Below are 228668 nucleotides of genomic sequence, written 5' to 3' on the forward strand. Positions count from 1 at the left end.
GTCGGCGTGACCAAGCACCTGACGGTCGACACCGCGATCCTCTGCGACCTCTGCCACGGCAAAGGCACCAACGGCGACTCCAAGCCGGTGCGCTGCGAGACCTGTGGCGGCGCGGGCGAGGTGCAGTCGGTGCAGCGGTCGTTCCTCGGCCAGGTGCTCACCTCGCGGCCCTGCCCCACCTGCCGCGGTGCGGGCGAGACCATTCCGGACCCGTGCAACAAGTGCGGTGGCGACGGCCGGATCCGTGCCCGGCGGGAGATCGCCGCGCCGATCCCGGCTGGGGTGGCGAACGGGATGCGGGTGCGGCTGGCCGCGCAGGGCGAGGTCGGTCCCGGCGGCGGGCACGCGGGCGATCTGTACGTCGAGGTGGTCGAGCAGCCGCACGACGTGTTCGTCCGCGATGGCGACGACCTGCACTGCACCATCCGGGTGCCGATGGTGGACGCCGCGCTCGGCACCACCGTGGTGATCGACACCATCCTGGACGGGCCGACCGAGCTGACCATCCCGCCGGGCACGCAGCCCGGCGAGATCTCGGTGCTGCGCGGGCACGGCATGCCGAAGCTGCGGTCGGGGGCGCGCGGGGATCTGCTCGCGCACCTGGAGATCGTGGTGCCGTCGAAGCTGGACAGTAAGCAGAACGACCTGCTGCGCAAGTACAAGGGGCTGCGCGAACGCGACCGGGCCGAGGTGGTCTCGGCGCAGTCCGAGCACAACAGCGGGCTCTTCGCCCGGCTGCGGGCGTCGTTCAGCGGTCGCTGAGCGTGGCCGCGACGGTCTTCTACCTGGACGACATTCCGCAGCCCGGTGGGGTCGCGGTGCTGGACGGGCCGGAGGGCAGGCATGCCGCCACCGTGCGGCGCATCCGGGTGGGGGAGCCGATCACGCTCTCCGACGGGCGCGGGGTGGTCGCGGAGTCCGAGGTGGTCGCGGCGCAGAAGGATCGGCTGGAGCTCGCGGTGCTGGATCGGCGGGTCGCCGTGCCCGCCGCGCCGCCGGTGACGGTGGTGCAGGCGCTGCCCAAGTCGGATCGGTCCGAGCTCGCGGTCGAGCTCATGACCGAGGCGGGGGCCGATGTGATCGTGCCCTGGCAGGCGGCGCGCTGTATCGCCAACTGGGAGGGTAAGGCCGCGAAGGGCGTCGAGAAGTGGCGGGCGGCGGCGCGGGCCGCGGCGCGGCAGTCGCGGCGGGTCTACATTCCCGAGGTCACCGAGGTCCGGCGGACGCGGGAGGTGGCGGAGCTGGTGCGCGTGACCGTCGCGGACGGGGGAGTGGTGGCGGCGCTGCACGAGTCCGGGGCGGGGCGGTTCGGCGCGCTGCCGTTCGGAACGGCGTCGCGGGTGGTGCTGATCGTCGGCCCCGAGGGTGGGCTGGACGATGCCGAGATCGCGACTTTCACCGAGGCAGGGGCGACCGCCGCGCTACTCGGCCCGACCGTGCTGCGCACCTCGACCGCGGCCGCTGTCGCCCTCGGCGCGCTCGGTGCCCTCACTTCGCGCTGGTGAGAAAACCGTGCCGCGCTTCGTGACCGCACGCGAGTGCCGTTAACCACACTCGGGGTCTTCCACCTCGCTCCGCCAGCGCCGCGACAGGGCGGTGCCGCGACAGGGCGGTGCCGCGACAGGGCAGCGCCGCGACGGGGCAGCGCGACGACAGGCGGCGCGACGACAGGGCGGCGCGACGACAGGGCGGCGCGACGACAGGGCGGTGCGGCAGCCTCGTTCAGCCCCGCGGGTGCGTGATTCCCGCCTACCGCCCCGCCCCGACCAATTCGACCTCCACCCCTGGCACAACCCGCTCTCCCCGAACCACGACAACCACCGCACCCCCGGCCAGCACCAGCAGTACCCCGACCCCGGCGACCAACCCGGCCCACCCGAACCTCGCGAATACCAGCCCGGACAACCCGCCGAGCACCGCACTCCCCAGGTAGTAGCAGAACAGGTACAGCGACGAGGCCGCCGCGCGATTCCCGCCCACCGCCACGACCCCAACCCAGGCGCTCGCGACGGCGTGCGCGCCGAAGAAACCGGCCGTGAAAAGCAGGATCCCGGCCAGGAGCAGCGGCAGCCGATCGGGCAGCGACAGCGCGGCCCCGACCGCGGTGAGCACGACCGACCCCGCCAGCACCGGCCCGCGCCCGAAACGATCGGCGAGCCACCCGGCGGTCGTCGAAGCGACGGTCCCCGCCAGGTACAGCACGAACACCAGCCCGGCCACGCTCGCGGGCAGCCCGAACGGCTCGGCGAGCAGCCGGAACCCCAGGTAGTTGTAGACCGACACGAACCCACCCATCAGCACGAAGGCCAGCGCGAACAGCGCGAGCAGCTGCGGCCGGCGGCACTGGGCCGGGAGCGCACCCCACCCCCCGGAGGTCGACGGCCGGAACCCGCGCGAAGCGGGCAGCACCCGCACGAACCACACCGTGCACAGCGCCCCGACCACCGCGATCACCGCCTGCGCCCAGCGCCACGAGGTGTGGTCGAGTGCGAAGGCCGGGATCAGCCTGCCGGTCAGCCCACCCAGCGTCGTACCGGAGACGTAGACACCCATGGCGGCGCCCAACCGGCCCGCGTCGACCTCCTCCGCCAGGTAGGCCATGGCCACCGCGGGCACCCCGGCCAGCGTGATGCCCTGCACCGCGCGGGCGGCCAGCAGCACGTCCAGCGTCGGCGCCAGCGGGAGCAGCAGCCCGATACCCGCGGAGACCGCGGCCGACCAGACCATCACCCTGGTCCGCCCGAACCGCCCGGAGAGCGCGCTCACCGGGATGATCGCCAGCGCCAGGAAACCGGTGGTGAGCGAGACCGCGAGCGCCGCCCGCGCGGGCGCCACGCCGAACGCCGCCGCGAGGCTCGGCAGCAGCGCCTGCGCGCTGTACATCGAGGCGAAGGTGGTCAGCCCCGCCGCGAAGAGCGCGGTGACGATCCGCCGCTCCCGCCCGCTCGATCCACTCATATCGTCAGCCTGCGCCCGGCGTGATCGGCCAAGGAAATGCATAATCAACCGTAAGTTGATACGAAATCCGCATTAGCAGAGGTGGCGGCATGCTCGGTGACGACCTGACGTGGTTCATCACACTCGCCGAACTCGAGCACGTCGGCGCCACCGCCGACCGGCTGCACGTCGCGCAACCCACGCTCTCCCGGATGCTGGCCCGGTTGGAGCGCAGGCTCGGCGTGCGGCTCTTCGACCGCACGGGCAAGCGGCTCCGGCTGAACGAGTTCGGCCGGGCCTACTACGAGCACGCCCGCCGCGCCCGCATCGAGCTGGACGCGGGCGCCAGGGCCGTCGCCGACCTCGCCGACCCGGCCGAGGGCACCGTGCGGCTCGCCTTCCTGCACTCCTTCGGCAGTTGGCTGGTACCCCAGCTGGTCGGCGATTTCCGCAGGCAGGCCGGGCGGGTGGCGGTCTCGCTGCACCAGGACGCGGCGGGCACCATCACCCGCATGGTGCTCGACGGCGACGCCGACCTCGCCGTGGTCTCGCCGCGCCCGGCCGAACCGGGGCTCGGCTGGTCCGGGCTGCTGCGCCAGCCGCTGGTGCTCGCGGTCCCCGCCGGGCACCGGCTGGCCGGGAAGCGCCAGGCGAAGCTCGCCGAGCTGGCCGGCGAGGAGGTCATCGCCATGCGCCACGGCTACGGCATGCGCAGGCTGCTGGACGAACTCGCCGCGGCGGCCGGGCTGCACCCGCGCATCGCGTTCGAATCGAGCGATCTGGTGACGGTCACCGGGCTGGTGGCGGCCGGGCTCGGTGTGGCGCTGGTGCCGCTGGAGGACCCGCCGCCGGGCGCCACCCCGAGCCCGGCGGTAGCCAAGGTCCCGCTCGCCGATCCGGGCGCCGTCCGCGAGGTCGGGCTGGTGTGGGCAGCGGACCGGCCGATGCCGGAGGCGGCGCGCCGGTTCCGCGCCGTGATCGAGGGCTGGGCGGCCCGTCGTTCGCCGGGGGCATATTCCCTGTCAGCTGTCGGTACCGGGCGGTAAACTGCGAGTCGGGAAGGGGCCGGTATCCGCGAGCGGCAGCCCCCGCCCGACCCCGGTTCCCCCGAGATCGAAAGAGGCTGCGGCGACTTTTGCGAACACCAGACGAATTCGGCAACACTTCCGGAGCCCGGGCCTACCCCGGCGCATCCGGCAACGACGACAATGCCGCTCCGGCCATGAAGAGCGTGCGCTCCAGCCTCGAACTGGCCCCCGAATCGGTGTTCCCGCTGCTCGGATCGGCGGATGAGAATCTGCGCGAGCTGGAGCGCCTGCTCGAGGCGGACATCCACGTGAGGGGCAGCTCGGTGACGCTCACCGGCCGCCCGGCCGAGGTGGCGCTGGCCGAGCGGATCATCGGCGAGCTGGTCTCGCTCACCGGCAAGAACAAGGGCATCACGCCGGACACCGTGCGGCACACGGTCTCCATGCTCACCGAGGGCAGCGAGGAGTCCCCGGCCGAGGTGCTCAGCCTGGACATCCTGTCCCGGCGCGGCAAGACCATCCGGCCCAAGACGCTGAACCAGAAGCGCTACGTCGACGCCATCGACAACAACACCGTGGTCTTCGGCATCGGCCCGGCCGGTACCGGCAAGACCTACCTGGCGATGGCCAAGGCGGTGCAGGCGCTGCAGACCAAGCAGGTCAGCCGGATCATCCTCACCCGGCCCGCGGTGGAGGCGGGCGAGCGGCTCGGCTTCCTGCCGGGCACGCTGAACGAGAAGATCGATCCATACCTGCGGCCGCTCTACGACGCGCTGCACGACATGATGGATCCCGAGGCGATCCCCAAGCTCATGGCGGCGGGCGTGATCGAGGTCGCGCCGCTCGCCTACATGCGCGGGCGCACGCTGAACGACTCCTTCATCGTGCTGGACGAGGCGCAGAACACCACGGCCGAGCAGATGAAGATGTTCCTGACCAGGCTCGGCTTCGGCTCGAAGATCGTGGTGACGGGTGACGTCACCCAGGTCGACCTGCCCGGCGGGGCGCGGTCCGGGCTGCGCGCGGCCAGCGAGATCCTCACCGATATCGACGACATCCACTTCGCCCAGCTCACCAGCAGCGATGTGGTGCGGCACCGGCTGGTGTCGGAGATCGTCGACGCCTACGACCGCTTCGAGTCGGAGGTGCGTCCGCCGGTGCCGCACTACCCGGGCAACCGGGCGGAGCGCCGAGCCGCCAGCCGGGGGGACCGGCGCTGATCCGATTGCCTACCCTGTGCAGGTGAGCATCGAGATCGCCAACGAGTCGGGGTTCGACGTCCCCGAAGAGGATCTGGTGGGCGTCGCGCGCTTCGCCATCGCGCGCATGGACGTCCACCCGGCCGCCGAGTTGTCGATGGTGCTCGTGGATCTGGACACCATGGCGGATCTGCACGTGCGCTGGATGGACCTGCCCGGCCCCACCGACGTGATGTCCTTCCCGATGGACGAGCTGGAGCCGGGCGGGCGCCCGGACAGCCCGGAGCCCGGCCCGTCCATGCTCGGCGACATCGTGCTCTGCCCGGAGTTCGCCGCCGGGCAGGCCAGCAAGGCCGGGCACTCGCTGCAGCACGAGCTGGCGCTGCTCACCGTGCACGGCGTGCTGCACCTGCTCGGCTACGACCACGCCGAGCCGGACGAGGAGAAGGAGATGTTCGCTCTGCAGGCCCGGCTGCTCGAGGAGTGGTACGAGAGCCTGCGCGAGGCGCGGTACCGCGCCGAGCTGGCCGAACGGGACACCAGGCTGCTCGGCAAGACCGGCTTCACCACACCGGGCGAGACACCGGGGCAGGCGTGAGCTCCGCGACGCTGATCGTGCTCGCGGTGCTGCTCGTGCCCGCGGGGGGGCTCTTCGCCGGGCTGGACGCCGCGCTCAACACCGTCTCCAGGGCGCGGCTGGACGACATGGTGCGCGCCGAGCGCGCCGGGGCCGCCCGGCTGCTCCGGATCATGGACGACCGCCCGCGCTACGTGAACCTCATGGTGCTGCTCCGGGTGCTCTGCGAGATCACCGCGACGGTGCTGCTCGCGGCCGCGCTGCTCGACGTCTGGGCGGACGGCTGGGCGCTGCTCGGCACCGCGGTCGTCATGGTGCTGGTCGACTATGTGGTGATCGGCGTCGGCCCGCGCACCCTCGGCCGCCAGCACGCCTACTCCATCGCGCTGGCCGCGGCGCTGCCGCTGCAGCTGATCGGCGTGCTGCTCGGCCCGGTGAGCAGGCTGCTCATCCTGATCGGCAACGCGATCACCCCGGGCCGTGGCTTCCGGAACGGCCCCTTCGCCTCCGAGATCGAGCTGCGCGAGGTCGTCGAGATGGCCGGTGAGCGCGGCGTCGTCGCCGACGAGGAGCGCCGGATGATCCAGTCGGTCTTCGAACTGGGCGACACCGCGGCCCGCGCGGTCATGGTGCCGCGCACCGAGATGATCTGGATCGAGGCGGACAAGACCGCCGCCCAGGCCATGTCGCTGGCGGTGCGCAGCGGGCACTCCCGGATGCCGGTGATCGGCGAGAACGTGGACGACATCCTCGGCGTCGTCTACCTCAAGGACCTGGTGCCCTACGCTGATCGCAGCCGCAAGGTGCGGGTCGGCGAGGTGATGCGCCCCGCCGTCTTCATGCCGGACTCCAAGCCGCTGGACAGCCTGCTCGACGAGATGCAGCGCAGGCGCAACCACATGGCGCTGCTGGTGGACGAGTACGGCGGCATCGCCGGGCTGGTCACCATCGAGGACGTGCTCGAGGAGATCGTCGGCGAGATCGCCGACGAGTACGACATCGGCGAGACGCCGCCGATCGAGGATCTCGGCGACGGCCGCTATCGGGTCTCGGCGCGGCTGCCGGTGCAGGATCTGGCCGAGCTGTTCGGGGTGCAGATCGCCGACGAGGAGGTCGACACGGTCGGCGGGCTGCTCGCGCACGAGCTGGGCCGGGTGCCGCTGCCCGGCTCGAAGGTGACCGCGCACGGGCTGGTGCTGCGCGGCGAGGGGGGCCCGGACGCCCGCGGCCGGATGCGGGTGCAGACCGTGGTGGTGCGCCGGGACAAGGCCGCCGGCGACGACGAGCGCGGCGAGACCCCGCGCGAGGGCGAGCGCGGGCGCAAGGATCGGGGCGCCGACAAGGGTGGCCGCCGGAAGGACCGCGGCGAGGCCGCGACGGCGGAGGCAGCGCAGAACGGATCGAGCCGCACGACGACGGCCGACCGCGACCAGGAGGGATCCGAATGACCGAGCTCGACGCCGAGGACACCAAACTGCTCACGCTCGCGCGCGGGGCGATGGGCCGGACCGGGGGCACGGCAGGCGCCGCCGTCAGGGACACCGACGGCCGCACCTACGCCGCGGGCGAGGTGGGGCTGCAGGAGCTGCGGCTGACCGCGCTGCAGGCCGCCATCGCGGCCGCGATCTCCAGCGGCGCCGAAGGCTTCGAGGCCGCCGTCGTGGTCGGCGGCCAGTTCAAGGATGCCGGGGTGGCCGCGGTCCGCGAGGTATCGGCGAGCGCGCGGATCGTCTTCGCCGACCGCTCCGGCTCGGTCTTCGACATCATCGACGACGCCGCGGCCGAGGTGTCCGGTGGCTGAATTCCGCTCCGGCTTCGTCTGTTTCATCGGCCGCCCGAACACCGGCAAGTCGACGCTGACGAACGCGCTCGTCGGGCAGAAGATCGCCATCACCTCGTCCCGCCCGCAGACCACGCGGCACACCATCCGCGGCATCGTGCACCGCGAGCACGCGCAGCTCATCCTGGTCGACACCCCCGGGCTGCACCGGCCGCGCACGCTGCTCGGCGCGCGCCTCAACGATCTCGTGCGCGACACCTACTCCGAGGTCGACGTGATCGCCCTGTGCATCCCGGCGGACGAGAAGATCGGGCCGGGCGACCGCTGGATCGTGCAGCAGATCCGGCAGATGGCGCCGAAGACCACGGTCATCGGCGTGGTCACCAAGATCGACAAGGTGAGCCGGGACGAGGTGGCCGAGCAGCTGCTCGCCGTCTCGAAGCTGCTCGGCCCCGACTCCGAGCTGGTGCCGGTCTCCGCGGTGCGCGGCGAGCAGGTAGAGGTGCTGGTCGAGGTGATCGCCGCGCTGATGCCGGAGGGCCCCGCCTTCTACCCGGACGGCGCGCTCACCGACGAGCCGGAGGAGACCCTGATGGCCGAGCTCATCCGGGAGGCCGCGCTGGAGGGCGTCCGGGAGGAGCTGCCGCACTCGCTGGCCGTGGTCATCGAGGAGGTCGTGCCACGCGAGGACCGGGACGACCTGCTCGACGTGCACGCCCTGCTCTACGTCGAGCGGCCGAGTCAGAAGGCGATCATCATCGGCAAGGGGGGTTCCCGGCTCAAGCAGGTCGGGACCAACGCCCGCAAGCAGATCGAACACATCCTCGGCACCCGGATCTACCTGGACCTGCACGTCAAGGTCGCCAAGGACTGGCAGCGCGATCCGAAGCAGCTGCGCCGCCTCGGATTCTGACCGGGAGGCCGTTTTCCGCCCCGCCGCCGCCCCCGCACCGCCCGATCCGTTCCGCTCCCCGCCCGTATAGGGCACAATGGTGCTCTGCGAGATCCCGATCAGGTTGTGGCGCAGCACTATTCGCGACCGAGGTTTGGGGGCGAAGATGACCGATCTGTACACCGGGCACCCGGCGTTCGACCGGCTTGCCGGAGAGCTGCCCGAGCTGGCCGCGGTCGCCGAGCGGCACCGCGAGCTGCTCCGGGACGCGGTGGACGCCTACCGCCTCCGGATCGGGCAGTGGGTGCGCTACCTGGATCCGGAGGATCGCGCGCTGCGGCTGGCCCAGGCCGAGCGGCAGCTCGCCGAGCTGCACATCGACCCGGTGCGCCACGCCGACCTCGATCTGGACGCCTATCGCGCGGTGCGCGACGGCGTGCCGATGCGGTACGCGAGCGAGCACGGCGCCTTCGTCCGGCCGCGCAATGCCGGGCCGCCGGTGCTGGTCCGCCCCGGCTCGCCCGAGCACCGGCTCGGCGTCGTCGCCCGGCTGGCGGCGCTCGGGCAGACGCTGGAGCAGATCCAGGTGGTCGCGGTCACCGCGACGATGGGTGTGCCGCCGGTTCGCTGAGCTGTCCCCGGTCCGTGCGAGGATGGGGCGGTGCGTTCGTATCGGGATGAGGCGGTGGTGGTTCGCCAGCACAAGCTGGGCGAGGCCGACCGCATCATCACGCTGCTGACCCGGCGCAACGGCCTGGTCCGGGCGGTCGCCAAGGGGGTGCGGCGCACCAGCTCGCGGTTCGGGGCGCGGCTGGAGCCGTTCGCCTACGTCGACGTGCAGCTGTACCCGGGGCGCACCTTCGACACCGTCACCCAGGTGCACACCGTCGAGGCGTTCGCCGCCGACATCGTCGCCGACTACGGCCGCTACACCACCGCCTGCGCGGTGCTGGAGACCGCGGAGCGGCTGGCGGGCGAGGAGCGCGCCCCGGCGCCCAAGCTGCACGCGCTCACCGCGAGCGCGCTGCGCGCCATCGCCGCCGGGCAGCGGCCGCACGAGCTGATCCTGGACGCCTTCCTGCTGCGCGCGATGGGGTTCGCGGGCTGGGCGCCCGCGCTGGACGAGTGCGCCAAGTGCGCCACACCGGGCCCGCACCGCGCCTTCCACGTCGCCGCGGGCGGCGCGGTGTGCGTGCACTGCCGCCCGCCGGGGGCGTCCAACCCGCCGGAGGGGGCGCTGGAGCTGCTGGTCGCGCTGCTGCGCGGGGAGTGGGAGAAGGTCGAGGCGGTGCCGGTTCCGGTGCGCACCCGGGCCAGCGGGCTGGTCGCCGCGCACCTGCAGTGGCACCTCGAACGCCGGCTGCGCACCCTGCCGCTCCTCGAGCGCACGCCATCGGCCCCCTGACTGCGTGCCTCGCAGTATGCCCGTGGCCGCAGCGTGCATCGCCTGCCGTGCCGCGTCTGCGCGCCCGGCCCCGCCGGCGAGCGTGTCGCCGGGCCGGAGCGGTGCGCCCGGCCGGTCGGGCCTCGGGCGGCGCCGCCCATCGGGAGGCCGCTACGCAGGCGCGCGGGCATCGGGCAGGATGGGGGCGTGATCCTCCGTCGCGACTCCTCCGGGTCCGGAACGGGCAGCGCACTGTCCGACGGCCCGCGCACCGTCCGCCCGCCGTCGCCGCACCCGTCCGGGGCCCGCCCGCCGGAGCTGCCGCGCGAGCTGGTGCCCGCGCACGTCGCGCTGGTGATGGACGGCAACGGCCGCTGGGCGCAGGAGCGCGGGCTGGCCCGCACGGCGGGGCACGAGCGCGGCGAGGCGGTGCTCATGGACACCGTCGAGGGCTGCATCGAGATCGGCGTCAAGTGGCTCAGCGCCTACGCCTTCTCCACCGAGAACTGGCGGCGCAGCCCGGACGAGGTCCGCTTCCTGATGGGCTTCAACCGGGACGTCATCCGCCGCCGCCGGGACGAGATGCACGAGCTCGGCGTCCGGGTGCGCTGGGCCGGGCGGCGACCGCGGCTGTGGCGCAGCGTGATCAAGGAGCTCGAGGTCGCCGAGGAGCTCACCAGGGACAACACCGTGATGACGCTGACCATGTGCGTCAACTACGGCGGCCGCGCCGAGATCGCCGACGCCGCACGGGAGATCGCGCGCCGGGTGGCCGCGGGCGAGATCGACCCGGAGAAGGTCGACGAGTCGACGGTGGCGCGCTTCCTGGACGAGCCGGACATGCCCGACGTCGACCTCTTCCTCCGCCCCTCCGGCGAGTTCCGCACCTCGAATTTCCTGCTCTGGCAGTCCGCGTACGCCGAATTCGTCTTCCAGGAGACGCTGTTCCCCGACTTCGACCGGCGCAACCTGTGGGAGGCCTGCCTGGCCTACGCCCGCCGCGACCGGCGCTTCGGGGCCGCCAAGTGAGCGGAACACTCGACCCCGCGATGGAGCTCAAGGCGTCGGCGGGCGCGGTGCTCTCGATCTACGACGTCGACGTGCGGGTGGACAACGACGGCTCGCTGCGCTTCGACTACGAGGGCGCGCTCTGCTCGCTGGACGCCGTCACCCTCGCCCCCGGGCTGGACGTGCTCACCCTGACCTGCGTGCTCGCCTGGGACCGCCCGCTCAAGCCGCAGCTGCACAAGCGGGTCGCGGAGCGCAACGCCACGCTGCAGTTCGGCTCGATCGTGGTGGTCACCAGGGAGAAGCTCGCCGACGTCGTGCTGCGCTACACCTTCCCCGCGGTCGGGCTGAACGACGGCGCGCTCGGCACCATGCTGCTGCTGGTGCTCTCCGGCGCGGGCAAGGCCCGCCAGGGGCTGCTCGTCCCGGCCTGACTCAGGCCGGGCCGTAGGGGAGCAGGGCGCGCACGCCGCGCTCCAGCGTCCGCGGATCCAGGTCGCCGACGATCAGGAACTGCAGCAGGAAGCCGGGGAGCAGCCCGAACAGGACCGCCGCCACCGCGTCCAGGTCGGTGTCGGCGGGCAGCCAGCCCTCGTCCATCATGCGCTGCGCGTACTCCCGCCACATGCCGCGGATCCCGGTGATGGCGAGCCGGACGTAGCCCGCCGCCTCCGGGTCGGTGAGCGCCAGCGCCCAGGCCTGCGGCGCCAGCCGCAGCCGCCCCTCCAGGCCGGTGTTCTCCGACATCCACGCGGCCACCGCGCCGACCACCTCGGCCGGCGTCGGCAGCGGATCGCGCCGCATGGCCTCGATCAGCACGGCCCTGATGTCGGTGCCCGCGTTCGAGGCCAGCGCCGCGACCAGCTCGTCCTTGCTCCTGAAGTAGCGGTACACCGCGCCAGCGGAGAGCCCGGACTCGGCGAAGACGTCCTGCATCGAGGACTGGTGGAAGCCCCTGCGCGCGAAGCAGCGCTGCGCCGCGTCGACGATCTGCTGCCTGCGGCGTTCCAGGTGTTCCTCGCTGACTCTCGGCATGGTTCCAAACTAAAACGAATGTTCGTTCTTGACAACTCGCCGGGTCTGGTGCGACCGTGGGGGCACCTAAAAGAACGAACATTCGATTTATGGGGAGCCGTCATGACCAACCCGCAGCGCGCGGTGGCCGTCGGTATCGGAGCCGCCCTGCTCCAGGCGCTGATGCTGATCGCCTTCGCCTGGCCCGCCGTGCACACGGCCCCGCGCGATCTGCCGGTCGCCGTCGCCGGGCCGGGCGCGGCGCAGGTGGCGGAGCGGCTGGCGCAGCGCAGCCCCGGCGCCATCGAGCCGCGCACCGTCGCCGACGAGGCCGCGGCGCGCACCGCGCTCACCGAGCGCGAGGTCTACGGGGCGATCCTCACCGGCGCGCAGCCGCCGCGGGTGCTGGTGGCCTCCGGGGCGAGCCCGCTGGTGGCGCAGCAGCTCACCCAGCTCGCGCAGCAGCTCTCCGGTGCGCCCGCGGCAACGGCGGTGGAGGACGTGGTCCCCGCCGATCCGGACGACCCGCGCGGCGCCGGCTTCGGCGCCATGGTGCTGCCGCTGGTGATGTCGGGGATCGCGGCGGGGGTGCTGCTCAGCCTGCTGGTTCCGGCGGCGTCGGCGCGGATCGCCGGGGTGTGCACCTTCGCGGTGGCGGGCGGGCTGCTGAGCATGGCGATCGCCCAGGGCTGGCTCTCCGTCCTGCCGGGGGCGTACGGAGAACTGGCGGCGGTCGCGGGGCTGGTCTCGTTCGCGGTGGCGGGGGCGGTGGCCGGGCTGGCGACCGCGATCGGCAGGCCAGGGATCGGCATCGCCGCGCTCACCATGCTGCTGGTCGGCAACCCGTTCTCGGCGGCGGCCTCGGCGCCGGAGCTGCTGCCGCAGCCGTGGAGCGCGATCGGCCAGGCGCTGCCGCCGGGCGCCGCGGTCTCGCTGCTCCGCTCGGTCGCCTTCTTCGACGGGGCGGGGGCCGGTGGGCCGCTGCTGGTACTGCTGGTCTGGGCGGGCGCCGCGCTGGCGCTGCTCGGGGTCGGGGTGGTCAGGGAGCGGAAGGCCGAGCCGGAGCCGGAGCGCGCTGTTCTGCAACCGGCCTGATCGGGCGGGTCGCGCGCGGGCCGGGTTCTACGGAGCCCGGCCCGCTTCGCAGGTGCGGGGCCGGGTCGGGCGGCGCGTCCGCCGTCCGCCGGCGGGGTTGCTCAGCGCAAGCGCGCAGCAGGTCGACGAACTCGGCCAGCTGCGGGGCGCCGGACCCCGCTCAGCGCGCGCGCAGGCAGCCGTCGCAGGTGCCGAAGATCTCCAGGGTGTGGCTGACCTCGGTGAAGCCGTGCTCGGCTGCGGTGGCGTCGGCCCACGCCTCGACGGCGGGGCCCGCCACCTCGACGGTCCGGCCGCAGCCGCGGCAGACCAGGTGGTGATGGTGTCCGGTGGAGCACTGCCGGTAGACGGATTCGCCGGTGTCGGTGCGCAGCACGTCGACCATGCCCGCGTCACAGAGCGACTGCAGGGTGCGGTAGACGGTGGTGAGCCCGATCCCCTCGCCGCGCTTGCGCAGCTCGTCGTGCAGCTCCTGGGCGGAGCGGAACTCCTCGATGTCGCGGAGCAGCGCCGCGATGGCGTTGCGCTGGCGCGTGCTGCGCACTCCGACCGCCTTCGCGGCGGTGGACTTGTCGGCCACGGTCATCCTTCCTCGGCATGGGCGACGGCGTCGACGACGATGTGCGCCAGGTGGTCGTCGACCAGCTCGTAGAGCACCTCCCGGCCCGACCGCTCGCCGTGCACCACCCCCGCCGCCTTGAGAATCCGCAGGTGCTGGCTCACCAGCGGCTGGGTCACCCCGAGCGCGTCCACCAGTTCGTGCACGCAGCGCGGCGACTCCCGCAATTGCAACACGATCGCGATGCGAACGGGGGCGGCGAGTGCGCGCAGCAGTTCGCCGGCGTCCTCCAGGACGGCCCGGCTCGGCACCGGCGCCGGGGCGGGGGAACGATAGGGGTTGTGCGGCACGGCGGCTGTCATCGGGACCATCTCCTTATCGGAAAGCGATCCCATTTTGATATGCATAATTGCGCATGTCAAACGGACACGCTCCATGGCTGTGCTGGTGACAGCGGGGAATACCCGGGCGTTTAGGCTGAAAGCCAGAGCATCCGGCCCGATTCTTACGAACGGAGAATTCTCGCGTGGCACCCAAGTCGAAGGTGGACACCGTTGCCAACCTCGCCAAGCGCCGGGGTCTGGTGTACCCGTGCGGTGAGATCTACGGCGGCACCAAGTCGGCCTGGGATTACGGCCCGCTCGGCGTCGAGCTGAAGGAGAACATCAAGCGCCAGTGGTGGCGCTCGATGGTCACCAGCCGCGACGACGTCGTCGGGCTCGACTCCTCGGTGATCCTGCCGCGCCAGGTCTGGGAGGCATCCGGTCACGTCGAGACCTTCAGCGACCCGCTGGTCGAGTCGCTGATCACGCACAAGCGGTACCGCGCCGACCACCTGCTGGAGGCGTACGAGGAGAAGCACGGCCACCCGCCGGCCAACGGCCTCGCCGACATCCGCGACCCGGAGACCGGCGACCCGGGCAGGTGGACCGAGCCGCGCAACTTCTCCGGCCTGCTCAAGACCTTCCTCGGCCCGGTCGACGACGCGGAGGGGCTGCACTACCTGCGCCCGGAGACCGCGCAGGGCATCTTCGTCAACTACAAGAACGTCGAGACCACCGCGCGCAAGAAGCCGCCGTTCGGCATCGCGCAGATCGGCAAGAGCTTCCGCAACGAGATCAGCCCGGGCAACTTCATCTTCCGCACCCGCGAGTTCGAGCAGATGGAGATGGAGTTCTTCGTCAAGCCGGGCGAGGACGAGAAGTGGCACCAGTACTGGATCGACACCCGGCTGGCCTGGTACACCGACCTCGGCATCGACCCGGAGAACCTGCGGCTCTTCGAGCACCCCAAGGAGAAGCTCTCGCACTACTCGACCCGCACGGTCGACATCGAGTACCGCTTCCGCTTCCAGGGCAGCGAGTGGGGCGAGCTGGAGGGGCTGGCCAACCGCACCGACTACGACCTGCGCACGCACGCCGAGCACTCCGGCGCCGACCTGAGCTACTTCGACCAGGCCGCGGGCGAGCGCTACATCCCGTACGTGATCGAGCCCGCGGCCGGGCTCACCCGCTCGCTGATGGCCTTCCTGGTCGACGCCTACGCCGAGGACGAGGCGCCGAACGCCAAGGGCGGGGTCGACGTGCGCACCGTGCTCCGGCTGGACCGCAGGCTCTCGCCGGTCAAGGCCGCGGTGCTGCCGCTCTCCCGCAATGCCGATCTCACCCCCAAGGCGAAAGGCCTCGCCGCGCAGCTGCGCCGGAACTGGAACGTCGACTTCGACGACGCGGGCGCCATCGGCCGCCGCTACCGGCGCCAGGACGAGATCGGCACCCCGTTCTGCATCACCGTCGACTTCGACACCCTGGAGGACCAGGCCGTCACGGTGCGCGAGCGGGATTCCATGGCGCAGGAGCGGATCGCGCTGGACAAGGTCGAGGGGTACCTGGCCCAGCACCTGATCGGCGCCTGATCAGCGCGGCCCGCCGAGCGGCGTGAGGTCGAGCAGGGCCTGCGCGCCGTTCAGCGGTTCGATGCCGCGCGCGTAGGCCGAGTAGGTGTGGAAGACGGCATCGTCGTCGTCGCGCCAGAAGACGCTGACGCCGGGCTGCTCGTCGGCGAGCGGCCGCCCGGCGAGCGCGTGCTCCTTGGCGGAGCGGTAGTTGTAGCGGACCGGCGCGATATCGGCGTCCAGCGAGGCGTGGAAGTCGTAGTTGAAGTCGCTGCCGAACGACGACACCGTCGGGAAGCTCCAGCCGTGCCCGGCGTGGTAGCCGGCCAGCCGCTCCCACGGGCCGCGGCTGACCGCCGCGAACGCCGTGTCGTGCCCGGGTAGTCGAGCCAGCCCGCCGACGCTGTCCAGCATCGACGCGCAGCCGGGGCAGCCCTCGTCCCGGTCCCACTCCCACATCAGGTGGTAGACGATCAGCTGCCTGCGGCCGGCGAACAGCTCGGCCAGCCGCACCCGGCCGTCCCGCCCCTCGAAGACGTAGTCCTTCGCCACCGGAACCATGGGCAGCGCCCGCCTGCGCGCGGCGAGCGCGTCCACGGCCCGCGTGACCGCCTTCTCCTCGGCCAGCAGCTCTACGCGGGCCGCGAGCCACTCGGCTCGGCTTGCCACGACCGGACGCGCCACGGGTCTTCTCCTTCGCCGCTCGGGGATGTGCCACGGGTTCGTTCCGACAGCCGCTGCGGATTGGTTGCTGAGCGAATGCTGGGGCGCGAGGGGGGTTTTCCGGGCGGTTGCCGGGATTCGCAGTATTCGCACGGTGACGCGGCGATCCGGATTGCATCCGGGCCCCGGTTGCCGCACCCTTGCGGATGTGTTGCGGGAGAGGGTCGAGGTGGTGCGCGGACTGGCGCCGTCGGAGGAGCGATTCGTTCGGCACGGAACGTTCACGGGACGTTCCGTCGCGGTGTCCGGCGCCCTGGACATCGGGGTGCTCCGAAGAGCCTTCGCCGACCTGCAGGCGTCGTATCCGATCCTGCGCTGCCGGATCGCCGCCGACCCGGCCCTGCTGCTCGCGCCGCGCGGCCGCGCACCCCGGCTCTGGCTCGCCACCGGCGACCCCGCCGTCGTGCCGCTGCCGCGCCGCGCGCTGCGCCCGGATCGGGCGCTCGGCTACCTGGACGTGGTGCGCGACCGCGGCCTGGCCCGGGTGACGCTGTACGTGCACCACGCGGTCGCCGACGCGGGGCACTGCCTCGCGCTCTTCGCCCGGCTGTGGGAGCTCTACACCGAGCGGGCCGAGTACGGGCGGGCCACCGTGCGCGAGCATCCGCTACCGCTGCCGCTGGAGCAGCACGTGCTCGGCAGCGGGCTGAGCCGGGCAGGCGTCTCCGGGCTGGAGAACGTGATCGCAGCCGGGCCGCCGCCACCGCCGCCCACCGGGCACGCGCCGGGGCCGCAGGCGCTGGCCCGGCCCCACCGCCTCGTCCTCGACCCGGCGGCGACCGCGCGGCTCACCGGATTCGCCCGCGCGCACGGGGTCTCGATGAACGGTGTGGTGACCGCCGCGCTGCTGCGCGCCTTCGCAGAACTCGCACCGGCGCGCGGGCCGGTCGGCTGCGTCTACCCGGTGGATCTGCGCACCAGGCTCGGGCACCAGGTGGACGCCGTCGGCGGCACCAATATGGCCGGGCTCACCGGTTTTCTCGCGACCGGGCTCGACCGCGCGGCCGACCCCGTCGAGCTCGCGCAGCGGGTGAACAGCACGCTGCGGCACGACCTCGCCGAGGGCATCGTGCAGCAGTCGGTGCTGCACTTCCCGGATTTCTACGGCGATCGGCGGGTGCATTCGCTGGCCGGGCACGTCGCGATCACCAATACCGGTGCGGTGCGGCCCTTCACGGTGCCCGCCGGGCTGCGGCTGACCGACTACGAGATCGTCTACCTCTCCGCGCATCCCCGGCCGTCGGCGGGGGCGAGCGCCGCGGTGACGTTCCTCGTCTACACCTACGCCGGGCGGCTGAGCGTCGGGGTGCTCGGGGGCGGTGATCCGGAGCGGATGGCGGCGGCGGTCCGCGCGGAGCTCGACCTGCTGGTGGAGGGGGTTCCGGTCGCGGGCTGAGCCCGGCTCAGAACCGGCCGCCGCGGCCGATCCGCCGCGACCCGGACGACCCGCCGTAGGAGCGCGGCCGGTACCCGCCACCGCCACCCGCGGCACCGCGCAGCAAACCCTCGACGAGGATGCCGCCGAGTACCGCGCCCGCCTGGCTCCCGCCGGACGGCGCCCGGCTCGCCTCCCAGCGCCGCACATCGGCCTGCGCCTCCCGCAGCGCGGCGCTACCGAGCTCGGCCGCCGCGCGGGCGTTCTCCAGCGCCGCGGCGGGGTCGCCCGCGGCCAGCCGCTGCGCCTCGTCGAGCCGCCGCTGCGCCTCGGAGAGCCGGGTCCGGGCCTGCGCGTCCACCGCGCCGCGCCGGGTGCCGACGAAATCGCCCGCGGCCGCGATCTGCCCGCGCGCGGCGGTGAGCGCGTGCTCCAACCGCCCGCGCAGCTCCTCCTCGGCCCGCCGGTGCTCGGTGGCGGCGGCGATCACCCGATCCAGCTCCCCGTCGGCGCGCACCACCTCGCGGAAGGCACCGAGCGGGTCGCTCTCCGCGGCGGCCTCGGCCCCGGCCAGCGCCGCCTGCGCGGCCGTGCGCGCGGCCGCCAGCGGCTGCCCGCCGTGCGCGGCGAGCCCGCCCGCGGTCTCCAGATCCGCGCGCAACTCGGCGAGCGCGGCGGGCAGCCCGGCCCGCGCGGAGGCGATATCGGCCGCCGCCGTTGCGATCGCCCCGAGCAGCGTGCGCGCCTGCCCGAGCGCCGCCTCGGCGCCGCGGATCGCCGCCACCGCCTCGCCCTGCTCGCCGACCGGCTTCGCCAGCGCCGCCCGCCCGGCGTCGATCGCCCGCTCCCCGAACGTGATCCGCTCCCGCGCGGCCGCCACATTGTCCCGGACCGAGATCAGCGTGCTCGCCGGGTAGGTGCCGGTGAGCCGGGCCAGCTCGGCCTCGGCCCCCGGCACCGCGCCGGTGAGCTCGACCAGGTCGCGGGTGAGCGCGTCCAGCCGGGCGCCGCCGTTCAGCAGCAGGTCCCGCATGGCGTCGAACTCCGCGACCCGCCCGTCCAGTTCGCGATCCGCCCCGCCGACCGTGCCGAGCAGCTCCAGCAGCAGCGTGCGCTGCTCGTCCGGCGTCTCCGGGACGGCGTCGTCCAGCTGCTGCCTGATCTGGAAGGCGCGGCTCGCCGCCTGCCGCGCGCTCTCCAGCGCGGTGCGGAACGGGGTGGCGGCGGTGGCGCCGAACTCGCCGGTCGCGATCTCCAGCTCCTCGCCGCTGGCGCGGATGGCATCGTCCAGCTCGACCAGCACCTCCCGCGAGCGGGCGTGCAGTGTCTCCAGTGAGAGCGCGCCGATGGCGGCGACATTGTCCGGGTCCAGAGTGCGCGCCGCCGCCAATTCCGCCGCGCGCCTTCGGCTCCGCCGGACCCGCGACCACACGACCAGCCCCGCGGCCGCCGCCACCACGAGCACGAGCACGATCACCAGCCCCACCGGGCTCACCCCGCCGCCGCGCAGCGCCCCGTCGATGCCGTCGGCCGCCGCCACCCCGGCGCCCGCCCAGCGCCCCGCGCGCAGCTCCGGCTCGACCCGCTCGGCCAGGACGTCGTCCAGCTCACCGTCGCTGAGTCCGGACGGCGGCTCCCCGGCGAACCAGTACGCCCGGTCCTCGGTGGCGACCGCGAGCAGCAGGTCGCGCGAGCCGAAGCCGGAGAGCGCCGCGGTGCGCTCCGCCCAGCCCTGCGGCGCCATGCCGTCGAAATCGCGCACGTAGACCACCCAGAGCCGCACCTGGTGGTTGCCGTAGAGGTTGTCGACCGCGGCGTTCACCCGGTCGCTGCCCGCGGTGTCCAGCGCATTCGCCCGATCCAGCACGTGCGGCCCGATCCGCTCCGGCGGCTCCGCGCCCGCCGGAGCGACCGGAAGCAGGGCGAACAACACCGCGAGCAGCAGAACCACGCGCACCTTCAGCACCGACATGGCCCCGATCCAACCAGACCGAGCGCCGCGCGCTGGCTAGCATCGAACCGTGATCACGATCGACCAGCCCTACACCGGCCACGTCTCCCCGGGATCGAACCCGCAGCAGCGCGACGTCCCCGGCGCGCGCATCGTCAAACTGTCGGTCGGCCCGATGGACAACAACAGCTACCTGGTGCAGTGCGCCGCCACCGGGGCCGCGCTGCTCATCGACGCCGCCAACGAACCCGACCGGCTCCGCGCCCTGCTCGCCCAGGAGGCGAAGGGCCGGCTCGAGCTGATCGTCACCACGCACCAGCACGGTGACCACTGGCAGGCGCTCGCCGACGTCGCCGCCGCCACCGGCGCCCCCACCGCCGCGCACGCCCTCGACGCCGACCCGCTCCCGGTCGCCCCCGACCGGCTGCTCGCCGACGGCGACACCGTCGAGGTCGGCGAGCTCCGTTTCGACATCGTGCACCTGCGGGGCCACACCCCCGGCTCGGTCGCGCTGGTCCTGCGCGACGGCGACGGCACCGTGCACATCTTCACCGGCGACTGCCTCTTCCCCGGCGGCGTCGGCAAGACCTCCGGCGCCGAGAGCTTCGACTCCCTGCTCACCGGCGTCCGCACCAAGCTCTTCAAGCGCTACGAGGACGCGCTCGTCTACCCCGGCCACGGCGCCGACACCACCCTCGCCGCCGAGCGCCCGCGGCTGGCGGAGTGGCGCGAGCGGGGATGGTGAACCGCCGCCCCGGATCCCTACACTGACCCCATGCCCGTTTCGACCCGTATGTCCGCCCGTGTCCTCCTCGCCGCCGGTGCGGCCGCGCTGCTCGCCGCCTGCACCGCGCAGGGGCCGGGCTCGCAGACCACCTGCGATGTCTCCGGCTGCGTCGTCACCTTCGAGCGTGGCGTCGCCGCCTCGGCGAGCATCCTCGGCGTCGACGCGAAACTCGTTGCGGTGAACGGCAACCTGGTCACCCTGGAGATCGCCGGACAGCAGGTGGTGGTGCCGGCGGGGGATACCCAGCAGGCGGCGGAGGGGCTGAACGTGACCGTGCAGGAGGTCACCGAGCAGCAGGTGAAGGTGAAGGTGGCTACCGGGCTGCAGGTGGGTTGAGGCTCTCGACCATCCGCTCGGCGCTGTGCCCCCCGAACCACCTACCGCGAGGTGAGTACGGCGCCGACCTGGCAGACTTGACCCGTGAATCCCGCTCAGCTGCAGACCCGCCCGCTGTCGCAGGTGCCGCGCGACCAGCGGCGCGGCTTCGGCGCGGCGCTGTGGCGCTGGATCGTGCGGTTCTTCCTCGGTGCGCTGCTGATGGCGATGGTGCTGGTCGGGGGCACCGCGCTCCGGGTGTGGCAGGTGGCGCGGATCGACGACTACACCCCGGCCGACGCCATCGTCGTGCTCGGCGCCGCGCAGTACTCCGGCACCCCCTCGTCGGTCTTCGAGGCCAGGCTGGAGCGCGCCAACCGGCTCTACAAGGCCGGGGTCGCGCCGGTGGTGATCACGGTCGGCGGCAAGCAGGAGGGCGACCTCTACACCGAGGCCGCCTCCGGCAAGAACTACCTCATGGACCAGGGCGTCCCCGAGGAGGCGATCCTCGCGGTGGAGACCGGCTCGGACACGCTGCGCAGCATCGAGGCCGTCGCCGCCGCCATGCGCGAGCGCGGCTGGTCGTCGGCGGCGCTGGTCAGCGACCCCTGGCACTCCTTGCGCACGCGCACCATGGCCCGCGACGCCGGGCTCGCGGCCTGGACCGCGCCGACCCGCTCCGGCCCCGCCGTCTACACCCGCGAATCGCAGGCGCACGGCATCGCCAGGGAGACCGGCGCGCTGCTCTGGTACCAGCTCACCCACTTCTCCGCCGACTTCGAATACACAGCGGGACAATGACCTACACCGAGCACGACCGCGCCCGCCTGGTCCGGGAGGCAGCCAAGACCGCGGGGCTCGGCCCCGCGAGCGAGGAGACCGGGCACCGCACCGAGTTCGCCCGCGACCGGGCCCGGGTGCTGCACTCCGCCGCGCTGCGCAGGCTCGCGGACAAGACCCAGGTGATGGGGCCGCGCGAGGGCGACACCCCGCGCACCAGGCTCACCCACTCGCTCGAGGTCGCGCAGATCGGCCGCGGCATCGCCGACGGCCTCGGCTGCGACCCCGACCTCGCCGACCTGGCCGGGCTCGCACACGACATCGGCCACCCGCCCTACGGCCACAACGGTGAGCGCGCGCTCGACATCTTCGCCGAGGCGTACGGCGGCTTCGAGGGCAACGCGCAGAACCTGCGCATCCTCACCCGGCTGGAGCCCAAGGTGGTCACCCCGGACGGCGCGTCGGCCGGGCTCAACCTCACCAGGGCCGCCCTGGACGCCGCCATCAAGTACCCGTGGGTGCGTACCGCCCCGGCCAGCAAGTTCGGCGCCTACGCCGTCGACGCCGACCGGCTGGCCTGGGTGCGCGACGGCGCCCCCGCCCGCAGGCAGACGCTGGAGTGCCAGGTCATGGACTGGGCCGACGACGTCGCCTACTCGGTGCACGACGTCGAGGACGGCGTGCTCGCGGGCCGCATCGACCTGCGCGCCCTCGCCGACCCCGCCGAGCAGCGCGCCCTCGCCGACCTCGGGCACAACCGCGACCTCGCGGTCGACGAGCTCTGCGCCGCCGCCCAGCGCCTCTCCGAGCTGCCCGTCGTCGCGGATGCCACGGGCTACGACGCCACCTTCCGCGCCTCGGTCGCGCTCAAGCGGCTGACCAGCGAGCTGGTCGGGCGCTTCACCACCGCCGCCGTCACCGCGACCAGGGCGGTCGCGGGGGAGCGGCCGCTCACCCGCTACGCCGCCGACCTGGAGGTGCCGCGGATCGTCGCCGCCGAGGTCGCCGTGCTGAAGACCGTCGCGCTGCGCTACGTCATGTCCGACCCGGTGCACAAGATGCGCCAGGCCGAGCAGCGCGAGACCATCCTCGCCGTCGCGACCGGGCTGCTGGCCCAGGCCCCGCGCTACCTCGACCCGGTGCTGCTGCCGTGGTGGAAGGCGGCCGACGACGACACCGCGCGGGTTCGGGTGATCGTCGACCAGATCGCCTCCTACACCGAGAGCCGCCTGGAGCGGGTGGCCACCAAGTTCCCCGGCTGACCTAGACTCGACCCGTGGCCGGACGACTTCCCGACCGCGATATCGCGGCGATCAGAGAACGCGTCCGGATCGAGGACGTGGTGGGTGAGTACGTCGCGCTGCGCAGTGCCGGGCCGCAGTCCATGCGCGGGCTCTGCCCGTTCCACGACGAGAAGTCGCCGTCGTTCCACGTGCGCCCGCACCTCGGGCTCTTCCACTGCTTCGGCTGCGGCGAGGGCGGCGACGTCTACGCCTTCCTGCAGAAGATCGAGCACATCGGCTTCGTCGAGGCCGTCGAGCAGATGGCCGACCGGCTCGGCTACCGGATCAACTACGAGGGCGGCGGCACCTCGGTGCAGCGCGACCGCGGGACCAGGGCCAGGCTGGTCGCGGCCAACGCCGCCGCGCACGAGTTCTACCAGGCCCAGCTGAACCAGCCGGAGGCCGAGGCCGCCAGGAACTACCTCACCGAGCGCAACTTCGACTCCGCCGCCGCCCGCCAGTTCGGCTGCGGCTACGCGCCGGGTGGCTGGGACGCGCTCAGCAAGCACCTGCTCACCCGCGGCTTCGAGTTCAAGGAGCTGGAGGCCGCCGGGCTCTCCAAGCAGGGCAGGCACGGCCCGATCGACCGCTTCCACCGGCGGCTGCTGTGGCCGCTCCGGAACCTCGGCGGCGACGTCATCGGCTTCGGCGCGCGCAAGCTCTTCGACGACGACACCATGCCGGGCAAGTACGTCAACACGCCGGAAACCCTGCTGTACAAGAAGTCCCAGGTGCTCTTCGGCCTCGACCTGGCCAAGCGCGAGATCGCCAAGGGCCACCAGGCGGTCGTGGTCGAGGGCTACACCGACGTCATGGCCATGCACCTGGCAGGCGTGAAGACCGCCGTCGCCTCCTGCGGCACCGCCTTCGGCGACGACCACATGGCGATCCTGCGCAGGCTGCTCATGGACGACAACTTCTGGCGCGGCGAGATCATCTACACCTTCGACGGCGACGCCGCTGGCCAGGCCGCCGCGGTCAAGGCCTTCTCCGGCGACCAGAAGGTGGCCGGGCAGACCTACATCGCCGTCGCCCCCGACGGCCAGGACCCCTGCGACCTGCGCCAGCACTCCGGCGATGCCGCCCTGCGCGACCTGGTGGCCCGCCGCACCCCGCTCTACGAGTTCGTCATCCGCGGCCTGCTCGCCGAGCACAACCTGGACACCGCCGAGGGCCAGGTCGAGGCGCTGCGCCGCGCCGTCCCGGTGGTCGCGCGGATCAAGGACAACGCGCTGCGCAAGGCGTACGCGACGAAGCTGGCAGGCTGGGTCGGCTGGGACGACATCCAGACCGTCGTGCGCCGCGTCGGCGAGGAGGCCCGCCGCGGCCCCCGCACCGAGCACCGCAGGGCAGGCGCGACCGCGGCCACCCCCGCCCCCCGCCCGGAGCCGAGCCCCCTGGCCGACCCCGCGCTCACCCCGCAGCGCCAGGCCCTCGCCGCCGCGCTGCAGTACCCCGGCATCGCCGGAGCCGCCTTCGACGCCCTGGAACCCGAGGTCTTCACCCACCCCGCCCTGGCCGCCGTCCGCGCCCTCATCGCCGAAGCGGGCGGCACCGCGGCGGGCCTGGACGGCGCCGCCTGGGTCAGCGCCGTCGCCGACCGCGCCGACGACCTCACCCTGCGCGGCCTCATCAGCGAACTGGCGGGCCAGCCGCTCCCGGTGAAAACCGACGCCGACATCCCGCGCTTCGTCACCGGCGTGCTCGCCCGCGCACAGGAGGCCCTGATCGGCAGGCAGATCGCCGAGCTCAAGTCCAAGCTGCAGCGCGTCTCCTCCGCCGACCAGGACTACCTGGCGCTCTTCGGCGACCTCGTCGCGCTCGAGCAATACCGCAAGAGCCTGCTCACACAGGCCATGGGCAACCACGGCGACTTCGCCACCAGCGGCTAGCGCGCCCCGCGTCGCAGCTGATCGTGCGGCACCAGGATCGTGGTGCGCTCGTCCAGCGGCTCCATCGGCTCCAGCTTCTGCTGCGTGCTCAGCCGATCAGACAGCCGCTGCCTGCCGACCAGCACCAGCTTGCGTGTCACCGGGCTCCCGGCGACCGCCCGCGTCGCCGCGGAGATCTGCTCGTACCGCGCCCGTCCCGCCTTGCTACCCAGCACGTACCCGGCCGCGACACCGATGATCAACCGCAGCATGCCTGTGAGCTCCTCCCGATTCGCCTGTCCGCGCCCACCATCCTGCCCGACCCCCGCCCCACCTGTCGATCCGGGCATGTCCGCAGCTAGAACCGCGATTTGGGCTGGCGTCAGTGGATACGCTAAAGTTTCTTCTCGGCCAGCCCGGACAGGGAAGGCCACGCCGATCCCCTATAGCTCAATTGGCAGAGCAGCCGACTGTTAATCGGCAGGTTTCTGGTTCGAGTCCAGATGGGGGAGCATTGAAAAGCCCCTCACCAGCATAAGCAGTGAGGGGCTTCTTCGTGCCCGACGCACTGAACCCCGAACTCGATACTTTCCGATTACAAACAAGTCGCCACTTTCCCTGCGCGTACCGACCGAGCGTCCGGGCCGACCGTCTTGCGCTCCAGGTAGTGCCGCAGCGCGGCACGCAACGACCGCCGGCGTTCGCCAGGCTCATCCAGCCACCGTCGCAGTCGGTGGACACCCTCGCGTTGCCCTTCCGTGCAGGGATGGCCGGTATCAGGAAGCAGGTTCACCAGGCCGACACAGCCTCGGTCGGCCGGCGAGCGAACATGGGGGCCCGCGATGGGCAATGCGCACGGCGCGCGGCACGGATTACCATCATCCCCATCGGGCGAAAGGAGCCGGGGGAGGGGCATCGATGGGTCTGCTCGGCCGCGCGAAGAAGAAGCCCGTTCAGCCGAGGGTGGCTGCCCCGCGGCAGCCCGGAGTGGCTCTACCGTCGCCGAGGGTGAACAGATTCAGTGCGTGGAGCGAAGATTTCCACGACGTGCCCTGGATCGAGGTCGCGCGCTTGTATAGGAGGTTGTCTGAAAGGCATCCCCAATCGCAGCACCTGACCGACATCGTGGACAGCGTCGTGCGCTCCGGCCGTGATCAGGACTTGGCAGCGTCGATGTCGATGCACGATCTGATTGTCACGACCCGGCCGGTGCCCGAAGCGCCGATCGAGGAGGTCGTCGTCCGAGCCCCGGGATCGGTGATCCCGGTAGCCAATGGCACCGTGGTCGTCGAGCGCTTCTCGGATGTCCATCCTGGGCAGATCACCGGCCCGGTCGATGAGGCGGTCCCACTGTTCTGGCAATCCGTCGCTACGGTCTTCGGCATCATGCCACCCTCGACCGACTGAATTGATCGCCCCGAATGTGCGGCACCGGCCCTCTGCGGCGCGGTCCACGCAATTCCGCAATTCCGCAATTGCTCGGCAGCACCGCTCGCTACGAGGTGCCGATGTCGTTCATGATGCGCAGGTTGTCCGTCAGGCCGATTCCGGTGCCATCGCGGGTTGTCAGCGATCGTTGGTGGAGGTGCGCTCGGCGCCGCGGGGTTTGTCGGGCGGTGCCCATCTCAGGGAGGCCGGTCGCCCGTCCGTCGCCCCGGCTGCCCTCCCTTCGAGGCCGAGGAGAATGCGCTGGCGGCGGCTCCCGATCAGGTCGCCGAGAGCGCACGCCTCTACCTCAGGACTGGCTGCAGGTCCGGGGGGCGACGCACGAACGGGCGGCGCCTTGGTGAGGGCCGCCCGCCGGGGAGCGAAGGTCAGGAGGGGGAGTAGGTGAGGCAGTTGGCCGAGTGGTCACCCGAGCCGATGCCGACGCGGATGTCCGGCGCACTGCACTCCAGGTTCCGGTTGTGCGTGCAATCGGCGCGCTGGCAGGCGCCGACCATGGAGGTGACGCGCTCCAGGCCGCCCTTGCTGGAGAGCGGGATGAAGGTGGTGCAGTCGGCGGAGCCGTTCTCGCCCGCGACATTGATCGCGAAGGCGTGGCAGCCGTCGTGGTTGTACGAGCAATCGCTCACCGTACATTCGCTGACGTGCGGCATTTCCATCGTCGTCATGAATTCCTCCGTGCGGTCGAAGGGCCGCGAACAGGTCGTATCGCGGGTTTCCGAGTCGATCGTAGATCGGTTCGCGGCGGAGAAACAGCAAGGTCAGGCTTGCCTCATGTCATACGGGCAAATTATGGGCGAACTTCCAGATGGAAACTTGAGCAGGGATGACCGGCCGGTCCGAGGCCACGTGGCGGAAGCCACGGTGGTGAATGGCGCCGACCCGGTCGTGCTCGGCTTCGATCGCGGTCGGCCGCGTGCCGCGGAGCCGGTCGATGCGCCGGTCGAACGGGTCGCCGACCTCGACGCCGATCGCCACCGCGCCGAGCCCCTCGAGGATGTCCTCGATTCGGGTGGCGAAGGCTGGCGCATCGGTCGTCCGGGGCGTTGGCGAGTTTCCCATCGGCGGCGCTGCGGAGGTGCTGCGCGGTGTGCACGCAGTTGGCGTGTGGTGAGCGGCCCCGGTGCCGCGAGGGGTTGGGGGTGGGTCACTGTGCTCTTCACTCTTCACGGAAGGGGTCGTCAGAGGTCGTCGATATCGACCAGCGCATCCTGCAGGGCGCGGGCGACGAGCGCGGCCTTGGTCGGCGCTGGGCGGCCGACCGCCGCGTACTTTTCCCGTATCCGGGAGAGGTGGGTGTTGATCGTGCCCTGGGAGATGAAGAGCCGCTTGCCCGCCTCGGTCTTCGAGTCGGACTCGAACCAGGCGAGGAGCACCTCGATCTCACGGGTGCTGAGTGCGGGCCGGATGCCGAACGGGTCGTAGGCCGGGGTCATGGTCATGCGTTTTTCCTTCGTGGAGATCCCGCACCGACCGGCACGCGCCCGAATCCGGCGAATGGTTCAGAACCAGCGGCCCTTCGGATCGCGGAAGCACACCCGGAGCGCGAGGCCGCTGAGCAGCGCGAGCCCGAAGTAGACACCGAGCCGGATCATGTCGCCGGACTCGTCGATGCCTCCGGAATGCGCTCCCCAGGGGTGGTCCCGCGAAGATCTCGGCGATCAGCAGGAGGGGCACGGCGATCCGGGCCCATCTGCGGTTTGGGCGCCGGCGCGTCGTGCCGACGGCCTGATCGCCACCGTAGTTCGTGACGACATCGCTGGTTCCGCGAGCGGTGTTGGACGGCTGACTATGCGGGATCCGCCCGGTCGGCAGAACGGGGTACTGCGCTGAACCGGGCTGTTGCCGATAGGTATACCGCGGACCGTCGGGTGGGACATCAGTGGCCGCCCTGGATCGTCACGGTCTGGTTGCCGTAGTGGTTGATGACGATACTGCTGGCGCGGTCCGCGTAGTTGCTCGTACTGCCGGTCGGTACCTCCTGTCGTGGTTGGTCGGGGGGGTCCGGTCTCGCGCAGCAGCCGCTGCACGAGACCGGTGATATTCGAGTCTGTCTGCCGGTGCCCGATGCGCCAGAACTGCGAGCGCGCCAGCAGTGCGATATCGGCGGGCACGAGCTCCGGTGCCGGCATCGGGGTCTCACCCGGCAGTACCGGGATCACCGGAATCTTCCTCTCGTAGGCGGTGCGCAGTTCGTAGCGCACCAGTCGGTGGGGTCGTCGATGCGGCGGGCACCGCTCGCGTCCGAGCCGGACCACAGCGGCCCGATCACGGCGACCACCGCGTCGCCCGCGGCGAGCGCCCCCGGATCGGGGCGGTGTAGACCGTGCCGAGCTGATCGAATCGTCGGCGCGGAAAACGTGATCCCGGCCGAATCTCTCGGCCAGGGGTTTCCAGATCTCGGCGACCGCGAAGGCACTGTCCGCGCTGCGGTAGCTCAGAAAGATGTCGGTCAAGGGGATGTGCTCCTGTCTGCTTCGATGATGCGGTGTCGCGGGCGATGGGGGGAGTGGTTGCCCGTTGCATGCTCGAACACGCAACGGGGCAACGGGGCAACGGCTCAGCGCTTGCCGATGGTGTCGGCGAGCGCGGTCTGGATGCGGTGCAGCGCCGGATCGTCGCGGAAGCGGCGCACGGTGCGCTGGAATTCCTGCAGATCGGCCCGGATGGTCATCGAATCGACCGCCCGGATGATGTCGAGCAGTGGCGCCATGAGCGCGGAGGCGCGGGCGATGTTGCCGAGTTTCGCGTGCGCGAGGGCCTGCCTGGTCCCGAACCGGGCGCGATCCCGATCGGACTGCCCGCCCGCCTCCAGGGCACGCATGGCGTTGCCCTCGTCGCCGCCGAGCGCGTGCCCCTGCGCCGCGCCGAGCGCCGCGAGCCAGCGGATCCGCGGCTGGATCGCACTGTTGCCGACCAGTTGCGCGGTGAGCGCGATGGTCGCCGACGAGTCGGCCTGGTACAGGCTCAGCACCGCCTTCGGGACCAGCGAATAGCTCAGCATGCTGGAATCGCCCGCGGCGCAGGTGAGTTCGACGGCGTACTCGGTCCGCCAGCTCGCACCGCGATTGTCCCCGGCCTCCTGCGCCATCCAGCCGGTGAACTCGGCGGTGCGCGCGGCGTGGTGCAGCAGCGGGTCAGGTGCTCCGGCGCGCCACGGCGCGCCGCCGCGGTGGCGACTGGGTCTGGCTGATCACCAGCGGCAGTGCCAGGCCCGGGCTCGCGCTCCGGCCGAGCAGCCTGGCCTGGTCGAAGACCGCAGTGAGGCCGGGAACCAGGTCTGGGAAACGCAGGCGATGTTCTGCGCAACGCGGTGCGGCCACCGGACGGCTCCACGGTCACCGGGAGCGGCCTCGTCCGCGGGGCGACGGCGCGGGGGGTTGCCCGCGAACTGGTCGTGCGCATAGCCCCGGCGCGGCGGCGACGCCAGGTACGTCGAAACCGGTGGCGATCCGATCTACGCGGTCACCGCGGCTGCCGCGGCGTGGGCGCAGATGTTCCGGCAGGCCCTCGAGCTGCTCGCCGGTGCGGAGCCCGGGGAGGTGAGCGCCTGGCAGCGAGCCCGCTTCCTGCTCTGCCAGGCGCCGGTCATGAAGCGCGGCACCGATGCGGTGATCCGCACCTTCCTGGTCGGCGCGTTGCTGTTCGAGCAGCCTCCGGTGCTGGCCCAGGACGCTGACCTGCGCTGCCTGGTACTCGGTCAGGATGCGGCCACGAGGATGCCCGCCGATCCCGCCGGAATCTCCCGATCGAGTAAATAGAACGTGTTATAGTTTCGACCGTCCGCCGGCCGGGTTGCGCCGTGGCCGTGGTCCGGCGCAACCGAGAAGAACGCGCCGAGAGGGGCACGATGAACACACCTGCGCCGAGCCGGGAGCCCGATCCGCTGCACCGGGAGCCGTTGCCGGTGGATCTGCTGATCCGCTCGCTGGACCGCTATGCCGATCGGACCGCCGTGCACATCGGCGACGAGACGCTGACCTATCGCGAGGTGCGGGATCGGATCAGCACCTTCGCGCAGGCGTATCGGGCGCTCGGGCTCGGCGTCGGCAGCCGGGTGGCGCTGCTCTCGGCGAACCGGCCGGAGGTGCTGTTCACGCAGGGGGCGAACGGCGTTGTCGGGGTGCGCTTCGTGTCGCTGCATCCGATGGGGTCGCTGGACGACCACTCGTACGCGCTGGCGGACGGCGATATCGAGACGCTGATCTACGACCCGGACAAGTACGAGGAGCGGGCGGCGCAGCTGGCGGCGGCGGTGCCGAGCCTGAAGACCCTGCTCGCGCTCGGGCCGACCGAGGCGGGGACGGATCTGATCGCCACCGCGGCCGGGTTCGAGCCGGTGCCGCTGACGGCGCCGGACGTGTCGCTGAACGACACCGGGAGCCTGGCCTATACCGGCGGCACCACCGGCAAGTCCAAGGGCGTCATGCTCAGCTACCGGGGCGCGGCCGCGCTGCTGCGCATCCAGATGGCGGAGTGGCAGTGGCCCGCCCAGACCCGCTTCCTGGTCTGCACGCCGCTGAGCCACGCGGGCGGCGCGTTCTGGAATCCGACCAGCCTGCAGGGCGGGTCGATCGTGGTGCTGCCCGGGTTCAGCCCGGCGGCGGTGCTCGCGGCGATCGAGAAGTACCGGATCACCTCGACCATGCTGGTGCCGACCATGCTCTACGCGCTGCTCGATTACCCGGAGCTGGACTCCTACGACCTGTCCAGCCTGGAGACGGTCTTCTACGGCGCCTCGGCGATCTCGCCGACCCGGCTGGCCGAGGCGATCCGGAGGTTCGGCCCGATCTTCTTCCAGTTCTACGGCCAGGCCGAGAGCCCGATGACGATCTCGGTGCTGCGCAAGGAGGACCACGACCTGGACAAGCCGGAGCGGCTGGCCTCCTGCGGGAAGCCGGTGCCGTGGCTGCACGTGGCGCTCCTCGACGACCAGGGCAATGCGGTGCCCGACGGCGAGCCGGGCGAGGTCTGCGTGCGCGGGCCGCTGGTCATGCAGGGGTACCTGAACAAGCCGGAGCAGACGGCGGAGGCGACCCAGTTCGGCTGGCTGCACACCGGTGACATCGCGCGGCAGGACGCGGAGGGGTTCCTCTACATCGTCGACCGCAAGAAGGACATGATCGTCTCCGGCGGCTTCAACGTGTACCCGCGCGAGGTGGAGGACGTGCTCTCGGCGCATCCGGCGGTGAGCGCCGCCGCGGTGATCGGGGTGCCGGACGACAAGTGGGGCGAGGCGGTCAAGGCGGTGGTGGTGCTGCGCGAGGGGCAGCGGGTCGCCGTCGAGGAGCTGCAGGCGCTGGTCAAGGAGCGCAAGGGGGCGGTGTACACGCCGAAGTCGGTCGACTTCGCGGCGAGCATTCCGGTGAGCCCGCTCGGCAAGCCGGACAAGAAGGCGCTGCGCGCGCAGTACTGGGGCGAGTCGGCGCGTCAAGTGAACTGAGCGGATCATGCTGCCGGACAGCGGTTTCCGGGCACGGCGGGGTGCCGTGCCCGGGGGCGCGCGGGTGTCGCCGGGCAGGCGGGGCGCACCGGACATGCCGCACCCCGGCCGGTATCGCCGCGGCCGAGCGCGGCAAGGGCGCAGGATCGGGCCGGGTGCGGCCTCAGCGGTCCGGCGGACCCGCGAGAATCGCGGTGACGGTGTCGAGCAGCTCCGCCAGCACCTCCTCGGCGGTGAGGTGGGTGCCGCTGAGCGCGAGGATGTCGCGCAGCCGGTCCCGGTCGCCGAGGGTCTGGAAGGTGAAGGTCATCGCCTGGGTGAGGCGGAAGCGCACCGTGCGGGGTGGCAGGTCGGGGTGCAGCCGGGTGAGCAGCTCGGTGAAACGCACGGCCTGCGCGGTGAACTCCTCGGTCACCTGGCGGAGCGCGCCGTGGTTGACGGTGATCACGTCGGCGACGACGGTGACCCAGTCGCCGCCGCCCGCCGCCATGGCCTCGGCGACCGGGCGGACGAAGGCATCGGCAAGGGCGCGGGCGGCGGGCTCGCTCGCCTCGGCGGCGTCGAGCAGCTCGGCGCGGCGCACCGAGATCTCCCCGCCGCGCGCCCGGATCACGGCCCGGACGAGGGCATCCTTCGAGCCGAAGTGGTAGTGCACCGACGCGACATTCGCGCCCGCCGCGGCCATCACGGCGCGCAGCGAGACGGCGTCGATGCCGCGTTCGGCGAAGAGCCGCTCGGCGGCGGCCACCAGCCTGCGGTCGGTGGACAGGGTGGCGTCCGCGCGCGGCGCGCCGGACTCCGCCGTTTCCCGCCCTGCAGTCACGGAATCGACCCTAGCGCCCCGCGCCCGGCCCGGGAGACCGGCGCGGGGCGCGGCGCTGCCGTCATCCCCGGCGCGGTGCCCGGCCTACGAGGTCTTGTGCGGCACGCCGACGACGAGCCCGCCGTCCACGACGAACTCGGCCCCGGTGGCGTAGGACGACTCGTCGCCGGCCAGGAAGAGCACGAAGGTCGCGACCTCCTCCGGCGCGGCCGGGCGGCCCATCGGGATGGTGACCATGTCGTCCGGGATGTTCTCGGTCATGGGGGTGCGGATCAGCCCGGGGTGCAGCGAGTTCACCCGGATGCCGAGCGGCGCCAGCTCCAGCGCGGCCGACTTGGCCAGGCCGCGCACGCCCCACTTGGTGGCGACGTAGCCGTGCGCCCACGGCGCCCCGCGCAGCCCCTCGATCGAGGAGACGTTGATGATCGAGCCGGTGCCCGCCTTCTTCATGGCGGGCACGACGGCGCGCAGGCCGAGGAAGGTGCCGGTCAGGTTGACGTCCAGGATGCGGCGCCACTGCTCCAGGTCGAACTTGTGGATGGGCGCGCCGTTCACGATGCCCGCGTTGTTCACCAGCACGGTCAGCGAGCCGAACTCCTGCACGGCGACGGCGACGGCGGCGTCCCACTCCTCGGGCTGGGTGACGTCGAGGTGGACGTAGCGCGCGCCGGCGCCGATCTCCTCGGCCAGCGCCTTGCCCTCGTCGTCCAGGATGTCGCCGATGACGACCTGCGCGCCCTCGGCCACCAGCAGCCTGGCGTGCGCGGCGCCCATGCCCCTCGCACCGCCACTGATGAGTGCAACTTTGCCGTCAACGCGTCCCATGGCCCGACGCTACCATAGGATCTGGAACACATTCCAGACAGATTTCCAGACAGGTGCTCGGGCACCGTCGGCAGAGGAGATTCCATGCCCATCCGCGTCGTCCACATCGCTACCGGGAACGTGGGCGCGCTGGCGCTGCGCCAGCTCGTCACCGACCCGCGCTTCGAGCTCGCCGGGCTCGCGGTCGCCACCCCGGGCAAGGTCGGGAAGGACGCGGGGGAGCTGGCCGGGCTCGACGTGGTCACCGGCATCACCGCGGTGGACGACCTGGACGCGCTGCTCGCGCTGGAGCCGGACTGCGCGGTCTACTGCGCCATGGGCGACACCAGGCCGATGGAGGCGCTGGAGGACTGCCTGAAGTTCCTGGCCGCGGGGGTGAACGTGGTCGGCTCGGCGCCGGTGTCGTTCCAGTACCCGTGGCAGGTGCTGCCGCAGAAGGTGATCGACCGGGTGCAGCAGACGGCGGTGGACGGCGGGGCGAGCTTCTTCGTCACCGGGGTGGACCCGGGGTTCGCGAACGACCTGATCCCGTTCGCGCTCGCCTCCACCTGTCAGCGGATCGAGCAGGTGCGCTGCCTGGAGATCGCGGACTACGCGACCTACGACGGCGCGACGGTGATGTTCGACGTCATGGGGTTCGGCAAGCCGCTGGACGAGGTGCCGCTGCTGTTGCTGCCCGGGGTGCTCACCATCGCGTGGGGGTCGACGCTGCGGCAGCTGGCGGCGGGGTTCGGGATCGAGCTGGACGAGATCACCGAGAGCTACGAGCGGGAGCCGGCGCCGGAGGCGTTCGACATCGCGGCCGGGCACGTGCCGAAGGGTGGGGTGGCGGCGCTGCGCTTCGAGATCGTCGGGCGGGTCGACGGGCATCCGGCGATCGTGGTGGAGCACGTGACGCGGCTCCGCGACGACCTGCGGCCGGATTGGGCGCGGCCGGCGCAGGAGGGCGGGTCGTACCGGGTGGAGATCACGGGGGAGCCGTCGTACACCGTGGATATCTGCCCGACCAGCGAGCTCGGCGATCACAACCACGCCGCGATCGTGGCGGCGGCGGGGCGGATCGTGAACGCGATCCCCGACGTCGTCGCGGCGGAGCCGGGCTTGCGGACCACCGCGGAGCTGCCGCTGGGTACCGGCAGGGGAGTGTTCGCGGTTCCCGCGAAGTGAGGAATCGGGCCGGCCGGGGATTCGGCCGGCCCGGCAGCCATCGGGGCGGAACCACCCGCGCGGCCCGGCTCGGGGTCGTCGCCGCGTCGGCCACCTACCCCTGCGGGCCGCGGTACAGCGTCACCGCGCAGGCTCCGCCGAGACCGAGGTTGTGCGCCAGCCCGATCCGGGCGCCCGCAACCTGCCGTCCCTGCGCCAACCCGCGCAACTGCCAGGACAACTCGGCGCACTGCGCCAGCCCGGTCGCGCCGAGCGGATGCCCCTTGGAGATCAGCCCCCCGGACGGGTTCACCACCCACCGCCCGCCGTACGTGGTCGCCCCGGACTCCACCAGCGCCCCGGACTCGCCCGGCGCGCACAACCCGAGCGCCTCGTAGGTGAGCAGCTCGTTGATCGAGAAGCAGTCGTGCACCTCGAGCACGTCCACCTCCTCGATGCCGACCCCGGCCGCCTCGAAGACCTGCCGCCCGGCCCGCCGCGTCATGGGCGTGCCGACCACGTCGATCATCGACCCGCTCGCGAAGGATTCGGCGTCGTCGGTGACGAGCGCCTGCGCCGCGATCTCCACCGCCTGCCCGCCGAGCCCGTGCTCATCGACGAACCGCTCGCTCGCGATCACCGCGGCGGCGGCGCCGTCGGACATGGGGGAGCACTGCGAGCGGGTGAGCGGGTCGTGCACCGGCTTGTCGGCGAGCACCTGCTCGATTGTGTAGGCGTTTTGGAACTGGGCGTACGGGTTGCGCGTCGAGTGCTCGTGGTTCTTCACCGCGACCGCGGCCAGCTGCTCCCGCGTGGTGCCGTGCGTGCGCATGTGCTCGGCCGCGGCGGCGCCGAAGAACTGGGTGGTGAGCGGCGCGGTGCCGAACCCGGCCGCGGCCTTCAGTGCCGCCAGGTGCCGGTCGATGGTGGTCACCGCGGGCCGCGCCCCCGACCCGGCCATGGCCTCCCTGGTCATCTGCTCGAAGCCGACGGCGAGGGTCACGTCGGCGGCGCCGAACCGCACCCACTCCTGGGCGAGCAGCAGCGCGGAGGTGCCGGTGGCGCAGTTGTTGTTGACGTTCACCGCGGGAATTCCGGTCAGCCCGACCTCGTACAGCGCGCGCTGGCCCGCGGTGGAGGGCTGGAAGACGTAGCCGACGGCCGCGCGCCGCACCCGGTCGTAGCCGATGCCCGCGTCGCCGAGCGCGCCGTTCACCGCCTCGGCCACCATCTGCGGGTAGGTCCAGTCGCGGCTCTGGATCTTCTCGAACCTGGTCATTCCGACGCCGACGACGTAGGCCCGGTTGGTCATGCGTTCTCCTCGGATCAGGGCCGGTCGCTGCCGACGACCCACAGGGCGTGGAACTGGGAGGCGCCGCCCATTGCGTGCCCGACGGCCAGGCGCGCGCCGTCCACCTGGTGCTCGCCCGCGGTGCCGCGCACCTGCAGCGCGGCCTCGGCGAAGCGGAGCAGCCCGGTGGCGCCGGTGGGGTTGCCGGAGAGCACGCCGCCGGAGGGGTTCACCGGCAGCCTGCCGCCGAAGGCGGTGCTGCCGTCGTCGACGAGTTCCCAGGCGCGGCCCTCCTCGGCCAGCCCGATGTTCTCCAGCCACATGGGCTCGTACCAGCTGTACGGGATGTACAGCTCGGCGGTGTCGATCTCGGTGGCGGGGTCGGTGATCCCGGCCTGGCGGTAGGCGTCGGCGGCGCACTGGCGGCCCGCCTCCGGGTTCACCTCGTCGCGGCCGGCGAAGTGGCCGGTCTCGGTGCGCCAGGACATGCCGTGGATCCAGGCGGGCGGGTGCGTGCCGCCGCCGGTGTCGTCCGCGCCGGTGACCACGATGGCGCAGGAGCCGTCCGAGGAGGGGCAGGACTCCAGGTAGCGGATGGGGTCCCAGAGCATGCGCGATCCGCGCACCTCCTCGACGGTGATGTCCGGGCGCTGGATGTGCGCGTACGGGTTGCGGGTGGCGTTGAGCCGGTGGTTCACCGCGACCTGCCAGCCGATGTGCTCGGGCGCGCCGGAGCGGCGGATGTACTCGCGGATGATCGGGGCGAAGTGCGCGCCGGCGCCCGCGCCGAGGTGCGCGCTGAACGGGAGGCCGCGGGAGAGCGCCCAGGTGAAGTCGCCCTCGGATTCCTTGGAGTAGGCGACCACCAGCACCCGCTTCGCCAGCCCGGCCTGCACCAGGTGCGCGCCGTAGATGGCGGCGTGCCCGCCGACGCTGCCGCCGGTGAACACCCTGGTCACCGGCAGGCCGCGGGCGCCCATGGCGTCGGCCAGGTAGAGCTCGGGGTTCATCACGCCGTCGAACAGGTCGGGGGTCTTGGAGAGCACCACCGCGTCGATGTCGGCGAACTCCAGCCTGGCGTCGGCGAGCGCGGCGTCCACCGACTCGCGCACCAGCGCGCCGATGGTGACCTCGCGCCGCTTGGCCTGCCTGCTCTGCCCGATCCCGACCACAGCGGTTCTCATCGGTCACCCTCCAGCAGGCAGATCATGTTCTGTTGCAGCGCCGGGCCGTTGGTGGCGTGCGCCAGCGTCCGCCCGGCCCGGCCGCGCAGGATGTGCGCCGCCGCCTCGCCGATCCTGATGAGCCCGGTCGCGGTGGCCGGGCGGCCGGTGAGCGGGCCGCCGCCCGGGTTGATCGGGGTGGCGCCGAGGCCGAGCGCGGCGGCGAGGAACGGCTCCTGATAGCTGTACTCGGTGTGCAGCTCGGCGATGTCGACGTCGGCGGCGGCGAACCCGGCGAACTCGGCCGCCTTCGCCGCCGCGCGGGTCACGGTGTCGCACTCGGTCAGATCCCGCGCGCCGAGGTAGTGCGTGTCCATCCGGTGGTCGATGCCGCGCAGCCACGCCGGGCGTTCGGTCAGCGCCCGCGCGGTGTCGCCCGCGGCGAGCACCAGCACGGCGGCGGCGTCGCCCGCGGGGCCGCAGTCGTGCGCGCGCAGCGGGCTGGCGATGTACGGCGCCGCCAGCAGCTCCTCGACCGTCACCACCCCGCTGACCTGCGCGCCCGGCTCGTCCACGGCGGCGGCGAGGCTGCGCGCGACCACCTCGGCCAGCTGCTTCTCGTCCAGCGCGCCCGCGGCGAGCAGCGCGGCGGCCTGCAACCCGGCGGCGGCGTCGCGGTGCGGGCGCAGCGGGGCGAGGAAGTAGGGGTCGAGCTGGGCGGCCATGACCTGGTCCAGGTCGCTGGGGAGCGCGGCGCGGCCGATCCCGTACACCACCGCGATCGCACCCTCGCCGAGCTGCAGCCAGGTCCACGCCTCGTGCAGCGCCCAGGCCGCGTCCATCTCGACGTGCGACTCGGAGATCGGCGGCCAGGCGCCGACCGCGTCCAGCGAGTCGATGTAGGCGAAGGTGCGGCCCTCGAAGAAGTCGTGGCTGCCGGAGGCCCAGAAGTCGACTCGGTCGCGGGTGATCCCGGCCGCGGTCAGCGCGCGGCGCATGACCGGGAGCAGGATCTCGGCCATGTCGACCTCGCGGTCGGCGGCCTTCCCCGGTGACCGCTCGTACGCCACCACCGCGACATCACGCATCGGAGCCGCCCGCCGTCGGCCGGAAGTACCGGATGCTGTCCAGGGAGTGCGTCAGCTCGGCCTCCTCGGCCCACACCGGCTCCACCTCCATGCCGATCTGCAGTGCGGCCGAGTCGATCTCGCGCACCAGGTGCATGAGCCTGGTGTCGGCGCCGTGCACCTGGATCTGCGCGACCGCGTACGGCGGGTCGAACCGCTGCCCGGGGAAGGGGAAGTTGACGACGCAGAAGGTGCGCACGGTTCCGGTGCCCGCCAGCGGGAAGGGCGCGCCGAGCTCGGTGAGGCAGCGCGAACAGAACTCCGGCGGCGGCAGGTACACCTGCGCGCAGCCGGGGCAGCGCCTGGCCAGCAGCTCGCGCCGGGCGAGGCCGCGCAGGAAGAGCGAGCGCCCGCCGCCGGCCACGTAGGTGTAGTCCATCTTGAACGGGCTGGTGAACGTGGTCACCGGGGCGGGCAGGGTCACGATTCCTCCAGGGGCTCGAAGCAGACGATGTCGCGGATGCTGCCCTCCCGCTCCGCGCGCCAGCGCACCCTGACCCGCAGCCCGACACCGATCGAATCCAGCTCCCCGCCGACGTCGACGGCGTGGAAGAGCGCCCCCTCGGTGCCGTCGATCCGGATCAGCGCCCAGGCGAAGTGGCCGGGGCCGAGTTCGTCGTGCTCGCGGCTCGGCACCCCGGTCCAGCCGAGCACCGTGCCGACGTCGGGGAGTGGAACGAGTTCGCCGGTGGGGCGCGCGGTGTCCGGGTCGATCTCCAGCGGCGGGCAGAGCACGGTGCCGCGGTCGGTGCGGGCGCCGAAGAGCCGCGCCTCGCGGAGCCCGCCGAAGAACACGCCGAGCGTGGGCCCCACCGTGCGGGTGAACGGGAACTCGACGCTGTAGGGCGCGGTGAGGCTGGAATCAGCGGGTTCGCTCGGCACGGAGCCTCCTCGGGTGGGGATCGCCCACCGATCGTGGACCGGGACCGCGGCGATGTCAATCAACTGATTGAACCGACGCGGACCGGTCTGCTCGGACAGGTGTACAGCTGTGCGCCGGTGTCGTAAGCTCGAGCATAATTAGAACCTGTTACACCACTTGGTGTGAGGAGATCGCATGGCCATCGTCGAAACGCTGCCGCCGACCGCCGACGGGCACCGCAGGCTCGGCCTGCGCTCGCCCGCGGACGGGGCGGACGTCGGCGAGATCGTGGTGCGCACCCCGGATGAGGTCGCGGCCGCGATCGCGACGGCCCGCGCCGCCCAGCCGGGCTGGGCCGCGCGGCCGGTCAAGGAGCGCGCCGCGATCATCCGCCGGGCCGTGCAGGTGCTGGTGGATCGCCGCGAGGAGATCGCCGCCACCGTGCGCGCGGAGACCGGCAAGCCACTGGTCGAGGCGCTCGCGGTGGAGATCCTGCCCTCCTGCGACTTCCTGAACTACTGGAGCGGCCGGGCGGTCAAGGACCTCGCCGACGAGAAGCGGCGGCTGCACGGTTATCTCGCGCCGCTGAAGAAGCTGGTGGTGAGCTACCGGCCGCTCGGCGTCGTCGGCGTGATCACACCGTGGAACGGGCCGTTCGTGCTCTCGATCAACCCGGTGGCGCAGGCGCTGCTCGCCGGGAACGCGGTGCTGCTCAAGCCGTCCGAGGTCACCCCGCACTCCGGGGAGTGGGCGGTGAAGGTGCTGCACGAGGCCGGGGTCCCCGAGGACGTGCTCCAGGTGCTGCACGGCGACGGGGAGACCGGCGCGGCCCTGGTCAACGGCGACATCGACAAGATCTCGTTCACCGGAAGCGTGCCGACCGGCAAGCGGATCGCGGCGGCCTGCGCCGAGCGGCTCATCCCGTGCACGCTCGAGCTCGGCGGCAAGGACGCGATGATCGTCTGCGCCGACGCGGATCTGGAGCGGGCCTCGGCGGGCGCGGTGTACCTGTCGATGTTCAACAGCGGGCAGGTCTGCGTCGGCGTCGAGCGGATCTACGTGGTGGAGAGCGTGGCCGACGAGTTCGTCGCCAAGGTGCGGGAGAAGGCGGCGGCGGTCACCTACGGCGCGGGCAAGGACGTCGGCCCGCTCTTCTGGGATCGCCAGCTCGATATCGTCAGCAAACACGTGCAGGACGCCAGGGACAAGGGCGCCACCGTGCTGCTCGGCGGGGAGCAGGACACCGCGGACGGCGTCTACTTCCAGCCGACGCTGGTCGTCGACGTCACGCACGACATGGAGCTCATGCGCGAGGAGACCTTCGGCCCGATCGTCTCGATCATGCGGGTCGCCGACGAGGACGAGGCCGTCCGGCTCGCCAACGACTGCGCGTACGGGCTGAGCGGCAGCGTCTTCACCAGGGACCGCGCCAAGGCGGTCCGGCTGGCGCGCGAGCTGCACACCGGGTCGGTGGTGCACAACGACGCCTCGGTCATCTACGGGGTGCCGGAGGCGCCGTTCGGCGGGCGCAAGAACAGCGGGCTCGGGCAGGTCAACGGCATCGACGCGCTGCGCGGGTTCACGCACGCGCAGCCGGTGCTGATCGACCGCTGGGGGCCGAAGAAGGAGAGCATCTGGTACCCGTACGCCGACGAGATGGTGCAGACGCTCGACCGCACCATCCGGCTCGGCTTCGGGAGCAAGATCGCGCGCAAACTCATGCGCTGACCTGCGGGGGGCCGGCTCCGCGTCAGGGACCGGCCGGACGGAGGGTGCCGGCCGCCGCGATGGCGATGGCGGCGGCCAGCGCCTCCAGCGCGGGTGACTCCACCTTCCACTGCTGCCAGTACAGCGGCACGTCCACCGTGGCGTCGCCGTCGATCCGCACCAGCTCCGGCGCCGCCGTGAGCTGCGGTTCGGCGACCATGCCCCAGCCGAGGCCGAGCCGGATCGCGGCGACGTAGGCGTGCGGGGTCGGGACGAAGTGCCGCGGCGCCGTCACCGGGCGCCTGGTCCGCCTGCGCAGGTACTCCTCCTGCAGGTTGTCCTTGCGGTCGAAGTTCACCACCGGGGCGCGGGCGAGTGATTCGGCGTCGGCGCCGTCCGGGAACCAGGTCGTCGCGAACTCCGGCGCGGCCATCGGCCGGTACCGCATGATCCCGAGCGGCCGCACCGAGCAGCCCTGCACCGCGCGGCGGGTCGCGGTGACGGCGGCGACCACGGTGCCGTCGCGCAGCAGGGCGGTGGTGTGCTCCTCGTCCTCCCGGTGGATCTCGAAGCTCAGCCCCGGCGGGGTGCGGGCGAGCGCGGGCATCACCCAGGTGTCGAGCGAGTCGGCGTTCACCGCGAACGGCAGCCGCACCGGGGTGCTCCCGTCCTCCGCGCCGAGCTCGCGGGCGGTCTCCCCGACGAGCAGCTCCAGCTGCCTGGCCAGGCGGAGCACGGCGGTCCCGGATTCGGTGGGGCGCACCGGCTTCACGCGCTGGACCAGGATGCGCCCCGCCGCGTCCTCCAGCGCCTTGATGCGCTGGCTCAGCGCCGACGGGGTGAGGTGCAGGCGGCGGGCGGCGGCCTCGAAGGTGCCCTCGGTGACCGCCGCGCTGAGTGCGCGCAGCTGGTCGAGCTGCAGGTCCATGTTCAGCGATTCTAATGGTGCGTGAAAATATTCAGTTGGACTGCTGGCCGGGGCGTTCCTAGTTTGGCTGGGTGACCTCGACCTTCTCCTCCGCCCTCTCCGGTTTCGGCTTCGGCCTCTCGCTCATCGTGGCGATCGGCGCGCAGAACGCGTATGTGCTGCGGCAGGGGATCACCCGCACGCACGTGGCGGCGGTGGTCGGGGTGTGCGCGGTCTCGGACGTGCTGCTCATCGCGGCGGGGGTCGGGGGGTTCGGGGCGGTGCTGCGCTCGGCGCCCGAGGTGCTGGTGGTGGCGCGCTGGGCCGGGGCGGCGTTCCTGTTCGGGTACGCGGCGCTGGCGCTGCGGCGGGCGTGGAGTCCGGCGGCGCTCTTGCCCGCCGATCCCGAGCCGGGCGACTACGTGGCCTCCGGCGCGGTCCTGGTGCGCGCCGCCGCCGCAGCCACCGGGGGTGACGCTCCGGCGGGAGCCGCGAGCGGCGGCGGCCCCGGGCCGCTGGGTTCGGTGGCCTCCGGCCCGAGCCGGACCGTTCCGGCGCTCGGCGCGACCATCGCCACCACCCTGGCCCTGACCTGGCTCAACCCGCACGTCTACCTGGACACCGTCGTCCTGCTCGGCTCCTTCGCCTCGGCGCACGCCGGCGCCGACAGGTGGTACCTCGCGGCGGGCGCCATGACCGCGAGCGTCCTGTGGTTCGTCGCGCTCGGCTACGGCGCCCGCCTGCTCGGCCCGCTCTTCGCCCGCCCCGGCGCCTGGCGGGGCCTGGACGCCGCCATCGCGCTGATCATGGTCGCGCTCGGCGCCGGGCTGCTGCTCGGCTGACTCAGGACTTGTGCGGCACCCCGACGGTGAGCCCGCCGTCCACCACGAACTCCGCGCCGGTCGAGTACGACGACTCGTCCGAGGCCAGGAAGACCACCAGCGCCGACACCTCCTCCGGATCCGCGCCGCGGCCGAGCGGGATCTGCAGGAAATCCTCCGGGATCCCCTCGGTCATCGGCGTCCGGATCAGCCCCGGGTGCACCGAGTTCACCCGAATTCCCTGCGGCGCCAGCTCCAGCGCCGCCGACTTGGTGAGCCCGCGCACCGCGAACTTGGTCGCCACGTACCCGTGCAGCCCCGCGCTGCCGCGCAGCCCCTCCACCGACGAGATGTTCACGATCGACCCGCCGCCGGACTTCCGCAGCAGCGGCACCGAGGCCCGCATCCCGAGGAAGGTGCCGGTCAGGTTGATGTCGATGATCTTCTGCCACTCGCTCAGCTCGAAGTCGGGCAGCAGGTTCCCGTTCACGATCCCGGCATTGTTGACCAGCACGTGCAGCCCGCCGAACCGCTCCTCGGCGGTGCGCACCGCGGCGCCCCACGCCTCCGGATCGCGCACGTCCAGCGGGACGTACACCGCCGCGTCGCCGAGCTCGTCGGCCAGCGCCGCGCCCGGCTCGTCCAGGATGTCGCCGAGCACCACCTGCCCGCCGTGCGCCACCACCGCCCTGGCGTGCGCGGCGCCCATGCCACGGGCCGCGCCGCTGATCAGTGCCACTTTGCCGCTGAGTCGGCTCACCGGATCTCCTCACTTCGGTCGAACGTCGGCCCCGAACTTACGCCGCTCATTGCTGTTACCAGGTGTTGCAGATATTCCGTACGCACGGTTACGGTAATCGCGGATGAAGGAGTACCGATGACGCTGCTTCGACGGCTCACCCGCCGCGCCGACCCCGACCCGGGGACGGTCGCGCTGCGGGCGCGCGCGGTGCGCTTCGACTGGGCAGCCACGCCCCTGCACTGGATGCCGCGCGAGCCCATCGCCTCGCACCTGATCAACGCGCTGAACCTGCTGCTCCCCGAGGGTGAGCGGATGTTCTGCGCCGCCTACGGCGAGGCGCTGCCGCTGGTCCGCGACGAGCGGCTGCGCGCCGCCATGCTCGGCTTCGTCGGCCAGGAGGCGGTGCACGCCGACACGCACGAGAAGGTGCTGCACGAGGTGCTCGGCGCGGCGGGCATCGACCCGGGGCCGTACCTGCGGCAGGCCGAGTTCCTGTTCCGGCGGACGCTGGGGCCGCGGGCGGACGGCTCGGCGCAGCTGCTGGTCGAGCGGCTCACCTTCATCGCCTGCCTGGAGCACTTCTTCGCCTACCTCGGCGACTGGGTGCTCAATGCGGATCTGGAGGGGTTCGGGGCCGATCCGCGGATGGCCGACCTATACCGCTGGCACGGCGCGGAGGAGGTGGAGCACCGGCACGTGGCGCACGACGTCGCGGTGTACTTCGGGGCGGGTTACCTGCGGCGCTCCGCGGTGATGGCGCTGACCTTCCCGGTGTTCCTGCTGCTCCTGCTGCGCGGGACGCGCTTCCTGGTGCGGCAGGATCCGGCGCTGCCGGATCACGGGTATCCGCTGCTCGGGCTGCGGGTCGGTGCTGCCATGTGGCGCGGGGCGCTCCCGGGTGTGCCGTCGCTGCTGCGCAGCGCCGCCAGTACTTTCGTGCCGGGTTACGACCCGGGCGGGGTCGGGTCGACGGCGCAGGCGGTGGCGTATCTCGCGCAGTCCCCGGCCGCGCGGGCGGCGGCCTCGTGACCGGCACGCTGCCCGCCGACCTCTTCGGCGCCGGCCGCCCGGACCGCGCCCTCCGCGTGGTGCACGCGCTCGCCTCCGCCCGCCTGCGCTGGTCCGCGCTGACCCACCGCCGCGCCCCGGTCACCGCGGTGCACGCCGACCGGTTGCCGCTCATCGTCGCGCGCCGCGAACAGGTCGCCGACGACGTCGTCGCCCTGACCTTCCGCGCCCCCGACGGCAGCCGTGTACCCCGCTGGCACCCCGGCGCGCACCTGGACCTGGAACTCCCTTCCGGCCGCTTCCGCCAGTACTCGCTCTGCGGCGACCCGGACGACCGCCACGCCTACCGCATCGCCGTCCGCCGCGTCGACGGCGGCGCGGGCGGCTCCCTGGAGCTCCACGGCTCCGTCCGCACCGGAAGCTCGCTGGTTGCTCGCGGCCCGCGCAATGCCTTCCCGTTCGCGGTCCCCGGCTTCGGATCACCCGCGCACCGGCTGCTTTTCGTGGCGGGCGGCATCGGCATCACCCCGATCCTGCCCATGCTCGGCCTCGCCGACCGGCTCGGCGCCGACTGGTCCCTGACCTACACCGGCCGCTCCCGCGCATCCCTCCCGTTCCGCGCCGAACTCGCGAGCTACGGCCGCCGCGTCCACATCCGCACCGACGACCGCGACGGCCCGCCGGACGCCGCCGCCCTGCTCCCCGGGATCGCCCCCGGCACCGCCGTCTACTGCTGCGGCCCCACCGGCCTGACCGACACCGTGCTCGCCGCCACCCGCACCCTGCCCGGCGTCGAGGTGCACTTCGAGCGCTTCGGCCCGGCCCCGGTGCGCGACGGCGTCCCGTTCGAACTGGAACTCGCCCGCACCGGCGAGGTACTCACCGTCCCCGCCGACCGCTCCGCGCTCGACGTCCTGCTCGCGGCGCGTCCCGACCGGCTCTACTCGTGCATGCAGGGCTTCTGCCGCACCTGCGTCACCAGGGTCCTGGCCGGCGACCCCGAGCACCGCGACGGCGCGCTCACCCCGGCCGAGCGCGCGGCAGGCGACCTGCTCCCGTGCGTCTCCCGAGCCGATGGCGGCCGCCTCGTCCTGGACGTCTGAGCGCTTACCCCGCGGCGAGCCGCGCCAGCTCCGACTCCACCGCCGCCACCTGGTCCGCGCACACCCCCCACGGCCGCTCCACCCCGACCACCGTGTCCAGATCCCAGAGCACGCACCGCTCGCCCGGCTGCGCCACCAGCGACCAGGCCACCACCGTCCGCCCGAGCTGCCGCCGCACCGGCTCCGGCGTGCCGCGCAGCGGCCCGGCGCCGTCGGGGTAGTGGTGCAGGAAGCGGCCGTACGCGGCCGCGCAGAAGTCCGCGTACCGCTCGGTGCAGAGGATGAGCCCGTGCCAGGCCTCGTCCACCGCGTGCGAGGGCATGCCGATCATCCGGCCGTCGCGCAGCGCCGCCCCGCAGCAGCGCAGCCACTGCCGCAGCCCGGTGATCACCAGGTCGCGCGGCTGCCACGGACAGGTCTTGAAGACCGGCTCGACGAGTTCCAGTGCGGCGACGGCACTTTCGACGCGGCCCAGGTCGATCGCGGGCCGCGCGGCCGCGCGGGAGCGGAGGAGCGCCACCGCCCCACTGTAGCCAGCGGCACCGATTCGCGCTGCTCGGAGCCGGTTTCGGCGCTACCATTCGGCCATGATCGCCGTTCTCGTCGTCGCGCTGGTGCTGCTGGTGCTGGTCTTCCTCGTCATCGGCTTCCTGGTGTGGCGCCTGGTCGCGAGCGCGCACGACCAGATCGGCAATTTCACCTCGTCGATCGGCAGCGGCTCCTCGCCGTGGAGCGCCGCCGACTCCGGTACGTCCTGGTCGGACAGCGGCTCGGGCTTCTCCGGTGGCGACTCCTCCGCGCACCACCACTCGCACGACCCCCATTCCCACGGTTCCTCCTGCTCCAGCGGCAGCTCGTGCAGCAGTGGCTCCTCGTGCAGCAGCGGGAGTTCGTGCAGCAGCGGCAGCAGCTGCGGCGGGGGTTCCTGACCGTTTCCGCCAGAACCCGGTGCCATCAGGCGTTGCTGGTCGATAACTAATTCGATCGATCCGGGCACACCCATGATGCGTCCCGCTTCCCTCCACCGGGGCTATCCCTCGGCTTGGTCCGAAATTTGTCGGAAATCACAATTTCGGCCCGGTCGGGAGCTGTGATTACGTACAAGCAGGGCCGATGCCGAATAACAATCCATCCCGAATGGTTTGGGTGACCGCAAGTTCGGGAAACTTGGAAGTACAGACCGGTTACGCGGTGCGGTAGCTCGATTGCGGGGCTACTGTGCCGTCCGTGGAAATTCTGATCGTGGTCGCGGTCGTAGCAGTCGTTCTGTTCATGGTCATCGGAGTCGTGCAAATCGCCAGCCGTCCCCCGCTGGATCGCAGTCGCTGGGATAATGTCGAACCCAGGGAGGCGCGCATCGACAGCGGTCCCCGCTAACCCCCCGTTCCGCGTCCGGTGCGTTCGCGCATCGGACGCGACGGATCACGCCCGCTTCGTCGGCGTCAGCACCACAACGGCCAGCGGCCGCGCGGTCAGCTTCTGATAGTCGGTGTACCGCCCCTGATTCACCCCGTCCACGATCGTCCACCGACGCAGGTACTCCGGATCCCCCGGATACGTCGGCTTCGCCGTCACCGCGATCTTCTCCCGCCCGACCTGGATCGCGCACTCCGGCCGCGCCTTCACATTCGCCAGCCACCCCGGAGCCCGGTCCGCCCCGCCGTTCGACGCCGTCACCAGGAAGTCGTCCCCATCCCGGCCGTAGGTCAACGCCGCCACCCGCGGCTCCCCGGTCTTCCGCCCCACGGTCCGCAGCAGCAACGTCGGATTCCCGAGCAGCACCCGATGCCCCAACCGCCCGTCACTGCGCTCGTACACCCACTGATGCGCCTGCAACAGCCGCACGAACACACTCGCCATCACGGCCTCCGGAACCTCGCGGGTACGTCCCGTTCACCCTAGTGCCGAGCTCGCAACTGGTGTCCGGATCAGGTGAGCCGGTAGCATCCGGTGGCACTCGTGATCACGAGGTCGGGGGCGGTAGCTCAGTCGGTTAGAGCCGTGGACTCATAATCCATTGGTCGCGGGTTCGAGCCCCGCCCGCCCCACCAGCACCGAATTCGCACCGGGAAACGCCCATGCCGGTTCGATGGTTATGGATCGATGTTCGGCATGATCGCGAGATGCCCCCCGGTTCGCCGCGCCGACCGAGTTCTTCGACCCCGCGCAGGGTCGCGGGCACCGGCCTGCGCCGACCGGCTCCGAGCCGACCGCGCCGGAATCTTCCTCCGCCTCGGCGGGGCAGGTTGCGGCGCAGCACAGCGGCCCAGCGGCTCCATATTCCGCATGCTGTCAGATTTCGCGCGCTCCGGAATTTCCTCCGCGGCGTGGCCGAGCGATTCCGGGGGATCACCATCGCCGAGGTCGCGGGGCTCGTCACCGCGTTGACGGCTATCGGGGCGGTGCTCTTCACCGCCAGGTCGTTCGAGGCGAGCCGGTTGCAGGTCGAGACGCAGCGGGAGACGCAGATCAACGACCGGTACTACAAGGCGGTGTCGCAGCTCGGCTCGGAGAATCTCGATATTCGGCTCGGCGCGATCTATTCGCTGGAGCGGTTGGCGGTCGATTCCCCTCGGGATCACTGGGGTGTGTTCTCGGTCCTCTCGGCGTTCGTCCGGACGCATGCGCCGGTCGGCGAGTCGTGCGACTCGATCGGGGGAGATGCGGCGGTCGCTCCGGATATCGAGGCCGCTTCGACCGCGATCGCCCGCCGGGGGTACGAGGAGGACGGGGAGGCGAAGACGCGCGGCGAGGAGATTCACGCCGTCGATGTGGGCGGCGCGTGTCTGGCCGGCGTGTTGATGGTGGACGTGACGTTGACGAATACGGATTTCCGGGAATCCGACCTGAGCGGCTCCGTCATCAACTCGTCGACGGTCTTCGATACGAACTTCGACTCGGCCGACCTCAGGGGGATGGCGATGAACGACTCCGCGGTATGGCGGAGTACGTTCCGGGGCGCCGACCTCGCCGGCGCGAGTTTCGAGAAGTGTGACCTGAACGAGGTCGGGTTCCAGAATGCCGACCTGAGCGGGGCGCGGTTCGGGTCGACGTCGCTGGAGCATGTCGATCTGAGCGGTGCCGAGCTGACCGGGGTCGATCTGAGCGGAGTCGCCGTCGCCGGCGTGAAATACGACGACAGCACTGTCTGGCCGGTGGGTTATCTGCCGCCGCCGAGCCGCTGAGTGTTCTTGGCCGCGCTCAGCAGGAAATACGCGTAGTTCCGGTCGAGCTCGTTCTCCGGGACCAGGTGAACCGCTTCCGGCCGGAAGCCGTTCTCCTCCGCGACCTTCCAGAATTTGTCGATCGGGAAAATCGTCTGCGAGGCGAGGTTCCGGGCGTAGTTGCGCCTGGGGGCGGTCCTGCCGTCGCTGTCGCGGTACTTGACCTGGATGAAGGCGACTCCGCCCGCGGCGAGCACCTCCCGGGCGATCCGGAGGATCCGGGTGGCGTACTCGGCGGAGGGCAGCAGCTCCACGACGTAGAGGCAGAGGAACACATCGCAGCTCGCGCGCCCGATCGCCGCCACGGCGGCCTCGGGCTTCTCGACCTCGACGAGCAGCGGCTCGAAGTCGACGTCGCAGGCGGCGAGCGTGTGCGCGCGGCATTCGTCGAGGCTCGCCTGCACGACGTCGACCGCGACGAACCGCTTCGCGCGGGGAGCGAAGGCGACGGCGTTGGCGCCGCCGCCGCACCCCCACTCGAGCACCGTTCCGAACGACGGCGGGGCGTCGAGCACCCGCGCGAGCTTGTCGAAGAGCGCCAGGTGGTCCTGCCCCACCTGCTCCCACTGCCCGGGGATTCCCGTTCGCCAGTGCGAGTTGCCCGCCCACGCCGGCTCGGCGGGGCTGGTCCAGTACTGCGCCGCCTCGGCGATGACCCGATCCTCGGACCGCCTGGGTCCGATCCGGTCGAGCGCCTCGCGCCCGCGCCTCCTCAATCGCCGCGTCATACCCCTAGCCCTGTCCTCCACCGGTTCCCCCTTGCGGCCGATGCTGCCTGCCCCGAGTCTAGGGGGCTGGCGTCCTCGTTGTGGGTGCGGAGTCTCAGGCGCGGAAGGTGCCCGATTCCGGCCACTCCCCGCTCGGTCTGCCCTGCTGCTCCGCCCAGACCACCGCGTGGCCGCACGCGGTGTGGGTCACCTCGCTGTCGGTGCTGTAGTAGTAGTTCTGCTTGTCGATGGTCAGCAGGTGCTCGCTCGGCTCCTCGGCGGGCGGCTCCGCCAGGGAGCGGGCGGTGACCCGGTACCGGACCTCGGCCGGGGTATCGGCGACGCGGTGCATGTCGATCTCCCAGAGCGGGGGGTATAGCTGGTAGCCGCGCACCGGGTTTCCGGCGCGGACGTCCTCGTCGTACTGCTCGCCGATGGTCAGCGGGTGCAGGCTGGTGTGCGCGGTGACCGCGCCGGTGCGCCGATCCACGACGTAGTTGCCGAGGCCCATGCCCATGCCGGCCGCGAGCTCGTCGTCGGTGAGCTGCTGCTGGCAGACCCAGCCGTACTCGCAGGGGTAGACCGCGAACGGGCGGTCGGTGCCGAGAACCTCGGCGAGGTAGCGGTGTACCTGTTCGTCGTTCTCGGGTGGACTTGGGGTCATGGGGTTCTCGTTCCTCCGGTACCACGAGCGGGGTGCGCGTTCAGAGTGTCGCCGAACCGGGAACGCCGGATGACCCCGGGGTGTCCGGGACGTCAATTGCGCTCTGTGGCAATTCGGCTGGTGCATGCCGCGAGGTGCGGTTCCGGCGGCGGCGTTCTACGCTTGGGCGGCTGGGACAGCACGGTCGAGCGCTGTTCGGACAGTTCGTGAGGGAGGTAGCGGTGGCCCCGCCTGCGCGACCGGGAGCCGCGCGGCGATGAGCCTCGAACTGCCCCCGGAACTGCACTGGATCGGGTGGATCGCGGGCGCGCCCTGGCCGGAGGGTGACGAGGACGCCGCCTTCGCCGTCTCCGCCGCCTGGGCCGCCGCCGCCGACGGAATCGAAGCCCTGCTGCCCGGCGTGGACGCGACCAAGCGGGCCAGCCTCGCGGCCTACCGCGACGGCGTCGGCACCGAGGAGATCGCCACCCGGTTCGATCAGCTCCGCACCGGGGACCAGTCGCTGGAGATGCTGGCGAAGCACATACGCTCGGTGTCGGACATGGCCTTCGACATGGGCACCGAGATCCAGGCGCAGAAGATCACCATCATCGTGACGCTCTGCTGGCTGGTCATCGAGCTGGCCATGGCGTGGCTCTTCCCGCCCACGGTGGCGGTCAACCAGGCGGCGGCGCTGGCCACCGCGCGGGCCGTGCTGGCCGGCGCCGAGCGGGCCATGGTGAACTCGATCGCCGCGATCGCCGCCAGGCTCGGCGCCTCGGCCTCGAAGAAGTACATCTACAAGGGGATCCGGGTGCTCCCCACCGCCAAGGGCTGGGGCGTCATCGGCACCACCGCGATCAAGGGTGCGGGCGAGGAGGCGTTCTTCAACGGGCTCGTCCAGCTGAGCCAGATGGCGGCGGGCACGCGCAGGGAGTTCGACGGGCAGGAGTTCGGGCTGTCGATGCTCGGCGGCGCGGCGGGCGAGGTGGTCGGCGACGCCGCGTCGAAGTGGCTGGGCGGCAAGCTCGACGACTGGCTCGGCGGGGCGGGCAGTGTGTGGAGCAGCGGGGCGAGGGGCGCGGGCGTCGGGGCCTTCGGCGACGGGATCGGCGGGATCGCGGGCAGCGTCGTCGCCACGCTGGCGGCCGGGCAGTCCATCGGGGAGGCGTTCACGCCGGAGTCGATCGTCGGCGGGTTCGTGCAGGGCGGGCTGGTCGGCGGGGTCGGCGGGGTGCGCGGCTTCGTCCCGCTCGGTGTCGATCTCGGCGCGGCCGGGGGTGCGGAGGGCCAGGATTGGCTCGGCGAGGAGAAGGCGCCGCCCGGCGGCGGTGAGCCGGAGCAGGCCGGTGTAATGCCCGGCCCCGCGCCCGGCTTCGGGGTGAACGGGAAATCGGCGCCGGGGGGCCCGCAGCCGATCGACGGATCGCAGCCGCGGACCGCTCCGGTCGGCTCGACCGGCACCGGCGGGCAGAGCGCCGTCTTCGCCCCGACCGGAGCGCCGGTGCCAGGGGAGTCCGGGCGGCCCGCCGCCGAGCAGGCGGCGCCGCGAGGCGGGGTGGCACCGGAGCGGCTGGCTGGCGGGAATCCGATCACGCAGCAGGGGAACGTCGCCGCCGCGAGTACGGAATCGGCGGCGCAGCCGACGGAGGGGCCGCAGCGTTCCGGGGTGCCGGGGGAGGTCTCCGAGACCGGGAAGCCCGGGGCCGAGGTGACCGGGGTGGCCGAGCCGCAACCCGGCCGGGTCGAGGGGGAGCCGGGCGACGAGCGCTCCGGGACGCCGGAGCAGTCCGATCGCCGCGCGTCGGTCGAGGGCGGCGGGCAGGGCGACCGGGCGACGGAGGCGGCGGTGCCCGAGCGGGCCGAGACCCCGGTGCGGACCGGCGATGTCGAGCAGCCGGAGCGTACGAACACCACGTCGATCGAGCAACCCGACCGGAGCGAGACGCCGGAGCGGGTCGAGAGCCGGGACACCACGGGTTCGCCGGTGGAGTCGGGCGAGCAGCGGGAGCGGGCCGCGGCGGCCGAGAACCGGACGTCCGAGCAGCCCGGTTCGCCCGTCGAGCACCGGGACCGGACGCCCGGCGACGGTGAGCAGAGCGATATCGACGAGCGGCCCGGCTCGTTTGAGCAGGGCGCGGCCCCCGAGCAGCCGGGGTCGACTCAGCAGGACGAGTTCGCTGAGCAGCCCGGGCCGGTGCAGCAGGACGAGGCCGTTGAGCAGCCCGGACCGGTGCAGCAGGATGAGCTCGCTGAGCAGCCCGGGCCGGTGCAGCAGGGCGAAGCCGATGAGCAGGCCGAGCCGGTGCAGCAGGATGAGGTCGCCGAGCAGCCAGGGCCGGCGCAGCAGAGCGAGGTCGAGAGCGAGGTCCGCGAGCCGGACGGTGCCGAGGAGCAGCGCCAGCCGGGGGCCCCCGGCGAGGAGCCCCGGCTCGGGGGCCGCGAGCCGAACGGCCTCGAACTGCTCGAGCAGGCGGCGGGCCCGGTCGGCCACGGCGAGCCGATCGAGCAGGTGCGGCAGCCGCTCCCGGCCGCGGAGGTCATCGGCGGGGGACAGCCGCCCCTCCGGCCGGAGCTCCTCGTCCAGCAGCCCGCCCCGGTCCCGCACAGTACCCAGGCTCCGGGGGAGCAGCTCCGGCCCGAGCCACGTCCGGCTGCGCCGCGCGGCACGCAGGACGGTTCGGCGGCCCCGCCGCAGCAGGACCGCACCGCGGCCCCCCGCGGCACCGACAGCCCGGAGCCGCGCGCCCTGCGCCCCCTGCAGACCACGGTTCCGCTCGCCCCGGCCCCGCCCGCCGCCGGGCTGCCGGAGCGGGAGAGCACGGAAGGGGAGCCGGAGCCGCCGCCGGCGTCGGTCGATCCCGCCGCCGCGCTGCCGTTCCCGGTGCTGCCGATGGTGCAGGCGGGCGTGGTGCGGGAGCGCAGCACGCGGCCCCGCCGGTCGGGCACGCCCTCGATCGACGTCGGCATCGCGCGGACGACGCCCGCGACCACCGCGGTCGAACAGCCCGCCGCCGCGATCCCCGGTACGAACGGCGCCGATCCCGGGATGCCCGCCGCACCGGCCACGGCCGACGACCTGCCGACCGCCGCCCTCACCCCCGCCCGCAACCCGGTGCCGCCGCCGCCGCGCCGCCCGGTCACCGATCCGGCGCGGCAGCAGCGGATCGAGCAGTTGATGAGCACCGACAACGGCGAGTACCGCGTCTTCGCCGACCCGCCGGTCGCGGAGTTCTCGGACGACAACGACGACGTCACCGACGCGCACGACGACCGGGACGAGCGCGCACTCGCCCTGCTCGCCACCTTCCACGGCCACCCCACCGCCCCCGCCTACCTGAGCCCGGGCGACGCCGGGCCCAGTGCTCTGCAGCGGGCGGCGGGGTGGCTCGGCGGAGTCAGGCACCACAGCGGCCCCCCGGCCACGCTGGCAGCGGAGATGCAGCGGCTGCACCTGGCGATCGCGGAGGCGGGCGAGGGCAGCGCGGCCCTGGTCACGCTGCGCTTCCCGAGCGGCCGCTCGCCCGGCACCGTCGAGATCGGCGGGGTCCGGGTCGAGCGCGGCACCACCTCGTTCGCCGTGGTGTACCCGCTCGGCGCCGAGGGACCGGTGTGGATCAACCCGGACCGCGGGCGCAGCTACGACGCGCCACCGACGCACCAGATCTCCGACGGCGATTCGCTCGTCACCATCCAGGCCGACCACGGCCCCGCGGTGCTCGCCGCCGCGACCATGTCCCCGGCGATCGCGCCGCCCGCGCCCGCCACCCCGGCGGAGCCGCTGCCCGACCCCGCGGCGGACCGCCCGGCCGGCGTCTACCGGCCCGTCGACCCGGCCGCGCAGGACACCATGGCCGCGGCGATGACGGTGAACGGCGCACCGCGGATCGGCGCCGACCCGCGGACCAATCCGGCCGATCCGAGCGGCACCCCGTGGGGCCGGCTGGTCAACCCCGGCGGCGGGGCTGCCAGGAGCGGCAATGTCGTCGACAGCGCGCTCTCCGCGCTCGCCACCTTCTTCGGCCTACCGCGCACGGCCGCCGCGCTCGCGCCCGGCGTCGACTCGGACAGCATCGACACCGTCGGCGACGGGACCGCACCGTTGCTCCGGGCCGAGCGCTGGCTCGGCTGCGGCCTGATGGACCCCGGGCTGGCCGGCGGCAACCGTGCCCAGCAGCTGAACGCCATCGCCGCGGGGGTGCGCAGGCTCGGCCCCGGCGCGGCGGCGCTGGTGGTGCAGGCCGAGGAGACCGGGCCGGGGCGGCGCGTGCGCAGCACGGCCTTCCTGATGCTGCACCCGGCCGACGGAACCGCGCCGGTATGGCTGAATCCGGTCACCGGTGAGGTGACCGAGCAGCCGCCGCCGGGGCTGCGCCGCCAGCGCGGGACGCTGTCCTTCATCCCCGCGACCAGGGAGCAGGTGCTGGCCGCCGCCACCCCGGGGGCGCCGCCACCTCCGGTCCCGTCACCCGCGCACCTCCGGGTGATCGGGCCGGACGGGGTCCGGCCACTGGAGAATCCGGCGTACCAGCAGGCGCTGGAACAGGCGATGACCGGACCGGACGGCAGGCCGCGCGCGCACGTCGATCCGCGGAGCTTCCCGAGCCCGGCCGCCCCGCTGCGCCGCATGATCAACGGGGCGGGCACCGGCATGCCCGGCCGGGGGCGGAACTGCGGCGAGGTCACCGCCTGCTCGCTCGCCACCTGGTTCGGCAACCCGCAGGCCGCCCACGCCAGCTGGGCCGCCGATCGGCAGCCCGTCCGCGGCTCGGCCTGGCTGGTCGATTACCTCGGCGGCCGGCTGCGGCAGTACCCGGATGCGCAGCCGGTGCGGGACCAGTTCGCGGCGCTGCAGCGGGATATCGCGCTGCGCGGCCCGCGCTGGGCGGCGCTCGTGCTCTCCACCGAGACGGCGCGGAACCAGGACGGCAGCGTCCGCGTCGGACCCGACGGGGCGGCGCTGAACGCCCGCGCGCATGTGCGGCAGATCGTCTTCCCGGAGAACGCGCCGCGGCCGGTCTGGTGGGACGCGCAGTCCTTCAGCACCTCCGAGGAGGTGACCGACAGCGTGCTGGATTACGCCGATGGGATGTACTACATCCCGGTCACCGCCGCCCAGCTGGCGCACGTGGCGACCTTCTTCCCCGGGCTCGCGAGCGCCCCGGCGGGGACGGCGGTCGCGAGCCCCATCGCGCCGGCCGCCGGGCGGTCCAAGAACCCGTTCCGCCCAGGGGGGTCCACCAACCCGTTCCGCGCGGACTCCTCGCGGCGGTCGAGCGATCCGGTCGGCGACGGAGGGCGGCTGTCCGCCGATTCCGCGGCGCGGCGGCGGGCGCTGGACGGGTTCGTCCAGCAGATGCTCGACCCCGCCGCCCAGCGAAACGTTCCCGCCGTGCCCGGCCAGGTCTCGATTCCCCTTCCCTCCAGGGACGAGCTCGCCCCCGTGCTCGCCTCGATCGATCTGCCCACGCTCACCGCGCTCCGCGATGTCATGCGGATCAGGGGCGGCACCTACGCCGCGTACCAGCACCCGGGTACCTACCCCAGCCCGCGGAACCCGTACATCTCCTACATCAACCACCCGGGCCAGCAGGCTCCCGGGCGTCTGACCAACTGCGTGGTCTGCACGCTCGCCCTGCTCTCCACCTTCATCGGCCTGCCCGACGTGGCCGCGCCGCGGTCCTCGCTGGCTTCGGTCGACCCCGGCCTCGACGGCGACGCGATCGCGCAACGCTGGCTCGGCACGCTCCTCTCGGACGCGAGGTACCGCTGGAACGCTGCCGGGAACCGGTCGATCCGGAAGCAGTACCGTGACCTCTACCAGAAGGTCACCGACCAGGGGCCGGGGTCCTTCGCCTACGTGCGCGTCCGCTGGGCGGTCAAGGACGGGGCCGGGAATCCGATGACCCTTTCCGACGGTTCGCCGCAGTACAACGGCTCGCACGCCATCGCCCTCGTCTTCCCCGCGGGTGCCACCCGCCCGGTCTGGTGCGATGCCCAGAGCGGGACCTTCACCGAGAGCCTGCCCCCGCAGTACGTCGCCAACACCGCGACCCTGGACGCCGCCATCTCGGACGCGAACAGCGTGCGCGGGTCGGCCATCCGCAGGGGCAGGCTGTGGCGCGCACTGACGACCGCACATGGCATCCGGCAGTCGCAGCATCCGGGGCTGCCCGCCGAGCCGGGCGCTGAGCCCTTCGGCCCGCTCGTCGCCGAGCACGGTCCCGGGGTGTACACCGACCCCGTCCAAGCCGCCGCGGCCATGGCGCTGTCCTTCGCCGGGATTCCACGCATGACGGTGCCGTTCCGGGTCGACACCGCGGTGGACGCAGCCGCGGTGACCCCGGCCATCACCACTCCGGACGGGTTGATCGGGCTGGAGCCGCTCTTCCGGAGCCGGGTCCAGCAGCTCGGCGATCAGTGGCCCGCCGATTTCCAGCTCGGCCGGGTGACGCAGCAGCTGGCGGCGGCGCCCTACGGCCCCGGTTCGGTGGCGATCGCCCGGGTGGGCAACTCCGTGCTGGTCGGGATGTACCCGGAGCACCCGCCGGGCTCGACACCGATATGGGTGGAGCCGCTCAGCGGTCAGGTGCACACCGGCATCCCGTCCGGGTACGGGACGGTGCCGGTGGAGTACCTCATCACCACCGGGGAGACGCTGCGTACCACTATCAGCGAAACCATGGCGGTGTCCTTCGTCGCGCCGAATCCCCTGGTGTCGCAGCCCGTGCGCACCGCCGGGCTGCCGGACGAGAGCGGAGCCGATCCCGGCGCCGAGCCGGCGGGGGGCAAGCGCGGGAGACCCGACGGGCCCGGCGGCTCCCCCGAACCGAAGCGGCGGCGCGGCGCCGATCCCGGCGGGGACGGCGATCCGTCGGATCCCGACACGGACGGGCCGGAGCCCAGCGACTCCGATCCGTCGGAGCCGGACAACGAGTCGGACCGCTTCACCGACGCCTTCCTGACCACCGACGAGTCCGAATCGGAGTCGGACGCCGAATCCACCGCCTCGACCGAATCCGACCCGGACGACGGGCAGGTGGCGCCCGCCCGGCTGTCGCCGCGCCGCAATCCGGTCCCGCCGCCACCCCCGCTCGCCGCCGAGGATCTGGATCGGCACCGGCAGCTGACCCAGGTCGTGCGCACCGCGGATGGCGTTCTGGTGGCGGCGAATCCGCTCACCGACGACCGCGCGCGAAGGGCCTTCGAGCTGGTCACCGGGGAGGGCGACACCGCGGAGCCGGGCATCGACCCGGACGACGCGGTCTACGCGCAGCTCGCCGGCTTCGTCGGGCACCCGACGACCGCGGCCGCGCACTCGTCGGCCGATCCGGCCAGGCACGCCCTGGTCCGCACCGCGCAGTGGCTCGGCCCGCCCCGGGTGCTCACCGGCGACCGGGCCGAGCTCGCCGCCCACCTGAACCGGCTGCACCGCGAGCTCCAGCTGCTCGGCCCCGGCGCCGCGGCGGCGGTCAGCCTGCGCGGCCCCGGCCCGGCGACCCCGGGGACCGTGACCGTGAACGGCGTCGAGGTGCCGCGCGGCACGGTCTCGCTGGCGGTGATCGTCCCGCTCGGCTCGCGCAGGCCGCTCTGGTGCGCTCCGCTGACCAGGGAGATCTACCGGACGCCGCCGCTGCACCTGCTGGCAGCCGCCGAGCTGGTGGTCGCCACCCCGACCAGGCACGGACTGCGGGCACTCGCGGCCGTGAGCGACCGGACGCCGCGCCCGGCCCGGCCCGCACCGCCCCCCGGCGACCGCGCGCTGCCCGACGTGACCGCGGGCCGCGCGGAGCGCCCCGGGCTCTACGCCGAGCCGGACATCATGGATCAGCTCGCGCTGGAGGGGCTGATGTGGGTCGACGGCAGGCCCGTCGCCGGCGTCGACCCGAGGACCAACCCCAACGACCCGGGCAACCCGGACGCCGTGCCCTGGGTGGAGTGGGTCAACCCGAACGGCACCGGCAACGACCTCGACACCGCGCTGACGACGCTCTCGACCCACTTCGGCGATCCGCAGGTCGCGGCCCCGCTGGCGCCGGGGATGCACTCGGACGGCGCGGAGTCCGACCCGAACGGCTGGGACCCCTACATCCGCGCCGAGACCTACCTCGACTGCGGCTTCCTGAGCGCGGCGGGCGCCGGCCGCGATCCGGCGCAGCAGCTCGCGGTGATCCAGGCGGGCGTGGAACGGATGCCACCCGGCTCGGCGGCGCTGGTGCTCGCGCTCACCTACCGCGACAAGCCGGACCGCTCCGGCCTCGACGTGACCAGCAGGGTGGCGGTGCTCATGCACCCGCTGCCGCAGCACCGCGCGCCCGGTGCGACCCCCGGCCGGAAGACGGTGTGGTTCGAGCCCGCGACCCGCCTGACCTCCGAGCAGCCGCCCGCCGGGCTGCTGCGCGACGAAAACGCGCTCTGGTTCATCCCGGCGACCAGGGATCAGGTCATCGCGGGCGCGACCCCGGGAGCCGTGCCGGCGCCCTTCCCCGCGCCCGCGGCGAGCAGGCCGCTCGGGCCGGGCGGCTACCGCCCCGAGCCGAACCCGGAGTACCAGCTGGCCCTGACGCGCGCGGTGACCGGCCCGAACGGCCCGACGCCCTACTTCGACCCGGATACCTTCCCGTCCCCGGCCTTCCCGGCGGGGCGGCTGGTGAACGGGCCGGGCATGAGCGAGCCGGGCCGCACCCAGAACTGCCCGGAGACCGTGCTGAACGGGCTCTCCACCTGGTTCGGCAATCCGGCGGTCGCCGCCGCCACCTGGCACCCGGCGGTCGCCGACCCGAACGGAATGCACCGGCTCGCGCAGTACTTCGGCAGCAGGCACCGCAGGTACTTCGACGCGGGCACCGCGCGGCAGCACCTGGAGGCGATCCAGCGCGGGATGGCGCGGCGCGGCCCGCGCTGGGCGACCGTGGTCTTCACCTCCACGCTGGCCAGGGACGAGTACGGCCTGTTCCGCGTCGGCCCCGACGGGAAGTTCTTCAGCGCGCGGGATCACGTGCGGCAGATCGTCTTCCCGGAGGGCCGCCCCGCGCCGCTCTGGTGGGACACGCAGAGCAACTACACCTCGCCGACGGTGACCGGCACCATCGTCGACCACGCCGATTCGGTGACCTTCATCCCGGTCACCGCCGCCCAGCTGGCGCACGCCGCCACCTTCTTCGACACCCCGGTTCCGGCCGCGCCCGCCGAATCCGCGCCGGTGCCACGGGTGCCTCGGCTCACCCCGGCCCAGCTGGAGCAGCTGCCGCGTTCGGCGAGCACCATGCCGCCCGGCGTGGTCAGCAGCACCGACCTGCGGCTGCTGCGGGCCCAGGAGGAGCGGCTGCGGACCCCGGAGGGGTACGCGGCGCACCGGAATCCGGGCGTCTACCCGCCGTGGGGCGAGCCGTATGTGCGGTTCGTGAACGGGCCGGGGCTGACCGGCCCCGGCGGCCGGGACAACTGCGCGCTCTGCGTGATCGCCCTGATCTCCACCTCGCTCGGCAAGCCGGAGATCGCGGGGCGCAGACAGTACTCGCTGCTGGAGGGCGGCGTCGGGCAGCAGGCCGGTGCGGAGCAGTGGCTCGGCTCCAGCCGGATCGCGGCCCAGCCGCCCGCCGTCTCGGCCGCCGACGCGCTGCGCGCACTCGAGGCGATGGTCCGCGACGCCGGACCGGGCACCTTCGTCGACGTCGAGATCTACTGGACCGTGCTGGACGAGAACAGGCAGACGAAGTACGAGGACGACGGGATCACCCCGGAGCTCGGCGCCGGCCACGTGATCGCGCTCATCTACCCCGACCCGGCGTTGGCGGAGCGCTTCGGCATCCCGGCGGGCATGCCGGCCGACCGCCCGCTCTGGAGCGACCCGCAGGCCGGCTGGGTCGCGGCCGAGCTGCCATCGGATATCAGGGACCGGACCGCCGCCGTCGCCATCATCGCCGCGGACACCGGGACGATCGCCGAGGGGAGCGCGCAGGGGCAGTCGCTGCGCAGCTCGCTGCGCGACCGGACGTCCGGCGGCTACCTGCGCGCCATGAACCCGGAGACCCACTCGTCGGTCGGCGGCCGCTCCTACGGGCGCCGGGTGCTGCTGCGCTCCGGCACCGACACCGAGTACCACCCGGCGCTGGTGCTGCGCGCCGCGAGCGCGAGCTTCGCGTCGTACCCGCAGTTCGCCGCGCCGATCCGGCGCCGCTTCAGCCCGGACGGGGCCGCCGGTATCCGCCGCTCGCAGCGCGATATCGGCGCCTTCGACGCGCTGGGGCTCGTCTACGGGCAGAACTGGCGGGTTCCCGCCGCCGCTACCGTCCCGGCGCAGCTCGCCGAGATCCACGCCGAGATCGCGGCCGTCGGCCCCGGCGCGATCGCGGCCGTCCTGGTCGGCGACGATCCGCCGACGCCGCTGCTCGCCGTCTACCCCGACGAGCCGGGGCGCTCCGAGCCGCTCTGGTGGCAGCCGCTCACCGATACCTTCACCGCGTCGCCGCCCGCCCTCGGCGGGCCGAACGACCGGGTCCGCTACCTGAGCGGCAGCGCGGACGGGCTGTACGACGCCTTCCTCCGGCCGCACGTCCCGACCGCCTCCCGGCCGGGCACGCCGGGGCACCCCGCCCCGCAGGCCGGGCTGCCGCACCGCCCCGCGGCGTCGGCACCGCTGGGCCCCGGGCGGGTCGAGGAGCTCGACGGGGGCGCCGAGCCGCTGCGTGCGGCATCGGCGTCGCCGAGCCACCGCGCCCTGGCGATGGCCGGGTCGAGCCAGATCACGGTCGACCCGCTCGCCGAGAGCCCGCCCGCCGGTCCCGCGCTGCCCCCGCCGCAGCCGCTCACCACCGCGCACCCGCCGCTCAGCCTGGACGAGATGGCCCTGATCACGCGGCCCTCCGCCGAGGCCATTCCCGGCGTGCACGGCAGCGTGGACGCCGGCGCGCTGCAGCGGCTGCGCGACCGCCTGTGGCTCCCGACCGGCTATGCCGCCTACGTCAACCCGCGGCGGGACGCCGACGGCTCCCCGGGCTGGCTGACGCACATCAACGAGCCGGGGCCGGTGACGGCGGGGCGCTTCAACAACTGCGCGCAGACGACGCTCGCCGTGCTGTCGACCTTCATCGGGTTGCCCGACGTCGCGGGGGCGCGGTTTCCGATGGACCCCTACGACTGGAATCTGTGGACCGACCCGCTCGCGGAGCGCTGGCTGAACTCGCCGCAGATCGACCTGAGCACGGACGCCTCCGGCGCGCCGCGCAGCGTGCCGGAGCAGTTCCAGGCCGTGTGGGACGCGATCTACGACGCGAAGCCGGGCTCGTTCGCCTACGTGAGCGTCACCTACGGCATCGCGGGTCCGGACGGCACGCTCGAGCTGGAGGCGGACGGGACGCCGAAGCGCTCGGACATATCCCACGCCATCGCGATCACCTACCCGACCAACTCCGACTACCCGGAGTGGAGCGACGGCCAGAGCGGAGCCTCCAGCCCGACGCTCAGCGAATCCTTCATCAAGAAGGTCGCGGCCGTGGCCTTCTACCCGAGCGACGCCAAGCGGGTGCTGGAGGGTTTCCAGCGCAAGCGGCGGCTGCGACAGGCGATCTCCGACGGCACCGGCATCAGGCACTCGGTGCACCCGGGGATCCCGCTCCGGCCCGGCGGCGAGGCGTGGGGGCCACTGGTGGCCGCGGGACCCACCGGCCCGCGCAGGGAGTTCCCGCCGATGGGAACGGCGCTCGTGGCCGCGACCACGTTCGCGGGGCACCCGCGGATCGCCGTCGCGCGGCTGCGGTCGATGGTCACCGCCGGGTACCTGGGCGAGCTCGACGGCCTGAGCCGGCCGACCGACAGGCCCGCCGCGCGGCGGCTGTTCCGGAATCCGCCGCGGACGCTGGACGACCGCTCGATCCCCGCCGCGCAGCGGCTGGACATGCTGCGCCGGGAGCTGGAATCCCCGCCGTTCGGCCCGGGATCGGTGGCGATCGCGGTGATCGGGGAGGCGCACCACGTCGGCCTGCACCTGGTGCTCACCTACCCCGAGCTGCCGGCGAACAGCACCCCGGTGTGGCTGGAACCGCTCACCGGCCGGACCATGGATGTGCTGCCCGCGGCCTTCGGTGACCTCCCGGTGCTGTACCTGATCGCGACCGGCGCGCAGCTCCGCGCCGCGATCGCCGAGCTGCGGCCGTTCGCGCTGCTCCAGCCCCCGGGTTCCCCCGCCGAGCCGCGGCCGCCCTCACCCGCGTCGTCGGTGCCGACGATCTCGGTCTGGGACGACTCCAGCGACGACGACGACGCCGTCGCCTCGAACGCCGACGAGTCCGCTGACCCCGATGCCGAGTCCGAGGACGAGGACGTCGCGGCCGAGCTCTCCGACGAGGTCGTGCTCACCCCGCCGTCGGCCGACGCCTTCCCCGGGCGGTACGCGCCCGTCGACCCCGCGCACCGCGCCGAGCTGGAGGCGGATATGCGGGTCGACGACGGCTTCGCGGCAGGCGCTGATCCGCGCAGCTACCCGCCGGGCAGACCCGCCTACGGCAGCCGGATGAACGGAGCGCAGGCCGGGCCGGTGCGCAACCACGCGGCGGTGACGGCGGCGCTGCTCTCCACCTTCGCCGGTCGGCCGGACGTGGCGGGCGCGCTGCTCGACGTCTCGCCGGTGCACCCGGGCCGGGGCGATACGGGGGTCATGGAGCAGTTCCTCGGGACCCGCCGGATCGCCGGGGCGATCCCCGCCGGCGGCGACCCGGTGCACGCCTTGCGGACGGTGGCCGACGCGGTCGCCCCGGGCGGCATGGCCTCCGTCGAGGTCACCACCGCCGACGGGCGCTCGCACACCTTCGGCGTCGTGCACCCGCTGCGCGGCCCGGCCCCGCTGTGGTTCGACCCGGAGACCGGGGTGTTCTCGACGGAGCCGCCCGCGGTCGCCGCGGCGACCACCGCCCTGTCCTACATCCCGTCCTCGATCGAGCAGGTGCGGGCGGCGGCCCGGCGCCGGGCGGCGCTGCTGGACCGGGTGCCGCCCGGCACTCCGCACACCGACCCGGCGGTCATCGGCGCGCTGGTCAGGTACCGCGGGTCCGGCGCCGGGCGGCGCACCCTGGATCCGTACGACGCGCTGGTCGCCACCGGCTCCAGCTACCTGGGGCACCCGCGGTTGGCGGTCCCGGGCGTGGACGCCGACGTGGACGACGGGCTCGACCGCGATGCCGCGGCACTCGAGCTGCCGCGGCAGGAGCTGGAGCAGTGGTTCGGCGCCCCGCTGGAGCTGATCGATGGGCTGGACGGCACCGACGCGCGGACCGCGGAGATCGAGCGCGAGCTGCGGGCGCGGCCGCTCGGCTCGATCGCCGTCGCCGAGGTGCTCGGCCCCGGCGATCCGGCGCCGAGCCTGCTGCTCGTGCTCGGCCCCACCGTGCCCGGCGCTCCGATCACCTGGTGGAACACCATGCTCGGCGCGCCCTACGCCCAGCGCCCCACCGAAGCGCTGGAACTGCCCGCGGACGCCACGGTATGGACGGCGTACACCACCGAGGCGGAGCTGATGCGGCGGATGGCCGCCGCGGGCCCCGATCGCGCACCCGCCAGGGTGGGGGCGGCGCCCCGGCAGCCGGACTCACACCTCGGCGCGGAGGCCCCGCCGTTCCTCGCCGCCGACCCGGAGCCGGAGGTGGACGAGGCGCTGCGCGATTTCCGCGCCGTGTTCGAGCGGCGGGACACCGAGCAGTCGGCGGCGAATCTCCCGCCGCGATCGCTCACGATATCCCCGCTGAACACGCCGCTCTCCGGCCCCCTTCCCCCGCTCTTGCGGCCGATCTCGGCGATGTCCGAGGACGAGCTTCCACTCGGTGCCGCCGAACTCCCGGAGCGTCCGGTGTCGCCCCTCGTGGACGAGGAGGTGCCGCAGCGTCCGGTTTCGCCCCTCGTGGACGAGGAGATGCCGGAGCGTCCGGTTTCGCCCCTCGGCGGTGACGCAACGCCGGTGCTCGGCGCGCGCCCGCCTGCGGATTTCACTCCGGACGAGCAGGAGACGCTGATTCCGGCGCCGGACGATACGGACACCGGCGGCGCGCCAACCACCCTTGGCGCCCCAACCACCCTGGGCGCGCCGACCGATCCGGATGCGCCGACCGGCCCGGATGCGCCGACCGCTCCAGACGCGCCCACCGATCCGGAACCGGTGCCGGACGGCGAGTCCGATCAGGACGACTCCGCTTCCGAGGCGCCATCCGATGACCGCGGACCGCGACTGCTGCGACCGGGCCGCGCCCGCCCGCAACGGATCTGGCCGGAGGAGTGGGAGCACTTTCCGGAGTTCCACGCACCGGACGGCCCGCCCATCGATTGGCTGCCGGGCGACGAGCCCCCCGCCGCCGAGGACACCGCGCCGCCGGTCGCCCCGGCCCTGCCACCACCACCGCTGCCCGGGGAGCCGACGCGGCGATCCGCACGCATACTCCTCCCCGAGGAGCCGACGCTGCGTTCCGAGCACAGACTGCTCCAGGAGCCGCCCGAGGAGCAGGCGCGGCTGTCCGCCCGGGGCGCCGTGCACACCCCCGCCCCCCGTGGCGCGACCACCACCCCGAACGACGCCGACCCCGCGGCCGCGCCGGACCACCCCGACGAGGCCACGGTCGCGCACGAGGCCGAACTCTCGGCCGCGATCGAGCGCATGGCCGGAACCGGGCGCATGGACGGAGCCGAGCCCACGGAGGGGATCGAGCCCACGGATGGGGCCGAGCTCACCGAGGGGGCCGAGCCCACGGAGGGGACCGAGCCCACCGAGGGGCCCCACCTCGGAATCGCCTTCCGCACCGCCCTCAGGGATGACGCCGAGACCCCGCTCCTCCGCACCGACGACCCGGAACTACCCGACGTCGACATCCCCTTCACCCTGGGCACTCTCGACAGCTGATCCCCTGTCGCACTTCGCCTTCGCGTTCCGGGCACTTCACGTTCACCCTGCCGTGCTCCAATCCGGGAACCCTTCCCGAGGAGGAGAGCAATGCCCCGGCCGATGGCGTCCGACCGAAATCTCGCGCGATGAGCCTCTCCCTGCCGGAGGAGCTGCGCTGGCTGGGCTGGGTCGCCGGCGCCGCCTGGCCCGACGGCATGGAGGACGAGGCGTGGGCCACCTCGAAGGCGTGGGCGGAGGCGACCGAGGCCATAACGGCGCTGCTGGTCAAGGTGGACGAGGCCAGGCTGGCCACCATGGCGGCCTACCCGCAGGGCTTCGCGGCCGAGGAGATGGGCAACCGCTACAACGAGATCCGCACCGGCGACCAGTCCCTGGAGGCACTCGCCGAGGCCATGCAGATGGTCTCGGACTGCGCCTTCGACATGGGCACCGAACTCCAGGCCACCAAGATCACCATCATCGTGACGCTCTGCTGGCTGGCCGTCGAGATCGCCTGGGCGTGGCTCTTCCCGCCCACCGCGGCCGCGAACCAGGGCGCGCTGATCCTCACCACCCGCTCGTTCCTGAAGGTCTTCCAGGACACCGTGCAGAAGACGATCACCAATATCGCGGGCAAGATGGGCGCACCGGCCGGGGTGAAGCGCCACTTCTTCAAAGAATGGGCGCATCTGCGACCGGTCGCGCCGACCGCGAAGGGCTGGGGCGTCTACGGCGCCCGTGCGCTGGAGGCCGCGGCCATCGGCGGCGGCATCAACCTCTCGGTGCAGGTCGGCCAGATCGCGGACCACAAGCGCCGCGGCGGGGTGAACGGCAAGGAGCTCGGCTTCTCCATTCTCGGCAGCGTCGCGGGCGCGCTGCCCGCCCGCGAGTTCGGCCGCGTGCTCGGCAAATACGCCGACGCGGCGGGCAGGAAGTTCTCCGCCAAGGGCTGGAACGTGGACAACGGCGCCTACCGGACCTTCCGCGGCGCGATGATCGGCTCGATTGCGGACGGGATGGGCGCCGCCGTCGGCAATATGGCTGTCGGTGGTGTGAATGCCCTGCTCGGCGGTAATTTCGCGGATTCCTTCACCTCCGGTGAGGGCTGGGCGGGCGGCTTCATCCAGGGCGCCCTGGTCGGCGGTGGGCGCGGTGCCTCCGCATACACCGGCAATATCCCGAGGGTGGACGCGGGGATCACCCCGGGGCAGTACCGCCGGGAGAACTGGCGCGGGTACGCGTGGTGGTTCGACGAGAGCTGGGGCAGCGGCTACTTCGGGGACAAGAAGCCGCCGAAAACGGATATCGAGCTGAAGCCGGTGAACGGGGGTGGGACGAACAGTCCGGGCGGTGCCACCGCCCCCGGCGGCGGCAGGCCGGTCGACCCCGCGGGGCTGTCGAGCGCGAACACCTCGCCGTCGAGCCCGAACGCACCGAACTTCGGGGTCATCGACGGGTCGAGCACCGGCCGTCCGGTCCCCGGCGGGCCGCACCTCATGAGCGGGGCGCTCAACGGGGGGACGGTGCTGAACGGTGGGCACACGGGGGCCGACGGAAGCCAAGGGTTCCAGGGGCATCAGGGAAACCAGGGCGGTGGGAACCAGACCTTCCAAGGGAACCAGGGCGGTGGGAACCAGTCCTTTCAAGGGACCCAGGGTGTCGACGGGGCCCCGTCCTTTCAGGGCGGCCAGAGCGTTCAGGGGGACCAGACCGTCCAGAGCAGCCAGGGTTTCCAAGGAAGCCAGGGTGTGGACGGGAACCAGTTTGTGCAAGGCCATCAGGATGGTGCCTTCCAGGACAGCCCGACGCTGGGCGTTCACCAGAGCCCCGAATTCACCCAGGTGGCGCAGGGCAACCAGGACGGCGCCTACCAGGGTTTGCAGGACAGCCCGACACTCGGCGTCCAGCAGAGCCCCGAATTCACCCAGGTGGCGCAGGGCAACCAGGACGGCGCCTATCAGGGGTTCCAGGACAGCCCGACGCTCGGCGTCCAGCACAGCCCCCAGTTCACCCAGGGCAGCGGTGGCCTCGGCAACCAGACAGTTCAGGGCACCCAGGTGGGCGGCGGCAACCAGGCCGTGCAGCACGGCTCGAGCACTCAAACCAGCGGCCTCGGCAGTCAGTCCAACCAGGGCGGCCTGGGTAGCCAGTCCAACCAGGGCGGCCTCGGCAACCAGAGCAACCAGAGCGGCTTGAGCAACGAGGGTGGCTTGAGCAACGAGGGCGGCCTCGGCAGCCAGAGCGTAGACAGCCCCCTGCACAACCAGAGCCTCGGCAGCCAGAGCGTCGACAGCCCCCTGCACAACCAGAGCTCGGAGAACAACGTCCTCGGCACCGACGGCAACCAGAGCATCCAGCCCCGGCCGGGCGACCCCGCACAGCACGGCGGCCTCGCCGAGCACACCGGCGGCCCGTTCCGCGGCGACACCACCTCGGTACTCGGCGACAATATCCAGGCCGCACCGGCAAACCCGGTGCAGCAGGGCCATAGCGGCGGCGGTGAGCACATCGGCACGCAGCAGTTCCGGGACGGCGACGACGGCACCCCGGTGCAGCGGAACACCGACAACCGGTCGCTCTACGGCCCGACCGAGACCAATACCCCAGCGAACCGGGACGGCGCCCCGGAGGTGAGCCCCCCGAGCAGCCCCATCGGCCGGATCGACTACGACAGCGAATCGCCCATCAGCCCGCTGCCCGATGCCCCCGCTCCGCGCTTCCCCGGCACCTCCGAGAGCAACACCGGCTTCCAGGGCTACGTTGGCCCCACGTACAGCGGCGATCCCACCCCGTCGCAGCAGAATTCCCACGCCCAGGGGAACGCGCCCGCGCCTGCCCCCGAGTCGCCGGGCAACCGGGCCCGCAGGCTGGGGCTGCCGCGGCTGAACACCGAGATCGACCCGGTGGTCCGGCCGGTCCGGGACCCGATCTCCGATGCCGCCCCGGCGCGGCCGGGCGCCCCCGCCCCGGTGATCCCGGAGGGCATGTCGGAGTCGGATTTCGTCGCGGGCCCGGTGCATCCGGTCCCCACGGTCGCCCCGGTGATCCCGCCGGGCATGTCGGAATCGGATTTCGTGGCAGGTCCGCAACCGATCGCGATCGGCAGGCCCGAACAGGGAAATCTGCTCTCCGACGGCTTCCAGCAGCCCGAGATCGATGGCTCCGGCCTGCCGGACGGTGCCGGCTCGCAGCGCCCCGACGCCTGGCTCGACTCCCCGACCACAACGGATTCCGATAACTCCGGCAGCTTCGGCCGGCCGCTCGCGGAGCACCCGACGAACGGCAGCCAGGCCAGTCTCGGCAGCAACAGCAGCGGGCACTCCATCATCGATGGCACCCAGGCCGTCGGCGGTGGCAGCACCCAGGCCGGGCTGGCCGCGCAGCACACCGAGGAGAAGTACGGCTTCGCCGGCGAGGGCAAGGATGTGCGCGGCAAGGCCCGGCCGCAGCGGTGGCCGAAGTGGCCGCACATGCCGAAGCCGTTCACTCCGGCGGACGGCACCGACGAGCCCTGGCTCCCGGAGGGCGCCGTCGCCGCTCCGGACGCGGCGGAGGCGGGCAAGGAGGAGCAGGATCCCTCCGCGGCCGATAGCACGCAGCCGTCGGCCGCGGAGCAAGGCGCGGGCGATGTTGATGTCGCGTTCACCTTGTGATGTGTCGCACATCGGCCCCGCCCTGCCCGGTGTATCGGGAAGGTGCACGATCACCGCAGGTAGGAGCCTTGTTCAGGGGTTCGGCGGGCGGGACCGGAAAACTCGAATTAGCCTGTCTGCCACAAGAAGTTAAGACGCATACTGTGTAATGCGGAGAGCTGGCGAGCATTTCGCGGCCCGTCACGAACCGACGAAGGGGACGAGAGCATGGCAGAGCGGATCGAGGTCGACCCGGCCGCGCTCGCCAACGCGGCGGGGCTGACCGAGGAGCTGGCAGCCGGAGTTCGCTCGGTGCTGACCACCCTGCAGCAGGAGCTGGCCACCTACGAGTCGGCGGGCGCGGATCAACCGTGGGGCAGCGACAAGATGGGCAAGAAGTTCATCCAGGGTGATGCCAATAACGGCTACCAGGCCTCCCGGGACAACCTGCTGCAGGGGCTCGACGGCATGGCGGGAACCCTGGACGAGTTCGCGGCCGGCCAGCGCGATGCGGTCACCGCGTTGACCTCCGCGGACCAGCCGACCATCTGATCCGAACGGCGGAAGCGGGAGCAGCACATGGTGAATCGCCGGTTGCACGAAGACATGGCGCTCATGCTCAACGGCCTGAGCGAGCAGATGCGCGACATCGCGGAGGTGCAGCGCAAGCGCTCGCTGCTGACCGCGACGGTGACCGCGTGTGAGAAACGCATCGAGGTCACCGTGAACGCGGACGGCCTGCTCGTGGAGACCAAGTTCGCCGACGACATCCTCGACCTGGAGATGGACGAGATCGCCCTGAACATCACGGCGGCGGTCCAGCAGGCGGCCGCGAAGGTCGCCGAGCAGGCCGCCGAGTTGATGAAACCGGTTGGCGAGCGGCGTGATTCGCTGCCCGCGCTCTCCGATATCGTCGACGGCGCGCCCGACCTGCGCGGGTTCATTCCGCAGCCGCCGGTCACCCCGACGGTGCCGCCGACCTCACCGGAGTGGCCGGAGAACCGGGACAACGACGTGCACGATGCGGCCCCGCCATCGATCGTCGCCGACCGGGAGCTGTGACGCCGCTCCCCCCGTATACCACCGAGCCAGAGGAACCGCATGTCCGATCTGCCCGCAGCGTGGGACGATCTCCGTACCAGCGCTTCCGAGTCGCGGCTGCGGTTCGAGCCGGAGGCCGCGATCGAGGCCGCGAACTCGGCGAGGGACGTGGTCGGCACCCTGCTCGGGCTCGAGCGGGCGATCACCGAGCATCACCTCGACGACATGGTGACCATCACCCGTGCCGACGGCACCACCTACATCCACGAGTCCGGGCGGCAGCTCACCCAGCTCTACGAGTCGAAGGCGCGGACGCTCTCCGCCGCCCTGCAGACGCACGCCGACATCGTCACCGACATCGGGGAGACCTTCATCTGGGCGGGCAAGGAGTACGCCGGGACCGATGCGGCCAGTGCCGAGAGTCTGCAGAACCGGCTGAACGAGATTCGCATGCCGACCACGGCCAGCGCCTACTCCATCGATTTCGCGAGGTCGGACAGGTTCGACAATCCGATCGCCTCGCCGTTCCTGCTCACCGGGGTCGACGGCTGGAAGGACGCGGGGCTGAGCGGATACGACGACGACTACCTCGTGATGGACGCCTACTCCATGCCGCTCGACCTCGCCGACTACGGCGGGCGGCTCGACCCGGCCGCCCCGGGTGCGATCACCGTGGAGAATCCCCAGTCCCTGGTCTTCGATCATTTCTTCCAGCTCGGGCAGCATCTGGCAGCCGACGTCGAACGGGTGCACCACGCCGCGGAGGCATGGTGGGTGCTGGCCAAGGACCTGCAAGCCACCCTGTACTCGTTCCGGGACAAGATGAACGGCTGGGCGCCCCGGTGGGAGGGTGTGGGCGCCGCGGCGGCGAAGCGGGCCAGCACGGAGTGGGCCGCGAAGGTCACCCCGCTGCGTGACTCCATGTTCTCGATGAGCGAGAACCTCCAGTACACGGCGGAATGGCTGGCACGCACCGGCTACGCGATGCCGAAGGTCGACATCTCCGCCCAGCTCACCAGGAACGATGTCACCCAGCTCGTGCTCAACCACTACCGCGCGGAGTGGCAGAAGCACTACGCCCAGGGCATGTCCAACACCGCGAGCTCCATGCCGCTGATCGAGGGACCCGTCACGCCTACCTCCGCGAGGCTGTCGAGTGTGCCGGAGCCGCACAAGCCCGGCTCGCCGGGCAACGGAAACAACGGCGGCAACGGAAACAACGGCGGCAATGGGAACAACGGAGACCTGCCGCAGTACCAGACCGAGCAGGAGGCCTACAACGCCGGCTTCCAGGACGGGCAGCAGGACGCGCAGCAGAACGGTGGTCAAGGCGGGCAGCCGGGGATCGGCCCGGGGGCGGGGAACCCGGGCGGCGGCGATCAGGGCCTGCAGGCCGGCCCCGGCCAGCAGGCCGGGCTCCCCGGTGCCGGCCAGGGTCAGGGCGAAGCGGGCGGCCCCAACCCGGGTCAGGCCGATCCCGGGTTGCAACCCGGCGTTGCCCCGGCCGAGTTGCCCACCGAGAACGGCGCCCAGGGCGCTGCACAGGGCGGCGGCCAGGGCGGCGCGCCGGGCGGTGACCAGGGCGGCGGCCAAGGCGGCGGCGAAGGTGGCGGCCAGGGCGGTGGTCAGGGCGGTGGCCAGGAGACCGCGCCGCTGAGCCCGGCGGGCGCGCTCGGCGCCGCGGGCGGCGGTGGCGGGCTGCCTGCCGCGCAGCAGCCGGGTGGCGACAAGCCGAAGAAGAAGCCGAAGACCCCGACCGCGGCCGACGTTCTCGCTGAACTCACCGGCGTCGACCCGGCCGAGATGCCCGAGGAGCTGCGGAACACCCCGATCACGACGCCCGACGGCGCGGAGGCGCCGTCGCTGGCCGACGCGCTGGCCCAGCTCACCGGCGCCCCGGTCGAGCAGATGCCGGCGGAACTCAGGGACATGCCGCTCGCCGACCTGTTCGGGGCCGATTCCGCGGGGCTGCCGTCCGAGACCGGCGGCCTGAGCGCGGCCGAACCGGCGCAGGCGGCGGCGCTGGACGCGCAGGCGCCGGGCGGGGGGAAACCGGGCACGCCGAATCTGTTCCAGATCCTGAGCGAGCTCGCCGACTCGATTTCGCAGAACATCGAGTCGTTCCTGCAGCTGGGCGGGGTCGATCCCGGTGGTGCGCTGAGCCAGGCGCTGGATCCGGGGCTGCTGGAGAGCGGGCTGCGCGGCCTGCTGGAGCCGACCGGTCAGGCGCTGGAACTGGCCGGTGCCGGTGTTGGCGGGGGTGGGGGTGGCGGTGGCGGCATTCCCGGGATGGCCGTCGCGGAGTCCCAGCCGCTGGCGCCCTATCCGGGCACCCAGAACGGCGGGGGATTCCCGCGGGCATCGGTGGCGGGCCCCGATCTCAGCCCGGCCGGTTTCCAGGGTACGGCGGGCGCGGCCTCGGGCCAGGCTCCCGGCGGCGGCACGCCCGGTGCGCCGATGGGCGGCGGCATGGGCGGCGGCGGCACCGGCGCTTCCCAGCAGAACGAGCACAAGCGCGGTGAGTACCTGAACTCGCGGGACCACCTGGACGAGCTGCTCGACGGACCGCTGGGCCGGGTGCGGCCGGTGATCGAGCAGTGAGCGGTCGGTGGGCCTTCACCGACATGGAGTTCGCGCTGATCTGTGACCGGGAGGGGCACGGCGCCGTCCCGGAGCCCTTCACCTTCACCAGCCGGATCCCGCTCGCCGAGGACTACGCCGCCGAGCGGCGCCGGGTGCTGGCCGAACTGCGCGCCCGGGGCGATTCCGAGCTCGCCGTTCTCGCCGAGGCGATCGCCAGACCCGATGTGAGCCTGGCGATTCACGCCTGGGACGAGGCGGATTTCGCGGCGCACGAGCAGCATGTGCGGGTGCACGCCGTGCGGAGCCGCGCCCGCGGCTACGTGATCACCCAGCGCCCGGGGGAGACCCTGTGGCACAGCGGCGGGTTCGACGTGGCCGAGTGCGATCCGCATGCCGTCGCCGAGGTCGCGCTCGGCTGCCTGCCGTTCGCGAACGCGGGGCGATCGCTGGAGATCCCGCTGCCCGACGCGGATGCCGAGCCGGACCGTGGCTCGTCCCCGATCGGCCCGTCGATCGGGGACGAGGCGGCCGACGCCGACGCCGAGCGCGGCGCCGCGTTCCTGGCCACGCGGGCCGAGCGGGCGGGTGATCTGCAGCTCTTCCAGGGCCGGTCGAAGTTCGGCCCCCGCGGCCGGGTCGGGATGCGGCTGGAGTGGCGCGATCTGCCGGGCGACGGCCGCTACGTCATCCGGCGGAACGCGCACATGCGGGTGGCCACCGGAATGGGGACCAAGGCAATGGTCGAGTGGGTGGACGAACAGGTCGCGGAGATCCTGCTTCGCCTCGACCGGCACATGGAGAACGAGGAATGAGAGTCCGATGAGCCAGAACCCGCAGATCAACGCCTGCCAGCAGCTGCAGAAGCAGACCAAGAACGGGCTCCTGCAGTTCGACCCCGCCGATGCGCTCACCGGCGCGACGGCCTGCCAGGAGCTGATCGACGACCTCATCGGCATGAAGGACGCGATCGAGAACCTCGGGCTGACGACCATGCCCGTCATCGCCTCCGCCGGTTCCGAGCAGGTCCTCGCCTCCGGCGCCACGCTGACCAACGTCTACAACACCAAGGCCGCGCACCTGCGCGACGTGCTCTCCGATCAGATCCAGATCATCACGATGATGGGCGATACCTTCGTCGCCGCGGGCAAGAAGTACCAGTCGACCGATTCCGCCAGCGCCGACAGCATCAGCGCGCTCGAGGGTGTCTCGATGCCGACGACCCCGACGGCGTATCAGGAGAACCTGAACGCGGGCGGTGTTCCCAGCGCCACGCTCGCCGAACCGTCCGGGGGCAAGTTCCAGCGCGACTTCCCCGGCGACGACACCCCGCGCTACGAGGGCGGCGACGCCTACACCGTCCCGCAGTTCCTGACCTCCTTCGGCGCCAAGGACGCGACCGTCCGGGTGGACATCGAGCCCAAGGACAGCCTCGACATGAAGGAGATGCACAAGCTGTACCTGCATCTCGACCCCGCTTCGATCATCGCGCGCGCGCGATCCTGGTACGCGCTGGCCCTCACCCTCACCGAGCGGCTGAACGACATGGTCGGGGCAATCCTGCCGCTGAACGAGAGCTGGATCGGCACCGGCGGCCAGGCAGCGCAGAAGGCGGTCACCGACTACCAGGCATCGATCAAACCGCTGAATCAGGCGATGATCGCGATGAGCACGAATCTCCAGTACACCGCGCAGTGGGTGGCCTTCACCAAGATCTCCATGCCGCAGGATCCCGACCCCGGGATCTGCTGCCCCGGCAAGGTCACCCGGCGCTACCGGGCCGAGTGGCAGCGGCACTACGGCGACGGCATGAAGAACACCGTCGAGAACATGCCCGCCATCCCCGGCGCGCCCGACATGCACGGCAACCCGACCTTCGCGCCGCCCGCGGGCGACACCGAGGGCGGTGATGCCGGGGGCGGTGACATCGACGGCGGTGACATCCCGGGAGCCGGGGACGGCAACGGCGACCTGACGCAGTTCGACAGCGAGGAGGAAGCCTACGCGGCCGGCTACGAGCAGGGGCTGCAGCAGGCGGGGCTCGGGCCCGGCCAGAACAGCCTGTTCGGCCCGGGCGCCGATAGCCTCGGCGGCGGTATCGGCACGACCGCCAACCCCTATCTCCCGAAGGAGAGCGTGCGGTGGCCGGCGGACTCGCTCACAGCGGCGCAATCGCAGAACCCGCTCGACGCGGCAGCGCTCGCCGGGGAATCCCCGATGACCCCGTCGATTCCGGCCGCGAGCATGCCGAGCGCGCCGGGAGGCGCGGATGGCGGCCAGAGCGCGGGCGGCGGCGCGAAGCCGTCGTCGGCGCAGTCACCGCGGGTGCCTTCGGTCGACGAGCTGATGAACGCGATGGGCGGGGAGCCCCAGGGGCCGGGCTCGGGTGTGCCGACCGCGGCGCTGCCGAGTTCCGCGGCGACCCCCGGCGGCGGCGAGTCCGGTGGTGGTGCGTCGGGCGGCGGTGGCATCCCCGGCGGCGGTGGCATCCCGGGGGGTGGCGCCGCCGGCGGCGGCAAGCCGTCGTCGGCGCAGTCACCGCGGGTGCCATCGGTCGATGAGCTGATGGACAGCCTCGGGCAGGGCGGCGGCGGATCGGCCGGACTGCCCGCGGCCACGCCGCCCAAGACACCGTCGGTGGCCGACCTGCTCGGCAAGCTCACCGGCACCTCGCCGGACAAACTGCCCGCGGCGCTGCGGGACACCCCGATCACCACACCCGACGGGCAGGAGGAGCCCACCCTCGCCGACGCGCTCTCCCAGCTCACCGGCGTTCCGGTGGATCAGATGCCGGAGGAGCTGAAGAACATGCCGCTCTCCGAGGCGCTCGGGCCGGAGTCCCCGCTCGGGGCGCTCGGCGGGGATGCCCCGCGGGCCGGGCTTCCCGGCGAATCGCCGCTGTCCGGCCTGCTCGGCGGGCAGAACGGCGGGGGCAGCATCGGCGACATCATCGGCAAACTCACCGATGCGGCGCTGCAGGGCATCCAGTCCATCGCGCAGCTGGGCGACCTCCCCGGGATGGAAGGGCTGCAGAACCTGTTCGACCCCGCCCAGATCGAGCAGAACCTGGACAGCCTGCTCGGCGGCCCCGGCAAACTGGACGAGCTGGCCGGGGCGCTCGGTGCGGCGGGGGGCGGCGGAGCGACAGGCGGCGGCGGTGGCGGCGGCGCGGGCATTCCGGAGGTCGCCCAGCCCCTGCCCTCCTACTCCGAGCAGACCGCGGGCCAGGTCTTTCCGCGGGCGAGTCTGGACGGCTCGGATACCCAGCTCAGCCCGGCCGGAGCGCAGGGCGGGCAGCAGGGCACACCCGGCACCGGCGCGCCGATGGCGCCGGGTGCGGGCGGGGCGGGCGCGCAGAACGCGGGCGGCAACGATCACAAGCCGGGCAAGTTCCTGCACTCCCGGGTCAACCTGGACGAGGTCTTCGACGCCGTACCCGATCGGGTGCGGCCGGTGATCGAGCCGTGATCCGGCGCTGGGAGTTCTCCGATCTGGAGTTCAAGGTGCTCTGCGAAGATGTCAGGCCCGGTGAGATACCCGACCCCTTCACCTACACCAGCACCATCCGCTCCGCCGCGGCACTGGAGACCGCGACGGCGGGCGTACTGCGCGACTTCCGCGATCGCTACGACCCCGACCTGGAGGATCTGGCGGACGCCCTGTCCAAGCCCGATGTGGCGGTGACAGCCGAGGCCTGGAACGACCGCGACATCGAGAACCCGAAGGAGTGGATCAGGGTACTCGGGCTGCGCAGGCGGGCCCGCGGCTTCGTGATCAGGCAGCACCCGGGCGAGACCGTGCTGCACAGCGCCGGATTCGATGTCGTGGAGTGCGATCCGCACGCCCTCGCCGACCGGGTGCTCGCGCTGCTGCCGGTAACCGAATCCGGGCGGGACACCCCGATACCGATCCTGGACCCCGCGGTGCGGAACCCCGGCGGTGAGACCGCCTACAGCTCCATGATCTCCGACAACGACGACCCGGACGACCGCGATTCCGCGCGCAGCGCGGCGTTCTTCGCGATTCCGGCCAGTGCCTCCGGGCTGCTCCGGGTGTTACAGGGCCGGTCGAAGTTCGGGCCGCGCGGGCGGGTCGAGACGGCGATGCTCTGGCGCGACGTGCCGGGCGACGGCCGGTACGTGATGCCGATGAGCAGCTCGCCGGTGGCCCGCGGGATGGGCACCGAGGAGCTGGTGGTCTGGGTGGACGAGCACATCGCGGAGATCGTCGACCGGCTGGAGCGGCACCGGGAAGACGAGGAATGACCGGCGCCGCATGGAGCTTCGGCGATCTGGAGTTCAAGGCGCTCTGCGACGAGTACCGGCGGGGCAACCTGCCGGAGCCCTTCACCTTCACCAGCCGGATCGTGCGGGCCGAGCCGTACGCCGCCGAGATCGACCGGCTGCGGCAGATCGTGCGGGGTACCGCGCACCCGGAGTTCCAGGCGCTGGCCCGCGCCATCGCCGCTCCCGAGGTGTTCCTGGTGGCGCACTCCTGGAGCGACTTCGCGCACGGCGATCCGGAGACGCACGTGCGCGGGCACGCCCTCGTCCACGGCGAGCACTGCTTCGTGCTCACGCAGCGACCGGGCGAGACGCTGTGGCACAGCCGCGGGTTCGACGTGGTCGCCCGCCCGCGGGCGGAGCTGGCGGCCACGCTGCTCGCGCTCTACGGCGAGGTGGCCGCCGGAGCGCTCCCGGGTGTCGCCGCCGCGCCGCCGGGGGAGCGGTCCCCCTTCCTCGAGGCCCCGGCCACCGCGTCCGGCTTCGTCAAGGTGCTCTCCGGCGCCCGCGGGGCCGACGGGGAGCGCAGCGAGGTCGGCATGTTCTGGCGAGATTTCACCGGTGACGGCCGCTACGCGCAGCCGCTGCACCGCTCCGCGCGGTTCGCCCTGCCGATGGGCGCCGCGGAACTCGCCGCCTGGGCCACCGAACAGATCGCGGACGTGTTGCCCGCGCTCTAGTCTGAACCCGATTCGGCGACGATCGGGAGGCGCAGGCATGGCGACGGCACTGACGAAGGGGCAGAACGGGGCATTGCCCCCCGGCCCGGTGACGGTCGCGATCCGCTCGGCCGTCGCGGCCGACGTCGCCGCGCTACTGGTGACCGCGGGCGGGAAGGTCCGCTCCGACGCGGATTTCGTCTTCTTCAATCAGCCGCAGGCACCGGGTGTCGCCCTGCGCGACGGCGTGCTGACCGTCGACCCCGCGCAGCTGCCCGCGGAGATCGCGCAGGTGCGGGTGGTGCTCACGCTCGACGACCCGAGCGGCCGCTTCGGCGACCACCCGGCCCCGGTGGCGAGCGTGACCGGCTACGAATACGTGGTAGCCGGGCTGAGCAGCGAATCGGTGGTGATCGCGCTGGAGCTGTACCGGCGCGGCGCCGACTGGAAGGTGCGCGCGGTCGGCCAGGGGTACGCGGGCGGCTTCGCCGACCTGGTCACCGACCACGGCGTCTCGGTGGACGACGGGGAAACCGCACCGCCGGTGGTGCGCTCGGTGCCGGGCGAGGCGAAGCTCTCGCTGGAGAAGCGGCAGACGCTCGACCTGCGCAAGCGCGAGGTCTCGACCGTGCTGCACGCCAGGCAGGCGAGCGACGTCAGGGCCCGGGTGGTGCTGGTGCTCGACAAGACCGGAAGCATGGCCAAGCAGTACCACCGCAGGGTGGTGCACCGGGTGGTCGAGCGGATGGTGCCGATCGCCATCCAGCTGGACGACGACGGCACGCTGGAGCCGTACCTCTACGCGCTGAAGTTCGCGCAGCTGCCGGAGATCACGGTCGAGCACGCCGAGCGGTGGTGCGAGACGTTCCTGCACCTCAACGGCGTGCACGGCGGCATCGACTACGGCGCGCTCGGCGCCCGCAACGAGGAGCTGCCGATCATCGGCGAGATCATCTCCACGCTGCGCCGCGGCGGCCCGCCCACCCTCGTGCTCTTCTTCACCGACGGCGGCTTCGCGAAGAAGCGCGAGATCGCCGAGCTCATGCGCACCGCGGCGGAGCTGCCCGCGTTCTGGCAGTTCGTCGGGCTCGGCAAGGCGAACTACGGGCTGCTGCGCTCGCTGGACGAGATGGACGGCCGCGTCGTCGACAACGCCGGGTTCTTCGCGCTGGACGACGTCGACCTGGTGGACGACGCCGAGCTCTACGCGCGGCTGCTCGGCGAATTCCCGGACTGGCTCCGGGCCGCCCGCGCGGCCGGTATCACGGGCTGAGCCGTGGGCTCAGCCGATGACGGCGTTCATGATGGTGCCCGCGCTGGTGGCAACGACGCCGCCGATCATGGCGCCCGCCACCATCTTCGGTGATTCCAGCCCGCCGCCGGTCCACTTCTCCCAGGCGAACTTGCCGCCCGCGAAGATGATCGCGACGATGCCCGCGAGCAGGACGAACCAGGTGAAGTAGCGGACGAGCTGCAGGAACTTGTCGGAGATCGGCGGCGCTTCCGGGCTGGGGTTACCGATCTGCGCCAGCGTGTCGTAGAACGCCAGCGTGTCGAGGGCGGAGGCCATGATCATGGTCTGCTCACTCCGGATCGTGGGTCAGGGCGGGGAACACTCCTGGAATCGTATCCGGTCGCCGGGGTGCGTGTGCCACGTCCGGCTCGAGTCGGCGCGCGTCGTCCGGTTTCGCGCAGCCGGCGCCGGGCGGTCGCGGCGGGGAGGTGGCAGCGCAGGGGCGGATGGGGCAGTGCCCGGACCGACAGCGGCGGCGAGGCGGCTCGGAGCCGTATCCTCGACGGATAGCGAATTGTCCGTGGGCAGAACGTGTCCTGAAGAGGGGAGTGCAGCGGTGAGCATCATCCTGGCGTCGGTGGGGGACGCTTTCACGACGCTGGCCCAGGTGGGCAACCCGACGCCGGAGGCACCGCCGCTGTCGGACAAGATCATGCAGTTCGTCCGGTACATCACCTGGTTCGCGCTGCTCTCCGGCATCATCGCGATCATCTACGCCGGTGGCCGCTTCGCCTGGGAGAAGTGGAGCGGCAGCGGGCTGCAGTCGCCGAAGCAGATCGCCGGCGCCATGATCGGCGGCGTCGTCGCGACCAGCGCGGGCACCATCATGAACGCCGTGCTCAATATCTGAGACCGCTCAGATCCGGGCGCCCTTGGCCCGGTTGCAGGCCCGGCACAGGATCTGCAGGTTGGCGGCGCTGGTCGCGCCGCCCCTGCTGATCGGGATGACGTGGTCGAACTCCAGGTAGTGGCCGTCGCCGCACTCCACGCAGCGCCCGCCGTCGCGCTGCCACACCGCGGCCTTGACCTCCTGCGGGACGCTGCGCGAATCGCGCTGCCCCGGGCTCAGCACCAGCCGCTTCGCCACCCGCAGCGCGCCCTCCAGCACGGCCGCCACGTACTCCGGGTCGGCCACCGTGAAGGTGGCGCCGCCGCGCGCCGAGGTCGCCGCGACCACCACGTCGCCGCGTTCGACCCGCACCGAGACCACCCGCGCCCACGGCAGCTCGGTGCCGATGCCGTGCCCGGTGAAGCGCAGCTTCTTGTTGCTCGCGATCAGCCTGCCCTCGGTGCGGCGCGGGCCGCGGGCGAGGATCCGCAGGTGCACGGCGGTGATGTCGAGGTGCACCGCCTCCTCCGGGTCGAGGTGCAGCCCGGGTGCGCGCACCAGCGGCAGCTGCCCGCCGCGCAGCCTGCTCAGGGTGTGCCCGCGCTGCATCCGGCGGCGCAGGTCGTCGATCAGCGGGCCGCCGAGCCGCAGCTCGGTGACGGCGTGCTCGAACGATTCCAGCTCGTCGTCGAGCACCTCGCCGTCGGCGAAGGCGAAGGTGACCAGCCGCTCCGCGTGCGCGATCCCGATCTCGCGCAGCAGCTCCCGGCCCCGGTGCTCCTCGATCCGCCGGTAGCGCAGCGCGGCGAGCAGGTCGTCCCAGCCGGTGCCGTCGAGGCCGTCGGCGGCGAGCACCCGGCGGGCCCGCGCCTGCCACTGCGCGAGGTACTCGGCGACCCGCTGCTCACAGCCGCGGCAGGGCGCGAGGCCGCCGAGCACGCGGCGGCGCAGCTCGGCACCGCAGCGCGGGCAGCGCCGGGAGCCTGCCGGCACGTGCACCGCGGTCTCGGTGGTCCAGCCGGAGCCGTCCCACCAGCGCAGCCGGGTGCGGTCGTCCGGGTCGGGGTGCCAGTCCGCGCGCTCGGGGGCCGGCGGCGGTGGCGGCGGCAGAACCCGGTGCGGGCGGGTGAGCTCCGGGCCGCGCCGATCGGATTCGGCGACGGCGACGCCGAATTCGGTGACCAGCCCGGCCAGCCCGCTCGCCCAGCCCTGGCCGACCGCGCGGAACCGCCAACCGCCGTCGCGCCGGTAGAACTCGCCGAACAACAGCGCCCGGACGGGCTCCGCGCCGGTGGCGGCGAACCGCGTGACCGGGCCGCTCGCGTCGAGCACCTCCAGCGTCAGCCCGGACATCTCGGCGAAGGTGCCCGCCTCCAGCGCGCCGCCGATCACGATGCGCTGCACCGCCGCCTCGGTGCGCGGCAGCGAGACGCTGAGCCGCGCGGTGTGCGGCTCCGGCTGCTGATCCAGCGTGACGGCCTGGGAGAGGTGCCGGGGAGCGTTGAAGAACACCAGATCCCGATCCGAGCGGACCGTGCCATCGGCGCCGAGCAGCAGCGCGACCGCGTCCATCGCGTGCTCGGAGCGCCACGAAATCACCACGGCCAGCAGCGAACCCGGGACCTCGGTGTGCGCGCCCCTACTCAGCTCCGGTGTGGTGGATCGTTCCATGGTGAAGGGAACTATGCCACGGGGCACCGACACGCCCGGACCGCCGGAGCGGGCGCCGGACGGTTCTGGCGTGCCGTCCGGCGTGCGCCGGAGTACGGTGGCTGCGGATTCGCCGAGCACCAGGAGATCAGCATCGTGGCCAGCCCTGCCCTGTCGCCCGCGCCCGTCGTCCAGGCAGATCGGTGGAGCGGGGTGGTGAGCTGGTTCGATGCCGCGAAGGGGTTCGGGTTCCTCGCCGCCGATGACGACCCGGCCCCGGTCTTCGTGGAGTACACCGGTATCGAGGGTCCGGGGTACCGCACGCTGCACGCCGGGCAGCCGGTCACCTTCGTGCGCACCGTGGGGCCGCGCGGTCCCGAGGCAGGCGCCGTGCGGGCTGTGGTCTGACCCGCGGACCGGCGGCGAGTGCCGCGGTCTAACTGCGGACCGGCGCGGGTGCTGCGGGCTAGCCGCGGACCGGCGCGGGGGCCAGCGCGCGGTACGTCGCCGCCGCCTTGAGCACCATCTCCAGGTACTCCGCCGCCGGATCGGAGCCGAGCACGATGGCGCCGCCCGCGCCGATCCGCCAGCCGCCGCCCGAGCGCACCGCGGTGCGGATGACGATGTTCAGGTCCGCGGTGCCGGAGACGTCGAGGTAGCCGATGGTGCCGGAGTAGACGCCGCGCGGCTCGGTCTCCAGCTCGTCGATGATCTCCATGGTGCGCAGCTTGGGCGCGCCGGTCATCGAGCCGCCGGGGAAGCAGGCGCGCAGCACGTCCACCGGCCCCGCGTCCGGCCGCAGCGTGCCGCGCACCGTGGAGACCAGCTGGTGCAGCGTGGAGTACGACTCCACCGCCATCAGTTCGGGGACGTGCACGCTGCCGATCTCGCAGACCCGGCCGAGGTCGTTGCGGAGCAGGTCGACGATCATCAGGTTCTCGGCGCGGGTCTTCGGGTCGCCCGCGAGCTCGCGGCGCAGCAGGTCGTCCTCGGCCTGGGTCGCGCCGCGCGGCGCGGTCCCCTTGATCGGCTTGCTTTCCACCGTGCCGGTGCGGTCGATGCGCAGGAAGCGCTCCGGCGAGGAGCAGGCGATATCGAGCTCGCCGAAGCGCAGGTACGCGGCGTACGGCGCCGGATTGCAGCGGCGAAGGGTGCGGTAGAGCGCGAGGCCGTCGCGGTCGTCGGGGACCCGCGCGGCGTCGGTCAGGCAGATCTCGTAGGACTCGCCCGCGCGCAGCCGCTGCAGGCAGACCGCGATATCGGCGAGGTAGCGGTCGCGGCCGCGGCCGAGCAGCGGGGCGATGGCGGCGGGGTCGGCGGGAACGTTCAGCGGGGCCGGGTTGCTCCAGGTCGGCAACTCGGTGAGCGCGGCCTCGGTGGCGGCCAGCCAGGCGCTGCTCACGTCGTCGCTGCCGTCGTCCAGTGCGAGCAGGTGGGTGCGGGCGGCGACATGGTCGACCACCACCATGCGGTCGGCGAAGATCCACTGGGCGTCCGGGGTCTCGGCGGTGTGCGCCGCGTTCCCGCCGCACTCGGCCTTCATCTCGTAGCCCAGGTAGCCGACGTAGCCGCAGGCGAAGTCGAACGGCAGCGGTGGCCGCCGGACGTCGGAGCGGCGGCGCAGCTCGCTCGCCAGGTACTCCAGCACGCTGCCGGGCACGTAGCGCACCCCGCCCGCCGACTCCACCCGCACCGCGCCCGCCCCCACCCGGTACCGCACCACCTCGGCCAGCGGGCCGCTCGCGTCGCCGAGGAAGGAGAAGCGGTCGAGCCCCGGCTCGACGTGTTCGCTGTCCAGCCAGAAGGCGGTGGGGGAGTCGGCGTAGAGCCGGAGGAAGATCGCCTCGGTGTCGATGGCGCGGGGGATCGCGGTGTGCCGCAGGCGATATCGAGGGCGCTGCGGTGCGCCGTCGCGCCGAGGTGGCGCGGCGGGGCGCTCCGTCGCTCCCCGCGCGCCGTTCACCGGTGCTCCCGTGCCCGGCCGCGCGGCTGCACCGTTCAGCGGCGCGCGCGACCCCGGCAACGGCCCGGCGCCGGTGCGGGAACGGATCGCCCCGGCTCCGCCGGAAACCCTTGCCCGCCGCGTCAGTTCCGCGAAATTGCGGAGCAGCGCCGCCCCGAACTCGCTCGACACCGACTCCGGATGGAACTGCACCCCCCACTGCGGCCGATCCAGCCGCCGCACCCCCATGACCACCCCGTCGCCACTGCGCGCGGTCACCCGCAGCGAGCCGGGCAGCGGCTCCCGCGCGACCAGCGAGTGGTACCGCACCGCGGTGAAATCCGCGGGCAACCCGGCGAAGAGCCCCTCCCCGTCGTGCGACACCCGATCCGGGTACCCGTGCCTTGGCACCGGCGCCGCCGCCACCACCCCGCCCGCGTCCACCACGATCCCCTGGTGCCCGAGGCACACCCCGAGCAGCGGCAGCGCGGAGTCCCGGATCACCGCCGCCGAGATGCCGACGTCGCGCACGACATCCGGCCGCCCCGGCCCCGGCGAGATCACGATGTTGTCGAAGCGCTCCAGCTCCAGCTCCGCGAGATCGGTGACCGCGTCGTTGCGCAGCACGACCGGCGGCACGCCGTTCACCTCGCCGAGCAACTGGTGCAGGTTGTAGGTGAACGAGTCGTAGTTGTCGATCAGGAGCGTGCGCATCGTGCCCCGAACCCTACGCCGAGCAGCACCGGAGCAACTGCTGCCGCACGCCTTCAGTTGGGCGGCGGAGCTAGGGCAGAATGTCGGCATGTCTGTAGCGCAACCGGCCGACGTGAAACGCGATGTGGTCGACTTCGCGGTCGTCGGTCAGTGGATGGAAGAGCAGGGGCTGCCGGGCGGACCGTTCGAGGACGTGGTCGCGCTCGGCGGCGGCACCCAGAACATCATGCTGAGGTTCCGGCGCGGCGGCCGCGAGTACGTGCTCCGCCGCGGCCCCGAACACCTGCGGCCCAAGTCCAACGAGGTGATCCGGCGCGAGGCCAGGCTGCTCGGCGCGCTGAACGGCACCGACGTGCGCGCGCCGCGGGTGATCGCCGCCAACCCGGACGAGACGCTGATCGGCGCCGTCTTCTACCTGATGGAGCCGATCACCGGCTTCAACCCGCAGACCGAACTCCCCGAGCCGCACGCGAGCGACCCCGAGCTGCGCCGGGGCATGGGGCTCTCCGCGGTCGAGGCCATCGCCCGGCTCGGCGCGCTCGACTACCGCGAACTCGGGCTCGACGACTACGGCCGCCCGGACGGCTTCCTGGAGCGCCAGGTGCCGCGCTGGCTCGGCGAGCTGGAGTCGTACACGCAGAACGAGGGGTACCCGGGGCCGCGGATTCCCGGCATCGACGCGGTCGGCGACTGGCTGGAGCGCAACCGCCCGGCCGAGTGGACCCCCGGCATCCTGCACGGCGACTGCCACCTGGCGAACATCATGTTCTCCTACGACGGCCCCGAGGTCGCCGCGCTGGTCGACTGGGAGATGTCGACCATCGGCGACCCGCTGCTCGACCTGGGCTGGCAGCTGGCCACCAGGCCCGAGCCGGGGACGACCGGCGCCGCGCTGGTCGGGCTGCTCGGCGCGGCGGGCGGGCTGCCGACCGCGGCCGAGATGATCGAGCACTACGGCCGCTTCTCCACCCGCGACCTGAGCGCCGTCGACTGGTACACCGTGCTCGCCTGCTTCAAGCTCGGCATCGTGCTGGAGGGCACGCACGCCCGCGCCTTCGCGGGCAAGGCGCCCAAGCAGGTCGGTGACTTCCTGCACGCCATCACCCTGGAGCTCTTCGAGCGGGCGCAGCGTCTGATCTGAATCTGGAACGTGTTCCGCCGGGTGGTCGATCTTCGGCAGGGCAATTTCGCGTCAGCACTAGAACGTGTTTCAATCTTCTCGTAGTGTAAGGGCTGTCACAGTCAGCCATGCGCATGCGAGAGGTCGACGCGAAATGAAGACGAAGGGCGCGATCCTGTGGGGGATCGACGAGCCGTGGTCGGTGGAGGAGATCGAGGTCGGTGACCCGGTCGCAGGCGAGGTGCAGATCCAGCTGGAGACAGCGGGGATGTGCCACTCCGACCACCACATCGTGACCGGCGCGACCCCGATGCCGTCCTTCCCGGTCATGGGCGGGCACGAGGGCGCGGGCGTGATCACCAAGCTCGGCCCGAACGTCCCGGCCGACCTGGCCGTCGGCGACCACGTGGTGCTCTCGTTCATCCCCGCCTGCGGCCGCTGTCCGGCCTGCGTGAGCGGCAACATGGCGCTCTGCGACCTCGGCATGGGGTTGCTCATGGGCCAGGCCATCAGCGACGGCACCTACCGGATCCAGGCGCGCGGGCAGAACGTCATCCCGATGTGCCTGCTCGGCACCTTCTCGCCGTACATGACGGTGCACCACACCTCGGTGGTGAAGATCGACCCCACCGTCCCGTTCGAGGTCGCCTGCCTGGTCGGCTGCGGCGTGCCCACCGGCTTCGGCTCGTCCACGCATGTGGCGAACGTGCAGCCGGGCGAGACCGTGGTGATCGCGGGCATCGGCGGCGTCGGGATGAGCGCGCTGCAGGGCGCGGTGCTCTCCGGCGCCTCCAAGGTGGTCGCCATCGACCCCAACCCGTGGAAGCGCGAGCAGGCGCAGAAGTTCGGCGCCACGCACGCCTTCGCCAGCATGGCCGAGGCCATCGTGCCGCTCATGGAGGCCACCGAGGGCCGGATGGCGGAGAAGGTCGTGCTCACCATGGGTGAGATGCACGGCGACTACATCGAGGAGGGGCTCATCCTCACCAGCAAGGCGGGCACCGTCGTGGTCACCTCGATGGGCCGGATGGACGCCTCCGACGTCAAGCTGAACAGCTTCCTGCTCTCCATGCTGCAGAAGACCGTCAAGGGCTGCATCTTCGGCGGCGGCAACGCCCGCCAGGACATCCCGGCGCTGCTCCGGCTGTACAAGTCCGGCCAGCTCAACCTGGACGACATGGTGACCCGCAGCTACCGGCTGGAGGACATCAACCAGGGCTACCAGGACATGCTCGACGGCAAGAACATCCGCGGCATCATCAAGTACTCGGACGCCGATCGCTGATCGCGGCCGATCGGCCCCCGGCGCTCGCGCGTTCGCTTCCGTAGGCTCGGCGGTGTGCGCGCCTTCGAGGAACTACGGAACTGGCCGGTCGGGAACGCGGCGGCCGGTGTCGTCACCGCCGACGGCGCGGTGGCGACCACCGGTGACGCCGATCACGTATTCCAGCTCGCCTCGGTGACGAAACCCCTGGTGGCGTACGCGGTTCTGGTCGCCGTCGAGGAGGGCGCGATCGAGCTCGACCAGCCGGCGGGGCCGGCGGGCGCCACCGTCCGGCACCTGCTCGCGCACGCCTCCGGCATCGCCTTCGACAGCCGCGAGGTGGTCGCCGAGCCGGGTGCCAAGCGGATCTACTCCAGCGCAGGCTTCGAGCTGCTGGCGGAGCTGCTCGAGGCGGAGAGCGGGATCGCGTTCCCGGAGTACCTGCGCGAGGCCATTTTCGAACCGCTCGGTATGCTTCACTCGTCGCTGGACGGCCCGGCCGGACACGGCGCGACCTCATCGGTGGCCGACCTGACCCGGTTCGCTGTCGAGTTGCTGAACCCTGCGCTGATCTCCACGGAGACCCATGGAGCGGCGGTTTCCGTGCAGTTCCCCGGGCTCGACGGGATCCTCCCCGGCTACGGCAGGCAGCGCCCGAACGACTGGGGACTCGGTTTCGAAATCCGCGACGGGAAGTCCCCGCACTGGACCGGGGGCACCAATTCCGGCCGCTCGTACGGCCATTTCGGCCAGTCGGGCACCTTTCTGTGGGTGGACCCGGAAATCCGGGTGGCGTGCGTCGCGCTGAGCGACGAGAATTTCGGGGACTGGGCACGGGGGGCGTGGCCCGCGTTCAGCGACGCGGTGATCGCCGAGAAGTCACTCGGGGTCGACACGGGGGCCGAGTAACACTTGTAACTCCGAGCACTCCAGTACACTCGGGCAACGCCAGCTCCGTCGGGCCGTTGGGGAAGACGTCCCTCGTCGAAGCTGGAGGTGTCAATGGTGCGCGCATCGAGTCAGTTCTCTGATGCGACGGCGGGAGTGGTGTACATCCACTCCTCGCCTGCCGCGCTGTGCCCGCACGTGGAGTGGGCTCTGACCTCGGCGCTCGGCGCCCCCGCCAAGCTCACCTGGACCGGTCAGCCCGCCGCCGCGGGCCAGCTGCGCGCCACCAGTGACTGGGTCGGCCCGGTGGGCACCGCCGCCCGGATCGCGCGCTCGCTGCGCGATTGGCCGGTGCTCCGCTTCGAGGTGACCGAGGACCCGAGCGACGGCGTCGACGGCGAGCGCTACAGCTTCGTGCCCGGCCTCGGGCTGTGGCACGGCAGCACCAGCGCCAACGGCGACGTGCAGGTCGGCGAGATGCGGCTGCGCTCGATGCTCGACGCCGCCCGTGAGATCGGGCGGTACTACGACCTCTCCGCCGAGATCGAGCGCGCGCTCGGCACGGCGTGGGACGAGGAACTCGAGGCGTTCCGAGGGGGATACGAGACCGGAGCCGAGGTCACCTGGCTGCGCCGCGATGTGAGTTGACCCCGGTCGAACCGACCGGTCGCGGCTCGAAACAGTCCGTCCGAGACTCGAAGTTCGACTCCGGGTTGGTTCGCATCCCTAAAAATGTTTTGTGGAACCCCGCCTGGTAACTTTCGCCGCAATCGGCACGCGGCCGGGAGTTCGTCGTTCGACGAAAGCTGGGTGATCCTCTGTGTTACAACGCGTCTCGCGTCGCTCCTTCATTCGCGGTGCGAGTGCGGGAGCGGTGGGTGCCACCGTGCTCCCCGGCGCGGCGGGCGCCCGCCCGCAGGCCCGGCACCGCGCGCCCCGGCTGCCCGACCCGGCCACGGTGCGCGCGACCGACCCGGCACTGCTCTCCGCGCTGGAGGCCGCGAGCCTGCTGCACGCCGGGCAGCTGCACCCCGCCGAGCTGCTCGACGCCTGCCTGAAGCGCAGCGCCGACTACGGCGGCGGCACCAACGCCTGGATCCGCAGCTACCCGGAGCCCGCCTACGAGCAGGCCGAGGCGGCCGCCGCGCGGCTGGCCGCGGGCGACGCGCCGCTGCTGTGCGGATTGCCCATCGCGGTCAAGGATCTCTTCGCCGTCGGCGGACTGCCGCTGACCGCCTCCAGCCAGATCCTGGAGCACAATATCGCCGCAGGCGACTCCACCATCTGGCGCAGGCTGCGCGACAGCGGCGCCGTGCTGATCGGCCACACGCACACCGACGAATTCGCGATCATGACCGCCACCCCGCAGGTCGGCAATCCGTGGAAGCTCGACGAGAGCGTCGGCGGCTCCTCCGGCGGCAGCGCCGCCGTGCTCGCCGCCCGCTTCGCCCCGCTCGCGCTCGGCACCGACACCGGCGGCTCCGCCCGGCTGCCCGCCTCCCGCTGCGGGGTCAGCGCGATCAAGCCGACCTTCGGCCGGTGCAGCCGCTACGGCGTCATCCCGGTGATGTGGAGCCGCGACCACCCCGCCCCCATGGGCCGCTCGCTCGCCGACGCCACCCTGCTCTTCGACGCCATCGCGGGCCCCGACCTGCACGACCCCGTCACCCAGCTGGCCCCCGCCTTCCCGGCGGGCGGGCTGCCCACCACCGCGGCCGACGGCGCCAAACCGCTGAGCGGAAAGGTTTTCGGCATCCCGATGGCCGCCGAGGCGCTCCCCGCCGGGCTCGGCGCGCTCTTCACCGGCTTCCTGGAGCTGATCGTCGAGCTCGGCGGCGAGCTGCGCGACGTCCGGCTACCCGCCGAGCCCGGCGGGCTCTTCGACGGTAATGCCGTCGAACTCGGCATGTACCACCGGCAGTGGGCCGACCAGGTCACCCGGCTGAGCCCCTTCAGCGCCGCCGTCGTCGAGATGGGGCTGGCCGCGCTCAGCATCCCCTCCACCCAGTACCTGCAGTTCAGCCGCGACCGTGCCGTCTACCAGCGCGCCTACAACCGGGTCTTCGCGGAGAACGGCCTCACCGCCATCGTGCTGCCCGGCGCCGCCACCGACGGCATGCCGCGCGTCGCCGCCTCCGCCGCCTCCATCCTCGGCGCCGACAAGGTGCCGGTGACCTGGGCCAATTTCTCCGGCGCGCCGGTAATCGCGCTGCCCGCCGGGCGGTCGGGGGCGACCGGGATGCCGTTCGGGGTGCAGCTCGGCGGGGTGCCGTGGGCCGAGGTGGAGCTGCTCGAGATCGGGCTCGCGCTGGAAGCCGTTGCGCCGCACTGGCGCGAGGCGCCACCGCTGGCGCCGAGCCCGCTGCGCATGCCCGAGTTGTCCTTTGTCGCACCGGGTCCCGGTCCGGACCCCACCAATACCGACGCCGGCGCCCCCGCCCTCAGCTTCGTCCCCACCGCCGACGCGACCTCGGTCTGAACGTCAGCGGGCAGCCGCGGGAAGCGGCGGCAAGCACTCGGTCGAGGTGAGGACGAGCAGACCCGCACGGACAAGTTCGTCCATCGGGCGCGCCGCCGCCTGCGGGTCGCCACCCGCGATGTGCAGCGGACGATAGCCGGCTGGAGGCCCGCTCTTCAGCAATACGTCCAGTCCGCCACCGAACGCGACTTCGCGATCGAGGAGAACCGGGTCGTCCAGCCGGAGACCGGCGAAGCTTCCGCAGAACAGAGTGCTCTTTTCCAGGTCGGAGCGGAATATCGTGGCCTTCCGGAAGTCGGCATCGCGGAACTCGGAGTCGATGATCCGTGTCTCGTCGAGCCAGGTATCCGCGAAAATGGTCCGGTCCGAACGAATTTCACTCAGGTTCGCGAACGTCAATCTCGCGCTCGTGAAATTCGCGTGGCTGATCGCGGCGCCCCGGAGGTCCGCCCTGTGCAGGTCGGCCTCGGTGAGATTCGTGTCGATCAGGTTCACGCCGCGCAAGTCGATGCCGGCGAGATCGGCCCGCGCCAGACACATTCCGCGTAGGTTCGGCCGCTTCTCTCCGGCCACCGGTTCCCGGTTCAGTCGGCCCAGCACGGTGACCGCGGCCAGCACGTCGTTGCCCGGTTCGGCTGCTCCCGTCTCGGAGCCGCCACGCCCGCCACAGGCAGCCGACACCGGCGCCCGCGACCGCGCGAAGGTCCCGAGCAGCTCCACGATCGTGGTTCGCTCCCGCTCCGAGTCGAAGGCAAGCCGTTGCAGCGCATAGATCGCGCCGACCCGCACCTCGATCTGTTCCTCACCGAGTTGCGCGCTGGCCTGGATGAATCTGCCGGTCAGCTCATTGCGGTCGCTGATCGCAATCTGGTGCCGAGTGGCATCGAGCGTCTGATAGGTCATGAACGCGGTAGCCAGGACGGCGGTCGCCGTCACCACCGCCGCCAGGCGCACGCCGCGCTCCGACGTCGCCGCGGACTTCATCCGTCGCAGCGCGCGTATCAAGACCGGCGGTTCCCGGCGCCGCAACGCGGTCACCCGCGAAGGCCGTCGGCGATTCTCCTGACGACGATCGCGGCGCATCGTCTCTCCCCTCGGATTCGGGTGTCGTGCACTTGATTTCGAGGTCAATCGAGCGTGACCGTACCGGAAGCGGGGTGCTGGGTCTCGGGTTCTGGACGGCACGGACCGGGAATGCCAGAGGCGATGAATCGTCAGCCGTCATCGGCTCGGTACTCGCGAGCACCCGTCGCCGCCGCGGACCGGGTGCATTCGGCCGATTCCACTGGTGACGGCGGTCAGGCGTCGGGGTCGCTCGTTCCGACGATCACCGCCCGCCCGACCGTGTGCGGAATCATCAGGATATTGAGCAGCGCGAGGCTCGCGCTCTCGGGAACCTCCAGGCGATCCACCGACAGCGCCGTCGCGCAGACGAACAGCCGATGGATGCCGGTGCCGGGCGGCGGCTGTACGCCTGAGTAGGCCGCCTGCCCCAGGTCGTTGGTAAGCGCGACAGCGCCGCCCGGCAGTTCGCCACCCGCCGCGATGCTTCCCACCTCGGCGGGCACATCCTTGACCACCCAGTGCCAGAGCCCGCCCGGAATCGGCGCATCCGCGTCGAAGGCGGTGATCACCACGCTGCGGGCGCCCTCGGGCAGCCCCGACCATGCCAGCGCGGGCGCCCGATTATCTCCCTTCTCGGTGTTGTAGCAAGCCGCAGGCAGCGGGCCGCCGTTCTCGAAATCCTGGCTCTTCAGCACGAATTCGGCTGCTGGGAAGGCGAGCGCGTAGGGGTTGTAGCTCACTGTCTGATCCTCCTCGGATCGGTCAATTTATACAGCTTTGCTGTACATCTGAAACGTACAGCGAAGCTGTATAGTTTGTCCAGTGGACGAAACCGACTACTCCCTCGCCGACGCCGAGCACCTCCGCCTCGCGATCGGAAGATTCGTGCGCCGGGTCCGCAGCGCCGACACCATGCCCGCCGGTCAGGCAGCGGTCCTCGGCCACCTACGCAGGGACGGGCCGCTCGCGATCGTCGCGCTGGCCGAGCGGGAGCGCGTCCGCCACCAGACCATGGCCCGAACCGTGAAGTTGCTGACGGACCAGGGGCTGGTCGACGTAGACCCTGATCCCGTCGATCGGAGGCGAGTCGTCGTCACGCTCTCGAGGGCAGGAAGCGCTCGCTTGGACGACGAGCAGGCGAGTCGTGCGGATTGGATCGCGCAAGCCGTGCAAGTGCAGCTGACCGCTCAGGAGCGCGCGGTACTCAAGCGCTTCCCCACCGTCCTCGAGAAGCTCATCGCCGACGACAGATGACTTGCTACGGGCGCGAGGTGTACTCGGCCCAGCGATCAACGGCCTGTTCGAGATCGAGCGCCGCGACCTCCGCGGGAGCCATGCCGACCGTGTGGATCAACCGGCGAGCGAGCCAGTCGGGGACCGGTTCGCGCGGAGGTTCCTGCGCCCCGCCGAAGGATTCGATGTTCCGCCCGAGCCGCTCGACCACCGACCCGAGTCTGCTGAACTCCGGTAACCGACCGGCGGCCGCGACGATGCGGGCAGTCGCCTCCGCGTAGACCTCGGAGTCGGCACGCGCTCCGATCGCCCAGACCTCGCAGACCTCGATAGTCTGCTGGTCGACGACCCGGTACACGACCCGCCAGGTGTTGCGGCCGACCACAAGCTTGCGAAACCCCGTCAGTTCACCACCGAGCGGATAGCCGGCCTGCGCCGAATCCAGCAGTAAGAGAATTTTTTTGAGAACTTTGGGCACGGCATCGGGGCCGAGCTTTCGGAGATCGTCGATCGCCGCATCGGTGAAGAGGACTTCGACCACCGGGCTACTCGGTGTCCCCGAGTTCGGCGAGCGACTGCCTTGTGTGCCCGAAGGCGTCGAGCACGTCATCGAGCGACGTGCGATTGCCGCTATCGGTAGCGGCCCGTGCGAGTACCAGCGCGAGGTCACGCAGATCGGATTCCGCGCGATCCAGCTCGGCGAGCCGATCCATTCCGACCACGGCGGCAACCGGCCGGTGATGCCGGGTGACCACCAGGTCGGCACCGCCTTCGGCATCTGCGACTAATCCGGCGACACCTCGCCGTGCGGCGTCGGAGACGCTCAGCTCGCGGGAGTTGTGCAGCATGGACATGCCGCAACTGTACAGAAATCTAGCTACTTTTTCACCGGATTGCCGCTGACTATCGAGATATCCGCCCACCGCGAACCGGCCGAGCGCCTCGCTCCGGCAAGATGAGCCCCACGTCAGCCCCACGTGGGAGGTAGGGGGCGAGTCCAGCGTCTGGAGAAGGCCCGCATACCGGCCGATATCGTGTGGGCGCAGAGGGGATCGAACCCCCGACCGCTGGTGTGTAAAACCAGTGCTCTACCGCTGAGCTATACGCCCCTGGTCCGGCCGGACGTACTGTCCGGCGCGGCGGTTCATGAATCTAGCGCGGCGAGCGCTTTCTCCCAAGCCGCCTGGTCACGAGCCTCCCCGGGCCCGTTCATCTCGGCGAACCGGACGATCCCGTCGCGGTCGATCACGAACGTGCCGCGGTTCGGGATGCCGGATTTCTCGTTGAAGACGCCGTAGGCGGTGGCGACGGCGCCGTGCGGCCAGAAGTCGGAGAGCAGGGGGAAGGTGTAGCCCTGTTCGGCGGCCCAGATCTTGTGGGTGGGCGGCGGGCCGACGGAGATGGCGAGGATCTCGGCGGCGTCGTTCTGGAACTTGGGCAGCTCGTCCCTGACCTTGCACAGCTCGCCCTGGCAGATGCCGGTGAAGGCCAGCGGGTAGAACACGAGCAGCACGTTCTTGCGGCCGCGGTAGTCGGCGAGCGAGACGTTCTGGTTGTTCTGGTCCTTCAGCGTGAAGTCCGGCGCGGGCGAGCCCACCTCCAGCGGCATGCGTGAATCCTTCCTCTCCTCCGGTCGGCGCGGTACGCGCCTGCCCGCGGGCAAAACCTTAGCGAAAGGGGTCAGCGCTGCTTGGAGGGCGCCTTCGGCTGCACCAGCCTGCTGCCGACCCAGGCACCGAGGCTGATCACGGAGGTCTGGGTGAGGCCGGCGGTGGGGGCGGCCTCGGCGATCTCGCTGGGATCGACGTGGCCGGGCCGGCCGGTCTTGGGGGTGAGCACCCAGATGAAGCCGTCGTCGGAGAGCGGGCTGATGACGTCCATCAGCTCGTCGGCGAGGTCACCGTCGCCGTCGCGCCACCAGAGCAGCACGGCGTCGACCACCTCGTCCGAGTTCTCGTCGACCATCTCGCTGCCGCTCACCTCTTCGATGTCGGCGCGGAGATCGTCGTCGGCGTCCTCGTCCCAGCCCAGCTCCTGGACAACCAAGCCGTGGGTGATGCCAAGCTTCTCTGCGAAGTTCTGCGCGTCCGCCGCGGCAACCACGGTGGTGTCCTCCTCAACTTCCGACTACAGGTAGCTGCAAGCGAACATGGTTCTGGCTCGCAGCGCAAGCCGATCGGCCGAAAAGCCATCGGAATGTCGTACGCGGTGACCGCTGACCTCACCGCACGGGGCAGCTGTCCTTCACCGCGTTGCGGGCGTCGTTGACCCGTTTGCTGGCGTCGTTCAGCCCGCCGACCGGGGCGGTGTAGGTCATCGCCCTGGTCGCGCCCGCGAGGGCCCGCGCGGCGACCACGTACTCGGTGAGCTTGCCGGCGAGATCGCCCGGCAACGCTCCGGCGGCCTGGTTGACCCCGGTCTCGACCTTGATCGCGGCGTCCTCGAGGGTGGCGGCGGCGCCGTCGCGCTTGGGCACGTAGTCGGGGGCGTTGGAGTCGTGTGCGTCGACGAACTCGTTGTACCTCGACACGCCGACCCCGGTGATGCCGGGGAACTGGCCGCAGTTGTCGGCGACCGCCTTGGCCTCGGCGGCGGCTTTGCGGGACGAGGTCGCGGCGGCCGAGGAGGCGGCGGCCTCGATCTTGTAGGCGGACACCTCGGCCTCGTTCGCCGCCGCGGTGCCCTCGACCCGGTTGGCGCAGCCCGCGACGAGCAACCCGGCCGAGACGGCCACGGCCGCGCACATCAGTCCGAACCCGCGTGGGTTCAGCATCATCGTCCTCCCCGCTGTCGAGCACTCTGGCGGCAACACCGTCGTTCCCTCTCGAACGTACTGGATTCCCGGCTGGAATGATGACCTGGGACGCACCATCGGCAAGGATGGTTGGTGCGCCCGAACCTTTCGTATCGGGCGGGGCGCCGACCAGCGTGCTCGCCCGGGGAACCAGACGCCATCAGCATGTCCACCCCTGTACGAGGAGCCGATTTGACCGACCTGATCCACTCTTCCGCACCGGCGCGACCCGCCGGAGACGACCGCACCGGGGAACCGGCCGGCGCCGCGGGAACCGACCCCACCGGGTCTGTTCCGCAGTCCGGCCGGGTGCGGGTGATTCGCGAAGGCGTGGCCTCCTACCTACCCGACATCGACCCGGAGGAGACCAGCGAATGGCTGGAGTCCTTCGACCAGATGCTGGACCGGGAGGGCCCCGGCCGCGCGCGCTACCTCATGCTGCGGCTCCTGGAGCGGGCCGGGGAGCGCCGCGTCGCGATCCCGGCACTCACCTCCACCGACTACGTGAACACCATCCCCACCGAGAACGAGCCCTGGTTCCCCGGCGACGAGGAGGTGGAGCGCCGCTTCCGCGCCTGGATCCGGTGGAACGCCGCGATCATGGTGCACCGCGCGCAGCGGCCCGGCATCGGCGTCGGCGGGCACATCTCGACCTACGCCTCGTCGGCGGCGCTCTACGAGGTGGGCTTCAACCACTTCTTCCGCGGCAAGGACCACCCGGGCGGCGGCGACTCGATCTTCATCCAGGGCCACGCCTCGCCCGGCATCTACGCGCGGGCGTTCCTGGAGGGCAGGCTCTCCACCGACAAGCTGGACGGCTTCCGGCAGGAGTACAGCCACGGCGGCCCCGGCCACGGCCTGCCGTCCTACCCGCACCCGCGGCTGCTGGACACCTTCTGGGAGTTCCCGACGGTCTCCATGGGGCTCGGCCCGATGAACGCCATCTACCAGGCGCGGTTCAACCACTACCTGCACGACCGCGGCATCAAGGACACCTCGGACCAGCACGTCTGGGCGTTCCTCGGGGACGGCGAGATGGACGAGCCGGAATCGCGCGGCCTCGCGCACGTCGCGGCGCTGGAGGGGCTGGACAACCTGACCTTCGTGGTGAACTGCAACCTGCAGCGCCTCGACGGCCCGGTGCGCGGCAACGGCAAGATCATCCAGGAGCTGGAGTCGTTCTTCCGCGGCGCGGGCTGGAACGTCATCAAGGTGATCTGGGGCCGGGAGTGGGACGCGCTGCTCGGCGCCGACCGCGACGGCGCGCTGGTGAACCTCATGAACACCACGCCGGACGGCGACTACCAGACCTACAAGGCGAACGACGGCGCCTACGTGCGCGACCACTTCTTCGGCCGCGACCCGCGCACCAAGGCGCTGGTGCAGGACCTCTCGGACCCGGAGATCTGGAACCTCAAGCGCGGCGGCCACGACTACCGCAAGGTCTACGCGGCGTACGCGGCGGCGATGGCGCACAAGGGCCAGCCGACGGTGATCCTGGCCAAGACGATCAAGGGCTACACCCTCGGCAAGCACTTCGAGGGCCGCAACGCGACGCACCAGATGAAGAAGCTGACGCTGCAGGACCTCAAGGAGTTCCGCGATCTGCAGCGCATCCCGATCAGCGACGCCGAGCTGGAGAAGGATCCCTACCTGCCGCCGTACTACCACCCGGGCATGGACTCCCGCGAGGTCCAGTACATGCTCGGCAGGCGGAAGGCGCTCGGCGGCTTCCTGCCGGAGCGGCGCACCGCGGTGCAGCCGCTGAAGCTGCCCGGCGACGAGGCGTACAAGTCGGTCCGCAAGGGGTCGGGCAAGCAGAACGTGGCCACCACCATGGCGCTGGTCCGGCTGCTGAAGGAGCTGCTGCGGGACAAGGAGATCGGCAAGCGGATCGTGCCGATCATCCCGGACGAGGCGCGCACCTTCGGCATGGACTCGTGGTTCCCGTCGCTGAAGATCTACAACCGCAACGGGCAGCTCTACACCTCGGTCGACGCCGAGCTCATGCTGGCGTACAAGGAGAGCAGCGTCGGGCAGATCCTGCACGAGGGGATCAACGAGGCGGGCTCGACGGCCTCGTTCACCGCGGCGGGCACCTCCTACGCCACGCACGGCGAGCCGATGATCCCGCTGTACATCTTCTACTCGATGTTCGGCTTCCAGCGCACCGGCGACGGGCTCTGGGCCGCCGCCGACCAGCTGGCCCGCGGCTTCGTGCTCGGCGCCACCGCCGGGCGGACCACGCTGACCGGTGAGGGGTTGCAGCACAACGACGGCCACTCGCTGCTGCTCGCCTCGACCAACCCCGCCGTCGTCTCCTACGACCCGGCCTACGCCTTCGAGATCGCGCACATCGTGCGGGACGGGCTGCGCCGGATGTACGGCGGCACACCGGGGGTGGACGGCTTCGGCGGGGAGAACATCTTCTACTACATCACCCTCTACAACGAGCCGTACCCGCAGCCGCCCGAGCCGGAGAACGTGGATGTGGCGGGGCTGCTCAAGGGCATCTACCGCTACCGGGCAGGCACCGAGGGCGAGCTGCCCGCGCAGATCCTGGTCTCCGGCGTCACCGTGCCGGCGGGGCTGCGCGCGCAGGAGCTGCTCGCGAAGGAGTGGAACGTGCGGGCCGACGTCTGGTCGGTGACGTCCTGGGGCGAGCTGCGCCGGGACGGGCTGGCCAAGGAGATCGCGGCGCTGCGGTACCCGGATGAGGATCCGGGCGTTCCGTACATCACCGAGGCGCTGGCCGAGGCGGAGGGCCCGATCGTGGCGGCCTCGGATTGGCTGCGGGCGGTGCAGGATCAGATCCGCCAGTGGGTACCCGGTGACTACATCACGCTCGGCACCGACGGTTTCGGGTTCTCCGACACCCGCCCGGCCGCGCGCCGGGTGTTCAATGTGGATGCCGAGTCGATCACCGTCGCGGTGCTGTCCGGGCTGGCGAAGGCCGGGAAGATCGAGGCGGGCAAGGCCGCCGAGGCGGCGGCGAAGTACCGCATCGACGACGTCACGGCCGCGCCGGAGGCCGACGTCGACGACGAGTAGCGGCGGGGGACCACTCACCGGCACCGAAAACGGAAGGGATCGTGGAACGTAAACCACCGCGGCCGAGGCGGATCTCGGACACCTCGTCGGAGCACGAGGTCTACCTGCCGACCGGCGCGCTCTCGCCGAATAGGCAGAACCGGGACCCGCTGCCGGACACGCTGCTCAAGCGGGTCAAGCAGTTCTCCGGCCGGCTCTCCACCGAGGCGGTGGGGTCGATGCAGGATCGGCTGCCGTTCTTCGCCGATCTGGACGCCGCGCAGCGTGCGGGCGTCCAGATGCTGGTGCAGACCGCGGTGGTGAACTTCCTGGAGTGGCTGCAGGACCCGGAGAGCGACATCCGGTTCAGCCTGGACGCCTTCCAGGTGTTCCCGCAGGATCTGGCGCGGCGGCTGACGCTGCGCCAGACCGTCGACATGGTCCGGGTGGCCATGGAGTTCTTCGAGCAGTGGCTGCCCGCGCTGGCCCGCAACGACCGGCAGCTGGTCGCGCTCACCGAGGCGGTGCTGCGGTACGGGCGTGAGCTCGGCTTCGCGGCCGCCTCGGTGTACGCCAGCGCGGCGGAGTCGAGGGGCGCGTGGGACACCCGGCTGGAGGCGCTGGTGGTGGATGCCGTCGTACGCGGCGACACCGGGCCGGACATGCTCTCCAGGGCCGCCACGTTGAACTGGGACGCCACCGCGCCCGCCACCGTGCTCGTCGGCATCCCGCCGCGCGAGCAGGGCGTCTCCGCGGTCGGCGGGGTGCACACCATCGCGGCGCGGCACGACCGGGCCGCGCTCGCGGTGGTGCAGGGCACCAGGCTGGTGATGGTGGTCAGCGGGCCGCTCGGCGAGGCGGGGCAGGAGTCGGCGTTCCTCGGCGACCTGCTCGCCGAGGTCTTCTCCGACGGACCGGTGGTGATCGGGCCGACCACCCGCACGCTCGGCGCCGCGCACGCCAGCGCGGTGGAGGCGCTGGCCGGGATGGAGGCGGTGGTCGGCTGGCGCGCCGCGCCGCGGCCGGTGCACGCTGCGGAGTTGTTACCGGAACGCGCCTTGTTGGGGGACCGTGCTGCGGTCGAGGCGATGGTGGACTACGTTGTGCTTCCGTTGGCAGCGGCCGGTTCGGCCCTGGCGGACACCCTGGATGCCTACCTCGATTGCGGGGGCGCGGTCGAGACTTGCGCCCGCCAGCTGTACATCCATCCAAATACTGTGCGCTATCGCCTGAAGCGCATCGCGGAAGTCACCGGCCGGGATCCGATGAATTCGCGCGATGCCTACGTGCTCAGGATCGCCGCCACAGTGGGTCGTTTGACACGAACTCGTAACGAATCGTCATCAACATCATCAGAAGACACTTCTTCCCCAGCCGGTTCGGACGGACTGTAACGGCCAACCCGGTCCGGTCGATCGGCCCGCTCCACGAGGGCGTTTGTGGGACCTCCACAAAACGAATCGGAAACCTTCATCGGTGCCGACATCTCGTAGTAGGTGCCTCACAGTGTTTTCTTAGAGACGTGATCGCGTTGCTCGCACCCGGACAGGGTTCCCAGACACCCGGCATGCTCGTGCCCTGGCTCGAGGTGCCCGGCGCTGCCGACCGCCTCGCGCTCTGGAGCAAGGCGTCGGGGCTGGATCTGGTCCGCCTCGGCACCACCGCCACCGCGGAGGAGATCACCGACACCGCGGTGACCCAGCCGCTCGTGGTCGCCGCGGCGCTGCTCGCGTTCGCGGAGATCGATCCGGATTCGCTCCCGGCGGATACCATCGTGGCCGGGCACTCGGTGGGCGAGCTCGCCGCGGCCGCCGTGGCAGGCGTCATCTCGCCGGACGAGGCGGTCACCCTGGCCGCGATCCGCGGCGCGGAGATGGCGAAGGCGTGCGCGCTGGAGCCGACCGGGATGTCAGCGGTGCTCGGCGGCGACGAAGCCGCCGTGCTCGCCCGGCTTGCGGAGCTCGACCTGGTTCCGGCCAATCGCAACGCGGCCGGGCAGATCGTGGCCGCCGGCGCGGTGGAGGCCCTCGCGGAACTCGCCGCCAACCCGCCGGAGAAGGCGCGCATCCGCGCCCTTCCGGTGGCGGGTGCGTTCCACACCGCGTACATGGCGCCCGCTCAGGACGCCGTGGCCACGGCGATCGCGAAGATCACACCCGGCGAGCCGGTCCGCACCCTGCTCTCCAATTTCGACGGCAAGCCGGTGGCTTCCGGGCAGGACGCGATCGACAAGCTCGCGGCGCAGGTCACCCGCCCCGTGCGGTGGGATCTGTGCACCGAGACCAGCAGGCGGGCCGGAGTCTCGGCGGTGGCGGAGCTGCCACCGGCGGGCACCCTCGTCGGCATCGCGAAGCGGGAGCTGAAGGGAACGCCGACGCTGGCGCTGAAAACCCCCGAAGACCTCCCCGCGTTGGCCGCGCTCACGAGCTCCGGCTAGCTTTCCCACCGGTCGCGCGGCAATCGACACGCGACCGTGACCCGGCCGGACGGTAACCAAAGTCCGGTTCGGATCGAAAACCCAGTAGAGCCCTACTCAGCAGAAACAAGAAGGGAGCCACCAAAGTGGCCGCTCTGACCCAGGAACAAATCGTCGAGGAACTCGGCAAGATCGTCGAAGAGGTGACGGGTATCGAGCCGTCCGAGGTGACGCTCGAGAAGTCCTTCGTCGATGACCTGGATATCGACTCGCTGTCCATGGTCGAGATCGCCGTGCAGCTCGAGGACAAGTTCGGTGTGAAGATCCCGGACGAGGATCTGGCGAGCCTCAAGACCGTCGGCGACGGCGTCGCGTACGTCCAGAAGCTGGAGTCCGACAACACGGAGCTCGCCGCCGAGCTCAAGGCCAAGTTCGACAGCGCCGAGTAGGAACCGAACAGTGACCACTCCTTCCACCAAGAACGGGAACTTTCCCAACGTCGTCGTCACGAGCCTGGCGGCGACCACGTCGATCGCCGGTGACGTCGATGCGACGTGGAAGGGACTCCTCAACGGCGAGAGCGGCATCGACGTTCTCGAGGATGACTTCATCGAGGAATACGACCTGCCGGTCCGCATCGGCGGCCACCTGAAGGTGCAGCCGGAGACCCTGCTGACCAGGGTCGAGGCCCGGCGCATGTCCTACGTGGAGCAGCTCTCGACCGTGCTCGGTCGTGAGGTCTGGCGCAATGCCGGCAGCCCGGAGGTCGATCCCGAACGCCTCGGCGTCGCGATCGGCACCGGCCTCGGCGGCGGCGACGCCCTCATCGACTCGGTCGACAAGCTGAAGAACGGTGGCTACCGCAAGGTCTCGCCGCTGGCCGTGCAGATGGTCATGCCGAACGGCCCCTCCGCGGTCGTCGGCCTCGAATTGAAGGCGCGGGCAGGAGTGGTCACTCCGGTCTCGGCGTGCTCGTCCGGCTCCGAGGCCATCGCCAACGCATGGCGGATGATCGTCATGGGCGATGCCGACATCGTCGTCACCGGCGGTGTCGAGGGTTTCATCGACGCGGTGCCGATCGCGGCGTTCTCCATGATGCGCGCGATGAGCACCCGCAACGACGATCCGAGGGGCGCCTCGCGCCCCTTCGACAAGGATCGGGACGGCTTCGTGTTCGGCGAGGCGGGCGCCCTCATGGTCATCGAGACCGAGGAGCACGCCAAGGCCCGCGGCGCCACCATCCACGCGAGGCTGCTCGGCGCGGGGATCACCTCCGACGGCTTCCACCTGGTGGCCCCGGACCCCGAGGGCAGTGGCGCCGCGCGCGCCATCACCCGTGCGCTGCAGACCGCCGGTCTGCAGAAGAGCGACATCACCCACATCAACGCGCACGCGACCGCCACCCCGATCGGCGACACCGCCGAGGCGAAGGCGATCGGCAAGTCGCTGGGTAACCACGCTTCGGTGTACGCGCCGAAGTCGGCCCTCGGGCACTCGATCGGCGCGGTGGGCGCACTGGAGTCGGTGCTCACCGTGCTCAGCATCCGGGACGGCATCGTCCCGCCGACGCTGAACCTGGAGAACCAGGATCCGGAGATCGATCTCGACGTGGTGCACGGGGAAGCCCGGCGCCAGGAAATCGAGTACGCGGTCAACAACTCCTTCGGTTTCGGCGGGCACAACGTGGCGCTCGCCTTCGGTCGGGCCTGAGCAACACCGACCGCACAACGGAATACGACGGGGGCCTGGCGATTCGCCGGGCCCCCTTCGGTCCTCAGAGAACTTCTCTCGCCGGGCGCGGCGCCATCGCATGCTGCCGTCGGCCGACCCTGACCTCGAACAGGAGGTGAGCGCGATGACGATCATGGCCCCCGCGTTCCAACCGGACACCGCCACCGATCCGCGCGACCCGCTCGGCCGGCTGGAGCGGTTCTTCGACGCGGGCACGCTCCTGCCGCTGCACCCGCGCGACCGCTCCGGCGTGCTCGCCGCGATCGGCGAGGTGGACGGGGTGCGCACCGTCGCCTACTGCTCGGACGCCACCGTGATGGGCGGCGCCATGGGCGTGGACGGCTGCAAGCACATCGTCTCCGCGATCGACACCGCGCTGGATTCCGGCGCGCCGGTGGTCGGGCTGTGGCACTCCGGCGGTGCCAGGCTGGCCGAGGGCGTCGAGGCGCTGCACGCGGTCGGGCTGGTCTTCGAGGCCATGGTCCGCGCCTCCGGGCGGATCCCGCAGCTCTCCGTCGTGCTCGGCTTCGCCGCGGGCGGCGCCGCCTACGGCCCCGCGCTCACCGACATCGTGATCATGGCGCCCGAGGGGCGGGTCTTCGTGACCGGCCCCGACGTGGTGCGCAGCGTTACCGGCGAGCAGGTCGACATGGCCACGCTCGGCGGGCCGGAGACGCACGGCAAGAAGTCCGGCGTCACGCACATCGTCGCGAACGACGAGGCCGACGCGCTGCACCGGGCCCGCCGGCTGGTCTCGATGTTCGCCGAGCAGGGCGAGTTCGACCTGGCCGCGGCGGCGCGCGGCGACGTCGACCTCAAGGCGCTGCTGCCGGAGTCGCCGCGCCGGGCCTACGACGTCAAGCCGGTGCTGCACGAGCTGCTCGACAACGTCGACGGTGAATCCACCTTCGAGGAGCTGCAGGGCGGGTACGCGCGCAGCATGGTCACCGGGCTCGGCAGGCTGGGCGGGCGCACCGTCGGCGTGCTCGCCAACAACCCGCTGCGGCTCGGCGGCTGCCTGAACTCGGCGAGCGCCGAGAAGGCCGCCCGCTTCGTGCGGCTCTGCGACGCCTTCGGGATTCCGCTGGTCGTGCTCACCGACGTCCCCGGCTACCTGCCCGGCGTGAGCCAGGAGTGGGACGGGGTCGTGCGCCGCGGCGCCAAGCTGCTGCACGCCTTCGCCGAGGCCAGGGTGCCGCGCGTGACGCTGGTGACCCGCAAGATCTACGGCGGTGCCTACATCGCCATGAACGCCCGCGCGCTCGGCGCCACCGCGGTCTACGCCTGGCCCGGCTCCGAGGTCGCGGTGATGGGGGCCAAGGCCGCCGTCGGCATCCTGCACAAGAAGGCGCTCGCCGCCGCGCCGGAGGGGGCCGAGCGCGAGGCGCTGCACGAGCGGCTCACCGCCGAGCACGAGCAGATCGCAGGCGGCGTGGAGCGGGCCGTCGCCATCGGGGTGGTGGACGAGGTCATCGACCCGGCCCGCACCCGCAGCAGGCTGGCCGCCGCGCTGGCGTCGGTGCCGGCGGTGCCGAGCCATCACAAGAACATCCCGCTCTAGCAGGCGGTTCCGGCGGTAGCATCGCCGGATGCGCTACCAGGATCTCGCCGACGTGTCGTGCTCGATCACCCGGCCGCTCGTCGTGTTCGGGGACCGCTGGACGCTGCTCATCCTCAAGTGCTGCTTCAGCGGGATCCGGCGGTTCAACGGGTTCCAGAGCGCGCTCGGGATCTCGCGCAGCCGGTTGCTGGATCGGCTGGATCGGCTGATCGAGCACGGGATCCTGGTCAAGGCGGAGTCGGGGGAGTACCGGCTGACGCCGAAGGGGCACGACATCTACCCGGTGCTGATCGCGATCCGGGACTGGGGCGACGCGCACATGGCGCCGGACGGGCCCCCGGTGCGGTACGCGCACCGGGGGTGTGCCGGGGAGGCGCACGCGCGGCTGGGATGCGATCACTGCGGGGCCGAGATGACGGCGCGCGACGTGGTGCCCGAGCCGGTCGTGGCAGGCCCGGGCTGACGCGGTTGTGCCCGGATCGGGGCCCGGCGGGGTCAGGCGCGGTGGAAGTGGACGGTGTCGGCCAGATCGGCGCGGGTGGTGCGGAAGGTGTTGACCGGGTGCTCGGGGTCGGGGTAGCCGAAGGAGATGCCCGCGACCACGCGGTGGTCGTCCGGGATGCCGAAGTGGCGGCGGACGAAGGGGGCGTAGGTGGCGAGCGCGGCCTGCGGGGCGGCGCCGAGGCCGAGGCTCTGCGCGGCCAGCAGGAAGCTGTTCAGGTAGAGGCCGCAGTCGACGGCGGCGTAGACGCCGAGCTCGGCGGGGGTGCTCACGATCGCGACGTGCGGCGCGTCGAAGAACTCGAAGTTGCGCATGGTCTGCCGGAAGGCGGCCGCCCGGTCGCCGCGCTCGATCCCGACGCTGGCGTAGAGCTGGCTGCCGCACTCGCGGCGCCGCTGCTGGTAGACGCCGGCGTAGCCGGGCGGGAAGGGGAAGTCGGGGCCGCCGTCGGGGGCGGTCAGGTGCTCGCCGAGCGCGGTGCGGAAGCGCTCGGTGCCCGCGCCGTCGGTGACCTCGACCCGCCAGGGCTGGGTGTTGCACCAGGACGGCGTGCGCTGCGCGGCGAGCAGCAGCTGCTCGAGGGTCTGCATCGGCGCCGGCTCGGGGCGGAACTGACGGCAGGTCCAGCGTTCGTCCAGCAGGCGCCGCAGCGCGGTGTACTGGCCGGTCTCGATCGCTGTCATCGGGCTCCCTCGGTTCGGTCTCTTTTCGAGACCGAACAGTAGCAGCGGGATTCGCTGTCGAGAAGTGTCCGGAGGTGGACCCGGCGCGCCGGGTTCGGTGGCGTAGGCCACACTCTGCGGCACAATCGCCGCATGGCCGATCTCCCCGCGGCTCGCTCCGGCCCCGACCGGGCCGGAACGGGCGCGGACCGTGCCGACCGGGACCGGAAGCGGCACGGGCGGCACTACACACCGCCCGCGCTCGCCGGATTCCTGGCGCGGCGGCTACTCGCGCACGCTCCGGCCGGGCCGGTGCTGCGGGTGCTCGACCCCGCCTGCGGAGACGGGGAGCTGCTGCTCGCGGTGGCGGGGGAGGTGGCGCGGGAGCGGCCGGGGACGCGGCTGGAGCTGGTCGGGCACGATCTGCACCCGGCGGGGCTGCGGGTGGCGCGGAGCCGGGCGGCGGCGGCCGGGGTCGCGGTGCGCTGGCGGGCCGGTGATTTCTTGGCGGCGGCGGACGCGCTGCCCGCGGGCGAGTTCCACGCGGTGATCACCAACCCGCCGTATGTGCGGACGCAGCAGCTCGGCGGGGTCGCCGCGACGGAGCTGCGGGCCAGGTACGGGCTGCGCGGGCGGATCGATCTGACGCACCCGTTCGTCGCGTCGGCGGCGCGGCTGCTCAAGCCCGGTGGGGTGCTCGGGCTGCTCTGCGCGAACCGGTACCTGACCACGCGGGCCGGGGCGAATGTGCGGGAGTTGCTGCGCGGGGAGCTGACGCCGGTCGAGCTGTACGACCTCGGGGATACGAAGCTGTTCGCGGCGGCGGTGCTGCCCGCGGTGACGATCGCGGTCAAGGGGCCGGCCGGTCTGCCGTGCCGGTATGTCTCGGTGTACCAGGTGGGCGGTGCTGTGCCCGCCGCGGAGCCGGTCGAGCTGTTCGAGGCGGTGCTCGCGCCGCGGGGGCGGCGGATCGTGCTCGGGGAGCGGGAGTTCGCGGTGCAGGTGGGGGTGCTCGTCACCGGCGAGCCGGAGTCCGCCGGGTCCGGCCGGGTTTCCGCCGCCGGGCCGGGGGCGTCCGGCGCGGCCGCGGGGGGCGCGGATGCGGATCCGATCCCGGTAGCGGGGCGTGCGGCTCCGGGCCGCGGGAGCGCGGGGCCGTGGCGGCTCTCGCATCCGAAGCTGGATGCCTGGTTGGGGGCGATCGACGCGGCGACCTGGCGGCGCGCGGGTGAGCTGGGGCGGATCAGGGTGGGGATCAAGACGACGGCCGATTCGGTGTTCATCTCGGATCGGTGGGAGGCGGTGCGGCCGAGCCCGGAGCCGGAGCTGCTGCGTCCGCTGCTGACGCACGACGATCTGGCGCCGTGGCGGATCGAGCGCCGGCGCGATGTCCGGGTGCTGTACCCGTACGACACCGCCGTGACCCGGCGCACCCCCGTCGACCTGGCCGAATACCCGGCCGCGGCGGCCTACCTGGCGACGCACCGGGAGACCCTGACCGCCAGGCACTACGTGGCGGCGGGCGGGCGCGCGTGGTTCGAGATCTGGGTGCCGCAGCGCCCGCACCTGTGGCGCGCGGCGAAGGTCGTCTTCCCGGACATCAGCGCCGTCCCGCGCTTCGCCCTCGACCGCTCCGGCGCGGTGGTGAACGGCGACTGCTACTGGCTCTCGCTGGCCGAGCTCGGCGAGCGGGCCGAGGAGCTGGCCGCGCTGCTCATGGGCGTCGCCAACTCCACCCTTGGGCTGCGCTGGTACGACGCGGTCTGCGGGAACCGGCTCTACTCCGGCCGCCGCAGGTGGATCACACAGTACGTCTCCCGGATGCCGCTCCCTGACCCGGCCACCGCCGCCGCCCGCGCGGTGATCGCGCTCTCGGTCGAGCTGCAGGCGGGCCGCCCCTTCGACGCCACCGCGGCCGCGCTGCTGGACGAGCGGGTCCACGCCGCCTTCGGGCTGCGCCCGGGCTCAGGACCGGGGTCGGACCCCGATCATGGGCAGCAGGGTGCGCCTGGCGAAGTCCCGGCCCGCCTCGGCGTCGTCGATCGGGATGAGCCCGTCCGGGGTGAGCGCGAGCGAGAGCGCGAGCCGGGCCATGATCTCGGCGATCAGGTCGGGGTCGATCTGCTCGGCGGTGCCGGGCTCGCCTAGCTCGCGCAGCTTCTCCGCCAGGTAGGTGCGGCCGATGGCGAGCACCGGGCCCGCGTCGGTGGTGAGCTTGGGCAGGATCAGCTCCGGCTCGGTGCGCAGCAGTCTGCGCAGCAGCTGGTTGCCCGCGATCGCGGTGATGAAGGCGACGAAGATCTCCACCAGCTGGTCGTCGGAGCCGCTGACGGTGCGCACCCGGCCGTCGATCTCGGCGACGAAGCGCTGCGCCTCGCGCACCGTGACCGCCTCCACCAGATCGTTCTTGGACTCGAAGCGGCGGTAGAGCGTGGCCGGGCTGATCCCGGCCCGGCGCGCGATCTCGCCCATGCTGGTGCGCTTGATGCCGAAGTCGAGAAAGGCCGAGAAGGCGCTCTCCAGCAACCGCTCGCCGCCGGCCACGGGCTTCTCCAGGATGCGCTGGAGCATCGGCGGAACCGCGGACATCAAATCTCCCGTCGACGTGCAGTGATTCGACGAGATTATTTCACCCGCGCGGATCGCCGGTCAGCCACGGGGCAGGTCGAAATCCGCCATTTCCCGCTCGATCGCATTCGCCGCGAAATCCACCCCGCGGCACCGTAACTCGTGGACCCTGCGCTGCAGCGCCTCGATTCCCCCCGGCTGGGCCGCGATGTCGGCCACACTGATCCGCCCCCCCGGACGGTGCATACCCGAACGCTCGTACGCCACCGTGATACCTCCTGCCCACACGCAACGCCCGCGGTAAGCCGGAAGATCCAGCGCCGTGGCGGGGCGCTGTGATCATGTTACCAACGGTTCCATGTGGGGCTCGGGGGTGTGTTGTCCTTCACAGCGGAGTGGCGTCCCGATGGGTGGCCGTGTTGTGAACGTACACAGCGGCGTTCAGCTTGATGCCGTCGCGCTCGGCGTCGCCGAGTTCGCGCCGCACCTTGCCCGGAACGCCCGCGACCAGGGAGCCCGGCGGAATTCGCGCGCCCTCCGGGATCAGGGCATTGGCCGCGATCAGGCTGCCCGCGCCGATCACCGCGCCGTTCAGGACGGTGGCGCCCATGCCGACCAGCACATCGTCCTCGACGGTGCAGCCGTGCAGGATCGCATTGTGGCCCACCGAGACCCCGCTGCCGACGGTGAGCGGGAAGCCGGGGTCGGCGTGCAGCACGCAGCCGTCCTGGATATTGCTGCCCGCGCCGACGGCGATGGTCTCCAGGTCGGCGCGGAGCACAGCGCCGTACCAGATGCTGACCTCGGCGGCGAGGCTGACCCGGCCGATCACCGTCGCGGTGGGCGCCACCCAGGCGCGTTCGTCGATGTCAGGGGCGTGGCCGCCGATCTCGATTCGCATAGCCACGAACCTAGCCGGGCCGGAATTGCGCGCGGTGCCCGGCCGGGCTGGTCCCCAGCCTGCGCTGGAAGTGGTGGCGCAGGCTGACCGCGGAGCCGAAGCCGGCCCGGCCCGCGACCCGCTCGACCGTCTCGTCGGTGGTCTCCAGCAGCAACCGGGCCGCGTCCACCCGCTGGTGCAGCAGCCACTGCTGCGGGCTGGCGCCGGTGCGGTCGCGGAAGCGGCGGGTGAAGGTGCGCCGGGACATGTGCGCGACGGCGGCCAAGCCGTCCAGCTCGATCGGCTCGGCCAGGTTGGCCCGCGCCCAGACCATGGCGCGCTCGACCGGGTCGTCGTCGGCGGGGTCGGGGACCGGGATCGGGATGTACTGGGCCTGCGAGCCGCTCCGGTGCGGCGCGGTGACCAGCGCGCCCGCCAGTTCGGCGGCGGCGAGGCTGCCGTGGTCGGTGCGCACCAGGTGCAGGCAGCAGTCGAGCGCGGCGGCGACGCCCGCCGAGGTGACGATGTCGCCGAGGTCGGACCAGAGGGTGTCGGCGCGTACCCGTACCGCGGGGAAGGCCGCGGCCAGCGCGTTGGCGGCGGCCCAGTGCGTGGTGAGCTCCCTGCCGTCGGCGAGCCCGGTCGCGGCGATCACCCAGGCGCCGAGGCAGAGCCCGACCAGCCGGGCGCCGCGGGCGTGGGCGGCGCGCAGTGCGGCGATGAGCTCGGGGGTGGGGGTCGCGTCCCGCTGCCAGCTCGGGACGACGACGGTGTCGGCGGTGGTCAGGCAGTCGAGGCCGTGTTCGACGTGCAGGGCGAAACCGGCGGGGGTGCTGAGCCTTCCCGGCTGTTCGGCGCAGACCCGGACCAGGTAGGGGCTCGGGCCGTCGACCCCGACGCGGCCGAAGACCAGGGTCGGGACGGCGAGGTGGAAGGGGCTGATGGCGTCGAAGGCGAGCACCGCGACCTCGTGCATGGCCTGATCTTAGCGGTGTGTGGCTTGCGGGCCACTGGTTCGGCGGCGGGCGGCGGCCGAGCATCGGTGGCATGACGTTTTCCTTCGAGGCACTGCACGTCGGCGGGCCGACGCTGCGCTTCCGCTACGCCGGGCGCAGCTGGCTCACCGATCCCACCTTCGATGAGCCGGGCGACTACCCGGGCCCGGTTCCGCTGCACAAACTGCACGGCCCCGCGGTGCCGCGGGCCGAGCTCGGGCCGATCGACGTGGTGCTGCTCTCGCACGACGAGCACGCCGACAACCTCGACACCGCCGGGCGGGAGCTGCTCGGGGAGGTGCCGCTCGTGCTCTCCACGCCGGGTGCGGGCGAGCGCATTCCGGGGGTGCGCGGGCTGGCGGCGTGGCAGACGGTCGCGGTCGGCGAGGTCGAGGTGACCGCGGTGCCTGCGCTGCACGGGCCGGCGGGGTGCGAGCCGGTGACCGGGGTGGTGACCGGGTTCGTGCTGCGGGCGGCGGGGGAGCCGGTGGTCTACCTGTCAGGGGACAATGCCTCGGTCGAGGTGGTGGCGCGGATCGTGGAGCGGGCCGGGCCGATCGATGTCGCGGTGCTGAACGTCGGGGCGGCGAATGTCGGGCTGTTCGGGGACGCCGATGTCACGTTGAACGCGCGGAGCGCGGTGCGGGCGGCGGAGTTGCTCGGGGCGGCGGTCGTCGTGCCGGTGCACGGGGAGGGGTGGGCGCATTTCAGCGAGACGCTGGAGCATCTGCGGCGCACGTTCGAGTACGCCGGGCGGGCGGAGCAGTTGCGGATTCCGGTGCCGGGAGTGGTGTTCGGGATCGGCGCGCCCACCCGGGTCTGAACCTCCGCGGTCGCGGCGCGGCGGGGCGCGGGGCCGGGGACTTTGCGCCACGATGACCCCATGCGCATCGGAGTACCGCGGGAGATCAAGGACCAGGAGTTCCGGGTGGCGCTGACCCCGGCCGGCGCCGCCGAGCTGGTCCGGCACGGGCACGAGGTGCTGGTCGAGCGGGGTGCGGGGGCCGGGTCCGGGTTCGGGGATCTCGACTACACCGGGTCCGGCGCGATCGCGGTCGCCGACGCCGACGAGCTCTGGGGCGCGGCCGAGCTGGTGCTCAAGGTGAAGGAGCCGATCGCCGTCGAGTACCCGCGGCTGCGCAGGGGGCAGGTGCTCTTCACCTTCCTGCACCTGGCCGCCTCCCGCGCCTGCACCGAGGCGCTGCTGAGCTCCGGCGTCACAGCGCTCGCCTACGAGACGGTGCGCGCCCCGGACGGCTCGCTGCCGCTGCTCGCGCCGATGAGCGAGGTGGCGGGCAAGCTCGCGGCGCAGGTCGGGGCGTACCACCTGATGGCGCCGATGGGCGGGGCCGGGGTGCTGCCCGGCGGGGTGCCCGGGGTGCGGCCGTGCGAGGTGGTCGTGCTCGGGGGCGGGGTGGCCGGCGCCTGCGCGGCCGAGGTGGCCGCCGGGATGGGCGCGCAGGTGACCGTGCTCGACACCAACCAGGCCAGGCTGCGCGAGCTGGAGGTGCGCTTCGGCAGCCGGATCGTCACCGTCGCCTCGAACGACACCGAGGTCGAGCGGGCGGTCCGCGGCGCCGACCTGGTGATCGGCTCGGTGCTGGTGCCGGGCGCGCGGGCGCCGGAGCTGGTCTCCACCGAGCTGGTCGGACGGATGCGGCCGGGCGCCGTGCTGGTCGACATCGCCATCGACCAGGGCGGCTGCTTCGCCGACTCGCGCCCGACCACGCACGCCGCCCCGACCTTCCGGGTGGCCGACGCGCTCTTCTACTGCGTCGCCAACATGCCGGGCGCGGTCCCGCACACCGCCACCGTCGCGCTCACCAACGCCACGCTGCCCGCGGTGCGCACCATCGCGGACCGCGGGGTGCGCGCCGCCTGCCGGGCGGACCGCGGGCTGGTCGCCGGCCTCACCGTGGCGAACGGGAAGCTCTTCTCGCCGGAGGTCGGCGCGGCGCACGGCATCCCGGTCGCCGCACCCGACCTGGACTGATCACTCCGGGTCGGTGAGGTACCAGTCCGGCTCGGCGGCCTCGGGCAGGTCGTGCAGCTTGTCCGGGTTGCGCACCACGTGGATGGCGGTGATCCGGCCCGCGTCCACGGTGAAGGCGAAGACCCCGGTGTGGTTGCCGTCGAAGACGAGCAGCCCCGGTCTGCCGTTGACCAGCACCGCCCGGCCCCAGCCGTGCTTGGCGGCCGGTGCGTGGTACCAGCCGACCAGCAGCTTGGCGACCAGCTCGGCGCCGGCCACCGGCCTGCGGATGGCAGGCACCTTGCCGCCGCCGTCGGCGGTCATGCTGACCTCGGCGTCCAGCACGCCGAGCAGCGCGGCGAGGTCGCCGGAGCGCCAGGCCAGCGCGAACGCGGAGACCACCTTCTCGTGCTCGTCCGGGGAGGCGGGGAAGCGCGGGGTGCCGTCCTGCACCCGCCTGCGGGCGCGCGAGGCGAGCTGCCTGACCGCGGCCGGGGTGCGGCCGACCACGTCGGCGACCTCGGGGCCGCTCATGCCGAAGACGTCCTGCAGTACGAAGGCGGTGCGCTCGGCGGGGGAGAGCGATTCCAGGACGACCAGGAGTGCGGTGGTCACCCGCTCGTCCTGGGTGACGCGGTCGGCGGGGTCGGCCGACGCGGTCACCTCCGGCTCCGGGAGCCACTCGCCGACGTACTGCTCCCGGCGCACGCGGGCCGAGCCGAGGTGGTCGAGCGCGAGCCGGCCGGTCGCGGTGCTGAGCCAGGCGCGCAGGTTCTCGATCGGGGCGCCGCCGGACTCGGTGTGCCGCTGCAGCCGGAGCCACGCCTCCTGCACCACGTCGTCGGCGTCGGCCAGGCTGCCGAGCGTGCTGTAGGCGAGTCTGCGCAGGTAGGGGCGGTGCTGCTGGAATTCGCGCGCCAGCGCGGTCGTCTCGTCGGTCATGCCGTCCGCCGTTCGTCTCTCGGGCCGTCACCGGGTGGACGACGTGGCCGCTCCGAGTGTGACAGGACCGGATAATGTCGCCGGGTGTCCGTCTCCACATCCCTCGGTCTCGCGCTCGGCTTCGCCCTCGACCGGGCGTTCGGCGATCCGCGGCGGTGGCATCCGGTGGCGGGGTTCGGGAGCGCGGCGCTCGCGCTGGAGCGGGTGAGCTATCGCGATGCGCGGGTGGCCGGGGCGGCGCACGAGGTGGTCGCGGTGGGTTCGGTGCTCGCGCTGGGGCGGGTCGTCGGGCGGGGTGGCTGGCCCGTGGTCGCGCTCGCCACCTGGACCGTGCTCGGCGGTACCAGCCTGGCGCGGACCGGGCGGCGGATGGCCGACGCCCTGGAGGCCGGGGAGTTGGGCGCCGCGCGGGCGCTGCTGCCCTCGCTCTGCGGGCGCGATCCGGAGTACCTCGATGCCGACGGCCTCGCGCGGGCCGCGCTGGAGTCCATTGCCGAGAACACCTCGGACGCGGCCGTCGCCCCGCTGTTCTGGGGTGCGGTCGCGGGCGTGCCCGGGCTGCTCGGGTACCGCGCGGTGAACACGCTCGACGCCATGATCGGGTACCGGAACGCGCGCTACCTGCGCTTCGGGTGGGCCGCCGCGCGCGTCGACGACCTCGTCAATCTGGTACCCGCCCGGCTCACCGGGGTACTCACCGTCGTGCTCGCGCCGCTGCTCGGCGGCAGCGCTGTCGGAGCGCTCGCCGCTTGGCACCGGGATGCCGGGGCGCACCCGAGCCCCAACGCCGGGGTCGCCGAGGCCTCCGCCGCGGGTGCCCTCGGCATCCGCCTGGGCGGGCCGACGCGCTACCGGCACGGCACCGAACTCCGCCCGGTTCTCGGCTCCGGCCGTGCCCCCGAGGTCGGGGACCTGCGCCGGGCGGTGCTGCTCTCCGAGCTGGTCCAGTTCGGGGCGGTGCTCGTCGCCGTCGCCGGGGCAGGGGTGTTGTCGAGATCTCGGAAGGGAGGGCCGCGCTGAGCCGTCCCAGGTCAGCGTCGTGGGCGGCCGTAGCGGTCGGCCAACCGCTGCTCGGTCGAGACCGGCTCGGGCGAGGCAACCTCCGCGACCGGGGCGGACCCACCCTTCTCGGCCCGCCGGGCACGAATCTCGGCGTACGCGAAGTACCCCAACCCGAGCGGCGCCATCACCCCGAACGCCAGCCACTGCAACCCGTACGACAGGTAGGGCCCGGAATCGAGCTGCGGCAGCGGGCTCGGCGTGAAGACCCCCGCCTGCCCCGCGTCGACCTGTAGATACCCGCCCCGTCCCCCGGTGGGCACGCTGGTCAGCGGCACCCCGAGCACCTCCGCCTCCTGCCCGGTGTCGATGGAGTACACCTGCCGGAACCCGTCCTGCGTCGACGGCGCCCGATCCGGCGCCACCCCCTCGCTGTCCCGCACCCGCGCCTCGATCCGCTGCGGCCCGGCCGGCGGCTCCGGAACGGCGGGGGGCCGCGATCCGTCCACCGCCTTCACCAGCCCGCGGTCGACCAGCAGCACCCGCCCGTCGTCCAGCCGGAAGGCCCCGAGCACGGTGTAGCCGGGCGCGCCGTCCAGGTGCCGCAGCCGGACGAGGACGGTGCTGTCCGGCAGGTAGGCACCGGTGGCGGTGACCCGGCGCCACTCCACCTCGTCCGGCCGCACGCCGGAGTCCGCGGCGAGCAGCTCGCCGATGTCGACCGGCTCGGCGCGCACCGAATCGGCGATCAGCTGGTTGCGGTGCTCGGTGCTGGTGTTCTTGCCGAGCTGCCACGGCGCGAGCACGGTGAAGCACAGGTAGGCGAATCCCACCACCAGCGCGGCCAGGATGAGCCAGCTGGGCCGGAGCAGGAAGGCGAGGCGGCGCATCAGCGCAGCACCGCGGCGGTGCGCGGGTCGGCCGGGTTGCCGACGTGCCGGTCGTCGGTGCCTGCGCTGGTCACCCGCACCCGCTCGGCCGGCTCGGCCCGCTCCAGGTGCGATTCGACGACCCGCGCCGCCATCGGCGATCGGCAGATATTGCCGGTACAGACGAAGGACACGTGCAGCTCACCCACACCGCCATTGTCCCCGCGGCCGCCGGTGCCCGGCCACGTAGGGTGTGCAGACGTGCCCGAGGACACCATCGACCACGCCGCGCTGCGGCACCACGGCGACGTGGAGGCGGGGCCGGGCATGCTCGATTTCGCGGTGAACGTGCGCGGCAGCGCGCCGCCGCCGTGGTTGCGGGAGCGGCTCGCGGCGCGGCTGGGCGACCTGGCTCGGTACCCGGCCGCCGGTGACGAGCGGCGGGCCAGGGAGGCGGTGGCGGAGCGGCACGGGCGGAGCCCGGAGGAGGTGCTGCTGCTCGGTGGCGCCGCGGAGGGGTTCGCGCTGCTGCCGAAGCTGGGGGCGCGCGCGGCCGTCGTGCTGCACCCCTCGTTCACCGAGCCGGAGCTGGCGCTGCGCGCGGCCGGGGTTCCGGTGCGCCGGGTCGTTCTCCAGCCGCCCTACACCCTCGACCCCGGCGCGGTGCCGGACGACGCCGACCTGGTGGTGCTCGGCAACCCCACCAACCCCACCTCGGTGCTGCACCCGGCGGCCGCGATCACCGCGCTGCGCAGGCCGGGGCGGGTGCTCGTGGTCGACGAGGCCTTCCTGGACGCGGTCCCCGGCGAACCCGAGTCGCTGGCCGGGCTCGCGGCGCCGGACCTCCTCGTCCTGCGCAGCCTGACCAAGACCTGGGCGCTCGCCGGCCTGCGCTGCGGCTACCTCCTCGGCGCCCCCGAGCTGCTCGCCCGGCTGGCGCACGGCCGCCCGCACTGGCCGCTCGGCACCCTGCAGCTGGAGGCGATCGCCGCGACCGCCGAGCCGGGCGCCGTCGCCTGGACCGAGCGCGAGGCGCTGCTCATCGCCGCCGAACGCGACGCGATGATCGCCGAGCTGCGCGCACTCGGCCTCACCGTGCACACCCCAGCCGCCGCCCCCTTCCTGCTGCTCAGCGCCGCGGGCGGCGCCGCCCTGCGCACGCACCTCGCCGCCCGCGGCATCGCCGTCCGCCGCGCCGACACCTTCCCCGGCCTCGGCCCCGACCACCTCCGCGTCGCCGTCCGCGACGCCGCGGCGGTCGCCACCCTGACCACCGCCATCCGCGGGTACCACGCCGCTGCCGCCGAGCACGCGCCCGAGCCCGGCCACGGCACGGCCACCCCCGCCCACCCCGCACCCACAGGACGGAGTCACCGCCCATGACCACCCTGGCCGAACTGATCACGGTGCTGGACACCGCCTACCCCCCGTCGCTGGCCGAATCCTGGGACTCCGTCGGCCTGGTCTGCGGCGACCCGGCCGAACCGGTGCACCGCGTGCACTTCGCCGTCGACGCCACCGAGGCGGTGGTCACCGAGGCGATCGAGGCGGGGGCGCAGGCCCTGGTCGCGCACCACCCCCTGCTGCTGCGCGGGGTGCACACCGTCGCCGCGGACACCCCGAAGGGCGCCCTGGTGCACCGCCTCATCCGCGCGGGCTGCGCCCTCTTCACCGCGCACACCAACGCCGACTCCGCCGCCCCCGGCGTCTCCGACGCGCTCGCCGAGGCGCTCGGCCTCACCGGCCTCCGCCCCCTCGATCCGCAGGACGCGGCCCCGGTGGACAACTGGACCGTCCAGGTCCCCCGCGAGCACACCGACGCCGTCGCCGCCGCGCTCTTCGCCGCGGGCGCGGGCGGCACCGGCAACTACCGCGACTGCGCCTCGATCACCCCGTCCACCGGCCAGTTCCGCCCGCTGGCAGGCGCGAACCCGGCGATCGGCACGAGGGGCGAGCTGACCCGCGTCCCGGAGGACCACCTCGAGGTGATCGCCCCGCCGAGCCGCCGCACCGAGGTACTCGCCGCACTCCGCGCCGCGCACCCGTACGAGGAACCCGCCTTCCACATCAGCACCCGCGCCGCGCTCCCCACCGGCACCGGCCTCGGCCGCGTCGGCACCCTGCCCGCCCCGGAAACCCTGCGGGCCTTCACCGCGCGCGCCGCCGCCGCGCTCCCCGCCACCGCCTGGGGCGTCCGCGCCGCGGGCGACCCGGAGCGCGTCGTCGAGACGGTCGCGGTGTGCGGCGGCGCCGGAGACTCCTTCCTCGGCACGGTCGCGCGCCTCGGCGTCGACGCCTACCTCACCGCCGACCTGCGGCACCACCCCGCCGACGAGCACCTGCGCGCGGGCGGCCCCGCCCTGATCGACGCCGCGCACTGGGCCACCGAATTCCCCTGGTGCGCACAGGCCGCGGCGCTGGTCCGGCGCGCGCTGCCCGGGCTGACCACGCACGTTTCGGCGCTGCGCACCGATCCGTGGACCGTCGGCGGCGGGCACTGAGCGGCGAACGGCGCGTCACGCGGAGGTGACGGCTCGGTTCCGTACCCGATTCGCGCGAGATTCCCGCTCCGGCAGGGGTATAACCACGGCATGAGTTACCCGGTGGATTTCGGGGTGCTGCAGGTCGGTCTGATCATTGCGATCGTCGTCGCGTTGGCACTGCTGGTTTCGGCGTTGTTCCGTATGCGCTCCTTCGGGCTGCGCGCCCTACTCGGCCGCGGCACGAGCGGCGTCGTGCTGCTCGTCGCCGCCCTGCTCCTGCTCTGGGTGGTCACCCTGGTGCAGACCTACCTCGGGTTGGCGGGCGAGGTGAAGGCCGCGCACGTGGTCGCCACCCCCGTTGCCGGGCAGGAGCATCGGATGGAGGTGCGGGTCACGCTCTTCGGCGACGACCAGCACGCGGAGCGCACCGACACCTACCAGGTGGAGGGCGACCTCTGGGTGCTGCAGGCCAACATCGTCGAGCTGGAGCCGTGGGTGAACGCGCTCGGCTTCCACTCCGGGTACAAGGTGACCAGGCTCTACGGCCAGCGGCTGGACGGCGTCGCCACCGCGCAGAACCACGTCTTCCTGAACGGCGAGGACCGCGACTTCTTCCAGGACATGGACGAGGGCCGCTGGTACACCGAGCCCTTCGTGCGTTCGGCCTACGGCAACGCGGTGATCGCGACGCCGGGCGAGTTCGACGTGTTCATCTCGCGCGACGCCATCAAGACCAGGCCCGCCGAGTAGACACCCCGCTGCGCGGTACGGTGGTGGACCTGCTCATACCCCCACCCCCGTACCCCAGGAGTCTGCCCGCAGTGAATGTCGAACCATCGATCCAGGCCGCGCTGCTCCGGCTCGCGGCCGCCGATGCCGAGCTGACGCGGATCGCGCACCGGCGGAAGGTGCTGCCCGAGCAGCAGGAGGTGGACCGGCTGGAGGCGGAGCGGAACACGCAGAAGGACGCCGCGGTCAAGGTCGAGATCGAGATCGACGACCTGGATCGCGACATCCGCAAGCTGGAGGGCGAGGTCGAGGCGGTCCGCAAGCGCGAGGAGCGCGACCGCACCATGCTCACCTCCGGCGCGGTGCACGCCAAGCAGCTCACCGACCTGGAGCACGAACTGGCCAGCCTGGAGCGGCGCCGCGGCGCGCTGGAGGACGACCTGCTCGAGGTGATGGAGCGGCGCGAGGCGTCGGCGGCCGACCACGACCACGCGGGCGCCAGGCTCAGCAAGGCCGATGACGATCTCACCGACGCGCAGCGGCTGCGCGACGAGGCCGTCGCCGACCTGGACGTGGCGCAGCGGCGCTGCGAGAACGACCGGGCCGGGTTGATCGGGCAGTTCCCCGGCGAGCTGCTCGCGCTCTACGACAAGCAGCGCGCGGCGCACGGCGTCGGGGCGGCGCTGCTGCAGGCGCGGCGCTGCGGCGCCTGCCGGATCGAGCTGGACCGCGGCGAGATCGCGCGGATCGCCGGGGCCGCGCCGGATGCGGTGCTGCGCTGCCCCGAGTGCGGCGCGATCCTGGTGCGCACCAGGGAATCGGGGCTGTGAGCGCCCGGCCGGGCACGGTGGTCGTCGAGGCGGACGGAGGGTCGCGCGGCAATCCCGGACCGGCCGGGTACGGCGCGGTGGTCTTCGACGCCGAGCGCGCCGAGGTGCTGGCCGAGCGGCGCGCGAGCATCGGGGTGGCGACGAACAATGTCGCGGAGTACCGCGGGCTGATCGCCGGCCTCGAGGCCGCGGTCGAGCTCGGGGCCGCCAGGGTCGAGGTCCGGATGGATTCGAAGCTGGTGGTCGAGCAGCTCTCCGGGCGCTGGAAGGTCAAGCACGCGTCGATGATCCCGCTGGCCGAGGAGGCGCGCGGCCTGGTCGCGAAGTTCGACGCCGTCACCTTCACCTGGATCCCGCGCGCCGAGAACAGCCACGCCGATCGCCTCGCCAACGAGGCCATGGACGCCGCCGCTGGCGTCGAAGTCCCGCCGCTCGCCGCAGGCCGCCCGGCGAGCACGAGAGCCGCCGCCGCCTCCGGCCCGCGCACCACGAGCGGAGACCAGGTGACCGCGGGCGGCCGGGTACCCGGCGAGACCGCAACCGCAGGCGATCGGGCGCCCGGTGAGACCGCCGCCGCGGGAGATCGGGCACCCGGCGAGACCGCGACCGCGGCGACCGCGCGTGACCGGGCACCGGGCTGGACCGGGGCCGAGGGGGCGCCCACGCGCCTTCTCCTGCTGCGCCACGGCCGCACCGCCCTCTCGGTCGAACGCCGCTACTCCGGCCGGGGCAACCCGCCCCTGGACGAGGTCGGCCGGGAGCAGGCCGCCCGCGCCGCGGCGATGCTCGCCACCCGCGGCGGCATCGACGCCGTCGTCTGCTCCCCCCTGGCCCGGGCCCACGCCACCGCGACCGCGGCCGCCGACGCACTCGGCCTGCGCGCCGAGGTCGTCGACGACCTGATCGAGACCGACTTCGGCACCTGGGAGGGGCTCACCTTCACCGAGGCCGCCACCCGCGACCCCGGCGCACACGCCGCCTGGCTCGGCGACCCGTCCCTCCCGCCGCCCGGCGGCGAGAGCTTCGCCGCGGTCCGCACCAGGATCGAAAGGGCCCGCGACGACCTCCTCGCCCGCTTTCCGGAGCGCACCGTACTGGTCGTCAGCCACGTGACCCCGATCAAGACCATGCTGCAGCTGGCGCTCGACGTCGGCCCGACCCTGCTGTACCGCCTGCACCTCGACCTCGCCGCGCTCTCGATCGCCGAGTTCTACCCCGACGGCGGCGCCTCGGTGCGCCTGGTGAACGACACCTCGTACCTCTAGGACACCGGCACTGACCTGCGGTTCTCCGTCCACGGCGCTGCTACCGGCCCGAAGGACCGCGAATTATCGCCCATTGCAACGCTTTCCGCCCACCGAACCGGGAACCCTGCGGTGAATCTCACTCCGGATCGTTTCCGGCCCCGGCCGCCGGTAGGCTTTCACGCGGTCAAGCACGGACACTTCCTCCTCCCGGTGAAACCGGTTGTGAGCAGGGCATTCTCGCCAGGTGGTGCCGGTGCGCCCCGGCCCGCGGTGCCGGGGATGTTCGATGGGAGTTGCGCGTTCTATGGTCGGTCCGGCGAAGGTCGTTGTGCTCGGTGCCGGGATCGGTGGATTGACCGCGGCGGTCGCGCTCCGGCAGGCCGGAATCGGCGTCGAGGTCTACGAGGCCGGGCCGGAGCTGCGCGCGCAGGGCTCGGCGCTCTCGGTGCAGTCCAACGCCATCCACGCGCTGCGCACGCTCGGCCCCGGGCTGGAGCGGGAGCTGCTGGAGCGGGGTGCCAGGGTCGAGAGCTTCCGCTTCGCCCGCCCGGACGGAAAACCGCTGCGGGAGCTGCCGGTCGGCAAGCAGGAGGAGCGGCTCGGCGCGCCGAGCATCGCGATCCACCGCGCCGACCTGCACGCCGCGCTGCGCGCCGCGGCCGGTGACACCCCCATCCACCTGGACGCCCGCGCCACCCGCTTCGTCGACGGCCCCGACCACGTGCGGGTCGAGTTCGCCGACGGCCGGGTCGCCGAGGGCACCGCGCTGATCGGCGCCGACGGCATCGGCTCCGTGGTCCGCGCCCAGCTGCACGGCCGCGCCGCGCCGCGCCCCGGCGGCTTCGTCTGCTGGCTGGCCTGCATCCCGTTCGAGCACGCGGCGGTGCGGCCCGGCTCGTCGACGCACTACTGGGGCACCGGGATGCGGTTCGGGCTGCACGACATCGGGCACGGCCGGGTCTACTGGTGGGGCACGAAGACACTGCCCGCCGCCGAGGCCGCCGACTGGAAGGGCGGCAAGGCCGAACTGCTCGAGCTCTACGCAGGCTGGGCGCCCGAGGTGCGCGCCTGCATCGAGCAGACCGACGAGGACGCCATCCTCGCGGTGCCCGCCCAGGACCGCCCGCCGCTCACCGCGTGGGGCCGGGGCCGGGTGACGCTGCTCGGCGACGCCGCGCACCCGATGCTGCCCGCGCTCGCGCAGGGCGCCAACGCCGCCATCGAGGACGCGGTGGCGCTGGCATCGGCGCTGCGCTCCGCGGTCGACCCGGCGCTCGGGCTGCGCCGCTACGAGCGGTCCCGGATCGAGCGCTCGGCCATGTTCGTCGACGGCTCGCGCAGCCTCAGCATGATCGAGCAGACCACCGACGCCAAGCTGGTCGCGCTGCGCAACACCTACTTCCGCCTCGCGCCCACCGAGTTCTTCCTGCGCGAGCTGAGCAAGCCGATGTCCTTCCCGCCGCTCGTGGGCCCGGTGGCGGAGCTGCCGCGCGCGCTCACCCCGGCCGAGCGCTGGCACTGGATCGCCGACCAGCTTTCCCCGCTGCACGTGGTGGCGCGGGCGCGGGTGCACGGAACGGTCGAGCCGGCGCGGCTGCGCGCGGCGCTGGCCGAGGTGCAGCGCAGGCACCCGGCGCTGCGGGTGGCGGTGCGCGCGCGGCCGGACGGCACCGAGCCCGAGTTCGTCCCGGCGGAGCGGGAGATCCCGCTGCGCGAGGTGACCGCCGCCGAGCCGGAGGGCTGGCTCGCCGAGATCGACGGCACCGAGCTCGCCGAGCCGTTCGACGCCGCCGCGGGCCCGCTCGCCCGCGCGGTGCTCGTGCACGCCGCGGACGGGTCGGGGGCGGATCTGCTGATCACCCTGCACCACGCCGTCGGCGACGGCGAGAGCGCGCTGACCGTGGCCGAGCAGGTGCTGCGGGTCGCGGCGGGCGAGGCGGGGGAGTACCCGGCCGCGCCGGTGCGGCCCGGCGCGGAGGAGTTCTTCCCGGATGGCGTCGGCGGAAAGCGGCACCTGGCCTCCTCGGTGCTGCGCGATCAGCGGGCCAGGTTCACGAAGGCCAGGCGCCTGCGGCCGACCGAGCTGGCCGAGCCGAAGCTGCGGCGCAGCCGGGTGCTGCACCGCCGGATCGACGGCGACCGGCTGGAGGTGCTGCTCGCCGGGTGCGCGCAGCACGGGGTCGGGGTGCGGGCGGCGGTTGCGGCGGCGCTGATCGGCGCCACCGCGCGGGAGGCCGGGGTCGAGGAGCCGGCCACCTACGCCATCGGCAGCCTGCTCAACTTCCGGGATCAGCTGCCGGTCTCGGATGCCGAGGTCGGCGTCTACCAGGGGCTGATCAGCTCCACCGCGGAGTACGCGCCGTGGACGCCGCTCTGGCAGGTCGCCGCCGAGCTGGAGGCGGCGCTCGGCACCAGGCTCGCCGATCGGGATCACCTCGCCGCACTCGAGCTGCTCCGGCTGACGTCGCCCAAATCCGCCGCGGCCGCCGGGTCGGCGGTGACGATGATGGACAGGAACGGCCCCGGCCACCTCTGTCTCACCTACCTGGAGCGCCCCGCGTTCCCGGACGAGCTCGGCGCGTGGCGGATCTCCGGCGCGCAATTCGTGGCGGGCATGTCGGTCTGCGGCTTCGTCTCGGCGACCGCGACCGTGCTCAACGGCGAGCTGGCGATCAACCTCGGTTACGTCGAGCCCGCCGTCTCCGCGGAGCGGGCGGAGCGGCTGGCCGACGAGACGGTGTGGGGGCTGCTCGGCGCGCTCTGACCCCGATTCGCACGCGCCACGATCCACCGCGACCGCTGGCAGGGTCCGCGTCCAGGCACGGCTCGGCACCGAGTGCACACCGACGAACTGACCGTCGAGACCAGGGGGAGATGGCATCGATGGTCGTGCCGCTCGTGATTTCGCACTGCGTCGAGGAGTGACCTTTTGACAACCGAAAATCAAGGCGGGCAGGGGGATTCGGCCGAAACCTGGCCGGTGAGCCCGTATCAGCGGGATGTGCTCGGCGTGGCCTTCCGGCTGGCGCCGGAGCCGGTCGCGCAGGCGGTGCTGAGCTTCCGGATCGATGCGCCGCTCGATCTGCCCCGGCTGCAGGCCTGCTGGGAGCGGGTGCTGCGCGGCGACGATTCGCTGCGGCTGCGGTTCGGCTTCGCCGACGGCGAGTTCCGGCAGTGGGTGAGCGACGACATCGCGCCGGTGCGGGTCGCCGACCTGACCGCCGAGCCGGATCCGGAGGCGGCCGCGCAGCGCTGGATGTGGCAGGCGGTCGGCGCCACCGACACCCCCGAGCACCCGGCCCGGCTGGCCGCGGTGGTGGACCGGCCGGACCGGTTCTTCCTGTTCATCTCGGTGCACCACGCGATGATGGACGGCTACGGCCTGAACCTGGTGATCGCCCAGCTCGACTCGGCCTACCGCATGACCGACGTGCCGCTCGACGAGCTGGCGCGACCGGAGCCGGTCAACGAGTACACCGACCGCTCCGCCGCGACCTACCGCACCATCGCCGAGGCCGACGCCGCCTACCTGGGCTCCGCGGAGTACGAGCAGGACCGCGAGACGCTGCTCGCGACCCTGGACGGGGTGCGCCCCGCGCTCTTCCCCGGCCGCTCCGGCCGCCCGCTGGTGGTGCGCGGCCACTACGGCACCATGATCCCCGGCGAGTTCATGGACCGGGTGCGCGCCACCGGCTTCAGCGCCTACGCCTACACCGCCGCCGCGCTCGCCGCCTGGCTCACCGCGGTGCACCGCACCGACGAGGTGGTGCTCGGCGTCCCCATGCTGAACCGGGCCACCCCGGAGACCTACCGCACCCTCGGCCACCGCACCAACGCCGTCCCGCTGCGGGTCCGGGTCGACCGCGACCAGCCGCTCGCCGCGCTCGCCGCCCAGGTGGCGCAGCAGATCAAGGCGAGCAAGCGGCACCAGCGCTTCCCCTTCGGCGACCTCACCAAGGCGCTCGCGCCGGACCCGACGGCGCCGCCGCTCTACGACGTCTCCTACTCCTTCACCAAGCTGCCGGACGCCGCCTACGTGCAGGAGCTGCTCGCCAAGTGCGCCATGCTCAACCCCGGCCCCGGCCAGGAGGCGCTGAGCATCGTGGTCGCGGAGAGCGGCAGCGACGGCTCGGTGACGCTGCAGCTGCTCTACGACACCGACGTCTTCGACGACCACCTGCGCATCGAGGCCGCGCTGAGCTCGTTCGGCGCGCTGCTCACCGCCTCGCTCGCCGCCCCGGAGACGCCGATCGGCGAGCTGCCGCTGGTCGGCTTCCGCACCGCGGAGCGGATCGCGGGCTGGGAGGCGGGGCCGCGCGCGGAGTTCCCGTACACCACGCTGGACCGGCAGCTGCTCGAACAGGTCGAGGCCGGGCCGGAGCGGATCGCGGTGCTGCCCGCCGAGCCCGGCGCCGCTCCGCTCAGCTACGGCGAGCTGGCCGCCGCCGCGGCCGGGATCGCCGCGAAGCTGGCCGATCTCGGCGCCACCGGCGACGACTGCGTCCCGGTGGTGCTGCCCCGCTCCACCGCCATGCTGACCGCGATCCACGGCGTCGTCCGGGCGGGCTGCGCCTACGTGCCGCTCGACCCGGGCTACCCGGCGAGCCGGATCGAGACGGTGCTGCGCGATTGCGGCGCCCGCTTCGTGCTGGCCGACGCCGAGCACGACCGGGTGTACCGGCGGCTCGGCATCACCAGGATCGCGCCCGGCGAGGCGCGGCCGCTGCCGCGCGGGGTGGAGAACCGCTCGCACCCGGCCGGGCTCGCGTACGTCATCTACACCTCCGGCTCCACCGGCACCCCCAAGGGCGTGCAGATCGAGCACCGCTCGGTGGTCAACCGGCTCACCTGGATGCAGCGCCGCTACCCGCTGACCGGCGCCGACATCGTGCTGCAGAAGACGCCCGCGACCTTCGACGTCTCGGTGTGGGAGCTGTTCTGGTGGGCGGGCGCGGGCGCCGCGGTCGCGCTGCTGGAGCCGGGCGGGGAGCGCGATCCGCGCCGCATCGTGGCCGCGGTCGAGCAGCACGGCGTCACCGTGCTGCACTTCGTCCCCTCCATGCTCGCCGCCTTCCTGGACGAGCTGGCGGCGGATCGGGACGCCGTGCACCGGCTGGCCACGCTGCGGCTGGTGTTCTGCAGCGGCGAGGAGCTACCCCCGGCGCTGGTGCGGCGCTTCCGCACCGCCTTCGCCGCGCCGCGGCTGGAGCCGCCGCTGCTGGTGAACCTGTACGGCCCCACCGAGGGCACCGTCGACGTCTCGTACTTCGACGTGCCGCGGCGGGACCCGGTGCCGGTGGTGCCGATCGGGCGGCCGATCGACAATATCGACCTGCTGGTCCTCGACGACCGCGGCCGCAGGCTGCCGCCCGGCATCGCGGGCGAGCTGAACATCGCCGGAATCGGCGTCGGGCGCGGGTACCGGAACCGGCCCGAGCTCACCGCCGCCGCCTTCGTCGCCGATCGCGGGGTGTCCGGCAGGCGCCGCTACCGCACCGGCGACCTGGCCCGCTGGCGCGCCGACGGCACCCTGGAGTACCTGGGCCGCTTCGACGACCAGGTGAAGATCCGCGGCAACCGGGTGACGCTCGGCGAGGTGCGCAACGCGCTGCTCGGCTGCCCCGGCGTGCAGGCCGCCGCGGTGCTGGACGAGCGCGACGGCCACACCGCGCACCTGCTCGGCTACTACGTCGGCGAGGCCACCGCCGCCGGGATCGAGACCTGGCTGGCCGAGCGGCTGCCGCGGTACATGGTGCCGAGCAGGCTGCTGCGGGTCGCCCGGATCCCGCTCACCGCGAACGGCAAGCTGGACCGCGCGGCGCTGGCCGCCGCGGCCGCCGACGCGGGGGAGGACGCGGTCGCACCGCGCACGCCCGTCGAGGCGGCGCTGGCGCGGGTCTGGTGCGAGCTGCTCGGCATCGAGCGGATCGGCGTGCACGACAACTTCTTCACGCACGGCGGCGACTCCATCCTGGCGCTGAGCATGCGCACCGCCGCCGAGCGCGCCGGGCTGCGCTTCCAGGTCGACGCCTTCTACCAGCGGCCGACCATCGCCGGGCTGGCCGAGGTGGTCGGGGCGGGCTCGGCGGCGCTCGCCGCCCCGGTCACCGCGGCGCTGGAGACGGTGCCGCTGATCGACCGGGCCGCGCTGCACCGCGCCGAGGACGCCTTCCCGGCCACCGCGCTGCAGCTCGGCATGCTCTACCACAGCATCGAGCGGGCCGGCTCGATCACCTACAAGGACGTCTTCCGGTACCGGCTGGAGCTGCCCTGGCTGGAGGCCGAGTTTCGCACCGCCTTCGAGGGGCTGGTGCGCAGGCAGCCTGCGCTGCGCTCGTCCTTCGAGCTGAGCCGGTACTCGGTGCCGCTGCAGGTGGTGCACGCCGAGGCGCTGCACCGGCTGAACGTCGTCGACCTCACCGGGAACGAGCGGCACGTCGCCGACGCCGCCGTCGAGGAGTACGTGCGGCAGCGCAGGCACGCCGACTACGACCCGGCCGTTGCTCCGCTGCACGAGGCGCGGGTCTTCCTGCGCGACACCGCAGGGGAGCGGGTCGTGCTCGACTTCGTGCTCAGCTTCCACCACGCGCTGCTCGACGGCTGGAGCGTCGCCACCGCCGTGCTCGAGCTGCTGCAGGACTACCTGCACCGGATCGGCGCCGGCGGCGCCGCGATCGAGCACGAGCCGCACCCGGCGACGGTGCTCGCCGAGTACGCGCGGGCCGAGACCCTCGCCGCGCAGGACGAGGCCGCGCGCGAGTTCTGGCGCGCGAGCCTGGCGGGCGCCGAGCCGACCGCGCTCATCGCGCAGCGCGCCAACCAGCCCGCGGGCGCCGCCCCGCCGCGCGCGCGGGCGCTGGTGCCGCGCGCGCTGGCCGAGCGGGTGGCGGCCTTCGCCGCCGAGCACCTCGTACCGGAGAAGGCGGTGTACCTGACCGCGCACTGCCTGAGCCTGCGGGTGCTGACCGGCCGCCCGGACGTCACCACCGGCGTCGTCGGCCACGGCAGGCCGGACCGGGCAGGCGCCGAGCGGGTCGCCGGGCTCTTCCTCAACACGCTGCCGATCCGGCTGGACGCGAGCGCGACCACCTGGCTGGACGCGGTGCTCCGGATCGCCGAGCGGGAGCGCGCCGCCTACCCGCACCGCCGCTACCCGCTGCGCGCCATCCTGGCCGAGGGCGGGCCGGTCTTCGAGACCGCCTTCAACTACGTCAACTACCACCTGCTCGCCCCGCTGCTCGGCGAGGGGGCGGTGCGCATCGGCGAACTGGACGCCCGCGAGGACACCAACTTCCAGCTGCTGGTCACGGTCGCCGCCGACCCGCGCGACGGCAGGCAGTGGCTGCGCGTGGACGGCGACGCCGGGCTCACCGGCGACCAGTGCGAGACCGTCGCGCTCACCCACCTGCGGATGCTGGCCGGGATCGTCGCCGACCCGTACGCGGTGGCGGGCCCCGCCACCGCGCGCGACGTCGGCACCCTGGTCTTCGAGGCGGCCGCGCTGCACCCCGACACCCTCGCGCTGGCGGGCGACACCGGCGGGCTCACCTACGCCGAGCTGGTGGAGCGGGTGGAGGCGCTGACCTGTGCGCTGGCGGGCGCGGGCATCGCCCCCGGCGACCGGGTCGGCATCCTGATGAACCGCCGCCCCGAGCTGGTCCTGCTGGTGCTGGCGCTGGCGCGGCTCGGCGTCACCTGCGTGCCGCTCGATGTCGGCTACCCGCCGGTCCGGCTCAACCTGATGATCGACCGGGCCCAGCCGCACCGCGTCATCGCCGACGCCGAGCACGCCGCCATCGTCGCCGAGCCCGCGCTCGTCCTCGACGCGGCCGCGGTACTCGCCGCCGCCGCACCGCAGGCCACGGCCGGTGCCTCGACCGCGACCGGTGTGCCCCCGGCGCCCGCACTGCCCCCGGTGCACCCGGATTCCATCGCCTACGTGCTCTTCACCTCCGGCTCCACCGGCGAGCCGAAGGGCGTCGCCATGCCGCACCGCGGCCTGACCGCCCTGGTCGAATGGCAGAACCGCACCGCGTCCGGCCTCGGCCAGGCGAGCACCCTGCAACTGGCCCCGCTCAGCTTCGACGTGGCCTTCCAGGAGATCTTCAGCACGCTGGCCGCCGGCTCCACGCTCCGGGTCAGCGCGGCCGACCTGCGCGGCGACGTGGAGGAGCTGCTCGACACCGTCATCGCCGACGGGATCGAGCGCCTCTTCCTGCCCTACGTCGCGCTGCAGGCCTTCGCCGAGGCCGCGGTGGCGCGGCAGCGCTTCCCGCACGCCCTGCGGGTGCTGGTCTCCTCGGGCGAGCAACTGCGCATCACCGACGAGATCAGGGCGCTCTGCGCCGCCGTGCCCGGGCTGCTGCTGGAGAACCAGTACGGCCCCACCGAATCGCACGTCGCCACCACCTTCGCACTGCGCGGCCCGGCCGCCGAGTACCCGGCGCTCCCCCCGATCGGCCGGGCCGTCGCCGGCGCCGCCGTCGAGCTGCTCGACCCGGCCCTGCGCCCGGTTCCGGACGGTGTGATCGGCGAGCTCTACCTGGCCGGCCGCACCCTCGCCCGCGGCTACCACGCCCGCCCCGCGCTCACCGCGCAGCGCTTCGTCGCAGGCCCGGGCGGCGGCATCCGCTACCGCACCGGCGATCTCGGGCTGCGGTTGAACACCGGCGACGTGGTCTGCCTCGGCCGCAGCGACAGCCAGGTGAAGATCCGCGGCTTCCGGGTGGAGCCGGCCGAGGTGGAGATCGCCATCCACGCCCTGGTCGACCGGTTCCCCGGGATCACCGACGCGGCCGTCGTCGCGCGCGGCTACGGCGGGATCGACGGCGCGCTGATCGCCTTCCTGGTCGGCGGGGCCGCGATCACCGACCAGAGCGCGCTGCGCCAGCAGCTGCGCGCGGTGCTGCCCGCGCACATGGTGCCCGGCCGCTTCGTCTGGGTGCCCGAGCTGCCAACCACCCCGAGCGGCAAGCGCGACGACGCCGCGCTGCGCGCGCTGGCCGCCGCCGCGCCGGAATCCACCGGCGAGCGCCGCGAACCGAGCGACGAGTACGAGCGCAGCGCGGTCGCCCTGCTCGCCGAGTTCGCCGGGCTGCGCGAGATCGGCCCCGACGACGACTTCTTCGCGGCGGGCGGCACCTCCATCGGCGCCATGCGGGTCGTGCTCGGGCTCTCCCGGCGCTGGGGCGCCGAGGTGCCGCTTGACGCCTTCGTCGGCGCGCCCACCGCGGCCGGGCTGGCGGCGCTGCTGCGCTCCGGCTCGGTGCGGCGCACCTTCGATCCGCTGGTGCCGATCACCGTGCCCTCCACCGAGCGGCCGGGCCGGGCGCCGGTCTTCCTGGTGCACCCGATCGGCGGCAACGTGCTCTGCTACCTGGCGCTGGCCAGGCACCTCGACCCGGACCGCCCGGTCTACGCGCTGCAGGCGGCCGGCGCCGACCCGGGCAGCACCCCGGAGAAGACCGTCCCCGCCATGGCCGCCGCCTACCTGGAGGCGGTCCGCCGGGTGCGCCCGCAGGGGCCGTACCACCTGGCGGGGTGGTCCTTCGGCGGCACCGTCGCGCTGGAGATGGCGCGGCTGCTCCCCGCCGATGAGGTCGCCGGGGTGACGCTGCTCGACACCATGGCGCTGCGCAAGCTCGAGCACCGCGAGCAGATCGCCGAGGAGCAGCTCATCCGCTGGTTCTTCCTCGAGCTCATCTGGTACGCCCGCGGCGAGCAGGCCGTGCGCACCGAGTTCGAGCCGGACGTGCACGGCGCGGAGGCGCTCTTCGACGTCATGCTGGCCGAGGCGATCGACTCCGGCATCCTCCCGGCGGAGAGCTCACCGCAGGCCATCCGGCGGCTCTACGACGTGTTCCACGCCAACTACGTGGCGCTGCTGGAGTACGAGCTCACCCCGCTCGACCGGGACATCGCGCTGCTCCGCGCGGAGGGTGAGCTGCCGCCCGGCGTCGACTTCGCGCACAAGATGGTCGGCAGCATGTTCGACAGCGACAACAACGGCTGGGCGCAGTACGCCGGGGGCGCCTTCGAGGTGTTCCCGGTGCCCGGCGACCACCTGCACATGATGGTGGAGCCGCACGTGGCCGAGGTGGCGGCCCGGCTGAACGAGGTGCTTGCCGCCGCGGATCGCCGCTGACCAGGGGTTACGTGCGGCGGGGCGATCGGCGCCGCGCCGCCCGTACCCGGTCGCCGGTGGAAGCGGCTGCCGCGCAGCGGCTTCCGCCCCCCGTTTGCCATAGCGGCACCCGGGTACCCGCCGCAAGACCGGGAGGTGAACTATGCCGGATGTGGCAATGCGAGCGAAGTTCCGGCCGATCGACTGGTCGGGCAGCCCCCGGGTGCTGCGCAAGGGCACCTGGTGGGGGGTGCTCAAGCGGGTCGTCGGCGAGTTCCAGCGGGACAATGTCACCGACTGGGCCGCCGCGCTCACCTACTACAGCGTGCTCTCGGTCTTCCCGGCCATCATCGTGCTCACCGCCCTGCTCGGCTCGCTCGGCCCCACCGCGACCGGCGAGCTGATCGACACCATCCGCGAACTCGGGCCGGGCAGCGGCACCGACCTGCTGGTGAACGCGGTCAACGAGCTGCAGAACAGCCAGTCCGCGGCGGGCCCGCTCGCGATCATCGGCATCGCCACCGCGCTCTGGACCGCCTCCGGCTACATCGGCGCCTTCATCCGCGCCGCCAACGCCATCTACGAGGTCGAGGAGGGGCGCCCGATCTGGAAGACCGTCCCGGTGCGGCTCGGGCTCACCGCGGCCATGGTCGCGCTGCTCGGCATCGTCGCGCTCGGCGTGGTCGCCACCGGGTCGGTGGCGGAGCGGGCCGGCCGCTGGCTCGGCATCGGCTCGGCGGCGGTCACCGCGTGGGACATCGTCAAGTGGCCGGTACTGGCGATCCTGATGAGCCTGGCCATCGCGCTGCTCTACTGGGCGGCGCCGAACGCCAAGCAGCCCGGCTTCACCTGGATCACCCCGGGCAGCGTGCTCGCGGTGCTGGTGTGGATCGTCGCCTCGGCCGGATTCACGCTGTACGTGGCCAATTTCGGCTCCTACAACAAGGTGTACGGCTCGCTGGCGGGCGCCGTGATCTTCCTGGTCTGGCTCTGGATCACCAATATCGCGGTGCTGCTCGGCGCCGAGTTCAACGCCGAGATCGCCCGCGGCAGGCGGATCGAGCAGGGGCTCCCGCCGGACGAGGAGCCCTTCCTCCCGCTGCGCGACATTCCCGATCACGACAAGGAGAAGCAGCCATGAGCAGCAGCACCGGGGACGAGACCACGCCGGGCGAGGAGCGGATCGCCGAGATCGCCGCCGACGTGCGGGCGAGCGGTGGCGGCGAACCGGACGAGTCGGTGCGGGTGGCGGCCGAGCGCGCGGGCGAGATCCGCGAGCAGGCCGAGGAACTGGTGCAGCGCGGCCAGGATGCCGCGCTTGACCCCACCCGCCGCCCCTGGGTGCCGAAGTTCCTGCTCGGCTCCGTCGCCGGGCTGGTGACCTGGCGGATCTTCCGCAGGCACAGCTGATTCAGGGGCTCTTCCGCAGGCACAGCTGATTCAGGGGCGGAGCACCGAGACCAGGAAATCGGTCTGGTCGCGCACGACCTGCTCGAAGACGTCGTCGAAGTAGACGTCGAAGTGCCCCACCGGATACCGCTTCACCACCGCGTGCTTGGTGCGCTCGGCCGCCCGCAGCGTCGGCTGCACCGGCGCCACCGAGTCGTTGTCGGCCACCGTGTACAGCACCGGCATGTGCAGCTTCTTCGCCCGCCTGCCCGGGGAGTCGAAGAGCACCGGGAAGGCCACCCGCGCCGCCACCTTCGGCCGGTAGCGCTCGCTCTCCTCGGCCAGCCTGCCGAACCCGGCGGGCACGTCGGCCGCGCTCATCAGCGCGGCGGCCCGCTTGCGCCCGCCGAGCCGGATCCCGATCGGCTTGCGCCGCAGCGGCCCGACGAGCACATCGGTGAGGGCGATCGCGGTGACCTTGGTCAGGCTGATCGGCCCCTTGCGAAGGCCGGCGGCGAACCCGCTGGTGAACGGCACCTGCGCCACCACGGCGGCCAGGTAGCTGTCCTCCGGGGCGACGGTGAGCACGTGGCCGCCGCCGAAGGAGGTGCCCCACAGCGCGATCCGGGTGCGGTCGAAGCCGCGGACGGTGCGGGCGAAGGCGATCGCCGCCCGCCAGTCGTCGCGCTGCCTGGCGATGCTCAGCAGCTGCCGCGGCGTCCCCCCGCTCGCCCCGAAGTGCCGGTAATCGAAGACCAGCACCCCCATCCCGGCGGCGGCGAAGCGCCGGGCATACCGATCCAGCCCCATTTCCCGATCGGCCCCGAGGCCGTGTCCCATGATCACCAGCGGGCGCGGCTTCGGCGCTCCGTCCGGCCGGTAGAGCCAGGCGGCACAGTGATCGCTCCCCGACGGAAAACTGACCTCGACACGTTCCATGGCACATGACGCTACCGAGTACGCTGTAACGGCGGGCGAGTCGGCCGGGCGGCCGCGGCGACGGGAACGGGCACCTCGGTGCCGCTGCCCGCCGCCGAGGAAAGTCCGGACTCCGCAGAGCAGGGCGGTTGCTAACGGCAACCCGGGGTGACCCGCGGGACAGTGCCACAGAGAACAGACCGCCCATGGCCTCCAGGGGCCGTGTGGTGAGGGTGAAACGGTGCGGTAAGAGCGCACCAGCGCCCCGGGTGACCGGGGCGGCTCGGTAAACCCCGCCCGGAGCAAGGTCGAAGGCCGCACCGCTCGCGGTGCGGCTGCGCAGGTGTTCGAGGGCTGCTCGCCCGAGCCTGCGGGTTGACCGCTAGAGGCACCCGGCGACGGTGTGTCCAGATGGATGGTCGCCCCTCGGTGCGAACCGAGGACAGGATCCGGCTTACAGGCCGGCTCGCCCGCCCGGCCCGCCGCGGCCCGCCCCCGATCGGGGCGGGCCGCGGTCGGCTCAGCACATCATTTTGATCATCTGGAAGATGGCGGCGGCCTCCTCGGGGCTCCCCTTCGTGCCGTTCGCCGCCACCCGGTCCGCCACCGAGGCCCGCACGTCGGCCTCCGGCTTGCCCGCCCTGATGTCGGCGCAGGTCTGGTTGAGCGTATTGCTCAGCGCGGCGTCGTCCTTGCCGCTCGCCAGGGCCGGGAAGGCGCTGCGGAAGCTGACCACGAAGGTGCCCGCCTTGACGGCGTCGACGACCTGCGGGGCCGAGGTGGCCGCGGCGGAGCTGGAGCCGGCCGGGGCGGCGGCATCGTCCCCGCCGCACCCGGCCAGAACCAGGGCGAGGGCGGTGGCACAGGCCGCGACGGCGGCATTCGTTCTGATCACGGGCGGGATGCTAGCGGCCCGGAAACGACGACGCCTCCCGTCCGGAATGAACGGGAGGCGACGAAAAGGGGTGGTGAGACGGGTCTCACACCGGAGCGACCACGAACACCTGCGCCCAGTAGGCCGCCTGATCCGGGCCGAGGACGGGCAGGAGGTAATCGAAGAGAATCGTGGACATGCGGCGGCAACTCCCGTGGATCGACTGCGTTCGAACGCCAGCCACCGTACCCGAGCACGGCCATTCGGTGGCCGGATGGTGACCTCTCCGTGACTGGCGGATGCCGTGATCGGCGTCATAGAGTGATGCCCGTTGGCAGGCCCTGCGCCGGGTGTTCGCCGGGCAGCTCCGGGCCGTTTCATCTCCGATTCGTGGGAAGCAGGTTCCATCTCTATGCGGGTAGTTCGTTCTCTGGTCGCCGGTGCGCTGATCGCCGGTGCCGCTTCGGTTTTCGCCGCTCTCGGGGCCGGTTCGGCCGGTGCCGTCGCGGTGACCCCGCTGCCGGGTGGGGTGCAGGTCGACCTCAGCCCGGCCGACACCGCGTTCGTGGCCCAGAACAATGTCGGTCGTGCTATCGCCGGGTTGCCGCACCCGTCGGCCGCCTCGTTCGGCGAGGCCCTCGACGCGGCGGCCGACGTCTCCACGCAGGTGCCGAACGGGCGCGTCACCTTCACGGTCTACGGGCCGCTGAACGAGCTCAGCGGCACCATGCTGGCGCTGCAGTAGCGTCTGCTCCGTGGAACTCCATCGGCGGATCCGCTCCGCACCGGCCGGGTTCGGCGCCGTTCGCGCCGAATTCGACCTCCCGACGGGGTACCCGGACGCGGCGGTCACGGAGGCCCGCGACGCGATCGACGCGTTCGCGGGCCTTCGCCGCGACCGGACCGACCTCGCCTTCGTCACCATCGATCCCCCCGGCGCCATGGACCTGGACCAGGCCGTGCACCTGACCCGCGGCGCCACCGGCTTCACCCTGCACTACGCCATCGCCGACGTGGCCGCTGTGGTCCGGCCGGACGGCGCGCTCGCCGCGGAGACCCGCTCCCGCGGCCAGACCTACTACCTGCCCGACGGCACCGTCCCGCTGCACCCGCCGGTGCTCTCCGAGGGCGCCGCCAGCCTGCTGCCCGACGTGGACCGGCCCGTCGCGCTGTGGACCGTCGAGCTGGACGAGCACGCCGCTCCGCGGAGCTACCGCGTCGAGCGCGCCCTGATCCGGTCCCGCGCCCGCCTCGACTACGCAGGCGTGCAGGCCGCCGCCGACGCCGGGACGCTGCCCGCCGCGATCGCCGGGCTGCCCGAGTTCGGCGCGCTCCGCATCGAGGCCGGGCTGGAGCGCGGCGCCATCGCGCTGCGGCTGCCCGCGCAGAGCGTCGTCGCGGACGACGGCGTCAGCGGGCACTGGAAGCTGGAGCTGGAGCCGCGCACCGCCGCCGACGACTGGAACGAGCAGGTCTTGCTGCTGGTCGGGATGTGCGCCGCGCGCATCATGCTGGACTCGCCGGAGCCGGTCGGCCTGCTGCGCACCATGCCGGCGCCGCCGGACTCCGCGGTCGCCGCCATGCGCCGCACCGCCGCCGCGCTCGGCGTCGCCTGGCCCGCCGAGCAGCCGGTGGGCCGGATGCTGGCCGGGCTCGACCCGAACACCCCGGCCGGGCTGGTGCTCAACTCCGAGGCGACGACGCTGCTGCGCGGCGCCGCCTACACCGTCTTCGGGGTGGGCGCCGAGCCCGCCGCGCCACCCGCCGACCCGGACCACAGCGGCCTCGGCGCGCCGTACGCGCACGTCACCGCGCCGCTGCGCCGGCTCTCCGACCGCTTCACTACCGAAATCTGCCTGGCCCGCTGCGCGGGCACCGATATACCGGACTGGGTGCACACCGGATTGACCGAAGCCGCCAATGCCATGAAACGCAGCGACAGCGTGGCGAACAAGGTGGACCGTGCCTGCGTCGACCTGACGGAGGCGGCTCTGCTCGCGCCCCGGATCGGCGCCGAGTTCGACGCGGTGGTGCTGCGCGAAGCGGCGGGCGCCAAGCCCGCCGAGATCTTCGTCGCCGATCCGCCGATCCTCGCCCCCTGCACCGGGGAGCCGCCGGAGGGGGCGCGGGTCGGGGTTCGGCTGATCGTGGCTGATCCGGCGGCCCGCCAGGTGCGGTTCGGCTACCCGGCCCCCTGAGACGCCGCGACGGCGGGCCCCGGCCCGAGCTGTGCCGTTGCCGAGGAACGGTTTTCGCCGCCGCCGCCGGGGGCAGGGTGACGGTGCGCCGGAGTGGCGCCTACTCGGCGCGTACGGCGGGGCCGCTGCCGTTGCGGCCGGCGGCCGCGACCTTCTCGCGCGCCACAGCGGCCTTCTTCGGCTCCGGAGCGGGCTCGGGGGCCCGCACGTGCCCGTGCTTCTTCAGCTTCGCCAGCGCGTCCGGGTACTTGGTCAGCGCCTTGCGGGCCGCCTTCTTCTCCGCCTTCGCGAGCTCGACGTAGATCCGCCGGGAACCACCGTCGGCCTCGGCCTCGCCCGCCCGCACCAGGATCGCGTCCCGCGACTCCACCGCGTCCCGGTGGTCGCCGAGCACCGTCTGCACCCGCTTGGCCCGATCCCCGGCCGCGGCCGCCTCGGCGCCGAGGCTCTCGGTGGCCGCCTCACACGAGTACCGCAGCCGCTTGGCAGCCTTGCGGATGTCGTGCAGCAGCTCGACCCGCTCCGCGCCGGAGACGGAGTCCAGCTTGCCCGCCCTCTTGGTGAGCCGCTTGCGGTCGGCGCGCAGGATCCCCTCGAACACCTGCGGCGCGGGCAGCTGGGCGCGGGTGGGCAGCAGCGGCGGCGACTCGCGCCAGAGCGCCAGCTCGGTGTGCAGATCGGCGTAGCGCTCACCGTCCAGCGCCGCCAGCACGGCGGCGTGCGCGGCGGCGTAGCGAGCCCGCTCGGCCCGGACCAGCCGGGTGCCGAGCGCGTCCCTGCGCACCGTGCCGCGCCGGGAGTGCGCCGCGACGAGCCCGGCGAACCGCTCGGCGCGCACCTCGGCGTCGCGGGCCTCGCCGAGCACCCCGGCCAGCCACTTCAGCTCGGCGCCGAGCTCGGCGGCGGGCTCGGCCTCGAAGAGGCTCCCGTAGGAGCGGAGCACGCTGCGCAGGCGGCGGGTGGCGACCCGCATCTGGTGCACCGAGTCCGGTGCGTCCGCCCGCACGTCCGGCTCGGCGGCGAGCAGGCGGTCGGTGTCCTCGCCCAGCGCGGTGACGGCGGCGGCTCCGGCGGTGGCGGTCATGGGGATTCCTTCGCGAAGAAGTCGGTCGCCTCGACGAGGCGATGGACGGTACCCGGTTCGGCGGCCGCGTGTCCCGCGTCGTCGACCACGTGCAGCACCGAGCCGGGCCAGGCCCGGTGCAGCTCCCACGCGCTGGTCGCCGGGCACACCACGTCGTGTCTGCCCTGGACGATCACGCCCGGAACGCCCGCCAGCGCGCCGATGTCGCGCAGCAGCTGCCCCTCGTCGAGGAAGCCGCCGTGGCGGAAGTAGTGGTTCTCGATCCGCGCGAACGCCAGCGCGAACCGCGGTTCGGCTGTCTCGGCGACCCGATCCGGCTGCGGCAGCAGCGAACTGGTCGCGCCCTCCCAGGTGGACCAGGCGACCGCGGCCCGCAGCGCCGGCTCCTCGTCCGGGGAGTGCAGCAGCCGGTGATAGGCCTCGACCAGGTCGCCGTCGCGGTCGGATTCCGGCACGGGTGCCAGGAACCGTTCCCACTCCTCGGGGTAGATGTACCCGGCGGAGCCGTTGTAATACCAGTCGATCTCCTTCCTGCGGAGCAGGAAGATGCCGCGCAGCACCAGCTCGGTGACGCGCTCCGGGTACCGCTGCGCGTAGGCGAGCGCCAGCGTCGACCCCCAGGACCCGCCGAAGACCTGCCAGCGCTCGATGCCGAGCCGGGCGCGCAGCGCCTCGATGTCGGCGATCAGGTGCGGCGTGGTGTTCACCGCGAGATCGGCGCCGTCGGCGACGTGCGGCGTCGAGCGCCCGCAGCCGCGCTGGTCGAAGAGCACGATGCGATATGCCGCCGGGTCGAAGAACCGCCGGTGGAACGGCGCCGTTCCGCCGCCCGGCCCGCCGTGCAGGAATACCACCGGTTTGCCCGCGGGGTTCCCGCTCACCTCCCAGTACAGCTGCTGGCCGTCGCCGACGGCGAGCAGGCCGCTGTCGTGCGGGGTGATCGGCGGGTAGACGGCGCGCATCAGAAGGCGATCCCCGCGGCCAGGTTCGGCAGCCCGAGCGCCTCGATCGCCTGCTGGTGCACGTCGGGGCAGGCACCGGTGAGCGTGCGGTCGACCACGGCCTTGTCCGCGAGCACCTGCCCGTTGATGCCGCCGTTGCGCAGCGCCCACTCGTGCACGAGCGCGTTCAGCCCGATCCGGCCCAGCGTCGGGCCCTGCACCCGGAAGTTGGAGAGCTCGGGGCGCAGCATGTCGCACAGGTCGGTGGCGGCCGCGTCCGGGACGGTGAGCGGGGCGGCCGCGCCCGGCGTGGTCGCCGGGCCGGTGCTGCGGGTGGTGCTGCCCGGCGCGCTGGTGGTGCTGCCCGCGCTGCCGGTCGGGGCGGGTGTCGTTCCCCCGCAGGCGGTCAGCGCGACCGCGCCGAACAGGGCGGCGGCGAGCAGCGCGCTACGGGACATCCAACGGGGGAGCGGCATCGGAACCTCTGTGTCGATCGGGTGATTCGGGTGCCCCCGAGTCTGCCACCCCCGCCCGCCGAGCTCCGCTCAGAAGGTGTGCTCCGGCGCGGGGAACGTGCCCCGCCGCACCTCGTCGGCGTACCCGGCGGCGGCATCGCGCAGCGCGTCGCCGACCGCGCCGAAGCGCTTCACGAACTTCGCCGTCTTCCCGCTGGTGAACCCGGCCATGTCCTGCCAGACCAGCACCTGGGCGTCGCACTCGACCCCGGCGCCGATGCCGACGGTCGGAATGGTGAGTTTGCGGGTGACCTGCCCGGCCAGCTCGGCCGGGACCATCTCCATCACCACGGCGAAGGCGCCGGCCTCCTGGACCGCGATGGCGTCGGCGATCAGCTGCTCGGCGCCGTCGCCGCGGCCCTGCACCCGGAAGCCGCCGAGCGTGTTCACGCTCTGCGGGGTGAAGCCGATGTGCGCCATGACCGGGATCCCGGCCGCGGTGATGTGCGCGATCTGGTCGGCGACCCGCTCGCCGCCCTCCAGCTTCACCGCGTGCGCCTGCCCCTCCTTGAGAAAGCGGGTGGCGGTGGCCAGCGCCTGCTGCGCCGATGACTCGTAGCTGCCGAAGGGCAGGTCGGCGACGACCAGCGCGCTCGGCGCGCCGCGGACGACGCCGCGGACCAGCGGGATCAGCTCGTCGGCGGTGATCGGGACGGTGGTGTCGTAGCCGTAGACGACGTTCGCCGCGGAGTCACCGACCAGCAGCACCGGGATGCCTGCCTCCTCGAAGAGCCGGGCCGTCGAGTAGTCGTAGGCGGTCAGCATGGACCACTTCTCGCCCGCGGTCTTCATCTGGGCGAGGTGCTGGACGCGGGTCTTGCGGCGGGTGGGGGCTGAGGCGCCCACGGCTGCGCCGTAGGCAGGGGTTTCGGCACCGGATACGGACATCGTCGTCCCTTTCGTCGATTCCTCGAGGCCCGTTCAGGGTCCCCGGGTTGGGTGACACAGTCAGTGTGCCACCGCACCCGGGGGTGGTACAGCCGCCTTCGCCGGTGCGATCGATCACAGGACCGGCGCCGGGCCCGCGGCGCGCGAGACTCGCCGCGATAGCGACCCGGTCGCCCGGTTCTGCCAGGATCGTCGGTATGCGATCGGTGCGCGGGCGGCGGGACAGCGGGACGGCCGGAGGGCCGGTGCGCGGCGGCGGGCCCGCGCGGGCACTCGGGACGGCGGCGGCGCTGCTCGCACTCGCCGCGGCGGCCGTGACCGGCTGCACGATCGACCGGAGCGAGCCGGTGGCGCTGCCACCCGCCCCCACCGGCCTGGAGCGCTTCTACGACCAGCGCCCCGAGTGGCAGCCCTGCGCCGATTTCGGCGGCGCGGACGACACCTTCGCGCCGAACGCCGAGTGCGCCCGGATCGAGGTCCCCGTCGACTACGCCGACCCGGGCGGCCCGACCGCGAAGATCGCGCTCTCCCGGGTGCCCGCGAGCGGGAAGAAGATCGGCTCGCTGCTGCTCAACCCCGGCGGCCCCGGCGTCTCCGGGCTCACCATGACCGGCGTCGGCTCCGGCACCCCGCTGGCCGAGCGGTTCGACCGGGTCGGCTTCGACCCGCGCGGGGTCGGGGCGTCGCAGCCGGTGATCGCCTGCCTGACCCCGCGCGAGGCGGACGCCGAGCGCGCCGAGCCGCCCACCGACAACGACCCGGCCGGGATCGCCGCCGCCGAGGCCGACAACCGGGACTACGCCGGGCGCTGCGCCGAGCGCACCGGCACCGGCTTCCTCGAGCACGTCGGCACCCGCGAGGTGGTGCAGGACATGGACGTCATCCGCGCCGTGCTCGGCGACCCGAAGCTCAGCTACCTCGGCTACTCCTACGGCACCCGGCTCGGCGCGGCGTACGCGGAGAAGTTCCCGGACCGGGTGCGCGCGCTCGTCCTCGACGCCGCGGTCGACCCGGCCAGCGACCCGGTGGCCGAATCGCTGCGCCAGGCCGCCGGCTTCCAGCTGGCCTTCGACGGCTACGCCGCGCAGTGCACCGCGGACCCGGAGTGCCCGCTCGGCACCGACCGCGCCGCCGCGGTGACCCGCTTCCGCGCCCTGGTCGACCCGCTGGCCGAGCGCCCCGCCGCCACCACCGACACCCGCGGCCTCAGCTACAACGACGCCATCACCGGCGTGCAGCAGGCGCTCTACACCGACGACCTGTGGCAGGTGCTCACCCTCGGCCTGGACGAGCTGCGCGACGGCCGCGGCGACACCCTGCTGCAGCTCGCCGACATGTACGACGGCAGGCGCGAGGACGGCAGCTACGACAACACCCAGGACGCCTTCAACGCCATCCGCTGCGTGGATGACCCGCGGATCACCGATCCCGCGGTCGCGGGCAGGCAGGACACCGAGTTCCGGGTCGCCGCGCCGTTCCTCGACGACGGCCGCGGCACCGGCGCCGCGCCGCTCGAGCTCTGCGCGGCCTGGCCGGTGCCGAACTCGGGCAACCCGCACCGGATCGACCCGCCCGGGCTGCCGAAGACGGTGGTCGTCTCCACCACCGAGGACCCGGCGACGCCGTACCAGGCCGGGGTCGAGCTGGCCGCCCAGCTGGACGCCGCGCTCATCACCTACCGCGGCAACCGGCACACGGTGGCACTGGTCGCGGGCGTGCAGTGTGTGGACCGGGCGGTGGTGGAGTACCTGGTGAACCTGACCGAGCCGGCGCCCGGGCTCACCTGCTGAGCAGCTCACAGCGGCCGCGCGCGGGCTGTGCGCTCTGTACCGAATGAAGCCGTAGCGAACTCGTGCCCGCATGTAACACGGATTTAACGCCGGGTGCTTACGCTCGCCACCATGGATCGCCAGAAGGAATTCGTGCTGCGTACCCTCGAGGAACGCGACATCCGATTCGTGCGGCTCTGGTTCACCGACGTGCTCGGTTACCTGAAATCCGTGGCGATCGCCCCGGCCGAACTCGAGGGCGCCTTCGAAGAGGGTATCGGGTTCGACGGCTCGGCGATCGAGGGCTTCGCCCGGGTCTCCGAGGCCGACATGGTCGCCCGCCCGGATCCCTCCACCTTCCAGGTGCTGCCCTGGGCCTCCAGCAAGGGCCACCAGCACTCCGCGCGGATGTTCTGCGACATCACCATGCCGGACGGCTCGCCCTCCTGGGCCGACCCGAGGCACGTGCTGCGCCGCCAGCTGAACAAGGCGGGCGACGTCGGCTTCAGCTGCTACGTGCACCCGGAGATCGAGTTCTTCCTGCTGAAGAACGGCCCGGCGGACGGCAGCGACCCGACCCCGGCCGACTCCGGCGGCTTCTTCGACCAGGCGGTGCACGACTCGGCGCCGAACTTCCGCAGGCACGCGATCGACGCGCTGGAGTCGATGGGCATCTCGGTGGAGTTCAGCCACCACGAGGGCGCGCCCGGCCAGCAGGAGATCGACCTGCGCTACGCCGACGCGCTCTCCATGGCCGACAACGTGATGACCTTCCGCTACCTCATCAAGGAGGTGGCGATCGACGAGGGCGTCCGCGCGACCTTCATGCCCAAGCCGTTCTCGGAGTACCCGGGCTCGGCCATGCACACCCACATGAGCCTGTTCGAGGGCGAGGCCAACGCCTTCCACGACCCCGACGACTCGCAGAACCTCTCCGCCACCGCGCGCGCCTTCATCGCCGGCATCCTGGAGCACGCGCCGGAGATCAGCGCCGTCACCAACCAGTGGGTGAACTCCTACAAGCGGCTGATCCACGGCGGCGAGGCGCCGACCGCGGCCTCCTGGGGCCGGTCGAACCGCTCCGCGCTGGTCCGGGTGCCGATGTACACGCCGAACAAGTCGTCCTCGCGCCGGGTCGAGATCCGCAGCCCCGACTCCGCCTGCAACCCGTACCTGACCTTCGCGGTGCTGCTCGCGGCCGGGCTGCGCGGCATCGAGAAGGGGTACACGCTTCCGCCGGAGGCCGAGGACGATGTCTGGTCGCTGACCAGGGCCGAGCGGCGCGCCATGGGCTTCCGCGAGCTGCCGGGCACGCTGGACGAGGCGCTGGCCGCGATGGAGAAGTCCGAGCTGGTCGCGGAGGCGCTGGGCGAGCACGTCTTCGACTTCTTCCTGCGCAACAAGCGCCGGGAGTGGGCGGGCTACCGGAGTCAGGTCACGCCGTGGGAGCTGCGCGAGTACCTGGGGCTCTAGACGCTGTAGTTTTGGCGGTATGGTTCGGCCCCCGACAGCGCGCTCCGCAGTTCCCGGCGTCGGACGGCTCGGCTTGCTGGAGCCGAACGCCGCCGCGAACCTGCGCGAGCTGGCCTGGGACAACGTGGAGAGCATCCCGGTGCTCTGGGCGCTCTCCCGCGCGCCCGACGCCGACCTGGCGCTGACCACCCTGATGCGGCTGCGCGAGGAGCTCGGAACCGGCTGGGCCGAGCTGGATTCCGCGCTGCGCTCGGACAAGTCGCTGCGCGGCAGGCTCTTCGCGCTGCTCGGCGCCTCCAGCGCGCTCGGCGACCACCTGGTCGCCGACCCGTCGGCCTGGCCGGAGCTGCGCCGGAAGGAGCTGCCGAGCGCCGAGCAGCTGCGCGCCGAGCTGCTCGCCGTCGTCGAGGCCGAGCCGGAGCGGGGCCCGGCCGCCGGGCCGCTGGTCTTCCGGGCCGGGAAGAGCGGGCCGGAGGTCGTTCCGCTGCTGCGCAAGCGGTACCGCGACCAGCTCATGCTGCTCGCCGCGCAGGACCTGGCCGCCACCGTGGAGAACGAGCCGGTGCTGCCCTACGAGGTGGTCGGCAGGCAGCTCGCCGACATGGCCGACGCCGCGCTCACCGCGGCGCTCGCGGTCGCGATCGCGCGGGTCTGCAGGGACGCGCCGCTCGAGGTCAGGCTGGCGGTGATCGCCATGGGCAAGACCGGGGCCCGCGAGCTCAACTACGTCAGCGACGTCGACGTGCTCTTCGTCGCCGAGCCCGCCGACGCCACCGCCACCCGGCTCGCCGCCGAGCTGATGACCGTCGGCGGCACCGCCTTCTTCGAGGTGGACGCGGCGCTGCGGCCGGAGGGCAAGGCCGGTGCGCTGGTGCGCACCCTGGACTCGCACCTCGCCTACTACAAGCGCTGGGCCCGCACCTGGGAGTTCCAGGCGCTGCTCAAGAACCGCCCGGCCACGGGCGATCTGGAGCTCGGCCTCGCCTACCGGGACGCGCTCCTGCCGATGGTGTGGACCGCCTCCGAGCGCCCCGACTTCGTCGCCGACGTGCGCGCCATGCGCCGCCGGGTGGAGGACCTGGTCCCCGCCGACATGCGCGAGCGCGAGCTCAAGCTCGGCCACGGCAGCCTGCGCGACGTGGAGTTCGCGGTGCAGCTGCTGCAGCTCGTGCACGGCCGGGTGGACGAGGCGCTGCACGTGCAGAACACCACCGAGGCGCTGGCGGTGCTGGCCGATCGCGGCTACATCGGCCGCGACGACGCCGCCAACCTCACCGCCTCCTACGAGTTCCTCCGGCTGCTCGAGCACCGGCTGCAGCTGCAGCGGCTCAAGCGCACGCACACGCTGCCCGCCGGCGACGACGAGGAGGGGCTGCGCTGGCTGGCCCGCGCCGCGCACGTGCGCCCGGACGGCAGGCTGGACGCGGGCGGGGTGCTGGTCGCCGAGATCCGGCGCAACACCCTGCGGGTGCGCAGGCTGCACGCCAAGCTCTTCTACCGCCCGCTGCTGGAATCGGTGGCGCGGCTGGACTCGGACGCGCTGCGGCTCAGCCCGGAGGCGGCGGTCAGGCAGCTGGCCGCGCTCGGCTACGCCGAGCCGGCGCATGCCCTCGGCCACCTGCGCGCGCTCACCGGCGGGGTCGCGCGCAAGGGCCGGATCCAGACGCTGCTGCTGCCGACGCTGCTGGAGTGGCTTGGCGACACCCCGAACCCGGACGCCGGGCTGCTCGCCTACCGCCGGGTCTCCGAGGCACTGGACGAGCAGACCTGGTTCCTGCGCGAGCTGCGCGACGAGGGCGCGGTGGCGCAGCGGCTGATGATCGTGCTCGGCTCCTCGGCCTACCTGCCCGACCTGCTGATCAACGCGCCGGAGACGATCCGGCTCTACGCCGACGGCCCGCAGGGGCCGCTGCTCTGCCGCACCCAGCCGGACGAGGTCGCGCGCGGCATCCTCACCGCCGCCGCCCGCTACGACGACGCGAACCGCGCCGTCGCCGCGGCCCGCTCGCTGCGCAGGCACGAGCTGGCCAGGGTGGCCTCGGCCGATCTGCTCGGGCTGCTCGACGTACCGCAGGTGTGCCGGGCGCTCTCCTCGGTGTGGGTGGCGGTGCTGGAGGCGTCGCTGCTCGCGGTGATCCGCGCCGACGAGGTGGAGTCGGGGGAGCCCGCGCCCGCCGACTTCGCGGTGATCGGCATGGGCAGGCTCGGCGGCATGGAGCTCGGGTACGGCTCCGACGCCGACGTGCTCTTCGTCTGCGACCCGCGCCCCGGCGTCGACGAGACCAAGGCCGTGAAGTGGGCCAACTCGGTGGCCGACCGGCTGCAGAAGCTGCTCGGCGCGCCCAGCACCGACCCGCCGCTGCAGGTGGACGCCGGGCTGCGGCCGGAGGGGCGGAACGGGCCGCTGGTGCGCACCCTCGCCGCCTACGCCGCCTACTACCGGCAGTGGTCGCAGCCCTGGGAGATGCAGGCGCTGCTCCGCGCCCACCAGGTCGCGGGCGACCAGGAGCTCGGCGTGCGCTTCCTGCACGTCGTCGACGACGTGCGCTACCCGAAGGGCGGCGTCTCCGCGGACGCGGTACGCGAGATCAGGCGGATCAAGGCGCGGGTCGACTCCGAGCGGCTGCCCCGCGGCGCCGACCCGGCCACGCACACCAAGCTCGGCCGCGGCGGGCTCGCCGACATCGAGTGGACCGTGCAGCTGCTGCAGCTGCGGCACGCGCACGAGGTACTCGGGCTGCACAACACCTCGACGCTGCAGTCGCTGGACGTCATCGAGGAGACCGGGCTGCTCGGCGCCGACGACGTCGCGCTGCTGCGCGACGCCTGGATCACCGCGACCGCCGCCCGCAACGCGCTGGTCCTGGTCCGCGGCAAGCCCAGCGACCAGCTGCCCGGGCCCGGCCCGCTGCTCTCCGCCGTCGCGAAGGTGGCCGGCTGGCCCACCGACGACGGCGGCGAGTTCCTCGATAACTACCTGCGCGTCACCCGGCGGGCGAAGGCCGTGGTGGAGCGGGTCTTCGGCGGCTGACGCCGCCACCGCCCCGGCGGGCACGGTGCTCTCCGGCTCGCCGGAGCACTGCCCGGCGGTGTCGTACCGCAGTCCGCATCGCCGGAAGCCGGGGCCGAACTGCGGGCCGCGCCGCAGCCCGCATCGCCGGGAAGCCGGGGCCGGATCGCGGGCCGCGCTGTCGATCGGCCGCCCGGGTAGGCTCGCCCGCATGGAGCGCGCACCCGATACGGGCCGCGATCCCCGGGGGGCCGAGCCGAGCCGTGGCCCGGGGTCGAGGCAGACCAGCACCGCCGAGCAGCCGACGGCTCGCTTCGATTCCCCGGCGCGCCCCGGCGCCGCCGAGCAGCCGACCGCCCGCAGCGGTACCGGCGACCCGGCCACCCCGACCGGTGCCGCACGCGGCCCGCGCCGGTGGTGGCAGCACCTGAGCTCGGTGCTCGGCTGGCTCGCGGTCGCCGTCGCACTGCTCGGCATCGCCCTGCACTACGGGATCTCGCAACGCTTCTCGGCGGTGCTGCTCGCCTCCTTCGCCCCCTACCTGATGCTCGGCGCGGTACTCGCGCTCCTGTTCTTCGCGGTCGCGCGCCGCTACCGCTCCGGCGCGCTCGCCCTCGCGGTGCTGGCGGGGGCGTTCTGGACCCAGCTCCCGCTCTTCGTCGCCGACGGCCACGCGGGCAACGGCCCGCCGCTCACCGTGCTGCAGTCGAACCTGCTCTTCGGCGGCGCCGACGCCGACACCGTCCGCGCGGTGGTGCGCGAGGAGCGGGTCGACGTGCTCACCGCGCAGGAACTCACCCTGGACGCCGTCGCCCGCCTGGACGCCGCCGGGCTCGCCGAAGACCTGCCCTACCGCTACCTGGAGGCGGGCACCGGGGGTGGCGGCAGCGGCATCTACAGCCGCTACCCGATCCGCGACGAGCGCCGCTTCGACGGCTTCGAGATGGCCAACCTCGGCGTCACCGTCGACCACCCCGAGCTCGGCCCGATCCAGGTGCTCAACTTCCACCCCATGCCGCCCCCGCTCGACTTCGGCGCCTGGACCGCCGAAATGGCCCGCACCGAGCAGATTCTCGCCGCAGGCACCGGCCCGGTCGTCGTCGGCGCCGACTTCAACGCCACCCGCGACCACACCGCCTTCCGCGCGCTGCTCGGCGGGCGCTTCGCCGACGCCGCCGAACTCGCGGGCGCCGGACCGCAGCTCACCTTCCCCGCCGACCGCGCCTGGGGCCCGCTGATCGGCATCGATCACGTCCTGCTCGCGGGCGGCACCGCCGAATCGGTGCGCACCCTGACCGTCCCGCGCTCCGACCACCGCGCCGTCCTCGCCCGGATCCGGCTGGACGACTGAGGCGATACGCCACCGCCGCCGCCTGCGATTAGCATGTGAACGCTCGACGGTGCTTTCCGGGGAGGACAACCGAATGCGAACGACCCTGCCGCGGCTCTGCGCCGCCATCCTGGCGACCGGGCTGCTGCTCACCGGCTGCGCGGGCGGCTTCACCAACGACAAGCCGCGCGCCGCGACGGCCGCCGAGAATCCCTGGCAGATCGCGGGTTCCACCTCGAGCACCGGCCCGAGCGGCCCGCGCGACAACGTGCCGAACAGCTCGAGGACCGCGGAGAACGGCGACGGCGGCGCCATGGACACGCTCGCCATGAACGCGCTCACCGATGTCGAGAGTTTCTGGCGGGCCGAGTGGCCCAAGCACTTCGACGGCGCCTTCGCCCCGGTCGCGAGGATCATCTCCTGGGACGCCACCGCGCCGAAGAACCAGGCCGTCGAGTTCTGCGCCGAGGACACCTACCAGTTCGTGAACGCCGCGTACTGCGGCCGCGACCACTCGATCGGCTGGGACCGCGGCATCCTGCTGCCCGAGCTGGTGAAGAGCTTCGACGACATGGCCGTCGTCATGGTGCTCGCGCACGAGTACGGCCACGCCGTGCAGGGCCAGGCGAAGATGTCGAACCGGGCCACCCCGACCCTGGTCCAGGAGCAGCAGGCGGACTGCCTGGCCGGCGCCTTCCTGCGCTACGTCGCCGAGGGCGATTCCGCGCACTTCACGCTGAACACCACCGACGGCCTGAACGCGGTGCTCGGCGCCACCGTCGCGGTGCGCGACCGCGATCCGAACGACCCGGACAACGTGCACGGCACCGCCTTCGAGCGGATCACCGCCGTCCAGGTCGGCTACACCGACGGCGTGGCAGGCTGCACCCGGATCGACCGGGCCGAGATCGAGGCGCGCCGCGGCAGCCTCCCGGTCACCTTCGAGTACGGCGAGGAGGAGGGCCAGCTCCCCGTCGACCGGGAATCGCTGACCAGCATGGCCACCGCGCTCGGCCGGATCATGCCGCTGTCGTCGGCGCCGGAGTTCGACTACTCCGGCGTCGGCCGGAGCTGCGCGGGCGCGGTGCCGACCGAGCCGGTGAGCTACTGCCCGGACACCGACACGATCGGCTCCGACGTCGCCGACCTGGCCGAGCGCGGCGGCCCGAAGCCGGGCGAGGACGCGCCGCTCTCGGCCATCGTCACCGGCGACTACAACGCCTTCGTCGCGTTCGTCTCCCGCTACACCCTCGCGGTGCAGCGCGACCGCGGCATGTCGCTGACCGGCGCGGAGAGCGCCGGGCTGCGCACCGCCTGCCTCTCCGGCGCGGTCACCACCGCGCTGAGCAGGGAGGGGAGCGATCCCCGGCTCTCCGCGGGCGACCTGGACGAGGCGGTCTCCGGGCTGCTCGCCGACGGATTCGTGGCGAGCGACGTCGACGGCGCGGTGGTGCCGAGCGGCTTCGCCCGGCTGGAGGCGTTCCGGCTCGGGGTGCTCGACGGCGAGCAGTCCTGCTACACCCGCTTCGCCTAGGCCGACGGGCGCGCGGGGGCGCTGCGCGCCCGCAGCCACCCCGACAGATCGGCGAAGACGGCGTCGCGCTCCGGCTCGTTGAACACCTCGTGGTAGAGGCCGTCGTACCGGAGGACGCACTTGTCCGTCGAGGTCACGCGCTGATCGAGCAGGTCGGCGCTGGAGGGGGCGGCGATGGTGTCGCCGGTGCCGTGCAGCACGAGCAGCGGCTGGTCGACCCGGCCCAGCCTGCCCTTGAGCCGCTCGGCGGTGTCCATGATCTCCACCGCGGTGCGCGCGGGCAGCTTGCCGCGGAAGACCAGCGGGTCCTCGTCGTAGCGGCGCACCACCTCGGGGTCGCGGCTGATGTCGGCGGAGTCCAGCTGCAGCACGCCGAGCCCGGGCAGCGCCCTGGTGAGCAGCGGGGCGAGCAGCCGCTGCACCGGGTTGCCGAGCGGGATGTCCAGCGGCGGCGCGGAGAGCACCACCCCGGCCAGCTCCGGGGCGGTGCCCCTGGTGAGCAGGTGCAGCACCACCAGGCTGCCCATCGAGTGGCCGAGCAGGAAGCGCGGCGCGCGCGGGTGCGCGGCGGTGGCCCGGTCCAGCAGGGTGGCCACGTTGTCCGCGGCGGCCTCCATCGAGCCGATGTTCGCGGTGCCCGCCCCGGCGGAGCCGCCGTGGCCGATGTGGTCGAAGGTGTAGACAGCGAAGCCGTGGCAGCTGAGGTGCTCGGCCAGCTCGGCGTAGCGCCCGGCGTGCTCGGCGACGCCGTGTACCAGGATCACCACTCCGCGCGGGTCGCCACCCGGCTGCCGGGTGTACCAGGCCACCCGCCCGCCGCTGCCGTCGAAGGTGCCGCTCTCGGGAAAGCCGTTCGTGGTGAAGCCGGCCATCGCTGTGCTCCTCGGTTCGGGTGCGGTCAGCCGGCGAGCCGGTCGAGCAGGCGCCGGTCGAATTCGATGAGGCGAGCGTAGTTGAGCCGGGAGATCCGCTCGTCGGTGCCGTGGATCCGCTCCAGGTCGGCCCGGCTCAGCACGATCGGCGCGAAGTTGCACCTGGTGCCCGCCAGGCCGTCGTAGTGCCTGGAGTCGGTGGCGCCGGGGACCAGCCCGGTGGTCACCGCGATGCCGGGCACCACCGCGCGGGCCAGCTCCGCGACCAGCTCGAAGGCGGGGCCCGGGCCGCTGGTGTCCGACGGCTCCGAGGCCAGTCCGACCAGCTCGATGGTCAGCCCGGGGTCGCGGATGACCGCCCGGCAGTGCTCCAGCACGCTCCGCACCGAATCACCGGGCAGGATGCGGAAGTTCACCAGCGCCTCGGCGCGCTGCGGCAGCACGTTCGCCTTCACCCCGCCGTGGAAGACGGTCGGTGCGGTGGTGGTGCGCACCAGCGCCTCGGTCTGCGGCCCCGCGGCCAGGATGCGGATCACCAGCGGCGCCGCGACCCTGGCCGCGCGCAGCAGGATCCGCCGCGCGCGCGGCATCGCCTGCCGCAGCCTGCCGACCATGTCCGCGATCACCGGGGTGAGCCGCAGCGGCATCGGGTTGTCCTGCACCCGGGCGACGGCGCGCGCCACCCGGCCCACCGCGGTCTGCTTCCCCGGCATCGAGGAGTGGCCGCCCACCTGCGTGGCCGCGATCCGCACGGTGGCGTACCCCTTCTCGCCGACCATGACGGTGGCGACCGGCACCGCGACGCCGTCGGCCAGGTCCTCGGCGATCACGCCGCCCTCGTCCAGCAGCAGCTCGGCCCGCACCCCGGCCGCCCGCAGGTGCGCCGCCATCCGCACGGCGCCGGAGTCGCCGAAGGTCTCCTCGTCGTGGCCGAAGGCCAGGTAGATCGTGCGCCGCGGCCGCACCCCCGCGGCCAGCGCCGCCTCGGTGGCCTCCAGCAGCGCGAGCACCCGGCTCTTGTCGTCGATGGCGCCGCGGCCCCAGACGAACTCGTCGTCCACCACGCCGTCGAACGGCGGGTGCGTCCAGCGGCTCTCGTCATCCACCGGCACCACGTCCAGGTGTGCCAGCAGCAGCCCGGCCACCCGCTCCCGCTCGCGCCCGGCCCACCGGTACAGCCGGCTGTGCCCGAAGCGGGTGCACTCCAGCTCCCGGTGCACCAGCGGGAACGACTGCTCCAGGTGCGCGCCGAGCCGGTCGAACTCGCCGTCGGCGGCGTTCGTCGGCGGCTCGGTGGAGATGGTCACGCAGCGCAGCGCCACGGCGAGGCGCTCGGCCACCGCGTCGTCGACCGGCGCGACGGCGGGCTCGGTCTCGAGGCCGGGATCGGTCACGGAGCCGGGCTCGGGGCGGGGAGGTTCAGCGGCACACTCGCATTCTCCACCACCCCCGGCCCGAGCGTGAGCACCCGCTCGGCCTTCCACTTGATCAGGTCGACCCCGGCGCCGCCCGGCAGGTCGGCGCTGCGCAGCGCCGTGAGCAGCGGCAGCTCCACCTCGGCGGCGACCACCGTGACCGGCGCGTTCACCCCGGCACCGACCCAGACGTCGTCCACCATGTCCACGATCCGGATGCCGATCCGGTGCCCGGCCGCGATCGGCCAGTCCTGGGCCAGCATCCGGATCCGCGCGGTCTCGGTGACCGGGGCGATGCCGCGGGTGATCACCGTGGCGCGGCCGCTGGGCTCCACGTCGTAGAGCTCCATCGCGACCGTGGCGGCGGGCGGGCCGTCGAGCCGCAGCGTCGCGGTCGGGATGCCCGCGAGGTGCTGGGTCGTCGGCAGCGGCTCGGAGATCGTCCAGATCTCGCGGTCCGGGCCGGGCAGCAGGCCGCGGTGGGTGTAGGTGCCGGTGCGCAGCGGCACCGGGACCCGCGCGGCGTCCGCGGGCGGCCACCGCTGTTCACCGCGCCAGGTGCCGTCGGCCGCGTTCACGGTGATCCGCGGGCCGGGCACCTCGACCGCGCGGCCGGCCACGTGCCGGTCGAAGAAGGCGCGCACCTCGGCGGTGAAATCCGGGCCCGCGCATTTCTCCTGGCAATCCCGGTGCCCCCACTGCCCGAACCAGGCGCGGTGCTCGCCGGGGCCGAGCGCGTCCCAGAAATCGAAGACCCGGTAGGGGCGGGTGTTGTAGTCGGTCAGCCCCTGGCCGAGGAATACCGGAACGGTACTGCCGCGCACCTTCTCGACCAGTTCCCGATCCCGCCAGAAAGCGGTGCCCGGATCGTGATTCGCGGTCTCCGCGAGATAGGGCAGATAGCAGTCGAGCGGAATCTGCCCGGCATTCGCCCGGTACTCCGGCGACGAATTCCAGTGTCCCGGAATGGAGGCGAAGAGCAGATGCTCGAAGCCGACCCCGTCGGCCGGGCGCAATCCCGTCTCGACCACCGGCTTGCCGGAGAAGCGCCACGAGATGCCCTGCATGTACAGGTAGGTGTAGGGATCCACCGCGGGGCCGAAGGTGGCGACGGCGGCCAGCCCGCGCGGCCGCTCGGCCAGCCCCATCACCCCCGCCCAGCCCTCGTAGGAGAGGCCGTACAGCCCCACCTTCCCGGTCGACCACGGCGCGTCCGCCGCCCACTCGACCGCCGTCCGCACGTCGCCGCGCTCGCCCGGCCCGCCGTAGTCCGGGCAGCCGGACGAGCCCGCGAAGCCGCGCAGATCCACGATGACGTAGGTGTAACCGGCCTCGAGCAGCGCGCCGACCGGCAGGTAGTCGGTGGCCGGGCCGCCCTGCGGGCGCGGCAGCGTGAGGTACGCGAGCTGGTTGCGGTAGGGGCTCACGGTCATGATCACCGGGGTGCGCACGTCGTCGGCGAGCCCGGCCGGGCGCAGGATGTCGGCGTGCAGCCGGGTGCCGTCCGGCGCGGTCAGGTACTCCTCCCGCCACTGGAACGCGGGCTGCGGCTGCGCCGCCGTCACCGGCGCGACCACCCCGAGTACCAGCAACGCCCCCGCCAGCGCGCGAATCACCGTCCCGATCGTCACCCGAGCACTATCGACCGCCGCGCGGCATCGCGCCAGACCCCGGATCGGGGGTACTCCGGTGCCACCGCGCCGAATTGCGCGGCGTGAGACACGCCGATGTCGGCCGGAAATACGACGAGAACGGCCCGCCCCCGGGCGTATGATCGGCGCATTCGATGGCTCGGGGATTGAGAATGAACGATTCGACAGCCGGTGACTGGGATCGCTTCGTGGTCGCGCTCGCGCGCTGCCTCGCGGAACTCCCGTCCCGGGCGACCCTGGTGCTCGCCGCCTCCGGAAACCGCTACGCGCAATTCGTGCAATTCGACATCCGGCTCTCCGCGGAATTGGCGGGCAACGATTTCCTGCTCGAACCGATCTCCCCGGAGAGCGCGCAGCGGCTGCGCGAGCTGGGCTGGACCGCGCCGGACGCCGGGCGCGATGTCGACAACTGGAGCCGCACCCTGCTCTGGCCGATCTCCGGCCGCACGCTGGCCGAGCTCGCCAGGGGCGCGGCGATCGGGCTGCACGACGCGATGGGCGTGCGGTCCCCCGCCGACCTGCGGGCCAGCGGCTGGACCGAGAACCCCGGCGCGCTCGACCTCTCCGTGCTCGGCGTGGCCGGACGGCGGGAGCCGCCGGACCGCAGCCCGGCGCGGGGCTGATCGGCCTGGCACTATCCTGAGCACCATGGCAGCAGGGAAGGCCGCTTCCAAGGAAGCGAAGGCCGCGGCGAAGGCGGCGCGCAGGCAGCAGTCGAAGGAACGCAGGCAGCAGCTGTGGCAGGCGTTCCAGATGCAGCGCAAGGAAGACAAGCTGCTGCTCCCGCTGATGATCGGCTCGGTGCTCGGCAGCACCGTGCTGTTCTTCCTGATCGGGCTGATCTTCGGCATCCAGTGGTTCCTGCTGCCGCTCGGCGTCCTGCTCGGCGTCCTGCTCGCCTTCATCATCTTCGGCCGCCGGGTGCAGCGCACCGTCTACACCCGCGCCGAGGGCCAGGCGGGCGCCGCCGCCTGGGTGCTGGAGAACCTGCAGGGCAAGTGGCGGGTGCGCAACGGCGTCGCCGCCACCACCCAGCTGGACGCGGTGCACCGGGTGATCGGGCTGCCCGGCGTCATCTTCGTCGCCGAGGGCAATCCGCAGCGGGTGCGCTCGCTGCTGGCCCAGGAGAAGAAGCGCACCGCCAGGCTGATCGGCGACACCCCGATCTACGACGTCGTGATCGGCAACGACGAGGGCCAGGTGCCGCTCAAGGAGCTGCAGCGCTACCTGACCAAGCTGCCGCGCAACATCGACGCCAAGCGGATGGACAACATCGAGGGCAGGCTCTCCGCGCTCAGCTCGCGCAGCGGCCCCGCCCTGCCCAAGGGCCCGATGCCGGGCAACGCCAAGATGCGCGGCATGCAGCGCACCATCCGGCGCCGCTGATCAGCGCGACCGCACCAGCACGGTGCCGGTGGCGCGGTCGTGCATGCCGCGGCCGTCGGCGTCGGTGAAGAGCGCCGGGATCACGAACACCAGCAGCACCTGCCTGGCCAGCGCCCGGACGAAGCCGACCGGGACCGGGCCCTCGATCCTGCCCACCCGCAGCCGCGCGAAGTACTGGCCGGGGGTGAAGCCGAACAGCGTCACCGCCGCGATGCCGGTGACGAACCAGATGAGCAGCGGCAGATTGGCATTCACCCCGCGCACGATCAGCGCGGAGATGCCGACCGCGATCATCCAGTCCAGGAAGACCGCGACCACCCGCCTGCCCATGCCCGTGACCGAGCCCGCCCCCTGCTCGGGCAGCCCGAACTGCTCACCCCGGTACCCCGCCGCGGCCGGGCCGCCCGGCTCCGCCGCGGGTCCGGACAGCCAGGAACCGGTGATACGTGCCATGACCCCAGAATAGGTGCCGCCGCCTCCGCCCGGTCCACCCGGTGCGGCCGCATACCCGCAGTTACCTCGCGCCGGTCCCGGGGGCACCGAGCCGGGACCGTCCTCCACGCCATGTGAGCCAGGCCATGCTCCGGCTGCCAGCATTTCGCTGGGCCCTCGGCCGCCCTCGCCGCGCAGACCGTGCGGAGCTGGGGTTACGCCGGGGCAAATGCTGCTCGCGCGCGCCCGCAAACCCGTGCCCACGTCGTGCGCGAGCCCCGCGCATGGCAGGATCGTCCATGGCCCGGGGCGAGGCGGGCAACCTCACACCAATCGACGTACGTGTAACACTCGCGAAACACAGCCTTGATTGCCGGGAAACACCGCGTCCATACCGTCTCACGACGAACCCATGCAATCACCACGGGCTGGGAACCGATCGGTAAGGAGAACAAGTGACGTTCAGCACGGCCGACGAGGTCATCAAGTACATCGCGGAGCAGGAGGTCGAGTACGTCGACATCCGCTTCAGCGACCTGCCCGGTGTGCAGCAGCACTTCTCCATCCCGGGCAAGGCGTTCACCACCGATCTCGTCGAGGACGGCCTCGCCTTCGACGGCTCCTCCGTCCGTGGTTTCCAGTCCATCGACGAGTCGGACATGCTGCTGCTGCCCGATTTCAGCACCGCGCAGCTCGATCCGTTCCGCGCCGCCAAGACGCTGAACATCAACTTCTTCGTGCACGACCCCTTCACCCGTGAGGCGTACTCGCGCGACCCGCGCAACATCGCCCGCAAGGCCGAGGAGTACCTGCGCAGCACCGGCATCGCCGACACCGCGTACTTCGGCGCCGAGGCCGAGTTCTACATCTTCGACTCGATCCGCTACGACTCGGGCATCAACGGCGCCTTCTACGAGATCGAGTCGGTCTCGGGCTCCTGGAACACCGGCGCCGAGCGCGACCCGGACGGCAAGCTGAACCGGGGCTACAAGGTCCGCAACAAGGGCGGCTACTTCCCGGTGGCGCCGTACGACCACTACGTCGACCTGCGCGACACGATCGCCACCAACCTGCAGAACGCCGGCTTCGAGCTGGAGCGCGGGCACCACGAGGTCGGCACCGCCGGTCAGGCCGAGATCAACTACAAGTTCAACACCCTGCTCGGCGCCGCCGACGACCTGCAGCTCTTCAAGTACATCGTGAAGAACACCGCCTGGGCCGAGGGCAAGACCGTCACCTTCATGCCCAAGCCGCTCTTCGGCGACAACGGCTCCGGCATGCACGCGCACCAGTCGCTGTGGAAGGACGGCAAGCCGCTCTTCCACGACGAGGCGGGCTACGGCGGCCTCTCCGACCTGGCGCGCCACTACATCGGCGGCATCCTGCACCACGCCCCGTCGCTGCTGGCCTTCACCAACCCGACGGTGAACTCCTACCACCGCCTGGTCCCCGGCTACGAGGCCCCCATCAACCTGGTGTACTCGCAGCGCAACCGCTCCGCCGCGGTCCGCATCCCTGTCACCGGCAACAACCCGAAGGCCAAGCGCATCGAGTTCCGCGCGCCGGACTCCTCGGGCAACCCGTACCTCGCCTTCGCCGCCATGCTGATGGCCGGCCTGGACGGCATCAAGAAGAAGATCGAGCCGCTCGCCCCCGTCGACAAGGACCTCTACGAGCTCCCGCCGGAGGAGGCCAAGGGCATCCCGCAGGCCCCCACCAGCCTGGCCTCGGTCATCGACCGCCTCGAGGAAGACCACGAGTACCTCACCGAGGGCAACGTCTTCACCGAGGACCTGATCGAGACCTGGATCACGCTCAAGCGCGAGGGTGAGATCGCGCCGGTCAACCTGCGCCCGCACCCGTACGAGTTCGAGCTGTACTACGACGTGTAAGTCGTTCTGCGGTAAGGGTTCTCCGAAGCCCCGGCATTCCGATGGGGGATGCCGGGGCTTCGGTCCGTTCTGGGAGCGGTGAGCCTTGTCGCGCTCGGCAGGCGCGCGGCGCTCGACATCGGGCGCGAGGCAGGGGGCCACGGGCCGTGGACGGCGAAAGCTGGTCCGTGGAAAAGGATCCGTAGACCTGCCCGACCTGATTCGATGAGCAATCGTTCCGCACTCATAGCGGACAGACATCATCGAGCGGGAGGCTTCATGACCGATCAGTACGGGCGCCCCCAGCAGTACCCGGCGTCGCCGCCGCAGGGGCAGTACCCCGGTGGCTACGGGCCGCAGGGGTACGCGCAGCCGCCGCGGAAGAAGGCCACGTGGCCGTGGATTCTCGGGGGGATCGCGCTGGTGATCCTGCTCGGGGTCGGTGGGTGCATGGCGCTGATCGCGGGAGCCGTGAACGAGGTGGACAAGGAGGCGAAGCGGGAGGTGACCGTCGCCTACGAGGTGCGGGGGAGTGGCGGCGCCGCGGCGGTGACGTATTCGGGGCGGGACTTCGATATCGCGCAGGAGGCGGAGGCGCCGCTGCCGTGGAGCAAGGACGTCACCATCGACGGGCTGGGGAAGTACGTGAGCCTGACGGCACAGAGCGGGGCGGACGGCGAGGAGCTCTCCTGCCGCATCCTGGTCGACGGCCGGGTGCTCTCCGAGCAGACCTCGAACGGCCCGTTCTCCATGGTCAGCTGCAGCGGGGACGCGGGCGGGGAGTGAGCGAGCCGGTCGGTGCGGCGACTACCCACCGACCGGCGCGCAACCTCAGCTGCCGAAGCGGGCCAGCACCGAGCTGGCCTCCTGCGAGGCAGTGCCCTCGTTCGCGAGATGCGCCATGGCGGGGGCGATCTCGCGGCCGTGGTGCGCCATGGCCTGGGCGTAGAGCCGACCGGCGCGGTACGAGGAGCGGACCAGCGGCCCGGCCATGACACCGGCGAAACCGAGCTCCTCGGCCACCCGGGAGTGCTCGACGAACTCCTCCGGCTTCACCCAGCGGTCCACCGGGTGGTGCCGGGGCGAGGGGCGCAGGTACTGGGTGATGGTGAGGATGTCGCAGCCGGCCTCGTGCAGGTCGCGCATGGCCTGGGTGACCTCGTCCGGTGTCTCGCCCATGCCGAGGATCAGGTTCGACTTGGTGACCAGCCCGGCCTCGCGGGCGGCGGTGAGCACCGACAGCGAGCGCTCGTAGCGGAACGCGGGGCGGATGCGCTTGAAGATGCGCGGCACCGTCTCCAGGTTGTGCGCGAGCACCTCGGGGCGCGCGGAGAAGACCTCGGCCAGCTGCTCGGGCACGGCGTTGAAATCCGGGATGAGCAGCTCGACGCCGGTGTTCGGGTTCAGCGCCTTGATGGCGCGCACGGTCTCGGCGTAGAGCCAGGCGGCGCCGTCGGCGAGGTCGTCGCGGGCGACGCCGGTGATGGTGCTGTAGCGCAGCCCCATGGCCTGCACGCTCTCGGCCACCCGGCGCGGCTCGTCGCGGTCGAGCGCGGCGGGCTTGCCGGTGTCGATCTGGCAGAAGTCGCAGCGGCGGGTGCACTGCTCGCCGCCGATGAGGAAGGTGGCCTCGCGGTCTTCCCAGCACTCGAAGATGTTGGGGCAGCCGGCTTCCTCACACACGGTGTGCAGCCCCTCGCGCTTCACCAGCCCCTTGAGCTCGGTGTACTCGGGGCCCATGGTGGCGCGGGTGCGGATCCAGCCGGGTTTGCGCTCGATCGGGGTCTCGGCGTTGCGGGCCTCGATGCGGAGCAGCTTCCGGCCCTGGGGGGCGCGGGCGGCCTCGCCGGGGGTGGAGCGGGGCGCGGGAGTCTCGTGAGCGGTGGTCACGGTTTCGACCTTACGCCGTCGGCGCCGTGGCTCGAGGACGGGTGAGCGTGTGATCGCGCACGGGCAGCTCGCCGTCGAGCGCCTGCCCGATAGCCGCGGCCACCAGCGGCTTCAGCTCGGCGACGGTGACCTCGTACCCCAGCTCCCTGGTCAGCGTGGTGACGCCGGCGTCCCGGATCCCGCACGGCACGATGGCCTGGAAGCCGTCCATGGTGGGGTTGCCGTTCAGCGAGATGCCGTGCAGCGCGACGCCGCGCTGCACCCGGACCCCGATGGCGGCGATCTTGCGCTCGGCCAGCGGCCCCGCGGCGGGCAGCCAGACCCCGGAGCGGCCCTCCACCCGGCCGCACTCGATGCCGAAGCCGGTGCAGACGCTGATCAGCGCCTCCTCCAGCCTGCGCACGTACTTCACCACGTCCACCGGCTCGGCCAGCCGGACGATCGGGTACCCGACCAGCTGACCCGGCCCGTGCCAGGTGATCTTGCCGCCGCGGTCGACCTGGACCACCGGGCTGCCGTCGATCGGCAGGTCCTCGGGATCGGTGCGGCGGCCCGCGGTGTAGACGGACGGGTGCTCGAGCAGCAGCAGCCGATCGACGCCGCGGCCATCCGCGCGCTCGGCGGCGATCTCGCGCTGCCGGTCCCAGGCCAGGTGGTAGTCGATCAGCCCCAGATCCTCGACCACGATCGGGGTCGAGTCGGTGCGGGCGGACGGTGTGGTGTTCACAGCGGCGACGTTACGCCCCGAGCCGGGGGTCGGGCTCGGGGACCGGGAGCGTGAGCTGCATGAGCGTGAGATCCATCCACAGGCCGAACTTTCTCCCCACCTCGGGGAGTTCGCCGACGATCCGGAAGCCGAACTGCTCGTGCAGTGCTATGGAGCCGGTGTTGCGGGACTCGATCGCGGCGATCACCGCGTGCACCGAACCCGACCCGCGGGCCCGCTCCAGCAGCGCGCCGAGCAGCGCCCGCGCCACCCCGCGGCGCTGGAAGCGCTCGGCCACGTACACCGAGTTCTCCACACTGTGCAGGTAGCCGAGCTTGGGGCGCCACTGCCCGTAGCTCGCGTAACCGGCGAGCTCGCCGTCGATCTCGGCCACCAGGATCGGATGCCCGGCCGCGGCGCGCGCCGCGAACCAGGTCTCCCGATCGTCGATGCCGACTTCGTCGACGTCCCAGATCGCCGTCGAAGCGGCGATGTTGGCGTTGTGAATGACCAGAATCGCCGGTAGATCGGCTTCGACGGCATCGCGCACCCGCACGCTGTGTCGATCGCGGGTGAGCGAGGGCCCGCCGTGGCCACGCTCCGCCTCCGGGCCCGACTCGCTCACGCGCCGTCCCCCGCCGGATCGAAGAGGTCGGTCAGCGCGGTGCCGAGGGTGGGGTGGCGGAACACGTAGTCGCTCTCCTCCAGCACGGTCGGGATGACGCGCGGCCCGCGCAGCACCGCCTCGTCGGCGAACTCGCCGATGGCGGCGCGCAGCACGAACGAGGGCACCACCAGCGGGGTCGGCCTGCGCAGCGCGCGGCCGAGCGCCCTGGTGAACTCGGCATTGGTGACCGGAGCCGGGCCGACCGCGTTCACCGGCCCCGCCACGTCGCTGTCGGCGAGCACGTGCCGGATCGCGCCGACCTCGTCGGCCAGCGAGATCCACGGCGTGTACTGCCTGCCGTCGCCGAAGCGGCCGCCGATGCCGAGCCCGAAGAGCGGGCGCAGCACGCCGAGCAGCCCGCCGGTGCGGGCGAGCACCAGGCCGCCGCGCAGCAGCACGGTCCTGACCCCGGCCGCCGCGGCGGGCGCGGTGGCGGCCTCCCAGTCCCGGCAGAGCGTGGCGAGAAAGCCGGTTCCGGGCCGGGCGGTCTCGTCGATCACCCGGTCCCCGGTGGCGCCGCCGTAGATGTGCACGCCGCCCGCGTTGACCAGCACCGGGACCCCGGCGGCTGCGACCGCCCCCGCCAGCACGTCGGTGGGGGTGATCCGGCTGTCCCGCAGCTCCTGCTTGAACCGGCCGGTCCAGCGCTGGGCGTGGATATTGCGCCCGCACAGGTTGACGGCGGCGTCGGCCCCGCGCAGCGCCCGCTGGTCGAGCTCGGCGCGCGCGGGATCCCAGGCGAACTCGTCCGGGGCGGCGGGTTGCCGCCGCACCAGCCGGGCGACCTCGTGCCCGTCCCGGCGCAGCGCCGCCACGAGCGCCGTCCCGATCAGGCCGGACGAACCGGCGACAACGACCTTCATCGAGACGGCGGCCCTTCGCTACAGCCCCAGATCGGCCTCGAACGCGGCTTCCTCCAGGCGATGCCGGATGGTGGTGAGGAAGCGGCCCGCGTCCGCGCCGTCGATCAGGCGGTGGTCGTAGGTCAGGGGAAGGAACGCCATCGAGCGGACGCCGATGGACTCGCTGCCGTTCTCGTCGGTCACCACCACCGGGCGCTTGACGATCGCGCCGGTGCCGAGCATGCCCGCCTGCGGCGGAACCAGGATCGGGGTGTCGAACAGCGCGCCCTGGCTGCCGATGTTGGTGATCGTGAAGGTGCCGCCGGAGAGCTCGTCCGGCTTCAGCCCGCCGTTGCGCGCCCGGCCGGCGATATCCGCGATGGCCCTGGCCAGCCCGGCCAGCGAGAGGTCGCTGGCGTTGTGGATGATCGGCGAGAGCAGCCCCTGCTCGGTGTCGACGGCGATGCCGAGGTGCACCGAGGCGTGGTAGCTGATCTGCTTGCTGTCGTCGTCGTAGCTGGCGTTGACGTTCGGGTGCACGCCGAGCGCCTCGACGACCGCCTTGGCGAAGAACGGAAGGAACGTGAGGTTCACGCCCTCGCGCTCCTTGAACGCCGCCTTGGCCTTCGTGCGCAGCGCCGCGATCCGGGTGACGTCGACCTCGTGCACCTGGGTGAGCTGCGCGGTGGTGCGCAGCGACTCCAGCGTCTTGGTCGCGGTGATCTGCCGGATCCGGTTGGCCTTCTGCGTGGTTCCGCGCAGGTGGGCGAGCTCGGGCGCGGGCTTCGGCTGCGCCTTCGGGGCGGCGGCCGCGGCGGGCTGCTGCTGCGCGGGGGCGGCGGCGGGCTCGGGGGCCTTCTTGGCCTCGGCCGCGGCCAGCACGTCCTGCTTGCGGATGCGGCCGCCGACACCGGAGCCGCTCAGTTCGCCGAGATCGACGCCGTGCTCATCGGCCAGCCTGCGCACCAGCGGGGTGACGTAGGGGGTGGCACCGGCGGCGGGCGCACTCTTCGGCGCCTCGGCCGTCGGGGCGGGCGCCGGCTTCGAAGGCTTCTCCTCCTCCTTCGGCGCGGGGGCCTGCTCGGGCTCGGGTTCCGGCTCCGGCTCCGGCTCGGGTTCCGGCTCCGGGGCGGCCTCCTGCTTCGGCTCGGGGGCGGGCGCGGGCGCACTCTTCGGCGCGGGCGAACCGCTGCCGATCACGCCGAGCTGACCGCCGACCGCGACGACGTCGTCCTCCTCCGCCGTGATCTCGAGCAGCGTGCCCGCGACCGGGGATGGGATCTCGGTGTCGACCTTGTCGGTGGAGACCTCGAGCAGCGGCTCGTCGACGGCGACGTCGTCGCCGATGGCCTTGAGCCAGCGGGTGACGGTGCCCTCGGTGACCGATTCGCCCAGCTCCGGCATCTTCACCGGGGTGCCGTCACCGGATCCCGACGACGCGGCGGGCGCGCTCTGCTCGGGCTCGGGCTCCTCCTCGGCCGGGGCCTCCTCGGCGGGGGCTTCCTCGCTCGGCGCCTCTTCGGCGGCCGGAGCCGGAGCCTCGTCCTCGGCAGGAGCCTCGCCGGCATCGCCGATCACGCCCAGCTCACCGCCGACCTCGACCACGTCGTCCTCCTGGGCGACGATCTTCGTCAGCACACCGGCGGCCGGAGCCGGGATCTCGGTGTCGACCTTGTCGGTCGACACCTCGAGCAGGGGTTCGTCGACCTCGACCGTGTCTCCTTCCTGCTTCAGCCACCTGGTGACCGTTCCCTCGGTGACGCTCTCACCAAGAGCTGGCATCTGGACGGAGAAGGCCATGTCCGTTGACTCCTTGACTGCTCGACGGGTCTACAACAGTTCGCTGCCCGGTGGGCGCCGCCACGGGTCGCGGCGGCTTCCGCGCGCGCTCGGCACCGGATCTGTGTGGTTCTTGTACCGCGGCCCATCCTTGCACTCGCGCGCGTGGCATGCGGCACAGGGCGGGCAACTACCGGGCTCGGGCACTATGGAACTACCCGGTCGCGGCGGACGAACCCGCGGCCGGTGCCGACGAGGAGGAGATTCCGCGATGGGGCTGCTCGATCGCTTCCGTGGCGCCGCCGCCAGGGCCGGACGGGCAGCGCGGCCGGGCGGGCCGCGCGGCGAGGACGCCCGCTACCTGGCCGACTGGGTGCGCACGCACACCGGCGTCGAGGGCTATGTCGAGCCCAAGACCACCGTGACCGATGTCACGGTTGTCCTGATCGCCGCCGATGGGGAGTGGACCAGGCGCGTGGTCGGCGAGCGCGGCGCGCGCAGCCTCGCTGGCGATCTCGGGATCCGTCTACGACGTGGCGCGCACCGGCTACCCGCAGCGCATGCGCGACCACGACGAGCGCGAGCGCATCCGCCGCAAGCGCGAGCTGGAGCGCGAACTCGACGAGCTCTGAGGGCCGCCCGCCGAGCCCGCGACCCTCCTACTCGGTGACCGGCTCGGCCGCGATCTCCTCCAGCACCGCGATCAGGGTGCGCACCGGGACGCCGGTGCCGCCCTTGCCGACGTAGCCGAAGGCGCCGCCGGTGTTGTAGGCCGGGCCCGCGATATCGATGTGCGCCCACTGCACCCCCTCCGGCACGAACTCCTTCAGGAAGAGCCCGGCGGAGAGCATGCCGCCCCAGCGGTGACCGGCCACATTGGCGATGTCGGCGACCTTGGAGTTCAGGTCGGCGCGCAGCTCCGGCGGGAGCGGCATGGCCCAGCCGTTCTCGCCGACCGAGCGGGAGATCCTGGCCACCCGGTCGCGGAACTCGTCGGTGCCCATGACGCCGGGGGTCCGGGTGCCGAGCGCGACCATCTGCGCGCCGGTGAGCGTGGCGACGTCGATCAGGAACTCCGGATCGTCCTCGCCCGCGCGGACGATGGCGTCGGCCAGGATCAGCCTGCCCTCGGCATCGGTGTTCAGCACCTCGACGGTGGTGCCGCCGTACTGGGTGAGCACGTCGCCGGGGCGCTGCGCGGTGGAGGACGGCATGTTCTCGGCCATCGGCACCGTCGCGGTGACCGTGATCGGCAGGCTCAGCCTGGCCGCGAGCAGCGTCGTCGCGATGACCGCCGCGGCGCCGCCCATGTCGGAGGTCATGGCGTCCATGCCCGCGGCGGGCTTGATCGAGATGCCGCCGGTGTCGAAGGTGATGCCCTTGCCGATCAGCGCGACCCGGCGCGGCCCGCCCTCGTAGCTGATCCGGACCAGCCGCGGCGGCCGCGACGAGCCCTTGCCCACCCCGATCACACCGCCGTAGCCACCGGCCTCCAGCGCCCGCTCGTCCAGCACCTCGACCGTGAGCCCGGCGGCCTCGGCGAGCAGCGCGGCGCGGTCGGCGAACTCGGCGGGGAAGAGGTGGCTGGGTGGGGTGTTGACGAAGTCGCGGGCGGTGGCGACCCCCTCGGCGACCAGCTGGGCGCGGAACAGCGCCTCCTCGCCGAAGCCGGGCTCGGGGACGAGCAGCTCGACCCTGGCCACCGGGCGTTCGTCCGGCTTCGGCGCCGTCTTCGCCGAGCGGTACGGCGTGAAGGTGTAGGCGCCGAGGTAGAACCCCTCGGCGGCGGCGCCGAGGTCGAGCCCGGAGAGCGTGCTGGCGATCTGCTCGGTGCCGCTCAGCGCGCGCGCCGCGACCCCGGCCGAGCGCCGGATCTGCTCGGCGTCCAGCTTCTCCGCCGAGCCGAGGCCGACGGCGAGCACGCTGCTGATGCCGTCCAGCCCGGCCGGGGCAGGCACCCGGGTGAGCTCCTCCGCCTTGCCCTTCGCGCCGATCGCGCCGAGCTGGTCGAGCAGGGTGGCGCGCAGCTCGGCGCTCAGCACGTCGGTGAACAGGTCGTCGGGCACGATCGCCGGGCCGTCCTCGGAGGAGGTGACGCCGATGACGAGCACGTCGGTGTCGGGGCCGAGAGCGGTGGTACGAGCCAGTTCCGGGCCAAGCGGTCGGTCAGCAGCAGCGGTCATGGGCACAGGCTACTGCGCTGCACCGCCAGTCCGCCGCCTGTCAGCGTGTGATCGAGTCAGGCCCGGAGGCGGGAGCGCAGCGTAGCCACGGAGGGCCCTCGATCACGCGCAATGGGCACAGTCTCCGGCCGCTAAGCTGCCTCGGGTGACCGACACCGAGCTGCTCCGGGGCCCCATCGACGCTGTGCACACCGAGCTCGGGGCGACCTTCGCGCCGTTCGGCGGGTGGCGGATGCCGGTCTCCTACGCGGGCACGGTGCGCGAGCACGCGGCGGTGCGCGGGACGGTCGGGCTCTTCGACGTGAGCCACCTCGGCAAGGCGACGGTGCGCGGCCCCGGCGCGGCGGAGTTCGTGAACGGCGCCTTCACCAACGACCTGGACCGGATCCGGCCGGGCCGGGCGCAGTACACGCTGTGCTGCACCGAGGAGGGCGGCGTGGTCGACGACCTGATCGCCTACTTCGTGGGGCCGGACGAGATCTTCCTGGTCCCCAATGCCGCCAACACGGCCGAGGTGGTCTCCCGGCTGCGCATGGCGAGCAGCGGCGGCGTCACGGTGACGGACGACCACCGGGCCTACGCGGTCTTCGCCGTGCAGGGCCCGCGCTCGCCCGCGGTGCTCGAAAGCCTCGGCCTGCCCGCGGATCTCGGCTACATGGCCTTCGCCGACGCCGAGTGGCGCGGCCGCGAAGTCCGGGTCTGCCGCACCGGCTACACCGGCGAGCACGGCTACGAGCTGCTGCCGCGCTGGGACGATGCCGAGCCGGTGTTCCGCGCGCTGCTGGAGGCGGTGCGCGCCGCGGGCGGGCAGCCCGCCGGGCTCGGCGCCCGCGACACCCTGCGCACCGAGATGGGGTACCCGCTGCACGGCCACGAGCTCGGGCCCGAGATCAGCCCGCTGCAGGCGCGCTGCGGCTGGGCGGTGGGCTGGGCCAAGCAGCGGTTCTGGGGCAAGGCCGCGCTGGAGCGGGAGAAGGCCGCCGGACCGGCGCGGACGCTGCTCGGGCTGCGCGCCATCGATCGCGGCGTGCTGCGCCGCGGGCAGCGCGTGCTGCGCGGCGACGAGGTGGTCGGGGAGACCACCTCCGGCACCTTCTCGCCGACCCTGGAGCGCGGCATCGCGCTCGCGCTGCTCGACACCGCGGCCGGGCTGGAGCCGGGCGCCGAGGTCACCGCGGACGTGCGCGGCAGGCGGCTGCGCTGCGCCGTGGTGCGGCCGCCGTTCGTGGACGCGCGCCCCGCCTGATCAGGGCGCCCCGATAGGATCGGGGGCATGACCGCTGCTGCACAGTTCGCCCGTATTCCGCATCCCGCCCGCACTCCGGGGGAGCGGGTACAGGAGATTCTGGCGGCGCCGGGCTTCGGCAGGTACTTCACCGACCACATGGTCTCCATCGACTACCGGGACGGCGGCTGGACCGACGCCAGGGTCGAGCCGTACGCGCCGCTGCAGATGGATCCGGCCACCATGGTCTTCCACTACGGCCAGGCCATCTTCGAGGGGCTCAAGGCGTACCGGCAGGCCGACGGCAGCATCGCGTGCTTCCGGATCGACGCCAACGCCGCGCGCTTCCGGCGCTCGGCGCGCCGGCTGGCGATGGCCGAGCTACCGGACGAGCTCTTCATCGAGTCGGTGCGTGCGCTGCTCGCGGTCGACGGCGACTGGGTGCCGGCCGCGGGCGGCGAGGAATCGCTCTACCTGCGGCCCTTCATGTTCGCCACCGAGGCGGGGCTCGGCGTCAAGCCCGCCTCCTCCTACAAGTACCTGCTGCTCGCCTCGCCGGCCGGCGCCTACTTCCCGCGCGGCGTGAAGCCGGTGAAGGTGTGGCTCTCCACCGAGTACGTGCGCGCCGCGCCCGGCGGCACCGGCGAGGCCAAGGTGGCTGGCAACTACGCCTCCTCGCTGCTCGCCCAGGCCGAGGCCACCGAGAAGGGCTGCGACCAGGTGGTCTGGCTGGACGCCGTCGAGCGCGCCTACGTCGAGGAGATGGGCACCAACAACCTGTTCTTCGTCTTCGGCTCCGGCTCGGAGGCCACGCTGGTGACGCCGGAGCTCTCCGGCTCGCTGCTGCCAGGCATCACCCGCGACTCGCTCATCACGCTCGCCGCCGACGCGGGGTACCGGGTGCAGGAGCGCAAGGTCTCGGTGCGCGAGTGGCTGGACGGCGCGGCCTCCGGCGAGATCACCGAGGTGTTCGGCTGCGGCACCGCGGCGGTGATCACCCCGGTCGGCTGGGTGCGTTCGCCCGAAGGCGAAGTCGCCATCGGCGGTGGAGAGCCGGGCGAGGTCACCCTGGCGTTGCGCGACACCCTGACCGGCATTCAGCGCGGCACCTTCGTCGATACCCACGACTGGCTCTTCCGCTTCTGATCGCGGCCGCCCGGCCCTGCCGTCCGGAACGACGGGCAGGGCTGCTGGGCGTGTGCTGGGCTCAGCCCGGCATCAGCATGTGCCATTCGTCGAGCGTCTGCGGGCGCATCACATAGTTGTTGTCGCGCACCGTGGTCAGCGGCGCGCTCGGCTCCTGCGAGTACCAGTGCCCGGGATAGACCACCGGGTCGCCGCGGAGCCCGGCGAGATGCCGCAGGCTGCGGAACATCTCGTCGGAATCGCCGCCGGGGAAATCGGTGCGGCCGCAGCCGTCGACGAAGAGCGTGTCACCCGCGACGAGCCGGTTCTCGAACAGGAAGCACTGGCTGCCGGGCGTGTGCCCGGGCGTGTGTAACAATTCGATCTCGAAAGTCCCGACGCTGAGTTTGTCACCGTGCTCGTGGCCGGTGAATTCGCTCTCCGCGATGCCGGTGACATTGGCGACCCAGGTCAGCTCGGCGTTGTTCACGTGCACCGGGACGCTGGTCCGCTCGAGCAGTTCGCGCACGCCGCGCAGGGTGAAGCCGAGCATGCTGCCGCCGACGTGGTCCGGGTGGTGGTGCGTGGCGAGCACGCCGGTGAGGCGCAGGCCGTCGGCCTCCGCGAGATCGGCGAGATCGCCCGCCGCATAGGCGGGATCGACGACGACGCACTCTCCCGTCTCCCGGTCGCCGATCAGGTACGCGAAATTCCGCATCTGCGTCGCGATCGGATCGCCGACGGCGAAATCCCGGCCGGACAGCAGCTGGCGAAAGTACAGGCGCTCGGAGGACATGGCGTCCACCTTATTGTGCGACCCAGACGATGCGTGCGAGTCGGCCGGAAAATGTCCACTGACCCAGACTGTGGTGGTCGCCACATCGGGGTGGAACTCGTTGAAAATAGCGGGGTGCGGTTGCCGTGCCGTGGCCTTTTCGGTGCCGGAAACAGCCGAGCGGGCGTGCCGGGCAATAGCTGAATGGCGCTGGTCGCGAGGTATATCTCCGAATTACCGGCAGAGTATCGGACTTTCGGGCGGCTCAGCCGAGAGTGAGGAGTACGGCCGTGGTCGCGGTCGCCAATTCCACTGCGGCGCCGAGCACGTCGCCGGAGAGTCCCTCGAAACGGCGGACGCAATGCTGCGTCAGCAACGCGGCGACGGTGAGCGCGGCGGCGACCGCGAGCGGGCCGTGCCAGGGCGCGGCGCCGGGCAACAGGGCAGCCGCGGCGAGCGCGGCGCTCGCCCACAGGGCGGCGGTCAGCGGGCGCTGGGTGGCGGCGACCAGGGCGCCGAAGCCGGTGTCCGGGGCGGCCGGAGCGCGCACGCACGCGATGACCGCGGCGACCCGGCCGGTGGTCACCGCGAGCAGCACGCCGGCCCAGCGGCCGTCGTCCGCGAGTGCCGCGAAGGCGAAAGTCTGGGTCAGGACGGCCAGGAGCAGCGCGGCCGTGCCGAAGGGGCCGATCCCGCCGTCCTTCATGATGTGCCGGGCGCGTTCGGGCGGGCCGTAGCAGCCGAGGCCGTCAGCGGTGTCGGCCAAGCCGTCGAGGTGCATGCCGCGCGTGCCGACGGCGAGTGCACCGACGGTCAGCAGCCCCGCCAGGCTCGCGGTCGCGCCCGCCGCGGTCAGCGCCAACAGGACCGCCGTGCCGAGTGCCCCCAGCAGCAACCCCGCGACGGGGGCCGCGGCGATGGCCCGGCCCGCCGCCCCGCGGTCGATCTCGTCCGGGCCGCGCACCGGGAGCACGGTGAGCCACGAGAGCGCGAGCCGCAGCCCGGCGATCACTTCCGCAGGTTCGCCACGGGTGCGGCGGTTCCGGCCCCGGTGCTGACGCCCGCGTCACCGAAGGTCGCCATCTCGCCGAGGGCGGCGATCGCGGCGCGGAGCAGGGGGAGCGCGGCGAGCGCGCCCGACCCCTCGCCCAGCCGCATGTCCAGGTCGAGCAGCGGCTCCAGGTGCAGGTGCCGCAGCGCCAGCCGGTGCGCGGGCTCGGTGGAGCGGTGCCCGGCCACCCACCACGCCTTCGCGCCGTCGGCCAGATCCTCGGCGACCAGCGCGGCGGCGGTCACCACGAGGCCGTCCAGGACGACCGGGGTGCGCCTGGCGGCGGCACGGGCAAGGAAACCGGTGATGGCGGCGATGTCAGCGCCGCCGCCGACGCGCAGCAGCGCCACCGGCTGCTGCTTGGCGACCGGGCGGATCCGGCGCATGGTGTCCCGGATGGCGGCCAGCTTGCGGCTCCAGCCCGCGTCGTCGACCCCGGTGCCGCGGCCGATCGCGGCCACCGGCTCGGTGCCGGTGAGCGTGGCGATCAGCGCGGTGGCCGGGGTGGTGTTGCCGATCCCCATGTCGCCCGCGATCAGCAGGTCGGCGCCCGCGTCGATCTCCTCGTCCGCGATGGCGCGGCCCGCCTCCAGCGCGGCGCGCACCTCGTCCTCGCTGAGCGCGTCCTCGCGGTCCACCGAGCCGCTGCCGCGGCGCACCTTGTGCGCGGAGACGGCCGGGTCGGTCTCGGCGTCCACCGCGATGTCGGCCACCCGGACGGTCGCGCCCGCGATGGCGGCGAAGGCGTTCACCGCGGCGCCGCCGTCGAGGATGTTCGCGACCATCTGCGCGGTCACCTCGCTCGGGTACGCCGAGACGCCGTGCCGCGCGACCCCGTGATCCCCGGCGAAGACCACCACCCGCGCCCGCTCGAACTGCGCGGGCGGGCAGGCGCTCTGGCAGGCCGCGACCCAGTTCCCCAGCTCCTCGAGCCGGCCGAGCGCGCCCGCGGGCTTGGTGAGCTGCGCCTGGCGCGCCACGGCGGCCGCGCGCACGAGGGCGTCGGGAGCGGAGACCGGTTCGAATCCGTGTGTCACTGTCAGCCTTTCCGCGTGCTTCCGGCGCGGGGCCGGTGGCCGCGCGCTGCCGCTCCATAGTGTCCGATGCGGGCGGTGGCTATTTCACCCGCATCGGAATCCCGGCCACCACCAGCACCACCTCGTCGCAGACCTGGGCCAGGCGCTGGTTCAGGGCGCCGATCTCGTCCCGGAAGAGCCGGCCGGAGCGGGTCGCCGGGATCACCCCGAGCCCGACCTCCGGGCTGACGAGCACCAGCCGGTGCCGGTAGCCGTCGACCGCCGCGACCAGGGCGTCGGCCGCCGGGGCGACGGTGCCGCGCGGCGCCTCCCAGGCATCCAGCGCGTCGATCCTGGCGGTCAGCCAGGTGCCGATGTCGTCCACCAGGGTCGCCGGGGGAGCAGCGGCGGGCGCGGCGAGGACGGCGGCCGGGTCGGCGCTCTCCAGCACCTCCCACGCCGCGGGCCTGCGGGCCCGGTGCCCGGCGATCCGCTCGGCGAAATCGCGGTCCGCGGGGTCGGGGACGGCGGTCGCGAGGTAGCGCACCGGGCCGTCGCCCGCCAGCCGCTCGGCGTGCGCGGACTTGCCGGAGCGCGCGCCGCCGAGCACCAGCGTGCGCGGCCCGCCGGGGGAGTCACCCATGCCGCGCAGGCTACCGGGGCTCGGCGCCGAACCGGCGCCGGTACTCGGTGGGCGCGATCCCGACCTGCCGCTGGAAGTGGTGCCGCAGCAGCGCCGCCGAGCCGAACCCGGCCAGCCCGGCGATCCGCTCCAGCCCGTCGCCGGACTCCTCCAGCAGGTGCTTGGCGTAGAGCACGCGCTGGGTGGTGAGCCACTTCACCGGGGTCGTTCCGGTCTCGGCGGCGAAGCGGCGCGCGAAGGTCCGGGTCGACATGCGGGCGCGGGCGGCCAGCTCCTCCACGGTGTGCTGGTGCTCCAGGTGCTCGCTCATCCAGGTCAGGGTGGCGCTCAGGCTGTCCGAGGTGCACTCGGCGATCGGGCGCTCGATGAACTGCCGCTGCCCGCCGTCGCGCTGCGGGGGGACCACCATCCGCCTGGCGACGCCGTTCGCGGCGGCGCTGCCGATCTCCCGGCGCACCAGGTGCAGGCAGGCGTCGATCCCGGCCGCGGTGCCCGCGCTGGTGACCAGGTTGCCCTCGTCGACGAAGAGCACGTCCGGGTCGACCGTCGCGGCCGGGTAGCGCGCGGCGAGATCGTCGACGTAGCGCCAGTGCGTGGTGCACTTGCGGCCGTCGAGCAGCCCGGCCTCGCCCGCGAGGAAGGCGCCGGAGCAGACGGTGAGCACGATGGCGCCCGCGTCGGCGGCGCCGCGCACCGCGTCGACCAGCCTGGGATCGAGGCCGTCGTCGAGCGCGGTCACCGGGAAGGCGGGGACGGCGACGAGATCGGCTCCGGCCAGCTGGTCGAGGCCGTACTCCGGGGTGACGGTGACGCCGGGCGTCGAGGAGCGCAGCGGCTGCCCCGGCTCGGCGCCGCAGACCCGGAAGTCGAAGCCGGGCAGCCCCTGCTCGGTGCGGTCGAGCCCGAAGACCTCGCAGACCACGCCGAACTCGAACATGGCCATGTTCTGCGCGAGCACGACGGCGATCTTCTGCAGCATGGCATCAGGGTAGCTGGCTGGATCTTTACGAACAATGTCAGAGCTGCCACTTTCGGCGGGATATCAACGGGCGAACAATTACTGCCATGATTGGTTTCCTGCTCGCCCTCGCAGTCGTCCTGCTCCTCGGAGCGCTCGTCGCCGCCGGCCCCGCCCGGGCCGGCTCCGGCGCCGTCCAGGATCGGGACGCCGAACGGTTCCGCGCCGACCTGGCGGCGCTCTCCACCCGGGTGGGTCATCACCGGTGATCCCGCCCCCGAAACAGAACAGCCCGCCGGTAGCACCGGCGGGCTGTTCTCGTGAACGGGTGGATCAGACCGGGTCGCCCGGGGTGAGCCGCGGCTTGGGCGCGCGCATCTTGCGGATCTGCGAGGCGCGCACGAAGGCGTACCAGCCGAGTTTGAAGCCGGTGTCGGTGGTGTCCGGGTAGCGCTCGCGGACCCGGTTGTTGATGATCCGGCCGAGGAAGACGCCCTCCGCGATCATGAATGCCATCATCACCAGCATCGCCAGCGTGACGATGGTCTGCAGCCCGGGCGCGGCGAACATGGAGAGGATCAGCACCAGCGCCATCGGCATGAACAGCCCGACCAGGTTGCGCCTGGCGTCGACGATGTCGCGCACGTGCGCGCGCACCGGGCCGCGGTCGCGCGGCAGCAGGTACTTGTCCTCGCCTGCCAGCATGCGCTCACGGCGGTCCTGGGCGGCGGCGCGGCGCTCGGCGGCGGCCACCTTCCGGTCGGCCCGGTCGCCGCGGTTCGCCCTGCGCCGGGCGCGCGCTTCCTTGGAGGTCATCGGGGCGGGGGCGACCGGGCCGCGCTTGCGGGCCTCGGCATCCCGGCGCCGGGGGGTGGGGCGGCCCTTGCCCGCGGTGGCGGTGGCCGCCGCCGGGACGGCGCCTTCGCTCGCGTCCGCCGTGGTGACGGCGGTCGCGTCGGTGGTATCGGACTCGCCGCGACGGAACAACTTCACCCGACCAGGCTATTCGATGACGCGGATCACGCGATACTCCGGTCCCGGGCGGCACGGAGGTGCCCGCGGGTGGCAAGATGGAATAGCGGCCCGACGAGTGGCGTTGAACCTGCCCGACCGGCACGATTCGGCGTGCATCGCTCGCGGGCGACCACAGCTGTCCCTAGGAGAGTCCATGACTGTGCAGAACGAGACCGCAACCGCCACCCACGGCGTGAAGCTGACCGACGCTGCCGCCGCCAAGGCGAAGGCGCTGCTGGACCAGGAGGGCCGCGACGATCTCGCGCTGCGGATCGCGGTGCAGCCGGGTGGCTGCGCGGGCCTGCGTTACCAGCTCTTCTTCGACGACCGCAATCTGGACGGCGATCTCACCGTCGAGTTCGCCGGCGTCGCGCTCGCGGTGGACCGGATGAGCGCGCCGTACGTCGAGGGCGCCTCGATCGACTTCGTCGACACCATCGAGAAGCAGGGCTTCACCATCGACAACCCGAACGCCACCGGCTCCTGCGCCTGCGGCGACTCCTTCAACTGACGATCGATTGATACGGTTGGGCCGGGACTCCGAGTCCCGGCCCAACGCCGTCGCGTGCCGCTCACGCAGGCCGCCTACCGTCGAAGGACTCCGCCTCGTGACCATCGCTGTCTCCGCGTCCATCGCGACCGACCACCTCATGCGTTTCCCCGGTCGGTTCGCGGACGCGCTCCTCGCCGATCAGCTGGAGCACGTCTCCCTGAGCTTCCTCGTGGACGATCTGCAGATCCGGCGGGGCGGTGTCGCGGGCAACATCGCCTACGCCATCGCCTACGCCATCGGCCAGCTCGGCGGCAATCCGCTGCTGGTCGGCGCGGTCGGCGCCGACTTCGGCGAGTCCTACCGGGGCAAGCTGGAGGCGAGCGGGGTCGACTGCTCCGCGGTCCGGATCTCCGACTCCGCGCACACCGCCCGCTTCGTCTGCACCACCGACGACGACATGGCGCAGATCGCCTCCTTCTACCCCGGCGCGATGAGCGAATCCCGCGACATCGGGATCGGCGAGCTGGCCGAGCGCCACGACTTCGACCTGGTGCTGGTCGGCGCCAACGATCCGGAGGCGATGCTGCGGCACACCGCCGAGTGCCGCGAACTGGGGATTCGGTTCGCAGCCGACCCTTCGCAACAGCTCGCGCGGCTCGACGGGGACCAGGCGGTGCAGTTGATCGACGGCGCCGACTATCTCTTCACCAACCGGTACGAGTGGGCGCTGCTGCTGCAGAAGACCGGGCTCACCGAGGAGGAGGTCGCCGCTCGCGTCGGCATCCGGGTGACGACGCTCGGCGGTGACGGCGTCCTCGTCGTCGACCGGGACGGCACGTCCATCGAGGTCGGCGTCGTGCCGGAGAACACCAAGGTCGAGCCGACCGGCGTCGGCGATGCCTTCCGCGCCGGATTCCTCACCGGGCACTCCGCCGGGCTCGGCCTCGAGCGCTCCGCCCAGCTCGGCTCGCTCGTCGCGGTGCTCGTGCTGGAGACCATGGGTACCCAGGAGTGGGCGCTGGACAAGGTCGATGCCGTCGAGCGGCTCACCAAGGCGTACGGGCCCGAAGCCGCCGCCGACATCGAGCGAGTGCTCTGAACCCCACCGACTTCGCCACTGCGTTAGTAATTGCGGCCCACTGGTGAACTGAAGCTGCTCGATCGTGAGCTGTCCAAGGTGGTGGCCGGGGTCGCCGGGTCGCGGCCGGGGCGGTGCGTACTGCTCAGGGGGTGCCGCCGAGTCGGTAAATCGCGGTTGGTGGAGATTTTCGCGGAACGAGCCGAGGTGCCCTTCCTCTTCTACGCGGCCACCGGTGCGTCGCCGGAGGTAGACCTGAAGCGGCTCGGTCGCGACGCGCAGGCGTCCTCCCTGCCCTCGGCCGATCTCCTGGCGGCGGCTCGCCCGTCCAGCTGGGACGCCGCATTCGACATCCTCGGCGCCACCCTCCCATCGGACCGGGCGAGCGTGGTTGTCCTGGACGAAGTGCCCTACCTGATGGACGCGGAGGGGAACTTCGAGGGCATGCTCCAGCGGGCCTGGGATCGGGTGCTGGAGACGAAGCCGGTGCTGCTGATTCTCATCGGGTCCGACCTGTCGATGATGGAGGCGCTGAACAGCTACGGCCGCCCGTTCCATCAGCGCGGGCGCGAGATGGTGCTCGGCCCGCTCGACCCCGCCGAGGTCGGCGAGATGCTCGATCTCGAACCGCACGCGGCTTTCGACGCGGCTCTGATCACCGGTGGACTGCCGCTCGTCTGCGCGGAGTGGCCGCGTGGCGCGGGCGTGTGGGAGTTTCTGGCGGACGCGCTCGCCGACCCGGTGTCGGCGCTGCTGGTCTCGGCCGAGCGGTTGCTCGCGGCGGAATTTCCGCAGCAGGCGCAGGCCCGCACGGTGCTGTCCGCGATCGGAAGCGGTGAGCGGACGTTCTCGAACATCGCCCGTGCGGCGGGTGGAATCAGCGCGGCCTCGCTGCAGCGGTCGCTGGCGGTCCTCACGGACAAGCGGGTGGTCGCGGCGGAGTTGCCGGTGGCGACGTGGCCGTCGAAGGACCGCCGCTACCGCGTCGCCGATCCCTACCTGCGGTTCTGGCTGAAACTACTCGGGCCCGCGATGGCCGAGATCGAACGCGGTCGCGGCGCTGCACCGGCACCGCGCGGCACTCACCGCCGAACCGGTGCCGGTGCTGGCCGTTTCGCGCGGCGGGATCGACTGCGGGGGGCTCGACGCGGCCTACGGGCCGGCCGAGCTCCTGGCAGCGTGGTCGACCTGAGGACTCAGAGCGAGACCGGGTAGGTCGGCTCCTGGATCTCGGGCTTGATCCGCTGCTCGACGAAGACCCCGTGCCACACCATGAAGACGAGCAGCGTCCAGAGCCTGCGGCTGTGGTCCGAGCGCCCCTCGCGGTGCTCGGCGAGCATCCGCGAGACGGCGGCCTTGTCCAGCAGGTGGTCGGTCTGCGAGTCGGCGATCTGGGCGCGCGCCCAGTCGTGCAGCTCGGTGCCGCGCAGCCAGTGCCGCAGCGGGACCGGGAAGCCGAGCTTGGCGCGGTGCAGCACGTGCGGGGGGACGATCCCCTCCAGCGCCTGGCGCAGCGCGTACTTGGTGGTGTCGGGGCTGATCTTCTGCTCGTAGGGCAGCCCCTCGGCCGCCTTCAGCACCTCGGTGTCGAGGAAGGGAACGCGCAGCTCCAGCGAGTTCGCCATGGTCATCTTGTCGGCCTTGACCAGGATGTCGCCGCGCAGCCAGGTGAAGAGGTCGAGGTGCTGCATGCGGGTGACCGGGTCCCAGCCGCGGGAGCGGTCGTAGATCGGGGCGGTGACGTCGCGGTGCGTCCACTCCGGCCGGAACTCGCGCAGCACCGAGCGCAGCTGCGCGTCGCTGAAGCTGCGCGCGTTGCCGTAGTACCGCTCCTCCAGGGTGAGCGAGCCGCGGTGCAGCAGGCTCTTGCCGCGGGTGCCGTCGGGGATCCGCTCGGAGAGCCGCCCGGCCAGCCTGCGCAGCCCGCGCGGCAGCCGCTCGAACGGCTTCAGCGAGAGCGGCTCGCGGTAGATCGTGTAGCCGCCGAAGAGCTCGTCCGCGCCCTCGCCGGAGAGCACCACCTTGACGTGCTTGCGCGCCTCCTTGGCGACGAAGTACAGCGGCACCAGCGCCGGGTCGGCCACCGGGTCGTCCAGGTACCAGACGATCTCCGGGATGGCCGCGGCGAACTCGGCGGGCGAGACCACCTTGACGATGTGCCGCGCGCCGATCGCCGCCGCGCTCTCCGCGGCCACGTCGACCTCGGAGTACCCCTCGCGCTCGAACCCGGTGGTGAAGGTGATCAGCCCGGGGTTGTGCCGCATGGCGAGCGCGGCGATCGCGGTGGAGTCGATGCCGCCGGAGAGGAACGACCCGACGGTCACGTCGGCGCGCATGTGCTTGGCGACCGAGTCCTCCAGCGCCGCCGCGATCTCGCGGTAGCGGTCCTGCGGGTTGCCGGTGAACGGCCGCACCGGGAAACGCGGCTCGAAGTAGCGGGTGACCTCGGGCGCCGCGCCCGGGCGGACGGTGGCGTAGCTGCCGGACTCCAGCCGCCGGATGTCGGCGTGCAGCGTCTCCGGCTCCGGCACGTACTGCAGCACGGTGTAGTGCTCCAGCGCGCGCGGGTCGAGCCGGTCGGTCAGGCCGAGCGCGGGCAGCAGCTCGAGCAGGCTCTTCTTCTCGCTGCCGAAGGCGGTGCCGCCGGGGCCGGTGGCGAGGAAGAGCGGTTTGATGCCGAACGGGTCGCGGGCCAGGAAGAGCTCGCCGGTCTCGGTGTCCCAGATCGCGAAGGCGAACATGCCGCGCAGCCTGCGCACCGCCTCCGGGCCCCAGTAGTGGAAGGCCGCGGCGATGGCCTCGCTGTCACCCTCGGTGCGGAAGATCGGCTCGTCGCCGAACTCCGCGCCGTGCGCGGCGGCCAGCTCTTCCCGCAGCTCGAGGTAGTTGTAGATCTCGCCGTTGAAGGTCAGCGCGTAGCGCTCGCGGTTGTCGGCCGGACCCCAGCGCAGCGGCTGGTGCGAGTGCTCGATGTCGATGATCGACAGCCGGTTGAAGCCGAAGATGACGTGGTCGTCGTGCCAGGTGCCGCGCTCGTCGGGTCCGCGATGGCGGACGCAGTGCAGGGCGTCGTACACCCGCTCCACGGTCTCCGGTGCCGCCACGTCGGAAGTCAGAAAGCCGAGCAGTCCACACACGGTGTCGGCACCCTCGATTCGGTCGGCCGGGGCTGCTCCCCGGGGAAGTCGAAATGTTCTGCCCGAGTATGCCGCACCCGCCCCGGCGGCGCGGCGTGCGGAGTGCCCCCGCGGGAACCTCCCGGTCGTGCGTGTCGAAGCCGACCCGGCGGCGACCGGGGCGCCGGTTTGGTCTACGCTGCGTAGTACTCAGGACATTTTCAGGTGCCCTGAATCAGTCGGGATGTGTGGCGACCAGGAAGGCGTGAGCGTGGCGCACAAGGCGAGCGAAGAGATCGGGGCACGACCCGTCGGGGGTCGGCGGAGCCGCGTCCTTCGCCGGGCCGGGCTGGTGGTGTCCCTCGGGATGACCGCCCTGCTCGTCTCCGGCTGCTCGATCGACAATGTTTGGCTGCGCTTCGGCTGGCCGTCCGGGGTCACCCCGCAGGCCGAGCGGATGCGCGAGCTGTGGACCTGGTCGGTCATCGCCGCGCTGGCGATGGGCGTGCTGGTCTGGGGGCTGACCTTCTGGACCGTCGTGTTCCACCGGAAGAAGCCGGACTCCCCGGAGTTCCCCAGGCAGACCGGGTACAACGTGCCGCTGGAGCTCACCTACACGGCGATCCCGTTCGTCATCATCGCGGTGCTCTTCTACTTCACCGTCGTGGTGCAGAACTACGTGCACGAGAAGGTGCCGGACCCGGACGTCACGGTCGACGTCACCGCCTTCCAGTGGAACTGGAAGTTCGGCTACCGGAACGTCGACTTCAAGGACGGCTTCCGCTACGACGGCATCGACACCGTGCGCGAGGGCCAGGCGCAGGAGCAGCTTGAGGCGTACAAGGAGCGGGTCGACGAGGAGCACGGCCACCCGCAGCCCGGCCCGATGCACGGCAAGCCCGCCAACGACATCCTCTCCTACCTGCACTACGACAAGGTCGAGACGGTCGGCTCCAGCACCGAGGTTCCGGTGCTCGTGCTGCCGACCGGCAAGGTGATCGAGTTCCAGCTCGTCGCCGCCGACGTCATCCACGCCTTCTGGGTGCCGGAGTTCCTGTTCAAGCGGGACGTCATGCCGAACCCCAAGGAGAACCACTCCGACAACGTCTTCCAGATCACCGAGATCGAGAAGGAGGGCGCCTTCGTCGGCCGCTGCGCGGAGATGTGCGGCACCTTCCACTCGATGATGAACTTCGAGGTGCGCGCCGTCTCGCCGGAGAAGTTCACCCGGTACCTCGAGGCGCGGCAGCAGGGCCGGACCAACGCCGAGGCGCTGGAGTCCATCGGCGAGTCGCCGGTGGCCACCTCCACCCGGCCGTTCGACACCGAGCGCACGACGAAGACCGCGGTCGCGGCCGAGAGCAAGTGAGGGTTGATCTGACATGAGGATCGAAGCGCGCATCTTCGAGCTGCTCACGGTGTTCTTCATCATCGTCGGCGCCGTCTACGGCTTCTTCACATCCCAGTCCCGCACCGGGATCGAGTGGGCGGGCCTCACCGCCATGGTGCTGACCGCGGGCCTCTCGCTGATCATCGGCACCTACTTCCGCTTCGTGGCCCGCAGGCTCGACCTGCGGCCCGAGGACTACGACGACGCCGAGATCGTGGACGGCGCGGGCGACCTCGGCTTCTTCTCGCCGAACAGCCCGTGGCCGATCCTGCTCGCCGGCGCGGGCGCGGTGACCGCCCTCGGGCTGGCCTTCTTCCAGTTCTGGCTGATCGGCACCGGCGTCGTGCTGATCCTGGTCGCCGCGGCCGGGCTGGTCTTCGAGTACCACATCGGCCCCGAGAAGCACTGACCCACCGACCCACGCGACGACGAGCGCCCCACCGGAGAACCGGTGGGGCGCTCTCGTCTGTCCGGGGGCTACTGGGTGGACTCGTACCGCAGCGCGTTCTCCGAGCGGCAGATCTCGTCGATCTCGGCGACGAGGGCGCGCAGCTGCTCGGAGGGGAGCGCCGACGGCCGCAGCCGGGCCGTGAAGGCGATCAGGCCGTGGTCGGTACCCGGGAGGTCCCTGCGCGCCGTTTCGGCCCGCAGATAGTCCGAGCGGACCCCGTACGTCATGGCGGAGATGACGGTGAAGCAGCCGGTCTCCTCGCGCAGCCCGGCGAAGAGGTCGTGCAGCCGGTAGAAGACCGAGGCGTAGTTGGCCAGCGGGGCGAAGACGCCGACCCGGTAGGCGGGGCCGCGCTCCGCGGAGCTGATCACGGTGTCGGCCAGGTACTCGGCGTCGCGCAGCGTGAGCACCTTCGGCGCGAACATGAGCGCGCCCGCGGCGGCGTTGCGCACCGGGGCGCCCGCCTTGCCGCTCGCGGCCGAGGCGATCGCGCCGAGCGACTTGCGGGTGCGGGTGCCGAGGTCTCGCCGCGCGCGCAGCGAGCGGGTCGGGGTGGTGTGGTGCAGGCTCGACCACTGACCGAAGCGCACGGTGCCGAGCTGCACGTGCCCGGTGCCGACCGGGCGGGAGACCTTGAGCCGCGCGGTGTCGACCCAGCGCCCCACCTGCAGCACCGACTCGCCCGGGCTGCTGATCTCCGCGTGCGCGTGCTCGACGAAGGAGTCGAAGTCGAGGAAGCGGTCTGCGTCGGTGGTGAGCCAGGTGTGGTCCTTGTCCACCTCGACCACGTCGAGGGTGAGCGCGGTGATGATGCCCGCCCGGCCGCCGCCGCCCAGGATCCGGCGGAACCGCTCGGTGTGGTGGCCGCGGCCGCAGGTGCCGATCCGGCCGTCCGGGTCCACATACTCCAGGTCGGTGATCTGGTCGATGAACAGCCCGTGCCGGTGCGAGGCGGTGCTCACCCCGCCCACCGAGGCGAAGCCGCCCGCGGTGATGTCGCGGTGGTCGCCGACGATCGGCAGCCCGAGGCCGTGCGCGCCGAGCCTGCGGTCGATGTCGGAGAGCTTCGCCCCCGCCTGCACCCGCACCGTCCGCCTGCCCAGGTTGATGTCGAGCACCTGGTTCATCCGCCGCATGGAGACGACGGCGCGCTGATCCGGCAGATCCAGCCCGTCCTCGACCGGCTCCCCGCCGTGCACCTGCAGCCGGGCCGCGCGCCCTCGTGAATCCCGCACGGTGCGAACCACATCGGCGGTATCGCGGGGCAGATATTCTTCGGTGGCGGCGGCGAAGTGCGACGTGCTCATGGCACGAAAGTCAACCACAGCCCGCCCGCTCGCGCGCCCCCTACCGCCTGCTCCGCGGTGCTTTCCCGCCGACCGGAACGCCCGATTCCGCTCCGCGGCGCGTCAGCTGAGGGCGATCACGATCCAGAGCGCGGCGAGCAGGATGAGGTAGGCGGTGAGGGCGAGGGCGCCGACGGCGAGGAAGGCGGGGGCGATCCGGTTGCCCGCGGCGAGCGCGGGCTCGCCGCGCAGCACCATGAGCAGCGGGATCTGGTAGCGCCCCGCCTCGCCGAAGTCGGGGAAGAGCAGGGCGGCCGCCAGGACGCAGGCGTCGGCGGCGATGAGCACCGGGTGCGCGAGCACCGGGGCGTGCTGGCCCGCGAGCGCCAGCGGGCCGAGGAGGAGCACCAGCGGTACCCCGTACGTCGTCACCGTTACGTCGTGCAGCCGGCCACCGGCCAGCAATCGAGCCGCGACCGCCGCCGCGACGACGGCGATCTGCAACCAGCCGAAATCCATACCGCATTCCCTGTCCGTGATCCGCGCGACATGATGTCACATGCCGGAGATCCGTGCGGAACCGGTGGCGGCCCGGGTCTGCCGGTGCCGGTTGACCTTTCGAGCCAACGGCGGGCGCTAGTGCCCGGCGAGCCGCTCGATCCGGTGCCCGACCTCACCCGCCCAGTCGACGTGCGGCAGGTTCGCGTACTCGACCCAGAGGTTGTCGTAGGCGTCGCGGCCCTCGGTGAAGAGCCCGCCGCGCTTGTCCGCCTCGAACACGACGCTCATGCCGTGCTCGGCGGGCACGAAGCTGACCTCCAGCTGGTTCAGCCGGGGGAACCGGTGCGAGGGGCCGAACTCGATCTCCTGGAAGAACGGGAGCTGCTGCGGGGTGTTGTGCAGCCGGCCGTGCTCGACGTCGGCGCTGCGCAGCGGGAAACCCCAGCGCCGCACGGCGTCGAGCAGGATGTGCTGGGCGGGCAGCGCGCCGACGCCGATCGGGTCGCTGTCGGTGGCGTCCACCGCGCCGCTCACGGCGAGCACGGTGCGCAGCGCGACCACGGTGCCCGGCAGCGGCTGACCGTCGAAGAAGGTGATCGGGGTCTCCAGGTGCGCCCGCGCGCCGAACCGGAACTCGTGGAAGGCGCCGGGGGCCAGATCGAAGCCGTGGAAGACGTCGTGCGCGCCGAAGCCGGTGTCGCGGTGCGTCTCCCCGTCCTCGTACTCGTGCTCGACCCGGGTGACCAGCTCGACCGCGATCCGGTCGATGCGCTGCGGCACCTGGCCGCCGCGCACCCGGATGACGCCCTCGATGACGCCGCCCGGCTGCACGCCGGGGGTGAACAGCTCGGTCTCGACCTCGGCGCCGCCGACTCCGACGGCCGCAAGCAACTTCTTGAACATGACGGACAGTCTGCTTGCCCGGGCTCGAGAACGCCTTACCAAGCGCTTACGGCCGGCGCCGCCGCGCTCTTCAGCCCGCGGCGGTGTCCGGGATGCGCGCGGCGTCGGCGGCCGGGCTGGGGCGGGGGCCGTTGGGCACGCCCCGCTTCAGGCTCGCGGCGTAGACGTCGACGTACTCCTGGCCGCTGAGCCGCATGAGCTCGTACATGACCTCGTCGGTGACGGCGCGCTCGACGAAGCGGTTGCCGGACATCCCCTCGTAGCGCGAGAAGTCGATCGGGGCACCGAACTTGACCGTCACCCGGTGCCGCCGCCAGCGGAAACCGCCCTGCGGGCTGATCTTGTCGGTGCCGATCACCGCGACCGGGATCACCGGGACGCCGGTCTCCAGCGCGAGCCGGGCCAGGCCGGTCTTGCCCTTGTAGAGCCTGCCGTCGGGGGAGCGGGTGCCCTCCGGGTAGAGCCCGACGAGCTTGCCCTGGTCGAGCAGCGCGCGGGCGGCGTTCAGCGCGTCCTCGGCGGCGTCGGCGCCGCTGCGGTCGATCGGGTATTGGCCGGTGCCGCTGAAGAACATCTTCTTCAACCTGCCCTTGACTCCGGGGGTGGTGAAGTACTCCGCCTTGGCCAGGTAGTTGATCCGGCGGGGGCTGGACAGCGGGGCGAAGATCCAATCCGCGATGGAGAGGTGGTTGCCCGCCATGATGCAGGGGCCGTCGGCCGGGATGTGCTCGACGCCCTCGACCTCGGGCCGGTTGTAAAAGCGGAGGAATGGTCCCAGCAGCACGAATTTCAGCAGCCAGTAGAACATGGCATCCTTCCCCCGGACCGGGCGATGACGAGCGGGACCGACACGACGACTCTGTTGTCGACTCTACCGCCGGGTTTACGTCACATCCAATCCGAACGGTGCGTTTCACCACACAGCAACATCGCCGTCACCCCCTGGCCGTGACGAGTGCGGCGCGGGCAAGTTCGGCGGCGCCGATCATGCCGGCCGCCTCGCCGAGCTGGGTGGTGCGGATGCGGGCGAGCGGGCGGTGCCCGGCCCCGGTGACCGAGCGGGCGTAGTGCTCCCTGGCCTCGTCCAGGAAGAGCCTGGACGAGGTGCTGACGCCACCCGCGATCACCACCAGGTCGGGGTCGAAGATATCGCTCACGAAGGCGAGGCCGAGCCCGAGCCAGCGGGCGAAGTCGGCCAGTACCAGGACCGCGAGCGGGTCACCGTCCTGGGCCGCGTCGGCCACCCGGCGACCGGTGAGCGAACCCGGGTCGCGGATGACATCGCGCGCCAGCACGGTCGAGGTGACCGGGTCGGTGGCGAGCATCTCGATGGCGGTATCGACGAGCGCCGTTCCGCTGCAGTACCGCTCCCAGCAGCCGCGTTTGCCGCACGGGCAGGGGCGCCCGTCCGGCACCACCTGCAGGTGGCCGAGCTCCGGTGCGATGCCGTGCGTTCCGCGGTACAGCTCGCCGTCGACCAGCAGCGCGGCGCCGATGCCGGTGCCGATCGCGATCAGCACCGCGTTGTGCCCGCCCGCCGCCGCGCCGAAGCGGTACTCGGCCCAGGCGGCGGCGTTGGCGTCGTGCTCGAGCACTACCGGGAGGTCGAGCTTCGCGGTGAGGGTGCGCGCGACCGGGGCGTCCTTCCACGGCAGGTGCGGGGCGAAGCGCACGCGGGCGCGGTCGGCGTCGACGAAGCCGGCGACGGCGAGCCCGACGGCGGCGATGTCGTGGCGCTGGCGCAGTTCGCGCACGGTGCGGGCGAGCGCGGCGTCGAGCGCCTTCGCGGAGTGCGGGGTCGGGGCGGTGACGGTGTCGAGCACCTCGCCGTCTGCGTCGACGACGGAGGCGCGGATATTGGTGCCGCCGACATCGATGCCGACGGTGAGGGGGGCGCCGCCCGGGATCCCGCCGGTCATCGCCGGACGGTGACGGGGATGTCGACGTAGCCGCTGCCGTCGCGCCGGAACCGGCGCTTGTCGGCGCCTTCGGCACGGGTCCGCTCGGCCGCGCCGGTGCCCGGCCCGCCCGCGCCGGGAGCGGCCGGGCTGGATTCGTCCGCTCCGGAACGGGCAGCGCCGCGCCCGCCCGCGTCGGCGGCCGGCTGTGCCGCACCGGACGACCCCGGATCCCCCTGTGCGGCAGCGTCTTCCGGGTGCGTGGGCGCATGCCTGTGCGGCTCACCGGTCTCCGGGGCGAACCGGACCGGATCGACCGGGACCCCCGCGAGCGCCTCGCGCAGCACCGTGACGATGGCGGTGCCGTGGTCGGCGATGGCGGCGAGCACGTCGTGCCGCTCGCCGCGGATCAGCGCGGCGGCCGCGCAGACCGGGCACCAGCTGCAGCTCTCCCAGTCGGTGCGGCCGGTGGCGGCGCTGCGCCGCAGCACCGGCTCCACCCGCTCCAGCACCGCCTCGGCGAGCAGCTTGAGCTCGGCGGCGAATTCGGCGAGCTCGTCCTCGGGCTGCCGTTCGGTCATCGCGGCCACTCCTGCGGGTCCGGGCGGAAGCGCACCACCAGCGCGCCGTCGCCGAGCTCGGCGCCGTCGACCGTGCATCGCCGCAATACCGGCGCCAGCGGTACCCGCCGCCGGACCCCGTCCGCTCCCACGATCAACTCGTCCTCCACTCGTCCAAGGCGCAGCGTCGCCGGATCGACGACCGGAAGCCGCATCCGCAGCGTGTACACCGACTCCAGGCCGGTACCCGATTCCCAGCGAACCACCGGCCCGCTTCCCTCGGCGGGATTTCCGTCAAGCATAGGAGGCGGAGGCAGCGGAACCGAGAGCGCGGCCAGCGCGTCGGCGCCGACCGGTTCGGCACCGCGGTGCTCGGTGACCAGCACCGGAACCTCGGGCATCGCGGCGCGCAGTTCGTCGAGGACGGCGAGCTGTTCGGCGCGCAGCCCCAGGTACCAGCGCACCGCCGGGTGCGCGGCGGCGAGGTCGGGCACCGGCGGCACCGGGGGGAGGACCTTGTTGACCAGCACCGCGTCCAGGCGCAGCCCGAGCAGCGCGGCCGCGGAGCGGACCCGCGCCGACTCCGCGGCGGAGAGCCGCTCGGCCAGCGTCACCAGCCGCGCGCCGGTGCGGGCCGGGTCGGCGAGCAGGTCGCGAACCTCGGTGACGGCGGCGACGATCCGGTCGACGGTGCCCGCGAGCACCGCGCGCCGCAGGTCGGTGCCGCCCCTGCTGAGCGCGCGGTCGTGCTCGGGCCAGATCCGGCTCAGGTAGCCGAGCAGGGTGTCCGGGGCAGTGACGATGCGCAGCATGTCGGCGGTGGGCGGGCAGTCGAGGACGACCAGGTCGTACCGCTCCTCGGCCACGTACTGCGCCACCTCCACCAGGACGAGCAGCTCCTGCACCCCGGGCAGCCCGGTGAGCTCGGCCGGATCCAGCGCCGCCGGGTCGATGCCGTCGTGCCGGTGCCTGGCGTCGGCGGCGAGCAGCCGGACCACGTCGGCGAAGCGATCCTCCAGCAGCGCCAGCGAATCCAGCTCGACGACCTCCAGATTCGGTGCGACGGTCGCGATCCCGGCGATCGTGCCCGCGTCGTGCGGGAACCGGAAGCCGAAGGCGTCGCCGAGCGAGTGCGCCTGGTCCAGCGAGGCGATCAGCACCCGCTGCCCGGCCCGCGCGCAGGCCGCCGCGGTGGCCGCGGCCAGCGTCGTCTTGCCGACGCCGCCCTTGCCGACGAACAGCTCCAGGCGGGTCCGCTGACCGGTCAGCCTTCGACCCGCTTCTTCAGTTCCTTCAGCGCGGTGTCGGTGATGACCTTCTCGGCCTTGCGTTTGAACATGCCGATCATCGGGATGTTCAGGTCGACGGTGAGCTCGTAGACCACCCTGGTGCCGCCGCCGGGCTGGTCGGTGAGCTCGTAGCTGCCGTCCTGCGCCTTCTGCAGCTCGCCCTCGAGCAGCGTCCAGCTCACCGCGCGGCCGTCGGCGCGCCAGTCGTAGCGCAGCACGTAGGTGTCCTTGACGACGCCCGCGTCCAGCACGAAGCGGGCGGTGCCGGCGCGGCCGTCGGTGCCGACCTCGAGCACATCGACGGATTTCGCCGCCGCGACCCACTCCGGGTACCGGCCGAGATCGGCGATGACGGCCATCACCTGCTCCGCGGGGGCCTCGACGACGATCGATCTCTGGGTCCGGTCGGCCATGGCTGGCGGCGGTTCCTTTCGACGGGTGCGGTGGTCGGCAGCCGGCTCACGAGACGAGCAGGTCCGGCCCTGGCGTGACGCCGGCCGGGCGGTCCGCCTCCAGCCGGGACTTGATCTCGAACGACATCTCCTTGCCCGCGATCCGGCGCTCCCTGGCCAGCGCGGCCAGGCGGCGCGGGGCGGGCGGCTCGCCCGCGGGGTCGGCGTGCAGGAAGTAGTGCAGGATCACCCCGTCCAGCGATGGCTCCAGCCACACCTCCATGGAACCGGTCACCGCACCGCGCACGATCCAGCGCATGCCCTTGTCACCGCGGTCCTCGCGGACCTCGAGCTCGAGCTCCGGCCACCAGCGGCGCCAGTGGTTCGGCGCGCCGAGCACCTCCGCGACGGCCGCCCCCGGCGCGGCGACGAAGGTCTGGTCGGCGACCACGATGCTGCTCACCCCGGTGACTGTAGTGGACCGATGTGACGCAGCCGACCGGGGTGCGGCCGAGCGGCGCCGCGCCCGCTTCCGCCGGGCGGTGCGCTCCCGATCAGCGCAGCAGCTGCCGCAGCCGGGCGCCGTGGCTGTCCCAGCGCCAGTCCCGCTGCACCCACGCGCGCCCGGCGGCGCCCATGGCGGCCGCGCGGTCCCGGTCGCCGAGCACGTCGACGAGGGCCCGGGCCAGGTGCGGCACCGAGCGGCCGTCGACCACGTACCCGGTCTCGCCCTCGCGCACCGTCTCCGGGGCGCCGCCGGAGCGGCCCGCCACCACCGGGACGCCGCTCGCCGACGCCTCCAGGAAGACGATGCCGAGCCCCTCGACGTCCAGCCCGGCGCCGCGGGTGCGGCACGGCATGGCGAAGACGTCACCGATGGTGTGGTGCGCGGCCAGCTCGCCGGATGGCACCCGCCCGGTGAAGACCACGTGGTCGGCCACCCCCGAACTCGCGGCGAGCCTGCGCAGCCGCTGCTCGTCCGGGCCGCTGCCCGCGATCACCAGCACCGCGCCGTCGATCTGCGCGCGCACCGGGCGCAGCGCCGCGATCAGCGCGTCCTGCCCCTTGCGCGGGACCAGCCGGGAGAGGCACAGGATGGTGGGGCGGTCGCCGAGGCCGTACCTGGCACGCAGCTCGGCGCGGGCCGCCGGATCGGGCTGGAAGACCTCCGGGTCGACGCCGGGCGGCAGGTACTCCAGTGCGGCGTCCGGGCCGAAGGCGGCGGCGAACCGGCCGCGGGTGTACTTGCTGACGTAGGTGACGACGTCGGTGTGGTCGCCGATCACCCGCAGCGACTGCCGCGCGGCGGGCAGCATGGACCAGCCGACCTCGTGGCCGTGCGTGCTGGCCAGGATGCGCTCCGCGCCCGCGCGCCGGAGCAGCGGCGCGAGCAGCGCGAGCGGGGCGGCGGCGCCGAACCAGACGGTGTCGCAGCCGTGTTCGCGCAGCAGCCCGCCGGCCCGGCGCAGCACGGCGGGGGTGGGCAGCATGAGCGTGGTCGGGTGCCGCACCACGCGGTACTTCTGCGCGGCGTCGAACCGCTCGTGGCTGTCGCTGCGCCAGCGCGGGGCATAGACGACGAGGTCGTCCGGGGGGAGCTGTTCGGCGAGCGCCTGCAGGTAGGACTGGATGCCGCCCGGCCGAGGCGGGAAATCATTGGTGACCAGCAGGGTTCGAGCCATGCGGACAAACCTACCGGGCCGCGGCGGCGCCGCTCCGCTCGGCGATCCAGCCCAGCCAGCCCGCCACCAGCTCGGCCCGGCCGACGCCGAGTTCGGCGCGCAGCGCGGCGTCCTCGCCCGCCGCGTCCAGCGGGCCCGCGGCCAGCCGCCGGTACAGCCGGGGCACGGCCTGCTCGCCGAAGGCGTCGGCGAGGTAGGCCTGCACCGACCAGGCCCGCTCGTACGCCTGCACGGCGTCCGGGCCGCGGAAGTCGGCGTCGGCGGGCAGGTCCGCCGGGCCCGCGCCTGCGCGCAGCGCGGCGGTGAGGGTGGGGGCGGTGGCGGTGAAGGCGGCGGGGCGCGCGCGGTGCGCGGTGTAGTCGGCGAAGCCCTCCAGCACCCACTGCGGGGCGGCGTCGGAGGTGGCGGCGCGCGCCGCGACGTGGGTGAGTTCGTGCCGCAGCAGCGTGCCGAGGCCGTCCGGGCCGAGCCTGCGGCCCGCGTCGGGGGAGAAGACGACGCGCTGGCCGGTCGGGGTGCTGCCCGGCCGGAAGGGGTCGGCGACGCTGGCGGCGGCGAGCTCCGGCGAGACCGGGCCGGTGGCCCGGATCAGCCCGGCGAACTCGGCGGGGCTGTCCGCGACGGCGAGCAGCGCGGTGCGCGGCCACCCGGGGCCCCACACGGCGGTGACGGCGTCGACCGCGGCGGGGAGTTCGGCGGCGAGCGCCGCGACGTCGGCGGCGCGGTCCGGGTGGCCGACCACCAGCGATTCGCCGCCCGCCGTCCGCGCTGTCTCGGCGGTGAGCGGGCCGTACGCCGCCATGGTCCGGCGGACCTCGGGGAGCCGGGGATGAGCCGCCGCGGCGGCGGAGAGCCCCGGCTCGCCCGGTTCACCCGGCCCCGACCGCAGGGTGAACAGCGCGACCCCGGCGCCGAGCAGCAGCACGATGGCCGCCGCGACCAGCGCCGGGCGCCGCACCGGGGTCAGTAGCGCCGGGCGGAGTGGTACGGGGTGCTGCTCATCGGCGCGACCGCGACCGGGACGCCGAAGGTGGAGGCGTGCAGCATGAGCCCGTTGCCGGCGTAGATCCCGACGTGCGAGATCTCCGGGTAGAAGAAGACGACGTCGCCGGGTTGCAGGTCTTCCTTCTTCACCGGGGTGCCGTAGCTCGCCTGCGCGGAGCTGGTCCGCGGCACGTTCTTGCCGACCTGCTTGAAGGCCCACTGCACCAGGCCGGAGCAGTCGAACTGGCTCGGGCCGGTGGCGCCCCAGACGTACGGGTCACCGACCCGGGTGAGCCCGGCGGCCAGCGCGCTGGTGCCGCTGCCGGGGACCAGCCCCTGCAGCAGGGTGTCGCGGTCGAAACCGGGCGGGAAGGGTGAACCGGCGAGCCCGGCCCGGTCGGTCGCGGAGAGCCTGCCCCACGCCTCGATCACCCGGGAGACGGCGCCGCTCAGGTCGTCCTGCTTGTGCCGCAGGTCGGCGCGGACGGCATCGGCCTTGTCGGCGGCGGCGCGGGCGGAGTCGGCGGCCGAACGGGCCTCGCTCTCGGCGGCCGAGGCGATGTCGGTGACGTGCCGGAACTTGTCCAGCTGCTCCTGGGTCTGCGCGGACATCACGTCCAGCGTGGACATCTGGTCGAGCAGCTGCTGCGGGGAGTCGCTGACCAGCACCGCGAACAGCCGGTTGGTGCGCGCGCCCTGGTAGGCGGCGATGGCGGTGCGGTCGATCATCGGCTGGTACCGGCGCACCTCGGCGCGGGCGGCGTCCAGCTGGGCCTGCGCGGCCCCGTGCTTGACGTCGGCGTCGTGCTGCGCGCCGAGCTTGGCGTCGAGATCGGACTCGGCATCGAGCGCCTGCTGGTTGAGCTGCTCGGACTGCCGGGAGAGGTCGATCATCTGCTGCACGGCGTCACCGGGGGTGGCGGGCAGCGCGACCGGGTCGGCGCCTGCCGGGCCGCTGCTGTAGAGCGTGACCGCGACCAGCGCGGCCGCGAACGCGCTCGCAACGGCACGAGTCCGGCTTCGGTGTGCTGCCACGATCTGTCGCGCCCCGTTCGGTCGGTGAGATGGGAACCCGCGAAGGTCTCGATCAGGTTACGGAACGGTCCCGGACCGTGTCCACCCGGGTGCGGGTCCCCGCGTTCCCGGCGCCGCGCGGTCGCGTGGCGCGGCGCCGGGAACCGGGGTGGTCGCTCAGAAGCGCCGCGCGCCGCTCACCGGCATGGAGGAGATCGGGGCGACCTTCACCGGCTGGCCGGAGGTGGAGGCGTGCACGACGTTGCCGTCGCCCGCGTAGAGGCCGGAGTGGCCGCCGCCGTAGAACGAGATCATGTCGCCGGGCTGCAGCTCGTCCATCGAGACGGCGGTGCCCGCCGACAGCTGGGCGCCGCTGGTGCGCGGCAGCTCGACGCCTGCCTCGGCGTAGGACCACTTGACCAGGCCGGAGCAGTCGAAGGCGTTCGGCCCGGCGGCGCCGTACACGTACGGCGAGCCGACCTTGGAGAGCGCGGCGTCCAGCGCCAGCTCGCCCGCGGTCTTCTGCGGTGCGACGAACGGCGGGGCGCCGGGGAGCTCGATGCCGGGCAGCCCCTGCGGGATCTGGACGGCGTCCGGGACGTCGAAGGTGCCGACGCCGGGGATGGTGATCGGCTGGGCCGAGGCGGGTGCGGCGGGAAGGAGAAACGCGCCGGTGATGGCTGCTCCGACGGCTCCTGCGGCCAGGGCGCGCTTGGCGGTCTTCGCCATGATGCGGTCTTCCTCTCTGCCTCACGGCTCCGTGAGGTCTCGAGAAGGTTACGAACAGATCACGGGGGGTTGTAAAGCCCGGGGTCTGCGACATCCGGACATTTCGGAGAGAGGGCCATGCATATCTGAGTTCGATCTCACAGCAATCACGAAATGGTAACTCCGGGAAACGCCACATCGACCGAGGGGTCTGGTCCGGGCGTGTCAGATTTCGGATCAGCGGGGTGCTGAAGGATGTCTGCGCACTTGAGAGCGGTTTAGGTCGAGAGAACCGTTATTGCTCCGCCGCGGCTCGCATGCGTGGTTCGAAAGCGAGTCTTGCAGACCGTACGTCCGGTATGGATCTGATTCGAAGGTGATAGCCGATAGGAATATCCGAGACTCCGATCACATCGTCGTATCTCGGACGGTCCGCACGGGTAATTACACGCATGTCGCCCGTGTCGGTGGCTCCGTTTACGCTGCCCGCCATGTCCGCGCAACTGGCGTTCGACGAGCTCGACACCCCGCTCTACGACACCACCTTCGTCGTCGTCGACCTGGAGACCACCGGGGGCAGCCCCGCGGCGGACGCCATCACCGAGATCGGCGCGGTCAAGGTGCGCGGCGGCGTGGTCCTCGGCGAGTTCGCCACGCTGATCGATCCGGGGCGCGCCATCCCGCCCGCGATCGTGCGCGTCACCGGCATCACCGACGTCATGGTCTGCGCGGCGCCCCGGATCGAGGCGGTGCTGCCCGGTTTCCTCGAGTTCGCCGCCGGTGCGGTGCTGGTCGCGCACAATGCCCGCTTCGACACCGCGTTCCTCAAGGCCGCCGCCGAGCGCAGCGCGACGCCGTGGCCGAATCCGCAGGTGGTCTGCACGGTGAAGCTGGCGCGCCGGGTGCTCGCCAGGGACGAGGCGCCGTCGGTCCGGCTCGGCGTGCTGGCCAGGGTGCTCGGCGCGAGCGTGCAGCCGACGCACCGGGCGCTCGACGACGCCCGCGCCACCGTCGACGTGCTGCACGCGCTCATCGGCCGGGTCGGCAACCTGGGGGTGCGCAGCCTCACCGAGCTGCTCGACTACCTCCCCGACGTCTCCGCCGGGCAGCGCGCGAAGCGCGGGCTGGCCTCCGGGCTGCCGACCGCGCCCGGCGTGTACCTGTTCCGCGGGCCGGGCGACGAGGTCCTCTACGTCGGCACCGCGGTGAACCTGCGCCGCCGGGTGCGCGGCTACTTCACCGGCTCGGAGACGCGCGGGCGGATGAAGGAGATGGTCGCGCTCGCCACCCGGGTCGACCACGTGGTGTGCGCGCACGGGCTGGAGGCGGGGGTGCGCGAGCTGCGGCTGCTGGTCGCGCACGCGCCGCCGTACAACCGGCGCTCCAAGTTTCCGAAGCGGGGGTGGTGGATCGCGCTCAGCGCGGAGCCGTTCCCGCGCTTCACCGTGGTGCGCGAGCCGGATCGGGTGGCGCTCGGGCCGTTCCGCTCCAGGGCGGACGCGGTTGACGTCGCCGCGAGCCTCGCCGAGTTCTGCGGGATCCGCACCTGTGCGGGGCGGTTGCCGAAGGGGGCGCGGCACAGCTGCCCGGCCGCCGTCGTCGGCGGGTGCCCGGCCGCCACCGCCGATGGGCTGGACGCGGCCGGGTACGCCGAGCGGCCGGACGCCGTGCGCGCGCTCTTCGCCGGGCGCGACGACGCGCCGCTGCGCGCCATGCTCGCCGAGATCGAGCGCCGCTCCGAGCGCGAGCACTACGAGGCCGCGGCGCGGCTGCGTGATCGGGCCGCGCAGGTGGTGCGGGCGCTGGCGCGCACCCAGCGGCTGGCCGCGCTGGCCCGGCTCCCCGAGCTGATCGCCGCCGGGCCGGACGGGGCGGGCGGCTGGGAGTTCGCGGTGATCCGCTACGGGCGGCTGGCGGGCGCCGGGTGCGCCCCGCGCGGCACCCCGCCGATGCCGGTCGTGGAGAGCATCGTCGCGGGCGCCGAGACCGTCGTCCCGCCCGCACCGGCGCGGCCGGGCGGAAGCGCGCCGCCGCCCCGCCGATCGTCGCCGAGTGCCGCCGCCATCGCCACGGCCCCCGCCATCGCCACGGCCGCTGACATCGCCACGGCCGCTGCCACCACCGCCGCCGAGGGCGACGGCGCCGCGATCGATGTGCCCGGGGACCGCGGCACCGTGCCGCGCGGTGCGATCGAGCCGGACGAGGACGCCGTCGCGCCGCTGCGCGGGGCCTCGCCGGAGGAGGTGGCGCTGGTAGTGCGCTGGCTGGCCCGGCCGGGGGTGCGCATCGTGCGCACCGAGATCGGCTACGCCGAGCCGCTGGCAGGAGCCGCCGGGCACCTGGCGTGGGCGGAGAAGGCGCGGGCGGCGGCCCGCCCGCCGGACCAGGAACGGGAGTACCGGGAACGGGCGGGCTGACCGCCTACGCTGGCACCATGATTACCGCGATCGTGCTGATCCACGCCGACAACGCCCGCATCCCGGAGACCGCGCAGGCGGTCGCGGACACCGCGGGCGTCACCGAGGTGTACTCCTGCGCGGGCGACGTCGACCTGATCGCCATCGTGCGGGTGCGCGACCACGAGCAGGTGGCCGAGGTCGTCACCGCCGGGATCGACAAGGTGCCCGGCGTGCTGCGCACCACCACGCACATCGCCTTCAAGTCGTACTCCAGCGCGGACGTGGAGGCGGGGTTCTCGCTCGGCGAGTGAACCCGGCGGTCAGCCCGCCAGCACCGCGGTGAGCGCGACCCAGCGGTCGAGCAGCTCGGCCGCCTTCCCGCCGTCCACCGCGGCGGCGGCGCGCTCGATACCGGCGCCGAGCGCGGCGTGCAGCGCGTCGCCGAGCGCCGGATCGTCCGCGGCCAGCGCGGCGGCGAGCTGGCCCGCGGTCTCCGCGCCGACCGCCAGGTCGTAGGCGACGATGGCGGCCGCCGAGTTCAGCAGCACGGCGTCCCGGACCGGGCCCTCCGCCCCGGCGAAGACGTCCCGCGCGACGGCGGCGTTCAGCACGGCGTCGCCGCCGCGCAGCGCGTCGAGGGGCACCAGCGCGATGCCGACCCGCGCCGGGTCGATCACGGCCGCGCGCCGTACCCCGCCGGAGACCACCCAGGCCGCGGTGATGTCCGAGGTGGTGATCTCGTCCAGCCCGTCGTTGCCGCGCACCACCAGCGCGCTCGCCCCGCGCTCGGCGAAGACCCCGGCGATCACCGGGAGCAGCTCGGGGAAGGCGCAGCCGACCAGCCCCGCGCGCGGCTGCGCCGGATTGGTGAGCGGGCCGAGCACGTTGAAGACGGTCGGGATGCCGATCTCCTTGCGCGCGGGGCCGGCGAAGCGCAGCCCGGCGTGGAAGAGCGGCGCGAAGCAGAAGCCGACCCCGACCTCGCGCACGCAGCGCGCCACCGCCTCCGCGCCGAGCGCGAGCCGCACGCCGAGCGCCTCCAGCACGTCGGCGCCGCCCGCCTTGGAGGTGGCGGCCCGGTTGCCGTGCTTGACCACCGGGACGCCGGCCGCCGCGACCACGACCGAGGACATGGTGGAGATGTTCACCGAGCCGGAGCGGTCGCCGCCGGTGCCGACGATGTCGACCGCGTCGCCCTCCACCCGGACCAGCGTGGCGTGGCCGAGCATCCCCGCGGCCATGCCGCCCAGCTCGGCGGGGGTGGGGCCCTTGATCTTCATGGCGACGCCGAAGGCGGCGATCTGGGCCGAGGTGGCGTTGTCCGAGAAGATCTCGTCGATCACCCAGGTGGTGTCGTCCGCCGTCAGGTCGCCGCCGTCGGCGAGTACGCCGAGCACCTGGGGCCAGCTGCGCACGCTCATCTCCACCCGTTCTTCCGTTCGATGTCGGGTTGCAGAGTAGTGCGGTTCGCCGCGCCCGCGCCGCCGGATTCCGCCCGGCGCCGGTTCCGCGCGGCTCAGCCCGGCTGCAGCGCCTCCCAGCCCGCGGCGACGCCGTCGTGGCGCTGGGCGAGCCCGGCCATGCGGGAGCGCTCCTGGGAGCAGTGCAGCGCGTCCAGCACCTGGACGCGCTGGAGGAGCAGCAGCCCGGGGTCGCCGGACTCGGCCCGCGCGTACCCGTCCTGCCCGGCCAGCTCGCAGACCCGCTCGACGTGCTCGGCCGGTACCCGGAGGTGGTGCCGGAGCACGACCTCGTCGCCCGGAACGAACCGATCGGCCCGTTCCAGCGCCGTCGACGCCGCCTCGGCATCGTCGAAACTCGCCGCCACCACGACCAGATCCGGGCGCGCCGGATCGAGCGGCACCGCCCGCGCCGAGCCGAACAGCCGCCGCCACCAGGGCCCCTCCGCCATCTCCTGCCTCCTTCTCGACGTGTTCTTCCCGACACGGCGGGAGCGACTTTCGCACCCGGCTACCTCTGTCGTACTACGGCGAGTCATACTTACCCCGTGACGACCGCAGTAGGGACCCAAGGATCGGCCATAACCCAGCGTGTGCATTCGCTGAACCGGCCCAACATGGTGAGCGTCGGTACCATCATCTGGCTGTCCAGCGAGCTGATGTTCTTTGCCGGCCTGTTCGCGATGTATTTCGTCGCGCGCGCGCAGGCGAACGGGAACTGGCCCCCGGAGCCCACCGAGCTGAACCTGGGTCTCGCCGTTCCGGTCACCGCGGTCCTGGTCGCATCCTCCTTCACCTGCCAGATGGGCGTCTTCGCCGCCGAGCGGGGTGATGTGTTCGGGCTGCGGCGCTGGTATGCCGTCACCCTGGCCATGGGCGCGTTCTTCGTCGCCGGGCAGGGCTACGAGTACTACCACCTGGTGCACGAGGGGACCTCGATCTCGAGCAGCGTGTACGGCTCGGTCTTCTACATCACGACCGGCTTCCACGGCCTGCACGTGATCGGCGGGCTGATCGCGTTCGTCTTCCTGCTGGCCCGCACGAAGATGAGCAAGTTCACGCCCGCGCAGGCCACCGCGGCCATCGTCGTCTCCTACTACTGGCACTTCGTCGACATCGTGTGGATCGCCCTGTTCGCGACGATCTACTTCGTCCGCTGACGCGGGCGTGGCGAAACGTAACGTCGGTTCCGTCTACTCCAAAGGGACACAGATGAGTTCATCTCCCCCGTCAGCGCCGAAGCCCGCCGGCCCCGGAAAGGGCGAGGCCGGCACGATCCGCAGGCAGCGCAGGCTGCGCAGGCGGATCGCGGGCGGCCTCGCGCTCCTGGTTGGACTGGTCGGAGCCGGGTTCCTCGCGACCGCCCTCACCCCGGAGCCCCAGGTGGCGACGGCGAACGAGGACACCTCCGCGCTCATCCGCGAGGGCAATCAGCTGTACGACACCTCCTGCATCACCTGCCACGGCGCCAACCTGCAGGGCGTCGAGGACCGCGGCCCCAGCCTGATCGGCGTCGGCGAGGCCGCCGTCTACTTCCAGGTGTCCTCCGGCCGCATGCCGATGACCCGCAACGAGGCCCAGGCCGAGCGGAAGCCCCCGAAGTTCGACCCGCAGCAGACCGACGCGCTCGGCGCCTTCGTCGCGGCCAACGGCGGCGGCCCGACCGTGATCCGCGACGCGAACGGCGAGATCGCCCAGGAGTCGCTGCGCGGCACCGACATCGGCCGCGGCTCCGAGCTGTTCCGGATGAACTGCGCCTCCTGCCACAACTTCACCGGTCGCGGCGGCGCGCTCTCCTCGGGCAAGTACGCCCCGCCGCTGGCGCCCGCCAGCGAGCAGCAGATCTACGCCGCCATGCTCACCGGCCCGCAGAACATGCCGAAGTTCTCCGATCGCCAGCTGAGCGACGAGGAGAAGCGCGACATCGTGGCGTACGTGCTGAACGTCAGGGAAGAAAAGGCGCCCGGCGGCTGGGACCTCGGCGGCTTCGGCCCCGCGACCGAGGCGCTCGCCCTCTGGGTGATCGGCGTCACGGCGGTCGTCGGTGCCGCGATGTGGATCGGAACCCGGGTATGAGTGCAGAGGAGCGCAACGACATGGTCCGGCCGGACGAGGGGTCCGAGAGCGCCGAGCGGCACGAGACTGCCGAGCGGAAGCTCGACCCCAAGGGCACCTTCACCTCCGAGCAGCTCGACGGGCTCTCCCGGGACGAGCTGGTCGCCATCGGCACCGCGCGCGACGACGTCGACGTCGCCTACCGGGCCGAGCGGTTCCCGGAGCCGGGCACCAGGGCCGAGAAGCGCGCGGAGCGGGCGGTCAGCTTCTGGTTCGCCGTCTCCGGCATCGCCGCGGCCGCGCTGGTCGGGGTCTTCCTCTTCTGGCCATGGGAGTTCAAGGGCGCGAACGAGGCGGGGCACGCCGAGTACGCGCTCTTCACCCCGCTGGTCGGGCTCACCTTCGGCATCTCGGTGCTGGTCATCGGCATCGCCGTGGTGCTGATCAGGAAGCGCTTCATCCCGCACGAGCTCTCCATCCAGACCCGCCACGACGGGCCGTCCGACGAGGTCGAGCGGCGCACCCTCGCCGCCCAGATGTCGGACGCGCTGGAGACCACGACGCTCGGCCGCCGCAAGATGATCACCCGCACCGCGGGCGCCGGGGTCGGCGTGCTCGGCGTCGGCGCGCTGCTGGTCTTCGTCGGCGGCCTGATCAAGAACCCGTGGGCCAAGCGTGACAAGTCGCCGCTCTGGGTCTCCGGCTGGACCCCGGACTACACCGGCGAGACCATCTACCTGCGCCGCGACACCGGTCGTCCCGAGGACGTCGTGCTGGTGCGGCCCGAAGACCTGGACGCGGGCGCCATGGAGACGGTGTTCCCGTGGAAGGAGAAGTGGCGCGGTGACTCGCACGAGACGCTGCAGTCGCTGCGCGGCATCCGCAATGCCGTGATGCTGATCCGGCTCCGCACCGAGGACGCGGAGAGCGCCATCAAGCGCAAGGGCCAGGAGAGCTTCAACTACGGCGACTACTTCGCCTACTCGAAGATCTGCACCCACCTCGGCTGCCCGACCTCGCTGTTCGAGCAGCAGACCAACCGGATCCTGTGCCCCTGCCACCAGTCGCAGTTCTCGGCGACCGAATGGGGCAAACCGATTTTCGGTCCGGCCGCCCGCGCCCTGCCGCAGCTGCCGATCACCGTCAATTCCGAGGGGTACCTCGTCGCCGCCCGCGACTTCATCGAGCCGCTCGGGCCCGCCTATTGGGAGCGTCGATCATGAGTGCTGAAGCATCGGGCGGCCGCGCGGCCGCCCAGCTGAACGAGCTGGACGAGCGGTACCGCGCCGCCGCCTTCGTGAAGCGGTCGGTGAACAAGGTCTTCCCGACCCACTGGTCGTTCCTGCTGGGTGAAATCGCGCTGTACGCCTTCATCATCCTGCTGCTGTCCGGCATCTACCTCACGCTGTTCTTCGACCCGTCGATGACGCACGTCGTCTACGACGGCGCGTACCAGCCGCTGCGCGGCGTCGGGATGTCGCGGGCGTACGAAACGGCGCTGAACATCTCGTTCGAGGTGCGCGGCGGGCTGTTCGTGCGCCAGGTGCACCACTGGGCGGCGCTGCTCTTCGCGGCCTCGATCATCATCCACCTGTTCCGCATCTTCTTCACCGGCGCGTTCCGCAAGCCGCGCGAGGCGAACTGGGTGATCGGCTCGCTGCTGCTGATCCTGGCGATGTTCGAGGGCTTCTTCGGCTACTCGCTCCCGGACGACCTGCTCTCCGGCACCGGCCTGCGCGCCGCCTTCTCCGGCATCACCATCTCGATCCCGGTGATCGGCACCTGGATGCACTGGCTGATCTTCAGCGGTGACTTCCCCGGCGACATCATCATCCCGCGGCTCTACATCGCGCACGTGCTGCTGCTGCCCGGCATCATCCTGGCCCTGATCGCCGCGCACGTCGCGCTGGTCTGGTACCAGAAGCACACCCAGTTCCCCGGCCCCGGCCGCACCGAGAACAACGTGGTCGGCGCCCGCATCGTGCCGGTCTTCGCCGCCGACCAGGGCGCGTTCTTCGCCTTCACCCTCGGCATCGTGGCGATCATGGGCGGCGTGCTGCAGATCAACCCGATCTGGAACCTCGGCCCGTACAACCCGTCGCAGGTCTCGGCCGGTTCACAGCCCGACTTCTACATGATGTGGACCGACGGCATGGCCAGGCTGATGCCGCCGTGGGAGCTGTACCTGGGTCGCTACACGATCCCGGCCGCCTTCTGGGTCGCGATCATCATGGGGCTGGTCTTCACCCTGCTCGTCGCCTACCCGTGGATCGAGCGCAGGCTCACCGGCGACACCGAGGTGCACCACAACCTGCTGCAGCGGCCGCGCGACGTTCCGGTGCGGACCGCGATCGGCGCGATGGCGATCACCTTCTACGTGGTGCTGACGCTCTCCTGCGTCAACGACATCATCGCGCTGAAGTTCGACATCTCGCTGAACGCGACCACCTGGATCGGCCGGATCGGCCTGCTGGTCGCACCGCCGATCGCCTACTTCCTGGCGTACCGGTTCTGCGTCGGCCTGCAGCGCAGCGACCGGGCGGTGCTCGAGCACGGCATCGAGACCGGCGTGATCAAGCGGCTGCCGCACGGCGAGTACATCGAGGTGCACCAGCCGCTCGGCCCGGTGGACTCGCACGGCCACCCGCTTCCGCTGGAGTACCAGGGCGCCGTGGTGCCCAAGCGGATGAACCAGCTCGGCTCGGCCGGCCAGCCCGGCACCGGCTCCTTCTTCCGGGCCGACCCGGCGCAGGAGAGCCACAAGAACTTCGAGCACGAGCACACGGAGGAGCGCAAGCAGCTCGCCGTGCTGCAGCGGGTGCAGGAGGAAGCCGAGCGCAACGGAAGCAACGGCCACAACGGAAGCAATGGCCACAACGGAAGCAACGGGCACCACTGACCCAGCGCTCCCGATCGGAACGGGCCCCGGATCCCACCTGGATCCGGGGCCCGTCCTGTCAGCGGCTGCGCCGCCGGAACGCCTCGATGGCGTCGAACTTGGCCAGGTTGTGCCTGGCGTCGGCGAGCGCGTCGTGCGCGTCGGCCGGGACCGGGGGCAGCTCGGGGCGGCCGTGCGCGTCCCAGTGCTGGCGCAGCTCGTTGGTGTAGCGCGGGAGCGCGGTCGGCAGCTCGACCATCGAGCCCCAGAGCTGGCAGAGCGCCACGTGGTCGTAGGCGGCGACCCAGGCCCAGAGCTCCGGCTGCACGGTCGGACGGGGCAGGAAGAACGCCGCCAGGTCGTTCCGGATGCGCTCGCGGGAGCGGCGCAGCGGCGAGTGCGGCGGCGGCAGCTGCGGCAGCACGTGCCTGCGCACCCACGGCCCGGCCCTGCTCTCGTCGAATTCGGTGGAGACGGCGTAGTATTCGCGGCCGTCCTCGCACACGACGCCGATCGAGACCAGGTCGATGGTGACGCCGTCCTCGATGAACTCGCAGTCGTAGAAGTAGCGCAGCGTGGCTCCTCGGCTCGGTGGGCGCCGGGGATCGGCGCCGCCCGTTCACCCTATGCGGTGCCGCGGTACGTATTCTGAACTGGTGAATTGGACCGTCGACGTACCGATCGACCGCTTGCCGGAACTGCCGCCGCTCCCCACCGAGCTGCGCAGCCGCCTGGACGCGGCACTCGCGCGACCCGCGCTGCAGCAGCCGTCCTGGGATCCGGAGCAGGCCGCACAGATGCGCACCGTGCTGGAGAGCGTGCCGCCCATCTGTCTGCCCGCCGAGGTGGACGAGCTGCGTGAGCGGCTCGCCGAGGTGGCCCGCGGCGAGGCCTTCCTGATGCAGGGCGGCGACTGCGCGGAGACCTTCGCCGACAACACCGAGCCGCACATCCGCGGCAATATCCGCACCCTGCTGCAGATGGCCGTCGTGCTCACCTACGGCGCCAGCCTGCCGGTGGTGAAGGTGGCCAGGATCGCCGGGCAGTACGCCAAGCCGCGCTCGTCGGACACCGACGCGCTCGGCCTGACGTCGTACCGAGGCGACATGGTGAACTCGCTGGTCGCCGAGGCGGAGCTGCGCGTGCACGACCCCTCCCGGCTGGTCCGCGCCTACGCCAACGCCAGCGCCGCGATGAACCTGGTGCGCGCGCTCACCGGCGCGGGCATGGCCGACCTGCACCGGGTGCACGACTGGAACCGCGACTTCGTCGCGCAGTCGCCCGCGGGCGCCAGGTACGAGGCGCTGGCCGAGGAGATCGACCGCGGGCTGCGCTTCATGACCGCCTGCCGGGTGAACGACCCGAGCCTGCAGCAGGCCAGGATCTACGCCAGCCACGAGGCGCTGGTGCTCGACTACGAGCGCGCGCTGCTGCGGCTGGCGGAGAACGCGGCGGGCGAGCCGGTGCTCTACGACCTCTCCGCGCACTTCCTGTGGATCGGCGAGCGCACCAGGCAGCTGGACGGCGCGCACATCGCGCTCGCCGAGCTGCTGGCGAACCCGATCGGGATCAAGATCGGGCCGAGCACGACGCCGGAGCTCGCGGTCGAGTACGTCGAGCGGCTGGACCCGAACAACGAGCCGGGCAGGCTCACCATCGTCTCCCGGATGGGCAACAACCGGGTGCGCGACATCCTGCCGCCCATCGTGGAGAAGGTGCAGGCCACCGGGCACCAGGTGATCTGGCAGTGCGACCCCATGCACGGCAACACCCACGAGGCCTCCACCGGCTTCAAGACCAGGCACTTCGACCGGATCGTCGACGAGGTGCAGGGCTTCTTCGAGGTGCACCGCGGGCTCGGCACGCACCCCGGCGGGCTGCACATCGAGCTCACCGGCGAGGATGTCACCGAGTGCCTCGGCGGCGCCCAGGAGATCTCCGACCTGGATCTCTCCGGGCGCTACGAGACCGCCTGCGACCCGCGGCTCAACACCCAGCAGTCGCTGGAGCTGGCCTTCCTGGTCGCCGAGATGCTGCGGTAGCTACGGCAGCGCCGTGAGCGCGATCGTGGAGCCGGCCTCCACGTTCGCGCCGACTCCCGGCGTCTGCCCGATCACCACCGACCCGTCCGACGGGGTCAGCTGCCGCACCTGCACCTGCAGCCCGAGCTGCTGCAGCTCGGCGCGGGCGTTGCCGACGCTCTGGCCGACCACCAGCGGGATCCGCACCGCGTTGGAGACCAGCAGCACCACCGTGTCGCCGGACTGCAGCTGGGTGCCCGGCTGCGGGTCGGTGCCGATGGCCTTGCCGCCCTCGGTGCCGCGGTCGTACTGCTCCCTGGTCTCCGAGATCTCCAGCCCGGCCGCCTGCAGGATGCTCGCCGCCTCCTCGGTGCTGCGGCCGCTCACGTCCGGCACCTTGACCGGCGTCGAGCCGCGGCTCTTGAAGACCTTGACCTGGCCGCCGGTCGGCAGCACGGTGCCGGGCGCGGGCTCCACCCTGGCCAGGGTGCCCTTCGGCGCGCTGCTCCCGGTCTCGCCTGCGTCCACCGGGGTGAGCCCGGCATCGCGGATGGCGCGGTTGACCGCGGCGATGTCGGCGCCCGCGCTCGCCTCCGGCACCCGCGGCCTGCCGCTGGAGACCAGCACGCCGATGGTCGAGCCCTTGGTCACCTTCGAGCCCGCCGACGGGTCGCTGCCGACCACGCCGCCCACCGGGACGGTATCCGACGCCTTCTGCCTGATCTCGGTCTCGAACCCGGCCTCGGTGAGCGCGGCCACCGCGCGCTCGGTCGGCATGCCTGCGATGGCGGGCACCGCCTCGTAGCGGCCGGCGCCGAACCACCAGCCGCCGACGCCGACCACGAGGGTGAGCACCGCGACCAGCGCAACCCAGAGCCACACCGTCTGTTTCCGGCGGTGCGGGTCGGCCGCGTACGGGTGCTGCTGCTCATAGGGGTCGTAGCGCTGCGGCTGCGGCAGGCCCGGCTCGTAGTGCACGGCGGTGCCGTGGTCGACCGGGCGCGCCGCGGTCTGCACCCGGGTGTGCTGCGGCTGCTGCCGGGGCGGCGGCGGTGGGGGCGTCTCGGCCACCCGCCTGCTGGAGCTGGTGTGCTCGGCGGATTCCCGCGGGGCCGGCACCCGGTAGGCGGGCAGCGCCAGCGACGCCGCGATCCCGCGCAGCTCGGCGGCCATCTCGGCGGCGTCGGTGAAGCGGTGGCTCGGCTCGCGGGCGGTGGCGCGGGCGACCAGCTCGTCGAACTCGCGGGGGACGCCGTCGATGAAGGCGCTCGGCGGCGGCACGTCGTTCTCGATCCGCTGGTAGGCCACCGAGAGCGAGGTGTCGCCGGTGAACGGCACCCGGCCGGTGAGCAGCTCGAAGATCAGGATGCCGAAGGCGTAGACGTCCGAGCGGGCGTCCGCGGTGCCGCTGGTGACCTGCTCGGGGGAGAGGTAGGCGGCGGTGCCGAGGATGACGCTCGCCGAGGTGGTCGTCGCCGCGGCGACCGCGCGGACCAGGCCGAAGTCGGCGATCTTCACCTCGCCGGCGTCCGAGATGAGCACGTTCTCCGGCTTGATGTCGCGGTGCACCAGCCCGGCCCGGTGCGCAACGCCGACCGCGCCGAGCGCCGGCTCGGCCACCGCGCGCACCGCGTGCGGCGGCATCGGGCCGCGCTCGCGGAGCAGCTCGCGCAGCGTGCCGCCCTCGACCAGCTCCATGATCAGGAACGGGTGCTCACCGTCGACGCCCTGGTCGTACACCGCGACCAGCGAGGGGTGCTTGAGCTTGGCCACCGAGCGCGCCTCGAACTCGAAGCGGGCGAGGAACTGCGGATCGGAGGCGAAGCGCGGATCCATCACCTTGATCGCGACCGGGCGGTCCAGCCGGGTGTCGACGCCGCGGAAGACCGTCGACATCCCGCCCCGGGCGATCGGCGCATCGATGCGATAACGCCCTTCGAGCATCTGGCCGATCACGTGTTCCTCCGGATTCCGAACGTCCACCCCTCGCCATGCCTGGCGACGGGCGATGCGGCCGCCGGTGCGGCCGGTGTCGATGGTATCGGCGCGACCGCGCCGGGTGGATCACGACGTGCGGGAACCGACCGTCTACCGTAGTTGCCCGTGAGTGCCTTTCCCTACAGCACGGATGTCCTCTCGGCCGACGTCGAGCTGTTGAACCTGCCCGATATCGCCGAGCGGCTCGGCGTCCCGGTCACCCGGGTGCACCAGATGCTGCGCGACCACCAGTTGCTCGCGATCCGCCGGGACGGCGTCGTCGGCGTCCCCGCCCGCTTCTTCGACGCCGACGGTGCCGTCGTCAAGATGCTCACCGGCGTGATCACCGTCATGCGGGACAGCAAGTACACCGACGAGGAGATCCTGGAGTGGGTCTTCACCGACGACCCCACGCTGCCCGGGAAGCCGGTCGACGCCCTGCACGGTGATCTGGCGCGCGAGGTCGTCCGCCGGGCCGCCGCGGATCCGTTCTGAGCGGTTAGTTCGCCGGGCCCGGTCGCCGTCCGCTCCGCCTCCTGGATGCTGTCAGCGCTCGGAGTGGAGGTGTTCGGGCCGGGGCGCGAATGCCTATTCCATCAGGTACAGCCGCTCGTTCGGCAGACGGCTGTACAGCGGAGTGCACTCGGTATCCACGCTCACCGCATCCACGTACCGGCGTTCCGCGTGCTCCCGCACGAAGGTCGACGCTGTCGTCAGACAGGCGACGAAGTCCAGCGGTATCCCACCGAGCCGGATGCTCAGATGCACATCCGGCTCATTCGGTCTCGGAGACTCGGCCGCTGTCACCACCGGGCCTGGCCGTCCGCCAGGTCCAGTGCTTCCCCCAGCGTCACCGAGCCAACGGCACGCCCCCGATGCCCGGTTACCGGTCCATCCCAGGTGCGGAGCGCCAGCGCCACTGCTTCCAGCATCTCGACCGACACCGCGCGCCGCTGGTGCTGTGCCCGAGGGAACCGAACACGCTGCGGCAGTTGCTTACTCACCAGTTCCCCCTTGGACTCTTGGTTCGCACTCGACACCAGGGGCGGACACCGATGCCGAGTGCTGAGCAAGACGCTACGAACGCGCCAGGGAACTGATCCACCGACTTGCCCAAACTTGCCTGAATGCCTATCCAGCTGCTGCGTATCGGTCTGATCTGCGTAACACTGGCTGTAGTACTTTGCCAAACACAGCCAAACTTCCGGCGGTAGCGGACGGGCGAGTGCCCGACGCTGTACGCGACGGATCAAGGCACCTACGCGGTGCAGGGTTGGGCGACCGGCCGGGCCGAAACGGTGGAAATCCCGCACCTGCTCGTCGGGTTCGCCGAGCCCGACACGTTCGTGGGGGCCGGGCTCGCCGACACCGGCCGGGGGACCTTCACCCTCGTCGGCCGACCTATCACCGACCCTGGGACGCTGGCGCAGATGAACCTCGCCGACGACGAGTCGGCGATCGAGGTTCCCAAGCAGACGCGGAGGTTCTACGGGCATGCTGCTTCGCCCCAATGACGAGCCGGAGCTCTGGGGTTCGCTGTTCGCCGAGTGCGAGCGGTCGGCATTCCACCTGGAGACTCTGGACGCCTACGCCGTAGCGTCCGAGTCCGAGCCGTTGCGCCGGTTCCTGGACGGCGAACCGGCCGACACGAGCTGGTTCGACCCGTGGCGAGCCGTGCTGGCGGACGCCACCGGCCGGGGTGTGTCCGTGAGCCGGGTTCGGGTGGTCACGCAACCGTTGACCGACTATCACCGCTGGTTGCTGACGCTGACGCCGGAGAACATCACCGCAGGGGAGGACATTCGCTATCTGCCCCGGCATCTCGCGGGGGAGGTGCCGACGGAAGATTTCTGGCTGTTCGACGACTCCCGAGTGGCGTTCCATGCCAGGGATGCCGGGAACCGGGGGCTCGCGATGGTGGTGACCACCGATCCGGGATTGGTCCGGTACTGCGTGCAGACGCGTGATCAGCTGTGGCCGTCGGCGACGCGGTTCGACGAGTACGCGGGGTCGCTCGGGTGACTTCGCCCCGGCAGGCTCGGGAGGCGCTGGGTGGGCGGCTCCGCGAGATGCGGAGGGATGCTGGGCTGACCGGTCGCCGGTTGGCCCAGCTCTCCGGGTGGCACGAATCGAAAGTTTCCAAGATCGAATCAGGCAGCAGACCGCCCAGCGAGGGTGACCTGCGCGCCTACGTCGATCACACCGGCACTCAGGATCAGTTGGCCGATCTGATAGCCACCCTGCGCGGGATCGAAACGGCGTATGTCGAACTTCGGCGGTCGCTCGCTACCGGTACGCGGCGACGCCAGGAGCGGTAGGTGACGCTGGCACGGGACACCCGGCTCCAGCGCATCTACGAACCCCAGATCATTCCGGGGATCTTCCAGACGCCTGAGTATGCCGAGCAGATACTCCGGCGCGCGGTGCGGTTCTACGGGATCCCCGACGACGTCGAAGCCGGGGTATCGAAGCGGATCGAGCGGCAACAGTGGTTGTACCGGGGAGACCGGCGGTTCCACGTCGTGGTGACCGAACAGGCCATCCGCAACCCGGTGGGCGGCTCCGGTGTCCACCGGGGGCAGCTGGATCGGCTGCTGACTGTGTCGGGGCTTCCGCGGGTACTACTGGGTGTCATCCCGGCTGGTCGGCCGATGCCGATGCAATCCACCAACTTCGTCATGTTCGATGCCCGGCTGGTGCTGGTGGAGACACCCGCCGCCGAGCTGTCGGTAACTCGGCCTCGCGAGATCGAGATCTACGCCCGACTCTTCGCCGAGCTGGCCGAGTCGTCGGTGACCGGGGATGCCGCGCGAAGGCTGGTTCGCCAGGTGCTGGACGACTGAAGCGCCGACGTTGTCGCGGAGACCACCGTCGATATCCGGCGAGTGGGCTCCGGACAGCGCGAAGGCCGGGCCTCGTCGTCCGGCGGGGGCCCGGCCTCGATTCCTCGCACCCCGCGATCAGCTGCGCGCGGGAATCACCGTCGGGGTGGTGACGGGGGAGCGGGTGGAGCGCAGGCGGAGCGGGTCGACGGTGCTCAGGGAGAGCGCGGCGACGACGGCGGCGAAGACGGCGAGCGCGACGTGCCAGAAGTTGTAGAGCCCGATCGAGCCGTCCGGTTGGAAGACCAGCATGAGCCAGGTGCAGAGCCCGACCAGCACCTGCAGGGTGCCGAGTGAGAGTGCGAAGCCCGCGGCGAGCGCAAGGGGCCAGGAGTAGTACCAGGGCAGCGCGGCGGGGGAGAGGATGACGATCGCGACGAAGGCGATCATGATCCCGGCGACCGCCTCGCGCTCGCTGTCCTTGAACCGCCACCAGGTCCAGACCAGCACCGCGAGCAGCGCCAGCATGCAGAGCAGCCGGGTGATGTCGAGCACCTGGCCGATCCGCAGCGGGGAGACCCAGGTGAGCGCGTGCGCCATGACGGTCGGCAGCGAGAGCCAGTTGATGATCTTCTTCGACCCGGAGAGCGCGGTGAGCCAGCCGATGCCGACCCCGGCCAGCGCGGAGGCGGCGACGAAGACGACCGCGAAGACGCCCAGCCCGAGCCCGGCGATCTTGGCGAACATGAGCGTGGGGTGCGGCAGCTCGGCGCTCTCCGAGTCGTCGCCCGCTGCTCGCCGCGCGGCTCTGCGCTCCCGCTCGTGGATCATCCAGATCCAGACCAGGAAGGGCAGCGCGACGCCCGCGGTGGCCTTGATGGCGACGCCGATCGCCACCACCACGATCCCGGCGACGTGGTGCCGCTCCAGGACCAGCGCGATGGCGGCGCAGAGCAGCCCGACCATGAGCATCTCGTTGTGCACGCCGCCGATCAGGTGGATCAGCACCAGCGGGTTCAGCACCGCCAGCCAGAGCGCGACGGTCGGCTTGCCGCCGAGGTGCTTGGTCAGGTAGGGCACCGCCCACATCATCAGCGCGAGGCCGGGCAGCATCACCAGCCGAAGCGCGATGGTCCCCGCCACCACGTTCTCCCCGGTCAGCATGGTGATCGCGCGGCCGAGCAGCAGGAAGATCGGGCCGTACGGGGCGGTGGTCGTGGTCCAGACCGGGCTCACGTTGTCCAGCAGCACGCCGGGGTTGGCGACCGGGCCGACCTGATACGGGTCGAAGCCGTCGCGCAGCAGCGCGCCCTGCGCCAGGTACGAGTAGGCGTCCCGGCTGAACATCGGCACCGCGAAGAGCAGCGGGAAGATCCAGATCCCGACGATCGCGCGCAGCTCGTTCAGCGTCACCGTGGAGCGGGCGCCGCCGGTGCCGAGCGTGGCCCGGCCCAGCCGCACCCAGGCGGTGATCATGAGCAGCACGCCGATCCAGATCAGGATGGTCGACAGCGCGTAGCCGTGGCCGAAGCGCAGCCAGGAGAGGTGCGCGGCCTCCAGCAGCGGATCCCGCTTGCGCACGCTCCCGGCGCCGAACCCGCCGAAGGTGATCAGGACCGCGCCTGCCAGCCCGAGCAGCGCGGCGTGCCCCTCGGGGCTGCGCAGGAAGTCGGCGGCCACCCGCACCCGCCCGCGCTGCTGCGCGGCGCCTGCGGCGGTGGTCACGGTGGAAAGCGTTTCGGTCATCGGTCTCGGGACGTGTCGGGGAAAGCCATCCGGAGCGGATCCCCCCGTCGTGGTCGGCGGTCGCAACCGCGGAGCGAATAGGTCTGCGCCGGCTTCACCGGTGGGCCGGCCGGTACGGCTGCCCAGTCTACGAGCCGTCCGGAGAACACTAACCCGCCGGTGCGCGGTGATCGAGCCGGGCGGGCGCCGCCGCCCCGGTGATCCGTTGCGCCGCGAGCTTTCCGGAGAGCAACGCGGTCGGCACCCCGACGCCGGGGGTGGTGCCGCAGCCCGCCAGCACGACGTTGTCGTACCGGCGCGGCAGGTTCCGCGGGCGGAACGGACCGGTCTGCCGGAAGAGGTGCGCCGCGGAGAACGGGCTCCCGGCCAGCATGCCGCGGGCCAGCCAGGTCGCCGGGGTGTCGAGGTGGTCGACGGCGAAGTGGCCGGAGATGCCGGTGTAGCCGCGGCTCTCCAGCAGCGCGAGCAGCTCGCGCAGGTACGCCGGGCCGAGCCGGTCCCAATCCAGCGGGGCCGCGGTGAGATTCGGGCACGGGGCGAGCAGCGAGAAGGGCTCGGCGGGGCCGTCCGGGCGCTGGATCAGCAGCGCCGGGTCGGTGAGCGCGGGGCGGGTGAGCAGCAGCGAGGGGTCGCTCATCAGCCTGCCCCGGCCGCGGCCCGCGGTGATCTCGGCGAAGGTGCGCTCCCAGGCGGCGCCGAAGTCGATGGTGTGGTGCGCCTGGATCGGCCAGCGGGCGGCGACCGCGGCGGGCACGGTGCCGTGCGCGACCACCGCCGAGGGCGAGGCGCGCAGCCCCGGCCTGCGGCGCAGCCCGAAGCGGCCGAGCTCGCCGAGGTCGGCGGTGAGCACGACGGCGTCGCACTCGACCGCGCTGCCGTCGGCCAGCCGGACCTCGGTGGCGCGGCGTCCGCGGTACGTGACGCCCGCCGCCTCGGCGCCGAGCCGGAGGGTGCCGCCCGCCGCGGTGAAGGCACCCGCCATCGAGGCGGCGATGGCGCGCATGCCGCCCTCGGGGTAGAAGACGCCGAGCGAGGTGTCCATGTGCGGGATGGCGCCGTAGACGGCCAGCGCCTGCGCGGGCGCGGTGCCCGCGTACAGCGCCTGGAAGGTGAAGACCCGGGCGATCCGCGGGTCGCGGACGAAACCGGCCACCGCCGGGCCGAGCCTGCCGAAGCCGCCGAGCCGGAGCAGCCGCAGCAGCGCGGCGCGCTTGGCCGGGTAGCGGACCATGTCCAGCGCGGAGTCGAAGTTGGTGTCCATGAACTCGCCGTACTCGGCCCGGTAGATCCGGGCCAGCCAGGAGCGCAGGGCGCGGTAGCCGCGCGCCGCCTCCGGCCCGGCGAAGCGGTCGACCTCGGCGGCCATGGCCTCGGGGTCGGCGAAGACGCGCAGGTCGGCGCCGTCGGCGAAGCGGGCGTGGTAGCTGGGGGTGAGCGGGCGCAGCCGGAGCGGGGGGTCGGTGTGCTCCGGGGTGGCGCCGACGGCGGCGAGCGCCTCGGTGACCAGCTCGGGGAGGGTGAGCACGGTGGCGCCCGAGTCGATCTCGTAGTCCGGGCCGCGGTAGCGCCCGACCCGGCCGCCGGGGTGGTCGGCGCGCTCCAGCACGGTGACCCGGTGTCCGGCGCCGGTCAGGTACAGCGCGGCGGCGAGGCCGGCCAGGCCCGCGCCGACCACGGCCACCCGTTCGGGGTGACCGGGGACGGTGGCGGGCGCGGGCCCGCGGCTCATGCGTCGAGCAGCTCGGCGATTCCCGCCAGGGTGCGGTCCTCGGCCGCGCGGTCGCGGGCGATCTGCAGGGCGCGGTACTCGATCTCGAACTCGTCGGGCTCCGGCTCGGGGCGGCGCTGGGTGCCGCGCCGCTGCCGCGCGATCAGCGGGCGCGGCTCGTCGTCCTCCCGGACGAGGTCGGCGGCGTCGTACTCCGCGCCGGTCTCGGCCTCGGTCGCGCTCCGGGCGTCGGCGGTCTCGTCGCGAACGTCGGCGGTCTCGTCCTGCGCGCGAACGTCGGTGGTCTCGTCGTGCGCGGCGGCGTCGCCCGGCTCGCGGCCGGTGCCGTCCGCGCGGTCACGGTCCGGGCCGGGCTCGAACCCGGCCTCCGGCTCGAACTCCGCGGCGGGGAAGCCGGCGGGGACGATCACCGTGCGCCTGCGGCGGCCGGTCGGGATGGTGCGCGGCGCGGGCAACCCGGCGCCGAGCACGACCCGGCGCTCGCCCGGCGTCGGGCCTGGCCTGCGGCTGCCCCGCGGTGCGGGCGGGCAGCTGCCGACGACGATCACTCGGTCCTGCGGGGCGACGAAGGCTCTCATAGGGCTCTCCTGGTGGCGGCCAGCGCCATCGCGCGCAACTGCGCTTTCGCGACGGGCTCGGCCGAGCTGGATTCGAGCGCGGCCAGGCCGCGCTCGGTGAGGTCGGTGATGCGGGTCTCCACGTCGTCGACCGCACCCAGGTCGACGAGCAGCTCCCGCAGTTGCGCCACCTCGCCGGCACCGAGGTCGGTGCCGATCCGGGAGCGCAGCAGTCGGGCGGCGGCCGGGTCGGTGGCGTCGGCGCGGCGCAGCGCCTCGGCCAGCAACACGGTGCGCTTGCCCTCGCGCAGATCGTCACCGGACGGCTTGCCGGTGACCTCGGGGTCGCCGAACACCCCGAGCAGGTCGTCGCGCAGCTGGAAGGCGACGCCGATGTCCTTGCCGAACGTCCGGTACGCCGCGACCAGCTCGGGGCCGGCGTCGGCCAGCGCCGCACCGAGGTGCAGCGGACGTTCGATGGTGTAGGCCGCGGTCTTGAACTCGCAGATGCGCAGCGCCGCCGCGACCGATTCGTCGCCGCCCGCCTCGCCCTGGATGTCAAGCAGTTGCCCGCCGAGCACCTCGGTGCGCATGCGCGCCCACACCGTGGCGAACCTGGCCAGCGCGGCCGGGTCGAGCCCGGCCCCGTTCACCATGTCGTCGGCCCAGGCCAGCGCGAGATCGCCGACCAGGATCGCCACCGAGACGCCGAAGTGTGCCGCGTCCCCGGTGAGCGCCCGCTCCCGGTGCCGCTGCTCGAAATCGACGTGCACGGTGGGGAACCGGCGCCTGGTCCGCGACGAATCGATGATGTCGTCGTGGATCAGCGCGCAGGCCTGCACCAGCTCCAGCGCCGAGCAGGCACGGAGCACCCGGGCGGCGTCGGGGCCGTCCGGGTCGCCACCGGCACCGAGCCAGCCGGTCCAGGCGAACGAGGGCCGGGTCCGCTTGCCGCCGCGCAGCACGAACTCGCGCAGCACGTCGGCGGATTCCACGAAGGGCGGGCCGAGCGGCTCGACCAGTGCCACCCTGGTCTCGAAGAACTCGGCCAGCGCGCCCTCGACGGCGGTGACGAAGGCGCGAAGTGCCCGCCGTGGATCGGGCGCCGCGAGGGTGGCCGTCGCCGCGGCGGTGCGCCCGGTGGCGGCGGGCGACGGGGTGCCTGGTCCGGCGGACAGGGGAACCTCCCGGAATCGGTTCTCGGGGCCGGTGCGGGCACGACGACGTGCCCGCACAGGAGATGCTCGGGGCATGACAGCACGGCTCAATCGATGCACAGCCGTCTGCCGTAGGATACGCGCTCCCGTTCGCGCGCCGCACACCGCGGTGGCCGGGCGCCCCGGCGGGCGCGGCGCGGGCTCTACACTGGGCCGGTGACTGTGGACGATCTGGGGGGACGGCGCGCTTCGGGCACGCCGTCGGTGGTGCGGAGCCTGCGGACGCACGGGCAGCGGCTCGTCCCGTTCTCGGTGGAGTTCAACCCGCCGCGGGACGCGGCGGCCGAGGCGCGGCTGTGGCGCACGGTGCGCGAGTTCGAGCGGATGCACCCGGCCTTCGTCTCCATGACCTACGGGGCCGGCGGCACCACGCGGGATCGCACGGTCCGGGTCACCGGGCAGCTCGCGGGGGAGACCACGCTGCTTCCGGTGGCGCACCTGACCGCGGTCTCGCACAGCGTCGCCGAGCTGCGCGCACTGATCGGGTCGTACGCGGACGCCGGGATCTGCAATGTGCTCGTGCTGCGCGGCGATCCGCCCGGTGACCCGCTCGGTGACTGGGTGCGGCACCCGGACGGCGTCGAGTACGCCGAGGAGCTGGTGCGGATCGTGCGCGACCTCGGTGATTTCCACGTCGGGGTGGCGTCGTTCCCGGAGGGGCACCACCGGTCGCCGGATCTGGTCCACGACACCAGGCACCTGGCCGCCAAGCTGCGGGCCGGGGCCGAGTACTCGATCACCCAGATGTTCTTCGACGTCGAGCACTACCTGCGGCTGCGCGACCGGCTGGTGGCGCTCGACCCCGAGCAGGGGGCGAAGCCGATCATCCCCGAGCTCATGCCGATCACCTCGCTGCGCACCGTGCGCCGGGCCGAGGAGCTGTGCGGGCGGCCGCTGCCCGCCGCCGTCGTCGACCGGTTGACCGCCGCGGCCGGGGACGGCCCGGAGGAGGATCGGGCCGCCGTCCGGGCCGCCGGGATCGAGATCGCCACCGAGATGGCGCAGCGGCTGATCGACGAGGGCGCGCCCTGCCTGCACTTCATCACGCTGAACTTCGCCAAGGCGACGACCGAGGTGCTGACGAACCTCGGGTACGGCGTGACGGCCGCGCCGGTCCCGGCGTAGCGAATCATCCGGCTGCCGCCGGGCAGGTGACGCGCCGCTCGGGCCGGACCCGGACTCCCGCGGCTGCCGCCGCCGAGCGGCGTGCGCGCCCGGCTCCGGGGAGCAGGGTCAGGCCGCGCCGGAGTGCCGGGTACCGATCTGCTCGCCGCGGGCGGCCCAGGCTTCGGCCAGGAGGCGGTGGGATTCCAGGCGGTGCCGGTGGTCGAAGGCGATCGTGGTGGCGAGGACCTCGTCGGCGTCGCTGACGCGGCGCAGGGCGGCGAGGCGGGCGGCGACGTCGTCGGGGGTGCCGACGAAGCGGGTGGCGAGCCGGTCCTCGACCAGCCGCTCCTGCTCCTCGGTGAGCTCGGGCACCGAATCCGGGGCGAGGTAGTCGGCGGCGCCCGCGCCGGTGCGGATGCTGTGCACCCAGTGCCCGTACCCGCGGGCGCGGTACTCCGCCGTCTCCGCGTCCGGCGCGACCAGCACGTCGGCGGAGATCACCGCGTACGGCTCGGCCAGCACCGCCGACGGCCGGAAGGCGGCGCGGTAGGCGGCGATGGCGTCCAGCGCGGTGCCCGGCGCGACGTGGTAGGCCGCCGCGAAGGGCAGCCCGAGCCGCCCGGCCAGCTCCGCGCTCTCCCCGGCCGAGCTGCCGAAGATCCACAGCTGCACCCGCGCGCCCTCGCCGGGCACCGCGTGCAGCTCGACCCCGTCGCCGGTGACGAAGCTGCCCTCCAACAGCCCGCGGAGCTGTTCGACCTGCTCCGGGAAGTCGAGCGGCTGCGCGCCGGGCAGCTGCAGCGCCTGCAGCGCGGCGACGAAGCGCGAGCGGTCGGTGATCCGCCCCGGGTCGAACGGCGGCGGCACCACGATGCCGTCGCGCACCTCGGTGCCGCGCGGCACCGGCGGCTTGGACGGCTTGGACGGCTTGCCCGCCTCCGAACCGAACTGCGCCTTCCGGTGCCCGGAGCGCCCGATGCCGAGGTCGAGCCGGTCCGGGTACAGCGCGTCGATGGTGCCGAACGCCTCCACCACCGAGGCCGAGGTGTGGTGCCCGACCTGCACCGCGCCGGTGCCGACCCGGATCCGCTCGGTGGCAGCGGCGACCAGCCCGAGCAGCGTCACCGACGACGAGCTCGCCACCCGCACGAAGTGGTGCTCGGCCAGCCAGTACCGGTGGTACCCCCACCGCTCGGCCTGGCGCGCGAGGTCGATGGTGTCGCGCAGCGCCTGCGCCGCGGTGCTCCCCGCGCTGATCGGCGCGAGATCGAGGATGGAGAGCGGGACGCTCGTGCTGTGCCTGTTCGGCACGATCGAGGGCCCTCCGTGGTCACGCTCCGCTGCCGCCTCCGGGCCCGACCCGCTCATGCCGGGAGCTCCGTCCGCGGATCCTGCTCGCCCGCTTCGATCGCCACCCGCAGCCGGTTCCGCTCCGGGGCGACCGGGCAGGTCGCGTAGGCGGTGAAGGCGCAGGGCAGGTTGGTGGCCCGGTTGAAGTCGAGCAGCACCGAGCCGTCCGCGGCCGGGGCCGCGATGCTGAGCGCCCGTGCGCCGGGGTAGCTGGTGATGCCGCTGGTGGCGTCGGTGAAGAGCACCCGCAGATCGTCACCGGCGCCGAAGGCGACCAGCTGCTCGGTGACCCCGTTCAGCTCGAACTCGACGGTGCCGACGGCGGTGTGGTTGTGCTCCAGCCCGGCGACCACCGCGCCGGTGGTGACCGTCTCCGGCTCGGCGAACCGGGTGAACCGGCCCGCGAGCACCCACTCGGCGGCGGGCGGGTAGGACGGGATGTCGCGGAAGGTGACCAGCGCGGGCGAGGCCGGGTCGTGCACCCGGACCGCGTACTGCCCGGTGCGCCGGATGATCTCCAGCACCCGGTCGTCGTGGCGCACGGTGATCCCGGGCGCGCCCTCGGCCGGGCGCACGATGTGCACGCCCGCGATCCGGGTTCCCTCGTGGTCGAGCCGGTCGCCGGGGCGGGCGGTGACGAAGACCTTGTCGTCGGTCACCCACCAGGTGCCGGGGATGCCGTCGATGCGCTCGGGGGCATCGGTGAGCCAGTGCAGCGCGGTCAGGCTCAGGAAGCCGAGCGGGTCGCGCAGCCGGTCGACGCGCGCGTGGTGCCAGCGCTCCCACTCGCGGGCGAAATGGGTGGCCGAATCGGTGGTGACGGCGGTCATGACGCGCGGACTCCTTCGCTGCGGTGTTCGGGAACAGGGGATCGCTCGGCCGGGTGCGTGAGCCCGAGGTGCTCGCGCAGGGTGCTGCCGGTGTACTCGGTGCGGAAGCTGCCGCGCTCCTGCAGCTCGGGCACCACCCGGTCGACGAATTCGTCCAGGCCGTGCGGGGTCAGGTGCGGGACGAGGATGAAGCCGTCCGAGGCGTCGGTCTGCACGTAGGTGTCGATCTGCTCGGCGACGCCGGCCGGGGTGCCGACGAACTGCTGCCGCGCGGTGACCTCGATGACCAGCTGCCGGATGCTGAGCTTCTCCGCCTCGGCCCTGGCCCGCCACTCGGCGGCGACGGCGAGCGGATCCCTGCGATGCCGCACCCGGCCGCGGGTGATGGTGACGTCGCCGGAGGGCTCGAGCTCGGGCAGCGGTCCATCCGGGTCGTACCCGGAGAGGTCGCGGCCCCAGATCTGCTCCAGGAAGGAGATCGCGGTCTGCGGGCTCACCTGCTGCAGCCGGATCTGCGCCGCGCGCTCGTTCGCCTCGGCCTCGGTGTCGCCGAGTACGAAGGTGGCGGCGGGCAGGATCTTGAGTTCGTCGCGGTCGCGGCCGTACTTGGCGAGCCGGTCCTTGACGTTCGCGTAGAACGCCCGGCCCGCCTCCAGCGTGCCGTGCCCGGTGAAGATGGCATCCGCCGAGCGGGCGCCGAACTCGCGGCCGCCGTCCGAGTCGCCCGCCTGCAGCAGCACCGGGTGCCCCTGCGGGCTCGGCGGGAGCACGAACCGGCCGGTGAAGTCGACGTGCTCGCCGTGGAACGCGGTCTCCGGCACGTCGCGGGCGAAGACGCCCGCTTCCCGGTCGACCACCAGCGCGTCCGCGGGCCAGGCGTCCCAGAGCGCGCGGGCGGCGTCGATCACCTCGGCGGCGCGCTCGTAGCGCTGCTCGTACTCCAGGTAGCCGCCGCGCCGGAAGTTCTCGCCGGTGAAGGCGTCCGACGAGGTCACGATGTTCCAGGCGGCCCGGCCGCCGGAGAGGTGGTCGAGCGAGGCGAACTGCTTGGCCAGCTCGAACGGCTCGTTGAAGGTGCTGTTGATGGTGCCGGCCAGCCCGAGCTTCTCGGTGACGCCTGCCAGCGCGTCCAGCACGGTGAAGGTGTCCGGGCGGCCGACCACGTCCAGATCGTGGATCTTGCCGAGGTGCTCGCGCAGCCGCAGCCCCTCGGCGAGGAAGAAGAAGTCGAAGAGGCCGCGCTCGGCGGTCTCCGCCAGGTGCCGGAAGGAGGCGAAGTCGACCTGGCTGCCGGATTCCGGGTCGCTCCAGACCGTGGTGTTGTTGACGCCGGGGAAGTGCGCCGCCAGGTGCACCTGCTTCTTCCTGCTGGTCATAGGGGTACTCCTCCGAGTGCGTAGCGGCTGGCCGGGCGCTCCAGCCCGAGGCGGTCGCGCAGGGTGCTGCCGGAATCCGGTGGGGTGTGGCCGAGCCTGCCCAGCGCGGGCAGCGCGGCGGCGAGGGCGAGCGGGCGCAGCACGATGCCGTCGACCGCGCCCGCGAGCGCGACCAGGGTGGCGCGCAGGGTGTCGGTGGTGCCGACGTGGGCGGCGCCGGTCTCGGCGGGGAACCAGCCGTTCAGCTCGGCCACCTCGGCCTCCGCCGCCTCGACGGTCGCGCCCAGGTGGATGTCGAGGTCGGCGAGCACGAACACCTGCCCGGGGTCGCGACCGGCGGCGGCGACGGCGGCCCGCAGCTGATCCCGCTGCGCCGCCAGCGCCTCCGGCTCGGCGGCGGCCACCCGGATCAGGTCGGCGCGGCGCACCGCGACCGCGGTGGCCGGGTCGTCCGCGGCGCCGGCCCTGACCGCGACGACGGGCTGGCCCTGCGGCGAGCGGGGGGTGATGGAAGGCCCCTTGACGGAGAAGTTGTCACCGGCGAAGTCGATGTAGTGCAGCTTCTCCCGGTCGATGAAGCGGCCGGTGCGGATATCGCGGATCTCCGCATCGTCCTCCCAGCTGTCCCAGAGCCGGACCGTGACCTCGATCGCCTCGTCCGCCTCGTGCCAGAGCGCGGGGTCGTCCTGCTCCGGTTTGCGGCCGAAGGCGGCGGCCTGCTCGGCGCCGGGCGAGACGGCGACCTCCCAGCCGGCCCGGCCGAGGCTCGCGTAGTCGAGCGCCTGGATGGACTTGGACACGTGGAACGGCTCGGTGTGCGTCACCGCGGCCTGCGGCAGCAGCCCGATCCGGGCGGTGCGGGCGGCGACCCGCGCGGCGATGGCGACGGCGTCCAGCCTGCCGCGGGTGACGCCGGGGCCGCCCTGCTGCAGGGCGAAGGAGTCGGGAAGGAAGAGCAGGTCGACGCCGGCGAGCTCCAGCGCGGCCACCGCGTCGGCCCAGTAGCCGCCGGTGAACAGCTCCTCGGCGCGCGACCCGGGGCGGCGCCAGGACGCGGGGTGCGCACCGGTGCCCGCCGCCTCGACTCCGAGCAGGAAGGGAACGCTCACGATGTCTCCTTTTCCGGGCCGGGGAGCCCTGCGTGGTCACCCGCCGCTACCGCCGCCGGGCTCGGTCCGGGCCCGGCGGACAGCCCCGGTCGCGGCCGCGGCACGGCGGCCAGCAGCTCGCGGGTGTACTCGTGCTCCGGGGCGGCGAAGATGTCCGCGGTGCGGCCGGTCTCGACGATCCGGCCGTTCCGCAGCACCGCCACCCGGTCGCTGATCCGGCGCACCACCGCGAGGTCGTGCGAGATGAAGAGGTAGGCGAGCCCGAGGCGCCGCTGCAGCTCGTCCAGCAGCGCCAGGATCTGCGCCTGCACCGAGGCGTCCAGCGCGGAGACCGGCTCGTCGAGCACGAGCAGCTCCGGGTGCAGCGCGAGGGCGCGCGCGATGGCGACCCGCTGCCGCTGCCCGCCGGAGAGCTCGGCCGGGCGCCGCCGGGCGAAGCCGGAGCCGAGCCCGACCTGCTCGAGCAGCTCCCCGACCCGCGCGGTGCGTGCCGCCCGGTCGCCGGTGCGGTACGCGCGCAGCGGCTCCGCCACGATGTCGGCCACCCGCTGCCTCGGGTCGAGCGAGCCGTACGGATTCTGGTACACGATCTGGAAACGCCTGCGCAGCTCGCGCAATGTCCGGCCGCGCAGCGCGGTGAGCGGCTGCCCGTCGAATTCGACGCTGCCCGCGTCCGGATCGGTGAGCCGCAGCGCCAGCCGCGCGGTGGTCGACTTGCCGGAGCCGGACTCGCCGACCAGCGCCAGCGTCTCGCCGCGATCCAGCTCCAGCGAGACCCCGTCCACCGCGGTCAGCGCGGCGCCGCCGAGCCGGAATCGCTTGCGCAGCTCGGTGATCCGCAGCAGCGGGAGCTCCGCGCGCTCCCGCTCCGCGCGGCCGGAACCGGCCGCGGCCAGCCCGGGGGAGGAGTCGAGCAGCTCCCGGGTGTACGGGTGCTCCGGCGCGGTGAGCAGCCGCGCGGTCGGCCCCTCCTCGACAACGGCGCCGTTCCGCAGCACGACCAGGCGGTCCGCGCGCTCGGCGGCGGTGGCCAGGTCGTGGGTGATGAGCAGCACGGCGGCGCCGCGGGCCGCGGTGCGCTCAGTGAGCCGGTCGAGCACCCGGCGCGCGACGGTGGCGTCCAGCGCGCTGGACGGCTCGTCGGCGATCACCAGGTCGGGGGAGCAGGCCAGCGCGATCGCGATCAGCACCCGCTGCCGCTGGCCGCCGGAGAGCTGGTGCGGGTACTGCTTCGCCCGGTCCGCCGGGCGGTCCAGCCCGGCCTCGCCGAGCAGCTCGGCCGCGCGCCCGGCGGCATCGCGGCGGGTCGCCCTGCCGTGCACCAGCAGCGCCTCGGCCACCTGGACGCCGATGCGCTGCACCGGATTCAGCGAGAGCCCGGGATCCTGCGGCACGAAACCGATGCGCGCGCCGCGCAGTTCGCGCAGCGCCCGCTCGGAGGTGTGATCGACCGGCTCGCCGTCGAACTCGACATCGCCGCCGTCGATCTCGGCGCTCTCCGGGAGCAGCCCGATCACTGCCTGCGCCAGCGTCGACTTGCCCGAGCCGGACTCGCCGACCAGCGCGACCACCTCGCCCGGGTCGATCACCAGCGAGATGCCGTCCAGCGCGGTCACCGGCCCGTCGCCGGTGCGGTAGCGGACCCGCAGCCCGGTGACGCGCAGCAGCGCGGTGCGGACCGGATCGGCGACGGCCGTCATGGGGTGTTCTCCCGGCTCAGTGCGCGCCCGGCCTGCTGCGCGGCGAGCACGACCGCCACGATCACCAGCCCGGGCAGGGTGGTCATCCACCAGGCGGTGGCGAGGAAGTTGCGGCCCTCGGAGATGAGCGAGCCCCACTCCGGGTCCGGCGGCTCGGCGCCGTAGCCGAGGAAGCTGAGCGCCGAGACGGCGAGCACCGCCATCCCGAACTCCACCGTGGCCAGCGCGAGCACCGGCTGGTAGGAGTTCGGCAGCACGTGCCTGGCCAGGTTGGTGTACCAGCGCACCCCGGAGGCGTGCGCCGCCTCCACGTAGTCGGCGTGCCGCACCCGCAGCACCTCCGAGCGCAGCACCCTGGCGAAGTTGGCGACCAGCGAGATGCCGACGGCGATCGCCACGTTCCGCGTCCCGAAGCCGAGCGCGGTGACCAGGGCCAGCGCCAGCAGCAGCTGCGGGATGGAGAGCAGCACGTCGACCACGCGCATGACGGCGGCGTCGACGATGCCGCCCGCCGCGCCCGCGATCAGCCCGAGCAGGGTGCCCGCGACCAGCGCGATCCCCACCGCGAGCAGCGTCGCGGAGAGCGAGGCGGCGGCGCCGTGCACCATCCGGGTGTAGAGGTCGCGGCCCAGGTTGTCGGTGCCGAACCAGTGCGCCGCGCTCGGCGCGCTGAACTTCTGCCTCGGGACGCCGGTCAGCGGGTCGCCGCTCGCGAAGAACGACGGCGCCAGCGCCCAGCCGAGCACGAGCAGCAGCACCAGCACCGAGAGGACCAGCGGAATCCGGCCTCGCAGCGCGCGAACGGCCCGCCGCGCGGCACCGGTTCGAGGCCCGCCCGCGGTACCGGACGTCCCCACGCCCGCGGTCGAACCGCCCGCACGTCCGGTGGCGCCGTCCGCACGTCCGGTGGCGCCGTCCGTACGCCCGCCGGCGCCGTCCGCCCGCCCGGTGGCGCCGCTCGCAGGCACTGCGGCACGGGTGCCCCGGCCTCCGGCCGAGCCGGTACCTCCGGCCGAGCCGGTACCTCCGGCCCGGCCCTTCAGCAGCTCAACCACGGGCAGCCACCTCCTCGAGCGCGTCGCCCGCCCGCTCCCGCTCGCCGACCGTCGCGATCCGCGGGTCGAGCAGCGGGTAGAGCAGGTCGACGGCCAGGTTCACGACGACGAAGACCAGCGCGGTGACCAGCACGATCCCCTGCACCACCGGGATGTCCTGGGCCAGCACCGAGGTCTGGGTGAGCCGGCCGAGCCCCGGCCGGGCGAAGACCGTCTCCACCACCACCGAGCCGGCCAGCATGGTGCCGACCAGCACCCCGGCGATGGTGAGCGCGGGCACCGCGGCCGGCCGGGTGACGTGCCGCCACTGCACCCGGCTCCTGGAGGCGCCCTTGGCCAGCGCGACCGCGGTGAACGGTTGCTTCCACGCGGTGGCGAACCCGGCCGCGAGCACCTGCGCGATCACCGCGCCGATCGGCAGCGCCAGCGTGATCGCGGGCAGGATGGTGCCGCGCAGCCCGGAGCCGCCGAAGGCGGGCGCCACGTGCAGCCGGAACGAGAAGACCTGCAGCAGGAGCAGCCCGGTCCAGAAGGTCGGCACCGCCACCGCGATCGGCGGCAGCGCGAGCAGCGCGGTGCGCAGCCGCGGCAGCCGGGTCGTGCTCGCCGCGACCGCCACGGCGATCCCGCCCGCCAGCGCGAGCAGCAGCGCGAGGGAGGCCAGCGCCAGCGTGGACGGGAGTACCTCCACGATGGCGCTCGTGACCGGCCGGCCGGTCGCCACCGAGCGGCCGAAGTCGCCGTGCAGCGCGTTCCACAGCGCGTCCAGGTACTGCTGCCAGAGCGGCTTGTCCAGGCCGTAGCGGGCGCGCAGCTCCGCGATGGCGGCGGCGTCGACCGGGGTGTTGGCCGCGCCGCCGTCGGCCGCGATCGCCACCGGGTCGGCGGGGAGCAGGTAGAGGACGACGAAGGAGACGGTGAATGTCGCCCACAGCACCCACACCGCCTGTAGCAGCCGCATGCCCAGATAGCGGAGCACGGTCAGCGCCCGCTCAGCCAGGTGTCGAAGAACTGCAGCCGCGCCGACGCCTCGAATTTCAGGTCGTTGGTGTCCGGCCCGGCCCCGATCGCCTGCGACAGCTCGACCGTGGGAATCCACAGCCCGGCGTCGAACACCTGCCCCTGCGCGGTGCGGATGAGCTCGGCGCGGGCGGCGGTGTCGACCGTGCGCAGCTGGGCGTCGAGCGTCTGGTCCAGCGCGGGCACGGCGGCCCTGCGGTTCAGGTTGCGGCCCTCCAGCCCGAAGGTGGCGCGCAGGATGTCGCCGTCGGCCCTGGTCGAGTTGTAGTAGATCGAGTCGAAGTCGCCGGAGTTCTGCCTGGCGGTGAACTCACCCGCCGGGACCAGCTCCAGCCGCAGGTCGACGCCGACCTGGCGCAGCTGCTGCTGCACCAGCTCCAGGATCGCCTGGTTGCCGGCGAAGACCTGGCTGAAGGTGACGCCGAAGCTGAGCCGCTCGCCGTCCCTGGCCCGGATCCCGTCCGCGCCCGGCACCCAGCCCGCCCGGTCCAGCGCCGTCTTCGTCGCCGCCTGGTCGAACTTCAGCCGGGCGGAGAGATCCTGGTAGCCGGGGGTTTTCGCGCCGAGCACGCTGGTGGCGGGGGCGAACTGCGGGCCGAGCACGGTGTCGATCAGCTCCTGCCGATCGATCGCGGTCAGCAGCGCGGTGCGCACCGCGGGGTCGCGCAGCGGGCCGCGGGTCACGTTGGGCTGCAGCCCGAACACCACGCCCGGGTTGGCGGTGGTGAGCACGCTGCCGCCGGTGGCCTCGATCTGCGGGGCGTCCTGCGGCAGCGCGTCGCTCACCGCGTCCAGCTGGTCGCTGGAGAGGCTGCCGGTGCGCACCCCGGACTCCGGGACCACGGTGAACTCGATCCGGTCCAGGTAGGCATCGCCGTCGTGCCCGAACACCGCCGAGCCCCAGGCGTACCCGGCCCGCTTGACCAGCGTCGCGGAGACGTTCTGGGTGTAGGAGGCGTAGCTGAACGGCCCGCTGCCGATGATCTTCTCGCCCTGGCAGCGCTCCTCGGCCGAGGCCGCGTTGGTGGCGTCCGCGAGGATGCCGAGCTGCGAGGTCGACGACGCCTGCAGGAACTGGGCGTTGGGCCGGTCGAAGGCGATCCGCGCGGTCCGCGGGTCGACGACGCTGGTCCCGGTGTAGCCGGTCAGGTAGCTGGCGGCCAGCGGCGCCTTCGCGCCGCCGAGCTTGCCGACGGCGTCGAAGGTGCGCTTGACCGAGTCCGCGGTCACCGGGCTGCCGTCGCTGAAGGTCGCGTTCTCCGCCAGCTCGAACGTGAACGTGGTGGCGTCGGGGGAGATCTCCCAGCTCTGTGCCAGCCACGGCTTCAGCTCGCCGGTCTCCGGGTCCTGGTCGGTCAGCGAGTCGACGACCTGCCTGGTCACGTAGATCGTCTGGTTGCTGCCCGCCTGGGCCGGGTCGGCGCAGGTGGGGGCCTGGGACAGGCCGTAGCGCAGGGCACCGCCCGGCTGCGGCGGCCCGGCGGCGCCGCCGGAGCCGCCGGTGTCGCCGCCGCAGCCGGCCAGCACGGCGGTGGCCGCGGCGGTGGCGGCGAGCGCGGCGAGGGGACGGCGGTAACGAATCACTCTGCTGCTCCGGTCGTCTCGGGGGTTCATGGCTTCTTCGGCAGGCCGGGCGGGTTGATCCGCGATGCGGGCAGCGCCTCGGTCTGCAGCGACCAGCGGTCGATCACCCTGCGGTAGCTACCGTCGGCGATGGCGTGCTGCAACGCGGCGTGGATCGCGCCGATCAGGCCGTTGTCCTTGCGGGTCAGCACCGCGATCTCGCCCTGCAGCTGCGCACCGGCGCCGGAGAAGGTGGCGGCGATCTTCGACTCCCCGGTGGTGGCCGAGTGGTAGATCGCGGTCGGGTTCGGGCCGATGTAGCCGTCCAGCCTGCCGGAGGCGAGCGCCAGGTAGTAGTCACTGGTCTGCTGGAAGTAGGCGATGTCGATGGGGGCCAGCCCCTCCGCCCGGTTCTGCTCGTTCCACTTCACCAGCAGCTGCTCCTGGTTGGTGCCGGTGCCGACGCCGATTCGCTTGCCAGCCAGGCTGGTCCGGTCCCTGTACTCCAGGCCGCCCTCGGCGGGCACCTCCAGCGCGACGTTGTCCTGCCGGTAGGTGGCGAAGTCGTACTTCTCCTTGCGCTCCTCGGTGACGGTGACGTTGCTGATGAAGACGTCCACCTCACCCGAGTCGACCCGGACGAAGTTGTTCGACCAGTCCGCGACCTGGATCTCCAGCTTCAGCCCGAGCACATCCGCGACCAGCTGCGCGAAGTCGATCTCGGAGCCGACCACGGTCTTGTCGTCGGTGGCGTAGAAGCGCAGCGGCGGGGCGGTGCCCGACGATCCGGTGACCACCAGCGTGCCGCGGTCGCGGATCGCCTGCGGTACCAGCGCCGCGATCTCGTCCACCTTCGGCACCCGGACCCGGCCCTCCTGGGCGGGCGAGAGATCGAAGACGACGCCGTCGGCGGTCGTTACCTGGTCGTCCTGCTCCGGGCCGCCGCAGCCGGTGACCAGCAGGGTCACGGCTGCGACGACGCCGGCGAGGGCGGTGAGCTTCATCGGGTACCTGTTCGGATCGGGGCGCCCGGTTCCGGGCGCTCGTCGGGCTGGGGCTGCCGGTCGGCGGCCCGGTATCCATGTCGCACGAGCGGGGGCCCTGCGGGGTCACGCTGCGCTTGCGCCTGCGGGCCTGACCCGCTCCCGCGGAAGCGGGCGAGGAAAGCCCGGGTGCGGGGGTGTTCGGGGGCGTCGAGGAGCTGCCCGGGCGGGCCCTGCTCGACCACGACGCCGTCGTCCAGGAAGACCACGGTGTCGGCGATCTCGCGGGCGAAGGCGATCTCGTGCGTCACGATGACCAGCGCGGTGCCGCCGTGCGCGAGGTCGCGGATCACCGCGAGCACCTCGCCGACCAGCTCGGGGTCGAGCGCGGAGGTCGGCTCGTCGAAGAGGATCACCGGCGGCCGCAGTGCCAGCGCGCGGGCGATCGCCACCCGCTGCTGCTGGCCGCCGGAGAGCCGGCGCGGGTAGGCGTCGGCGAACCCGCCGATCCCGACCCGCTCCAGCAGCTTCCGCGCCTCGGCCTCCACCTCGGCGCGCGGCCGGTGCTGCGCGGTGCGCGGTGCGAGCGTGACGTTGTCCAGCACGGTGAGGTGGCCGAAGAGGTTGAACTGCTGGAAGACGAAGCCGATCCGGGAGCGCTGCTTGCGCACCTCGCGGTCCGGCAGCGCGTGCAGCTTGCCGCCGCGCAGCTTGTAGCCGATGAGCTCGCCCGCCACGTGCACGGTGCCCGCGTCCAGCGGCTCCAGGTGGTTGAGCACCCGCAGCAGCGTCGACTTGCCCGAGCCGGACGGCCCGATCACCGCGACGACCTCGCCGGGGCGCACGGTGAGGTCGATCCCGCGCAGCACCGGGGTGGCGCCGAAACTCTTGCGCACGCCGCGCAGCTCGACCGCGGCGGTCATCGGGTGGCCCCGCGCGGGACGTTGGTGGTGGCCTCGCGCAGCACCGCGCGCACCCGCTGCAGCGGGGTCGGCGGCAGCTCGCGGGTGGCCCCCTTGGCGTAGTGCCGCTCCAGGTAGTACTGGACCACCGAGAGCACCGTGGTGAGCACCACGTACCAGACGGTGGCCACCATGAGCAGCGGCACCACCCGGCCGTTCCGGCCGAAGATCACCTGGACCTGGTAGAAGAGCTCGGCGATCGCCATCACCGAGACGATCGAGGTGCCCTTGAACAGGCTGATCACCTCGTTGGTGGCGTTCGGCAGGATCGAGCGCATGGCCTGCGGCGCGAGCACCGTCCAGAACTGCCGCAGGCGCGGGATGCCGAGCGCCGCCGAGGCTTCCAGCTGCCCGGGGTCGACCGCGAGGTAGCCCGCCCTGATGATCTCGGCGGCGTAGGCGGCCTGGTGCAGCGCCAGCCCGATCACCGCGGCGGTGAAGCCGCTGATCACGCCGTTGACCTGGAAGTCGACGAAGGCGGGGCCGAACGGGATGCCCACCGAGAGGTGCTTGTAGAGGTACGCGATGTTGAACCAGAAGAGCAGCTGCACGATCAGCGGGATCGAGCGGAACGCCCAGACGTAGGTCCACGCGATCACCTGCAGCACCGGGTTGTTCGAGAGCCTGCCGATGGCGACGAGGGTGCCGAGCAGGAAGCCGAGCACGGTGCCCCAGAGCGTGAGCTCGATGGTGAGCTTCAGCGCGGCGAGCACCGAGTCGGCGGCGAAGTACTGCGCGAAGGTCGGCCAGTCCCAGCCCGGGTTGGTCACCAGGCCGTGCGCGAACTGCGCCACCACGATCAGCGCGGCGATCGCGACCACCCAGCGCCACGGGTGGTACTGCCTGGCGACGGCGGGCAGCTCCGGGTCGGCCTGCTGCACCGGTGGCGCCGCGGCGACGGACGCACTCATCGCGGGGTCCTCATGTGTCGTTCCTCCATCGGTCCCGGCGGTAGCTCGAGCCGAGTCATCATGCGAGCCGGTGGCGGGGGCAGCCAAGGGTAGAAATCAGCGTGAACGGAGTCCTTTGACTTTGCTTCGGGGCTGCGGAGAATGTGGGGGCCGAGGGGAGGCGTGCGCCCGCTTGCCGATTGCTGATGGTTCGCTCGGCGCGGTTATCACAGTTCTATTCGATAGCCAGGTACCGTCCGGGGCCTCACCGACGATGAGGAGTCCCACCATGCGCCTGCCGACCCGCATCCTCGCCCGCGGTGCCGCTGCCGCCGCGCTCACCCTCGCGCTGGCCGGGACGCCGGGGCTGGCCGCCGCCGCGCCCGCCCCCGGCGATCCGCTCGCCGCCTACCGCTCGATCGTCGAGACGCTCGGCGCGCTCGGCGTCCAGCCGTTCCTGTACCCCACCGCGGCGCCATTCTGCGCCGACGGCGCGCCGCTCGGCCTGGTGCCCGCGGTCGCAGGCGCGGTGCCCGGCCCGTGGCCGGGCGCGCTGCTCCCCGTCCCCGGGCTCGATCAGGCCGCGGTGCGCGCGGGCCAGGTCATGTTCACCTTCCTGCCCGCCGGGATCACCGACGGCTCCGGCATGCAGGTGCTCTGGTTCAACACCTCGACCGGCCGCGGCGGCAGCGCCGCCATGGGCCCGCTCGGCGACGTCGCCGCCGGCCTGCTCCCCGCCGGCCTCCCACCCGAACTGCGCGCCATCGCCGAAGCCGCCGTCCGCGACTTCCTCACCAGGGCCATCCCGGTGGGCGGCGTCCGCGCGGTCCCCGTCGACACCGGCCGAGGCACCGTCCTCGCCGCCGTCTTCGGCTCGGTCCGCAACGGCGAAACCTCCTGCTTCTTCCTCCCCACGGTCGGCATCATCTCCGCCTGACCGGTCTCGGCGGAGTCCGTCAGCCCGCCGTCCACACCGTCGTTTCACCGCCCGGCACGCAGACGACCCGGTAGCCGTTCGGACCGGTCAGCGACCATGCCTCGTACTTGTCGTCGGGCGGCACCACAAGCCGAAGCGCGGAGTCCAGGTCGACGGTGAGAACCCCCGAGGGGCCGACTGTCGCGGCGGTGACCGAGCCGCGCAGGGCCGATTCGAGACCGGCTCGCGTCGCGTCACCCGCTGCGAGCGACACCGTTCGGCGGTCGCCGCGCTCGGATTCGATCTGCATGGTCCCTTCGATCTGCACCACGAACCCGGCGGTAGTGACGAGCTCGACGAGGTGATCGCGGACCGTGGTCGAGATCCGCTGACCGGTGATCGGCAGTTCCATGGGTCAGCCGGACTCCGGAGCGCGCTCCGTGAGGGTGCGGTCCTTCCAGCGCAGGGTGTTGCGGGCCTTGGCGCGGTGCGAGCGGATCGAGAGGCGGGTGTAGGCGGTGACGGCCAGGGGGTGGGCGAGGGCGGAGATGGTGTCGGGGGTGGTGGGGCGGCGGCCGGTGTCGATGGCACGGGCGAGGAGGCGGGCGGTGACGGCGGCGGCGTAGCCGGCGATGCCCGCGCGGCGGGTTGGGCCGCGGCCGAGGAGGGCGGCGAGCGGTGGGAGGGTGTAGGTGAGGGTGGTGACGGCGCCGACGGCGATGGCGGCGGCGGGGGAGCCGCCGTAGGCGGACCAGAGCCAGCGGGTGTAGCCGGCGTCGAGGGCGGCGGCGTCGCGGTACATGCGGGTGCGGGCGTGCGGGCCCGCGGCGGCGACGGCGGTGCGGTGGCCGGCCCGGCGGACGGCGCGGGCCAGGTCGATGTCCTCGGTGGCGCTGGCGGCGACCACCTCGTGGCCGCCCGCGGCCAGGTAGGCGGCGGTGTCCATGACCAGGAACTGGCCGCAGCCGAGCGCGGTGGAGGTGCGCAGCCCGCGCTCGGAGAGCCGGACCGGCAGCGTCGACGCCCACGACCAGACCAGCAGCGGTTGCAGCAGCGCCTCGTAGCAGGAACCGGCCAGCTGGTGCGGCCACGGGGAGAGCAGGCCGAGGCCGTCGGCGCGCAGCGCGGTCACCGCGGCGGCGACGGCGCCGGGGGCGAGCCGGACATCGGCGTCGAGGAAGACGAGCACGGGGGAGTCGGCGAGTTCGGCGAGGCGGGCGCAGGCGGCGGCCTTGCCGGTCCAGCCGGGCGGGGGTTCGCGGTCGGAGCGCAGCACGGTGATCCGCGAATCGCCCTGCGCCGCGCGGCGGGCCGCCTCCTCGGTGCCGTCGGTGGAGGCGTCGTCCAGGATCAGCACCCGCAGGCGGGGCACGCCGGTCTGCGCGCGCAGGTCGGTGATGAGCCGGGGGAGCAGGGCGACCTCGTCGCGGGCCGGGACGCACACCGTCACCGGCTCGAGCACGGCCGCGCCCGGCGGCGGCAGCCTGCGCACGGTCAGCAGGTTGTACCCGGCGAGCACCGCGCTCAGCCCGGCCAGCGCCGCGCCCGCCCGCACCACGGTGACCGCGCGCATCCGCGGAAGAGCGCGCCGCGCGGCGCCGCCCGGCCGTGCGAAACCCGGTGCGCCGCGCCACGCCCGCGCGGCAGCGCGAAACGCCATTTCGCTCAGCGGTTCCCGCGCACCGAACTCAACCAGCGGCCGGGGGTGAACCCCTTCGGCGCGCCGGGAACCGGCGGATTGCGATCCAGGTACGCCACCGCGGCCACCATGGCGGCGACGGCCAGCGTGATACCGCCCATGATCCCGGCCCAGCCGGCGAACGAGCGGGTGTTCGGGTCGGCGTAGCTCACCTCGGCGCGCAGCGTGGAGACGTCACCGGCGGGCAGCTTCCAGGAGACCACGTCGTCGCCCTCGCGATTGCCGTTGGTCTTGGCGACCCTGGCCGGAAAGGCGACGGTGAACTGCACGTCGGAGCCGTGCGGCGGCAGCGTCTTGAGGTCGACCCGGCCGAGCAGGCTGACCAGGTCGCCGGTCCGGGTGAACTGCAGCTGGAACATGCCCTGGGTCTGCTCGGAGAGCCCGGAGAGCTGCTGCACCTCGCCGAACGAGAGATCGTCGAAGAACACCTGGCTGCCGACGTACCCGTCCTGGGTGTACGGCTCGACCCGGAGCTTGCCCGCGAGCGTTTCCGGCGCGGTGAGCTGCGGGCCCTTGTCGCCCGGCTCGACCGGGACGACCGCGGCCACGATCCGCCCGGAGACCCGGTCGTTGGAGGAGACGCCCATCGAGACCTGCGCGCGCAGGCAGCCCGCCAGCGCCGGGACCAGCAGGGTGGCCAGCAGCAGGGCGCCGATCACCCGGGTCCGGGCGACCCGGGAGCGGAGGACGGCGCGGAACCCGCGCGGGGGCTCCGGGCGGGCCGGAGCGACGGGCACGTCGGAGCGGGGACTCGGTTGCACGGCTCACATCGTGCCAGGCGCGCCGCTCAGGACGCGAAGCGACGGGCGGCCCGATCGCGCGCGAATTCCCGCACCCCGCGGACCAGCAGCGGAACACCGAGCAGCCCCATGCCGAGCAACCCGTACCCCGCGGACCACGGCAGCCCGAGAAACGCCAGGTGCGCGAGGGCCGAGCCGAGCCAGGTCCAGAGGAAGACCGCCACCGGCACCGCGGGCCCGGCGCCCGCGGCGTCCCGGCCGCGCTTCGCGCGGCGCTCGGACGCGGTCATGAGCGCGCCCATGAGCAGTGCCACCAGGAACCAGCCGAGGTAGTTGGTGAGCGGGATGGCGGGCAGCCCCGGCAGCCCGGCGTCGGTGACGCACCAGCTCCACTGGCCGTCGCCGACCATCTGCGGGTCGAGGAAGAGGTCCCAGCCGACGGCGCCCGCGGCGGTGAGCGGGATGCGGGCGAGCGGGGTCCGGCAGAGCAGCCCGGCCACCACCCAGACCGGGTAGATGCCGCCGGTCCAGGCCAGCGGGACGGCGAGCGGCACATCGGCCAGCGCGGGCGTCAGCTTGCCGACGGCGTAGCCGTAGCAGCCGAACGGGTAGCCGGTCGCGGTGCCGATCAGCTCGGAGAGCAGCCCGATCCCGGAGAGGATCGCCAGCGTGCGCAGCCCGTAGGCCGCGCCGAGCGCGGCCGCCGCGTGCGCCAGCGCGGTGCAGGCGAGCAGCACGACGACCAGCGTGGTGACCCGGTCGCGTGCGGTGCCGTCGGTGAGCGGGTAGGCGATCTGGGCCAGCACCAGCAGGAGCGCCAGCACCGCCGCCACCGGCGCGCCCTGCGCCGGCCGCAGGTTCACGCCGCGCCCGCCATCACTCCGCATCGAACGTCCGGTGTGCTCCGACCTCACCGCCGCTTGCCCCGCGCCAACCGGCGCAGCGGCCCGCCCCGGCCGAGCACCGCCTGCGCGGTCCGCCGCCCGGCGGCACCGGAGACCCCGCCGCCCGGGTGCGTGGAGGCGCCGGTGAGATACAGCCCGGGCGCGCCGGGCACGGTGCCCTTCGCCAGCTCGGGCAGCGGCCGCCACATCATCATCTGGTCCAGCGACATCTCCACGTGCATGACGTTCCCGCCGCGCAGCCCGAGCTCGCGCTCCAGGTCGAGCGGGGTCTGGGTGTAGCGGTGCTCGATCGTCTCCGCGAACCCGGGGGCGAACCCGTCGAGCTCGGCGATGATCCGATCCGCCTCGCGCTCCCCGGCCGAATCCCAGTCGCCGTCGGCGAGCCGGTACGGGTGCCACTGCGCCCAGAGCGAGAGCTGGTGCCGCTCCGGGGGCGCGATCGTCGGGTCGAGCGCGCTGAAGCTCATGGCGAGCACCACCGGCCGCGGCGGCAGCTGCCCGGCCAGCGCGGCACCGTGCGCGCCCCAGAGCGCGCGCCGGTCGCGGACGAGCAGCTGCAGCCCGGTCGCCGAGTCGGCCTGCTCCGCGCCGGGGTAGCGGGGCAGCGCGGTGGTCCCGAGCCGGACCACCATGCCGATGCCGGGCCCGACCCGGATCCGCCGCCGCCAGTCGGCCAGCGGCGCGGCGTCGAACCCGCCCGCGCCGAGCAACTCGAGCGTCTCCAGCACGTGCGCCCCGGCGACGACCGTGCCCGCCCGCAGCACCTGCCCGGACTCGGTGCGCAGCTCCCAGCCGTCCCCGTCCCCGCGCAGCGCGGCGACCGCGTCACCGGTGCGCAGCTCGCCGCCGTCGGCGCGCAGCCGGGCGGCGAGCGCGGCGGTGAGCGCCCCGCTGCCGCCGACCGCGCGCCCCGGCGGCAGCGTGTGCATGAGCGCGGCGAAGCCGATCATCGGCGCGGTTCCCGGCTCCGACATGGGCGGCCCGGACTGCGCCCCGAACCAGGCGAGCGCGGCGCGCAGCCGCTCGCTCTCGAAGGTCGCGTCCAGCAGCGCGTCCCCGGACTGCAGGAACTCCCTCGACAGCGCGGCGCCGCCGTCCGGCGCGCTGAGCCCCCAGAAGGCGCGGGCCAGCTTGCCGCCGGTGGGCGGCACGCCGAAGGCCCGCATGACCCGGGCGCTACGCGGCCCCCACACCCCGACGAAGCGGCGGTAGGCGTCGGCGTCGCGCGCGCCGCAGGCCGCCTCGATGCTCGCGCAGGTGCGCTCCAGGTCGCGGGCGAAGATCAGCGGCGGCTCGCCGGGCACGAAGGCCCACGGGTCGCAGTCGACGTAGCGCAGCCCGAACCGGTCCAGCTCGAGCTCCTCGACGATCCCGGTGTGCCGCACCATGAGGTGCGCCGACGAGCCGCGGTCCACCGCGTACCCGGGGAACCGCTCCACCGTGGAGACGGCGCCGCCGATCACCTCGTCGCGCTCGAGCACCACCACCCGCTCCCCGGCGCGGGCCAGGTAGCAGGCGGCGACGAGGGCGTTGTGGCCGGAGCCGACGACGGCGACGTCGCAGGCGGCGCTCACAGCGGCAGCGAGCGGCCGAGCACCGCGAACGGCCGGTTGTCGCCGGCGAAGACGAAGTGCCTGATCACATCGGAGAAGCCGGTGCGCCGGTAGAGCCGCCAGGCGCGGTTGTCCTCGGCCGCGACCTCGGGGGTGGAGAGCAGCACCGAGCGCTCCGGCCGGTCCTGCAGCAGCCGGGTGAGCAGCGTCGCGCCCAGCCCGCGCCCCTGCGCGGCCGGGTGCACGTGCAGCTCGGTGAGCTCGAAGTAGTCGGTGAGCAGGTCCCTGGTGGCGGGCTCGGTCCAGCCGCAGCGCCGCATCCCGGCGTGCACCTGCTGGTGCCACCACTGGTGCGGCGCGCCCCGGTAGCCGTAGGCGACGGCGAGGATCGGCGCGGAGCCGAGGTCGACCCGGCCGTACTCGTCCGGCTGCACCGCGGCGACGGCGCGCCAGCCCGGCCGGGTGGTGTGCTCGGTCCACATCGGGGCGCGGTGGTTCTCGGTGCCGCGCGGGTAGGCCATGGCCGCGACGTAGACGCCGAGTGCGTCGGGCAGCCGGGCGCGCAGGGCCGGG

At 72.7% G+C, this 228668-nt stretch carries 204 protein-coding genes, 3 tRNA genes, 1 other RNA gene and 4 pseudogenes (2 of these 212 cut by a window edge); 105 read left to right on the forward strand and 107 right to left on the reverse strand.

From position 1 onward, the window contains the following. Together dnaJ and LTT61_RS25555 are read left to right on the forward strand one after the other, a co-directional pair. Positions 1-762 carry the 3' portion of a molecular chaperone DnaJ gene (gene dnaJ, locus LTT61_RS25550; protein WP_233016572.1) on the forward strand. Its footprint begins 390 nt before the window's first position, so the window shows 762 of its 1152 coding nt (coding positions 391-1152); its start codon lies beyond the left edge, outside the window; the stop codon is at positions 760-762. 2 nt (positions 763-764) lie between these two features. After that, positions 765-1505 carry a 16S rRNA (uracil(1498)-N(3))-methyltransferase gene (locus LTT61_RS25555; protein WP_233016573.1) on the forward strand — a complete coding sequence of 247 codons (741 nt, stop codon included), beginning with the start codon at positions 765-767 and terminating at the stop codon, positions 1503-1505. 244 nt (positions 1506-1749) lie between these two features. Here LTT61_RS25555 and LTT61_RS25560 read toward each other — a convergent pair whose 3' ends face one another. Continuing rightward, a complete protein-coding gene (locus LTT61_RS25560; protein ID WP_233016574.1) occupies positions 1750-2958 on the reverse strand; it encodes an MFS transporter in 1209 nt (402 codons plus the stop codon). Positions 2959-3047: 89 nt separating this feature from the next. Between LTT61_RS25560 and LTT61_RS25565 the strand changes: the two genes are divergently transcribed. The 10 genes from LTT61_RS25565 (at position 3048) to LTT61_RS25610 (ending at position 11239) form a co-directional block, all read left to right on the forward strand. Further along, positions 3048-3983, forward strand: a complete 936-nt coding sequence (locus LTT61_RS25565; RefSeq protein WP_233016575.1) for a LysR family transcriptional regulator — start codon at positions 3048-3050, stop codon at positions 3981-3983. A gap of 176 nt (positions 3984-4159) precedes the next feature. Then, positions 4160-5185 carry a PhoH family protein gene (locus LTT61_RS25570; protein ID WP_233016576.1) on the forward strand — a complete coding sequence of 342 codons (1026 nt, stop codon included), beginning with the start codon at positions 4160-4162 and terminating at the stop codon, positions 5183-5185. Between the two features lie 22 nt (positions 5186-5207). Continuing rightward, entirely contained in the window at positions 5208-5762 is a 555-nt protein-coding gene (ybeY, locus tag LTT61_RS25575) for an rRNA maturation RNase YbeY (protein ID WP_233016577.1), read from the forward strand. Beyond that, entirely contained in the window at positions 5759-7189 is a 1431-nt protein-coding gene (locus tag LTT61_RS25580) for a hemolysin family protein (RefSeq protein ID WP_233016578.1), read from the forward strand. Before ybeY ends, LTT61_RS25580 begins: the two co-directional genes overlap by 4 nt. Continuing rightward, positions 7186-7542, forward strand: coding sequence for a cytidine deaminase (locus LTT61_RS25585; RefSeq protein ID WP_233016579.1), 357 nt, complete (start codon positions 7186-7188; stop codon positions 7540-7542). The genes LTT61_RS25580 and LTT61_RS25585 overlap by 4 nt, the downstream gene beginning before the upstream one ends. Further along, complete coding sequence (era, locus tag LTT61_RS25590; RefSeq protein ID WP_233016580.1) at positions 7535-8434, forward strand: GTPase Era; 900 nt, start codon at positions 7535-7537, stop codon at positions 8432-8434. Before LTT61_RS25585 ends, era begins: the two co-directional genes overlap by 8 nt. Positions 8435-8579: 145 nt before the next feature. Then, positions 8580-9044 (forward strand): hypothetical protein, encoded by a 465-nt coding sequence (locus LTT61_RS25595; protein ID WP_233016581.1) that lies wholly within the window; start codon positions 8580-8582, stop codon positions 9042-9044. Positions 9045-9074: 30 nt separating this feature from the next. Beyond that, positions 9075-9818, forward strand: coding sequence for a DNA repair protein RecO (recO, locus tag LTT61_RS25600; protein WP_233016582.1), 744 nt, complete (start codon positions 9075-9077; stop codon positions 9816-9818). Positions 9819-10004: 186 nt separating this feature from the next. Then, positions 10005-10826 carry an isoprenyl transferase gene (locus LTT61_RS25605; protein WP_420094697.1) on the forward strand — a complete coding sequence of 274 codons (822 nt, stop codon included), beginning with the start codon at positions 10005-10007 and terminating at the stop codon, positions 10824-10826. 20 nt (positions 10827-10846) lie between these two features. After that, complete coding sequence (locus LTT61_RS25610; RefSeq protein ID WP_233021192.1) at positions 10847-11239, forward strand: hypothetical protein; 393 nt, start codon at positions 10847-10849, stop codon at positions 11237-11239. Between the two features lies 1 nt (position 11240). On the opposite strand, the gene LTT61_RS25615 is transcribed toward LTT61_RS25610, so the two are convergent. Beyond that, positions 11241-11840 carry a TetR/AcrR family transcriptional regulator gene (locus tag LTT61_RS25615; protein WP_233016583.1) on the reverse strand — a complete coding sequence of 200 codons (600 nt, stop codon included), beginning with the start codon at positions 11838-11840 and terminating at the stop codon, positions 11241-11243. Between the two features lie 102 nt (positions 11841-11942). Here LTT61_RS25615 and LTT61_RS25620 point away from each other — a divergent pair, with 102 nt between their 5' ends. Further along, complete coding sequence (locus LTT61_RS25620) at positions 11943-12914, forward strand: hypothetical protein (protein WP_233016584.1); 972 nt, start codon at positions 11943-11945, stop codon at positions 12912-12914. 160 nt (positions 12915-13074) lie between these two features. On the opposite strand, the gene LTT61_RS25625 is transcribed toward LTT61_RS25620, so the two are convergent. Both LTT61_RS25625 and LTT61_RS25630 read right to left on the reverse strand, forming a co-directional pair. Beyond that, positions 13075-13500: a Fur family transcriptional regulator gene (locus tag LTT61_RS25625; protein ID WP_233016585.1), complete on the reverse strand. Its 426-nt coding sequence runs from the start codon at positions 13498-13500 to the stop codon at positions 13075-13077. After that, a complete protein-coding gene (locus tag LTT61_RS25630) occupies positions 13497-13844 on the reverse strand; it encodes an ArsR/SmtB family transcription factor (RefSeq protein WP_233016586.1) in 348 nt (115 codons plus the stop codon). The genes LTT61_RS25625 and LTT61_RS25630 overlap by 4 nt, the downstream gene beginning before the upstream one ends. 155 nt (positions 13845-13999) lie before the next feature. Between LTT61_RS25630 and LTT61_RS25635 the strand changes: the two genes are divergently transcribed. Continuing rightward, entirely contained in the window at positions 14000-15385 is a 1386-nt protein-coding gene (locus LTT61_RS25635) for a glycine--tRNA ligase (RefSeq protein WP_233016587.1), read from the forward strand. Here the strand turns inward: LTT61_RS25635 and LTT61_RS25640 are convergent, their stop codons facing one another. Beyond that, a complete protein-coding gene (locus LTT61_RS25640) occupies positions 15386-16048 on the reverse strand; it encodes a DUF899 domain-containing protein (protein ID WP_233016588.1) in 663 nt (220 codons plus the stop codon). It abuts the gene before it with no gap. A gap of 280 nt (positions 16049-16328) precedes the next feature. Between LTT61_RS25640 and LTT61_RS25645 the strand changes: the two genes are divergently transcribed. Beyond that, positions 16329-17483, forward strand: a complete 1155-nt coding sequence (locus LTT61_RS25645; protein ID WP_233016589.1) for a phthiocerol/phthiodiolone dimycocerosyl transferase family protein — start codon at positions 16329-16331, stop codon at positions 17481-17483. A 7-nt stretch (positions 17484-17490) separates the two neighbouring features. Here LTT61_RS25645 and LTT61_RS25650 read toward each other — a convergent pair whose 3' ends face one another. Continuing rightward, entirely contained in the window at positions 17491-19434 is a 1944-nt protein-coding gene (locus LTT61_RS25650; RefSeq protein WP_233016590.1) for a TPM domain-containing protein, read from the reverse strand. Between the two features lie 49 nt (positions 19435-19483). Between LTT61_RS25650 and LTT61_RS25655 the strand changes: the two genes are divergently transcribed. The 5 genes from LTT61_RS25655 to dnaG all read left to right on the forward strand — a co-directional run bounded on the left by LTT61_RS25655 (position 19484) and on the right by dnaG (position 24470). Beyond that, a complete protein-coding gene (locus tag LTT61_RS25655) occupies positions 19484-20158 on the forward strand; it encodes an MBL fold metallo-hydrolase (protein WP_233016591.1) in 675 nt (224 codons plus the stop codon). Between the two features lie 30 nt (positions 20159-20188). After that, positions 20189-20536 carry a hypothetical protein gene (locus tag LTT61_RS25660; protein WP_233016592.1) on the forward strand — a complete coding sequence of 116 codons (348 nt, stop codon included), beginning with the start codon at positions 20189-20191 and terminating at the stop codon, positions 20534-20536. 201 nt (positions 20537-20737) lie between these two features. Beyond that, a complete protein-coding gene (locus LTT61_RS25665) occupies positions 20738-21316 on the forward strand; it encodes a YdcF family protein (protein ID WP_233021193.1) in 579 nt (192 codons plus the stop codon). Then, complete coding sequence (locus LTT61_RS25670) at positions 21313-22557, forward strand: deoxyguanosinetriphosphate triphosphohydrolase (RefSeq protein ID WP_233016593.1); 1245 nt, start codon at positions 21313-21315, stop codon at positions 22555-22557. Before LTT61_RS25665 ends, LTT61_RS25670 begins: the two co-directional genes overlap by 4 nt. 14 nt (positions 22558-22571) lie before the next feature. Continuing rightward, on the forward strand, positions 22572-24470 hold the full coding sequence (dnaG, locus tag LTT61_RS25675) for a DNA primase (protein ID WP_233016594.1): 1899 nt from the start codon (positions 22572-22574) through the stop codon (positions 24468-24470). Here dnaG and LTT61_RS25680 read toward each other — a convergent pair. Further along, positions 24467-24721, reverse strand: a complete 255-nt coding sequence (locus LTT61_RS25680; RefSeq protein ID WP_233016595.1) for a hypothetical protein — start codon at positions 24719-24721, stop codon at positions 24467-24469. The genes dnaG and LTT61_RS25680 overlap by 4 nt on opposite strands. Before the next feature lie 167 nt (positions 24722-24888). On the opposite strand from LTT61_RS25680, the gene LTT61_RS25685 reads away from it, so the two are divergent. Both LTT61_RS25685 and LTT61_RS25690 read left to right on the forward strand, forming a co-directional pair. Continuing rightward, positions 24889-24961 (forward strand) — tRNA-Asn (locus tag LTT61_RS25685). A 496-nt stretch (positions 24962-25457) separates the two neighbouring features. Then, a complete protein-coding gene (locus tag LTT61_RS25690; RefSeq protein ID WP_233016596.1) occupies positions 25458-25856 on the forward strand; it encodes a hypothetical protein in 399 nt (132 codons plus the stop codon). Positions 25857-26263: 407 nt separating this feature from the next. Here LTT61_RS25690 and LTT61_RS25695 read toward each other — a convergent pair whose 3' ends face one another. The 4 genes from LTT61_RS25695 to LTT61_RS25710 form a co-directional block, all read right to left on the reverse strand. After that, positions 26264-26563, reverse strand: a complete 300-nt coding sequence (locus LTT61_RS25695) for a DUF1540 domain-containing protein (RefSeq protein WP_233016597.1) — start codon at positions 26561-26563, stop codon at positions 26264-26266. Between the two features lie 109 nt (positions 26564-26672). Beyond that, a complete protein-coding gene (locus tag LTT61_RS25700) occupies positions 26673-26957 on the reverse strand; it encodes a hypothetical protein (protein WP_233016598.1) in 285 nt (94 codons plus the stop codon). 119 nt (positions 26958-27076) lie between these two features. Continuing rightward, positions 27077-27337: a LuxR C-terminal-related transcriptional regulator gene (locus LTT61_RS25705; RefSeq protein WP_233016599.1), complete on the reverse strand. Its 261-nt coding sequence runs from the start codon at positions 27335-27337 to the stop codon at positions 27077-27079. A gap of 1118 nt (positions 27338-28455) precedes the next feature. Continuing rightward, the gene (locus tag LTT61_RS25710; RefSeq protein ID WP_233016600.1) at positions 28456-28986 is read right to left on the reverse strand and encodes a hypothetical protein; all 531 of its coding nucleotides are present in this window, start codon (positions 28984-28986) and stop codon (positions 28456-28458) included. A 403-nt stretch (positions 28987-29389) separates the two neighbouring features. Between LTT61_RS25710 and LTT61_RS25715 the strand changes: the two genes are divergently transcribed. Both LTT61_RS25715 and LTT61_RS25720 read left to right on the forward strand, forming a co-directional pair. After that, positions 29390-29656, forward strand: coding sequence for a hypothetical protein (locus LTT61_RS25715; protein ID WP_233016601.1), 267 nt, complete (start codon positions 29390-29392; stop codon positions 29654-29656). A gap of 89 nt (positions 29657-29745) precedes the next feature. Continuing rightward, a complete protein-coding gene (locus LTT61_RS25720; RefSeq protein WP_233016602.1) occupies positions 29746-31338 on the forward strand; it encodes an AMP-binding protein in 1593 nt (530 codons plus the stop codon). A gap of 163 nt (positions 31339-31501) precedes the next feature. On the opposite strand, the gene LTT61_RS25725 is transcribed toward LTT61_RS25720, so the two are convergent. Beyond that, entirely contained in the window at positions 31502-32161 is a 660-nt protein-coding gene (locus LTT61_RS25725; protein ID WP_233016603.1) for a TetR/AcrR family transcriptional regulator, read from the reverse strand. A gap of 84 nt (positions 32162-32245) precedes the next feature. After that, complete coding sequence (locus LTT61_RS25730; RefSeq protein WP_233016604.1) at positions 32246-32986, reverse strand: glucose 1-dehydrogenase; 741 nt, start codon at positions 32984-32986, stop codon at positions 32246-32248. A gap of 84 nt (positions 32987-33070) precedes the next feature. Between LTT61_RS25730 and LTT61_RS25735 the strand changes: the two genes are divergently transcribed. Then, positions 33071-34153: a diacylglycerol kinase gene (locus LTT61_RS25735; RefSeq protein ID WP_233016605.1), complete on the forward strand. Its 1083-nt coding sequence runs from the start codon at positions 33071-33073 to the stop codon at positions 34151-34153. 94 nt (positions 34154-34247) lie between these two features. On the opposite strand, the gene LTT61_RS25740 is transcribed toward LTT61_RS25735, so the two are convergent. The 5 genes from LTT61_RS25740 to LTT61_RS25760 are packed head-to-tail and all read right to left on the reverse strand — an operon-like array spanning position 34248 to position 38595. Further along, entirely contained in the window at positions 34248-35444 is a 1197-nt protein-coding gene (locus LTT61_RS25740) for a thiolase C-terminal domain-containing protein (protein WP_233016606.1), read from the reverse strand. 14 nt (positions 35445-35458) lie between these two features. After that, a complete protein-coding gene (locus LTT61_RS25745; protein WP_233016607.1) occupies positions 35459-36607 on the reverse strand; it encodes a thiolase domain-containing protein in 1149 nt (382 codons plus the stop codon). After that, positions 36604-37674 carry a lipid-transfer protein gene (locus LTT61_RS25750; RefSeq protein WP_233016608.1) on the reverse strand — a complete coding sequence of 357 codons (1071 nt, stop codon included), beginning with the start codon at positions 37672-37674 and terminating at the stop codon, positions 36604-36606. Before LTT61_RS25750 ends, LTT61_RS25745 begins: the two co-directional genes overlap by 4 nt. Then, positions 37667-38140 carry a Zn-ribbon domain-containing OB-fold protein gene (locus tag LTT61_RS25755; RefSeq protein ID WP_233021194.1) on the reverse strand — a complete coding sequence of 158 codons (474 nt, stop codon included), beginning with the start codon at positions 38138-38140 and terminating at the stop codon, positions 37667-37669. The genes LTT61_RS25750 and LTT61_RS25755 overlap by 8 nt, the downstream gene beginning before the upstream one ends. Then, positions 38134-38595 carry a Zn-ribbon domain-containing OB-fold protein gene (locus LTT61_RS25760; protein WP_233016609.1) on the reverse strand — a complete coding sequence of 154 codons (462 nt, stop codon included), beginning with the start codon at positions 38593-38595 and terminating at the stop codon, positions 38134-38136. The genes LTT61_RS25755 and LTT61_RS25760 overlap by 7 nt, the downstream gene beginning before the upstream one ends. A 175-nt stretch (positions 38596-38770) precedes the next feature. Here LTT61_RS25760 and LTT61_RS25765 point away from each other — a divergent pair, with 175 nt between their 5' ends. After that, complete coding sequence (locus tag LTT61_RS25765) at positions 38771-40303, forward strand: aldehyde dehydrogenase family protein (protein WP_233016610.1); 1533 nt, start codon at positions 38771-38773, stop codon at positions 40301-40303. Between the two features lie 22 nt (positions 40304-40325). Here the strand turns inward: LTT61_RS25765 and LTT61_RS25770 are convergent, their stop codons facing one another. Then, positions 40326-41210 carry a LysR family transcriptional regulator ArgP gene (locus tag LTT61_RS25770; RefSeq protein WP_233016611.1) on the reverse strand — a complete coding sequence of 295 codons (885 nt, stop codon included), beginning with the start codon at positions 41208-41210 and terminating at the stop codon, positions 40326-40328. A gap of 71 nt (positions 41211-41281) precedes the next feature. Here LTT61_RS25770 and LTT61_RS25775 point away from each other — a divergent pair, with 71 nt between their 5' ends. Then, positions 41282-42031, forward strand: coding sequence for a LysE/ArgO family amino acid transporter (locus LTT61_RS25775; protein WP_233016612.1), 750 nt, complete (start codon positions 41282-41284; stop codon positions 42029-42031). Position 42032: 1 nt separating this feature from the next. On the opposite strand, the gene LTT61_RS25780 is transcribed toward LTT61_RS25775, so the two are convergent. Then, positions 42033-42770 (reverse strand): glucose 1-dehydrogenase, encoded by a 738-nt coding sequence (locus LTT61_RS25780; protein ID WP_269821800.1) that lies wholly within the window; start codon positions 42768-42770, stop codon positions 42033-42035. Between the two features lie 117 nt (positions 42771-42887). Here LTT61_RS25780 and LTT61_RS25785 point away from each other — a divergent pair, with 117 nt between their 5' ends. Next, positions 42888-43781 (forward strand): metal-dependent hydrolase, encoded by an 894-nt coding sequence (locus LTT61_RS25785; RefSeq protein WP_233016613.1) that lies wholly within the window; start codon positions 42888-42890, stop codon positions 43779-43781. Then, the gene (locus LTT61_RS25790) at positions 43778-44863 is read left to right on the forward strand and encodes a PDR/VanB family oxidoreductase (protein WP_233016614.1); all 1086 of its coding nucleotides are present in this window, start codon (positions 43778-43780) and stop codon (positions 44861-44863) included. The genes LTT61_RS25785 and LTT61_RS25790 overlap by 4 nt, the downstream gene beginning before the upstream one ends. A gap of 4 nt (positions 44864-44867) precedes the next feature. Here LTT61_RS25790 and LTT61_RS25795 read toward each other — a convergent pair whose 3' ends face one another. Continuing rightward, a complete protein-coding gene (locus LTT61_RS25795; RefSeq protein WP_233016615.1) occupies positions 44868-45383 on the reverse strand; it encodes a hypothetical protein in 516 nt (171 codons plus the stop codon). 54 nt (positions 45384-45437) lie between these two features. Next, a complete protein-coding gene (locus tag LTT61_RS25800) occupies positions 45438-45866 on the reverse strand; it encodes a hypothetical protein (RefSeq protein WP_233016616.1) in 429 nt (142 codons plus the stop codon). Positions 45867-46090: 224 nt separating this feature from the next. On the opposite strand from LTT61_RS25800, the gene LTT61_RS25805 reads away from it, so the two are divergent. Next, the gene (locus LTT61_RS25805) at positions 46091-46240 is read left to right on the forward strand and encodes a hypothetical protein (RefSeq protein ID WP_233016617.1); all 150 of its coding nucleotides are present in this window, start codon (positions 46091-46093) and stop codon (positions 46238-46240) included. A 45-nt stretch (positions 46241-46285) separates the two neighbouring features. Here LTT61_RS25805 and LTT61_RS25810 read toward each other — a convergent pair whose 3' ends face one another. Then, on the reverse strand, positions 46286-46723 hold the full coding sequence (locus LTT61_RS25810; RefSeq protein ID WP_233016618.1) for a nitroreductase/quinone reductase family protein: 438 nt from the start codon (positions 46721-46723) through the stop codon (positions 46286-46288). A gap of 114 nt (positions 46724-46837) precedes the next feature. Here LTT61_RS25810 and LTT61_RS25815 point away from each other — a divergent pair. Further along, positions 46838-46914, forward strand: a tRNA-Ile gene (locus LTT61_RS25815). 276 nt (positions 46915-47190) lie between these two features. Further along, positions 47191-48048, forward strand: a complete 858-nt coding sequence (locus LTT61_RS25820) for a pentapeptide repeat-containing protein (protein WP_233016619.1) — start codon at positions 47191-47193, stop codon at positions 48046-48048. Here LTT61_RS25820 and LTT61_RS25825 read toward each other — a convergent pair. Then, complete coding sequence (locus tag LTT61_RS25825) at positions 48024-48815, reverse strand: class I SAM-dependent methyltransferase (protein ID WP_233016620.1); 792 nt, start codon at positions 48813-48815, stop codon at positions 48024-48026. The genes LTT61_RS25820 and LTT61_RS25825 overlap by 25 nt on opposite strands. A 94-nt stretch (positions 48816-48909) precedes the next feature. Continuing rightward, the gene (locus tag LTT61_RS25830) at positions 48910-49458 is read right to left on the reverse strand and encodes a hypothetical protein (protein ID WP_233016621.1); all 549 of its coding nucleotides are present in this window, start codon (positions 49456-49458) and stop codon (positions 48910-48912) included. A gap of 256 nt (positions 49459-49714) precedes the next feature. Here LTT61_RS25830 and LTT61_RS25835 point away from each other — a divergent pair, with 256 nt between their 5' ends. From LTT61_RS25835 to LTT61_RS25880, 10 genes are all read left to right on the forward strand, one after another. Continuing rightward, positions 49715-64318: a toxin glutamine deamidase domain-containing protein gene (locus tag LTT61_RS25835; RefSeq protein ID WP_269821801.1), complete on the forward strand. Its 14604-nt coding sequence runs from the start codon at positions 49715-49717 to the stop codon at positions 64316-64318. Positions 64319-64446: 128 nt separating this feature from the next. Next, on the forward strand, positions 64447-67953 hold the full coding sequence (locus LTT61_RS25840) for a hypothetical protein (RefSeq protein ID WP_233016622.1): 3507 nt from the start codon (positions 64447-64449) through the stop codon (positions 67951-67953). A 207-nt stretch (positions 67954-68160) separates the two neighbouring features. Next, complete coding sequence (locus LTT61_RS25845; RefSeq protein WP_233016623.1) at positions 68161-68484, forward strand: hypothetical protein; 324 nt, start codon at positions 68161-68163, stop codon at positions 68482-68484. A gap of 27 nt (positions 68485-68511) precedes the next feature. Next, on the forward strand, positions 68512-68994 hold the full coding sequence (locus tag LTT61_RS25850) for a YbaB/EbfC family nucleoid-associated protein (RefSeq protein WP_233016624.1): 483 nt from the start codon (positions 68512-68514) through the stop codon (positions 68992-68994). Between the two features lie 39 nt (positions 68995-69033). Next, positions 69034-71574, forward strand: coding sequence for a hypothetical protein (locus tag LTT61_RS25855; protein ID WP_233021329.1), 2541 nt, complete (start codon positions 69034-69036; stop codon positions 71572-71574). Continuing rightward, positions 71571-72368, forward strand: a complete 798-nt coding sequence (locus LTT61_RS25860) for an ESX secretion-associated protein EspG (RefSeq protein WP_233016625.1) — start codon at positions 71571-71573, stop codon at positions 72366-72368. The genes LTT61_RS25855 and LTT61_RS25860 overlap by 4 nt, the downstream gene beginning before the upstream one ends. Positions 72369-72375: 7 nt before the next feature. Continuing rightward, entirely contained in the window at positions 72376-75021 is a 2646-nt protein-coding gene (locus LTT61_RS25865) for a WXG100 family type VII secretion target (RefSeq protein ID WP_233016626.1), read from the forward strand. Then, positions 75018-75818: an ESX secretion-associated protein EspG gene (locus LTT61_RS25870; RefSeq protein WP_233016627.1), complete on the forward strand. Its 801-nt coding sequence runs from the start codon at positions 75018-75020 to the stop codon at positions 75816-75818. The genes LTT61_RS25865 and LTT61_RS25870 overlap by 4 nt, the downstream gene beginning before the upstream one ends. Further along, complete coding sequence (locus tag LTT61_RS25875; protein WP_233016628.1) at positions 75815-76516, forward strand: ESX secretion-associated protein EspG; 702 nt, start codon at positions 75815-75817, stop codon at positions 76514-76516. The genes LTT61_RS25870 and LTT61_RS25875 overlap by 4 nt, the downstream gene beginning before the upstream one ends. A gap of 37 nt (positions 76517-76553) precedes the next feature. Continuing rightward, positions 76554-77768: a VWA domain-containing protein gene (locus tag LTT61_RS25880; RefSeq protein ID WP_233016629.1), complete on the forward strand. Its 1215-nt coding sequence runs from the start codon at positions 76554-76556 to the stop codon at positions 77766-77768. Positions 77769-77777: 9 nt separating this feature from the next. Here LTT61_RS25880 and LTT61_RS25885 read toward each other — a convergent pair whose 3' ends face one another. Then, on the reverse strand, positions 77778-78071 hold the full coding sequence (locus LTT61_RS25885) for a hypothetical protein (protein ID WP_233016630.1): 294 nt from the start codon (positions 78069-78071) through the stop codon (positions 77778-77780). Positions 78072-78345: 274 nt separating this feature from the next. On the opposite strand from LTT61_RS25885, the gene LTT61_RS25890 reads away from it, so the two are divergent. Continuing rightward, positions 78346-78639 (forward strand): hypothetical protein, encoded by a 294-nt coding sequence (locus LTT61_RS25890; protein WP_067654870.1) that lies wholly within the window; start codon positions 78346-78348, stop codon positions 78637-78639. 6 nt (positions 78640-78645) lie between these two features. Here LTT61_RS25890 and LTT61_RS25895 read toward each other — a convergent pair whose 3' ends face one another. After that, positions 78646-80289 carry a TerD family protein gene (locus tag LTT61_RS25895; protein WP_233016631.1) on the reverse strand — a complete coding sequence of 548 codons (1644 nt, stop codon included), beginning with the start codon at positions 80287-80289 and terminating at the stop codon, positions 78646-78648. Between the two features lie 150 nt (positions 80290-80439). Here LTT61_RS25895 and LTT61_RS25900 point away from each other — a divergent pair, with 150 nt between their 5' ends. Continuing rightward, positions 80440-80676, forward strand: coding sequence for a cold-shock protein (locus LTT61_RS25900; protein WP_233021197.1), 237 nt, complete (start codon positions 80440-80442; stop codon positions 80674-80676). A gap of 58 nt (positions 80677-80734) precedes the next feature. Here the strand turns inward: LTT61_RS25900 and pabB are convergent, their stop codons facing one another. Continuing rightward, on the reverse strand, positions 80735-82924 hold the full coding sequence (pabB, locus tag LTT61_RS25905) for an aminodeoxychorismate synthase component I (RefSeq protein ID WP_233016632.1): 2190 nt from the start codon (positions 82922-82924) through the stop codon (positions 80735-80737). Between the two features lie 88 nt (positions 82925-83012). Here pabB and LTT61_RS25910 point away from each other — a divergent pair, with 88 nt between their 5' ends. The 5 genes from LTT61_RS25910 (at position 83013) to LTT61_RS25930 (ending at position 88675) form a co-directional block, all read left to right on the forward strand. Continuing rightward, positions 83013-84065, forward strand: coding sequence for a phosphotransferase family protein (locus tag LTT61_RS25910; protein WP_233016633.1), 1053 nt, complete (start codon positions 83013-83015; stop codon positions 84063-84065). 133 nt (positions 84066-84198) lie between these two features. Next, on the forward strand, positions 84199-85329 hold the full coding sequence (locus LTT61_RS25915) for an NDMA-dependent alcohol dehydrogenase (protein ID WP_233016634.1): 1131 nt from the start codon (positions 84199-84201) through the stop codon (positions 85327-85329). 54 nt (positions 85330-85383) lie between these two features. Continuing rightward, positions 85384-86217, forward strand: coding sequence for a serine hydrolase domain-containing protein (locus LTT61_RS25920; RefSeq protein WP_233016635.1), 834 nt, complete (start codon positions 85384-85386; stop codon positions 86215-86217). Positions 86218-86313: 96 nt separating this feature from the next. Further along, entirely contained in the window at positions 86314-86844 is a 531-nt protein-coding gene (locus LTT61_RS25925) for a DUF3145 domain-containing protein (protein WP_233021198.1), read from the forward strand. Between the two features lie 172 nt (positions 86845-87016). Continuing rightward, positions 87017-88675, forward strand: a complete 1659-nt coding sequence (locus LTT61_RS25930; protein ID WP_233016636.1) for an amidase — start codon at positions 87017-87019, stop codon at positions 88673-88675. 3 nt (positions 88676-88678) lie between these two features. Here LTT61_RS25930 and LTT61_RS25935 read toward each other — a convergent pair whose 3' ends face one another. Continuing rightward, positions 88679-89758 carry a pentapeptide repeat-containing protein gene (locus tag LTT61_RS25935; protein ID WP_233016637.1) on the reverse strand — a complete coding sequence of 360 codons (1080 nt, stop codon included), beginning with the start codon at positions 89756-89758 and terminating at the stop codon, positions 88679-88681. 215 nt (positions 89759-89973) lie between these two features. After that, entirely contained in the window at positions 89974-90480 is a 507-nt protein-coding gene (locus LTT61_RS25940) for a YbhB/YbcL family Raf kinase inhibitor-like protein (protein ID WP_233016638.1), read from the reverse strand. Positions 90481-90562: 82 nt separating this feature from the next. Between LTT61_RS25940 and LTT61_RS25945 the strand changes: the two genes are divergently transcribed. Further along, positions 90563-90994 carry a MarR family winged helix-turn-helix transcriptional regulator gene (locus LTT61_RS25945; protein WP_233016639.1) on the forward strand — a complete coding sequence of 144 codons (432 nt, stop codon included), beginning with the start codon at positions 90563-90565 and terminating at the stop codon, positions 90992-90994. Positions 90995-90998: 4 nt separating this feature from the next. Here the strand turns inward: LTT61_RS25945 and LTT61_RS25950 are convergent, their stop codons facing one another. The 6 genes from LTT61_RS25950 to LTT61_RS25975 all read right to left on the reverse strand — a co-directional run bounded on the left by LTT61_RS25950 (position 90999) and on the right by LTT61_RS25975 (position 93719). Next, positions 90999-91514 carry a type II toxin-antitoxin system RelE family toxin gene (locus LTT61_RS25950; protein ID WP_233016640.1) on the reverse strand — a complete coding sequence of 172 codons (516 nt, stop codon included), beginning with the start codon at positions 91512-91514 and terminating at the stop codon, positions 90999-91001. A gap of 4 nt (positions 91515-91518) precedes the next feature. Then, positions 91519-91827 carry a hypothetical protein gene (locus LTT61_RS25955; RefSeq protein WP_233016641.1) on the reverse strand — a complete coding sequence of 103 codons (309 nt, stop codon included), beginning with the start codon at positions 91825-91827 and terminating at the stop codon, positions 91519-91521. Between the two features lie 183 nt (positions 91828-92010). Beyond that, a tRNA-Val gene (locus tag LTT61_RS25960) sits at positions 92011-92082 on the reverse strand. 35 nt (positions 92083-92117) lie between these two features. Next, the gene (locus LTT61_RS25965) at positions 92118-92582 is read right to left on the reverse strand and encodes a peroxiredoxin (protein ID WP_233016642.1); all 465 of its coding nucleotides are present in this window, start codon (positions 92580-92582) and stop codon (positions 92118-92120) included. 71 nt (positions 92583-92653) lie between these two features. After that, positions 92654-93076 (reverse strand): DUF3052 domain-containing protein, encoded by a 423-nt coding sequence (locus tag LTT61_RS25970; RefSeq protein WP_233016643.1) that lies wholly within the window; start codon positions 93074-93076, stop codon positions 92654-92656. A gap of 118 nt (positions 93077-93194) precedes the next feature. Further along, on the reverse strand, positions 93195-93719 hold the full coding sequence (locus tag LTT61_RS25975) for a hypothetical protein (RefSeq protein WP_233016644.1): 525 nt from the start codon (positions 93717-93719) through the stop codon (positions 93195-93197). 240 nt (positions 93720-93959) lie between these two features. Here LTT61_RS25975 and aceE point away from each other — a divergent pair, with 240 nt between their 5' ends. The 7 genes from aceE to LTT61_RS26010 all read left to right on the forward strand — a co-directional run bounded on the left by aceE (position 93960) and on the right by LTT61_RS26010 (position 102968). Continuing rightward, positions 93960-96818 (forward strand): pyruvate dehydrogenase (acetyl-transferring), homodimeric type, encoded by a 2859-nt coding sequence (gene aceE / locus LTT61_RS25980; protein WP_420094698.1) that lies wholly within the window; start codon positions 93960-93962, stop codon positions 96816-96818. A gap of 41 nt (positions 96819-96859) precedes the next feature. Beyond that, complete coding sequence (locus LTT61_RS25985; protein WP_378649632.1) at positions 96860-98191, forward strand: PucR family transcriptional regulator; 1332 nt, start codon at positions 96860-96862, stop codon at positions 98189-98191. Between the two features lie 128 nt (positions 98192-98319). Then, positions 98320-99234: an ACP S-malonyltransferase gene (locus LTT61_RS25990; RefSeq protein WP_233016646.1), complete on the forward strand. Its 915-nt coding sequence runs from the start codon at positions 98320-98322 to the stop codon at positions 99232-99234. A gap of 125 nt (positions 99235-99359) precedes the next feature. Continuing rightward, complete coding sequence (gene acpM / locus LTT61_RS25995; protein WP_233016647.1) at positions 99360-99662, forward strand: meromycolate extension acyl carrier protein AcpM; 303 nt, start codon at positions 99360-99362, stop codon at positions 99660-99662. Positions 99663-99672: 10 nt separating this feature from the next. Then, positions 99673-100923 (forward strand): KasA/KasB family beta-ketoacyl-ACP synthase, encoded by a 1251-nt coding sequence (locus LTT61_RS26000; protein WP_233016648.1) that lies wholly within the window; start codon positions 99673-99675, stop codon positions 100921-100923. Between the two features lie 145 nt (positions 100924-101068). Continuing rightward, entirely contained in the window at positions 101069-102505 is a 1437-nt protein-coding gene (locus LTT61_RS26005) for an acyl-CoA carboxylase subunit beta (protein WP_233016649.1), read from the forward strand. 28 nt (positions 102506-102533) lie between these two features. Beyond that, positions 102534-102968 carry a winged helix-turn-helix transcriptional regulator gene (locus tag LTT61_RS26010; RefSeq protein WP_233016650.1) on the forward strand — a complete coding sequence of 145 codons (435 nt, stop codon included), beginning with the start codon at positions 102534-102536 and terminating at the stop codon, positions 102966-102968. Between the two features lie 32 nt (positions 102969-103000). Here LTT61_RS26010 and LTT61_RS26015 read toward each other — a convergent pair whose 3' ends face one another. Next, on the reverse strand, positions 103001-103690 hold the full coding sequence (locus LTT61_RS26015) for a nitroreductase (protein WP_233016651.1): 690 nt from the start codon (positions 103688-103690) through the stop codon (positions 103001-103003). Between the two features lie 132 nt (positions 103691-103822). On the opposite strand from LTT61_RS26015, the pseudogene LTT61_RS32830 reads away from it, so the two are divergent. After that, positions 103823-104473: pseudogene (locus LTT61_RS32830) on the forward strand (Eco57I restriction-modification methylase domain-containing protein); the annotation flags it as partial. Between the two features lie 1161 nt (positions 104474-105634). Here the strand turns inward: LTT61_RS32830 and LTT61_RS26025 are convergent. The 4 genes from LTT61_RS26025 to LTT61_RS26040 form a co-directional block, all read right to left on the reverse strand. Further along, positions 105635-106258: a TetR/AcrR family transcriptional regulator gene (locus LTT61_RS26025; RefSeq protein ID WP_233016652.1), complete on the reverse strand. Its 624-nt coding sequence runs from the start codon at positions 106256-106258 to the stop codon at positions 105635-105637. 60 nt (positions 106259-106318) lie between these two features. Further along, positions 106319-106456: a hypothetical protein gene (locus LTT61_RS26030; protein ID WP_233016653.1), complete on the reverse strand. Its 138-nt coding sequence runs from the start codon at positions 106454-106456 to the stop codon at positions 106319-106321. Between the two features lie 166 nt (positions 106457-106622). Beyond that, complete coding sequence (locus LTT61_RS26035; RefSeq protein WP_233016654.1) at positions 106623-107138, reverse strand: gamma carbonic anhydrase family protein; 516 nt, start codon at positions 107136-107138, stop codon at positions 106623-106625. 10 nt (positions 107139-107148) lie between these two features. Then, entirely contained in the window at positions 107149-108093 is a 945-nt protein-coding gene (locus LTT61_RS26040; protein WP_233016655.1) for a GlxA family transcriptional regulator, read from the reverse strand. 71 nt (positions 108094-108164) lie between these two features. Between LTT61_RS26040 and LTT61_RS26045 the strand changes: the two genes are divergently transcribed. Together LTT61_RS26045 and ald are read left to right on the forward strand one after the other, a co-directional pair. Further along, positions 108165-108935 (forward strand): MBL fold metallo-hydrolase, encoded by a 771-nt coding sequence (locus LTT61_RS26045; RefSeq protein WP_233016656.1) that lies wholly within the window; start codon positions 108165-108167, stop codon positions 108933-108935. A 60-nt stretch (positions 108936-108995) separates the two neighbouring features. Next, positions 108996-110105: an alanine dehydrogenase gene (ald, locus tag LTT61_RS26050; RefSeq protein ID WP_233016657.1), complete on the forward strand. Its 1110-nt coding sequence runs from the start codon at positions 108996-108998 to the stop codon at positions 110103-110105. Here the strand turns inward: ald and sigJ are convergent, their stop codons facing one another. Beyond that, the gene (gene sigJ / locus LTT61_RS26055; protein WP_233016658.1) at positions 110106-111026 is read right to left on the reverse strand and encodes an RNA polymerase sigma factor SigJ; all 921 of its coding nucleotides are present in this window, start codon (positions 111024-111026) and stop codon (positions 110106-110108) included. 84 nt (positions 111027-111110) lie between these two features. On the opposite strand from sigJ, the gene LTT61_RS26060 reads away from it, so the two are divergent. Next, complete coding sequence (locus LTT61_RS26060) at positions 111111-112046, forward strand: cobalamin biosynthesis protein (RefSeq protein WP_233016659.1); 936 nt, start codon at positions 111111-111113, stop codon at positions 112044-112046. A gap of 11 nt (positions 112047-112057) precedes the next feature. On the opposite strand, the gene LTT61_RS26065 is transcribed toward LTT61_RS26060, so the two are convergent. Both LTT61_RS26065 and LTT61_RS26070 read right to left on the reverse strand, forming a co-directional pair. Next, positions 112058-112915 carry an SURF1 family protein gene (locus tag LTT61_RS26065; RefSeq protein WP_233016660.1) on the reverse strand — a complete coding sequence of 286 codons (858 nt, stop codon included), beginning with the start codon at positions 112913-112915 and terminating at the stop codon, positions 112058-112060. Positions 112916-112917: 2 nt separating this feature from the next. Further along, positions 112918-113049, reverse strand: a pseudogene (locus tag LTT61_RS26070) (protein tyrosine phosphatase); the annotation flags it as partial. 106 nt (positions 113050-113155) lie between these two features. Between LTT61_RS26070 and cobC the strand changes: the two are divergent. From cobC to LTT61_RS26115, 9 genes are all read left to right on the forward strand, one after another. Next, positions 113156-114277, forward strand: a complete 1122-nt coding sequence (cobC, locus tag LTT61_RS26075; protein WP_233016661.1) for an Rv2231c family pyridoxal phosphate-dependent protein CobC — start codon at positions 113156-113158, stop codon at positions 114275-114277. Continuing rightward, the gene (locus tag LTT61_RS26080; protein WP_233016662.1) at positions 114274-115395 is read left to right on the forward strand and encodes a Nif3-like dinuclear metal center hexameric protein; all 1122 of its coding nucleotides are present in this window, start codon (positions 114274-114276) and stop codon (positions 115393-115395) included. Before cobC ends, LTT61_RS26080 begins: the two co-directional genes overlap by 4 nt. Before the next feature lie 90 nt (positions 115396-115485). Then, positions 115486-116127 carry a hypothetical protein gene (locus LTT61_RS26085; RefSeq protein WP_233016663.1) on the forward strand — a complete coding sequence of 214 codons (642 nt, stop codon included), beginning with the start codon at positions 115486-115488 and terminating at the stop codon, positions 116125-116127. Between the two features lie 71 nt (positions 116128-116198). Next, positions 116199-116936 carry a zinc ribbon domain-containing protein gene (locus LTT61_RS26090; RefSeq protein WP_233016664.1) on the forward strand — a complete coding sequence of 246 codons (738 nt, stop codon included), beginning with the start codon at positions 116199-116201 and terminating at the stop codon, positions 116934-116936. Then, positions 116933-118201, forward strand: a complete 1269-nt coding sequence (locus LTT61_RS26095; RefSeq protein ID WP_233016665.1) for a bifunctional RNase H/acid phosphatase — start codon at positions 116933-116935, stop codon at positions 118199-118201. The genes LTT61_RS26090 and LTT61_RS26095 overlap by 4 nt, the downstream gene beginning before the upstream one ends. 286 nt (positions 118202-118487) lie before the next feature. Beyond that, positions 118488-120947, forward strand: coding sequence for an FAD-dependent monooxygenase (locus LTT61_RS26100; RefSeq protein WP_233016666.1), 2460 nt, complete (start codon positions 118488-118490; stop codon positions 120945-120947). Between the two features lie 216 nt (positions 120948-121163). Beyond that, the gene (locus LTT61_RS26105) at positions 121164-128327 is read left to right on the forward strand and encodes an amino acid adenylation domain-containing protein (protein WP_233016667.1); all 7164 of its coding nucleotides are present in this window, start codon (positions 121164-121166) and stop codon (positions 128325-128327) included. 157 nt (positions 128328-128484) lie between these two features. Next, a complete protein-coding gene (locus tag LTT61_RS26110; RefSeq protein ID WP_233016668.1) occupies positions 128485-129447 on the forward strand; it encodes a YihY/virulence factor BrkB family protein in 963 nt (320 codons plus the stop codon). Continuing rightward, a complete protein-coding gene (locus tag LTT61_RS26115; RefSeq protein ID WP_233016669.1) occupies positions 129444-129716 on the forward strand; it encodes a hypothetical protein in 273 nt (90 codons plus the stop codon). Before LTT61_RS26110 ends, LTT61_RS26115 begins: the two co-directional genes overlap by 4 nt. A gap of 30 nt (positions 129717-129746) precedes the next feature. Here LTT61_RS26115 and LTT61_RS26120 read toward each other — a convergent pair whose 3' ends face one another. Continuing rightward, on the reverse strand, positions 129747-130634 hold the full coding sequence (locus LTT61_RS26120; protein WP_233016670.1) for an alpha/beta hydrolase: 888 nt from the start codon (positions 130632-130634) through the stop codon (positions 129747-129749). Between the two features lie 36 nt (positions 130635-130670). On the opposite strand from LTT61_RS26120, the gene rnpB reads away from it, so the two are divergent. Next, positions 130671-131086: RNase P RNA component class A (gene rnpB, locus LTT61_RS26125), an RNA gene on the forward strand. A 47-nt stretch (positions 131087-131133) separates the two neighbouring features. On the opposite strand, the gene LTT61_RS26130 is transcribed toward rnpB, so the two are convergent. Continuing rightward, on the reverse strand, positions 131134-131508 hold the full coding sequence (locus LTT61_RS26130; protein WP_233016671.1) for a hypothetical protein: 375 nt from the start codon (positions 131506-131508) through the stop codon (positions 131134-131136). A 391-nt stretch (positions 131509-131899) separates the two neighbouring features. Here LTT61_RS26130 and LTT61_RS26135 point away from each other — a divergent pair, with 391 nt between their 5' ends. Together LTT61_RS26135 and LTT61_RS26140 are read left to right on the forward strand one after the other, a co-directional pair. Next, the gene (locus LTT61_RS26135; RefSeq protein ID WP_233016672.1) at positions 131900-132232 is read left to right on the forward strand and encodes a hypothetical protein; all 333 of its coding nucleotides are present in this window, start codon (positions 131900-131902) and stop codon (positions 132230-132232) included. A gap of 10 nt (positions 132233-132242) precedes the next feature. After that, the gene (locus LTT61_RS26140) at positions 132243-133685 is read left to right on the forward strand and encodes an RNB domain-containing ribonuclease (RefSeq protein WP_233016673.1); all 1443 of its coding nucleotides are present in this window, start codon (positions 132243-132245) and stop codon (positions 133683-133685) included. Positions 133686-133785: 100 nt separating this feature from the next. On the opposite strand, the gene LTT61_RS26145 is transcribed toward LTT61_RS26140, so the two are convergent. The 4 genes from LTT61_RS26145 to panB all read right to left on the reverse strand — a co-directional run bounded on the left by LTT61_RS26145 (position 133786) and on the right by panB (position 137113). Further along, positions 133786-134769: a CHAD domain-containing protein gene (locus LTT61_RS26145; RefSeq protein WP_233016674.1), complete on the reverse strand. Its 984-nt coding sequence runs from the start codon at positions 134767-134769 to the stop codon at positions 133786-133788. Then, on the reverse strand, positions 134766-135731 hold the full coding sequence (pip, locus tag LTT61_RS26150) for a prolyl aminopeptidase (RefSeq protein ID WP_233016675.1): 966 nt from the start codon (positions 135729-135731) through the stop codon (positions 134766-134768). The genes LTT61_RS26145 and pip overlap by 4 nt, the downstream gene beginning before the upstream one ends. Then, complete coding sequence (locus LTT61_RS26155) at positions 135731-136186, reverse strand: hypothetical protein (protein WP_233016676.1); 456 nt, start codon at positions 136184-136186, stop codon at positions 135731-135733. The genes pip and LTT61_RS26155 overlap by 1 nt, the downstream gene beginning before the upstream one ends. A gap of 69 nt (positions 136187-136255) precedes the next feature. Further along, positions 136256-137113, reverse strand: coding sequence for a 3-methyl-2-oxobutanoate hydroxymethyltransferase (panB, locus tag LTT61_RS26160; protein ID WP_233016677.1), 858 nt, complete (start codon positions 137111-137113; stop codon positions 136256-136258). Between the two features lie 197 nt (positions 137114-137310). On the opposite strand from panB, the gene LTT61_RS26165 reads away from it, so the two are divergent. The 5 genes from LTT61_RS26165 (at position 137311) to LTT61_RS26185 (ending at position 146229) form a co-directional block, all read left to right on the forward strand. Further along, on the forward strand, positions 137311-138903 hold the full coding sequence (locus tag LTT61_RS26165) for an alpha/beta hydrolase (RefSeq protein WP_233016678.1): 1593 nt from the start codon (positions 137311-137313) through the stop codon (positions 138901-138903). A gap of 111 nt (positions 138904-139014) precedes the next feature. Then, positions 139015-140355: a type I glutamate--ammonia ligase gene (gene glnA / locus LTT61_RS26170; protein ID WP_233016679.1), complete on the forward strand. Its 1341-nt coding sequence runs from the start codon at positions 139015-139017 to the stop codon at positions 140353-140355. Between the two features lie 19 nt (positions 140356-140374). After that, a complete protein-coding gene (locus tag LTT61_RS26175) occupies positions 140375-143386 on the forward strand; it encodes a bifunctional [glutamine synthetase] adenylyltransferase/[glutamine synthetase]-adenylyl-L-tyrosine phosphorylase (RefSeq protein ID WP_233016680.1) in 3012 nt (1003 codons plus the stop codon). A 190-nt stretch (positions 143387-143576) separates the two neighbouring features. Next, the gene (locus tag LTT61_RS26180) at positions 143577-144716 is read left to right on the forward strand and encodes an endonuclease/exonuclease/phosphatase family protein (RefSeq protein WP_233016681.1); all 1140 of its coding nucleotides are present in this window, start codon (positions 143577-143579) and stop codon (positions 144714-144716) included. 73 nt (positions 144717-144789) lie between these two features. Further along, positions 144790-146229, forward strand: a complete 1440-nt coding sequence (locus LTT61_RS26185; protein ID WP_233016682.1) for a metallopeptidase — start codon at positions 144790-144792, stop codon at positions 146227-146229. Here the strand turns inward: LTT61_RS26185 and LTT61_RS26190 are convergent. Genes LTT61_RS26190 through LTT61_RS26200 form a run of 3 tightly spaced genes read right to left on the reverse strand, consistent with a single transcriptional unit; the run spans position 146226 to position 150147 of the window. Then, on the reverse strand, positions 146226-147101 hold the full coding sequence (locus LTT61_RS26190) for an alpha/beta hydrolase (protein WP_233016683.1): 876 nt from the start codon (positions 147099-147101) through the stop codon (positions 146226-146228). The two genes, LTT61_RS26185 and LTT61_RS26190, sit on opposite strands and share 4 nt — an antisense overlap. 26 nt (positions 147102-147127) lie before the next feature. Then, positions 147128-148495 carry a M20/M25/M40 family metallo-hydrolase gene (locus LTT61_RS26195; RefSeq protein WP_233016684.1) on the reverse strand — a complete coding sequence of 456 codons (1368 nt, stop codon included), beginning with the start codon at positions 148493-148495 and terminating at the stop codon, positions 147128-147130. After that, positions 148492-150147 (reverse strand): CocE/NonD family hydrolase, encoded by a 1656-nt coding sequence (locus tag LTT61_RS26200; RefSeq protein WP_233016685.1) that lies wholly within the window; start codon positions 150145-150147, stop codon positions 148492-148494. Before LTT61_RS26200 ends, LTT61_RS26195 begins: the two co-directional genes overlap by 4 nt. A 173-nt stretch (positions 150148-150320) precedes the next feature. Here LTT61_RS26200 and LTT61_RS26205 point away from each other — a divergent pair, with 173 nt between their 5' ends. Both LTT61_RS26205 and LTT61_RS26210 read left to right on the forward strand, forming a co-directional pair. After that, entirely contained in the window at positions 150321-150791 is a 471-nt protein-coding gene (locus LTT61_RS26205; RefSeq protein WP_233016686.1) for a TY-Chap domain-containing protein, read from the forward strand. 25 nt (positions 150792-150816) lie between these two features. Then, positions 150817-151554 carry a DUF4191 domain-containing protein gene (locus LTT61_RS26210; protein ID WP_233016687.1) on the forward strand — a complete coding sequence of 246 codons (738 nt, stop codon included), beginning with the start codon at positions 150817-150819 and terminating at the stop codon, positions 151552-151554. Here LTT61_RS26210 and LTT61_RS26215 read toward each other — a convergent pair whose 3' ends face one another. Next, positions 151555-152007 carry an RDD family protein gene (locus LTT61_RS26215; protein ID WP_233016688.1) on the reverse strand — a complete coding sequence of 151 codons (453 nt, stop codon included), beginning with the start codon at positions 152005-152007 and terminating at the stop codon, positions 151555-151557. It lies immediately after the preceding gene. A gap of 434 nt (positions 152008-152441) precedes the next feature. Here LTT61_RS26215 and glnA (LTT61_RS26220) point away from each other — a divergent pair, with 434 nt between their 5' ends. Together glnA (LTT61_RS26220) and LTT61_RS26225 are read left to right on the forward strand one after the other, a co-directional pair. Continuing rightward, on the forward strand, positions 152442-153878 hold the full coding sequence (gene glnA, locus LTT61_RS26220; protein WP_233016689.1) for a type I glutamate--ammonia ligase: 1437 nt from the start codon (positions 152442-152444) through the stop codon (positions 153876-153878). A 258-nt stretch (positions 153879-154136) separates the two neighbouring features. Then, complete coding sequence (locus LTT61_RS26225; protein ID WP_233016690.1) at positions 154137-154643, forward strand: MmpS family transport accessory protein; 507 nt, start codon at positions 154137-154139, stop codon at positions 154641-154643. Positions 154644-154688: 45 nt separating this feature from the next. Here LTT61_RS26225 and lipA read toward each other — a convergent pair whose 3' ends face one another. The 5 genes from lipA to sucB form a co-directional block, all read right to left on the reverse strand. Continuing rightward, a complete protein-coding gene (gene lipA, locus LTT61_RS26230) occupies positions 154689-155747 on the reverse strand; it encodes a lipoyl synthase (RefSeq protein ID WP_233016691.1) in 1059 nt (352 codons plus the stop codon). Between the two features lie 10 nt (positions 155748-155757). After that, a complete protein-coding gene (gene lipB / locus LTT61_RS26235; protein ID WP_233016692.1) occupies positions 155758-156474 on the reverse strand; it encodes a lipoyl(octanoyl) transferase LipB in 717 nt (238 codons plus the stop codon). Positions 156475-156484: 10 nt separating this feature from the next. Continuing rightward, a complete protein-coding gene (locus tag LTT61_RS26240) occupies positions 156485-157009 on the reverse strand; it encodes a GNAT family N-acetyltransferase (protein ID WP_233021200.1) in 525 nt (174 codons plus the stop codon). Between the two features lie 65 nt (positions 157010-157074). After that, positions 157075-157983, reverse strand: a complete 909-nt coding sequence (locus LTT61_RS26245; RefSeq protein ID WP_233016693.1) for a TIGR01777 family oxidoreductase — start codon at positions 157981-157983, stop codon at positions 157075-157077. 18 nt (positions 157984-158001) lie between these two features. After that, a complete protein-coding gene (gene sucB / locus LTT61_RS26250) occupies positions 158002-159762 on the reverse strand; it encodes a 2-oxoglutarate dehydrogenase, E2 component, dihydrolipoamide succinyltransferase (RefSeq protein WP_233016694.1) in 1761 nt (586 codons plus the stop codon). A 250-nt stretch (positions 159763-160012) separates the two neighbouring features. On the opposite strand from sucB, the pseudogene LTT61_RS26255 reads away from it, so the two are divergent. Continuing rightward, positions 160013-160373 (forward strand): annotated as a pseudogene (locus LTT61_RS26255) (oxidoreductase). 27 nt (positions 160374-160400) lie between these two features. Here the strand turns inward: LTT61_RS26255 and LTT61_RS26260 are convergent. Then, positions 160401-161924 (reverse strand): leucyl aminopeptidase, encoded by a 1524-nt coding sequence (locus LTT61_RS26260; RefSeq protein WP_233016695.1) that lies wholly within the window; start codon positions 161922-161924, stop codon positions 160401-160403. A 145-nt stretch (positions 161925-162069) separates the two neighbouring features. Here LTT61_RS26260 and gcvT point away from each other — a divergent pair, with 145 nt between their 5' ends. Together gcvT and LTT61_RS26270 are read left to right on the forward strand one after the other, a co-directional pair. Next, the gene (gene gcvT, locus LTT61_RS26265; protein WP_233016696.1) at positions 162070-163170 is read left to right on the forward strand and encodes a glycine cleavage system aminomethyltransferase GcvT; all 1101 of its coding nucleotides are present in this window, start codon (positions 162070-162072) and stop codon (positions 163168-163170) included. Positions 163171-163197: 27 nt separating this feature from the next. Then, positions 163198-164295: a branched-chain amino acid aminotransferase gene (locus tag LTT61_RS26270; RefSeq protein WP_233016697.1), complete on the forward strand. Its 1098-nt coding sequence runs from the start codon at positions 163198-163200 to the stop codon at positions 164293-164295. A 61-nt stretch (positions 164296-164356) separates the two neighbouring features. On the opposite strand, the gene LTT61_RS26275 is transcribed toward LTT61_RS26270, so the two are convergent. From LTT61_RS26275 to LTT61_RS26295, 5 genes are all read right to left on the reverse strand, one after another. Beyond that, entirely contained in the window at positions 164357-165070 is a 714-nt protein-coding gene (locus LTT61_RS26275) for an MBL fold metallo-hydrolase (protein WP_233016698.1), read from the reverse strand. Positions 165071-165314: 244 nt separating this feature from the next. Next, the gene (locus tag LTT61_RS26280) at positions 165315-166058 is read right to left on the reverse strand and encodes an adenosylcobinamide-GDP ribazoletransferase (protein WP_233021201.1); all 744 of its coding nucleotides are present in this window, start codon (positions 166056-166058) and stop codon (positions 165315-165317) included. After that, positions 166058-167137 carry a nicotinate-nucleotide--dimethylbenzimidazole phosphoribosyltransferase gene (gene cobT / locus LTT61_RS26285; RefSeq protein ID WP_233016699.1) on the reverse strand — a complete coding sequence of 360 codons (1080 nt, stop codon included), beginning with the start codon at positions 167135-167137 and terminating at the stop codon, positions 166058-166060. Before cobT ends, LTT61_RS26280 begins: the two co-directional genes overlap by 1 nt. A 79-nt stretch (positions 167138-167216) precedes the next feature. Beyond that, positions 167217-167759, reverse strand: a complete 543-nt coding sequence (locus tag LTT61_RS26290; protein WP_233016700.1) for a bifunctional adenosylcobinamide kinase/adenosylcobinamide-phosphate guanylyltransferase — start codon at positions 167757-167759, stop codon at positions 167217-167219. Positions 167760-167769: 10 nt separating this feature from the next. After that, on the reverse strand, positions 167770-168738 hold the full coding sequence (locus LTT61_RS26295) for a helix-turn-helix domain-containing protein (RefSeq protein ID WP_233016701.1): 969 nt from the start codon (positions 168736-168738) through the stop codon (positions 167770-167772). 86 nt (positions 168739-168824) lie between these two features. Between LTT61_RS26295 and LTT61_RS26300 the strand changes: the two genes are divergently transcribed. Beyond that, the gene (locus tag LTT61_RS26300) at positions 168825-168986 is read left to right on the forward strand and encodes a hypothetical protein (RefSeq protein ID WP_233016702.1); all 162 of its coding nucleotides are present in this window, start codon (positions 168825-168827) and stop codon (positions 168984-168986) included. A gap of 64 nt (positions 168987-169050) precedes the next feature. Here the strand turns inward: LTT61_RS26300 and LTT61_RS26305 are convergent, their stop codons facing one another. Continuing rightward, a complete protein-coding gene (locus tag LTT61_RS26305; RefSeq protein WP_233016703.1) occupies positions 169051-169710 on the reverse strand; it encodes a DUF3043 domain-containing protein in 660 nt (219 codons plus the stop codon). A 175-nt stretch (positions 169711-169885) separates the two neighbouring features. On the opposite strand from LTT61_RS26305, the gene LTT61_RS26310 reads away from it, so the two are divergent. The 3 genes from LTT61_RS26310 (at position 169886) to LTT61_RS26320 (ending at position 172517) form a co-directional block, all read left to right on the forward strand. Continuing rightward, positions 169886-170242 (forward strand): HesB/IscA family protein, encoded by a 357-nt coding sequence (locus tag LTT61_RS26310; protein ID WP_233016704.1) that lies wholly within the window; start codon positions 169886-169888, stop codon positions 170240-170242. 97 nt (positions 170243-170339) lie between these two features. Next, the gene (locus LTT61_RS26315; RefSeq protein ID WP_233016705.1) at positions 170340-171323 is read left to right on the forward strand and encodes a carbohydrate kinase family protein; all 984 of its coding nucleotides are present in this window, start codon (positions 170340-170342) and stop codon (positions 171321-171323) included. A 159-nt stretch (positions 171324-171482) separates the two neighbouring features. Then, the gene (locus tag LTT61_RS26320) at positions 171483-172517 is read left to right on the forward strand and encodes an AAA family ATPase (RefSeq protein ID WP_233016706.1); all 1035 of its coding nucleotides are present in this window, start codon (positions 171483-171485) and stop codon (positions 172515-172517) included. Here LTT61_RS26320 and asnB read toward each other — a convergent pair. Then, the gene (gene asnB, locus LTT61_RS26325) at positions 172499-174439 is read right to left on the reverse strand and encodes an asparagine synthase (glutamine-hydrolyzing) (protein WP_233016707.1); all 1941 of its coding nucleotides are present in this window, start codon (positions 174437-174439) and stop codon (positions 172499-172501) included. The genes LTT61_RS26320 and asnB overlap by 19 nt on opposite strands. A gap of 346 nt (positions 174440-174785) precedes the next feature. On the opposite strand from asnB, the gene LTT61_RS26330 reads away from it, so the two are divergent. Together LTT61_RS26330 and LTT61_RS26335 are read left to right on the forward strand one after the other, a co-directional pair. After that, the gene (locus LTT61_RS26330) at positions 174786-175787 is read left to right on the forward strand and encodes a cytochrome c oxidase subunit II (protein ID WP_233016708.1); all 1002 of its coding nucleotides are present in this window, start codon (positions 174786-174788) and stop codon (positions 175785-175787) included. Between the two features lie 13 nt (positions 175788-175800). After that, complete coding sequence (locus LTT61_RS26335) at positions 175801-176217, forward strand: cytochrome c oxidase subunit 4 (protein ID WP_233016709.1); 417 nt, start codon at positions 175801-175803, stop codon at positions 176215-176217. Positions 176218-176285: 68 nt separating this feature from the next. Here the strand turns inward: LTT61_RS26335 and LTT61_RS26340 are convergent, their stop codons facing one another. From LTT61_RS26340 to LTT61_RS26400, 13 genes are all read right to left on the reverse strand, one after another. After that, a complete protein-coding gene (locus tag LTT61_RS26340) occupies positions 176286-177566 on the reverse strand; it encodes an FAD-binding oxidoreductase (protein WP_233016710.1) in 1281 nt (426 codons plus the stop codon). Positions 177567-177668: 102 nt separating this feature from the next. Next, positions 177669-178064 carry a hypothetical protein gene (locus LTT61_RS26345; RefSeq protein WP_233016711.1) on the reverse strand — a complete coding sequence of 132 codons (396 nt, stop codon included), beginning with the start codon at positions 178062-178064 and terminating at the stop codon, positions 177669-177671. Between the two features lie 117 nt (positions 178065-178181). After that, complete coding sequence (locus tag LTT61_RS26350) at positions 178182-178949, reverse strand: sporulation protein (protein ID WP_233016712.1); 768 nt, start codon at positions 178947-178949, stop codon at positions 178182-178184. A 70-nt stretch (positions 178950-179019) separates the two neighbouring features. Then, positions 179020-179757, reverse strand: coding sequence for a lysophospholipid acyltransferase family protein (locus LTT61_RS26355; protein WP_233016713.1), 738 nt, complete (start codon positions 179755-179757; stop codon positions 179020-179022). A gap of 127 nt (positions 179758-179884) precedes the next feature. Next, positions 179885-180868, reverse strand: a complete 984-nt coding sequence (locus tag LTT61_RS26360; RefSeq protein WP_233016714.1) for an ROK family glucokinase — start codon at positions 180866-180868, stop codon at positions 179885-179887. Further along, complete coding sequence (locus LTT61_RS26365) at positions 180865-181428, reverse strand: hypothetical protein (RefSeq protein WP_233016715.1); 564 nt, start codon at positions 181426-181428, stop codon at positions 180865-180867. The genes LTT61_RS26360 and LTT61_RS26365 overlap by 4 nt, the downstream gene beginning before the upstream one ends. Continuing rightward, positions 181425-182648, reverse strand: a complete 1224-nt coding sequence (locus tag LTT61_RS26370; RefSeq protein ID WP_420094830.1) for an ArsA family ATPase — start codon at positions 182646-182648, stop codon at positions 181425-181427. Before LTT61_RS26370 ends, LTT61_RS26365 begins: the two co-directional genes overlap by 4 nt. 23 nt (positions 182649-182671) lie before the next feature. Then, entirely contained in the window at positions 182672-183109 is a 438-nt protein-coding gene (locus tag LTT61_RS26375; RefSeq protein WP_233016716.1) for an SRPBCC family protein, read from the reverse strand. A 46-nt stretch (positions 183110-183155) separates the two neighbouring features. After that, positions 183156-183551 carry a polyketide cyclase / dehydrase and lipid transport gene (locus tag LTT61_RS26380; RefSeq protein ID WP_233016717.1) on the reverse strand — a complete coding sequence of 132 codons (396 nt, stop codon included), beginning with the start codon at positions 183549-183551 and terminating at the stop codon, positions 183156-183158. Between the two features lie 91 nt (positions 183552-183642). Then, a complete protein-coding gene (locus LTT61_RS26385; protein WP_233016718.1) occupies positions 183643-184770 on the reverse strand; it encodes a glycosyltransferase family 4 protein in 1128 nt (375 codons plus the stop codon). Between the two features lie 10 nt (positions 184771-184780). Next, entirely contained in the window at positions 184781-185728 is a 948-nt protein-coding gene (locus LTT61_RS26390) for a hypothetical protein (protein ID WP_233016719.1), read from the reverse strand. A gap of 5 nt (positions 185729-185733) precedes the next feature. After that, positions 185734-186789 (reverse strand): NlpC/P60 family protein, encoded by a 1056-nt coding sequence (locus LTT61_RS26395; RefSeq protein WP_233016720.1) that lies wholly within the window; start codon positions 186787-186789, stop codon positions 185734-185736. 156 nt (positions 186790-186945) lie between these two features. Next, positions 186946-187497, reverse strand: a complete 552-nt coding sequence (locus LTT61_RS26400) for a C40 family peptidase (protein ID WP_233016721.1) — start codon at positions 187495-187497, stop codon at positions 186946-186948. Positions 187498-187967: 470 nt separating this feature from the next. Between LTT61_RS26400 and LTT61_RS26405 the strand changes: the two genes are divergently transcribed. Together LTT61_RS26405 and LTT61_RS26410 are read left to right on the forward strand one after the other, a co-directional pair. Further along, positions 187968-189893, forward strand: a complete 1926-nt coding sequence (locus LTT61_RS26405) for a DEDD exonuclease domain-containing protein (RefSeq protein WP_233016722.1) — start codon at positions 187968-187970, stop codon at positions 189891-189893. Between the two features lie 17 nt (positions 189894-189910). Continuing rightward, the gene (locus LTT61_RS26410) at positions 189911-190186 is read left to right on the forward strand and encodes an Lrp/AsnC family transcriptional regulator (RefSeq protein WP_067655137.1); all 276 of its coding nucleotides are present in this window, start codon (positions 189911-189913) and stop codon (positions 190184-190186) included. Between the two features lie 9 nt (positions 190187-190195). On the opposite strand, the gene trpD is transcribed toward LTT61_RS26410, so the two are convergent. Further along, positions 190196-191296: an anthranilate phosphoribosyltransferase gene (gene trpD, locus LTT61_RS26415; RefSeq protein WP_233016723.1), complete on the reverse strand. Its 1101-nt coding sequence runs from the start codon at positions 191294-191296 to the stop codon at positions 190196-190198. Positions 191297-191391: 95 nt separating this feature from the next. Further along, the gene (locus tag LTT61_RS26420) at positions 191392-191787 is read right to left on the reverse strand and encodes a hypothetical protein (RefSeq protein ID WP_233016724.1); all 396 of its coding nucleotides are present in this window, start codon (positions 191785-191787) and stop codon (positions 191392-191394) included. A 96-nt stretch (positions 191788-191883) separates the two neighbouring features. Here LTT61_RS26420 and LTT61_RS26425 point away from each other — a divergent pair, with 96 nt between their 5' ends. The 4 genes from LTT61_RS26425 to LTT61_RS26440 are packed head-to-tail and all read left to right on the forward strand — an operon-like array spanning position 191884 to position 196289. Further along, positions 191884-192495, forward strand: coding sequence for a cytochrome c oxidase subunit 3 (locus tag LTT61_RS26425; RefSeq protein ID WP_233016725.1), 612 nt, complete (start codon positions 191884-191886; stop codon positions 192493-192495). A 52-nt stretch (positions 192496-192547) separates the two neighbouring features. After that, positions 192548-193411 (forward strand): c-type cytochrome, encoded by an 864-nt coding sequence (locus LTT61_RS26430; RefSeq protein WP_233016726.1) that lies wholly within the window; start codon positions 192548-192550, stop codon positions 193409-193411. Next, positions 193408-194613 carry a ubiquinol-cytochrome c reductase iron-sulfur subunit gene (locus LTT61_RS26435; protein ID WP_233016727.1) on the forward strand — a complete coding sequence of 402 codons (1206 nt, stop codon included), beginning with the start codon at positions 193408-193410 and terminating at the stop codon, positions 194611-194613. Before LTT61_RS26430 ends, LTT61_RS26435 begins: the two co-directional genes overlap by 4 nt. After that, entirely contained in the window at positions 194610-196289 is a 1680-nt protein-coding gene (locus LTT61_RS26440) for a cytochrome b (RefSeq protein ID WP_233016728.1), read from the forward strand. The genes LTT61_RS26435 and LTT61_RS26440 overlap by 4 nt, the downstream gene beginning before the upstream one ends. A 58-nt stretch (positions 196290-196347) precedes the next feature. Here LTT61_RS26440 and LTT61_RS26445 read toward each other — a convergent pair whose 3' ends face one another. Next, positions 196348-196842: a polyadenylate-specific 3'-exoribonuclease AS gene (locus LTT61_RS26445; protein ID WP_233021203.1), complete on the reverse strand. Its 495-nt coding sequence runs from the start codon at positions 196840-196842 to the stop codon at positions 196348-196350. Positions 196843-196924: 82 nt separating this feature from the next. Here LTT61_RS26445 and LTT61_RS26450 point away from each other — a divergent pair, with 82 nt between their 5' ends. After that, the gene (locus LTT61_RS26450) at positions 196925-198310 is read left to right on the forward strand and encodes a class II 3-deoxy-7-phosphoheptulonate synthase (RefSeq protein ID WP_233016729.1); all 1386 of its coding nucleotides are present in this window, start codon (positions 196925-196927) and stop codon (positions 198308-198310) included. Here LTT61_RS26450 and pknB read toward each other — a convergent pair whose 3' ends face one another. Next, positions 198311-200233, reverse strand: a complete 1923-nt coding sequence (pknB, locus tag LTT61_RS26455) for a Stk1 family PASTA domain-containing Ser/Thr kinase (protein ID WP_233021204.1) — start codon at positions 200231-200233, stop codon at positions 198311-198313. 159 nt (positions 200234-200392) lie between these two features. Here pknB and LTT61_RS26460 point away from each other — a divergent pair, with 159 nt between their 5' ends. After that, positions 200393-200761: an Rv2175c family DNA-binding protein gene (locus tag LTT61_RS26460; RefSeq protein WP_233016730.1), complete on the forward strand. Its 369-nt coding sequence runs from the start codon at positions 200393-200395 to the stop codon at positions 200759-200761. A 93-nt stretch (positions 200762-200854) separates the two neighbouring features. On the opposite strand, the gene LTT61_RS26465 is transcribed toward LTT61_RS26460, so the two are convergent. Together LTT61_RS26465 and LTT61_RS26470 are read right to left on the reverse strand one after the other, a co-directional pair. Continuing rightward, complete coding sequence (locus LTT61_RS26465) at positions 200855-201034, reverse strand: hypothetical protein (RefSeq protein WP_233016731.1); 180 nt, start codon at positions 201032-201034, stop codon at positions 200855-200857. A gap of 35 nt (positions 201035-201069) precedes the next feature. Continuing rightward, a complete protein-coding gene (locus tag LTT61_RS26470) occupies positions 201070-201270 on the reverse strand; it encodes a hypothetical protein (protein WP_233016732.1) in 201 nt (66 codons plus the stop codon). Between the two features lie 261 nt (positions 201271-201531). Between LTT61_RS26470 and LTT61_RS26475 the strand changes: the two genes are divergently transcribed. Genes LTT61_RS26475 through LTT61_RS26490 form a run of 4 tightly spaced genes read left to right on the forward strand, consistent with a single transcriptional unit; the run spans position 201532 to position 203109 of the window. Further along, positions 201532-201780 (forward strand): hypothetical protein, encoded by a 249-nt coding sequence (locus tag LTT61_RS26475; protein ID WP_233016733.1) that lies wholly within the window; start codon positions 201532-201534, stop codon positions 201778-201780. Then, a complete protein-coding gene (locus LTT61_RS26480) occupies positions 201761-202288 on the forward strand; it encodes a DUF6879 family protein (RefSeq protein ID WP_233016734.1) in 528 nt (175 codons plus the stop codon). The genes LTT61_RS26475 and LTT61_RS26480 overlap by 20 nt, the downstream gene beginning before the upstream one ends. Next, positions 202285-202584 carry a helix-turn-helix domain-containing protein gene (locus LTT61_RS26485; protein ID WP_269821802.1) on the forward strand — a complete coding sequence of 100 codons (300 nt, stop codon included), beginning with the start codon at positions 202285-202287 and terminating at the stop codon, positions 202582-202584. Before LTT61_RS26480 ends, LTT61_RS26485 begins: the two co-directional genes overlap by 4 nt. After that, positions 202585-203109: a DUF5753 domain-containing protein gene (locus LTT61_RS26490; RefSeq protein ID WP_233016735.1), complete on the forward strand. Its 525-nt coding sequence runs from the start codon at positions 202585-202587 to the stop codon at positions 203107-203109. It abuts the gene before it with no gap. A 117-nt stretch (positions 203110-203226) separates the two neighbouring features. Here the strand turns inward: LTT61_RS26490 and LTT61_RS26495 are convergent, their stop codons facing one another. The 4 genes from LTT61_RS26495 to LTT61_RS26510 all read right to left on the reverse strand — a co-directional run bounded on the left by LTT61_RS26495 (position 203227) and on the right by LTT61_RS26510 (position 208355). Beyond that, a complete protein-coding gene (locus tag LTT61_RS26495) occupies positions 203227-204834 on the reverse strand; it encodes an alpha-(1->6)-mannopyranosyltransferase A (protein WP_233016736.1) in 1608 nt (535 codons plus the stop codon). Between the two features lie 148 nt (positions 204835-204982). Next, entirely contained in the window at positions 204983-206563 is a 1581-nt protein-coding gene (crtI, locus tag LTT61_RS26500) for a phytoene desaturase family protein (protein ID WP_233016737.1), read from the reverse strand. Then, positions 206560-207141, reverse strand: coding sequence for a hypothetical protein (locus tag LTT61_RS26505; protein ID WP_233016738.1), 582 nt, complete (start codon positions 207139-207141; stop codon positions 206560-206562). Before LTT61_RS26505 ends, crtI begins: the two co-directional genes overlap by 4 nt. Beyond that, positions 207138-208355 (reverse strand): polyprenyl synthetase family protein, encoded by a 1218-nt coding sequence (locus LTT61_RS26510; protein WP_420094699.1) that lies wholly within the window; start codon positions 208353-208355, stop codon positions 207138-207140. The genes LTT61_RS26505 and LTT61_RS26510 overlap by 4 nt, the downstream gene beginning before the upstream one ends. A gap of 138 nt (positions 208356-208493) precedes the next feature. On the opposite strand from LTT61_RS26510, the gene LTT61_RS26515 reads away from it, so the two are divergent. Continuing rightward, on the forward strand, positions 208494-209462 hold the full coding sequence (locus LTT61_RS26515; RefSeq protein WP_420094700.1) for a methylenetetrahydrofolate reductase: 969 nt from the start codon (positions 208494-208496) through the stop codon (positions 209460-209462). Positions 209463-209570: 108 nt separating this feature from the next. Here LTT61_RS26515 and LTT61_RS26520 read toward each other — a convergent pair whose 3' ends face one another. The 11 genes and pseudogenes from LTT61_RS26520 to LTT61_RS26575 all read right to left on the reverse strand — a co-directional run bounded on the left by LTT61_RS26520 (position 209571) and on the right by LTT61_RS26575 (position 222303). Then, the gene (locus LTT61_RS26520) at positions 209571-210755 is read right to left on the reverse strand and encodes an LLM class flavin-dependent oxidoreductase (RefSeq protein WP_233016739.1); all 1185 of its coding nucleotides are present in this window, start codon (positions 210753-210755) and stop codon (positions 209571-209573) included. A gap of 53 nt (positions 210756-210808) precedes the next feature. Next, positions 210809-211624: a DUF1684 domain-containing protein gene (locus LTT61_RS26525; RefSeq protein ID WP_233016740.1), complete on the reverse strand. Its 816-nt coding sequence runs from the start codon at positions 211622-211624 to the stop codon at positions 210809-210811. Further along, the gene (locus tag LTT61_RS26530; protein ID WP_233016741.1) at positions 211621-213000 is read right to left on the reverse strand and encodes an NtaA/DmoA family FMN-dependent monooxygenase; all 1380 of its coding nucleotides are present in this window, start codon (positions 212998-213000) and stop codon (positions 211621-211623) included. Before LTT61_RS26530 ends, LTT61_RS26525 begins: the two co-directional genes overlap by 4 nt. Next, positions 212997-214112, reverse strand: a complete 1116-nt coding sequence (locus LTT61_RS26535; protein WP_420094831.1) for an LLM class flavin-dependent oxidoreductase — start codon at positions 214110-214112, stop codon at positions 212997-212999. Before LTT61_RS26535 ends, LTT61_RS26530 begins: the two co-directional genes overlap by 4 nt. Further along, positions 214106-215809 (reverse strand): dipeptide ABC transporter ATP-binding protein, encoded by a 1704-nt coding sequence (locus LTT61_RS26540; protein ID WP_233016743.1) that lies wholly within the window; start codon positions 215807-215809, stop codon positions 214106-214108. The genes LTT61_RS26535 and LTT61_RS26540 overlap by 7 nt, the downstream gene beginning before the upstream one ends. Next, positions 215806-216666 (reverse strand): ABC transporter permease, encoded by an 861-nt coding sequence (locus LTT61_RS26545; RefSeq protein WP_233021208.1) that lies wholly within the window; start codon positions 216664-216666, stop codon positions 215806-215808. Before LTT61_RS26545 ends, LTT61_RS26540 begins: the two co-directional genes overlap by 4 nt. A gap of 190 nt (positions 216667-216856) precedes the next feature. Continuing rightward, a complete protein-coding gene (locus LTT61_RS26555; RefSeq protein ID WP_233016744.1) occupies positions 216857-217843 on the reverse strand; it encodes an ABC transporter permease in 987 nt (328 codons plus the stop codon). Positions 217844-217845: 2 nt separating this feature from the next. Further along, entirely contained in the window at positions 217846-219468 is a 1623-nt protein-coding gene (locus tag LTT61_RS26560; protein WP_420094701.1) for an ABC transporter substrate-binding protein, read from the reverse strand. 26 nt (positions 219469-219494) lie between these two features. Continuing rightward, a complete protein-coding gene (locus LTT61_RS26565; protein ID WP_233016745.1) occupies positions 219495-220451 on the reverse strand; it encodes an ABC transporter substrate-binding protein in 957 nt (318 codons plus the stop codon). A 149-nt stretch (positions 220452-220600) separates the two neighbouring features. Continuing rightward, positions 220601-221353: pseudogene (locus tag LTT61_RS26570) on the reverse strand (amino acid ABC transporter ATP-binding protein); the annotation flags it as partial. Beyond that, entirely contained in the window at positions 221350-222303 is a 954-nt protein-coding gene (locus LTT61_RS26575; RefSeq protein WP_233016746.1) for an amino acid ABC transporter permease, read from the reverse strand. The gene LTT61_RS26575 and the pseudogene LTT61_RS26570, both read right to left, overlap by 4 nt. 268 nt (positions 222304-222571) lie before the next feature. Between LTT61_RS26575 and LTT61_RS26580 the strand changes: the two genes are divergently transcribed. Next, complete coding sequence (locus LTT61_RS26580; RefSeq protein WP_233016747.1) at positions 222572-223219, forward strand: hypothetical protein; 648 nt, start codon at positions 222572-222574, stop codon at positions 223217-223219. A gap of 19 nt (positions 223220-223238) precedes the next feature. Here LTT61_RS26580 and LTT61_RS26585 read toward each other — a convergent pair whose 3' ends face one another. The 6 genes from LTT61_RS26585 to LTT61_RS26610 form a co-directional block, all read right to left on the reverse strand. Continuing rightward, positions 223239-223610, reverse strand: a complete 372-nt coding sequence (locus LTT61_RS26585) for a DUF6188 family protein (protein ID WP_233016748.1) — start codon at positions 223608-223610, stop codon at positions 223239-223241. 3 nt (positions 223611-223613) lie between these two features. Further along, a complete protein-coding gene (locus LTT61_RS26590; protein ID WP_233016749.1) occupies positions 223614-224771 on the reverse strand; it encodes a glycosyltransferase in 1158 nt (385 codons plus the stop codon). Positions 224772-224863: 92 nt separating this feature from the next. Further along, positions 224864-225556: an LppM family (lipo)protein gene (locus LTT61_RS26595; RefSeq protein ID WP_420094832.1), complete on the reverse strand. Its 693-nt coding sequence runs from the start codon at positions 225554-225556 to the stop codon at positions 224864-224866. Positions 225557-225684: 128 nt separating this feature from the next. Further along, positions 225685-226524 carry a carotenoid biosynthesis protein gene (locus LTT61_RS26600; RefSeq protein WP_233016750.1) on the reverse strand — a complete coding sequence of 280 codons (840 nt, stop codon included), beginning with the start codon at positions 226522-226524 and terminating at the stop codon, positions 225685-225687. A gap of 23 nt (positions 226525-226547) precedes the next feature. Beyond that, positions 226548-228116, reverse strand: a complete 1569-nt coding sequence (locus LTT61_RS26605) for a phytoene desaturase family protein (RefSeq protein ID WP_233016751.1) — start codon at positions 228114-228116, stop codon at positions 226548-226550. Further along, on the reverse strand, positions 228113-228668 hold the 3' portion of the coding sequence (locus tag LTT61_RS26610; RefSeq protein ID WP_233016752.1) for a GNAT family N-acetyltransferase. Its footprint extends 56 nt past the window's final position; the window shows 556 of its 612 coding nt (coding positions 57-612); its start codon lies off the right edge, out of view; the stop codon is at positions 228113-228115. The genes LTT61_RS26605 and LTT61_RS26610 overlap by 4 nt, the downstream gene beginning before the upstream one ends.

The organism is Nocardia asteroides, assembly GCF_021183625.1.
Classification (GTDB): domain Bacteria; phylum Actinomycetota; class Actinomycetes; order Mycobacteriales; family Mycobacteriaceae; genus Nocardia; species Nocardia asteroides_A.

Coding starts and splice junctions, on each gene's coding strand:
- LTT61_RS26565 (WP_233016745.1), bottom strand. CDS start 220,451: ATGAAGCTCACCGCCCTCGCCGGCGTCGTCGCAGCCGTGACCCTGCTG.
- LTT61_RS26375 (WP_233016716.1), bottom strand. CDS start 183,109: ATGGCCGACCGGACCCAGAGATCGATCGTCGTCGAGGCCCCCGCGGAG.
- LTT61_RS25735 (WP_233016605.1), top strand. CDS start 33,071: ATGCCCATCCGCGTCGTCCACATCGCTACCGGGAACGTGGGCGCGCTG.
- LTT61_RS25880 (WP_233016629.1), top strand. CDS start 76,554: ATGGCGACGGCACTGACGAAGGGGCAGAACGGGGCATTGCCCCCCGGC.
- LTT61_RS26365 (WP_233016715.1), bottom strand. CDS start 181,428: ATGACCGAACGGCAGCCCGAGGACGAGCTCGCCGAATTCGCCGCCGAG.
- pknB (WP_233021204.1), bottom strand. CDS start 200,233: ATGCTCGAAGGGCGTTATCGCATCGATGCGCCGATCGCCCGGGGCGGG.
- LTT61_RS25595 (WP_233016581.1), top strand. CDS start 8,580: ATGACCGATCTGTACACCGGGCACCCGGCGTTCGACCGGCTTGCCGGA.
- LTT61_RS25585 (WP_233016579.1), top strand. CDS start 7,186: ATGACCGAGCTCGACGCCGAGGACACCAAACTGCTCACGCTCGCGCGC.
- LTT61_RS26045 (WP_233016656.1), top strand. CDS start 108,165: ATGACGTTTTCCTTCGAGGCACTGCACGTCGGCGGGCCGACGCTGCGC.
- LTT61_RS25770 (WP_233016611.1), bottom strand. CDS start 41,210: ATGGACCTGCAGCTCGACCAGCTGCGCGCACTCAGCGCGGCGGTCACC.
- LTT61_RS26410 (WP_067655137.1), top strand. CDS start 189,911: ATGATTACCGCGATCGTGCTGATCCACGCCGACAACGCCCGCATCCCG.
- LTT61_RS25825 (WP_233016620.1), bottom strand. CDS start 48,815: ATGACGCGGCGATTGAGGAGGCGCGGGCGCGAGGCGCTCGACCGGATC.
- LTT61_RS25745 (WP_233016607.1), bottom strand. CDS start 36,607: ATGAGAACCGCTGTGGTCGGGATCGGGCAGAGCAGGCAGGCCAAGCGG.
- LTT61_RS26085 (WP_233016663.1), top strand. CDS start 115,486: ATGAGTTACCCGGTGGATTTCGGGGTGCTGCAGGTCGGTCTGATCATT.
- LTT61_RS26215 (WP_233016688.1), bottom strand. CDS start 152,007: ATGGCACGTATCACCGGTTCCTGGCTGTCCGGACCCGCGGCGGAGCCG.
- LTT61_RS25565 (WP_233016575.1), top strand. CDS start 3,048: ATGCTCGGTGACGACCTGACGTGGTTCATCACACTCGCCGAACTCGAG.
- LTT61_RS25910 (WP_233016633.1), top strand. CDS start 83,013: ATGTCTGTAGCGCAACCGGCCGACGTGAAACGCGATGTGGTCGACTTC.
- LTT61_RS26420 (WP_233016724.1), bottom strand. CDS start 191,787: ATGGCGGAGGGGCCCTGGTGGCGGCGGCTGTTCGGCTCGGCGCGGGCG.
- LTT61_RS26580 (WP_233016747.1), top strand. CDS start 222,572: ATGCGCCTGCCGACCCGCATCCTCGCCCGCGGTGCCGCTGCCGCCGCG.
- LTT61_RS26350 (WP_233016712.1), bottom strand. CDS start 178,949: ATGTTCAAGAAGTTGCTTGCGGCCGTCGGAGTCGGCGGCGCCGAGGTC.
- LTT61_RS26340 (WP_233016710.1), bottom strand. CDS start 177,566: ATGAGCACGTCGCACTTCGCCGCCGCCACCGAAGAATATCTGCCCCGC.
- LTT61_RS25835 (WP_269821801.1), top strand. CDS start 49,715: ATGAGCCTCGAACTGCCCCCGGAACTGCACTGGATCGGGTGGATCGCG.
- LTT61_RS25660 (WP_233016592.1), top strand. CDS start 20,189: ATGCCCGTTTCGACCCGTATGTCCGCCCGTGTCCTCCTCGCCGCCGGT.
- LTT61_RS25610 (WP_233021192.1), top strand. CDS start 10,847: ATGGAGCTCAAGGCGTCGGCGGGCGCGGTGCTCTCGATCTACGACGTC.
- LTT61_RS25850 (WP_233016624.1), top strand. CDS start 68,512: ATGGTGAATCGCCGGTTGCACGAAGACATGGCGCTCATGCTCAACGGC.
- LTT61_RS25560 (WP_233016574.1), bottom strand. CDS start 2,958: ATGAGTGGATCGAGCGGGCGGGAGCGGCGGATCGTCACCGCGCTCTTC.
- LTT61_RS25785 (WP_233016613.1), top strand. CDS start 42,888: ATGACGCTGCTTCGACGGCTCACCCGCCGCGCCGACCCCGACCCGGGG.
- LTT61_RS26345 (WP_233016711.1), bottom strand. CDS start 178,064: ATGGATTTCGGCTGGTTGCAGATCGCCGTCGTCGCGGCGGCGGTCGCG.
- LTT61_RS26260 (WP_233016695.1), bottom strand. CDS start 161,924: ATGACCGCTGCTGCTGACCGACCGCTTGGCCCGGAACTGGCTCGTACC.
- panB (WP_233016677.1), bottom strand. CDS start 137,113: ATGTCCGTATCCGGTGCCGAAACCCCTGCCTACGGCGCAGCCGTGGGC.
- LTT61_RS26040 (WP_233016655.1), bottom strand. CDS start 108,093: ATGCACGAGGTCGCGGTGCTCGCCTTCGACGCCATCAGCCCCTTCCAC.
- trpD (WP_233016723.1), bottom strand. CDS start 191,296: ATGAGCGTGCGCAGCTGGCCCCAGGTGCTCGGCGTACTCGCCGACGGC.
- LTT61_RS26080 (WP_233016662.1), top strand. CDS start 114,274: ATGACCACCCTGGCCGAACTGATCACGGTGCTGGACACCGCCTACCCC.
- LTT61_RS25620 (WP_233016584.1), top strand. CDS start 11,943: ATGACCAACCCGCAGCGCGCGGTGGCCGTCGGTATCGGAGCCGCCCTG.
- LTT61_RS25840 (WP_233016622.1), top strand. CDS start 64,447: ATGAGCCTCTCCCTGCCGGAGGAGCTGCGCTGGCTGGGCTGGGTCGCC.
- LTT61_RS26110 (WP_233016668.1), top strand. CDS start 128,485: ATGCGAGCGAAGTTCCGGCCGATCGACTGGTCGGGCAGCCCCCGGGTG.
- LTT61_RS25680 (WP_233016595.1), bottom strand. CDS start 24,721: ATGCTGCGGTTGATCATCGGTGTCGCGGCCGGGTACGTGCTGGGTAGC.
- LTT61_RS25765 (WP_233016610.1), top strand. CDS start 38,771: ATGGCCATCGTCGAAACGCTGCCGCCGACCGCCGACGGGCACCGCAGG.
- LTT61_RS25965 (WP_233016642.1), bottom strand. CDS start 92,582: ATGCCGCTGGAGGTGGGCTCGCCCGCGCCGGACTTCACGCTGAAGGAC.
- LTT61_RS26540 (WP_233016743.1), bottom strand. CDS start 215,809: ATGACGGCCGTCGCCGATCCGGTCCGCACCGCGCTGCTGCGCGTCACC.
- LTT61_RS25720 (WP_233016602.1), top strand. CDS start 29,746: ATGAACACACCTGCGCCGAGCCGGGAGCCCGATCCGCTGCACCGGGAG.
- LTT61_RS26275 (WP_233016698.1), bottom strand. CDS start 165,070: ATGTCCTCCGAGCGCCTGTACTTTCGCCAGCTGCTGTCCGGCCGGGAT.
- LTT61_RS26360 (WP_233016714.1), bottom strand. CDS start 180,868: ATGACCGGCGGGATCCCGGGCGGCGCCCCCCTCACCGTCGGCATCGAT.
- LTT61_RS26005 (WP_233016649.1), top strand. CDS start 101,069: ATGACGATCATGGCCCCCGCGTTCCAACCGGACACCGCCACCGATCCG.
- LTT61_RS26385 (WP_233016718.1), bottom strand. CDS start 184,770: ATGGCTCGAACCCTGCTGGTCACCAATGATTTCCCGCCTCGGCCGGGC.
- LTT61_RS26295 (WP_233016701.1), bottom strand. CDS start 168,738: ATGCTGCAGAAGATCGCCGTCGTGCTCGCGCAGAACATGGCCATGTTC.
- LTT61_RS26335 (WP_233016709.1), top strand. CDS start 175,801: ATGAGGATCGAAGCGCGCATCTTCGAGCTGCTCACGGTGTTCTTCATC.
- LTT61_RS25810 (WP_233016618.1), bottom strand. CDS start 46,723: ATGGCGAGTGTGTTCGTGCGGCTGTTGCAGGCGCATCAGTGGGTGTAC.
- LTT61_RS26115 (WP_233016669.1), top strand. CDS start 129,444: ATGAGCAGCAGCACCGGGGACGAGACCACGCCGGGCGAGGAGCGGATC.
- LTT61_RS25750 (WP_233016608.1), bottom strand. CDS start 37,674: ATGCGTGATGTCGCGGTGGTGGCGTACGAGCGGTCACCGGGGAAGGCC.
- LTT61_RS25665 (WP_233021193.1), top strand. CDS start 20,738: ATGGCGATGGTGCTGGTCGGGGGCACCGCGCTCCGGGTGTGGCAGGTG.
- crtI (WP_233016737.1), bottom strand. CDS start 206,563: ATGAGCCGCGGGCCCGCGCCCGCCACCGTCCCCGGTCACCCCGAACGG.
- LTT61_RS26355 (WP_233016713.1), bottom strand. CDS start 179,757: ATGTTCTACTGGCTGCTGAAATTCGTGCTGCTGGGACCATTCCTCCGC.
- LTT61_RS25730 (WP_233016604.1), bottom strand. CDS start 32,986: ATGGGACGCGTTGACGGCAAAGTTGCACTCATCAGTGGCGGTGCGAGG.
- LTT61_RS26065 (WP_233016660.1), bottom strand. CDS start 112,915: ATGCGCCGCCTCGCCTTCCTGCTCCGGCCCAGCTGGCTCATCCTGGCC.
- LTT61_RS26155 (WP_233016676.1), bottom strand. CDS start 136,186: ATGCCGCTCCCCCGTTGGATGTCCCGTAGCGCGCTGCTCGCCGCCGCC.
- LTT61_RS26310 (WP_233016704.1), top strand. CDS start 169,886: ATGACTGTGCAGAACGAGACCGCAACCGCCACCCACGGCGTGAAGCTG.
- LTT61_RS26530 (WP_233016741.1), bottom strand. CDS start 213,000: ATGACCAGCAGGAAGAAGCAGGTGCACCTGGCGGCGCACTTCCCCGGC.
- LTT61_RS26175 (WP_233016680.1), top strand. CDS start 140,375: ATGGTTCGGCCCCCGACAGCGCGCTCCGCAGTTCCCGGCGTCGGACGG.
- LTT61_RS26495 (WP_233016736.1), bottom strand. CDS start 204,834: ATGACCGAAACGCTTTCCACCGTGACCACCGCCGCAGGCGCCGCGCAG.
- LTT61_RS26210 (WP_233016687.1), top strand. CDS start 150,817: ATGGCAGCAGGGAAGGCCGCTTCCAAGGAAGCGAAGGCCGCGGCGAAG.
- LTT61_RS26400 (WP_233016721.1), bottom strand. CDS start 187,497: ATGGCGAAGACCGCCAAGCGCGCCCTGGCCGCAGGAGCCGTCGGAGCA.
- LTT61_RS25830 (WP_233016621.1), bottom strand. CDS start 49,458: ATGACCCCAAGTCCACCCGAGAACGACGAACAGGTACACCGCTACCTC.
- sigJ (WP_233016658.1), bottom strand. CDS start 111,026: ATGACCGACGAGACGACCGCGCTGGCGCGCGAATTCCAGCAGCACCGC.
- LTT61_RS26270 (WP_233016697.1), top strand. CDS start 163,198: ATGACCGCTGCTGCACAGTTCGCCCGTATTCCGCATCCCGCCCGCACT.
- LTT61_RS26300 (WP_233016702.1), top strand. CDS start 168,825: ATGATTGGTTTCCTGCTCGCCCTCGCAGTCGTCCTGCTCCTCGGAGCG.
- LTT61_RS25955 (WP_233016641.1), bottom strand. CDS start 91,827: ATGTCCATGCTGCACAACTCCCGCGAGCTGAGCGTCTCCGACGCCGCA.
- LTT61_RS26120 (WP_233016670.1), bottom strand. CDS start 130,634: ATGGAACGTGTCGAGGTCAGTTTTCCGTCGGGGAGCGATCACTGTGCC.
- pabB (WP_233016632.1), bottom strand. CDS start 82,924: ATGCGCACGCTCCTGATCGACAACTACGACTCGTTCACCTACAACCTG.
- LTT61_RS25800 (WP_233016616.1), bottom strand. CDS start 45,866: ATGGGTGTGCCCGGATCGATCGAATTAGTTATCGACCAGCAACGCCTG.
- LTT61_RS26480 (WP_233016734.1), top strand. CDS start 201,761: ATGCTGCTTCGCCCCAATGACGAGCCGGAGCTCTGGGGTTCGCTGTTC.
- LTT61_RS26180 (WP_233016681.1), top strand. CDS start 143,577: ATGGAGCGCGCACCCGATACGGGCCGCGATCCCCGGGGGGCCGAGCCG.
- LTT61_RS26165 (WP_233016678.1), top strand. CDS start 137,311: ATGCGATCGGTGCGCGGGCGGCGGGACAGCGGGACGGCCGGAGGGCCG.
- sucB (WP_233016694.1), bottom strand. CDS start 159,762: ATGGCCTTCTCCGTCCAGATGCCAGCTCTTGGTGAGAGCGTCACCGAG.
- pip (WP_233016675.1), bottom strand. CDS start 135,731: ATGCGCGCCGTCTACCCGCCGATCACCCCGCACGACAGCGGCCTGCTC.
- LTT61_RS25695 (WP_233016597.1), bottom strand. CDS start 26,563: ATGACGACGATGGAAATGCCGCACGTCAGCGAATGTACGGTGAGCGAT.
- LTT61_RS25705 (WP_233016599.1), bottom strand. CDS start 27,337: ATGACCATGACCCCGGCCTACGACCCGTTCGGCATCCGGCCCGCACTC.
- LTT61_RS25740 (WP_233016606.1), bottom strand. CDS start 35,444: ATGACCAACCGGGCCTACGTCGTCGGCGTCGGAATGACCAGGTTCGAG.
- ald (WP_233016657.1), top strand. CDS start 108,996: ATGCGCATCGGAGTACCGCGGGAGATCAAGGACCAGGAGTTCCGGGTG.
- LTT61_RS26525 (WP_233016740.1), bottom strand. CDS start 211,624: ATGACCGCCGTCACCACCGATTCGGCCACCCATTTCGCCCGCGAGTGG.
- LTT61_RS26430 (WP_233016726.1), top strand. CDS start 192,548: ATGAGTTCATCTCCCCCGTCAGCGCCGAAGCCCGCCGGCCCCGGAAAG.
- LTT61_RS25915 (WP_233016634.1), top strand. CDS start 84,199: ATGAAGACGAAGGGCGCGATCCTGTGGGGGATCGACGAGCCGTGGTCG.
- LTT61_RS26100 (WP_233016666.1), top strand. CDS start 118,488: ATGGTCGGTCCGGCGAAGGTCGTTGTGCTCGGTGCCGGGATCGGTGGA.
- LTT61_RS25670 (WP_233016593.1), top strand. CDS start 21,313: ATGACCTACACCGAGCACGACCGCGCCCGCCTGGTCCGGGAGGCAGCC.
- LTT61_RS26440 (WP_233016728.1), top strand. CDS start 194,610: ATGAGTGCTGAAGCATCGGGCGGCCGCGCGGCCGCCCAGCTGAACGAG.
- LTT61_RS26190 (WP_233016683.1), bottom strand. CDS start 147,101: ATGGCCGGCTTCACCACGAACGGCTTTCCCGAGAGCGGCACCTTCGAC.
- LTT61_RS26245 (WP_233016693.1), bottom strand. CDS start 157,983: ATGAAGGTCGTTGTCGCCGGTTCGTCCGGCCTGATCGGGACGGCGCTC.
- LTT61_RS25710 (WP_233016600.1), bottom strand. CDS start 28,986: ATGGCGCAGGAGGCCGGGGACAATCGCGGTGCGAGCTGGCGGACCGAG.
- LTT61_RS26585 (WP_233016748.1), bottom strand. CDS start 223,610: ATGGAACTGCCGATCACCGGTCAGCGGATCTCGACCACGGTCCGCGAT.
- LTT61_RS26590 (WP_233016749.1), bottom strand. CDS start 224,771: ATGCGCGCGGTCACCGTGGTGCGGGCGGGCGCGGCGCTGGCCGGGCTG.
- LTT61_RS25885 (WP_233016630.1), bottom strand. CDS start 78,071: ATGATCATGGCCTCCGCCCTCGACACGCTGGCGTTCTACGACACGCTG.
- LTT61_RS26015 (WP_233016651.1), bottom strand. CDS start 103,690: ATGACAGCGATCGAGACCGGCCAGTACACCGCGCTGCGGCGCCTGCTG.
- LTT61_RS26405 (WP_233016722.1), top strand. CDS start 187,968: ATGTCCGCGCAACTGGCGTTCGACGAGCTCGACACCCCGCTCTACGAC.
- LTT61_RS25650 (WP_233016590.1), bottom strand. CDS start 19,434: ATGTCGGTGCTGAAGGTGCGCGTGGTTCTGCTGCTCGCGGTGTTGTTC.
- LTT61_RS25715 (WP_233016601.1), top strand. CDS start 29,390: ATGTTCCGGCAGGCCCTCGAGCTGCTCGCCGGTGCGGAGCCCGGGGAG.
- LTT61_RS26205 (WP_233016686.1), top strand. CDS start 150,321: ATGAACGATTCGACAGCCGGTGACTGGGATCGCTTCGTGGTCGCGCTC.
- LTT61_RS26145 (WP_233016674.1), bottom strand. CDS start 134,769: ATGACCGCCACCGCCGGAGCCGCCGCCGTCACCGCGCTGGGCGAGGAC.
- LTT61_RS26505 (WP_233016738.1), bottom strand. CDS start 207,141: ATGAGAGCCTTCGTCGCCCCGCAGGACCGAGTGATCGTCGTCGGCAGC.
- LTT61_RS25895 (WP_233016631.1), bottom strand. CDS start 80,289: ATGGAACGATCCACCACACCGGAGCTGAGTAGGGGCGCGCACACCGAG.
- LTT61_RS25630 (WP_233016586.1), bottom strand. CDS start 13,844: ATGGTCCCGATGACAGCCGCCGTGCCGCACAACCCCTATCGTTCCCCC.
- LTT61_RS25875 (WP_233016628.1), top strand. CDS start 75,815: ATGACCGGCGCCGCATGGAGCTTCGGCGATCTGGAGTTCAAGGCGCTC.
- LTT61_RS26600 (WP_233016750.1), bottom strand. CDS start 226,524: ATGCGGAGTGATGGCGGGCGCGGCGTGAACCTGCGGCCGGCGCAGGGC.
- LTT61_RS25935 (WP_233016637.1), bottom strand. CDS start 89,758: ATGCGCCGCGATCGTCGTCAGGAGAATCGCCGACGGCCTTCGCGGGTG.
- LTT61_RS26225 (WP_233016690.1), top strand. CDS start 154,137: ATGACCGATCAGTACGGGCGCCCCCAGCAGTACCCGGCGTCGCCGCCG.
- LTT61_RS25975 (WP_233016644.1), bottom strand. CDS start 93,719: ATGTGCGCGGCCGTGGCCGTCTCGGCCGGGTTGCTCGTCGCGGGCTGC.
- LTT61_RS25845 (WP_233016623.1), top strand. CDS start 68,161: ATGGCAGAGCGGATCGAGGTCGACCCGGCCGCGCTCGCCAACGCGGCG.
- LTT61_RS25625 (WP_233016585.1), bottom strand. CDS start 13,500: ATGACCGTGGCCGACAAGTCCACCGCCGCGAAGGCGGTCGGAGTGCGC.
- LTT61_RS26290 (WP_233016700.1), bottom strand. CDS start 167,759: ATGGGTGACTCCCCCGGCGGGCCGCGCACGCTGGTGCTCGGCGGCGCG.
- LTT61_RS25615 (WP_233016583.1), bottom strand. CDS start 11,840: ATGCCGAGAGTCAGCGAGGAACACCTGGAACGCCGCAGGCAGCAGATC.
- LTT61_RS25570 (WP_233016576.1), top strand. CDS start 4,160: ATGAAGAGCGTGCGCTCCAGCCTCGAACTGGCCCCCGAATCGGTGTTC.
- LTT61_RS26025 (WP_233016652.1), bottom strand. CDS start 106,258: ATGTCCGCGGTTCCGCCGATGCTCCAGCGCATCCTGGAGAAGCCCGTG.
- LTT61_RS26435 (WP_233016727.1), top strand. CDS start 193,408: ATGAGTGCAGAGGAGCGCAACGACATGGTCCGGCCGGACGAGGGGTCC.
- LTT61_RS26575 (WP_233016746.1), bottom strand. CDS start 222,303: ATGAGTGCGTCCGTCGCCGCGGCGCCACCGGTGCAGCAGGCCGACCCG.
- LTT61_RS25855 (WP_233021329.1), top strand. CDS start 69,034: ATGTCCGATCTGCCCGCAGCGTGGGACGATCTCCGTACCAGCGCTTCC.
- LTT61_RS26330 (WP_233016708.1), top strand. CDS start 174,786: ATGACCGCCCTGCTCGTCTCCGGCTGCTCGATCGACAATGTTTGGCTG.
- glnA (WP_233016679.1), top strand. CDS start 139,015: ATGGATCGCCAGAAGGAATTCGTGCTGCGTACCCTCGAGGAACGCGAC.
- LTT61_RS26185 (WP_233016682.1), top strand. CDS start 144,790: ATGCGAACGACCCTGCCGCGGCTCTGCGCCGCCATCCTGGCGACCGGG.
- LTT61_RS26010 (WP_233016650.1), top strand. CDS start 102,534: ATGCGCTACCAGGATCTCGCCGACGTGTCGTGCTCGATCACCCGGCCG.
- LTT61_RS25700 (WP_233016598.1), bottom strand. CDS start 26,957: ATGGGAAACTCGCCAACGCCCCGGACGACCGATGCGCCAGCCTTCGCC.
- LTT61_RS25865 (WP_233016626.1), top strand. CDS start 72,376: ATGAGCCAGAACCCGCAGATCAACGCCTGCCAGCAGCTGCAGAAGCAG.
- LTT61_RS26035 (WP_233016654.1), bottom strand. CDS start 107,138: ATGCGAATCGAGATCGGCGGCCACGCCCCTGACATCGACGAACGCGCC.
- LTT61_RS26135 (WP_233016672.1), top strand. CDS start 131,900: ATGCGGGTAGTTCGTTCTCTGGTCGCCGGTGCGCTGATCGCCGGTGCC.